This is a genomic window from Cytobacillus sp. FSL W7-1323 (assembly GCF_038595015.1).
GTDB classification, from domain to species: Bacteria; Bacillota; Bacilli; order Bacillales; family Cytobacillaceae; genus Cytobacillus; species Cytobacillus kochii.
Window position 1 is genome coordinate 4,321,898 of the sequence record NZ_CP151998.1, and the last position, 230,686, is coordinate 4,552,583.

Sequence of the window (230,686 nt, forward strand, 5' to 3'; positions counted from 1 at the left end):
TCCACCATGCCCCTCAGTTGGGTCACTTTTAATAATATTAAACTCCATTTTTTTCTTATTCTCTGCCATTTGAAACTCCTCCTTCATCTATGCTCTCACAAATAATGTATAAAAGAATGCGCTTAGGTTTTCCATAATCGCTGGAAGTAATGTATTCAGGATAGGGCTAATCGTATATTGACTGAGCGGTGTAATCACAAGGATGAGAAAAATAAGACCTCCATAATTCTCAATTGACGTCATCTTCGCTCGCCAATCATTTGGTACTAAATCTGCAATCACCCGATAGCCATCTAAAGGCGGCAAAGGGATTAAATTAAATATGAAAAGAAGCATATTTAGACCAATAAAAATATTGAGAAACGCGAGCAACGACTCCGGCACTGTATAACCATTTCCAATTAACCAATACCATAAACCTAAAGCAAATGTAGCCAAAACAAAATTACTCAATGGACCAGCTAAAGAAACGCATACACCAGCAAGCCTCGGATTTTTAAAAAAGAAGCGGTTAACAGGGACTGGTCTCGCCCACCCAAAACCCGCTATAAAAATTAAGAGTGTCCCAATCGGATCTAAATGACTAATGGGATTCAACGTCAATCTGCCTTGATTTTTTGCCGTGGGATCACCAAATTTATAGGCGACCCACGCATGGGCAAGCTCATGAAGAGTGAAGGCAATAATTAACGTGATAGCTACATAGGGAATATCCCTAAGTGGATAGGCTAAGAATTGTTCCACACTTTAATCCCCTTTTTTAACTCATGAATGAGTGTTTTATACCTTTTCATTAACCATATGTAAACCTTATCTTTGTCATACATATTAAAGTATAACGCATCATTCCTGCAATAAGGAAATCATGCGCTACTATAAATTTGCTTGTCTAAATGAAGAAAATATGGAAAACTTAAAATAATCGTTGTTCAGAAACAGCGCGAATTCATTTAGGAGGAAGAACTTATGCCATACGTAACTGTTAAAATGCTTGAAGGACGTACAGAAGATCAAAAGAAAGCACTAGTAGAAAAAGTCACAGTAGCCGTGAGCGAAACAACAGGTGCTCCAAATGAAAAAATCACTGTATTTATCGAAGAAATGAGCAAGAACCATTATGCTGTTGGTGGCAAGCGTCTGAGCGACCAATAAAATACAAGATTAAAATATATCGGCACTGACAATGTTAGTTATTCATTGGTGCCGGTTATTTTTTTTGGTGAATCCCTTAATGTAGGATTCTCTATTGTTCTTGTACACTATTATTGATTTTGCCTAGGGTCTTCATATCAAAATTCCCTCTCGCTTCCTCTTTTTGACTCATTTTCGGCCGAATCCAATCAAACTTTGGCTCTGCCACCTTTTTTTGTAACGTTCCTTTCCGGATCCCATTAGATTTAAGAGAACTACCCAATTCTGAGAGAAATACAACGTTTTCTTTTCAGACAAGAAAAGATACTTCCCAGGGTGAGGAGAAGCCGGAACAAATTAAATTTTATGCGTGTATAACTATAAATCGTAAGAGCGTAAAAATACAGCATGAGATATGTGTATATTTACGGTTTAGTTGTGCTCTCATCTCCATTTTCCTTTCTGAGTGACTCGCGAACTTCATTTGTGAAGCACTCATTCTCTTTGCTCAACCTGAGTGACTCACAAACTTCATTTACAAAGCGCTCATTCTCTTTGCTCAACTTGAGTGACTCGCAAGCTTCATTTGTGAAGCGCTCATTCTCTTTGCTCAACTTGAGTGACTCGCGAACTTTATTTGTGAAGCACTCATTCTCTTTGCTCAACTTGAGGGACTCACAAACTTCTTTTGCGAAGCGCTCAGTTCCTTTTCTTACCTTGAGTGACTCACAAACTTCTTTTGCGAAGCGCTCAGTTCCTTTTCTCTTACTGAGGGACTCGCGAACTTCATTTGTGAAGCACTCATTCTCTTTTCTCAACTTGAGGGACTCGCGAACTTCTTTTGCGAAGCGCTCAGTCTCTTTTCTCAACTTGAGGGACTCGCGAGCTTCATTTGTGAAGCACTCATTCTCTTTTCTCAACTTGAGTGACTCGCGAACTTCATTTGTGAAGCACTCATTCTCTTTGCTCAACTTGAGTGACTCACAAACTTCTTTTGCGAAGCGCTCATTCTCTTTGCTCAACTTGAGTGACTCACAAACTTCTTTTGCGAAGCACTCATTCTCTTTGCTCAACTTGAGTGAATCGCATACTTCTTTTGCGAAGCGCTCATTCTCTTTGCTCAACTCGAGTGACTCACAAACTTCTTTTGCGAAGCGCTCAGTTCCTTTTCTTACCTTGAGTGACTCACAAACTTCTTTTGCGAAGCGCTCATTCTCTTTTCTTAACTTGAGTGACTCACAAACTTCTTTTGCGAAGCGCTCATTCTCTTTGCTCAACTTGAGTGACTCGCAAACTTCATTTGCGAAGCGCTCATTCTCTTTGCTCAACTTGAGTGACTTGCAAACTTCTTTTGCGAAGCGCTCATTCTCTTTGCTCAACTTGAGTGACTCACAAACTTCATTTGCGAAGCGCTCATTCTCTTTGCTCACCTTGAGTGACTCGCAAACTTCATTTGCGAAGCGCTCATTCTCTTTGCTCAACTTGAGTGACTCACAAACTTCATTTACGAAGCGCTCATTCTCTTTGCTCAACTTGAGTGACTCACAAACTCTAATCCATCAAAACAGAAGCACTCAGTTCATATTACCGATTAAGGCACGCAATATCATTTTCACACGAGCATATATATGAACAACCTCAATATTAAAAAGACCGCTCCTATGATAGGATAGCGGCTTTTGTATTTAAGGCATCGATATAGTGATAAGCTTGGTTAATCTCTTCTTCTGTATATCGTTGTTTGCTTTTGAGCGTGAAGATCTTTTCCTTTACTTCTTCTTTAGGCAGTTCCTCGAAGTATAAGACAGTGGATACTAGCTCTAGAAATCTTGCTGATTGGCCATTCATATCAACGAGACAGTCTTTTAAATGAGGCATACTTACTTCATTTAATTCTAGAAATTCTGTTCCCGATTCGGTTAGTGTATAACGATATTGATAGTATCCACCTTTTTTTTCTTTAATTTCATTCAAGAATCCCATATTGCATAGCTCTTCAATACGAAGAGTGAGTTCTTCTGAATAAGGTCCATAAAAGTGAAAGGCAAATTTCTCATGAAAAGGGTAATTGATTTTTTTTGCAATGTAAATCATTTTTTGTAGCTTTTTACGGCCGACAATTTCATCCGAGGCAGCAATGGCATGAATGATTTTTGCATGGTCTTTCAGCACATTGATTCATCTCCTAATTATTTATTACGTTCCATTCGAACTTTTTTATTCTAAGTCTAGTAATTTTCGTATTTGTTTCTTAATCTCTTTATGTGGCCCTTCATCATGAAGGAGATTGGCAGGATAGTATAATTTATGATCGGTCCTTCTTTTACCTGAGATAGCATCAACAATCGATGATTCCCGAGATAATTCCCTTACCTCTCCATTTTTCGATAATAAATGAATCGGTAAACGCTCCTCTTCTTCACCCGGTCGATAAAAATCATAAGGTAAATCAGAGGAAGAATCGACAACTAAGTAATATTCAGGGTCAATTCCCGCTTTTAAAAATAAGATAGACAGCTCTGACAGTTTCTTATATTCCTTGGCTGGGTCAAATTCAACATACTTAAAGAGATGACGGTCTAAGAAACGTTGCGCTAAATCACTTAAAATCTCATCTTCTTCCCACTGCCACATTTGGAAATAGTATAGAACAATTGATTCATCCAGATGAATGTAATCATCCACCGTTATTTCGCCTTTAAATAAAGAATAAAAATGAGCAGGGGCTTGTTTGAACTGATAAGATTCTTCATATAGAGCCTTTGCCCTATGGAGTATTTTTGTTAAGATCACCTCTGCACTTCTCGTTACAGGGTGAAAATACACTTGCCAATACATTTGGTATCGACTCATTATGTAATCCTCAACAGCATGCATGCCACTTTGTTTAATCACAACCTGGTCTTCCCTTGGCCTCATCACTCGTAAAATACGTTCCATATCAAAATGACCATAACTCACGCCTGTAAAATAGGCATCTCTTTGTAAGTAATCCATCCGGTCGGCATCAATTTGACTAGAGATTAAACTGATAACTAATTTGTTTTTAGACGTTTTCGCAATTATTTCTTCTACTTTTTTTGGAAAATCATCACTTACTCTTCTTAACACATTGTTGACTTCTGTGTTACTGAGAATAATTTTCTTTGTAAAATTTTCATGATCTAAGCCAAATACCTTTTCAAAAGAATGCGAGAACGGCCCATGACCTAAATCATGTAACAATGCTGCACAAAGGGTTAATAAACGATCGTCATCATTCCACTCTGGACGTCCTTTGAAGACATCATCGACAATTCGCCTAACAATTTCATAGACACCAAGCGAATGATTAAATCGGCTATGTTCCGCTCCGTGAAAGGTAAGAAAGGTTGTTCCTAATTGTTTAATCCTTCTTAGACGTTGGAATTCTTTAGTACCAATCAAATCCCAGATAAGACGATCTTTCACGTGAATATAACGGTGAACAGGATCTTTAAATACCTTTTCTTCAGTTAATTTTTCTGTCGCATATGACATCATGACACCTCCCTTTTTATATAGACATAACCAATATATTAACTTCTTTTTTTACCTTTAAACATTTGATTGCTCTTCATCAGTTTTTTTTTACTTCCCCTATTATATCTTTCTCTTTCTCTTGTTTCACCCCCCGAATGTAATAGACCAACCTCTCCTGCACATACGAACCCCTGTCCTAGTTGTTTTTTGGCGAAATGAGAATTTTTTTCGACATTTTTAACATGATTTACCATACGTATCTATTAGAAACCATCTTCTACTATCCTTTCAAACATAGAATGTATAAAACCTTGTATTCTTGACAATCCTATTGCTAAAGCTTAACTATTATAAAAATTTAGGGAGTTGAGATCATGAAAGTACGTCAAGATGCATGGTCAGAGGAAAATGATTTATTATTAGCAGAAACGGTTTTAAGGCATGTCCGTGAAGGTAGTACGCAATTAAATGCATTTGAAGAAGTTGGAGATAAGTTGAATCGCACATCAGCAGCTTGCGGGTTTCGCTGGAATGCAGTTGTACGGCACCAATATGAAAAAGCCCTTCAACTAGCAAAAAAACAACGAAAGCAACGACAAAGAATGCTTGGCAAAGAGCAAGGTGGAAAGAAAAAACTATTATATTCACCACCAGTTCCTACATTAGATGACGTAGAAACAGCGATGGAGCCGATGAATGATTTGCTATTTGAAGAACCTGAAGTCACAACACCTAATGCGGCTCCTACTGAAGAAGTGAAGACACCTGTATTCAAAACGGAGGAAACTTCATCATCTAATATGACGATGGCAAGTGTCATTCAATACCTTGAATCATTAAGTCACTCAAGTATTAAACTGGATATCTTAAAAAATGAGAATGAAAGACTTAAGCGCGAGAATGCTTCTTTAAAGGCTAGAAACCAAGAATTAGCGGCAAGAGTAAGCAAGCTAGAGCAGAATAGTGTCACTATCCAAGAAGATTACGAGACATTAATGAATATTATGAACCGTGCTCGAAAATTAGCGATTTTAGATGATGAGGAAAGAACCGCCACTAAATTCAAAATGGATCGTAATGGCAATTTAGAAAAACTAGCAGAATAAATGATTAGACTGTGGTTTACCACAAACACATACAAAAATAACTGAGTAAAAGGCTGAACCAGCTTACTCAGTTATTTTCTATTTAGCGTGACTTACTAGATTAAGATTTATTCGTACATTTGATAGGCCCTCCACCAGTGGTAAAACGAGCAAAAGAGCACCTGTTTTCATTCTAAAATCTGCAAATTATTCGGGAGTTGCCTGGACCCATATTATTTCTTGTTCATGATTTTTTCGTTTCTATCGACTACACGGTCGAAATAGTTTTCAAACATTGGTGCTTCAGTGACGGTTAACTGACCTGAATGAAGCGTGCCACTATGTTTCTTTAATGTTTGTAGGAAGCGGAGCATCACATCTTCTATGGTGAATTCCGTTTGGAGTAGTTCAGCTAGCGAAGCCATCACTGTTGGATCAATGTCAGGATAAGTAAACTTAGTCTTCTCATCCTCTTTACTAATACGGTAAAATTCTTGAATGATCTGCGCTCGTTCACTGCCGCTGCCATTTACACAAAGGTAGATTTGCACAGCGACACCCTTTCTCAATCTGCGTTGTGAAATGCCTGCAAATTTCTGGTCGCCAATGCTTAGATCATAACTCCCCGGACAGTAGGACTTGGTGATCTCTTTCGCTTCAATTTCTACGGGAAAATCGGCGAACATTTCTTTCACTAAAAACCACATCGCATCATATCCACGGTTAATATCAATACCTTTTTCCGTTTCCTGCAGCACTAAAGTAATATTCAAGACACCTTCATCGAGAACAACCGCAAGCCCACCTGAATTCCGCACAATACAGTCATAACCTTGTTGCTGTAAAAATTGAACCCCTGCGTTAATAAAAGGCAGTTTTGTATCTTGAATACCAAGTACGACTGTGCGGTCATGCACCCAGCTTCTCGCAGTAGCAGGAGAGAGTCCCGCCCCAACCGAAGCGCATAAAGTATCATCCATACCGAAAGAGTGAAGTGCACTGACAAATCGCCCTGATTGCGACTGATCAATTATACGCCATTCTTTTTGTTCTAATAAATTTAAAGCCTCTTCCATTCCTTCTGCTCCTTTACCATTTAAGAACTATTCGACTAAAGCTTGGCTAGCCGTAATAATCGCAAGCTTATAGACATCTTCCTCATTACAACCGCGGGAAAGATCATTAACCGGTTGATTCAAACCTTGTAAAATCGGACCTACCGCTTCAAATCCACCTAATCTTTGCGCTAACTTATAGCCAATATTTCCTGCTTCGAGGCTTGGGAATACAAAGACATTTGCTTGTCCATTGATTGGTGAACCCGGCGCTTTTTTCTCTGCGACAGAAGGTACGAACGCTGCGTCAAACTGAAGCTCTCCATCAATGACAAGCTCTGAATTTTTTTCTTTTGCCATAGTTACTGCCTCAATGACCTTATCAGTTTCTGGAGAATTTGCAGATCCTTTTGTCGAAAAGCTCAACATAGCCACACGAGGATCAATATCCATCATTTTTGCTGTTTTTGCACTCTCTACAGCGATTTCTGCTAATCCTTCTGCATCAGGGGAAATATTGATCGCACAGTCAGCAAAAACATATTGTTCTTCCCCACGAACCATAATAAATACACCAGAGGTCCTTTTCACCCCTGCTTTTGTTTTAATAATTTGTAATGCCGGTCTGACAGTGTCTGCTGTTGAATGTGCCGCTCCACTTACCAAGCCGTCCGCTTTGTTTGCATAAACAAGCATCGTTCCAAAATAGTTTTCATCCAAAAGAATTTCCTTTGCTGCTTCCGCTGTTACTTTCCCTTTTCTCCGGTCGACAAATACAGGAAGCAATTCATCCATATACTCACTATTTTTTGGGTCAATGATTGTACAATTTTCTAAAGAAACCCCTAATTTAGTGGCCTGATTAGTAATTCCCTCTTCATCTCCAAGTAAAATAGGTACAAGAATGCCTTCCTCAGCTAAGCGACTGGCAGCAATAAGAATTCTATCGTCTGTACCTTCAGGAAAAACGATTTTCAAGCTCTTCCCGTTTATTTTTGCTTTCATTATTTCAAATAAGTTGCTCATATTAAGCCCCTCCAATTAATCATTTAAATGCAATTATTTCTTCTCTTCTTCCATTACAATAGACCGCTCGTTAAATAGCAATAGAAAAGGCAAATGTCGGTTAATTCCAAAAAATGAATTCTCTTAAATAAAACAGTGCACTGAAGCTCTTCATTCATATCATACTTATAACCTATCCATTAAGCAAAATAACTAATCAACACTAGCTAGTTTTAATCGTGTGGTTTGCTGGCTAAACTATGGTATAGTAAACATGAAGTAAATAGTACATATATGAGGAGCGATGACAATGAACGAAGCAGCAAAAACTCTTGACGGCTGGTATTGTCTCCATGACTTCCGTGCCATCGATTGGACTACATGGAAAATGATTTCTAGCGATGAGCGTGAAGCCGCTATTCACGAATTTCTATCACTGGTTGATAAATGGAACACCACGCAAGCTGCCGAGCAAGGTAGCCATGCACTATATACAATTGTCGGTCAAAAAGCAGACTTTATGATGATGCTTTTACGCCCAACAATGGAAGAATTAAATGAGCTAGAAAACGAATTCAATAAAACAAAATTAGCAGAATATACGATTCCGACTTTCTCTTATGTTTCTGTCGTAGAATTAAGTAACTATATGGCAGGAGATTCTAATGAAGACCCTTATCAGAATCCTCATGTGAGAAGTCGACTATATCCAACACTTCCACAAGCGAAATATGTTTGTTTCTATCCAATGGATAAGCGTAGACAAGGTGAGGATAACTGGTATATGCTCCCAATGGATCAACGTCGTGAATTAATGCGCAGCCATGGTCTCATCGGGCGCTCTTATGCTGGCAAAGTTAAACAAATCATCACTGGCTCAGTTGGATTTGACGATTATGAGTGGGGCGTCACTTTATTTGCCGACGATGTGCTACAATTCAAAAAGCTCGTATACGAAATGCGTTTTGATGAAGTAAGTGCTCGTTACGGAGAGTTCGGTGCCTTCTATGTAGGCAACCTATTACCAGAAAGTGGCTTAAGTAAGTTTTTACATGTTAATTAATCGATATTGTTCCCGTCAATTTATTGGCGGGAGTTTTTTTGTCATAAAAGAAAAGGCTTATACATAGTTATAAATAGTGAGTTTATGAATAAGCCTCTATCTAGCAACATGGCAAAACTTTTAAGAGGTGATTGTATGGGCGTGATAGCCTACACAGAAGCAGATGTAAAGCTACTAGCAAGACTTTTGCGTGCAGAAGCAGAAGGTGAAGGAAATCTTGGTATGTTAATGGTTGGCAATGTCGGCGTCAATCGCGTCCTTGGTAATTGCTTGGATTTTAAAGACATTACATCCATTAGGCAAATGGTTTTTCAAAATCCTGGTGGGTTTGAAGCAACGCAGAAAGGCTATTTTTATCAAGCGGCACGATCGAATGAATTGAACTTAGCAAGAAGAGTTTTAAAAGGCGAAAGGCAACACCCTGCTAGTAATGCTTTATGGTTTTTTAGACCAGGTGGCGATTGTCCAGCACAATGGTATAACCAATGGAATTCAGGTAGGTTCAAATCACACTGTTTCTATATCCCTACCGAATCAGATTGCCCATCTGTTTATTAATTTATTTGGAGGGAAGTGCAATGACTCAACAAGGTTATCCTTATTATGGTGGGTATCCCCAACAACAACAGCAATACAGCAACCAATATCAGCAGCAGCCTCAACAGAATTACAACACTCAACCACCTCAAGTAAACATACCAACACAAGGGATGCCAACAAACGTTCAAGGTCAAACAACAGGTCAACTGCCAATGGAACAATCCTTTATTGAAAATATTCTCAGATTAAATCGCGGCAAGCTTGCATCCATTTATACAACATTTGAAAATAATTCACAATGGAATGCCAAAGTGTTTAAAGGAATCATTGAAGCAGCTGGACGTGATCATGTCATTATTAGTGACCCCGAAACGGGTGAGCGCTACTTAATCCCAATGATTTATTTAGATTATGTTGTTTTTCCTGAGGAGATTGAATACTATTATCCAGCACAATTAACACAATACAACCCAAGGTAAGCAGAAAAGCGGAAGGCGCCCGCCTTTCGGCGACAAGCATAAGACGAGCCGGCGGAAAGGTTGTTCTTTAACCTTTTTGACGGATTAGCTTATGACCTCGAGCTCCATGACGCTGGAGCTAGACATGATGAAAAGCGGAAGCGGCTCGCTCTGGAGCGACAAGCATAAGACGAAGATGGCTGTGAGGTTGTCCTTTACCTCATAGACAGCTTTGACTTATGACCTCGAGCTCCATGACGCTGGAGCTAGACATGATAACTCATTGAACAATTTTATACTTTCTTTTGAAAAAGGGCTGAACATCATAAATGTTCAGCCCTTCATTATTATAGGTGTTTTACAGCAAATACAAGAATAAGTACCCAACCTACAAGGAATGCTACACCACCAATAGGTGTAATGGCGCCTAATATGGATATTTTCGTTAATGCTAAGATATATAAACTTCCAGAGAAAAATAAGATACCAAATGCCATTAACCAGCCCGACCAAGTTAATAAGGAGGAGTCTGGCATTTTCGATAATAATAAAGCAACAATAAAAATTCCAATAGCATGGAACATTTGATATTGTACAGCCGTTTGCCAATTATCCATATACTTGCCTACTACTTTACCTTCTAAAGCATGGGCACCAAATGCACCAAATGCAACTGCTAGAAAGGCAAAAATCGCCCCAATAATGATGAAAAGCTTCATTTATTTTCAGCCTCTTTCTTTTAAGTATATATTTAGTATAACAGGTAAAGCAAAGCCACTCCTTAAAAGTCAAAAATTGACTCACCGTTTGCCTCATCACCCATTTTCATTGGTTTTTCATTCAGGCTTACCTGTTGAGGACTGGGGATATTCGTCTGGGTAGTTACCATCGGTTGTTGCTGCGTTTGCGCCGCCCGGACTGCTCCCGTTGATTGTTGATCAAGAATCACTTCACACAACGTTTTAATAGCATGGACTCTTTCTCTTACTGCCGATTCATTTAACCCCTTCGCCTCACTAATCTCAGCTTCCATTTTACTTAGCATTTTCTCGATTGAAATACTCATGTATTCACCTACTTCATCTACCATCTTTTTCTTCTTATAGTGTATCAGTTCTTCTTTTCAAAACGCAAACACGATTGCCCTGACGCAGTATGAACCTCCATCGATGGCCATTTTTTTGTTTTAAAACCAAATGCCTTGCAGCCTCTGGGAAATCTTTGATCCCATGTAACATAGAAAAATTTACATTTGACACAGCTTACCTTTTTCTCCGGCATTTCGACAGCACCCCTCTCGTTTCACGTGAAACATGACGAAAAGTCTTATAAATTGTCTATTTTCCAATCTATCGGTTTCTCTCCCCATTCTAACAATTTTTGATTAATTTTTGAGAATGGCTTGCTACCAAAGAAGCCTCTATGAGCAGATAACGGACTCGGATGGGGCGCGAGGATAGTGGCATGTTTTTCTGTATTAATTAACTTTAACTTCGCTTGCGCGGGCTTCCCCCACAACACAAAAATAATAGGCTTCTCTCTATGATTTAAAGAAGTAATAATATGATTCGTAAACTCTTCCCACCCTTGTCCACGATGAGCATTGGCCTCTCCTTCTCTTACTGTTAATACCGTATTTAATAATAATACCCCCTGCTTCGCCCAAGAAATGAGGCAACCATGGTTAGGTATGGGACAACCAATATCTGCTTCTAATTCTTTATATATATTTCGTAGAGACGGAGGTATTTTCACACCAGGTTGTACCGAAAAGCTTAAGCCATGCGCCTGATTGGCACCATGATATGGGTCTTGACCAAGGATAACCACCTTTGTCTCTTCAAAGCTCGTATATTCCAATGCATTAAAGATATTTCCCTTTACAGGATAAATCGTATGATGCCGATATTCCTGTTCTAAAAAGCTCATCAACTTTTGGAAGTAAGGCTTTTCTTTCTCCGGAGAAAGTCTATTCTGCCAATCCGAATTCATCTCTTTCTCTCCTTCATTAGTTTTTATACTATTTTCATTGATTATTAGATATACTATAGAGAATACAATTAACTGCTCGGAAATGAAAGCACGAAAGCGGAAAGGATGAGGTGATAGATAAAATGAAGGTTGCCTTAATACACGCAACAACGACTGCTTTAAAGCCTATAGAAGAAGCGTTTAGAAAAGTGGCGCCTGAGGTTGAATTATTACATTTCATGGATACTCACTTACTGACGATGATTGAAGAAAGCGGCTCATTGACACCAGAAATTGCTCGGCGCTTTTCAAAATCTGTCTCTTTAGCAGCGGAAGCTCGCCCTGATTGTATTCAGCTAACTTGTTCGGCATTCAATCCTTTAACAGCTATCCTTCAACCACTTTGTCGAGTGAAAATGTTCCGTTCAGACGAAGCGATGCTAGATGAGGCTTTAGAATATAATCGTATCGGTTTAATCTCTACCGTCAGAGAAACACCCGAAGCGCTAATTAATTACCTACAAGCACGTCAACCGAACTGTGCCATTGAATCTGTTGTTGATCCTGGCATCATCCATCTACTTTTTGAAGGGAAAAAAGAAGAGCATGACGAAAGAGTCAGGAGAATGGTGGCGGAAATGGATGGAAAGGTAGATGTCATCGTCCTCTCGCAATACAGCATGGCACATGTAGCTAACCAAGTAACACCCAACACCCCTATTCTTGTTGCACCGGAAGCAACTGCGAAACGGTGTTTTCAATATATACTGCAAAAATGATTTAAGAAACAAGCATAACCACTGCTTGTTTCTTTTATTCACTAAATTGCTCTACTGTTCATTTTTATTAAGAAATGTTTGTATCGATACGGATTCAAATGAAGCCACCTATTCACAAGGAATGATAAATTCATATAGTAGTTGCTCACTATTTAGTAGCTTCACACATTAAACATTTCTAGCTTGTCCTGGTTCATTCAATGACTGCTGCTTTGTGTTTCGTAAAATAATCGCCAAAGCAACAAGGAATAAACAAGCAGACACTTGAAAGATAAAAGTTACTGATACCACACTTTTTAATATGCCTACTAATGTTATACTCATTACCATAGACCCACTAAACAGAGGCACTAAAATACCGTTGACCCTCCCTATAAGATGATCATTCGTATTTTTTAATACCATTGTATGAATGCCAATTTGAATAACCGGAAGAAATACCCCATATAAAAATTGTCCTAATAGTGTTAGCATAAGTACTGTTGAATAGCCAATTATACTTATAGATATCGCGGTCATTGCCACTCCTATTGCTAAAAACTTCATCGGTTGTATCTTACTAGATAAAGTAAATGATATTACTCCACCAATCACCATTCCTAAGCCATTTATCATGAGAAGCCACTGTAAATACTCTGTTCCTAATGACAATTTTTCCATGACAATAAAAATGTTCATTGGTTGAATGAGCCCTACTGCTAGTCCTGCAAATAAGAAACATGCTCCCAGCGCTTTTAATTGATTATTTTTAAGGACGTATTTTATTCCACCCCTCATATCATCCAAAATATTGGCTATATGTATGGACGACTCCCTTTCAATATTTTTACTCTCTGTAATGAAAAACAACGAAAAAGCAGATAATAGAAAGGCACTTCCAGTTATTAAAATGGAAGGGAGAAGGCCTAAGTTTTCATAAACAATGGTACCAATGACCGGCCCCATTATCATAAAAACAGCAGATAAGGTTTGATAAAGAGACATCGCAGGCTGTAATAGTTTGTCTGGGAGATTTTGCTTAAATAACTTCATACCCGCTGGTTGTGAAAGCTGGGAAAGTACTGCAGAAATTAAAGTAATAAAAAAGACAACTTTCCAAGTACTAAAAAGTAGCGCAGCAAAAATAGCAAAAATTGATATTGCCGTAAGAATATCACACCATACCATCGTCTTCTTTGGTCGCCAACGGTCTGCAAATGTTCCTCCTAGGAAAGAAAACAAGAAAATGGGGGCATACTCCGCAAGCATAATAAAAGAAATGGCTATAGCGTTCCCATTCGTTTGTTCAGTAACAAATAGTAATATCGAAAAGTTCCTAATCCAAATACCCATTTGAAGAAATAAGGCAGAGAAAAGGATACAATAAATAAAGCGGTTATTAAAAATTGAACTCACCTTTCATTCTCCTTTTTGAATACTTTCACACAAATTTAAAAGCATAAACAGATCTTATTCTCGTCCAAAATACCCACAGAATTGAGAAAAAGAAAGCCTAGTGAAAACACCACTAAGCCTCAATGTTTACTTCTTCTTTTTGAGCTCTTTTCTTTTTAAACTTCTTTTTCATCTTCATTAAAGCTTCATAAACAACTGGAACTACAATCAAAGTGAGTATTGTTGAAGTTGTAAGACCACCAATGACTGTTATCCCTAACCCCCTCGAAATTAAGCCACTTCCATCCGTCTCACCAGTAAACACAAGTGGAACCAATGCCCCTACAGTTGCAAAAGCGGTCATTAATATCGGTCTCAAACGTGTTGTACCCGCTTCTAATATTGCCTCCCTTAAATCAATACCTTCTTTTTCATTCTGAATAATTCTCGCCACTAAAACGATCGCATTTGTTACAACTATTCCGATTAACATTAAGGCACCAATCATTACTGAAATACTAATTGGTTCTCTAGTTAACAAGAGTCCAACCAAACTCCCAATAATTGCATATGGCAAGGAGAATAGGATAGCAAATGGTGCTAGACCACCTCCAAATGTGACAATTAAAACGAAAAATACAACGAAGATAGCAAGACCTGAAGCAATAATTAATTGATTAAAAGAGTCTTCAATTTGATCTGAAACACCGCCAAATTCGAGGTTGACTCCATTCCCAAATGAAATCCCTTTTAATTCACTTTCTAAACCTTTGATTGTCTTATTGATATCATTGCTTTGAACATTAATCGTTACTTCACCATATTGCTTGCCATTACGATTGTATATAGCTGAGGGAGCTTCTTGCTCAATAAGTTCTGTCACCTCTGATAGTTCTATCTCTTCACCAGACAAAGTGGAAATAGGCAACTTAAGATAATCCTCCTGTTTTTCAATCGCTTTTGCTGTATTCAAGTAAACAGGTAAGTCGTCTCCTTCCTCATTTATAGTGGTGAGTCTCATGTCAACCCCTCCACCTAGTGCTGAATAAACCTGTTCTGGGTGCACACCATTATCAATTAATTCATCCAGTTTCAGCTGAAAACCAAGCTTATCATGCAACTCAGAGACATTAGTTTTTATGCTCTTTACTTCTTCTCTATTTGATAGTTTATCTTCAATCTGACCTATTGACTGATTAATCTCTTCAAAATTATTACCGTAAACATAAATATTCATTTGACTATTGCCTGAACCAGAATCCTGAAAACTCCATTCTCCCTCGGTTTGCTTCCGAATTTCAGCAGAGATTACTTCCTGCTCTTTTCCAAAGTCTTCAACGCTTCCTTTATATTTAATGAAGAATAAAACTTGTCGCGTATCCGCTGGGTTAAGTGGATTTCCTCCACCTTGTGATGATTGAACGAGCTCAATATGTTCCCTGCCAAGCAAATAATCTTCTACAGTCTCCACTTGCTCATTAATTTCTTCTCTTGTATCACCTGTTTTTGGATCATAAGTGATAATAAGTAAATTATTTTCATCTTCTTGTATGAAGGTGACGCCAATAAATGGAATCAAAAACAAACTACCAATTAAAAGAATATTGATACATGTGAAAGATACGATTTTATGATTAAGACTCCATCTTAGTATCTTTCTATACGTTTCTCCTTTATGTTTCTTATCTCTAGAAGCACGCTTTTCAACTTTTCTACTCATCATAAAATGAGCCATCATTGGCACAATTGTTATAGAAACTAACAGTGAGGCTAAAAGGGCAAATACGATTGTTAATCCAAAAGGATAAAATAGTTCTCCTACTGGACCATCAACAAGCCCTAATGGAAGGAACACTGCAATTGTTACAATCGTAGAGGACATAATTGGTGAAAACATTTCCTTTGTAGCTGCTACAATTAATGCATTTCCACTCAATGGTTCTTTAGATAACTTTATTTTTCTATGAATGTTCTCAATAACAACAATTGAGTCATCAACTACTCTTCCAATGGCAACTGTCATCGCTCCAATTGTCATTAAGTTCAAGCTAATTCCAATTCGATGAAGTAACAATAATGCAATGAGTAATGATAGTGGAATTGAAATAACCGATATAAGGGTAGATTTTATATCTCTCAGAAACAGTAATATAATCAATACTGCAAAGGCGGCTCCTATTAGAGCCTTTTTGAACATCATACTGATGGAATCTTTTATTGGATCGCCACTATTCAATACTGTTTCAAATGTTAAACCGTCATACTGTTTTTCTAATTCATCCATTTTATTGGTTATTGCGTCAATAATTTCAACCGTATTCCCGTTTACTCCTTGTACTACTTGGATACCAATTGACTCTTCCCCATTAAATCTAGAGATGGACGAAGAGCTTTGCTCTAACTCAATTTCGGCAATATCATTAAGGGTAGGTGTTGCTTCTGCTGTTTGATCTACTCCTTCTATTACAGATTGCGGATTAATTGGCACACTAATATCCTTTAGTTTTTCTATATCCAATTCGCTTTGAATCGCAACGACCTTTTCTTGATTATCAACCTCTTTCACGCCTAATGAAAATTCATTTAACACGCTATTCAAATATTCTGCTACGTCTTGATCACGCAGTTGATATTCTTGTAGTCTTTCCGGTAAAAGATTGATTCTGACCTCTTTCGTCTCATTCCCAACGATATTTACTGTAGAGATTCCCTGAATTTCTTCAAAAGCCGGCTGTATTTCATTTTTTACGAGATTGCTTACTTCCGAAAGGTTACTATTCTGATTTAATACGGATACTACTAAAATTGGTAAATCATTAAAGCTAAGTCTCGCAACCTTTGGTGTCTGGGCATCCTCCGGAAGATTCAGGTTTTTTATCGTTTCTTCAATTTCCTGCTCTGCTTCCTTAAGATCCTTGTCAAATCCATATTCTACTTGGATCGATGACGCGTCTTGCATGGAAGTTGATACCACATTTTTTACCCCATCTAAATTCCGCACACCATTTTCTATCTGATTGGTAATTTTATCCGAAACTTCTTCAGACGATGCACCGGGATAAATAGTTGTAATATCAACGATTGGCTCATTAATATTTGGGAGTTGCTCCATTTTCATTTGAAAGGCAGAAAACATACCAAAGACTATAATAAAGATTGTGACGATCCAAATTGCGAGCTTGTTCTTAATTGAAAAATTAATGATTGACTTCATTCTTCGACTCCTTCTATATTTTACTTATTATCACCTACAAACACCTCTCTATTGTATTCAGTTTGAACAACAAAAAGATTAGAGTATCACGCAAATTTCGCCTGTTATTAAAAAATGCTAAAAACCTCCTAAAAAAGGAGGTTTTTTCATAGGTAAACAGTTGTAATTTCATCTATAGAAACAATTACAGAACCATTAACTGAAGCAATACCCTTCCCTTTCATTAATCCATTTCTTATCCTTGTAACCTCAAAGTACAAATCTAACTTATCCCCTGGATAGGCTGAACCATGTATTTGAGCGCCATTAATCCCAGCTAATATTTCATATTTTTCTGATTTTTCAATACGGACAAAAGCGCCTATTTGACCAATTGCTTCAATAATAAGTGTAGAGGGCATACTTTTTTGACTTTCACTGATAAACCATTCGTTATTGCTTATATTTTTATAACCCTTTACCCACTTCATCGGGTCTCTTTCAACTACTCGATCTACGTATAGGAAAGGGTATTTGTGCGGTAAATACGATAAGCTTTCCATAACCTTAAACAGATTCAGATTTTTTTTGTTTCTCAATAAAACTAATAATATTATTGATAGTCATAAAGGAATCAGTATCTAGTGTGCTATATTCTAAGCCAAATTCTTTTTTTAATTCATTAATGAAAACCAAAACATCCATAGAATCTAAACCATATACTGAATCTGGCCCAAATAAATAGCTATCATCCAATAATTCCTCCGGTTTAATGTCCATTTTGTAGACCTCAATAAATTTTTCTTTTATTTTTTCTTTCATTTTCCTAACCCCTTTTCTCATTTTTAGTATATTTTAAGCAGATAGAACCCCATAAGAAACCCGCACCAATAGCTGAAAGAACAATCGTATCATCCTCTTTCACTTTTCCATCTTTCAAGGCTTTATATAAAACTGAATATAATGTCGCTGAACCAGTATTGGCATATTCTTGTACAGTTATGGTCGTTTTTTCGAGTGGGACATTTAAATCATGCATAACTTCTTTTACTATATTAAGATTTGCCTGATGGACTAAGAAATGATCAATATCACCTATTGTTAATCCTGCAGATAATATGGCTTCCCTTATAGAGGTTGGAACTACTCTTGTTGCAGTATTCCAGACTTCACGACCATTCATCTTAACAAATTGGCTTGTTCTATAATCTTCATTTTCACCCAATGGTACTGTCCCGCCTCCAGGGATTTGAACTGCATAATTAAGCTCTGAATCTAAATGGAAGGAAAGAATGCCTTCACCCTCTCTTGTTTTTTGCAACACCATTGCTCCAGCTGCATCACCAAAAAACACACGTGTAGTGCGATCCTTTGGATCACTAATCCTCGAAAGGATTTCACAACCGATCACTAATACATTTTTCACATTGCTATTTTGGAGTAGATGAGTCCCGACATACATAGCATATATCCCACCTGCACAGCCACTTTGCGTAAGATCAATCGGAATCGCTTTTTCTGCACCTATTTTTTCTTTGATAATCATTGCAGTTGAAGGTAATGCTTGATCAGGTGATGTAGTGGTTACAATAATGGCATCAATCTCTTCTGCTTGAATATCGGCATCCAAGAGTGCCTCCGCCGCTGCACTTGCACAGAGGTCAGAAGTCACATACTCATCTTCTAAGTACCTCCTTTCCTTTATTCCGGTTTTGTCCTGTATCCATTGATCACTTGTATCTAGTTCTTTCACCAGATCTTCATTTTTTACAATTTTGCCTGGTACACGAAATCCTATCCCTTGAATATTAACTGGGATTTCTAAACCCGTTTGATTCAATATTTTTTCAGTGAGTAATGCTTCCATTTACCTTATTCACCTCTCCTTTATTGGAAAATCCCCATATATATCTTTTAAAGCAGATGCTACATCATTTACTTGTACAAAGCATTCTAGTATAACTGATTTACCTACTCTATACGCAGCCATAGCTTCTTTAATTGAATCTACGAGTTCATGACAGGATTTTACTTGTAGGTGATGCAGATTTGAATGTACACCTATAAGCGCCGATTCCTCTTCATGAATAAAAACGGAAGATGCCCCATTATTTTTATTTTGATAAGCTAACCATCCATATCCACCATTATTTAAAACAACATATATGATGGGAATTTTATTTTGTACTACAGTTGAAAGATCGCTTTGGAAAAGATTAAATGCACCGTCTCCTACTATAGCCACAACCATTTTGTCTTTTTGAGCTTGGGCAACCCCTACTGCTGCTGCTGCTCCAAATCCTAAAGGCGTTTGTTCGCTAGGAGTAATAGCATCCTGACCCGCTTTTAGAGCATGATAAGGATAAAAATAACTCCACATGTCTTGCAAACCATTTTCATGAACAAAAACAACCTCTTTAGGTAAATAACTATTTAACACGTTAAGAATGTCAGCAACCCTTAATTGATTATAATGATAAGTTACTGCATCCTTTTCTCTAAAGAGATGATTCTTTAAATTTTCCGCAAATTCTATCCACTGATATGAATCTTCTCTTGGAATACTAGTCTCCATTAATTTACTTAAAATTTCTTCTGCATCCCCCTGGAGATTAAAACTATCATACAAAAGATTGAAACCTTGCTCACTGATATTAATTTGAATCATTTTATTTGCTTTTAGTGAGGCTTCCCAACCGAAAGTAGCTGTTTCTTCGAGTCTACTACCCACTGATATAAATAAATCTGATTGTGTGATAAGTTCCATCATATGAGCTGGACAATATAATCCTGCTAAACCACAAAAAAGAGGATCCTCTTCAGAAATCGCACCACGTCCTGAAGCTGTTACAAAGATAGGTGCCCTAAGCCATTCCGCAAATGCCTTTAATATATGTCTATCTCTTCCCCGTTTCGTTCCGCCCCCGTAAATGATGATCGGTTTTGTTGATTCTTTAATCATCCTTCTTGCTTTGTTTATATTTTCTACATCTGCAGAAAGCTTTGAATGAATGGTAGGTATATATGAGGAAAATTCATTTTTCTGCACCTGTTGAAAACCAATGTCCTCTGGTATTTCTATATAAACAGGTCCAGGTGATCCTGATGTGGCAAGAAATATTGCTTTCTTCATTACCCAATGAATTGAATCAGCGCTCTCCACACGGTGGGCCCACTTTGCTAGAGGAGACACAACTTCGTATTGATTAGCTTCCTGGAAGGACCTATTAAAGCCATATTTTTCTGTTTTAGTGCTAGTTGCAATGATTAAAACCGGTGCACATTGTGCATCTGCCTCAAGGACACCCGTCATACAATTCATCATTGCTGGTCCTTTTCCAACAACACATACACCTAATTGATTCATGGCCAAACTATAACCAGTTGCCATGAACATCGCATTTCTTTGATCCTTTGTTATTAAAAAATTAATGTTATTCTTTTTTATTTCTATCATTAGTGCAAGATCATCACTAGGTAAACCAAAAACTTGAGTTACTCCATTGCATTTTAGGGCTTGTGTAATTGCATACCACACTGTATTACTAGTCATGCTTCGACTCCCAATAATCATGGAGGATTTTCGAAAGTAAAATAGGCTTAATGATTAATTGACCTTTATAAGAAACATAATTAGCCATCGGACCATAACCTCCGAACGGGGCATTTCCATTTTCTATATCTAATAAGGTTTCATTTATTGATACCGTATGCCTCTTATGTAATGCATCGATTAAATTTTTATTGCAATCTCCATACACCGTTGCCCCCATCGCTCTCTCAAGAAAATAACCTGTATTAAAAACCTCCAAGATTTCGTCAACATTCTTATACGTAACCACATTAAAGATAGGAGAAAAGAATTCAGCCATTGGCAAATCATCCTCTATTTTGCTTAACAAGATCGTTGGTTCTATTCTTCTTTCACGATAATGAATATTACCTCCTGAGTAGATATAGTTACTAAATTGATTTAAATGTACGGCCACAACGTCTATTGCAGATAGGTAGTGAATAGGGCCATAATCCATTACTTCGTCCTTATTGCTACCGAATTTGAGTATCTCTAATCTTTGTTTTAACATTGAAACGAATGGTTCTTTCAAATGTTCTGGCACATAAATAACATCTGGACCTAAGCAGTCTTGCCCGGAATTATATGTCCGTATAGAAACAAGGTCATTGATGGATTTTTCTACATCCGCTGATTCAGTTAAGATAAATGGATTGACTCCGTGACCAAAGAAAACAAAGAATTGATCTTCTGAAAGTTGGAATTTAATTTCCTCAGCATTTTTATAGGCACCAGTAAAAATGACTAGTTCCGCCTGTAGAGCTGATTCTTTAATGTACTTTCGATGAGACAATTCTAATAAGTGAATAGGCAACTGATGTATTTCTTTTAACAAATTGTGTAGCTTTCTAACTTGTTCAATAACAAGCCCTGATCCCCTAAATTCAATTTTTTCTACATAAAGCGAAGGGATTAACAAGTAGAGGACATATGAGTATAACAAAACGTTTGATGGCATAAATACTGACATACTATTCAATGTTGGTGGCCTATTTTCATTGACCTCTGCAATCGCGCGGGTGAGAGCTTGAATAGATATATTTATTTCATCTTTAGCTGTATGATAAGGTGAAACCTCTGTCAATATTTCCATCATACATTCTCTGTTTTTTTCGAGATATTCAATTGTACGCTCAATCGCTTCCTTTCTCTCCAGAACTAAAGATGGGAAAGAATCAACTATGATAGTGCTATGCAATTTGAATCCTCCTCTCTATTTTGATTCCATTGTGATGCAAGTTTTTGTAATCCAACCTGATCAACCTTTCCATTTAACAAGTATGGAAATTCCTTTAACACTAAGATTTTATTTGGCTGATAGAAAGGATCTATATGTGTATAAATATTTCGTTTAATTTCAGCTATTTTTGCAGGATCTTCCTCTATAAAGATAAGTACATATGAATCTTTCTTTTCGTCTCTAAAGGAAAAGACCTTCCCTCTATATCCCAAAGAATCAAATATTTCTTTTTCAATTGTTGCTGGGTATATGAGATAACCTTTCCTTAGGAACCCCTCCCCTTTTCGCCCAACTACGTAAAGATGCTGATCTTGTGTCATATATCCCAAATCACTTGTACGATACCATCCATCTAGAAAGGCTCTTTCTGTTTCTTTCTTTAAACCAAGGTATCCTTCCATTAATCCGGGGCTTTTTATTAACACTTCACCAATGTTTCCAGTTGGAGCTTCTTTTCCATATTCATCCATTATCATTATTGTTACACCCTCTAAAGGTTTACCGCAGCCTTTCTCGTTACCTGTATTTAAAGCTATATTTCCTGCTTCAGATAGACCATAGCCGTCAAGCAAGGGCCTGCCTACATAACCTTCAAAATCAGCAGCTAATTTAGCCGATAATGGAGAACCTCCAATACACCACAATCTAACACTTGATCTTTTTAAATCATTTCTAACCTCTTGCCTTTTTTCCATTAGCTGTATTAAAACATGATACGTAGAAGGAATAGCATCAACAACCGTTACTTTGTAATCAGAAATAGCCTTTAGAATTTTCCTTACTTTCTTGTAATCACATAAGACCAAATGACAATCCATCATCCACCAAATGAACACTAAAGATAATCCGTAAAAATGCGAAAAAGGAATAACCGGTAATAATATGTCGTTTCGAAGGTAGCACATGCTTTTCATCGTACTTTCTAAATTGATAAACATGGACTGTCCAGACTTTATTATTGCTTTTGATTGTCCCGTTGAGCCTGATGTATATAGTATTAGTGCATCCTTTCTTGATTTCCATTTTTCGATATTTAATTTAAATTCTATATACGATATTTCATCTGATGATGCCAATGACTTTATACTTATTGAATTCACGATAGGCAAATCACGATCTATTAAGCAAATCTTTGCATTGGTTTCTTCCATAACTCTCTTAATTTTTTGTTCACCTACCTGTCCATCTAGAAGTATAATGGAGCAGTCTAAATGGATTAGTGAAAATAGGGTAACAATAAACTCATAAGAATTTTCTGCGGAAATTACAACTCGATCTCCACTGGAGATACTGTGAAAAGATAAACTTTCGATAGATTGTCTTATATCGTGGAAGAGTATTTGTTTTGTATAGGATCCACTCTCTGTAAATATCATTTTATTCCGTCCTTTAATGGGTCACTGCCTGTTTAATTATCGAATCAGGATCAACCTTAATGGTCTTAATTTTATTTTTCAGAAGTTGGTAAAATAAATTTTTAGGACCTACAACATACACCTCTTTGATTCCGAGAGATTCCATCTGTTCAGTTACTAAGTCCCAACGTACAGGGAGGTCATATCCTTCCGACATCATCACTTTTAATTGCTCTGACTGATTAATTAATCTTCCATCTACATCCGAGATGATGGGTAGAGTAGGGGGCTTAAATTGAACATTAGCAAAAACTTCCCTTTCTACATCTAGTCGTAAAGGAGTTAATACCTCACTATGGATTGGATGTCCCATAGTATGAAGAGAAAAACACTTTGGCCTATTATTTAAGGTTCTTTTTAATAGATCAATTGTAGAAGCGCTACCGCAAAAACACATTACACTCTCCATATTTCCAACCAATTCTAAAAAATGCCCTTTCGACTTGAAATCCTCAATGATTTTATTGGACTCATTCAATGAAAGATTATAAACAAAGTGGGTTTTGAAATCCCCCAGCCGTTCATACCATTCACCTGATAATTTATTGGATTCTTTTGTTATCCATACAGCTTCTTTATAAGAAATGCTTTTCACGTAAATCGCTGCAACAATTCCACCAAAACTCGGACCAATTACCACTTGAGGAGAAAGGCTATATTCCTCATAGAAATGGTCTAACACAGCCATTGTATTGGCAAGGAAAGCACATTCCATCACTACGTAATCTTTATCTCCTACACTTTTGAAAGCCTCAATCAATGAAAAACCTAAAACTTCACTCGCCTCTTCAAATCTTCTTTTTGAAAATGGACTATTTTGCATAAAAGTTTTAATATCTTCATAGTATGATGGTGCTAAACCGGGAAACACTAGACCTATCATCTTTTAACCTCCAATAGACGAACTACTACTTCTTGTACATATTTTATTGATCTCCTCCGCCACAAGATATGATTCCACTTCAAAATCAATATCTGTAAATTGTAGTGATTTGGCTACAAAATTCCCAGGCCCTACCACAATCAACTTTTGCACATTATTTTCTGCTAAAAACTTTAGCGATTGATACCATTGAACAGGTTTGGTGTACTGATTAACTAGCTCATTCGCTATCTCTTTCCCGGTATATAAGGGTGTGGCAGTTACGTTACTAACCAAAGGTTTAATGGGATTCACCGGCTTGATCATGGGCATGAATTCATTCTCAAATCTCTCTTTAACAGATTGAAGAAGAGAACAATGACCTGGTGGTCCATAAGGAATTGTGATTCCAAGGCCCCCAAGAGGTGATATTTTGCTACTTAGCTCCTCAAGACTTTTTGTATCTCCATTAACAATCATTTGATTGGAAGTTCCGTACATACATGGTTCTAGCGTACAGCCTTTATTACGTAATTCAGTAATATGATCATCCAGTACCTCGGTATCAATGTTGTAGAAGAAATAAACTCCATTGCCCTTATTTCTCTTCTCCTCAGCCTCCATTAAGCACATAGCTTGAATCATTTTAACAGTATCTGTAAAATCAAGACTTCCACTACAATGGATAGCATTTACTTGGCCTAGACTTGGACCTAAATAAAAATCTGGCTGACTAATTTCATTTCTAATCAGCTTATATAAAGCTGAACTGATTGTTACAATGCTCGTTCGGGCAATATCTCCACGATTTGTCATGGCCTCATTTTCTAAAAAAAAACTTTTTGCTAAGTCTTTACCGATAATGTCACTTGCTTGTTCAAACTGTTCTCTTACTAAAGGGAAACGATCATATAAATTTTTGAAATCTCCCTTTTTAAGTTTCATTAAAGGTGGAAACAATATGGCTGTTCTCAATTTTTCTACCTCCATCCATTCACATTAGTCCTCCATCAACGACTAACGTTTGCCCCGTGATATAACTTGATTTATCTGAAGCAAGAAATGATACAGCTTCAGCAACTTCTTTTGCAGTCCCTAATCTGCCCATGGCGATTTTCTTTCGAAACTCAGTCATCTGCTTTTCTGGAATTCGATCTACCATTCCAGTGTCTTCAATATATCCTGGAGCAACTGCATTCACCCTGACATTATAAGGGGCATACTCCTTTCCAAGTGAGCGTGTTAAACCAATTACTCCCGCTTTACTTGCGCTATACGCACTTAGTCGTTCTATTCCTACCAACCCTGAAAGGGATGATATATTAATAATTGAACCGCTTTGTGCTAACAACATGTGAAAAGAAACAGCATGAATGCAATTAATTGTTCCCATAATGTTGGTGTCCACAATCTCTTTCCACTTCTCTACCGGATTACTTGGAATTAATGCACCACCAAAACTGATACCCGCATTATTAACAAGTACATCAATTCGCTTATGCGTGGATATTATATTTTGAAAAACATTTTTGACCATTTCAATATCATTGACATCCAGTTTTTCAAAAAACACGCGCTCATGACCCGTTTCTTTTTTTATCTCCTCAACTACTTGTTTGATTTCTGATAACGAAGATCGATAAAGCATGATTACAGTTGCACCTAATTCAGTAAAATGCTTTGACATACTTTTTCCTATTCCTTTTGAAGCTCCTGTTATGACTACTACCTTTTCACTCCACATTAACGCCAACACCTTTTACCAAACTTGGAAAGCACTCATCCTTCCATTGATGATTGAGATATTCATATAATTCTTTTCTAGTTTTCTCTTTTTCACTTTTGGGGATCATATCCTCTGGCAGATTCCCCTCATCCTGAGAGTAATATTCCTCCCTCAAAATAGAAGAAACCACAGCATCATGATACTCTCCATCTAAGAAGAAATAATCACGTAGAACCCCTTCTATTGTGACTTTATTCTTTATTAGAAAACGAATAGTCCTCAAATTGTATAAACCATTAATGAATTGAACTTTGTGAGCATTTTTAAAATGAAATAAATAATCTAAAATCAATAATGAGGCTTCTGCCCCGTAACCCATATCCCATAAATCGGGATTTCCTATTACACCACCAAGTAAATAACTTCCTTCATACTTCTGAGGCTGCCAGGAGATAAATCCTATCTTTTCATTGTCATGTGTAAGCACTGTGGCATAATTTGTATTCCCTGTTCTAATATCAGCCTTAATGTCCTCCAATGTGGCAAAGTCTTGGGCCCCTCTCGCCAATGCACTTACTTTTGATGGACAAACCCATTTTGAGAACAACTTAAAATCTTCTTCTTCAAGAGCCTGTAGTTTAACAAAATTACCTTTCATAATTTCCTCCTATTTGTATTTATTAAGCTCATCATAAAATAGGAGTGGGTCAAAAGAACCCGTAAATCACGCAAATGTAAGTCGTCTTCTTACATTCTCCTATCTTAGTTCTGTGTTACTAGTTGAGATGTGTATACTGTATAAATAAATTGGATGCCAATCTCACTTTTGAACTACTTCCCTCTATTTTTTCTTTTTCCATAAAAAAAAGTCTGACATTTGGTCAGACTCTAGGCATATACCGTTTGAACTTTTCTTATACTTATTGATTGATTCTGCAATAGTATGGCCTTCGTCATCTTAACCGCCAGACCTACTCTTGAGTTTACTTTTAATTTTTGCATACTAGATGTAATATAGTATTCAACTGTCCGCTTACTTAAATACAAGGTATCTGCGATTTGTTGATTGGTTTTATCATTTATTAACTCTTCTACGACTTTTAACTCCATTTCAGTTAAAATCGTAGGTATATACTTCAACTCTTCGTCAAGATCAAACGGAATTTTATTACCCATTAAAGGAAAGATATATTGCTTTAAAGCTGTCGAAAAGTAAAAGCCGCCCTTTTCTATCATTTCAATGGCAAAATGTATCTCTTCTGGTTTTTCCTTTGAAACGATTCCTTGGACATTACTTACAACAGAGATTAAATGCTGCTCCCTTTTTCCAATTAATACAATGCTAGGAACTTTATTTTCTAGAAGACTGTCTATATAAATGCTTTTAACTTTATTAATAATTGCCAAGGAGAATCCCTTTAAAAATAGTGGATCTTGTAAAAGATTTTCATTGTTTAAGTAATGAAGCTGATATTTTTCCTTATTCAATAATACGGAATGTATCGAGCCTTTTTTGAACGCCTTCTCTTTCCCCACAATCAAAACTTTTTTAGGCTTCATAACTTTTTCTCCTAGTGATGGCCTGGGATAGGTTTATCTTCGAATATACCTATACCGATGTTATCAGCACCATTACTTTGTACTACTTCAGATTTAATCACTCCATTAAATACGCCTATAGTAAGTAGTAAACCAATAATAAATTTATTTAGGACTTTCATCCTCTTTTTCCCCTCCTTTTGATTATCTAATACCATTATCACCCAAAAATTTGTTAAAATGTATATGTATTTACGCAATATTTAGACATATTTCATTAGGAGGATTGGTCTTTTGGAGAAAACAGGTGAAAAAATTGCCTATTATCGAAAGAAAAACGGGTTTTCTAGGCAATATTTAGCTGATAATATATGTGATGAATCCACTTTATATCGTATCGAAAAAGGACAGCAACTGCCTAGATTGGATATACTGAAAGAGATCTGCATGAAACTTAATATCCCTATTGAATACATTTTATCAGATAATGATGAAGCAGAACTTATATCCTACGTACAAAAATTTAAGAGGCTTTGCCGAGAGAGTCTCTATCAATTAGATTTTATCACTTTACAATACCACTATGAAGAGGCAAAAAATTTCTCTAATAACAACCCTTTATTAAACAACCGACAATTCCTCAGATTTCTAAGTTGGATTGAGGCAGTTCTTTATCATAAACGAGACCAAAACCCTGAAAAAGCTGAAATACTGCTGCGGAAACTCATCCAAAACGGAAAAATAATTAACGAAATAGATATTAATATTACGAATTCTCTTGGATTATTACTCTTAGAACAAAATAAACTAAAAGAGGCTCTTCGTCTTTTTATTTCATCATACAAAGCTTTAGAAAATAGTCCCTATATTGAGGATAAGTCCCTCTTCCCTAGAGTAGCCTATAATCTGGCCTGTCTTTACTATGAAAATCATAGAGATAGTGAATGCTTTGATATTTGTTATCGCCTAGAGTACTACTTACAATCTAATCACTTATTTTATTGTGCAGGAGAAGTAAGATATCTATTGGGCATTCTACATAAGCGAAAAAACGATTTAGATATCGCCCAACAATACTTCGATGAAGCAGTAAATATATTTTCTTTTGAAAGGAAATATGCTTTCTGTAGCCAATCACTACACTCCCTTGCTGAAATTCACTATTTAAAAGGGGATTCCAGAAATGGTGAGTTACATGTTAACAAAGCATTAAGCATAGCAGATTCAATTAATGATCAAGAAATATCTAACGCCATCAAAGAAGAAATAAAGCATACTATAAAACAGTATGCTAGTAGGCTTTAATAATATTAGAATGTAGTATCTCTTTTATGATCTTAATTGTTGAAGTGATATCGTCATCTGTAATATGTCTATGAATAACCGCTCGTATTCTACCATATCCCATCTCAGAAAATATTACATTATTTTTTTCTGCAGCCTCAAGAAATGACTTCCAAGTGAAATTTTCATTAATGATTTTGAACATGATTATATTTGAATGTACATCCTTTGTTTCAACCTCAATCCCATCAATCGCTTCTAATTCTTTCGCAAGTCTTTTCGCTTTCTGATGATCTTCTGTCAGTCTATCTATCATGGTTTGAAGGGCCACCAAGGCGGGAGCTGCTAAAATTCCCGTCTGGCGCATTCCTCCACCCAACATTTTTCTAATTCTTCGTACTTCGTTAATGTGTTGTTTTGTACCTGATACAATCGAGCCTACAGGTGCCGATAACCCTTTTGATAAACAAAATTGTAAAGAGTCCACATGCTGTGTAATCTCTTTTATATCGACACCTAATGAGAGAGCTGCATTAAAGACACGGGCCCCGTCCATATAGATAGGGATATGATTTTCATCCCCAAAACGCTTTATCTCACTTAAGTAATCTAAGCTTAACGCTTTCCCTCCACACCTGTTATGTGTATTCTCAAGACAGATTAACGCCGGCAGAGCAAATTGTGGATCGTTCTTATCGATTGGAATAGCGTTGGTTAAATCTTCTATAGAGAGACTTCCATCAGACTGTGTACGAATAGGTTCGTACATAATCCCCCCGCAAACTGAAGCTCCTCCAGCTTCAAAAATATAGATATCAGATTCATCACCAACGAGTGCTTTTGTTCCTCTTGGACAGTAAGCCATGATAGAAGCTAAATTCGCCATTGTACCACTCGGCATAAAGCAGGCCGCTTCTTTCCCTGTTAACTTTGCAGCAAATTCTTCAAGATGATTTACTGTTTCATCCTGCCCATAAACATCATCACCTAGCTTTGCTTCTTGTATTGATTGCATCATGGCATCTGTTGGCAACGTAATTGTATCACTTAAATAATTGATCATGTACACACTCCTCAATTAGCATTGATTGTTCAAAACCATCCAATAAACATTTCATTTCACTATAAGTTCGTGAGGCTACCACCATATAACCTATTCGGCCATACGCATTTTCCGCTTTCTTTACATAGTCACCAGGTACTTTAGAATAACGAACCTCTTTTATATCACTATGAGATTTAACATTATGCAATTCTTTTATTTCCCCTGACACACTAGGCACTAAAAATTTGATACCTGCAGTTAATGACTTTTTTTCCTCAATTAACGGTTCAATTCCTGATGCATTCTTTAATTGTTCTTTAAGCAGATCCACTCCAGTTGCATATTTTATAAGTTCAGGTATCATACCTCCTGCAAGTCTCCCATTAAACTCCACTAAAAATACTTTATTATCTTTTATCTTTATCTCTAGATGAGCAGGTCCTGATTTCCAAAGTAAACTTTCAAGAATAAGTAAAACCCCTTTTTCAATTATTCCTTTAAGATTTTCATCTATCCTAGCTGGAAATACATGACCACTTTCTATAAAAAAATCTCCCTTATTTAATTGTTTTTCGGTCACTCCTATCAGATGATGTTTACCTTTAACGGAAAAAACTTCTACGCTGTATTCTTGCCCTTCTATATACTCTTCGATCAAAGCTCCTTGTTTTTTCGTTTGACCTCTGACATTATGAGTAATTCTCATTATCTCTTTTGCATATGCAGATAATGATGGATAGTCCATACATTTACGTACGAAATTGGACCCACTATCATCAATTGGCTTTACAATGACTGGATAATTAAGTTCACCTTTTAATAATTCTAAGTCTTGCTCTGATTCTACTAATCTAAAATATGGCTGATAGAGTTCTGAGCATTCTCTTAATACCTGTCTAACAGCAGACTTATTTCTTACAATTTTGATTGTATCTGGCGAATTACCAGAAAAATGAAAAAGGCGATTCAAACATGCGACAGTATAAATATAAAATTCACTTGTTGTTGTAATACCTGCAATCTCTTCTAATGTAAAGTGATTCAAAATTGTATTTTTCAAGCCTTCTAAATCATTCGTTTCTGCTATAACAACCTCACAATCAATTAATGTCAATTGCTCATAACGGCTAGAATTATTTGTTATGAACACTGGCCTTAACCCTAGTTCCACCGTTTTTTCCAGTGCCAGCATTCCTGTACCAGTCGTATTAGATTCAATAAACAGCAACTTTTTCATTCACTTTCTCCCCTCGATTGATATGGGTATATGACCAATTACACACATCCTTAATATCCTTTTCCTCGACAGGATTCATGTTTAAACAATTGCTTATGATACCGTGTTTCCTTAAATACTTCTCATCATATATTGAATGAAAATATCGATCTCCTCTGTCTGGAAAAATGCCAACAATCACATTGTCTTTGTTGACTTGTGTACTTAGCCATCTGCTTACAGCATAAACACTCCCCGAACTGTTTCCAGCAAATATCTTCTCATGTCTAGCAAGTTCTAAAGTCCATGAAAAAGCTTCCTGATCATTCAGCCAATGCACACTATCTATTATGGAGTAATCAACATTTTGCGGCTTCAAGCTATTCCCCAATCCTCCTTGGAGTCTGTGAGGCTGATCTTTTTGTTGGAAAATCGCACTTCCTACTGCATCTACTGCAATTACCTTTAATGAGGGATTCTCCTTTTTTAAAGCTTTAGCCGTTCCACATAAGGACCCTCCACTTCCCACTGCCGCTACCAAATAATCAACTCTACCGATATCAATGATTAAGTCATTGGCCAAATCCTCATAAGCAAGGGGGTTATTAGGATTTTCATATTGTCTTGGCCAAAAGGCATTGGGGTGGCTTTCCATAAAACGATGAAGGTAATTAAGTCTCGCCCTTTGCCACCCTCCCTCCTCTTCCATTTCTTTTACAATATGAACATTGGCTCCCAAAGCCTTCATTTTCGCCAACGTTAACTGATCAATACGTGGATCCGTAATAATATGCACATCATAGCCAAGATACGTTCCTACTAATGTGACTCCCATAGCCAATGTACCTGAAGAACTTTCTACAATGACGCCTCCAGGTTTTAAAATTCCCGCATTGATTGCTTCATAAATTGCCTTTTTTGCTACGCGATCCTTCATACCGAAAGGATTATTCATCTCTAACTTTGCATAAACCGGTGCGACACTATTTGCTTCCAGCCGTAGCCTGACTGCTGGTGTCCTACCTATCAGATTGATCATACTATCATTCACCAAAGCCACCCCCCGCCTTCTCTTGTAGAGGGTAGGGAGTGAAAGACTTCAGCACTTAGTCCAAAGGATTTAAACTTTTCAATACCCTTTTTCAATTTATCTATATAATTGGGATCCGTATCCGATAGTAAAACTCCAATATAAGTACCACTATGAGCTGTAACTATACCAACCCCTCCTATTTCTTGATTAATTCTTTTCATTTTATCTATTAACAATTTCGGTCTAACCTTTTGATTCATCTCTGTACTTCTTGTCGCTACCTGCCCCAATAAGTTCACATCGCCTACTACAATAGCACCTTCTGCCTGTTGTAAAAGACGTTCATATTCTACCTTTTCTTTTTGATCAAATGGTTTAATTTGGTGGTTGAACTCAATTGTATCTACTACCCCACCTTCATCAATTGCAAGAACGGTTAATGGTGGACAACTACCAAAGTTGCCTCTAATCTTAACTTCGCGATGGTAATAAGACACAACGCCTTCATACATAATGCCATCGGAGGGCTCAATTCTTCTCATCATCTCTTCTAAAAGATAAATAGGAATCTTAATTGGGTAACAGTCTTCTATTGCCCTTATAGCTGCCACCATATCAGCAGTCGAACTCGCCAACCCTTTCCCCTCAACAAGCTCACTATCTATTTCCAGTCTTCCTCCTGTAGGTAAGTTAAAATAAGACAAAATATTAATAGCTAATTGTCTAGTTTTTTTCTTATGGGGAGGAAAAACTTCTAACTCTTGAGCAGATGGGGATGAGTTAAAATAGCAAGTCGAAAACCGATTAATTGGAAAAGTGACTAAAAATTCCTGATTATCTGGTAGGATCCCTTGTAGGAATTCTCCAAAGGTACCACATGCTCTACCAACACCGGTAATCACTTCGTTATCACATACCATTTTGGCTTCCTTAATCATTTACATTTTCCTTTCCGGGCACCCATTTATCTAATCTCTGCTTTGCCTCGGTCACCTTTTCTGTTATCCGATTAAAACGACGAATAAACTCTGCGTTTTGCCTTTTCTGACACTCTATGATTTCATTTACTTCTTCAGGGTGAACAGATCCGGCTGTAATTTTTACAAACAAGGCTTTTTCTGGGTCAAATATATCAACTAAAGTAGCTTGATTTATCTGAAGCTGTTTATAGCCATACCGCTCGCAGACTTGTGATAATAATAAAATGGGTAGTTTTTTTGGCGCAATTCCCTCATTGATTGCTAAGGTGATGAATTCACCTGAAATGACTTGGGCCTTACGATAAGGAATGCCTTCTTTAGCTGATAAATAATTGGCTAACGTAAATCCACCAAGGTAATCCTCTTCACACCTTTTTTTCATCTTATTTATATTGAAATCAATATTCTCAAAAATAAGTAGCAGAAGATCCGCAATGTCATTTGCTGTTTGGAAAAGCCGTGGTAGGTTGCTCGATGATTCCTTTGAAACCTCCACTAGATTACTAAAGGGTGTATTCCGTTGACCCAACATAAAATCCTGATAATAACTAATTAGATGACTTGTTTTTCCTCTAATTCTCTCTAGTATAGGAAGATTTCTTTTTTGTGGCATGGAGGAAGAGATACCTACTAGTTCATCAGGAAAATGAAGGAATTGATATTCACTACTCCCCCAGTTCATCATATCTGTCATGAAACGGCTCATATTAACACCAAAGAATGCCAGACTCTCTCCTATTTCTAAAATCCAATCCCGTGATGCCACACATACTAAAGCATGTCCACCAAATGAATCGAAACCTAGATCATTTGCCATCATTTCCAAATCCCATGGATACTCCTGACCTGACATTGCCCCAGAGCCTAATGGACAACTTTCATTTATAGACTCCAAACAAAGAACCATTTTCTCCAATGTCTTCTGTATATGACGGCTTATGGCAGTCAGATAGAATCCGACACTCATCACCTGCGCCGTTTGAAAGTGTGTATAGCCTGGCATAATCGTCCTTTTATACTTAGAAGCCAGTGCCCATAACTCTATCAAGAGCTTTTGAAATTTTTGAATTAGACTGATCCATGAATCCCTTGCATACATTAACTGTCCGCATGCCTGTAAATCATTTCTGCTTCTGTCTAAATGCCAATTTAATACTGGCTTACCCAAGTTCTCATCAATTGCCTTTTCAATAGAAAAGGCAATATCATTCATATTAGAATAGGCGCTTTTAATAATATTTTCTTTTTGTACAGATTTTACACTTTCTAAGAGTTTTACAGCATCTGTTGTATTAATTAAATTCATTTCCTCATAAGATTTTATGAGCACTTTTTCAATAGATAGATAATGTTCTAGATAGTTATCTGACTCAAACAATAGCTGCGGATATAATATAAGCTTATTCATGATTTCATGCGGGGGACTCTTGACTCTTCCTGTCATTCTCAATTTGCTTCATCTCCTTTAACGATAATAATTGATCCATCATTGTTCCTATTACTACAGAATGTGGAGATTCCAGTAAATTATTATGATTACCATCAACTGGTATGACCGTTACCTTGCCTAACGTCCTATTCCGCCAAATATTTTCATCAACAAGTGCATGAGGCTGAGTCTCATCAATTTTTTTACATTTAAAAAGAACTAAATCTGAAGTAATTTCTTGAACAAACTTATACGACTCACATGCAATGTTATTCTTCCCCATTACTTCAATGATTCTTTTTACATCCTCTTGTTCTGAGCCTTTAGGTAGTACACCTTTTCTAATCGCTCTCTCTAAGACTTCTGTATATTTATCCTTATTTGAAAGTTGACTAAATGCCTCTAAGTCCATCCCTAAACTATGTGCCCATACGATTAATGGATCCCTATTAGCTACTGACTGCAAGTTATGAAAAGGGTGAGCATCAAAAAGTATAACTGATGATACATGATAGTTTCGCTCTTCTAATATTCTTGCCATTTCTACCGCAATTGTCCCACCCATGGACCAACCAGCTATTCTGTATGGACCTTCCGTTTGAATTTGTAATACTTCCTCCACATATTTAACTGCCATCTCTTGTATAGTATTTAATGGCTGCTGATTATCTCCATATCCAATGGATTCTATTCCATATATAGTAAGATTTATAGACATATCTTTCACGAGTGGCATATAACAGAGTGCCCCCCCACCTCCCGGATGAATCAAAAATAATGGAGGGTGAGTTGTATCTGATTGCTTTAAAACAACTACATTATTATCAACTTTCACTTTGTTCCCATCTTCAATAAATTCACTCAATTGCTCAATCGTTCTATACTTAAATAAGTCAGAAATCGTCATACTGACATTAAACTCTTTTCGAACGGCGGCAACTACTTCAATGGCTTTAATACTGTAACCACCGAGATCAAAGAAATCCTCTTTAACCCCCAATTCTTTAATACCTAATACCTCTTGCCAAATGTGACAAAGTTTGACTTCCACATTGCTCTTTGGCATTAACTTCACTTTGCTCACAAGGTCATTTCGCTCAAAAGGCAATTCGTTGACGAGAAGTTTACCATTTGAGGAGAGGGGAATTTCATCCACCCAAACAAAGGATGCTGGTACCATATAATGCGGAAGCACTTGTTGCAGTCTCCGTTTTATGTTTGCAGCTATTATTTGACTATCTTTATTTTTAACAAGAAAAGCATAGATTTGATTTTCTCCATTATTTATATGTGTAACGACTGCAGCATCTGTTATCTCAGGGTAATCTAGAATGGTACTTTTTATCTCGTTTAATTCTATTCGAAAACCTCTAATCTTTACTTGGGAATCCTTCCTTGATATAAACAAAAACTCATTGCTTGCCAGTTGCTTCACAATGTCCCCTGTTTTGTAAAACATTTGATTTTGTCCAATTACATCTAAAGTAATAAATGTGTTTTTTGTTAACTCTTCATTGTTAATATACCCCTGTGATACACTTGGACCACCAATAAACAATTCTCCTTCAACGCCTTTAGGAACGAGTTGAAGATTCTCATCTAATACTATTAGTTGGTAACCTTCAAAGTTTTTCCCTATTGGCATCGTAACGTTAGGATATGTTTTACTACATATATGATAACTTGCCGCAACAGTCGCTTCTGTTGGTCCATATAAGTTGACTAGTGTTGCATCGATATTAATCGATTCATAGAATTTTTCCACTATTTTCCTATTAAGTGCTTCACCTCCTGTGAAAACCATTCGAAGCGAGTCATTATTATTAAATAGAGGTTGATCATTCAATTTATCTATTAAACTATGAAACAGCTGTGCTCTCGTGACTCTTTCTTGATACATTAAATTCGCTAAATAAGCGATATCAAATTGATTCTCTTGTTTCGTGAGAACCAGTGTACCTCCTCCTATCAGCGAACCAAATATTTCGGTTATTGACGCATCAAATGTAAAATTTATGTTTTGTAAGACCCTTTCACTTTCTTGATAAGGAAACACTTCTAAGTAATCATCAATATGATTGAGCAATGATGCATGTGTAACTTTAACTCCTTTTGGTTTGCCGGATGAACCCGATGTATATATTACATATGCTAGCATCTCATCTGGAGGCAATTCCTTTAAACACAGGAGTGGTTTATCCAGCTCTGATTGCATTGCCTCTTTTATGTTGATAATCTGATAAGGAACCCCATGTTGATTCACTACTTTATCAGTCAACAAAAGCGGAGCATTTGCATCACTAAGCATAAAATTCATCCTGTTTACAGGAAGCGACGGATCAATTGGTAAATACGCACACCCACTTTTGATAATTCCCAATATTGCCGCTATTTGCTCTAAAGTCCGACTCATGGAAAGACCTATTATGCTCCCTTGTTTACTACCGCTTCTTCTTATTATGGCTGCAATTTGATTACTCTTTCTCTCCAATTCTGCAAAAGTATAACTGCCTGAATCTGTTTTGACAGCGCAGGCATTTGGCTTATGAAGAGAGTGATAGGCAATCCTATCATGGATATAAGATGGCGGCCTTCCCTTCATATTAAAGCTTGTTAATTCGGCAATTTCATGCTTACTCATAAAGCTCAATTTAGATATTGGCTTATTAGGATCCGCCATAATATCTTGAACTAATTGAATATAATGGTTAATGAACCTTTCCATTGATTGCTTGCTTAAAATATCAGGGTTGTACTCAATTTCTGCATATGCTTGATTTCCTTCAGCATTTATATACAGCACCTTATCAAACTTTGATGTACCTGTATTAATTTTTTCATACTCGACTTTTAAACATTGTTCAACTTCTGTTCTTTGCTCATGGTAAGTAAATAGAACCTGAAATATCGGATGATAAGAGTTTTCCCTTTTGGGATTAACCTCTTGGACAATTCTCTCAAATGGAACCGTACTGTTTTCGTATACATTTAGAAAAGATTTGATTGTCTTTTTCAATACGGATGAAAATTTACTATAGGGTTTTAAAGACATACGGATAGGAAGTGTATTAACAATAAATCCAATCATATCTTCGGTAAATGCTGCTTTTCTATTAGATATTGGACTACCTATGACAATATCTTTTTGACCGGTATATCTATAAAGCAAAATAAAATAGGCTGCCATAAAAAAGGCGTTCATTGTGGATCCACTCTTTTGAGTATACTCCCTTACCTTTCCTACCAACTCGTTAGGAAAAGATAGCCTAATATTGTTGCCGCTGTAGGTCTGTTCTCTTGGTCTTGGGAAATCAGCTTGTAATTGTAAAAAGGGAGAAGCATCTTTCAAGTATTCCTTCCAGAAGCCAATACTCTGTTCTAGTTTCCCATCAAGAAGTGACTCACTTTCCCAATTAGCAAAATCCGCATAGTGATATTCAGGATCGCTAATTTGAAGCTCATCCCCTTTTTCTAAGTGTGTATATATATTTAAAAGTTCTTTTTTGAATATATCTAAGGACCACGCATCATAAATAATATGGTGTACATTAAAAAGAAAGTAATGAAAATGCTCATCGATTTTAATTAATTCAAAATTAATGAGAGGACCCTTTTCGATATCAAATGCTTTTTTGGCAAAGCTCTGTATATACTCTTCTAACTTTACTTCCTCTTCAATTTCTTGCTTATTTTTCATTATCAATTTAAAAGTTGGAGAAGAGACAGAAACTTTTTGTACTGGCTCTCCATCCACTTCAAGAAATGTCGTTCGAAATATTTCATGCCTTTCAATCATTTTCATAATTGAAAGTTCTAGTATGTTTTCATTTAATCTACCACTAAGCTTAAAGATAAAAGGAATATTATAAGTTGGACTCTTTTGAAATAACTTTTCAAAATACCATATTCTCTTTTGTCCAAAAGAAGCCGGTAGAAGATACACATTTTCTTCTAATGACTCGTCCATTTTTTCACTCCTTTCCACTATAAGTAACTGTTCTTTTTATTCGCTCAACTTTTCTCACAGCTACGGTCTTATTACCACTTTGACATGATTTTAGAGAAAGATAGGCCGTTAAGCTTCGTATCGTAGGGTATTTAAAAATATCAATTAAGGATAAATCCTTGCCAATTTCATCTTTTACAGCGGCAATCATACGTACAATTAGCAAAGAATAGCCACCCAATTCAAAGAAATTATCATCGGGACGTATCACTTTTCCTGGTAGAAGATGATCCCATATTCTTTTCATATCCTTTTCCATATTTGTTTGAAAAGAATAAGAGCCAGTGATGTGTTCCTGTTGACTAGACCAAGCCATTAACTTCGATACATCTACTTTTCCATTTTTCGTAACAGGAATTTCTGGTATGGATATAAATTTATTAGGTATCATCGACAATGTCAGTACTTCTCTCAACCGAATCCGTAGTTCATTCGGATTAAACATTTCCTTGTTTACTACAACAAAAGCAATTAAGTGAACATCGTCATCTGTATTTACATCTATTACTGCACAATCAGTGATTTGAGTTTCATTAACGATAGCAGCTGCTACTTCATTCTTATCTACTCTTACACCTCTTATTTTTATTTGATGATCTTTCCTACCCAAAATCTCAATTAATCCATCTGGACGATATCTCCCCAAATCACCTGTCCTATACAACACATCATCTGAAGAACCTGACCATTTATGTTGTTCAAATATCTTGTCTCGGGAATTAATATAGCCCTTAGACATATAAGGTGTTCTTATTGTAATTTCACCCATTTCACCAACTCCACATTGATCACCACTTTTATTCACAATAAGAAGTTGAGCATCAGAAATAGGGCTACCAATAGGCATTACTGTATTACTTTGTAATGCTGAATCGATGGGACAACTGCTCTTGGCTAAAGTTGTTTCCGTTTGACCGTAAAAATTATTGACCTGGGCACATGTTACCTCTCTCCACTTCTCTACCAAATAATCAGGTAACGGTTCACCGGCAAAAAATATGTGCCTTAATGAAGGCAATTTTATCTTCAAACCGCTTCTAAACCAGTGCATGGTAATAGACGGGACAGCGTGAAGGAGCGTGATTTTTTTCTCATTGAGCCAATGAAAAATATCTTCCTCCTCATCCTCTACAGGTACACAAACTGTAGATCCACTTGTTAACGGTAAAAATATATCACGTAAGTATACATCAAACGTTGTATGAGTCAGCTGGGCACTTCTATCTTCATTACTGACACTAAAATGGTTTCTTTGCCAATTGAGAAAATGTGAAAGGCTATTATGAGATCCTAATATTCCTTTCGGTTGACCTGTAGTACCTGAAGTAAAGAATATATAAGCATTGTCATGATTGATAGGTTTCATACTTCTTGAATTCTCCAACCTATTAACAAACTCATCTACATGGTATGTAGCGAGAGTACTAATTGAAAAAACGCTCTGATGAATGCCTAAATTGTCAATAAGAATAATAGCCTTAGCTTTTGACTGCTCAATCATTTGAGTAACCCGTTGTGCAGGTAGTTCATTATCAATATTTAAAAATGTTGCGCCTGCCTTTAATACACCTACGATTGTGCCTATCATCGAATAACTTCTTTTGCCTTGAATAGCAATAACATCCCCTGGTTTAATGCCACATCTTCGTAAACCAACGCTCACTTTATTAGAATAATTAGATAATTGCGTATACGAGTAAAATTTATTACCTTCTTCCACGGCGATTTTCTCGGGCGTGTTCTTTGCCCAATATTCAACCTGTTCGGTAACAGAAGGATAGCTTTTTTTGTACAGTGGTTTCTCTGGGTTAGGTAATATTTTTTTTGATTTTCCCGTCATTAAACTCGGTTGTAGGATCGATTGTTCTTTGTTAGCGATAAAAGTATTTAATAGACTCAAGTATTGTTCAAAAAAGTCTTCCATTCGCTCAACTGAAAATAAATGATTTTGATAAGCTATACTGAATTTAAATTGATCTGCTGTCTCTTCAATATATAAAGTCATCAGGAATTTAGACGTTATATCCGCTACTTCTAGGTCAGCTATTTCCTCACCATGAACGCTGAACGTTTTTTGCTCTTCAAACTTCCGATAATTTATTAATATGTCAAATAACGGATTCCGGTCTATATTTCTTTCAGGTTGAACAGCCTCAACAATTTGTTCAAAAGGAATATCTTGATTTTCGAATGCGCCCAAGACAATTGCTTTTGTCTTCATTAAAAACTCGGTAAAACTCAAATGCTCATTGATATCCGCTTTAAGTGGTAGCGTATTTAAATATAACCCTACTGCCTTTTCTAATTCGGTATTACTTCTATTAATAATCGGTGTACCTAGAGTAATTTCCTTTTGCCCACTTAAGCGGGATAAAAGAACATAAAATGCACTCAAGAAAAACATAAATGGGGTTACTTTATTGCTTCTAACAAAAGCCCTAATTTCATTGGCTTTATTCAAATCAATTTTTTTGTGAATCGTATGATTATATCTTGTGTTATTTTCTAAATGATCCATTGGAAGCTGAATAATTGGAATATCTTCATTAAATATCTTTTTCCAATATTCTAGTTGATGTTGGATTTTACTCTGCTTATTAGACAACCAATAAGTATAATCTAAATACTGAATTGGCTCTTCTGCAAAACAATCCTCATTCCCCATATAAACTTGAATAAGCTCATTTTTTAGTACATTTATAGACCAACCGTCACAAATAATATGGTGAAGTATTAGTACGAAGATATCTCGTTCCTCACATCGCAAAACACTTCCTCTAATTAACGGAGGGTCTTCTAGGTTAAATTTCATTTTCATCTCAAGATTAATGCACTCTTGTAAAGTAGCCTCACTTGCCTCTATAACCTTCACACACTGTTCATATCCAGGAATGACCTTCTGAAAAGGAAAACCATCGATTTCTAAAAATTGAGTCCTCAATGATTCATGCCGAATAATAAGTTTGTTTATTGCATCATTTAAACGATTTATATCAAACCTGCCAGTTGATTTTAAGATAAGCGGAAGGTTATAACTCGTATTATCTGTATTTAATTTTTCTAAAAACCAAATTCTTTGCTGTGCATCAGTCAAAGGATGCCAATCTTGTCTATCTGCTACCTTAACAATCGGTGACAATTCTGAAATAGAAGTAGAAGCTTGAATCAAATTGGATAATTGTTTAACTGTAGGATTTTCAAATAATGATCGTACGGTTAAAGAGATTTGAAAGGCTTTGTTTATTTGCGAGATAATCTGTACGCCTAATAAGGAATGGCCGCCTAATTCAAAAAAATGATCATTCAGTCCAACAGAATCAATGCCTAATCTTTCACTCCAAATATCTGCTACTTTTTTCTCTATCTCACTTTCAGGAATTGCGTAATCCTGATTAATCATAAGATGTTCCGCATTGGGTTGAGGAAGAACTTTTCTATCTACTTTTCCATTTGCATTCAGCGGAAAACTCTCTAACTTCATATAATAGGCAGGTATCATATAAGAAGGTAAGTGTTCTGTTAGATGTTCTCTTATATCAAAAGCCTGCTTATCTTCACCTACATTTAAAATGTAATAACAACTTAATTGCTGTCCATTTGCAGTGACAATGGCTTCTTTTATAAAATCTAAAGCTGCAATACTACTTTCTATCTCTCCAAGTTCTACTCTCATTCCTCGAATTTTAATTTGATTATCATCTCTTCCAAGGAACATAATCTCGCCATGTTCATTTAAATATCCTCTGTCCCCTGTTCTATACATCTTCTCCCCTTCAAAAAAAGGATCAGCAACAAAGGACTCATTTGTTTTTTTAGGGTCATACAAATAGTCTCTGGCAAGACCAATGCCAGCTATATAAAGATCTCCTGGGACCCCATATGGAAGTGGATTTAATTGATGATCAAGCACGTATACCCGATTATTATCAATAGGGCGTCCAACTGATACAATATCTGTTTCAAATTCGTCATCAGGCGTGCAATCATAGCACGTTGAATCAATAGATACCTCTGTTGCTCCCCAGGTATTAAATAATTTACCAGGCATTTTTTCGTAGAATTTTTTGACCAATGAAGCCTTTAATGCTTCGCCACTAGAAACAACAACCCTTAAATTAGATAATTTCTCTTTCTGCAAAGGTGTGATTTCTTCAATAACCATCTTGAGCATACTTGGCACAAATTGTAGCAGAGCCACCTTGTATCGTATTGCATATTCGATAATACTTGTCGGTTCACGATGTGCACCTGCAGGAATGAATGCGACTGCTCCTCCTATCATCAATGGCCAGAAAAACTCTACTGCTGAATCATCGAAAGTTAAAGTTGTCTTCTGCAAGGCTACTTCATTTTCTTGTAGTTTATGTTTATTTTGCATCCAACACATACGATTAACCCAACCCCTATGTGTACTACTCACTCCTTTAGGGGCCCCAGTTGATCCCGAAGTATAATATACAGATACCAAATGATCTGGAGATATTTTCACCGTTGGCTTTTCACTCTTGTAGGTACTGAAAGAATCTATTAATTCATATTCTATAAATGTAGTATTTGTAGCTGCTAATCCCTTTTCATCTGTGATACAAACAATTGATTTAGCACTTTTTAATAAACTATACACACGTTGTACAGGTGCTTCCTTATCGATTGGCAAATAGGCGCCTCCTGCCTTTAAAATACCAAGCATAGCAACCACAAGCCCCAACGACCTATCCATCCTTAACCCTACCGGTTGATCAGGTTGCACACCTCTTTCTATCAAAACATGTGCTAATTGATTGGCGCGCTTATCTAGTTCTTCATAAGTTAAAATCTCATTTTCGAAAATTGCTGCAGTAGCAGAAGGTGTTCTTTTGACCTGTTCTTCAAAAAGCTCATGTAGGCAACAGTTAGGAAAATCCACCTTCGTATTATTTAAATCTACTATTAACTCCCTTTTACTCTCTTCCTTAATGATAGAAATATCTTTAATTTTAATCTGCGTGTTTTCCATCACCGATTGAAGGATTTGAAGAAAAATATTATTATATTGCTTCATAATCTTTTCACTAAATAAATCACTTCTATATTCCCACTTGCCTAGATATTCTGCCCCTTCTTTTTTAATAAATAATGTTAAATCGAATTTCGATAAACCATTAAAAACAGATTTAATGGGACTGAGGTTTAAATCTTCAACTGTAACATCTGTATTTGGCATTTCTTCAAAAGCAAACATATATTGAAAGAAAGGACTTCCAAACAACTTCCTATTAGGCCTAACCTCTTCAACAACCTTTTCAAAAGGAACATCATCATTTGAAAACACATTCATCGCTTTATTTTTTATTTGCTTTAAGAATTGTTCAAAGCTGTGATCATTATCTATTTCATTTCGTATAACAACCGTATTAACAAATAAGCCGATAATGTCTTCAAAATTTGCTTGCTTTCTTCCGGCCACAGGGGACCCTACAGAAATATCATGTTCACCTGAAAGTCTATGTAGAAATATAATATAAATAGCCAAAAATACAGTGTACACCGTTACATCTTTATGCTTGCAATAGTTTTTTAGCTCCTTTATTATTCCTTCTGGTAATGAAAAGGTAATCTCTTCACCTTGCATTGAATTGGATTGCTTTTGCTTACCAGCTGATAAGTTTACTATCGGTTGCTCTTTTTCTAGTTCCTTTTTCCAAAAGGCAAGTTGCTCATCCATATATGGCTGATTCCAATGGGCAGATTGCATTGAAATATAATCTTGGTATGTTACCTTCGTTTTTTCTTTCAATTCTTTTTCTTGAATATATGATTGATAATGTCTAAAGAGCGCTTGAATAAAAACATGATCAGACCAACCATCTGAAATGATATGATGGAAATTAAAATAAAAAATATGCGTATTTTCTGCTAATTTATAAAGCTTGAATCGAAAAACCCTTTCTTTTTGTATATAGAAAGGAATTTTTGCATCGATTTTCATAAAATTAACTGCCTGTTCTCTTGCCAATTCTAATGGATAGTCTGACAGATCAACTTCCGATACAGTTATACCTTCAATAACTTCTTTATATTGGTAAGGTTCTCCATCCTTGTCACCAAACCGGTAGGAAAAAATATCATTTTCTATACATGTTTGATGGAGACTCGCCTTTAAACCAGCAGTATCCAAGAACCCATTGATTTCTATATAATGAGGTAAATTATATAGAGGACTGTCACCATCCAATTTATTTAAAAACCATAAACGTTTTTGTGCATCAGATAGGCAAGATGCTTCGCCTTTCTGTACTTCTTTGCATACCAACTCCTCATTTTTACCACCCTGATACTTTTCATTTATGAGAATAGATAATTGTCTTATGGTCTTTGCTTCGAAAACATCTTTTATAGTAAGGAAAAGGTTAAATGTTCCATTAATTCTTCCTACTAATCTTGCTACGAAAAGAGAGTTACCACCTAATTTGATAAAAGGCGTATCCATATCAACAGCCTCTAAGTATAGAAGTTGTTTCCAAATCCCAGCCACCTTTTGCTCCGTTACATTGGTAGGGACACTTTCTATATTGCTTCTATAAGGAGTTGGCAGCTTTTTCCTATCGACTTTTCCATTTAATGATAATGGAATAGATTCCACTTCTATAAATACGGAAGGAATCATATGTTCAGGCAACTTAGTATTAAGATAATCTCTCAATTCAGACTCCTCGAGCACAAAACCTTTACTAAATTGCACATATGCTACTATACTCATTTCACCAGATTGGTCCCACGGTGTTGCTATGCACTTTTTTATTTCTTTTCTTTTTTCTAGAGAAGCTTCAATTTCTCCAAGTTCAACTCGAAAACCACGAACCTTTACTTGAAAATCTTTTCTTCCTATATATTCTATTGCTCCGTCTGACCTTTCCTTACACCAGTCCCCTGTTTTATATAAACGACCCCTCTCTTTATTTGGATGATGTATAAAGGAATGTCTAGTTAATTCCTCTCTGTTGTAATAGCCTCTTGCAAGGCCAATCCCTCCGATATATAATTCGCCACTCTCACCAGGAACAACTGGTGCCAGATTTTCATTTAAAATATATAATTGAGTATTACTTATCGGATAACCAATAGGTACAACTCTTTCACTTTCATCACCCGTACATTTCCAAAATGAAACATCTATTGCAGCTTCTGTTGGACCATAGTAGTTATATAAATTGGTATTTTCATATTTAGAAAAAAAATCTAATTCAATTTTCTTTGTTAGGGCTTCACCACTGCAAATCACCCTTTTCAATGATGTTATCTGTTTAGCTGGAATTACTTCAAGAAAGACAGATAACATGGACGGGACAAAATGTATGGTTGTTACGTTCTGTTCTTTAATTAAATTCAACAAGTAAGTGGGATCTTTATGTCCTCCTGGCTTAGCCAGTACGATAGCTGCACCGGTCATTAATGGCAAAAAGATTTCCCATACTGAAACATCAAAACTGTACGGGGTTTTCTGGAGTACTCTATCGGCAGTTCCTAAGACATGTTCATTCTGCATCCACTGTAAGCGGTTGTTTAATGCTTGATGTGTATTTGCCACTCCTTTAGGTTCTCCTGTTGAGCCCGAAGTGTAAATAATATACATTAAACGATTATTATCTCCTTGTACCAAAGGGGATTCTCCAGAGTGAACTTTCCATTTCTCCTCATCTACTAGAATTTTTTTATTTATTAATTGATTCATTGCTATAAATAAGTTTTCTTTTTCTTTTGAGGTAATTAAAAATGGAGAATGAATATCCTCCACCATATATGAGAGCCTATCTGATGGGTAATCTGAATCTAACGGCACATAAGCGCCTCCTGCTTTTAAAATACCTAAAAGCGTAATCACCATATTAAAGGAACGATCTAAACATACAAGCACAGGTTCTTCAGGCTGAAGACCTTCACTGAGTAGATAATTTGCCAACTGATTTGCTTTTTGATTTAAATCAGCATATGACATAGCTTTGTTTTCAAAAATAATTGCAGGAAGGTTAGGTGTTTGAATCGCTTGCATTTCAATTAATTCATGAATACTTTTCTCACTGTTTGGAAAATTTATTTCAGCTGATGATGAACCCATCTTCGTTATATCCATAATCCACCCTCCCTTTACTCATTCCATTCTTTCGCTACTAAACTTGCGTTATGACCACCAAACCCAAATGAGTTACTCAAAGCCACTTTTACCTGTTTCGCTAATGCCTCATGTGGGACAAAGTTAAGATTTAATTCAGGATCAATATGATCACAATTGATTGTAGGATGTATAAGATTTTCCCTTATAGAGCAGATACTTGCTACTAGTTCAACCGCTCCTGCTCCCCCCAATAAATGGCCTGTCATTGATTTTGTTGCACTTATAGGAATATTTGTTGCTGCTTCTCCCCACAGTTTTTTAATGGCCATGGTTTCATAATAATCATTGTATTTTGTACTCGTACCATGAGCATTGATATAATCAATTTCAGAGAGTTCTACGCCAGCATCCTCAATAGCTTTCTTCATTGACATCATCATTCCCTCAGCATTTGGGTCAGGAGCAGTCTGATGATAGGCATCTGAAGTAGAGCCATATCCAGCGATTTCAGCAAGAATAGTAGCCCCTCTGTTTCTTGCAAAATCTTCAGACTCAAGAATAAGAACTCCCCCACCACTTCCTAGTACAAATCCATCCCTATCTTTATCAAATGGTCTACTTGCACCTTGTGGGTCGTCATTTCTAGTTGATAACGCTTTAATATTAGAAAATCCCGCAAGATCTAATGGGGTCAAATCTCCTTCTGCTCCGCCAACAATCATTACATCCGCTTCACCCCACTGGATTGCTCTTAAACCTTCACCTATACAATTTGTACCCGTGGCACAAGCAGTAACAAAGGCTCCACTCTTCCCTTTAGCCCCAGTTAATAAAGTGATTTCACTAGAGGCTGCATCTACTACCATAGATGAAACAAGATAGGGGCTGACCCTTTTAGCCCCTCGTTCAATCAGCCTTTTATCATTTTCTAATACTGTCTTGAGCCCACCAGAACCCGAACCAACGATTACACCTATCCGATAGGGGTCAATATTTTGTAAGGGCAAACGCGATTGTTTGAGTGCCTCTTTTGTCGCAATTAATGCATATTGAGTATATGCATCCATACGTTTAATTTCCTTACTATTAAAATAGTCTTCGGCTTGGTAATCTTTGATTTGTGCTGCAAACTTAGTAGTAAAATGCTCGGTATCAAAATTAGAAATGGGCTCTACCCCACTTTTACCACGAATTAAATTTGCCCAAAATTGCTCTACCCCAATTCCAATAGGAGTTACAACGCCCATTCCGGTTACAACTGCTTTTTGTTTCAATTTTTATCCTCCCTAATTACTGCAAAAATAGATTTTTAAACTTGTAAAAAAAATCAATAGTCTAGTAGGATAATGACGACTCTTTTTCCACTGCATTTGTCACTATCTCTTTTATTACTGGAACATAAAGATCAGCATCAAATTTTGATTCCAAATGTTCTTCCAAGTCATATTTAATTATTTCGTCACCTTGTTTCACTCTAATAACTGGATGAATATGCACACTTTGTGTAGCATCCCCTGGTACTCTTGGAATACTAAATGTTTCTTCAAATTTACTAATGTCCCCATATTCCAGCGAAATAAAGATGGTTAATTCATTAGTGTTCAATGTTGAATCTTTGAATTCATTAATTGTCCGATGACCATTTTCATACCAATGCTGCCCATCAAATTTTAATTGATAGCCAACATATCCAGGCTGAAGCCATAATTCTGGCGATTCATTCAACTCATCTAGTATTCTCTTTGATGGATCTTGTTCTAATGATTTTTCCATTTTGCTGATATTAAATTTTTCAGCTAGATGGTTCGCAAGTATTTGTGAGTTATAACGGAATCCGTGAATAAATCCACTTGTAGAATATCCTCTATAATCTAGACCATGTGTTTGTGCTCCTGCAAAATACAAATTGGATACCTCTGTCGATTCAAATACCCCATTAATCGATGGGAATTTTTTATGCAACAACTGGATGTTAAAATCCTTTATCAGTTGATCTATATTTGACTTAAAGCCTGTTGCTGCAATTACTTCATTGAAGAAAAGTGTTTCAACTTCACCGTCTGCATGAATATATTCAACGGTTACATTAAAACCTGTTGCTACTTTCTCTATACTCTTTATATGGCAATCAAGCAGTGCTGCTTGATGTTTAAGTTGATAGTTTTCTGCAAAAATCGAATTAACCGCTCGGATATTTCCAACATAGTGGGTTTTGTAAGCCATTTTTGCTGAGGAAGGGCTTGCTACCATAATCACATTCGCTTCATTTAATATCTCCTGTGTACATTCAAGTCCACTATTGCCTTTCCCTAAGATTAGAACACGCTTGTCCCTGTATAATTCTTTTGTTTTCATATTTTCATACATGGTTATATGCTCTATTCCCTCTATTTTTGGGATAACAGGTTTTAGACCTGTTGCTACAACAACTGCTTTGCTTGTAAAAGTTCCTTTAGTAGTAATGACCTCAAATAACCCTTGTTCTGTTTTATTCGTTTGAATCCACTGAGTATCATAACTAATCGGGATATTACATTCGTCAATAAGATCATTTAACATATCAACAATTGCTTTCCTATTTGGATAAAAATCCTGGCTATAATTTCTCATTAATATATTCTTCTCTTTTGTAATTAAGCTATTCCAATCGAACCTTTCTGCATATCGGCTTTTAAATGGTTTACCAGTATACAATTTATTATTACTAATAAGTTTTTCGTGAACGGGATACTTTGTGAAGCTATATCCAGCTCTGTTAAAAGCCTCTAGAACAACCATATTAGGTTCAGCCCCATTTTCTCTACATATCTCTGAATAAGTAAGTGCCGTTTGTATTCCACCAGGTCCTCCACCAATAATTAATACATCATAGATATGATTGTCCATTTTTACTTCCATATATAAATCTCTCCTTTTATTTTATTGTGATAGTATTTGAAGGTAGCGCCTTCTTGAATTTGAATTTTTCCGAAAAATGATAAGCAGGTAACGCCATCGCAGTCGTGATAATTGCCATCCAAACCATTAAACTAAATAAGTCTTGAGAAATAATGTTATATGTTAAGCCAACATTAAGTACGATTAATTCCATTAATCCTCTGGCATTCATTAATGAACCTACCCCTGATGACTCCCTCCATCCAAATCCAGCTGCCCTCATAGTAATCAAACAGCTAGCATATTTACTGATAGATGAAAAAATAAGAATGATTAAAAACATGATGAGCAGCGAGACGTTCAGTGTAGTAAATTGCGTGTTGATCCCAGAGTACGTAAAGAAAATGGGGACAAGGAAGACCACTACAATGTCTTCTAATTTTGAGCGAACCTGCTGTTCAAACACTTTATTCTTAGGCATAATGAGCCCCATCATAAAACCACCAAATACTGAATACACCCCTATATAATCAGTAAATGCTGCTGCACTTAAAACGAGGACAAGTATCAGCGCTAAAAGCCCCTGATGCATCTTTCCTGTTTCTACTACGCTTACAAATATTCTCTCTAGTAATGGTTTACATACTTTAAATAAAACAATGACAAAGATTATAGTTCCGAGAAATGTCACTCCTCCACCTTTGAGGGAATTTGTCTCTACTAAAGCAATAACTGCAGCTAGCGACAACCAACCTAAGACATCTATCACACTCGCAGATAAAAGTGTAATCCCACCTATTTTTGTCTTCATCATGTTTTTTTCTTGGAGAATACGTGCCAACATAGGAAAAGCTGTCATGGAAACTGCAATGGCAATAAACAATGCAAAATGGAGGAAATTATCTCCTTGAAAGAAAGCATCCTTCAAAATAAAAGCCAAAGCGATTCCTGCTACAAAGGGTACCAAAAAACCTGATAGCGATAATTTTGCTGAGTTTCGATAAAACTTTTTATCATACTTTTTAAAATTAACCTCTATTCCAACTAGAAACATATAAAGTGCCAGTCCTAAATGACTAAACATGTACAGGATATTTTTAATATCAGCATCAAACAAATTTGCATACAGGCCCGGAAATACTGCTCCAAATAATGTTGGTCCTAATATTACCCCTGCTAACATTTCCCCTAATACACGTGGTTGTCCGACATAAGTGCATAGCCTTCCAACACTTCTGGAGGCAATCAATATTAGGATAAAAACTACTAACATTTTTATAAATATATGCATCTCATTTCCCATATCACGGCTCCTTTTCTTGTACTATTTCTCCTAAAGTTTAATAGTCTAAAGGGTTTCAAAAATCCGTATTTTACGCAAAATTAAATTGATTCTATTGCGTTATAGCCATATTTTAGTAAGTTATTAGTATGAGAATGTAAAATAAAAAAACGAGAAGGTGGGAAAATGGTTGTTTTTAAAGAGAAGATGCATCACATCATCGACGGGGAATGTGCCATATGGTTAATTGACCTGAGTAAAACATACACGGAACAATACAGTATACTTTCAGCAGTCGAAATCACTAAAGCCAATCAATTTATACATAAGACGGAAAGACATCGCTATTTAACCTGTAGATATGCACTTAGAAATCTGCTCGGGTATTATTTGCATACTCCTCCTGCTTCAATCCATATCCAATACTCTAAATACGGCAAACCGTACATATCTAACAAGCATAAACATCCTTATACTTTTAATATAAGCCACTCAAATAATTGGGCCTGTATTGCAATTAGTTTAAGCCATTCAGTTGGAATTGATATCGAGGAACTCAAACCTTACCAACTAGATATGAATGATACTGCTAAGCTATTCATGACCAATACAGAATTGGACCAGTTGAAGAAAATAGAATCAGATGGCGAACGAGCTTTCATCCACTGCTGGACACAAAAGGAATCCATACTAAAACATTTAGGTGTTGGTTTTTATACTGACCCTAAATTAATTCATACCATCATTTCAAAGGATGTTTGTTTAAGAAACTATCCTACCGATTCATTATTTTTAAATACTTACACTCTTTCCAGTTATATATTGTCGCTTTGTACATCACAGCCTGTCTCCCCCTTCTTTTATAAGTATGATTCATTCTTTTAGTGAAATGTTTTAACAGGGAGATTGAACTATTTTTATTAAAAATTGGCATTTAGTGTATACTCAGTATATATTAGTGGTATATACTGAGTATACAATATATATACTGAGTATATACTGAATAGGAGGCTTTATATGATTCAAATAGAAGGTATAAAGAAAACTTATGAAATTGGAAAGGAATCATACGAAGTATTAAAGGGCATTGATTTAACAATAAATGAAGGGGAATTTATTGCAATTATGGGACCCTCAGGTTCTGGAAAAAGTACGCTATTGAACCTTCTTGGTGGCCTTGACCAAGCGGATATTGGAAACATCCAAGTTAATCATGCAAAACTTCAAGACATGTCAGAAAAGGAAAGAACACTTTTCCGCAGAAAGAATATTGGATTTGTATTTCAGAATTATCAGCTTCTTCCTAACATGACAGTTGAAGAAAATATTGCTTTTCCTATGCACGCCGATCGTTTGCCAAAAGCAAGTATTCAAACAACTGTTACTAATCTCATCCAATCCACAAAACTGGAAGGCAAAGAAAAAAATTATCCTTCGCAATTAAGTGGTGGTCAACAACAACGTGTTTCTATAGCAAGAGCATTATCAATGGAACCAAAATTAGTACTCGCAGACGAACCGACTGGCAATCTTGACAGAAAAATGGGAACAGAAATATTAAGACTACTCTCTTCTCTTCACCAAGACCAGAAACTCACGATTATCATGGTTACTCATGATATGTATGCAGCAAGCTTTGCGAATCGTATTATTTTGTTAAAAGACGGAATGATTGAATCGGATATTAAGCAAGCAGAAGGCGGGGATCAAAATGCTATGGCTAGCATCATTACGAAACTTAATTCGTAAAAAATCACGTTCCTTCTTTACTTTATTGGCCATTCTCATTGGGATTACCACGATGTTCGCAGTTATCAGCACTGTCGAAACGGCAAAATATCTTACAACGGAGCAACTAAAGGAGTTCACAGGGAACGCTGATTATACTATCCATTCAACATCCAATACTTTTTCAGAAGAAATATTGGATGAAGTTGAAACAAACTCAGATATTAGTAGCATAACAGGGCTAGTCCATAGACAAACAAAAATTAATTTAGATAGTGCACATCATTCCGCTGAAAGCAATCTGAGATTAACCGGGCTTTCTTCCTTTGATAACGAGTTATTATCATTAGATGTCATTGCTGGTAACCTTGATCAAAAGGGCATTATTATATCAGAGACTACCGCCGAATTGTGGAATCTACGCGCAGGAGAAATATTGAATATACAACTTCCTAAAGGTAATAAAGATGTAGCCATATCAGCAATTGTAGCTGATACAGCTTTGTTGGAAGGTCCAGCAAGCTGGAATGAGGCAAGTAATAAGAATTGGCGAGCTCTTACAACTTTAGATAATATTCAAGAATTGTATAATGCACCAAACCAAATTGGTGAAATAAGAATAAAGTTTAAAGAGAATGTGGAACAAATAAGCAGTATAACAGCAATAAAGGACAGCTTACAAAATGAAGAACTCATATTTCAAAAGGTCGTTTTAGATGAAAGACAAACCAATCAATTAGAAGAGTTGTATTTCATGCTTTATGCCATTGGTGGACTCGCCATGCTTATTGGGGCTTTCATTTTATACAACACCCTTTATGTTAGTGTATCGGAACGAAAGAATGAAATAGCCATCATGAAGACTGTCGGCTATACACCTAATCAAGTCAAAATCCTATTTCTTATGGAAGTCTTATATCTCGTAATTATTGGACTTATTCTTGGCATTCCAGCAGGGTTTATGCTAGCAAACTTGCTCCAAGATGGGTTATTCGGTTCTTTCCAAACAAACATTGAAGTCAAAATGCAATTCATGTATGCACTTCCCCTTTCCATTTTATTAGGTATTATCATACCTATGCTCGCATCTTTAATTCCAGTTACTTATGCTAGCAAAGTAGATGTAATTAGTAGTTTAAAGTCCATACCTACTGAAAAGGTCAGCGGTCAAAAAAAGCGAACGATCATTGGGTGTATTGTATTATTAGGTGTGTTTATTCCTCATGCCATATCCATCGTTTTTCTTTTAGTAGCTGTTATACTTCTATATCCTATAATGATGAAGGCTTTGACGATTCTCTTTTCTAAAACTTCATTTTTGGGATACGAGGGAAGTATTGCCGGAAAGAGCACATTACTTACATTAAATCGTTCTTCAAATATGTCATTAATTCTTGCAATTGCTATTTGTCTTGGCTTACTCGTTTCATCTATCTTTACTTCTTTAGAACAAAACATAAGCCGAGATGTCATCCGTTCCTTTGGTGGTAATATTCAGTTTAGCAGCGAGACTCCGATCTCTAATGAAAAACTAGAACAGATTAGTCAGATGGATGGTGTAAAAGATGTTATGGCTTATAGCGAAAGCCAAGCCACTTGGAGCATAGGCGATGAGAATCGCCAATTTACAATGATAGAAGTGAAGAATGATTGGTATAGTAATAATCCTTTATTTTACGCTCATGAATCTGAGCAAAAGCAAATATTGGATGCACTTGAAGAAAAAGATACCATTTTACTAGGAGAATATGCGTTTCGTGAGTGGGGCGGAAAAATAGGCGATACTATGACTATTTATCAAAATGGAAAAGAAAACAGCTTAAGAGTTGTTGGGAAAGTTAATACAACACAATATGGTGGCTATACTGCGTTTATTTCAGAAGAGAATATCAACCAACTGCATCCAAATGTTTCTCCTTCTAAGGGATTAATAGTCTTAGATGAACATACAGATGAAAGCTCTGTAAAAAATGAACTTCTTAACACTTTTCCTTTTGATTTAAGCTCTGTACAGACTTTAAATGAAGAAATATCTAAACAAGAGCGTGCCCTTCCAGGCGTAAAATCACTCTTCAGTGGATTATTAATGATTGCTATCATCATAACGGGAATTGGTATATTAAACACATTAACAATGAATGTAATGGACCGAGTTAGGGAAATTGGCGTGATGAGAGCTATTGCTTTTACAAGATGGCAAATCTATAAAACCATCATAAGTGAAGGGCTTATTATTGGGTTAAACGGTATTTTGATTGGCATATTTCTTGGAATTGCCACAATCTATTTAAACGCCAAAACCTCAGAGGATATACTGATAGAATTTATTGTACCATTAGAGACAATACTTATTTCTATCATTTGTGGCTTAATTGTCAGCATAGCAGCTTCAGTATTACCTTCATATACAGTCAATAAAATAACGATATCAAAATCACTTAAACAAGATTAGATGGGGAGAATTTTTACAACTACCCATTCATATTATTAAAAAGAGGAAAGAGGAATTTATATGTCAGTAAAGCATGCCATATTGACGCTTTTATCCCAGTCTCCTCGCCATCGTTATGATTTAAAAGTCTCTTTCGAATCTATGGTTTATAAACAGTGGGATTTAAACGCTGGACAAATATATACAACGATTGATCGATTAATTAGAGATGAATTTGTACAAGAAGCACAAGAAAAAGAGTCAGAACTGAAAATTTATCGCATTACACCAAAGGGGAAAGCTGAGCTTCAAAAATGGCTATTGCTACCGGTTGAAAGCTCCCTTCTTCAAGATGAGTTTTACTTTAAATTACTTTGTGCAAAACAACTATCATTTAAAAATCTTGGCGAGATGATTAAACAACATAAGGAACTCATCATTAAAAACATCTTTCAATTACAACAACTAAGAAATAGTCACGTATTTTCTGAAGAAAATGAGGCCATTCATTATTTAATTGATGGTAAGATACTGCATCTTGAAGCTGACATGAAATGGATAGAAATGCTAACAGAAAATTAGGAGGGTTTACTAAATGGATTTTATTTTAGACCATAAATGGGAGTTTTTTATTGCTGCTGAAGTTATTTTCTGGATTTCAATACTATCTTTTCTCATTTTAAGATATTGGTTCAAGTTAAATAAGCTCAGTTTTCTTTTCTTCGGCATTTTTATAGTGAACGACCTATGGATTGCCACAATGGGCTTTATGGATTATATGAGAACTGGTGAATTTACAAGCTACCAGGTTGTTATATTAATTGTGATTGTATACGCATTTACCTATGGGAAATCAGATTTCAGAAAGCTTGATCGATTTATACAGAAAAAAGTAGCAAACTGGAGAGGCGAAACAATTAATATAGAAGATCAAGTAAAAGAGTTGGATGGAAAGGAATTTGCTGCTGTAGAAAGAAAACACTTTTTTATGCATCTTCTCATATTTTTAGGTGTGCATATTCTTTTAGCCCTTTTTCTTGGATTATCAAACCAATTCTCCACGATTAGTTCTATAGGGGACTTCTTTCAACAATGGTTTGCATCAAGTAACGCTGCGTTCCCTTTTGATCATTCAGCAACAAATAACTTAAGTAGGATTTGGACAATTATTTTAGTTATTGATGGATTAATTTCTTTTTCCTACACAATTTTTCCAAAAGAATCGAAAAAACACGCATCGTCATAATTAGAAATGATTTTCCATCACTTTATAAAACAAAAGTCCGTTTACCAGTTTTTTGAGGGTAATCGGGCTTTTTACTTACTTTTTTGAACCTATGATTCAAGCCATGCAAATATCAAAGTAATAATACATATGTTGAAAAATGGGCTCCTTCTTCCTAACAAATATCATACTATGTGATTTCTTTAAAGGTTAATGCTTTACTTCTTCTCTGGGTAGGGGTTGCATTCTTTTTCATCATTAAGACCTGGGCTAAATCATCAAACGTTATATGTTGTTCTAGTTGCATAAGAGAAGATAAATTTTGTAATTCTTTTAAAAGACCTTCCTGATTTTTTATCGCAATTTTCAACCGCTCTATATGAAGGTTAATGACTTTCTTAGGTGTGTAATCTTCATCTTTCAAAGTAGATTTAATCTCTTCGAGTGATAACCCCAAATCTTTCAGAGTAAGAATTTGAAATAAAATTAAAATGTCTTCCTCATCATATAACCTATGTCCAGATTCGGAATATTCAGATGGAGATAATAAACTAATTTGATCATAATATCGTAAAGTTCGAAACGTAAGCCCCGTTAGTTTTGATAAGTCTCCAACTGTCCAATATTTAGTCTTTTTAATGGTCATCCTCTCATTTCGCAATATTTTTTCATTGTGTAACTTTACCATAACATATTCCTCAACATTCAATATAGTAGTTATTTATAAATTTTAAATATTTAGTTAAAAAGCAAATTCGTAATGGAAAGCTTCCATCGCTATTTATTAAACAATTTCTCAACTTCAATTTTCTCTCCTTCTATGGACAAATGAAAAATGCCCTCAAAAGAACGGTTTTAACGAGAGCCCTATTAGTTAAACTTATATGTTTTATTTTTAAACTAGCAAAACTAATTTCATAACCTTTAAAAACCCCCAAAAGATATATAAGGAAATGAAATCTCTTAGTAAAATTCACAAATATGTCACTTATGAAGAAAAATTTGAACCGATATAATTACATTTATTCTCTTAAAAGAAAGGTTGTTTTTCATTTGCCTAGTAATAAAAAAGAAGGCCTTATTTTTGGCCTATTCATGTGTTTTGGGATGGTTTTAATCATGTCCGTTTACAACTCAGCTTTACACGGCTTTTCATCGTATAGCTTAGGTAGTGCATTGATTCAATTTGCAATAACTTTTATTGTTGCTTTTATCGCAGAGTCTTTCGTTGAGCCAGTCGCACACAAACTTGCAAGGTCTCTACCTTATGACCAATCAAAAGAATTCAACTTTATTATTGTTTTTGCTTTTTGTATGGTTCCTATAATGGTTGCCATCATGTCAGCATACGGAATCATCTTGACCTTGATAACAACAGGGATTGAAGGTTCTATTTTTACCGCTTATCTAAAGACATTAGCCTTAAATATTATTGTTGCCCTTCCTTCACAGTTATTAATCGTTGGCCCTATCTCGAGGAAATTACTATGTAAATATATAAAACCGGCCATACAAAAACCCGAACTGAATGGATAAAAACAGGGTGGAGCAAAACTAAATGACCTAACTTCAAAACGAACAAAAACAAATTGTAATCTATAAAAAATCAATTGTAAAAAAGTCCGTTCCATTTCACTACAGACATTCGCTTTCCACGGGGAGGGAACGCTTGAGCCTTCTCTGCAATACCTGTGGGGTCTCAAATTCCCCTCTATTTCCCTCAGGGAGTCGAATGTCTTTTGCTCCATTCCTCTATTCTCTTCATATAAGGATATTAATCAAAATGTTTCACACTCCTAATCATCCGGATCAATCCTTAACTAGAATACTTATATCCTAGCTGTTACATATTAAAGCACCGTATACTATTATAGAGATAGAATAATATCTTCAGACCTATTTTATAAACACCCCTAGGATAATGATTAATGTGATAAGGCCTAGTAAGATTAAAAATGGGTACATCAATGCAAATACATCTTCAAAAATAAGTTGTATAGGTTCATATCCAAAGAGAAAAGCAAAAAATACTATGGCAAGTATAATACTAATAATCCTATTCAAATTCATCCTCCTACCTTTAGATCTATCATTGCCCATTCTCTAAGTTGATAGATTGTTACTTTAATAAACAGTACTTTTATTTATTCATATGACCACAGCGCATCACGAAGCTTTTCTCTAGTTGTTTTGGATCACCTTTTTCAATCACTCACCTATCAAATTCAAAGTATTAAAACGAGGAGTACTACTTGTTCTTCGTTTTAATAGGATAAAATATTTCTTTTTATTAATAATGAAAAGCACTGCTTTATGACCGACTGTAGTAATACCTGTTCTTTTAATTGCTGTTAAGGGGAACTTGAAACTTCCAGTCTGCACTTCTTCAATCACATTGTAAGGAATTTTGATTGTTTTCCTAAAAGAGGTAATCGTCGTAAGACCTGATAGGTCAATATTAAAGCTGTGTTACTATATTCTATTTAAATGCTCATCTTATTACCTCCATCCTTCCAGGTTCCTATCGATTATATTCCATTATCTTATTATACAATTATTTCCACTCTCCCACTTTACTCTAGACCTCCTGAGGAGATTTACTCATTTGGGCATTTATCTTCTAGCAAAAATTTAGCTTCTTCTTCAATCATTTCTATATAGTTGTGCTTTTTAAAAGGTTTCGTAAATTTATGGATTCTTCTAAGGCTTCCTTTTACGGAAGTTTTTTCGTTCAGAACATCTACAACAACGGTCAAGTAAACCTTCTCATCATACATGACTAACCCAGTCACTTGGCCATTTTCCGTATCAACTATATATTTAGGGAATATCTTTAATGGAGCAAATAATGCCAACCCTACTTTTCTAGACTTTCTCCCAAACAGCCGAAATAACATATATCTATAAATCTCTTTTAATCTTCTCATTTATATTCACCCTTACTATTGATTAGTCTAACTTTCAAGACACGCTTTGTTTATTCCTGCAATTGTTGTTATGAACGAGCAAAAGCACGCACATATCAATGTGCGCGCTAATCCTGACTAAAGAAATAATTAATGATGGCCCCCACCAAAAACTTTTCCGACACCGTGGATTTTCTCTAAGATGACGATGAGAATCACGGAGATGAATATGACAACACTGGATACAGAGGCAACAATTGGATTATAAGCATCTTGCATGGTAGAGAATATTTCAATTGGTAAAGTGCGTGTTTCAGGAGAGATCATAAAGAGTGAGACCGTTACATTATCAAAGGAGGTTAAGAAAGCGAAAAGGCCACCGGAGATAATTGCAGGTCGGATTAATGGGAGCGTGATTTTCCAGAAGACCGTCCATGGATTGGCGCCTAAAATTGCCCCCGCTTTTTCTAAATTATAATCAAAACCGCTTAAGCCAGTTAACACTAAACGAATCACGTATGGAATACAAATGATAATATGTGAAATTAGGAATCCTATTGACGTACCCGCAAGCATTAATGGTGTGAAGTAAATTAATAATGCTATCCCTAATACAAGCTGAGGTACACTAAGTGGCGCCGTTAAAAAGGATGTAATCGCTGACTTTCCGGGAATATCATACTTGGCAATAGCTAGCGCACCTAGTGTGCCGAATATAACGGCAAATAGTGCTGCAAGCACTGCAAATTGCAAACTATTCATGAAGGCATCAATAAATTCAGGCCTTTCCAAGATTTTCGTATACCATTGAAACGAAAACCCTTCTGGCGGAAAGCTTGGATAGCTTGCTTTTGTGAACGATGCAGGGATGACAGCGATTAGTGGTATCAAGATGTAGATAATCCCAATAACAGCCAATGCTCCGCGTAATTTCCCAATGGCATTCATTAACGGAACACCTCCTTGAATTTACTCTTCTCAAACCCTCGAGTAAATAAAAAGACTGATAGAAGCGTTGTCCCAAGCAAAACGTATGATAATGCCGATCCAAATGTCCATTGCAGGAGATTATTAATTTGGTCGTATACAACAACTGGCATCACAGGCACATTCGCTCCACCCATAAGTGCCGGTGTTACGTAGGCACTCATCGATAAGCTAAAGACTAAAACGCAACCAGAGACAATACCTGGTAAGCTCAGTGGTAATGTAATCGAAAGGAAGTTCCTTAATGGACTTGCACCTAAGATGGCCGATGCCTTCTCTAATGATGGGTCAATATTGTATAAGCTTGTGACTATAGCTAGTACCATAAATGGTAAATAGGCATTTGAAAGACCTATAATGACACCAACCTCTGAAAACAATAGATTCATAGGCTTGCTAATTAGACCCATATCCATTAATAGTGTATTAACGGTCCCATTAGGTAGAAGTAATAAATACCAGCCAAAGTTACGAACAACAATACTAACTAAAAGAGGTGAAGCAATCAGTAGTGTAATAAGTGCGCGCATTTTTGCAGAAGCCTTTGCCATCGTTAAAGCGATCGGATAACCCAATACGAGCGCAACCAGACTAGATAATAAGCTAATCTTAACCGTAATCCATAAAGAGTTTAAATAATAGCTATCCGTAAAGAGCGTGATATAATTTGATAAACTGTAACTAGCGCCTTCACCACTTAAGCTATCAGTTGAAATAAAGCTTAAGTACAAAATATATAACATCGGTACAACAAAAAATCCGAATAAGAACAAGAGAATCGGTGTTAATAACAACAAGCCAGGTGCCCATGGCTTCCGTTTTTTCACGCGCCTCTCTTGTTGCGGCGGTTGTCCCTTAGGTTCTACTCTTTTCTGATGATTTTGAGCTCTTGCGGCTTCCATCCTACAAACACCTCGCTTCCCTCTTTCCATGATGAACGGTACTCATTTGTTAATATTTGCAGAGATTTCCCCATAAATGCGACATCTATTTCCCAAGAAGTCCCTAAGTAATTCAGTTGTGTGATTTTCGCAGGATGTAGTTCATATCCATCAACAGCCTCTTGTGACTCAGAAATATGAATGTTTTCTGGGCGAATGTATAATTTTACTTCATCCCCTTTTTGGAACGTGCGATTCTCTCCAATCACATTATCCCAACTTACTGATGTGACTTCTTGACCCGCTTGAACCATAATCCGCTTTTGATCTGTTGATGTAACAATACCTTCAAATGAGTTAGATTTACCGATAAATTGAAAAACAAATTCTGTTTTTGGATGTTTGTAGATGGATGTCGGTGTACTAATTTGTTCAATCTTACCTGCATTCATTACTACGACACGATCGGAAAGCGATAGTGCTTCTTCCTGATCATGGGTAACAAAGATAGTCGTTACACCGATTTCTTTTTGTAACCTTTTGATTTCTAAGCGAAGCTCATGCCTTAACTTCGCATCAAGGTTCGATAATGGCTCATCTAATAATAATAATTCCGGTTCAACAACCAACGCTCTGGCGATGGCTACTCTCTGTCTTTGTCCGCCTGAAAGTTCCCGGGGATAGCGATGTTCTAACCCTGATAACTTTACAAGTTCAAGAACACGATCGATTTTCTTTTTTTGTTCTGACTTGGAAATTTTTCTTAATTTTAAACCAAAGCTTAAGTTGTCATAAACCGTCATATGTGGAAAAAGAGAATACGTTTGGAAAACCATACCCAAATCTCTTTTATATGGAGGCACCTTTGTCACCTTTTTTCCTTTAATAAACACATCTCCTTGGTCTGCCTCAAGAAAACCCGCAATTAAATTTAAAGTGGTCGATTTTCCGCATCCAGAAGGGCCAAGCAAGGTGAGAAGCTCACCCTGCCTTACTTCTAAATCGATGGAATTAAGAACAATATTTGATCCGAATTTTTTTATAGCTCCCTTAATTTCTACGTCGCTTATCGCTGTCGTCATCTCATTATGCCTCCTCTTCTATTATTCTAGTAGTTTGCCAATTTCAGGAACGACTTCTTTATTCCAACGATCTGACCATTCCGCTCTAATTTCCGCGAATTGAGGGACATCTGGCTTAAATGTTGGATCATCCTCTGCTATCCCAATAGATTCTTGATATTTTTCAGGTAGTTCTACTCCTTCAGCAATTGGATAGAACCCTTCCTCTGCAATTAACGATTGTGCTTCCTCACTCACAAGATAATCAATAAATTGGAGAGCTTGCTCTTCTTTTGGTGTGTTCTTCACTAAAGTTGCACTAAAGGCTTGTAGTGGAACACCTTCTTTTGGTATCGCCATTTTAATTGGTATACCTGATTCAGCTAAATCACTAATTACATAAGAACCTAAAACAGATAGGTCAGCAGCACCTTGTTGAATCGCTGGCATCACCTGTGTTGAGTTTTTATAGAAAGTGGTTGAGTAACCTGCCAATTCCTTCGCTTTTTCTATACCAGGATTAACGTTATCTGTACTCCCACCATTTGCTATTGCTAACGCGTTTAATGTATTAAATCCCCAGTCATTTGTGATATCAACAAATGCGGTTTTTCCTTCATAATCTCCGGATACAAGGTCATTCCAAGATTCAATTGGTCCCCAACCATTTTTTTCGAATGATTCCGTATTATATGCTGGGGCAATAGCTAAGCCAAAAACTGGTGCCCCCGCACCCTCAACAGATACGAAATCATCAATGACATTGGAGAAGTTCGGTACGTTCTCTTCACTTAATGTCTCAGTTAAATCTTTTTCATTCGCCCGATAAACATCAGTTGGTACAAAGAAAGCGATATCAATATGTGGCGCATTCTTTTGTAACTCTACTTTAGAAAGAATCTCTCCTGATAATCCTGGGATATAATTCACTTTAATACCGGTTTCTTCTTCAAATTTCGGTGCGATTACATCTCTTATCGTTTGTTCAATAACGCCACCATTACCCGCTACCGTAATTGACTTACTATCTGAGCCTCCGCCTTCTGAACTTGCTTGTTCACCGGATTTTTGTGGTGTTGGCGCCCCACAAGCAGCTAGACATAGCAACATAAAAATAGATAATGCCGTAATGATTTTTTTCATTTTACTTTCCCCCTACTTCGTTTATATATTGTTTGGCACCTGGATGAAGCGGAATCGCTATATTAGTTGCTGCTTCTTCAACCGTCATATTTGCTACGGCTGGATGATAGACGGCCCATTCATCTAAGTGCTCATAGATACCTTTTAAAATGTGATAAGCCAGCTCATTAGATAATTCTTCATTCGCATACAGCACGTTTTGTACTGTAACTGTCGGTGTCGGCTCCGTTATTCCCTCATATGTATAGCTCGGAATTTCTTGCCACTCATAACCCTCGTATTGCTGATTTAAGCGCTTACTTGTTTCCTCATCTACCTTAACTAACGTAAGATTCTCCTCCTCTAGCAATTGTTCGATAACTGGATTAGGTAATCCGGAAGAGAGGAAGGCAACGTCAATGGTACCATTGTTCATACCCGCAGCCGATTGGGTAAAGGATAAATACGAAATGTCCATTGTCTCTTGACTAAGCCCTGCTGCGTCTAATAGCCTTTCTGCCGTAAATCTTGTGCCACTTCCTTCTGCACCTAAACTGACTCGCTTACCTTTTAAGTCAGATAAGGATTCAATGGATGGATCTGATGTTACGATTTGCATATAGTTGCGATAGAGATTGGTTAATACATTTAAATGTTTTTGTGATAGTTCATCAGAATACAATACATCAGCCATCGATATCCCAAGCTCTACCTCATTACTACTTACGAGCTTCGCATTTTGAATCGAAGCATTTGTCACTCTTGTACCAAAAGCAGCCTTATTATATTCTTCTAAAATCGTCATTAACCCCGTACCTAGCGGATAATACACACCTGATACATCACCTGTTGCCAGCACGATTGACTTTTTCCCAACCGCTAGTTCTTCTGATGGAGCCTTATATGGATCATAAGAAGACCGGATCTCGGAATGAGTATTCGAACAACCGCTTAACAGAAAAATAATTGCCACCCACAAAAATGACTTCATCCCTACTAACATCCTCCTTAGTTTTATTAATGCAAATGTTGTGCCAAAATTCATAATATTGTTTTATGTATACGCTTACAATTTTATCAAAAGGAAAACCGGCAATTATTTCCGTATGAGGCAGAAAATATTGCCGGTTCTTTTATTTCTTATAATTCTTCAACTTATCCCGCAAACTCCTCTCCGAAATCTGCAAGGAATGAGCGGTTTTTTGCCTATGATCTTTATAGTGCTTAAGGGTAGCAGTAATAACTCGCTTCTCTACCTCCTTCATCGGGATACCAAGTGGTAATTGAATCATTTCATCCTCATTCATCGGATGTTCGGCATGACCTTGGACGAAATGGGGCAAATCTAACACGTCGATTAATCGGTCCATTGATAACGCCACAGCATACTCGATTATATTGCCAAGTTCTCTGACATTCCCTGCATATGGATAATGGAGAAGCACTTCCATCGCTTTCGGTGTCAGACCCTCTTTTTGTTTGTTCATTGATTGATTAAATTTTTGAATCAAATGATTGATGAGTAGCGGGATATCTTCCTTTCTTTGTCTAAGCGGTGGCATATGAATAGGAATCACATTTAAGCGAAAGTATAAATCTTCGCGGAACTCACCGTTTTTGACCATTTGCGCGATATTTTTGTTGGCTGCACTAATAATACGGATGTCGAGTTGCTTTTTCTTATTAGATCCAAGTGGTGTGACTTCACGCTCTTGGATGACTCGTAAAAGCTTTGCTTGTAGAGACAAAGGCAATTCACTCATTTCATCTAGAAATAATGTCCCGCCGTTAGCTGCAACACATTTGCCATCCTTCGATTGAGTGGCTCCTGTAAAGGCTCCTTTTTCGTAACCAAACAGCTCTGATTCTAGTAAATTATCAGGAATAGCCGCACAATTGACAATCTCTAATGGACCTTGATACCTTCTACCCGAAAAATGGATTTCCCTCGCAACTAATTCTTTGCCTGTTCCACTTTCTCCCGTAATAAGTACGCTTGAATCGATGTCCTTAATGCGATCAATCATTGAGAATACTTGTTGCATCGCCTTGCTTGTCCCTAAAAACGCACGTGCTTCCAGTTGTTTATCTTTTGACTCCAGGCGATTTGAGACTTGTTTATATTGCAGTGCGCGCATGATTAACACAGATAATTTATCCATATCAATCGGCTTTTCAATATAATAATAGGCACCTTGTTTAATTGCCTCAATCGATGTCTCAATGCTAGCAAAAGCTGTCATCATAATGGCCGTGAGCTCCGAACGTATTTCCCTCACTTTCTTTAAAATATCTAGACCGCTAACAGCCCCCATTCTTAAGTCTAATAAGACGATATCGATTCGTTTACTCTTCACCCACTCTATCCCTTCCTTTGGGTCTATGGTTGTATATACTTGATAATCATCTTCTAAGGCAAACTTTATTGACATACAAATCGCAGCTTCATCATCAATGACGAGTAGACCTGGCTTCATTGAGCGAATCCTCCTCTCGATAAATAGGTAAAGTAATGACGAACCGTGTCCCTTCTTCTTTCGTACTTGTTACGCTAATGTCCCCATTGTTTTCTTGTACTAAATGATAAGAAAGTGTAAGCCCTAGACCGACTCCTTTTGCTTTTGTCGTATAAAACGGATCAAAAATATGATGTTGTTGCTCCACACTCATCCCTTCACCATTATCTTTAATTGAAATTTCTCCGCATTCTCCATCTAGATGATACATTTCTAACTCTATACGCTTCCCAGTAACATTCTTTACTGCATCCACCCCATTCAGTAAAATGTTCAAAAGTACTTGTCTAATTTGCTGCGGATCAATATAAAAAACTAACCCATCTGGTACTTTTAATTGAAAGTCAATGTGCTCATCCTTCATCGTTACATGTAAGAATGTCAGCATAGTAGTTAACTCAGATGCAGAACATGGCTGAATACGTGGGGTACTTGGTCTCGCATAATCAATAAGATCGGTGACAATCTGATTTAGCCGGTCAACTTCTTTTGGTAAATGTTTGACTAACATCTCTTGAAAGTCTTTTTGTGCTATTTTTCTTGGAATTAAATTGATAAATGTTTTAATGGATGTTAATGGGTTTCTTATTTCGTGAGCAACACCGGCGACTAACTGTCCAAGCGCATGAAGCTTTTCCTGTGTGAGTAACTTCTGCTCTAATTGGACCTTTTCCGTTTCATCTCTGATAGTAAGCAAATACCCTGCTTGATTTTCCAAAGAATTATACATTTCGTTCAATGAATAATAGATAATTTTCCGTTGACCGTTTCGATGAAGCACGAATTGATTGGCACTATCATGATAGAATTGCGTTCGTACTTCTTTAAAAATGGGTGAATGCTCAATCCCCTCTTGTTGGGGCCACTCTAAAATATCAAGTGCCCTTGAATTGCAACTCGTCATCATAAAGTTCAAATCAAAAGTAATAATGCCAGCATCTATATTATTGATTATTTGATCTTTAAAAGCATTGCTATCAGCGGTACGTTGCCGTTGGTCATGCAAATCCTCATTCAAAAGAGTCAGTTCTTTCGTATGTTCATTGACAGCTAATTTCAACCGATAATTCCATATATATATGAGAATAAGAATAAAACCACCAATGGCCATAAATATTGATAAAATGGTAATGAAATCCTTTAACCTTGTGATTTCCTCTTCATTTTCACCTTTCGTCCAAAAATCAACCAGCTGGTTCATTTCCCCTGTTGCCTTTAAATCAATGATGGCTTTATCTAAGAACTGTCGAAATTCCTCGTCCCCTTCTTGTACAGCTACAGCATAATCTGCAGGATCCAAAATGATATCTAACACAACATATTGTTTCTCTAACTCATACCGATCTAAAAAAAAATATGAGGTCCATTTGTTGCCAATAAAAACATCCGCGCGGCCATTCCAAAGCATAAATAAACCGTTGTATTGGTTAGTCGTCACAGTAAAGTTATTATTTCGCAAGTTTATTAATGTATTTAATCCAGCCGTATCTTCTTTTAATACTATATGCGTATCCCGCAAATCTTCTATATTCTCTACTTCGTCTTTCAAGCGTCTAGGTATCACTAATGAATCCGACATCGTAAAATAAGGGGTGGAAAAGTCCATATACTTCTCCTTGTCTATACTATAGGTGACCCCGGCAACACCATCTATTTCTCCCCTTCTTAACGCTTCCTCAGCTTGCTTTCCATCCATAGGGATAAACTCAAACTTCACATCATTTTTGTCGGCTATCCTTTCTAAGATGGCAATGCTTAAGCCTTGTAGCTCCCCGTTTTGATTAAGATAAGAAAATGGTGGAAACGCTTTTTCTGTTCCTATTCGATACACTTGTTCTTCTGCTAAGACATGAGTGAATGGGAAGAGAGTGAAAAACATGAAAACGAGCAATACTTTGCGCAAAATGATCTCCTTATTATGTTAGAAAATTATAAATATTTTATATTTAAATAATAAATAAATCACTTTCATAACACAAGGCTCCAAAGAACATTTTTATCTATCAATTAATGATTCTATTTTTTACCAATAAACATTAAGGTTTAATCTATTGTAGAACGGATATATATACACTAAGAAGAGACACAAGATACTCTTCAAAAAAGAGGAGGATGTAAACTATGTATAAAATCGAAGTTGTAGAAAACGGAGTACAGGCGGTTAGCATCATTAACTCTCTTGAAAACGAAGGTTATACTAAGAAGGATATATACTTATTCGCACATGACAGAGACCGCTCAGAAAATTTAACAGATGCAACAGATACAAATGATATTGGTATGAAAGAACAAGGTGTTTTTGACTCCATCGGAAACGTCTTCAAAAGCCGAGGCGATGAATTACGTTCTAAAATGAGATCAGTTGGTATGACTGATGTTGAAGCTGAGAGGTATGAAGAAGTACTTGATCAAGGTAAACTTGTTGTTGTCGGCTCTACTAAAAACTAATCTTTATGTCTAATATAATTCCCCCCATTTCACTATATATGACCGGTAGCGAATCGCTACCGGTTTTTATAATTAAAGAGTAGGATGAAAGATTAATAGATTTTTCTCACATATTCCCTTCTATTGATGACTTCATTTCAGCATGAGCATCTTGCAAACAGGGCAATCGTCCTTCTCAGATTAAAGAACGAAGTTGCGAATCCATTTGCAGATATCCCTCTGTGATAACTTGTTGAACCAAAGCAGTTTTTCATTCGGTCTTACGTTCTCTCACCTAGACTAATAGATAATCAATCCCGAAATGGCCCCTACGGCTAAAGCGATACTAATAACAATGGCGGGGTGCATTTTCATTTTTTCTAATAAAAAATAACTACCAATGACCATCAAAAGAGAATAAACCATCCCTAATGAAGAGAAGGAATCCTTCAGAAATTGGAAGGTCATGACGGCTAGCAACACAGCGATCACTGGACGGACAATTTTAGAAATATTTTTGACTTGAGGGGTGTCTTTATATTTCATTAAAATCGCCATCAGTACGAGCATTAAGATAATCGAAGGAGCTATTGTAGCAAAGAGGGCAACGAAACTACCTAAAATTCCCCCTTCTGCGTAGCCGATATAACCGGCCATTTTCGTCGCAATCGGCCCTGGCAAGGAATTCCCAATCGCTAGGACTTCACTAAATTCTTGAGTGGACATCCAGCCATATTTACCGACGACTTCATTTTCAATTAAGGGAATGGTCGCAGGTCCACCACCGTAACCAAGAATACCTGGAATAAAGAAAGCTAAAAAGATTTCCCAATAAATCATGATGGATTCTCCTTCCTCTTAAAAGGAATAAAGACGGAAATAATTAATATCATGATGAGAATACCTGGATGCAAGTGCGTCACTTCTGTAAGTAAGAAAGACGCTAATATGAGAATAATAGCTTTCTTCCACCCAAGCGTCGTGCCCGATTTCTTTACAAATTCCCAAGTCATTTGCGCCAGCATCACAGCTACAACCGGGACAATCGATGCTGACATATGCTTTACCCATGGAATATCTTTATAAGCTTGTAAAACTTGCAGAAGACTTATAAGGATAATAACAGTAGGGAGAACGGAAGAAACAAGGGCATTAATCATTCCTACGATTCCTCCGACACGGTAGCCAATGTAACCGGCCATCTTTGTCGCAATGGGGCCTGGCATCGTGTTAGCCAATGCCAAAGTATCGGCAAACTCTTCTTCTGTCATCCATTTGTATTTCTTTACTGCTTCTTGCTGGAATAGTGGTATAGAGGATGGTCCACCGCCAAACCCTAACATTCCAGTACGGAAGTTCCCAATCATTAATTCTTTTTGTAAACGTAAGCCTTGGCGTGTTTGAGGCTTAGCTTCTTCTCGTTGTTTTTCTTTCGCTGATGCTACCAAGCGGCAATCGTACCATCCGTACGGGATTCAGTTCCACCCATTAATACACCAGTCTCAGGATTACGCCAAATGATTTGCCCACGCCCAAAGCTTCCTCCATCCGGTGTAATTGTAACTTGATGACCCCTTCTTTCTAACTCTTGCACTATATAATTAGGAAACTCTGGTTCTACGAAAATAGATTTTTCTTTCATCCATTGCCATCTTGGCATATCTAGTGCAGCTTGCGGATTTAAGGCATAGTCGACCGTATTGGTTACTACTTGGAAATGACCTTGTGGTTGCATATAGCCGCCCATTACACCAAAAGGACCAACTGCCTTACCATCTTTTGTTAAGAAGCCAGGGATGATTGTATGATAAGTCCGTTTGCCACCTTTTAAATAATTCGGATGATTGTCATCCAATGAGAAATCATGACCTCTATTTTGTAAACTAATGCCCGTACCTGGGATCACAATTCCTGAGCCAAAGCCCATGTAATTACTCTGAATATAAGAAATCATATTTCCTTCTTCATCTGCAGCAGCTAAATATACTGTACCGCCTTTCGGCAACTCATAAGGTTCCGGATTGGAAGCGATATCCGAAATTGTTTGACTGCGTTTATCCGCATACTCCTTAGAAAGTAACTCTTCTGTTTCAATAGGCATATCTGCTGCCTCTGTAATAAATGCTTTTCCATCGGTAAAGGCAAGTTTCATCGATTCAATTTGTTCATGAAGCGTTTGGGCTGATTGCCATTGTGGCTTTGACAATCTCTCAAAATTATTAAGTGCCATCAACGCAACCATTCCTTGACCATTCGGAGGAATCTCCCATACATCGTAACCTCTGTACTGAGTAGAGATAGGATTTACCCATTCAGGCTCATATTTACACAGATCTTCTTTTGTTAAAAAACCTTCATGTTTCTTCATAAAAGCATCCATTTGTTCCGCTAATTCACCCTCATAAAAGGAGCGACCTTCCGACTCTCCAATTGCTTGAAGGGTTTTAGCGTGCCCTTCTGAACGCCATAATTCACCGATTTCTGGTGCTCTTCCCCCCGGTGCGAACGTTTCGAACCATCCTTCGAAAGCCTCATCAGTAAATTCTTCTTTAAACTTCGTATATGCCCTTTTCCAATACTTCCCTAGAATCGGTGTCAGCGGATAGCCCTCATCTGCATATCTAATCGCTGGCTTTAATGATTCAAGTAAAGATAGTTTACCGAACCGTTTCGATAACGTTGCCCATGCGGCTGGTACCCCAGGTACAGTAACAGGGATGGTACCGTATGTTGGCATTTTTGTGAATCCACGCTTTTTAACCTCATCAGCAGAAATGGATTGAGGTGCAGGGCCAGAAGCATTTAATCCATGAAGTTGATCTTTTACCCAAACGAGAGCAAAGGCATCTCCACCGATTCCATTTGAAGTTGGCTCAACGACTGTTAATGCTGCAGCTGTTGCAATCGCTGCATCAATCGCATTCCCCCCTTTTTGCAATATCTCAATACCTGCTTGTGCTGCTAAAGGCTGTGAAGTCGCTACCATTCCTTTTTTAGCGAACACTGTATGTCTTTTTGCCGAGAATGGGTGATGTAAGTAATCCAAATTAACCTCTCCTTTTACATTTGTAAATATAAAATCAATTTTAACTTACGTAATGTATATTACACATTACAGATTATAGAATAAAATTAATGATAATAACAGGATTTAAATCTAATATATTTTAAATTCTCCAAAATCAACATGTTAATTATCTTGATTATTCTTACACAAATGTTAACCTACAATAAAAACACGAGATGCTAGCTAACAGCACCTCGCTCTTCAAAGGAATTTCACTTCGCTTCTTTAAAAATAGATTCCCCAGCAAAATGACAAGCTGCATAATGTTCCTCACCGTACTCTCTCCATTGAGGCTTCTCTTCCATACATTGTGTCCTCGCTATTGGGCAACGTGTATGAAAGGGACAACCAGAAGGAGGATCTGCCGGATTCGGTAAATCACCTTGTAATCTTATTCTATTTCGTTTCTTTTCAATAGAGGGTCTAGGAATAGCAGAAAGTAATGCTTGTGTATAGGGATGTAGAGGAGCATTATATAAATCCTCTACCTTTCCCTCCTCAACCGTATTCCCTAAATACATCACTAGTACTCTATCGCAAAAATAACGAACAACACCTAAGTCATGAGAAATAAACATATAAGATAGTTGATACTTTTGCTGTAAGGTTTTCAATAACTTTAACACCTGTGCTTGGACAGATACGTCGAGAGCAGATACTGCCTCGTCACAAATGATAAAGGATGGATTTAAACAGATGGCACGTGCAATCCCAATTCTCTGCCTTTGTCCACCACTGAATTCATGAGGAAAACGATCATAATGCTCTTCTTTTAAGCCTACTTCTTTTAATAAATCTAAAACCGCTAACTTTTTTTCTTTACTGGACATAGATGTATGTATGGAAAAAACCTCTGCTATAGCTGGACCTATTTTTTGTCTAGGATTTAAAGAAGCAAAGGGATCTTGGAAGATCATTTGCATTTCTTTCACAAATTTAAGCTTTTCTTTTTTTCTTAATGATTGTATTTCGGTCTCTTTGAATTTAACTGTCCCGGCCGTTAATTCTTCTAATCCTAGAATGGCTTTTCCTAACGTCGATTTTCCACACCCTGACTCTCCTACAACACCTAAACTTTCACCTTCATATAATTTAAAAGAAACATTTTCTACTGCTTTCACATGAGATTGTACCCTTTGCAACAAACCACCCTTGATTGGGTAGTACTTCTTTAACTGGTTAATTTCAAGAAGGGTCTTTTTTCTCCCATTATCATTTGCGACACTCATGGATTTGTTACCTCCTCTGCTTCAAGCCAGCAACTCACCGAATGAGAGTGAGACAAATCAAAGGCAGGTGGCTCTTGTTGTTTACATGTTTCCATGGCAAATTTACAACGGTCGTGGAATCGGCAACCTTGAATTTGTTGATTTAAACTAGGTAAAGAACCAGGAATAGCTTCAAGTTCAAAGTCAGGTTTGTCTACATCTGGTACAGAATTTAACAGTCCAACGGTATAAGGATGTTTTGGATGATTAAAAATCTCCTCTACTGTCCCTTCTTCTACCTTTTTCCCTGCATACATAACCATTACTCTGTCAGCTACTTCTGCAACAACACCCATATCATGAGTCACCATGATTACGCCCATATGATATTCTTGCTTTAAATCATTAATCAAATCTAGAATTTGCGCTTGAATCGTCACATCTAACGCAGTCGTCGGTTCATCTGCAATCAGTAATCCGGGGTTACATGACAACGCAATCGCGATCATTACCCTTTGACGCATGCCTCCACTTAATTCATGTGGATATTGACTCATTCTTTTCTCAGGATAAGGAATACCCACACTTTTCAGAAGATCAATTCCCTTTTTATGGGCTTCTTTTTTAGATAATTTCTCATGAATTATTAGAGGTTCTCTTAACTGATAGCCTATCGTTAAAACAGGATTCAGCGCTGTCATCGGTTCTTGAAATATCATCGAGATTTGGTTGCCACGAATCTGTCTCATTTGTTCAGCTGTATGACTTTGAATAGCCTCTCCCTCATACTTAATTTCTCCACTTGCAATTCTACCGTTACTAGGTAACAATCCAATAATTGAGAGAGAAGTTATACTTTTACCACAGCCCGATTCGCCAACAATACATAATGTCTCACCCTTATTTAGCGAGAATGAAACATCGCGGACAGCAGGTAAATACCCGTCTGCTGTCCGAAACTCTGTAATCATATTTTTCACTTCTAGTAAAGCCTCTCCCATTGTTGCACCTACTTTCTTGTTACTTCTGATAGATTCCATTTACCAGTTGCTTCTAAAAGTAGACCTTCATAAGATTGATCCATTGCAGCTGTTACGATGGAGTGATACATAATAACGACTGCATCGTCATCTAACATTAAGCGATTAGCTTGATCTAATAGTTCTAACCGTTTATCTTGGTCTGTTGTTGTTCTCGATTCATCTACTAATTGATCAAATGCTTCGTTACTATATTGTGCTCTATTTGATGCACCTACATTATCAGTGTGGAAATTAGGATAAAATAATTCTGAGCCATCAGCCGTTAAGTTAGACCAGCTTAAGAAGGTTAAATCAAAGTTCCCTTGTCTTGCCGTATCTAGGAATGAAGCCCATTCCATTGACTCAATTTCGATGTTAAACCCGGCCTCTGACAATTGCGCTTGAACGATTTCAGCCATCAGTAAGAAATTACTTCTATTTGGTGTTAATAACTTATACGTTTTCTCTCCAAATCCATTTTCCTCTACTAAACTTTTAGCCTTTTCTAAATCATAAGGTGTACCTGCTTCAGCAGCAGATTCTACGTACCCAAATACTTTTGGCCCTATGACACTATCACTGCGAATGCCTAACCCATTCATTTTTGAAACAACAGCATCCCGGTCAATCGCGCTAGCAAAAGCTTCACGTAATTTTGCATCTTGGTATTCTTCTTTTCCATGATTCACAGTGAAATAGTATTCTGGTGTCCCATCCACCTTTTCAACTGTTACATTCTTAAGACTTTCAATTCTTTCAATCTGTTCCATAGGAAGGTTATCAATAAATTGTACTTCTCCTGTTTGTAACATCGAGATTGCTGTTGATATTTCTGGAACAACTTTAAAAATTAATTGTTGAATCGCAGGTGCGCCATCACGATAGTCTTCATTTGCTTCTAATACGACTTGATCCCCTGGTACCCATTTCGCAAATTTGAATGGCCCTGTACCGACAGGCTCTTTATTTAAATCTCCCTCTTTATCAGCTGTTGGGCTTACAATGGCTGCATTAGAATGTGACAGTGCCGCTAGAAAAGGACCGTATGGATATTTAGTTTTGATTTCAACTGTGTAATCGTCAATCACATTAATAGATTCAACCGGCTCCATTAGTGAAGCTCGTGGGGCTGCTGTCTCTGGATCTCTTAATTTATCAAAAGTATATTTAACAGCTTCTGCATTAAAGTCTGTTCCATCATGGAACTTAACTCCTTCTTTTAATTTAATCAGCCAAGTGTTCTCATCTGGATTTTCATAAGATTCAGCTAATTTAGGTTCTATTTCCATTGTTTCTGTATTTCTATCAAACAACTTTTCATACACATGGTCAGTCACATTAGCTGATGCACTATCATTTGTCATAATAGGTGATAGCCCTACTGCATCTGATAGTGAAGCATATGTAAATGTATCGATTTTACCGTTCCCTTCACCCTCCCCACTTGCCGGTTCATTACCGCTTGAACAAGCAGATACAATCATTAATGTGAATATCGCTAGTATTGCTAATAACTTTTTCCTCATTCTTAATTCCCCCCAAATTTTATACATTCATATTAGGATCAATGGCATCTCTTAATCCATCCCCTAATACATTAAAAGCAAATACAGTTAACATGATGGCAATCCCAGGTACAATCGTTAGATGTGGAGATGACCACATAAAAGCCTGTCCTTGCGAAATCATTGATCCCCATTCAGGGGTAGGTGGTTGTGCACCTAAGCCTAAATAGCTTAATGCAGCTGTTGAAAGAATAGCCGTAGCCATTCGCATTGTGGCAAAAACTATAATAGGCGCAAAACAATTTGGTAATATATGTTTAATCATAATACGAAGATCTGAAGCACCTACCGATTTCATGGCCATAATATATTCTTTTTCCTTTATCGATAAAACGGACCCTCGCACAATTCGTGCACAGGAAGGTATCGACCAAATACTTATAGCGATAGCTACATTTACTAAACTTGTACCGAGTACAGCAATAATGAGCATAGCAAGTAAAATCCCTGGGAATGAAAATAATAAATCGACAAATCTCATAATAATGCCATCTAATTTTTTGTAATATCCACCAAGTAAACCTAGCGTAACGCCACCAAGAAGGCCGAGCACTACAGCTACGATCCCTACTAATAGAGAAATTTGTGAGCCATAAACAATTCGGCTCCAAACATCTCTTCCATAATTGTCTGTGCCTAACCAATGACCCTCACTAAATACAGGTAATTCACTAGCTGATAGGTCCTGCTTCACGGGATCGTGGGTTGCAATAATAGGTGCCAACAACGCCATGGCGATTTGAAGAATGATAATGATTAACCCTAGAACCGCTAACTTATTTCGTAGCAACCTTTTTATAATTAACAACCACTCATTATCCTTTTTCGGTGTTACTGCTACTGGACTATTCGTTGCCTGAACAACCTCTGGCATCAGTTTTTCCTCCCTTCGTCATTACTGATATTTAATCCTTGGATCAATATATGTATAAACCACATCAACGACTAAATTCACAACAACAAAGAGTGTAGCTACTAAAAGAACAGAGCCTTGTACCATCGGAAAATCTCTAGCTGCTATGGCGTCAATCATTAGCCTACCTACACCATTAATCGCAAATACTTTTTCAGTGATAATGGTCCCTCCTAATAGCGAACCAAAGTTCACACCAATCACTGTCAAAACAGGAATCATCGCATTTTTTAATGTATGAATCCATATAACTTCGCGTTCTTTTACACCTTTTGCTCTTGCTGTTCTTACATAATCTGCCCTTACTACTTCAAGCATAGATGATCTCGTCATTCTAGCAATCATCGCAGCTGCCCCTGTCCCTAAAGTGATTGCAGGTAAGATTAATTCCTTCACCCCTTCAATGGTATACCATGGTGAAGATAACCCACCGACCGGGAGTAGTTGTAAGTTAACGGAAAATATAAGGATAAGGACAGCACCCATCCAAAAGTTCGGTATAGAGATACCCGCAAGAGCAAAGGTTGTTGACCCTACATCTAGCCAAGAATTTTGTTTAAGAGCTGATATCAACCCTGTTAAAATACCAATAACAATGGCGACAATCATACTGGCAATTGCTAACTTTAGCGTATTTGGCAGTCTTACCCCAATCGCCTCAGCTACAGACTGTTGGTTTTGATATGAATATCCTAAATCACCTTGTACAAGATCTACTACATAGCGACCATATTGTGTAAGAAAAGGGTCATCTAAACCAAGATTATCTCTTATCGCCTCCACATCTTCTTTTGATGCTGTTGGCCCTCCAATCATTGATGCCGGGTCACCAGGCGCCAAATACATGGATGAGAATACAAGAAAGGAAATACCAAATAGTAGAATCACAAGTTGAAAAAATCTTCTGAATATAAATCCGACCAATTTCACCCCTCCTTCGAAATCATTTGTTAATCATTTTCCTTTTTTTAATTACTAAATGTTTAAAATAATTTAAAAATGATTATAAAACATAAATATACAAAATTCTATATATTTTTTCATTTTTTTAAATTATTTTTTATTTCAATTTCCTTTTGTTTTCATTATTTTACAAATATGTTCATTATGTAACTTAAGTATAATTATTTATTATCTTTTAGTTATCGATAGGTAAAGCGTTTTCAAAAACAAAAGGTAATTTACCAATTTCTTGTCCCACACAAAAAAAAGACCCGCCAGTGGCGAGTACCTGTTTTTCAAAAAATATTTAAGTTTAATAGGGTATCAAATCTCGTTGATCAGGAATCTAGCAAAGTTAGGAGGTTTTCTTTTCAAAAGACGGACAAATTGGTTGGTGCTGTTCAGCTATCTTTTCGGTTGTTCCGAAGTTGGACGTGCTACTTGGGATTACCTCCGCTATCTATCAGAATGTCTAATCAGAAGTTCCAATTGGCTTAATTGTTATTATCGCAGCTTGCATTCGATACAAAATAAGCAATGTTACTACAATTTTAACCCGCGACGACTTTTAAATCTTCTTAGCAATATGTTACTTTCCACACGCGTAATGCCATCTAGGGCATATAATTCTTCGTTAATAAACCTCTCAAGTGCATCAAAGTTATCTACTAACACATGTGTATGTAAAGTAGAGGGGCCGGTCATTTGGTAACAACTAGCAACACTTGCATTCTCCGCCAACGCCTCGGCTACTTTCACTAACGAACTCGGTTCACAATCAATCTCAAAAAAAGCGGAAACTTCTTTCCCTGCCTTGCCACTATTAATCACAACTGTAAACTGTTCAATCACACCATCTTCAACAAGTTTAGACACTCTTTCCCTTACGGCTACTCGGGAAAGACCTAATTGTTTACCAATATCAACATAAGACATTCTACCATTTTCAATTAATAAATCTAATATCTTCTTATCGACCTGATCCAAAAAAACACCACCTTCTCTTTTGACTATGTAAAAAATGAAATTAACCTGTATATTTAATTATCATATCAAACAGAAATTATCAAATACTATTTACGCTGTTGTCTCATTTAATGATTTTTTTACGAAAACAGCGTTACACAGTTAGCGATATGAGAGACAATGATTCAATCTTTTTTATACCACCTCCGACGGTATACACGGAATTGTAATAATATACGGTGTACAGATTCGTTTTGTTTCCTTTCTGTGTTTGCTTCTGACCGAACTTCAAATCGCTTTAACTCGACACTCAATTCAGTTTTCGATCTAAAATAACCTGCGTTGGTTGAGATTTCCCGTTTCCCCACTCTACTTATTGGACTTCTTATATGTTATGTTCATATCGGCAATAACACCCACCATGTTGTTTGTTTTTGGCTCCTTAAAAGCAAACAAGAAAAACCGCTCTTCAAACAGAAGATGCGGTTCTTATTAACCTAATAATTTTTGGTAGATGGAGCGTGCTTGTGCCAGGTCTTTTGTTCCGTGGATGAGTGCCCGACCATCTTGGAAGATTACAACTCTTTCTGGTTTCAGATCAATTGACAAAAGGTACGGGTTCCCTTTCGTGTCATAGCCCGACACCTTCATTTGTTGAGATAGCCTTTGCAAGTCTAATTGCTGGACAGTCGATGGCCTCACTTGCACCGTATCTCTTCCACAAAGTACAGTCGTCTTTGTTAAGTTTTCTTGTTGGAGAAACGGATAGGTCGGTGCCTCCCCACATGATAAGCAACCTGTATCCTTTATTTTAGCAACCTTTATATTCGAATATTGATTTCGCCACATGTCAAAGCTTGTAAAAGTCGTGCGAATGGCATCTAAGTCACCTACCAATATCTTGAGTGCTTCTGCGGTTTGATGAGCGATAACCATTTGCACAGCAGGAGCTATAATTCCACCTGTATCACAGGTCATACCTTGAATAGGAATCTTCTTCAACAAGCAATGCAGACAGGGTGTCACACCAGGAATAATGGTTAAACTCATTCCAAAGCTGCCGACACATGCACCATAAATCCATGGAATGTGATGTTTTTGTGATATATCATTTAAGAGCATTCGCGTTTCAAAATTATCTGTCGCATCAAGAATTAAATCAACTTCACTAACGAGATCTTCTAACAAAGACGGCACAGCATCAGCTACCATCGCCACCACTTCAACTTCTGAATTAATCGCCATTAGTCTCTTCTTAGCAGCAATAGCTTTAGGCAACTTCTCTTTTACATCCTCTTCCGTATAAAGCTGTTGTCTTTGGAGATTACTTGCTTCTACGTAGTCGCGGTCAATGATGGTTAACTTGCCTACACCCGAGCGAACTAACACTTCAGCATTGCCAGAACCAAGTGCCCCCGCCCCTATCATTAAGACATGCTTACGCCCAATGAGTGATTGCCCTTTTTCACCAATGGGAGAAAATAATAATTGCCTTGAGTATCTATCATTCATTACATTAGCCTCCACTAACTGGCGGAATAAAGGCAATCGTATCCCCTTCTTGAATCACATCATCATCTTCAGCAAACTCTTCGTTGATCGCTGTCATGACACTATCAATTGATGATAAACCATACGTTTCATGTACTTCTTGTTTTAACGCTAATACGCTCTTACCTTTCGCCTCTATTTGTAAACTTTCCACACCAACTTCATCCTTTAAATGAGCAAAAAACAATACATTATTCATCTAGATGTTTCGCCTCCGGTTTCCCTTCAGGATAAGATACTTTTTCCAATTGGTCGCCAATCCATTCTTGTCCATCTTCCCAATGTTCTTTTTTCCAAATGGGTACGATTTCTTTAATACGTTCAATGGCATATCGGTTTGCTTCATAAGCATCAGCACGATGAGGTGTCGAGACAGCAATCACAACAGCAACGTCCGTTATATCTAATTTACCTACTCTATGCACTATTGCTACTTCGGCTCCTTGCCATCGCTCCCTAATTTCCGTGCCAATTTGCTCAAGCTTTTTTATAGCCATACTTTCATATGCCTCATATATTAAAAACAAAGTCTTCTTACCTTTAGTTAATTCTCTTACTGTTCCAATAAACGTCGTAATAGCGCCTGCGTTTCTTTGTACGACATGATCAATTACTTCTTGTATATTGATTGGCTCTTTTGAAATTCCAAACTTCATTTTAACACCTCGCATCTAAGTTCTATTTTATCAATTCTTACTAGAAATTTGTATTGCTTTCCTCCAATCACTCGGGTCATTCATATTGAAGAAGCTTTGTTCAAAATTAACTAGACGATGCCGAGTTACATCTTCTTCTGTTACTTTTTTTACCTTTAACTGATTTAAGAATAACTGTAGCTTCAAATCATTTGCCTCTAAACATTTCTCTACTATTTCCCTTACTCTCTTATGGTAGACAGCAAGAAGTGGATGAATTTGACCATTCACTTCAGGAATAACTGCTGAATAGCCTTCGAGATGGTTTAAAAGCCATTTCATTGTTTCAGCCGTAACAAAGGGCATATCACAAGCAACAATAATATTTTCATCATTTGTAGAATGATATAGGCCAGACTCAATTCCAGCTAACGGACCTTTATTAGGGTAGCGATCACTTACCTTTTTAACAGGGAGGAAATGATAATCTTCTGGTGTATTTGTTACAATAAGAATATCATTCGTTACGGATTGCAACTCCCTTACTAGGCGTTCGATTACTGTTTCCCCATTCACCGCTAACAAAGCTTTATTTTCCCCCATCCTACTCGACTTACCACCCGCTAAAATAATTCCGGTACTCTGCATACTACCACCTTTTTCACCATTCACGTCTATATATACCATTAAAGCGATTTTCCGGCGGCTATGCAATGGATAAAACTGAAAGATAGACAAACAGGAAAATGTTTGTTAATTTAAACAATGTCCAAAACCTTTGACAGGAGAGGCAGGACTACGATTTGAAAAACCGGATAAAACCGCTAAGAATACAGCTGCGCTTAACACAAGAGGCATTAGCAAAGGAATGCAACGTTAGTAGGCAGACCATTAATTGTATTGAAAACGATAAATATGACCCAACTTTAGCGCTCGCCTTCAAAATTGCAAGGTCATTACAGACAAATGTAGAAGAGGTTTTTAACTATGAGGAAAATTTCTAAAGATACGATAATTACCATGAAAGATTTTGTCGATGAAAAGCATGAGATTCTTCATCAACCAATAGAGGATTTAAGGTTACCGGCAACTGAGGAAGATTTAGCGGAGCTACAAGCGATGCTCGTATACTTACGAAATAGTCAGGATGAGAAATTAGCTAAGAAATACAAATTACGCCCTGGCACTGGCTTATCAGCCAATCAAATCGGCATTGCTAAACGAATGTTCGCTGCTAAATATGAAGATGAAAAAGGGCAATCATATGAATACCAATTGATTAACCCGAAGATTATCAGTCATTCAACAAATATTATTTGTATTCCAGAAGGAGAAGGCTGCTTATCAGTTAATCGTGAAGTATTCGGCCAAGTGCCACGGTATGAAAAAATTAAAGTTAGAGCGTATAATGAAAAAGGTGAGGAAGTCACACTCTCTTTTAAAGGGTTTGCCTCTATTCTTATGCAACATGAGCTCGATCATCTAAACGGTATTATGTTTTACGAGCGAATTGATAAAAATCAACCAATTATAAATAAAATATAACCAGATTCACTATATTAAAATAGAGACCATATACATTTTTAAAATAATTGTTATAATGATGATAAAATGCATGTCTAATCTATCACTCCAGGGAGGAAACGTCAGATGACTATGAAAAAAGTCTTAACTATAGCTGGATCAGATTCTAGTGGTGGTGCGGGGATTCAAGCTGATTTGAAAACTTTTCAAGAGCTTGGTGTGTACGGAATGTCAGCACTTACTACTATTGTAACAATGGACCCTAAAAACGACTGGCATCATAATGTTTTTCCAATTGAAATTAGTACATTAGAGGCTCAAATTGAAACCATCCTTTCTGTTGGCATAGATGCAATGAAAACAGGTATGCTTGGTTCAGTGGAAATTATTGAAACAGCTGCCAAAACAATTAAAGAGAGTGGCGTTCCTGCAGTTATTGATCCAGTAATGGTATGTAAAGGCGAAGATGAAGTACTACATCCTGAAACAGCGGATGCCCTTCGTGAGGTACTCGTTCCTTTAGCAACCGTTGTGACACCAAATCTTTTTGAAGCATCACAACTTGCACAAGTGAAACCGATCAAAACAATTGAAGAAATGAAAAAAGCGGCGGAAAAGATTCATGCACTTGGTCCAAAATATGTCATCATTAAAGGTGGCAGTAAGTTGCAATCTGAAAAAGCCATTGACCTTTTATTTGATGGAGAAAATTTCACAATCTTACAGGCTGAACTGATTAATACGCCTTACATCCATGGGGCAGGGTGCACTTTCTCAAGTGCCATCACTGCTGAACTGGCAAAGGGCAAATCGGTAACAGAAGCAATCGATGTAGCCAAAGATTTTATCACTGCAGCCATTACACATGGATTCAAACTAAATGAATATGTTGGACCAACAATGCACGGTGCTTACCGTACTTTTGGTGCGGATCGTACGAAGGTTGAACAATAATAACATTTTAAGGAGAATGTCTCTCGAGTGAGCATTCTCCTTTTTGTTTCTTGATCAATTCTTCTAATCATGCTGCTCCCTGAGTCACACATTATGCAAAACCACTTTTTTTTTAGTAAAATAAAAGAATCAAATGGATAGCTTAATTCTCATTTTGACAAATTATATAGAAATGCTTTTCGAAAGGGGGAAATGAATTTGGATATCGTCATGAAAGAACAAGTACAGCTGGCTTTGGATGAACGTGCAAATAAGGACGTTTATATCCACCTTGAAACAACAAACGGTGCTTACGCTTCACACTTTGATGAGACTTTCTTTTCATCAGGTGCCTATATTCGTAATGCCAAACTAAAATATATTCATAGTAAAATCGCCGGAAACGGACCTTACAGAATCGGGTTAAAAACTGACATCGGTTGGGTGTATGCGGAAGGCATTACCCATTATGAAATAGATGAACATGATCGCTTATTAATGGCTGGTCATGATTTTAAAGGTAAACTAGCGGTTTCTCTAGAAATTAGCGAAACACCCTTTGAATAAATAGCGGAAGGAGGAAGAATGATGGAAAAAGAAAGACAAGTACTTGTTATTTTTCCTCATCCAGATGATGAGGCATTTGGCGTTTCTGGTACGATTGCCAAGCATATTCAAAATGGCACACCTGTAACTTACGCATGCTTAACACTGGGTGAAATGGGTAGAAATATGGGCGATCCCCCTTTTGCGACAAGAGAATCATTGCCACATATTCGAAAACAAGAGCTTCAAAATGCCGCTAAAGCGATGGGCATAACTGACTTGAGAATGCTTGGTTATCGCGATAAAACGGTTGAATTTGAACCAGAAGATAAACTAGCACAACATATGGGTGAAATCATAGAAGAATTAAACCCCTCTTTGGTCATAACATTCTACCCGGGTTATGCAGTGCATCCAGATCATGATGCAACAGGAGCGGCAGTTATTCATGCCGTTAAAAACCTTCCAAAAGAAAAACGTCCAAAGGTATATTGCGTCGCTTTTTCTAACAATTGTGAGGAAGAAATTGGTGCGGCAGATGTTGTTCATGATGTAACAGAAGTTGCTGACATTAAATTGAATACATTAAAAGCCCATGTCTCACAAACACAGCTAATGATTAAGGAAATGGAAGAAAACCTTAAGAAACAGGACCCTGCTGTGATGGCTAGAATTAACCAAGAACGCTTTTGGACCTATCAATTTGATGAATAAATACTTTTTAAAAAAACAGAACCTCCATATACCGTTGGAAGTTCTGTTTTCTATTAAAAGCTTATTTTGTTTGATTTTCTTCAGGTCTTTCTTCTATCTGTTCGCCTTCTTTGGAGACATCTTCATCAGATATTTCTTTCGTACCTTCAAGCATATTTTTTAAATTCGTTAATTGATAGCCATCTTCACGATGTACCATGTTCACTAAAAATTTACGCAAAAGCTTCATTTTAAATCCTGTTGTTTTAATATTAGCTTCTAAATCAACCTGTGTACCTTCATCCACTTCATCAAAACGATAATAGTATTCTGCGATTAAACCGTTGGAATTGGAACGCGTTGCAAATACTTTATTTGTTTCATATGCTAATACTTCGATTTCAGATGTGATATCGGAAGCACGAACTCTTCTTGTTTCTCTCAGTTTTGTACCAACAGCTAATGGCCCATCATTGATCTTTTCTCTCTTTACTACAAGTGGCATGATCTCATGAATATTATCTATATCGACCATATAGGAAAAAACTTCTTCAACTGGTTTATGAATAATTACGGTTGTGCGAAAGTCAGACATTATGTTTTCTACAACTCCATTCGTTAACTATCTACATTCATTCTTACCATAAAGTTGGGGTCGCTGTCATCTTAGACGAATAGAAGTTTAACTGCTGTTCACTTATCGTTTTGCTACTTATCTGATTTTTAATCGATATAACCGATCATCCTGTTCTGCCGGATTGCCGCGGCCGTCTGTATTATTACTGATAAAATACAGATGATCCCCATCGACATAAACATCTCTTACTCTACCTACGTCACTTACTAAAGTAGACATTTCATTTGTCTCTAAATTTAACTGCATGACTGCGGTACCTCTTAAACTTGCTATATAAAGATTATTATCTGCATAAGCAATACCTGATGGTGCCCAGGTTGTGTCATCTCCTGAGGTGACGAGTGGGGTAATCATCCCTTCTTTTTCCTCTGTACCCGTAATTTCAGGCCAACCATAATTCCCATGTGCGGTTATTTTATTAATTTCATCATTTGCTGTTGGACCATGTTCACTTGCGTACATTTCTCCTTCATCTGTCCATGCCAAACCTTGAGGATTACGATGACCATAGCTATAAAGATAAGATTCTTTTGAAGGATTATCTTCTGGAATACTGCCATCTTTATTCATCCTTAAAATCTTTCCTGCTAACGAATTTTGATCTTGTGCAAGTTCAGGTTCTGTCGCATCTCCTGTAGTGACATATAATTTATCATCTGGACCAATCGCTAGCCTACCCCCATGATGAAAAGCACCACTCGGAATTTCATCTAAAAGTAAATCCGTTTCCACCCACACCTGTTTTTGATCATCCAATGATAATGTGACAACACGATTTAACGGTTGACCATCGAGCTCGTATGTATAATATGCAATCCCTTTTGTACCATCATCAATTAAAACAAACCCAAGTAATCCTGCTTCTTGTGCCGTTGATAATGATTTCTCTAATTCTACGGGTTGACGAGTTAATTCTCCCCCTTCAATTTTAGCAATTGTACCTGTTCTTTCGGATAAATAGAATACATCATCGCGCTTATTAATTGACCAAGGGATATCAAGGTCTTCTGCCACCACTTCTACCTTTTGCTGATTCGATACATCTACCGATTCTGGTTCTTCATCCATTTCATTGTTAGAATTACAACCCATAAGAATAAGTAGGAAACTTGCAACAAATAAAATAGTCAGTTTCTTCACTAAATCTACATCCTTTCTTTTTTTAAAATCTTGTTATATTAAAGTAATAATTTTCAGAATCATATGATAAAATTCTATCAAAAGGGGGAATGATAGATGAAAATAATTGTTAGCTTTTTTAATCGTTTAATGCAAAGATACTTACCAGACCCATTTCTATTTGTTATCATTTTAACATTTTTAGTGTTTGCACTTGGACTCATATTTACTGATAGTGGTCCATATCAAATGGTCCAATTCTGGGGTGAAGGATTCTGGGGATTATTATCTTTTGCTATGCAAATGGTGCTAGTATTAATTACCGGTCATGTATTAGCAAGCAGCGCTATATTCAAAGCTGGACTGAGTGCATTAGCTTCAAAAGCAAAAACACCTGGGCAAGCTGTTATTATTGTAACAATCATATCATTACTTGCTAGTTGGATTAACTGGGGATTTGGATTAGTCATTGGTGCTTTATTTGCCAAAGAGTTAGCGCGCCATGTAAAAGGAGTCGACTACAGGCTATTAATTGCAAGCGCTTACTCAGGCTTTGTTATATGGCATGGTGGTATTTCAGGATCAACACCGCTAACAATTGCCACTCCAGGTCATTTTTCCGAAGATTTGATTGGGATTATTCCAACAAGCGAAACCATCTTTTCATCATTTAACTTGATTATCACTATCGCACTTTTTATTGTTTTACCTATTGTCAATCGTATCATGCTTCCAGCTAAAGATGATACTGTTACGGTTGATCCAGCGTTATTAAAAGAAGATTTACCTGCAGCGACATTAGAAAGAGATTCCATGACACCAGCAGAGAAATTAGAGAATAGCCAAATACTCTCGTTACTTATTGGCGTGATGGGATTAATCTTCTTATTTTATTATTTTGTTACTAATGGTTTTGCCCTAAATTTAGATATTGTAAACTTTCTTTTTTTATTTCTTGGTATTCTCTTTCATCGTACCCCTCGTCACTTTTTGCAGGCAGTTACGAATGCTGTTAAAGGTGGCAGTGGCATTATTATTCAATTTCCGTTCTATGCAGGAATTATTGGTATGATGACAGCTTCCGGCCTAGCGGCTGTTATATCCAATGGATTTGTTTCCATTGCTAATGAACATACTTTACCATTATTTACTTTCCTGAGTGCAGGTCTTGTCAATATTTTTGTACCATCTGGTGGAGGTCAATGGGCTGTGCAAGCTCCTGTTATGTTAGACGCAGCGATCGCATTGGATGTTTCCATTCCTAAAATCGCAATGGCGGTAGCATGGGGAGATGCTTGGACGAACTTAATACAGCCTTTTTGGGCTTTACCCGCTCTTGCCATCGCAGGTCTAAAAGCAAAAGATATTATGGGCTTTTGTGTACTTACATTAATTGCTAGTGGAATCATTATTTCGTTAGGTTTCTTACTATTATAAACGAACAAATTTACGAAAAGTACTAAGTAGGATTTATGCACCAGTCTGAAGTAATTCGTGATGTAAATCCCTTCAGACTGTGTGATAATTAGATTGGTTAATCCCCATAGTAAAATTATCATTTGTCTAAAGTCTATTTCACCTATTGGTGCATTCCCTTTTACGCTCAACATCGCCTCTTTTTGCTGCCACTTGCATCTACATAACTTCTGCACACTTATCCTCTGCTAGTCATCACCTATAGGATATTTATTAGACCAAAAGATGTGTTTAACAACTCATCTACCGTTTCTTACATTTAATTCTCCAATAAGTGAGGAGAAAGGACCCAATAAATTCGACCGTTTATTGTGTTGAGCAACATCGAATAAGTTTTTTATTTTACCATTGTATCTAACGTAACGTGAGGTTTTATAATACTACATAAGGAGGGCTCTTATGACAAATGATTATTACCGTATTGGAGAGTTTGCTAAGAAAACAAATACGACCATTCGTACATTGCATTATTATGATGAGATTGGCTTATTAAAGCCCGCACGCACTAGCAAAACAGGTGATAGATATTATTCTACAAATGAAATATTAACAGTTCAAAAGATTGTTACTTTAAAATATTTAGGTTATCCATTAAATAAAATACAGAAGCTTCTCAACAACAATGAGTGGGATCTGCAACAATCTCTTTCGTTTCAACGAGAAGAGCTCGTTATCAAAAGACAGCAAATAAATCACATGATTAAAACATTAGACCATGCTCTTTCTATTTTAGAAGAAAATCAAACAGTTGATCCTAATATTTTCATTATGCTCATTAACTCCATTCAAATGGAAGCGGAGCATAAAGAATGGATGAGGAATTTTATCCCTGAGCATATGATTCAAGATATCTACAATATTTCTGATGAAAAACAACAACAATTAAACAAACGAGTCGCTAAAGAATTTGCAAACATAAAAAAGTTGGTGGGCACCGATCATAATGATGAGCATGTCCAATCAGTGGTTGCAGCCATTTGGGATATCCTCTATGACCTTTATCCCAATATAGAGGAAATCATTCTCCGCATAACAGAAATAAATGACGATATTGATCGCCATCTCGCCGAAGCTCCTGTTCTTTTCCCCTCTCCATTTACAGTGGAAGAAGAAGAATGGCTTGCCCAAGCTATCTCCATTTATCTAGAAAAGAAAGGAATGGAAAAAATTGAAGACAAAAAAGAAAACGACTAGTCTGTGGTCATTATTAAAAGGCGCAAATGTACCAAAGTGGATCATAATTGTTGCTTTGCTACTCAGCCTACTTGAAACCGCAGCAGGATTGGTCGTTCCGTTATTCACAGCTAATATGGTCGACCAGTTAGCTACATCTCGCCTTGAACTTTCGCTCATTGCATTATTAGGAGGCGCGTTCATTATCCAAACAATTGCCTCAGGTTTTTCCTTTTATTTAATGACTTATATTGGAGAGAGAATGGTTGCCTCTTTACGAAGGAAACTATGGGAACATTCCATCCATCTCCCAATTCCTTTCTTTGATAAGCATCAATCAGGAGAAACAATGAGCCGAATCACACAAGATACAAATATAGTAAAAACTTTGATTACACAACATATTATTACGTTTATAACGGGAATGATTTCAATCATTGGGGCAATTATTATTCTACTAATGATTGACTGGCGAATGACACTCATCATGCTTATTGCTGTTCCATTAGCCGTTCTTATAATCATGCCGCTCGGGCAAAAAATATATAAAGTCTCTTTATCTACCCAAGATCAAATGGCTGACTTTTCAAGCAACCTTGGTCGGGTCTTATCAGATATTCGACTTGTGAAGGCTTATCAAGCTGAAAAAACGGAGATTGAAAAAGGGAATAAAAACATTCAGCGCTTATTCCAATTTGGTTTAAAGGAAGCAAAAATCCAAGCTGTCGTCTCACCATTTATGACCTTTATTATGATGTTTGTTCTTGTGGTCCTAATTGGATATGGCGGCGTACGAGTCGCTTCAGGGGAATTATCTGCTGGTTCATTAGTAGCTATTATTATTTATATGTTCCAGATTGTTGTTCCATTTACCCAAATGGCTTCCTTCTTTACTGCTTATCAAAAAGCAATGGGTGCAACAGAAAGAATTCAGGATATGTTGAATACACCTACCGAGAATATGAATGAAGGAACAAAAGGGATAATCCATCCAGAGGAGATTACTTTTAACCAACTCCAATTCTCATATAAAGATGACCAGATTATTAAAGATATCAATTTACACATTCCAGCTGGAAAAACAACGGCATTTGTCGGTCCAAGCGGTAGCGGTAAAACGACCCTATTCGCTCTGCTCGAACGCTTTTATGGACCTAATGGCGGCCTTATTCTATTAAATGGTAAACCAGCAGAGGAGTATGCTCTTGAAAATTGGCGGGAACAAATTGGTTATGTTTCTCAGGAGAGCCCGCTGATGTCTGGCACGATTCGAGAAAACTTAACATATGGCACGAAAAGAGAAATTAGTGAAGAGGAATTACTGCAAGCAACTACACAAGCTCATGCAGCAGAGTTTATAGAGAGATTGCCAAATGGTTTAAACACTGATGTAGGTGAGCGAGGAATTAAACTCTCTGGTGGACAACGCCAACGCATTGCCATTGCTAGAGCCATTATTCGTGATCCAAAAATCCTTTTATTAGATGAAGCCACATCGAATCTTGATAGTTCATCCGAACAACTCGTACAATCAGCTCTCCAAAATTTAATGAAAGGCCGAACAACACTCGTCATTGCACACAGACTGTCAACTATCATTGATGCCGACCAAATTATTGTTCTTGAAAATGGAAAAATCACAGGAAAAGGGACACACGATGAATTGATGCAATCTCACCCTTTATACGTACAACTCGCTACAAAGCAATTAAATATCAGTCAAACTTAAGCTGAGAGAGAGGCATATACCTCTACTCAGCTTCTTTTATGACCTACTTTTAACAGGAATAGGTTGCTCAACACCGTCAAAGCCTTCTTGATAAATACGACTAATAATTGATTCAATTTCAGGCTCTTCGACAGTTAAATCTTTTATATTATGTGTTTGTGTAATTTGTGTGATAACACCCGAAGCAGATATATCTTCTCGATTAAAGCGTATCCAATACTTACCTGCTTCTACTTTAAACACTTCTGCTTTTTCAAGCGTCAATGGCTTAGAATGTTCTTCTAGATCTACTACAAGAGTACGGATTTTCCCAAATCGATTTTTCACTACTGCCATTTCTCCATCATACACTTTCTGCCCGTGATCAATTAATACCATCCTCTTACAAAGTTGCTCTATATCTTCCATATCATGGGTGGTTAAAATAACTGTAATATCGCGTTCTTTATTGATTTCTTTTATAAATGTCCGCATGCGTTCTTTCGCCACTACGTCTAACCCAATCGTTGGTTCATCTAAGAATAAAATGGGAGGATCATGCAGTAAGGAAGCGGCAATGTCAGCACGCATTCTTTGACCTAAAGAGAGTTGCCTGACTGGCGTATTGATGAACTCATCTAACCCAAGAATTTCCGTAAATGTATCCATATTTTCTTTATAGCGGCTATGTGAAACTTGATAAATTTCCTTTAATAATTCGAATGATTCAATCGTTGGTAAATCCCACCATAATTGCGTTCTTTGCCCAAAGACAACACCAATATTTTTTGCATTTGCTTGGCGGTTTTCATAAGGAACAATGCCATTTACTTTAACCGTTCCCGCACTAGGTACAAGAATTCCAGTTAACATTTTAATCGTTGTTGATTTCCCTGCACCGTTAGGTCCGATATAGCCGACCATTTCCCCTTTATCCACAGTGAAACTTACATCCTTTACCGCATGCTTCGTATAAAATTCACGTTTTACCAGACTTTTCATGGCACCAAGAAAGCCGGTCTCACGTTTCGCAACTTTAAATTCTTTCATCAACTGATCTACTTCTATGATAGCCATTCTTTACCCTCCACTCTGTTTATGACTGCCAACCTTCACTACGCTTTATGAGCCCGTACTCTTATAACGGCTAAGTCCTAGCATCCAAATGTAATAGGCAATAATGAAGAAAACAATACCAACTAATGGTGAAAAATAACCAATATTCTCTGGAAAGTATGGCGTTTCTTTACCCAAGATAACGCTTGCAGGAAAATAATTCACAAAACCAAAAGGAACAACAAACGCCGTAAACCATTGCACCATTTTTGGATAAATGACTAATGGGTAATTCGTTAAGTTTCTTGCCGGATACATCACTACCCAATAAAATTGCTCCGATTTCGTTGTCCAAAAAGCAAAAGCTGAGATAATCACGAGCAAGCCACCTTGTATAAGGACTCCACCAATCACTGCAGCTAATAAAAATAGGACATTAGCAATGGTCCAATGAATGTGCAATTCTACACTTACCCAAATAAAAATAAAGATACTAAAAATAAACTGTCCAAAGGAAGCCACATCAAATTTCATCGCCATAAAGTGAAAAAAAGGATTAATCGGCCGCACTAAGAAACGATCAAATGTACCGTTCAAAATGTATGTATCAAGACTACGAAAATGGAAAAATAAAATAATGCAAAACCCCCAAGAAAGCACAGCTATCGCAAATAAAAATAACATCTCATAAAAATTCCATGTACCTAACTCCTGAAACTGATAGAGCATTACCCACATTGTTATCGCCGTTCCTGCATACGAGGTCAGCATCCCTACAATCCTCATAAAGAAGGCAAATCGGTATTGCAGCTGGGCCCTTATACCAGCAGCAACAAGTTTAAAATATAAATCAATATATCTCATGAATGTACTTATCCCCCTTGAACAACAACCTTCTGCGATGCTTTATTCCATACTAATCTTAAAAAGATATATGTAACGACCACCCAAAACAACTGAACCCCAATAGAAGTAAGGATCTGATATCCTGCAATCTCACCTATAAAGATTGCATTTGGAATGTAATAAATACCTTGAAAGGGCAAGTATGAGGCAAAGCTCGCGAGCCAACCTGGGAAAAACCACAATGGAATAACCGAACCAGATAGTAATGACATCGCAAAATAAAAGATATCCTCAACTCCGCCGGTTTCTACTAGAAAGAAAGTTAATAATCCAAAGGCCATTTCAATACAATAACGAATTAAAAACCCAATAAAAGCGGCAAATGAAAAAGCTAACCAGATAAGTGGATCGTTAGGTAATGAAAGGTCCATGAAGAAAAATAATATAATATACAAAGGTAATAGTGCAGTAATCATATAGAAAAACACACTGCCAAAGTCTGCGAATAAATAACGTAAAGGCACATCAAAAGGACGCATTAATTCCAATGAAATATCACCCGTACGCACTTTCTCTTGTATTTCCCAGAGAGGAGTCCCAGCCCCGTTTACACCTGAGAGAAATTGACTTACTACAATATATGTAAGCATTGCTTGAAAACTGACGCCACCAGCCTCTTCTCTACCCGCATATAACGCTGTCCAGATAGAACCCCACATTAAAAGAAAGATCACATTAGAACCGAGTCTAGACCAGACATCAAATCGGTACACAGCCGAACGTAGAAAAGACTTTTTGGCAAACGTCCAATACAATCGATAATTGAACATCTACTTCCCACCTGCTTCTTTAAAAATCACGTCATCTGCAAACATTTTAACATAATTTTACTAAGACTCACCCCTTTTAGTTTGACAATTATTAAAATTGACAATAGAATAACATCTCTACCATTTTTAAGTATAAGGTTGGCAATTAATATAGAATGAATTAAAATGTAGTCTGACTTATTTTTATTAGAAGGAGACATCAACTGATGCGTAAATATAAATTATCGGATATGTTGACCTTCCTCATTCCGTCAATTTTAGGTATCTTATTCTTTATGATTCCTATTAGTATTGATGGGGAGGTAACAATTCCTATCGCTATATTATCCGGCTGGATACAGGATTTATTAAATGGATCTATTCCACTTATTATGGTCGTTATTATTGTCCTTACTTTAGTAGGAACTTTGATTGCCAAGATTTCTCCTGCTATATTCAAAAACTCACCCTTTTTAAATAACCTATTCAATGTCACATATGGATGGGTAATTGTCCGCTTCATCGGGGCTGTATTTGCTGTTCTAACATATCTTCAATGGGGAGTTGAAGCAGTTTGGTCTACAGCTACTGGTGGACTTTTATTATTTGATCTATTGCCCGTTTTATTTAGTGTATTTTTATTTGCCGGCTTACTTTTGCCGTTATTAGTCAATTTCGGTCTACTAGAGTTATTTGGTTCTTTACTTACCAAGGTAATGAGACCACTTTTCAAACTACCAGGTCGTTCAGCAGTCGACTGTGTTGCCTCTTGGATTGGAGATGGTACAATCGGAGTGCTTTTAACAAGCAAGCAATACGAAGAAGGCTTTTATACAAAAAAAGAAGCGGCTATTATTGGAACTACTTTTTCTGTTGTGTCTATCACTTTCAGTCTTGTTGTTATTTCTCAAGTTGGCTTAGGGGATTACTTTATTCCTTTCTACTTAACCATACTAGCAACAGGGATCATTGCAGCATTCATTATGCCTCGTATCCCACCACTTTCAAGAAAAGCGGATACTTATTATAAAGAGAAAGCAAAAGAAGCAGATGAGGACATTCCTAAAGGCTATAATTCTTTTACTTGGGGTATTGATTCTGCGATTAATAGAGCAAAGAAAAATAAAGATGTTAAGGCTTTCTTCACCGATGGCTTTAAAAATATTTTAGATATGTGGATGGGTGTTGCACCAATTGTTATGGCCCTCGGCACACTCGCGTTAATTTTAGCTGAATATACGCCTATCTTCACTTGGATAGGAATGCCATTTATTCCTATTTTAGAGCTTTTAGGACTACCTGAAGCTGCTGCCGCATCTGAAACATTATTCGTTGGGTTTGCAGATATGTTTTTACCTTCTGTCATGGGGGCAGGAATAGAAAGTGAAATGACACGGTTTGTCATCGCTGCTCTATCCGTATCACAGCTCATTTATATGTCTGAAGTTGGTGGATTACTACTAGGTTCTAAAATTCCTGTATCTTTCTTTGACTTAGTATTAATTTTTATTCTTAGAACAGTTATTGCTTTACCAGTTATTACATTGGTTGCTCATTTTATTTTTTAACCCCGTTATTCTTTCTCGGGAAATAATTTTATTCGCCACCTGTCATTCCTAACAGGGGGCGTTTTTATATACATTGAATAGATTGAACTTTTGATAGATGTATAACTAAAAAGATCCATCGGTTATGATAAAACCTCCAACCATACAACGTTTGCCCCTTTACGAAGGTTGGACAAAACCAAAGTTGTTCTCCATTTTTAAGCGCCATACAGTGAATACGATATAATCCTTTCACACAAATTTGTTTCAAAATGAATTCAGGTTGTTCTTCAGGTAGATTGGGCATTTTTTTTGGCGGTTTATAAGAAGGGGGCGTTTGCTGGAATGTACCTATATCCATATTTTTTAACAGTTTCCCTTTAATACCTTTTGGTTCATGTACGTTAAAATGACTCATATTAATCACCTCATGCACATCTTATGTGAAAAGTGACTATTTGGACTCACACCTCTTTAGAAATTACTATAATCCCTATCCAGAAAACAAAAAAATGCCTGCAGTAACATCTTCTGAGGCATTTGGTATTTTATTGAGCGATCTCGTATAATTCTGCACTTGTCATTTTAATGAGGTCTTGCAACGTTAATTCTATCTGAGTACCTAATTTACCCCCACTAACAATCATACTTTTCAAATCCTTTGCTGATGCATCGATAATAGTAGGATATTGTTTTTTCATACCAATTGGTGAACAACCTCCACGAATATAGCCGGTAATCTTCTGAATATCTTTCACATGGATCATTTCAATTTTCTTCTCACCTGACGCCTTAGCAGCCTTTTTCATATCCAGTTCCTTATCGACTGGAATAACAAAGACATAGTTTTGTTTACTTGCACCGACTGTCACTAATGTTTTAAAAACCGTTTGACCTGATTTCCCCGTTTTTTCTGCCACCGAAAGACCATCTATTTTTCCATCCGCGACATCATAAGTCATGATCTCATAGCTTACTTTCGACTGATCTAATAACCGCATCGCATTTGTTTTTCCTTTTGCCATTCATCTACATCTCCTAGAAATAACGAAAAAATATATATTTATATTTGCTTATGTTCGATAAACTCTAGCTTCATATGGACGGAGTTCCATTTTCTTAGATAGCGATATATCGCCTTGTGCTTGATAGTTCCATAATAATAGCTTTGAACTATCCCTGACAAGTTGGTGATTTAAATTTAAAGTTACGTTACACTCAGACAGGTTTACTATAACCAGAAACCTCTGTTCTTCATCTTCTCTTGTATAAGCAAAAATCTGTTTATGATTTGGAAAAAGAAGATTATATTCACCCTCAATAAAAGTAGCGTGAGTTTTCCTTAAAGTAATCATCTCTTTGTAAAATTGCAATACAGAATGATTTGAATTTTTTTGGAGAGTAACATTGATTTTAGTATAATTTTCATTTGTCTCCATCCATGGTTTGCCCTCTGTAAAGCCTGCGTTTGAATCAGAACTCCACTGCATAGGTGTACGGCTATTATCACGAGAAGAAGCCCAGATGAGTTTCATAATCTCTTTGTGTGGCCAGCCTTTCTGTTGTTTGTCCTTATATAGATGATGAGTGAGGATATCATAATAGGAGGACATCCCTTCGAAGTGCACATTCGTCATGCCTATTTCTTGGCCTTGATAAATAAAAGGTGTACCTTTCATAAAGAAGTACATACATGCTAAGGCTGTGGCGCTTTCATACCAATAATCTTTATCATTTCCCCAAGTTGAAACAATTCTCGGCTTATCATGATTTTCGAGAAATAGAGCATTCCAACCGTCTGAAGCTAGCGCGACTTGCCATTTTGTTAATACTTTTTTCAGAGCAATGATATCCAGGATTGGGTTTTCTTCTGCATCCCATAAACCAAGATGCTCAAATTGAAAGACCATATCCATTTTTCCTTGATCTTTACCAACCCAAAGAAGAGACTCCTCTGCACTAACCCCATTTGCCTCCCCAACCGTAACGACTGGGTACTTCCCATACGTTTCTTTTTTTAATTCTAAAAGCCAATCATGTATTCCAGGTTGATTCATATGCTTCGAGAAAGAAGGAACATATGTCTCTTGATTAGTTGGAGGGATGTCTGGTAATCCTGGGCTTTTCTTGATATGACTAATCGCATCAATTCTAAAGCCGTCTACTCCTTTTTCTAGCCACCAATTGACTGTATCGTATAGTGCATGACGCACCGCTTGATTTTCCCAGTTTAAATCTGGTTGTTTTTTAGAGAATATATGCAAATAATATTCATCCGTTTCTTCATCAAATGTCCATGCAGAACCACCAAATATACTGGCCCAGTTATTCGGCTCTTGCCCATCTTTTCCTTTTCTCCAAATATACCAATCTCGCTTTTTCGATTCCTTGCTAACTTTCGACTCTATAAACCATGCATGCTCATCACTTGTATGGTTTAAAACAAGATCAATAATTAGTCGCATACCTCTTTGATGCACTTCTTCTAATAATTGATCAAAGTCATTCATTGTCCCGTATTCAGCTAGAATTGCTTGATAATTTGAAATGTCATAGCCGTTATCATCGTTAGGAGACTGATATATCGGACAAATCCAAATCAAATCAATCCCAAGTTCTTTTAAATATGATAGGCGTTGAATAATGCCTTGTATATCCCCAATGCCGTCCCCATTTGAATCTTGAAAGCTTCGCGGATAGATTTGATAGGCAATTGCGTTTTTCCACCAAGTCACATCCCATTCCTCACCTTCTACTAACGATTAATTAATGATTTATGAATCCATATGGCCGCCTGAGAGCCTTCACCCATAGCAATTGTCACTTGTTCTGAATGAGCCACAACATCACCAGCAGCCCAAACATGAGGGACATTCGTCATTTTCGAGCGCCCATCCGTTATAATATGCTGATTACCTAAACGTTCTACTCCTAATTTTGCTGCTAAGTCTGATTTTACATGATTCCCTCCATAAGCAATAAAACCCCTCTCACCTTCTACAATCTGCCCAGATTCCAATCGAACTCCCCGAAACGATGAGCCATCTGCCAATACTTCGGCTATTTTCTCTTCAATCACTTCGATTCCTAATTTCTCTAACTGTTGATAAGTTTGTGGATAAACTTCTTTTTTCTCATCATTAACGAATATTATTGAATTCGTCCAATAAGCAAGCGTCAATGCCATATTAGCACCCGTGTTTCCAGAACCCATCACAACCGTTGTTTTATCCTTCACCTCATACCCATCACAGTCTGGACACACGTACACAGTCAAACCTAGACATGGGCCGAGCGATTCATAAGGGGGAATATGGTCCATGATTCCTGTGGCAAGTAATAACCGCATGCCTCTATATTGCTTATTACTTCTTGTGTAAATAATGAACTCCTCTTCCTCGTATACAATGTCTACCACTCGTTCATCTTGATAATGAACACCATATTTCTCTCCATGCGCTCTTCCGATTTCCCTAAGATAAGGGCCGCTTACGCCATTAGGATAACCTAATATATTATGATAACTTTGACAAATTGACGATCGACCTTGATTATCATCTAGCACTAACACTCGGTGTTTATAACGACCTAATTGAATCGCTGCCTGTAACCCTGCGATTCCACCACCAATAATGATGCATTCGTATTTCATACTCCTCATCCCTCCTCATTTTCATCTTCGTATTGTTTCCAAACGGATGAAAAAAAATGAAAAAGGGCAACAAAAACTTATTATCCACAACAAATAAATTAACTTGTGGATAAATTATATATATTCACAGGGTTATACACATACGAACAAACGCTTGGTTTAATAGCTTTTTCCTGTGATATAAATAACTTCTTCCTTTGAGTCAATTTCACCTTTTTAAGTTATCCACTTTTTATTGTGGACAACTGTTGATAAGTGCTAATATTCTTTAAATTGTTTTCGAGCGATTTGATTTTTAACTTTTTAGTTACCCAGACTTGCGGTACACTCCTTTTTACTTTGTTTATTTCTGGAGGAGCTCTTCTTTTAGTCGCGATTCTTCCTTTTTCGCTACTCATTTCTTGGGGTACTCTCTTTTTAGTCGCGATTCTCCCCTTTTTCGCTACTCATTTCTTGAGGAGCTCTTCTTTTAGTCGCGATTCTCCCCTTTTCGCTACTCATTTCTTGAGGAGCTCTTCTTTTAGTCGCGATTCTCCCCTTTTCGCTACTTATTTCTTGGAAAGCTCTCTTTTTAGTCGCGATTCTCCCTTTTTCGCTACTCATTTCTTGAGGGGCTCTTCTTTTAGTCGCGATTCTCCCTTTTTCGCTACTCATTTCTTGGGGTACTCTCTTTTTAGTCGCGATTCTTCCTTTTTTGCTACTCATTTCTTAAGGAGCTCTCCTTTTAGTCGCGATTCTCTCTCTTGTTCCCAAATAAAAGACTTGTCCTCACAGCCCCACCCAACATAGGTTCAAAAATAACAAAAAGGTTGCCCACCCACGTCGGCAACCTTCCTGCTATTTATTCATATGTGACAAAAAACCACCTAATAAATCATCAATATCTTCTTCTTCGGCTTCTTCCTTATGTGTTTCTGGTTCGTTTTTCTTCGCTTGATTCCAATCGAAACTATCTAGTTCATCTTCAAACGTCGCATCGTCGGCAGGTTCTTCCGCCGCAGCAGTTTCCTGCCATTCATCAACAGGGGTAACACCTGATTCTTCTTGCAAATATAATGCTTCATCGATATTAGCTGAGCCACTATTTAAAGAGGCTAATAATGCTGTGGCTCTGAGTGGGTCGGAAATAAGCTGATACACAATACTTCCGAGTAGTGCCTCAGAATGCTCATGTTTTAGCCAATCCTTTTGAACCTTTGTTAAGTGTTTCGGAAGTGGAATCGTAATAGCTTCTCTCTCATTACTCTTATTTTGATTGACTCCCGCAAGGACAATTTCTGCAACCTTACTAGAAAAATTTCTTCTCTCTGTTGTTTTTAATCTTTGTAGCTCTTTTAGTAAATAATCTGGTGTATCGGATGGTATTCGGAATGAAATTGACTGACCCCTTTTCAATTCCGAAGAAGCTGGTTTTTTCATCAAAACTCACCTAGTTTGATTTAACAGGTTTCTTATCCTGCTTATCTTTGTTTGTTCTTCTTGCATAATCTGCAACCAATTTATAATAGGCATTCGCCATCATCCAAATGCTTTCTTTTTCATCTTCAAAAAAGTCGATGTTAAAGCCATCTAAATTATTATTCAATGTCTTGAGGTAATCTTTTAGGACGATGGAACCACCACCAACAAAATAGCATATCTCAGTTTGCGAATTTTTTTGCCATACGTTTCTTAATAAACGATATTGCTTCTTCGCTAAGTCTAAAAGAATGCGATCTGTAATGTCATGAACGCTTGTGCGGCTACCTTTAACCATAATATGGTTGCGATTGTTTTTTCTTGTAATAATCTCCACGACATCGCGGCGACTATCAAGCTCTATACCATGTTTTGATCTTATTTCTTCTCTAATCGCTTCTAAAGATTCAGACACACCTAAATTAAAGCCCTGAGCTTTATCATCATCCACATTTCGATCTTTAATGACAGCGATATCTGTTGATAAACCACCAATATCTTGAATAAGTATGCGTTTATCTATTAAGTCTTTATTAATAATATTTAATTGATTGTCCATCACCAAATTAATGAATGCAGCAAAGCCTTCAGGATATACTTTAACATCATCAAATTTAATATTAACCTTTATCCCTTGGTATTTAGGTGTAATTAAAAATTCAATTTGATGAACAGAACCCATTAATTTAGAACGATAACCCGAATCCTTACCTTCTTTTGCTTCTCTCAATGGAAGTCCTGTACCTAATAAATAATTCGCATCAACCACATTACCAGATCTCTTAAATGTAGCTCCTTTTTCTTCGTTAACTGCATCCAATGCCAATGCTGTAAATAACATGACCAATGTTTGATCTTCTTCAGATTTACTACTGCCTGGATCAAGCTCTGACGCGTTATCACTTTTGGTTGCTAAATGTCCCACACGATAGATTGCATTATTCTCTTTCAAAGCAGGGGAGTGGACACGAATATGTATGCCATCTAGCGGATCCTTACTATTTAGCTCTTCAATTCCAATGACTGGTCTATCCTCAATATCTCTTGCTACGACATTCGGTAAATTAAGCTCGTTCTCTACCTTACCAAAAATAGCTTTAAGCGAATCATTACCAACATCGACAGCCGCAATTCTTGCATTCGTCATCTCTTATCCAACCCTTTCATTCTCATAAATTTGAGTTAATAGTTTAAGAGTAATAGAGAATGAAGTATTAAGCAATGAAACAGGGAGAAAAGTTACCAAATCGTAAAAACGTAAACAAACAGCAAAATTACGCATACTTGTATACTTTAATGTTTACAAGAAGACAAAACTCGCACACACCTTGATATATCAACATGTATACATTTTTGCATACTTGTACACATAAGAACTATAATACGTAAACAATAACGTAAACTTGCATACTTATTTCGTTTACATGTATTCAATTACAGAATACATGTAAACATAAACCTCCCTACCTCTTAATTTGTTTATAAAAAATATTAAAGGGAACGATACTATCATGCCCTTAGGGAGGTCTATTGGAAGTGAATAAAAGATAGTATCAGAATCATTCAAGTAGAAAATACTATCAATGGTTTATAGTTCCCGCTAGTGGGTCTTCGGAATTCACATATAATTATCAAAATTTCCTGAAATGTAATCAACATGATTAGAATTTTTGATAAAGTTCACCTATTATAATTGTACCTAAAAACATATTATTTCATTATCAGAATAATCTTAATATAATTTTTTAAAAAAGGAGCATTCCCATTAAATCAATATTTATACGTTTATATGGCTAAAATATACTTATCTTTGATTTGACAAAAATCTGAAAAACATTATTATAGTATAAGTAAAAAAAGGAGGAAGTTATATGTCTGACGACAAACAACGTATTGTCGATAGTGTGCCTCAGAAGGGATTTTTTGGACATCCTAAAGGTTTATTCACACTATTTTTCACTGAATTTTGGGAGCGCTTTTCCTACTATGGAATGAGAGCCATCCTTGTTTTCTACATGTATTATGAAGTTTCACAAGGCGGTTTAGGTCTTAGTCAAACAACGGCTTTATCTATAATGTCTATATATGGTTCACTTGTTTACATGTCTGGAATCATTGGCGGTTGGTTCGCTGACAGAATATTTGGTACTTCTAAAGCTATTTTCTATGGCGGAATCCTTATTATGCTTGGACATATCGCATTGGCTATTCCTGGAAGCGTTGCCATGTTCTTTGTATCCATGGTATTAATTGTATTGGGAACTGGTTTATTAAAGCCTAATGTATCAAGTGTTGTAGGCGATATATATAGCGAAAATGATAGTCGCCGTGATGCAGGGTTCAGTATTTTCTATATGGGAATTAACCTTGGTGGTTTCCTTTCTCCTCTAATCGTTGGTTCACTAATGGATACAAGTTTCCATCTTGGATTTGGTGTGGCTGCGGTTGGTATGTTTGTTGGATTAGTCACTTTCCAAGTAACTAAGAAAAAATATTTAGGTCTAGCAGGTACTCAGGTACCTAACCCATTAGCACCAAATGAAAAGAAACGAGTATTTACACAAATAGGATTAGGTATTCTTATTGTTGCTATTCTAGTTGCTGTAGGTATTCCTACTGGATATTTAACATTTGAAAGTCTTGTCTTTATTGTCGGAATTTTAGGAGTAGGAATTCCAATTATATACTTTACTGTTATGTACAGAAGTAAGAAAACGACAGATGTGGAACGCTCAAGATTAATTGCCTATATACCTTTGTTCATTGCAGCAGTTATGTTTTGGGCAATTCAAGAGCAAGGTTCAACAATCTTAGCCAGCTATGCAGACAATCGTACGGATTTAGAATTTATGGGAATTACTATTTCCCCAGCATGGTTCCAATCTCTTAATCCTTTATTCATTATTGTATTGGCACCAATGTTTGCTTGGTTATGGGTAAAGCTTGGAGATCGTCAACCTACGATTCCACAAAAGTTCTCTCTCGGATTACTATTTGCAGGTCTTTCTTTTATCGTTATTCTTGTACCTGGATATTTCGCTTCAGAAGGTGCATTAGTAAGTCCACTTTGGTTAGTATTAAGTTATTTTATTGTTGTACTTGGTGAACTTTGTTTATCACCAGTTGGTTTATCAGCAACGACAAAACTAGCTCCAACTGCATTCTCTGCACAAACAATGAGCCTTTGGTTCTTAGCAAGTGCAGCAGCTCAAGCCATCAATGCACAAGTGGTTAGATTTTATTCAGCTGAAACAGAAGTACTTTACTTCGGTATTATTGGTGGTTTATCCATTGTCCTTTCAATCGTCCTTTTCTTGGTTGCACCAAAAATCCAGAAAAAAATGCGAGGAATTAAATAAATTCATAAAAAAGATGAACCTATACGACGGTTCATCTTTTTCTTTCGCTTAAACCTCTACTTCTGTACCAATTCCCTGTTTTTTTGCTTTATCATATACAGCTGCTGCAGCTGCTAAGTCAAAATAAGCAGCTCCAACAGATTTGAAGAAAGTAATTTCTTCCTCTGATTCTCTTCCCTTAATTGTATGTGCTGCTAATTCTGTAAGCTCTCCATGTAGCTCATTAAAATGCCAATCACCTTTATTATTAGGAATAATAAAGTCACCAGCTTCTTCTTTTACACCTTCTATCGTATCAGCAACCACTTTACTCGCTCGTTTTAATGTTTCAACGTCCACTTCTTGCATATTAGGTAAATAAGATCCAATGCCATTGATATGTGTGCCTTGCTGCAAACTAGCTCCTTTGAATATTGGTTCCACTGCTCGTGTACTACAATTGACAATATCAGACCGTTTCACAGCATCATCAGGATCTGCTACCACTTCCACTTTCCCTTTATAATTTGGCAGGATCTCTCTCATTCGGTTATAAAAGTTCTCCGCTCTTTCCCTTGTACGGTTATATAAATATATATGATCAATATTTCTGACTTCGCATACAGCTTGTAGTTGCTCCTCTGCCATTGCACCACAACCAAGCACGGCAACAGATTTTGCGTCTTTTTTTGCTAAGTATTTTGTTGCGACGCCACTAAGCGCTCCCGTTCTTAATCTAGTTAAATAAGATGCATTCAGACAAGCCACGTGTGTACCGTTTTCTGTATCTGATAACAAGATGACACCTTGGGTTGTTTTTAACCCTTCTTTAGGGTTCTCAGGAAAGATTGTGACTATTTTTACTGCAGCTTTCTTCATTGTCTCCATTGCACTAGGCATATATAATGCCGATGCTTTTTTTGAAGGAATATCTAAAACAGTTCTTTGTGGACTCGCGATTTTACCTTGATGATGAGCAACAAGTGCTGCTTCCATATCCTCAATCGCATCTTTCATTACATATAATGTTTTAATTTCTTTCTCTGATAAAACAAGCATAAAAACATCTCCCTTACAACTATTGACCACATCTCATAAAGCCCGATACGATGACGTACCGAGCTTTTAAATTAACAATCTACTACATGGCTACATCTTGATCTAATTCTTGTTTACTTTTTTCACGTACAGCAATCATGGCAATGAGAGAAATCGCAGCACATAATATAATATATAATGCCACCGGTACATAGGAACCATTAAAGTAGGCAAGTAATGCAGTAGCGATTAATGGCGCGGTTCCACCTGCTACCGCAGCACCAATTTGATAACCTAATGTAATACCCGTATAACGAACATTTGATTTAAAAATTTCTGAGAACATTGTTCCTAAGACGGCTGTAATCGGTGCCCAGACAATCCCTAATCCTAAGACAGTTGCAATGACAAGCCAAGTAACCGTTCCTTGCTGTAACATCCAAAAATAAGGGAAAGCAAAAACAGCCATTGCTATTGTACCACCAATATAGAGTTTCTTCCTACCGATCTTATCAGAAAGACTCCCCATGATAGGAATAAGAATAGTTGTAACAATGGTTCCTACTGTCACAGCATTTAGGGTCGCTGTTCTTGAAAAGCCTAATTCGCTCGTTGCATATGAAACGATAAACGTACCGAAAATATAAAAAGGCGCGGTTTCTACTACTTTTGCTCCTACTGAAATGAGTACTTCTCTCCAAGACGTTTTAAATGTTTCAACGATTGGTATTTTAGCAATCTCTCCACTTTCTTGTGCCTTTTTAAACGATGGTGTTTCATCGATTCCTTTACGGATCCAAAGACCAAAGAAGACGAGTAATGCACTCATGATAAACGGAACACGCCAACCCCATGATAGAAACTGCTCTTCAGGTAATAATGTCATAATAGACAGCGCAATAGTTCCAAGAAGCATACCGATAGTTACCCCCATTTGTGGGACACTACCGAATAATCCACGTTTTTCCTTTGGGGCATATTCTACAGCTAATAAAACAGCTCCACCCCACTCTCCTCCGAGTCCAATTCCTTGAATAAGACGAAGAATAATCAGCAGAATAGGTGCCATGACACCAATGGTTTCATACGTTGGTAAGAAGCCCATTAATACAGTAGATCCACCCATAATGGTTAATGTTAATACTAATGTTTTCTTTCTCCCTACCCTATCACCAATATGGCTGAAGATTACTCCACCTAGTGGTCGAATAAAGAATGCTAACGCAAATGAAGCATATGCCAACATTAAGCCGACTGTTGGATCATCACTATGGAAGAAATATTCATTAAATACAAGAGCAGCAACCGTACCATAGAGAAAATAATCAAACCATTCAATCGAGCTTCCAACAAGGCTAGCAATTAATACTTTTCTATTCTGAGCTTTACTCATTCTAGCACCTCCCTATAATTATAAGAAATATCAAAATATTGTATTTTCAATATAATAGTATATTTATACAAAAAAATCTATAGTTTTCTAAAAAAAGTTCTTTTAACTTATTTAATTGGTTCATAATAGACTGAATGCACAAGAAGCTATGCTAGTAAAAGATTTTCTCACCAAATCACTTTATAAGAATAATAATTAATAGATACTTCTTATTATCTGCACTAAATCCTGCATTACTGGACATAATAGAGGTATATAACTTTGATTTCCTACAGCACTTTCTTTTTCTCTGCCCTTATGATATTTATGTTATAGAGCTGTTATCAGTATTGGAGTGACTTTTGTGATCGAAAAGAAAAAAGCTTTACCTATTTTGTTTGCTGTTATGTTTCTCGTTATGTCCGGATTTGGTGTCATTATTCCGGTTATACCATTCTATGCAGAAGAAATTGGGGCAACCCCCTCGCAATTAGGTTTATTAATGGCCGTTTATTCACTTATGCAATTTATCTTCGCACCATTATGGGGACGTGTATCTGACCGTTATGGCAGGAAACCAGTCATGCTCATCGGCATATTAGGCCTCTCACTTTCGTTCTTCCTAATGGCTTTATCTAGTGAATTATGGATGTTATTTGTCGCACGCATCATCGGAGGAACGCTGTCTGCAGCAAATATGCCAACAGCGATGGCTTATGTTGCTGATATCACGACAGAGGAAGACCGTGCAAAGGGCATGGGGATGATTGGCGCTGCAACAGGTTTAGGCTTTATATTTGGCCCAGCAATAGGTGGGGTATTTTCCCAAGCAAGTTTAAGTACACCCTTTTATGTAGCAGGAACTCTCTCGCTCATTACGAGTCTTTTCGTCCTTTTTGTTTTAAAAGAATCGTTACCTGCAACAGGTACAGGCGAAGGTAGAGAGCGTCCTTCATTTTGGGAGGCGTTTAAAGGTACGACCTCCATTCTATTTATCTTGAATCTGTGCGTATCCCTGTCTCTTGCAGGATTAGAGGCTACCTTTGCTTATTTTGCTTTTCAAAAAGCAGGACTACAGCCAACAGAACTAGGTATCATTTTTATGATAATGGGCTTCGGTTCTGCTCTTGTTCAAGGCGGGTTAGTCGGTAGGCTATCTAAGAAATATGGAGAAGGAGCAGTCATTCAAGGGGGCATAATCGTCAGTGTGATTGGTATGGGGCTTATTTTAACATTAGATAACTTCTTAACCGCTGCAATCTTCCTTACGATTTTCGGAATGGGCAATGGCGCGATAAGACCTGCAGTGTCAAGTCTATTAACAAAATCAGCAAAAGGAGCGCATGGCAATATAACAGGGCTTTTATCCTCTTTTGATTCCTTAGGACGAATACTCGGTCCTCCTCTCGGCGGGTTATTATTTACTGTTTCGATTGGATTTCCTTATATTTCAGGAATGATTCTTTCCGTTTGTGCATTATTATTATTTCAAGTTTACCGTATGAAAGCACCAGGTAAAAAAAGCTTTGAAGCTTAAAAAAGGCTGTCTATGTAAGGCAGCCTTTTAATGTTGACTTGGAAAATAGCGTTTTTTGAGCTGTGTCGACGCAAGCTCTAATAGTATCGCAACAAGGAGAATACAATAGGTGATGAAACCAACTTCTCTTAAATCAAAGTAGAATCCCGATGCCATAAAGAGTTCAAAGCCAATGCCACCTGCCCCTGCGGCCGCCCCCATTGCAACAGCAACCGAAAAATTGATTTCAAAACGAAGAAATGTCCATGATAAAAGATAAGTCATTGTAGATGGTAAAACTGCATGAACGATAGTTTGCCACCAGCCAGCACCTGTCGACCGTAACGCTTCGAGCACCCCTTTATCAACTTCCTCAAATGATTCGGAGAAAGCTTTTACCAAATAGGCTACGGAATGGAACAGCATCCCTAAAACTGCAGCCGTACTCCCTAATCCAGCTGCAATCGCAAAAATCAAAACCCATAAAACCGTTGGAACCGCTCGTATGAACGCGACATACGTTTTAATAACTTTAGCTACACCTTGATTTGATAAGTTTTCCGCTGATAATAATGCAAGGAAAAAGGCAATTACGGCTCCAATTACTGTCGATAGAACGGCTAATGCTAATGTAACACCGACTTGATAAAACGCTTCACCCCAAGAAAAGTGATTCAAAGCTGGCGTAAGGAACATTGTCTGTAAATTGGTCATTGTCTCCTTTAATGCGGAAGTTAACTGAAAGCCGGTATAGTCAAAAAAAAGGAAGGCAACAACAGTTACAATGCCGAGGCTCCATAGAACGGCTTTTAATGTATAGTCAACCTTATTGCCTATTTTTATATTAATTCGACCCGTTTTACTGCGCTTTATATAGGCTATACCCATTATAAGATCACCTTTCTGATACGGTTCGATGTGAGTTCTATGGCGATGACTGTAAGGATAATTAATAATGTCACCAGCGCAACCGCTTCATAATTTAATGTCTTATAATACAGGTCAAACGTATAGCCGATGCCTGTACCTGTCAAAATACCAACCAAAGTTGCACTTCTTATATTCGTTTCGATCATAAACAACATCCAACTCAACATTTGTGGTAATGCCTGTGGAATAACAGCTTTGGAGATTACTTGAAAATATGTGGCCCCCGTCGCCGTTAAGGCTTCAAAAGACTTTAAGCCCACTTCATCAATCGTTTCCATAAACGCTCTCGTCAAAAAGCCAACTGTACCAACAAATAGGGCAAGAAATCCGGTTAGTGAGTTTTGTCCAAATGAGAGTAGAAGAATTAACGCCCATGCTACGACAGGGATATTTCTCGCGACAGAAGCTATTCCTCTAGATAAACCCGCCATTAAACCATTACGCCTCGTCGTTGTTGAACCCGATATTCCGAGGAAAAAAGAAATGAATGCCGCTATCGTTGTCGCAGCTACTGACATGAGAATGGTTTCAACCAATTTCAACATAATGTCAGGAAACTCACGCCAAGTATCCCCCGTAATCCATAAATTTTCAACCATCCATAGACCAGCTGTTGGAATAGCTAACAAGCTTTGATAAAAGTCAAATTGGACCATTTCAATCGATAACCATGTGAAGCAACAAACAATAATCAGTAAGAAGAGATGTTGCCATTTCCTACTTAATCGTTTTTGATCTGTTAACATATTCGCCTTCCTCATACCGTTATAAGCTCTCTTGTATCCATCCCATAGACTTCTCCAATGTGATGAGAGTCTAATTGTCTATTTGGCCCATTGAAAACTAAATGTCCTTTATTTAAACCGATAATTCTATTCGAATAGGATTGGGCTACTTCGACTTGATGGAGGTTAACGATACAAGTGATACCCATTTCTTCGGTAATAGACTTCAAATAATCCATAATGACCTTGGAAGAATGAGGATCTAATGACGCAATCGGTTCGTCACATAAGATGAGCTTCGGATCTTGGATAAGTGCGCGGCAAATTCCTACTCTTTGCTGTTGTCCTCCACTTAGTTGGTCACAGCGTTTATAAGCATGTTCAGCGATTCCCAGCTTCTCTAGGAGATAGAAAGCTCTTTCTTTTTCTTCTTCACTAAAAATACCGAACATTCCTTGTAAAGTCGACTTATATCCGAAGCGCCCATGAAGTACATTTTCGATAACTGTTAAACGTGGGACAAGATTATAATGTTGAAAGATCATCCCGATATTGGCTCTTTCTTTTCTCAATGACTTTCTGCCAAGTTTAAGAATGTTTTCCCCATTAAAAAGGATTTCGCCACTATCCGCTTCCACTAAGCGATTGATGCATCGCAGTAATGTTGATTTTCCAGCTCCTGATGGACCAATAACCGATAAAAATTCGCCTGTTTCAACAGTAAAATCGATATTTGTTAGTACACGGTGACCTTGATAGGATTTATTTAGTGCCCTAATTTCTAATAATGCCAAAGGATTTCGCCTCCTCATAGATTACTTAGATAGCTCTCTTATCGGGTTAAACCATTCATCATCTACTGGCGCCAATCTTTCTTCTCCAGACTTAAAGAATAAAGCCGATTGATCTGAGCCCTCAGGAACGAAGATTTTCTCATTATTTGCTACTTCGTCACTTGATAAGTAGTCTTGTAGCTTTTTGAAGCCTTCCTCCCCTAAAAGGTCGATATTGCCAACAAAAGGTGCATTTAAAACCGGCGTGACACTAATGAGCACAAATTCCTTACCCTTAACAAGACTAAATGGCTCAGCTGCATTATCTTTTACGCGATAAATCGAACCCGGACGATTCGCTTCGCCTTCCACAAGCTCAACATAATTTTCTACACATGTATCACAAAAAGCTGCTACATCAGCACTTCCCTTTAACAAATTAACCGCAGACCCTTGATGTGAATTGCCGAACAATACCTGAGAGAATAATGGGCCACCTTCCATTAAATCTTCTTCTGTTAAACTTTTATCGCTAAAATGGGCAATCAAATCAGAGGCAGGTACTTTAAATCCTGATGTGGAACTATTTGATACAAATGACATTTTTTTATCGGCAATTGTATCTAAAGAAAATTCCCCATTTTCTTTATAGTTATTTACATCATCAACATTGACAGCTAACCAGCTATGATAAACGGCATCGTCTAACGTGCCTGATTCTCCTGTTGAAACAACTAATGGTTGAATAGCGTCATTACGCTCTTTCGCCTCTATATAACCTTGTGCACCCATAAAAGCGAGCTCCGCATTGTTATTTACCATTGTCTCAATAGAGATCGCATAATCCGTTGTTAAATGGTGCTTCACTTCACGACCTGTTGCATCAGCAATTACCTCACCAATGTCATCTCTTGATGATTTCATATCTGATCCTGATTCACTTGGATACCAAACAATATCGACAACATCATCACTTGAAGAAGCCTCGCTATTTCCTTCTTCTGAGCAAGCACCAAGCAACAAAGTCAATAATACAAGCAGCAACCAACCATATGATTTTTTACCCATTTTCATTCACTCCCTTTATAAACGATTTAACTTATTTCACTTTTATTTAAGCATAATAATCTAAATAAAAGACTGAATTTACTGTCTTTTTACACGAAATATACCGGCTTTCACTAATCATTTACAAACCAAATAATCAGTTAACAATCGGTTTATAGGCGACTCATAGTCCCCCATACGGACTGATGAACCAAATGCACCGTGATAATCTGAACCACCTGTCATAAGAAGACCATACCTTGCCATAAGGATATCAATTCTTTGGTGATCCGCTTCACTATGATCAGGATGATTACGCTCAATACCATCCAATCCAATCTGACTATCTACAAGCTCTTCAATCAGATCATAGGAATCAAGTTGACCAGGATGAGCAATTACAGCAAATCCACCATCTGCTTTAATCGCTCGAATGGCATCATATACGTCCACATAAGCAATATCCCCAGCAGCTACTCCCCCTCCTTTAAACAGTGAACGATACAGCTTTTTATATGCTTCTGAGTCGTAAGGTTCTGACGTAATGGCCGCCATAATATGTTGCTTATAAATCGTCTCACTTGGTGAGGCGATTTGCGATATTGCTTTTATAGACAAATGGATGCCTTGCTGTTGAATTTGCCCAATTTGCCAAATGGAATGGGCTTGTCTACGCTTAAGCACTTCATTACATAATGCTAAAATATGCCCTTTGTTAGCATCATAATGGTAGCCTAGTACGTGTACTTTTCGGTTTCTTTTGAAATCAAATGCGGAAATTTCAATCCCAGGAATGAGCTGAATCTGATATGTTTCTGCCCATTTCAAGGCTTCCCCTTGCCCTTTTACCGTATCATGGTCAACGATGCTAATATGTGTGATACCGGTCGCTGCAGCTTTTTCCATAACCACTTGAATGGAATCTGCGCCATCTGAAAAACCGCTATGAACATGTAAATCCGCCTTCATCATAAGGCCGCTCCTGCCCTTTTGAACGATTGCTGGCTCATTTCAAAAATATGATCACATAATTCATCCATAAATTCGATATCATGGAAAACCCCTAGCAATGTTGTCCCACTTTCCTTTAACTTTTGAATCACTTCTTTCACCTTTTGCTTGGACTGTTGATCAAGACTTGCTGTTGGCTCATCTAAAAGGAGTAACCTTGGCTTTTTAACGGCTGCAATGGCAATGTTTAACCTTAACTTTTCCCCACCTGAAAATGTATTAGGGTACGTATCCCATAGTTTGCGATCAAGTTCAAAATGAGAAAGCACTTCCTCTGCTTCTTTTTGTGCTTCTAATAATGACCGCCCCGTCTCCAAAACAGATTGCTCTACTAATTCGCGGGCGGTTGTTCGTGGCATGACATTTAAAAATTGTGACACATACCCAATTTCATATTTTCGTAAATAGATAATCTCCCTTTCTGACGCTTTTTGCAGATCAATCCATCCATATTTCTCTGAGTCAAAATAAATCCGCCCCGCTTCAGGTAAATATGTGCGATAAATACTTTTTAAGATCGTTGATTTCCCACTGCCACTTTTGCCCGTGATCCCAATAAATTCACCTTGGTTCATTGAGAAGTTCAACTGTTGCACAGCATGAATCGTCTGACCTAAATGCACAATTTGAAAGTTCTTCTCCAGACCTTCAATTTTTAAGAATGTCATCGTATTACCTCCTCCATCGCCAGGTTTTTTCGGTAATTTGTTGTCGTTATCACAACACCATTAACCATTGTTAATGTTACTGTTGGAAAACCATCATCCAATTTCTCAATGATGAGTAAATCGGCTTTATAGCCCGGTTTGATAGAACCAATTTCATGATTAAGGTTTACTGCCTTCGCTGGCTTTGAAGTGACCATTTGGAACATATCTAGGAGGTTCTGATCATACTTTTCATGGAGCGTAAAGATAGAATGGAGTAAGGCCGATGGATAATAATCACTACATAAAATATCTGCACATTGATTTCGAATCGCTTCTGCTGCAGATAAATTGCCTGAGTGCGAGCCACCTAAAAGGATATTGGGCGCCCCAACGATTGTATATAGACCGCTCTGCTTCGCCTTTTTAGCAACCTCTAATGTAATTGGAAATTCACTGATTGTGGTCCCAATGGATTGGACGAGGTCAATCTTACCTTTATGGTCATCATCATGTGAAGCAATGCTAACCCCTTGCCTTATCGCTATTTCAGCAATCTCTTTCATCATATCAATCGTCATCACTTTTGAAGATAGGCGGTCTTGGATAATACGATTTAACTCCTGTTCAGTTAAATCACGATAACCACGCATCGTTTCACGAAAAACTTCTAAATTACGATACTGACCTTGACCTGGTGTATGATCCATAAAAGATAGCAGGTGAATTTTACCTGAACGGAGGTTCTCTATTAAACGGTCGACACCTTCCAGATTATCTATTTCAAAACGAGCATGTAGGCGATGGCGAATAAGATGTTGCTGCTCGGATGTCTCCGTAATCGCTTCAACTAATTTCTGTACATTTTCTGGTAAGCGCATCGGCTTATGGGTGAAAATATCCTCCCGGTAGAAAGAAAGTGAATGAAACATCGTTGTAATCCCGTGTCCAATGAGAATCCTTTCTGCTTCACGCAGGCCCATTTGGACATTCATCATACTTGTCGGGCGCGGCGAGATGATAGATTCAATATAATCAGAGTGAATATCTATAAATCCTGGAGAAATATAACCCCCATTTGCATCTATTCTTTCAACATTGGTAAATGAAGTGAGTTCATCTTCTCTTACAATTGCCTTGATCCGTTCTTCTTCTACTAATACTGCATGTTTTTCTAGCATTCTATCTTCAAGTACAATCACACCGTTATGAATAATATACATATGCACCCTCCTCTTTTATAGCAACGAATAAACAAGCTGTTGTGTGTAAGCGTCTTGAGGATCTTCAAGGATTTGATCTGTTAGCCCTTTTTCAATTACTTCTCCATTTAACATCACCATTGTGCGGTCAGCTAGCATACGAATAACGGCTAAGTCATGTGATACCACAATCATGCTGATACCCATCTCACGTTGAATCGTTTTAATTAAATCAAGGACACTGGCTTGCACAGATAAGTCTAACCCGGTCGTTACTTCATCTAAGAAAAGAATGGGGGGATAGTTAGAAAGGGCTTTTGCAATTTGCACACGCTGCTGCATTCCCCCTGAGAACCGCTTGGGTTCTTCTTTCATTCTAAAAAGGGGAAGATGGACCTTGTCGAGCAATTCCGTTCCGACACGCTCCATTTCACCGACATGGCGATTGCCTGCTGCAATGAGTTTCTCAGCGATATTACCAATAGAGGAAAAGTCCATCTTCAACCCTTTTGCTGGATTTTGATAAACCATTCCGAGGATATGGTTGCGCACATATCTTTTTTGCTGATTAGAAAGAGCAAAAATGTTTTTCTCCTTAAAATCTTCATGGTTGATAAACATTTCCCCACCTGTCGCAGTCTCATCAAAATATAAACATTGCATAAGCGTAGATTTCCCACTCCCACTTTCACCAACAATCCCTAATATTTCCCCGGGAAATAATTCAAACGAGATATTTCGACAGGCATACACTGTCCCACAATAAGGGCAAAAATTCTTTTCTAACTGTCTCGTATCTTGATGCTGACAATGACTACAGCTTCTTCCAAACACTTTTTCTAATCGCTGGACTTGTAAGATAGGTTTATCACGCATAGCTTATATCCCCTTTTCCTTGAATCGCCCCATTTACTTGTGCTAAACAATGGTGAGAATCATTACATTGGTAATACACTTTATCTTTATCTGCATCTATGATCTCATCCAAAAACGTATCTGTTGCCCCGCATAAATGACAAGCTTGTTCTACGAAAGATTCGACAGTAAATGGGTAATCCTCAAATGCTAATGAACGGACATCTGTATAAGGTGGAACCGCATAGATTTTCTTTTCTCGTCCCGCCCCTAATAAAATAAGTGCTTCCGAATGATTCATTTTATGATTATCAAATCGGGGGATAGGACTCGGTGCCATCACATAACGGTCAGCTACATAGACGGGGTGGTCCGCTCCTGTTTTGGTCTGACCATATTTCATAATTTGTTCAAATAACTGTAGCCAAGCACCGCTGTATTCTTCTTCCGCATGGAGAATTTTCGTTTGTCTTTCACTTTTTTCTACTGACCGCAATGGTTCTGGAGCAGGGACCTGCAAGACGAGCACTTGACCTTCTGTTAAAGGCTGCTCAGGGATGCGATGTCTTGACTGAATAATCGTTGCTTCTGCTGTTCCTTCCGTAATGGCAATGCCTGTCGTTTTTTCAACTAGTTTTTTAATATTGACTGCATTAACTGATTCATCTGATCCTTGATCAATCACCTTTAATACATCGTCTTTGCCAATGATGGATAGCGTCACCTGTAATCCACCTGTACCCCAACCTCTAGCGATAGGCATTTCCCTCGAAGAAAAGGGCACTTGATATCCTGGAATACTAATCGCTTTTAAGATTGTTCTTCTAATCTCTTTTTTTGAGCCTTCATCGAAGAAAGCAAAATGATGGAGTCTTGTCATAATTATTACTCTCCTTTCTGTCCTTTTCTTGCACGATCGAGCTTAGATTGGAAAGTCACATAATGAGGAAGTTTCAAATGCGAAATGAACCCTGTCGATTCAACGGAATCAATATGCAATAAAACAAACTCCTCGTCATGTGTAGGAAAATCAGATGATGGGTGCTGCAAGCATTGATCTAAAATACTCATTGCTATCGCCTTTGTCTCATTTTGTCCGTAGCACATCCCATAGCCGATTTCAAAGTCGAGGGCTTCTTCACTTTCCTCACTTGCGCCCTTTACCGGCACAAATGATTCCACTTCTGTCACTTCAATAGCACCTATATAATATTGCTCTTCCTCACATTCATGTGGAGATGAGATGTGAATAGGCATCATACCCACCCTCAACTCCCCTACATTGGGATGAACTTGACCGTATCCCCGCATAGAAGCATAACCAAGAGAAATAACTGCACCTGTCTGTCCCCTTGTTAATGTCTGCAACCTTGCACTTCGATTGGCAGGAAATTGGAGGCTCTTCTTTGTGACATCAAAAGGCTCGCGATTATCATCTACATAAGTTTGCACAAGACCGTTTTCCCTTAAATATTCCACAACTTTAGGGAAAATTTGTGATGATGGCTGCTCTCTCAGCTGATCGATTCTTTCTTTATAATGCTGCAACCATTGTTTCTCTTCTTGTTGATCCTCTATTAATAAATCAAAATCTAACAACCTATGTGTATAATCCGTTGTTGCTCCTAATATTTGTCCACCAGGAATATCTTTAAAACTAGAAGAAATCCGCCTAGAAATGCGCATATCTTCTGTCTGGATTGCTTCGCTATAATACAATCGTGGTAATGTCGAACGATGGGCACGCAAGGTAAAAACGGCCTCCTCCATATTCCCTTCCGATTGTTTAATAGCCAACGCAGCTAACATAGGCGCATATAGACTAGCTTCAGACATCACCTGATCTACTAAGCCCTTCATCGTGGCAAGAATTGTTTCAATCTCTATATGCCTTTCACCTTTCAGCCGGTTATAACGAAGGCGTTCAATGGAGGCTTCGATAGCCTCTGTCCCTCCTTTAACGGCAACATATCCCATTACTTACTCACCTCACTGATTACTGTTGTCCTTGGTAAACAAACAAGCTTACCTACTTGGTCCGTTATCACGATATCGATTCCTAACGGAAATTCTTGATTTTTCTCTTCACGCGCTTGGTTGATTGTCTGAGAATAAGCGAGCTTTATACGCTTAGCCTTCTTGATCCCTGGCCCTGATAATAGCCATTCTTGCCCTGATGACAACTTCGGGGTCTCAATAATGATAGTGGCAGAAAGTTGGGGATCGATTAAACTACCATTTTTCGCCGATTGGATAGCGCTTATTAGACCAGCTTGTGGTAAATCAGCTGTAATGATGATAAAATCGGCTTCACTTTCCTTCACATGCTTGGCTAATGTCAGTTGAGAGATTCTTTGGACGAGTGGCGTATGGTTCCCTTTAATATGGAAAGTTGCCTCGCTATCGAGTAAGGTTACCATCGTTAAAAAAGTAGAATGATAGCAATCGATTAGATGGTCAATTTGAATCATTTGCTTAGCTAAACTAACTGTTTTACCAGGCTGCGCCATGCAATCCATTACCTTGCGAAACACAGCTTGTGTGTCATGGACATAATCAAGTGGCATTATTTTCACTCCCTTAAATTGACATCGTTTCAAAGGACACTTTTGTTTCCATTAATTGTGCCTGCTCTTTATTTTCCTGATTGATGATTGCTTCTTCTTTCGCTTGGAGAAATTGATTCCATCTCGCTATAATTGGCAATTTTGCGCCATAAGCGGCATCAATGATGGCAAGGTCACGTGACCACTCTTCTTCTAGACCGATGACCATTCCCTTACCTATGCTGCCCTCTATTTCTACCATCGTCTCCGTCATTAATACTTCCCCTAGATAAAATAGGGATTGCTTAGCTGTTTCTCTTACCTTCAGCATTGTTAAACCGTTTCTCGGTGCAACTATTTCTTTTACGTCGTAATGTTCGGTCACCTCTCTCGCCATCTCCTTAGCCAACGAGGCTCCCGCCTTCACTAAAATCGTTGTTCTTCTTTTTCGATTCATCTCCCTACCTCCTCTCGCAAGTTCATCGTAACTTGGCGCCAAGCTGTTGTGTTTTAATTTATTTTTAATATTGTGTAAATAAGGATTTACATGGCGGACACCTTTATAGAATCAACCCTTGCCAAAAACCCCTCTCCTTGTTTTGTGGTGAGGGGTCTTTAAAAATGAATATAGCTATATTGGTTTCGGGCTTGAGCTGCTTTTTTTGAGGTTATTAATGTGGTTGTCAGTTAGTAGGGTGAGTAAATCGGTGGTCGGTGGTTGCTCTCGCTTATCAAGCGATTAGCTACCATATTCCGTTTTGGTTTCGAAATAATGTTCAATTATGACCTTAATTTCATGATACCCTTTGACATGGAGCCTCTACGGGTATAATTAATTACTCGCCGAAAAAAGCCAGAAGTATCAGAGGCTGGTACACCCTACGATACAACGTGATTATGCCCGCATCTCCATATAAATGTGGCGACAGTATCCTTCAAACTGTTGTCAGACTCATCCAATCAAAATGTATATTCTTAAATGAACGTTTCAGACTGAGACTGTGTGTAAATCATGGTTTTGCGCAAGAGCATGATGGACTTGGCTTTGTATTGCGCGCAAATCTTAGTTTCGCGCATTATTCTTTTGAATTTGACTATGTACTGCGCACAAACCTTAGTTTCGCGCACCATTCTTTTGAATTTAGCTATGATCTGCGCGCAAACCTTAGTTTCGCGCACCATTCTTTTGAATTTGGCTATGATCTGCGCGCAAACCTTAGTTTCGCGCACCATTCTTTTGGATTTGGCTGTGATCTGCGCGCAAACCTTAGTTTCGCGCACCATCCTTTTGAATTTGTCTATGTATTGCGCGCAAACCTTAGTTTCACGCACCATTCTTTTGGATTTGGCTGTGATCTGCGCGCAAACCTTAATTTCGCGCACCATTCTTTTGGATTTGGCTATAATCTGCGCGCAAACCTTAATTTCGCGCACCATTCTTTTGAATTTGGCTATGATCTGCGCGCAAACCTTAATTTCGCGCACCATTCTTTTGGATTTGGCTATGATCTGCGCGCAAACCTTAATTTCGCGCACCATCCTTTTGGATTTGGCTATGACTTGCGCGCAAACCTTAGTTTCGCGCACCATTCTTTTGAATTTGGCTATGATCTGCGCGCAAACCTTAATTTCGCGCACCATTCTTTTGGATTTGACTATGTACTGCGCGCAAATCTTAGCTACACGCACCATTCTTTTAGATTTGGCTTTGTATTACGCGCAATTCATGGAATCGCGCAATAAGGTGTATATTTTTCTATAACCTGCGCGCAAATCATGTTTTCTCCCTCTCTCACCGTTCTCTCTAGCAATATATATCTAAACACCAGGCAATCGGCCCCATTTTAACGGAGCCGATACTTAAATTTATCACTTCTATAAAGAATGCACGTTCGTTCTAGTATTTTTTCAGTGTCTTCGCATACGGTATGACTTTCAAGACAAATAAGTGGGAGGATATTATTGCACTTAAGCAACTCTTGCTCATAGGCGGAGGGGAATTGTACGCTTAATACTGCTCCATTATTGGTGAAGTGATGAAAACCATGAGCTCGGTAATAGGCGAACATGGATGTAATTCTCGGCGCATCTTTTTTAATCGTAGGGAAAACCTCTGTATTGACATACGATTGATGAATAGCAATTGGCTCCCCATTAATATAGCGAAGTCTCGACAACATATAGGTTTGGTTCTCTTTATTTATCTCATTATCTGGGGAAAATAGATTTATAGTTTGCAAATCATAACCGGAGGCTAGCATTTTATCTGTAAAACTTTCGCCCCCCGATAAGTGTAAATGAATCGCTTCTGATTCAGGCTTTAAATACCGCCCTTTTCCGCGTACTGAATAAAGGTGGCCTCGACCTTCTAAGTGTTGTAACGCTTTTCTCACAGTCATTCTTGGCAACTGAAACTCTTCTGCTAATTGATTTTCAGATGGGAACTTTTCATTCGATAGATACTCACCTGCAATGATTCTTTTCACTAATTCATCAATTAATAATGCTTCACTATACATCCCTCTCACCTCTCACCTTTATTTTACCAAATGAAGGGCTTTAATTTCAGAATTGATGAAAGTAAGTTTATAATAAAAGCATGATCACTAAAAGGAGGAATCATGATGTATATCGTAACGAATCGCATTAAAATGAAAAAAGGTTTTGCTGAAAGATTAGCACCTAACTTCACCAAGCCAGGTCCTCTACAAGAAATGAAAGGTTTCATTAAAGTGGAAACCGTTATTACACAAAACTTAGAAGAACATGATGAATTGAATGTGAATATGTATTGGGAAGACCTTGATAGCTTCCAAGCTTGGAAGGAAAGTGACATATTCAAACAAGCACATAAACGCCCCGAACCAAAACAAGGGGAAGAGCCTAAAGAATCTCCAATGCTTGGTAGCGAACTCGTTATCGGAAAAGTAGCAACGACAGTTGAAGCTATCGGAAAATAAAGGATAAGAAGATCGTCGCTGTACGGTCTTCTTTTTTTCCAGAAGGTTGTCCTCCCTTTCGTTTTTAATATAATATATGGAAAAACAAGTGTGGTGAAAAGATGTTTACTCTCTTACTTATAGAAGACGATGAAAGCTTATATCGAGAAATCAGAGAAAGATTAGAACAATGGTCATTTAGCGTGCATGGAATTGATGATTTCTCAAAAGTAATTGAACGATTTTCAGAGGTTAAGCCTGACCTCGTAATCATAGATATTCAATTGCCTAAATATGACGGCTTCCATTGGTGTCGTATGATTCGTAACCATTCTACCGTTCCGATTATCTTCTTATCTTCTCGTGATCATCCGACAGATATGGTCATGTCTATGCAACTTGGAGCAGATGATTTTGTGCAAAAGCCTTTTCATTTCGATGTACTTGTGGCAAAAATCCAAGCTTTACTAAGAAGAGCCTATAACTATACTGCTGATTCTCAGACACTACAAACATGGTATGGAGCTAAAATCGATTATGAAAAATATACGGTTTCTAACGAACACGGTGAGATTACCTTAACGAAGAACGAAATGTTTATTCTTAAACAATTGCTTCAACATAAAAATAAAACACTAAGCCGTGATGAACTTATTAAAGCTCTATGGGATGATGAGCGATTTATTAGTGACAATACTTTAACCGTTAATGTGAACAGGCTAAGAAAACGACTGGAGGAAATTGATTTAGGCAAACATATACATACAAAGGTAGGACAAGGTTATATGGCAATGGAAGAGGTCTATTAATATGGTGATTACTTTTTTAAAAGAACGAATAAGTTGGATACTCCTCTTCCTCTTCTCTCTCATGCTTATCATTGTATTTGCTTATATTGATCCTGGATTATCAATGTATTCGACCCTCTATATGGTTGCGATCCTGCTGGTTATTTTCATTATCTTTCTATTCTTGCGTTTTATAAAAGAGGTCTCCTACTACCGCCGATTAGAAAATTGGGCGCCTGGACTTGATCTCCACTATTTAGAAGAGGCCCGCTCACCTTTTGAAAAAATCATTGAATCTAGTCTTCAGAAACAAACGCAGCAATTAGAGATGGAAAATCAACAGATCAAATTGGAGATTGAACAAGAGAAAGATGAATTATTGCGGTGGATTCATGAGGTAAAGACCCCTTTAACAGCAATGAAACTCATCATTGATCGCCTAGAGCATCCAAGCTCGAAATCTGCTTTAGCTAACGAGTGGCTTCGCATTCATTTACTGCTTGATCAACAGCTTCACCATAAACGTATGCCAACTTTAGAAAATGATCTTTATATTGATAAGGTCTCACTTGAGGAAATATTATTTAGGGAAATACGAGACTTGCAATCTTGGTGCATGCAAAAAGGAATTGGTTTTGAACTCGATCTCGCAGTAAAAGAAGTGACAAGTGATGGTAAATGGCTTGGGTTTGTGATTAGGCAGATTTTATCTAATGCAGTAAAATATAGTCACTCATCCGAAATTACCATTGAGTCGGAGGCACTTGGTGACATTAACGTTCTCACCATTTCAGATAGAGGGAAAGGTATTTCACAAAAAGATTTACCGCGTATATATGACAAGGGTTTCACTTCAACCGCTGACCATGCAGGACATGCAGCTACAGGAATGGGTCTTTATTTAGCCAAAAAAGCAGCTGATACATTAAAAATAAACATTCAAGTTAGCTCAATCATAAATGAAGGGACGACAGTAACACTTGTATTCCCTAAAATGAATGATTTCGTTGATATAAGAATGACAACGAAGTGACAATAATGTCACACGCAATGATATTTTGTTCGCTGAATCGAAGGAGAAAGTCTCTCTATCCCTTTACAATGTAGGTAAGCTTAGAAAAAGGAGCATTCACATGAATATATTAGAAGCACATAAAATTCATAAAACCTACGGTAGTAGAGGGAATAAACAAGAAGTTTTAAAAGGCTTGGACCTGCATATAAAGCAAGGTGAATTTGTCAGTATTATGGGCGCATCGGGGTCTGGGAAGACAACCTTGCTCAATATCCTTTCGACGATCGATCACTTAAGCGCTGGTTCAATTAGTATTGAAGGCAAAGAAATGACGAAAATGAAAGAAAGACAACTTGCGGAATTCCGTAAACATTATCTCGGCTTCATTTTTCAAGATTATAATTTACTTGATACATTGACAGTAAAAGAAAACATCTTACTGCCATTATCAATCAAAAAAGTATCACGGACTGAAGCCAATAAGCGCTTTTCTGACATCGCCTCTGAATTAGGGATTGAAGATTTAGCTAACAAGTACCCAAGTGAAATTTCAGGTGGTCAAAAGCAAAGAACATCAGCAGCTCGTGCTTTTATACATGATCCTAGTATCATTTTTGCTGACGAACCGACTGGTGCTCTTGATTCGAAGTCCGCTTCGGATTTACTCAATAAATTAACGCGACTGAATGAAACAAGGAAGTCAACGATTGTTATGGTCACGCATGACCCCGTTGCGGCTAGTTACTGTAGTCGTGTGATTTTTATTAAAGATGGCCATATTTACACGCAATTGAACAAAGGTGATGAGAAGAGGCAAGATTTCTTTAAAGATATTATGAAGACACAAGCCATTCTGGGCGGTGTACAAAATGAACATTAATTTGCTCATTTGGCGTAATTTAAAGAAGAATTTGAAGAATTATTACCTTTATGTTTTTGCACTTGCTTTTAGCTCTAGTCTTTATTTTGCCTTTGTTACATTACAATATGACCCTGCATTAGATGAGGCGAGCGGTACTATAAAAGGTGCAGCAGCTATACGGGCAGCATCTGTCCTTCTCATCGTAATTGTTGCTGTATTTCTCTTATTTGCTAACAATCTTTTTATAAAAAGACGTGGGCAAGAAATCGGGCTCTTCCAACTTATCGGTATGACGAAAGGGCAAATCTTCCGTCTACTTACAGCTGAAAATTTCTTATTATATTTCAGTTCTTTAATGATTGGTATTTTTCTTGGTTTTCTCAGCTCGAGGTTTGTGCTAATGATTCTGTTTAAATTAATATCGATCGATGAATTAGCGGAATTACAGTTTTCATCCCAGGCGTTAGTACAGACGCTAATTGTTTTTGCTGTGATTTATTTACTCATTATGGCAAATAACCTTTTCTTTATTCACCGTCAGAGCATACTATCACTGTTCAAAGTAAAAGCAACTACAGAAGGAACTGTAAAACGGGTCACGGTTGTAGAAATTGTAATTGGAATATTAGGACTTTGCTTTATTACAACAGGTTATTATGTATCATCCAAACTTTTCAGTGGTAATTTTACATCAATAAATGAATTATTTCTCGCCATGATTTTCATCCTTGGGAGTGTCATTATCGGTACTTACCTTTTCTTCCGTGGGTCGATTACTTTCATTGGTAATGTCATTCGCAATGGTAAAGGCGGCTATCTTAACATAACAGATGTCCTCTCTTTGTCATCAATTATGTTTCGCATGAAATCCAATGCCTTATTATTAACGGTAATAACAACCGTATCGGCATTAGCTATCGGTTTACTCTCTTTATCCTATATTCAGTTCTATTCAGCAGAAAAAAGCGCATTTGAACGTGTACTAGCAGATTTTTCTACGAATAGTGAAAAAGAAGCAAACATGCTAACAGAGGCATTCACTGATCATAATATAGCTTTTACAGAAGAAACAACGGAAATCGTAGTTACTACCTTTAATATGGCAGACATGATTCAACTATCTGTGGATCCTGAATCAGCAGGTATGGATGTACAGAAGATGGAATCGACCGTAGTTAGTGATAAAGATGTAGACGGTTTAGACGTTAAGCCAAATGAAGTATTCTTTACTGGTTGGCCTGCCATGTTTGATTCTATCATGGATGTAAACGAAAACAGCTCTATTGTGATGCATACAACAGCAAATGAATATAAATTAGATCTTATTGGTTTAAATGATGAACCTGTCATTCCATTTTATTTCACATTTGGCGGCTCTCCTACTGCTGTCGTCGATGACACAGTATATAAGCAATTGCAAAAAGCATTGAATCCAGATTTACAAACCATTTTTAAAGACCAAGGCAACGTTTTTTATAAAATCAACCTGGAAAATCAGGACGATGTAGTAAAAGCAAATGATCTATACGAAACGCTGGACATCGAACGAAATACCTGGTCCCTGCAATTAGAATTTCAAGGTGTGAAAGAATTTATCGGTTTGACATTATTTATTACCGGCTTCTTAGGGCTTACATTCTTAATCACTTCAGGCTGTATCATTTATTTTAAGCAAATGGATGAGGGGGAAGAAGAAAAGAATGGCTATACGATTTTACGTAAGCTTGGCTATACTCAGAACGATCTCTTAAGAGGAATTTGCGTGAAACAGTTTTTCACTTTCGGTATCCCACTTGTTCTCAGTCTGTCTCATAGTTACTTCGCTGTTAAATCGGGCTGGTTCTTGTTCGGAACAGAAATGATGACACCAACTATTATTGTCATGGTTATCTATACTGTGCTTTATTCCATCTTTGGATTATTAGCAATTTTACATTATAAGAAAGTGATTAAAGATGCATTATAATTAATGAAGGGCACCGTTCATTTTAAGAACGGTGCCCTTTTTAATGCATTTTTTCACATCATAAAGTTTAAATGCTTTAATTGTTTGTTAAACTCCTGTACTCTCATAAATCTTCCTTCTCTTAAGTACTCTTTCCCTTCTTTAAAGAGGATGATTGTCGGTACAGAAAATACCAAAAACTCACCGGCAATTTCGCTTACAACCTGATAGTTAACTTTTCCTAGTTTTATCTTTTGGTAATCCTTTACACTCTCAAATAATTTGGGATACAATGCATGACATACACTACATTGATCACTCCAAATATAAAGGAGGGCAAAGTTATTTTCTTGAATAAATGCTCTCACTTCTTTAATAGATTTCAATTCTGAATGCTTATTCACTTTTTCAAACCCCTTTAAAAGCACAGCATCATTTTTTAGTAATTTTTATTTTAGTCAGTGCTCTCCCTTTTACTTCTAATATTTCAAAAGTAAGATTGTTTTGTACAATGACTTCACCTACCGCCGGAAAATGGTCTATTTGCTTTTGTATGTAACCTGCAAGTACATCATCTTCCTCTGGTATATCTGTCTTAAATACAGAATTGAGTTGATATAATGTAATTTTTCCATTACAGATGATTTCTGTGTCAGTCAGCTTATGAATATGCCTTTCAGTATCCAGATCCATTTCATCTTCAATTTCTAACCCGATCATGGCTTCAATAATGTCTTCATGAGTAACAATTCCTTCTGTTCCACCATATTCGTCCAAGACAACTGCTAGATGTTTTTTCTCCATCGTCATTTGGCGAAAAACACGCTCAAGAGAAGCAAATTCATAAATAACCAAAGGATCTGTATCACAATAATCCTCTAGTGTTTTATGTGGTTCCGCAGCCCAAGATAATAAGTACTTTGAATGAAAAACTGCGACAATACGATCAATATCCTCCCGATAGACAGGATACCTTGTATACGGATGTTGAATCACAGTATCCCTTACTTCTTCAAATGTAGTTGTAATAGGAAACGCAACAAGATCTATTCTTGGGGTTTTTAGCACGTCTTTTACATTTAAATTATGAAAATTAAGTACACCTTTAATACGATGAGACTCTTCTTTTTTAAAGATCCCTTCCGTGTCAGCGATTTCCACTATTGCCCGTAACTCTTCCTTAGAAATTGATGATTCTTGCTTCTGCCCCTTTGATAATATGCGGGTAATAAAACCCGTTAATCCATTTAAAATGACTGTCACTGGTTTTAGAATAAAAATAACAGAACGAATCACAGGATATACAAGATACGATATACGATCAGGGAAAGCTGCTGCAATGGATTTCGGAATTACTTCCGAAAATATAATAATAACCACTGTTAATATGGCCGAAGCGAGCGCAACATTAAAGCCATATTGAATAGCAAGGGTTGTTACAAGTGTCGGTAGCAAGATATTAGCAATGTTATTACCAATGAGAATAGAAGTAATAAACTCACTTGGCTTTGAGACGATATTAAGTAGCTTTTCAGCCTTTTTATCATGGTTTTTCGCTTTCGTTCGCAGCCTCATCTTATTTGTTGCAGTTAATGCCGTTTCACTCCCTGAAAAAAAGAATGAAACAAATAAGAGAAAAATAATAGCAATAATCAACTCTAGTCCCCCTCACAATGGAACAGCAATTAAACGTTATTTTATATACCAATAGTATACCTAACTACTCCTCCTACAAACATATTTGATTGACTTTAAAAAAGGTTTATATATTCTAGTAGCTAAAAAAAGGCTAGGAACCGCTTTTCGCACCTGTCCCTAGCCTTTATTATCACTTTATTTTACTCTTTAATAATTTGCAGCTTTTCTTTCATACTTGTTCGCGGCTTTGCTTCAGGAATATGATCGGCATAACCAATCATTAAAGTAGCTACTACTTTCTCCCCTGGTTTTACACCAATCGCTTCTCGGAAGACAGGATTATAGATCCAATCATTGGTTCGCCAAATCATGCCAATGCCTCTTTCCCATGCAGCTAATTGGAAATTTTGAATCATCGCACTCACTGCACCATAATCCTCATCCCATGTCTTTTGACGAGGGTCCTCAGGCATCACAACAACTAAGTGCAAAGGTATAGAGCGAAAATAAGCGGATTTATTTTGTGCTTTTTCAGGTATGGTCCCATCCTTTAATTTTTGCGTTTGGCAAAATGCATCAATAAACTTCTCTTTCCCTTTTTCAGCGAATAGTAATAAACGCCATGGTTCCGTCATTTTATGATTTGGTGCCCATTTTGCCACCTCTAGTAATTCTACAATTTCATCTATGCTTACAGGATCTTGTTTGAACTTTTTAATCGAACGGCGATCCTTGATGATTTCATCGATCTTTCTCTCCATTTCCAGTCACCTCTTCTAACATTCTGCTTACCAGAACTATTATACTATTTTCTGAACTTTCTTTCATGCTCAAGCAACCAGCCTTTTCTTTCCATCCCACCTGCATAACCAGTTAACTTTCCGTTTGTGCCAATAATACGGTGGCAAGGTACAATGATACTCATTTTATTTTTACCATTAGCGCTCCCGACTGCACGGACAGCTTTTTCATTTCCGACAATGACGGCAATGTCTTTATATGAGGCAGTCTCACCGAAAGGAATTGTTGTTAACGCTTGCCATACATTCGTTTGAAAGGTTGTCCCATTGAGCTCATAAGTAATTTCAAATGCTTCTCTCTTCCCTTGAAAATATTCCTCTAATTGCTGTACACATTCCTTTATTACATCTGGCGAGTCATTTCTCAATGGTTCTGCGATTTCCGTTCTATCAAGAAATTGAACAGCTGTGATGGCTTTTTCTGTTCCTTCGATTGCTAGCACACCTACAGGGGAATTTATTTGTACAATCGATTTTTGCATAACAAGCTCACTTCCTCATTTTTTACTTGTATTCTAACACTCTTTCTAAAATTTAGTTAGAGAAAGAAGGAAATCACCTTGTAAGCGCTTAACTATTTATAAGTAAAAAAATATTAGAGGGAGAGGATCAGCGAATGAGTTTATTGAACGCATCATTTCACTTAAATCTACAAACGGATTTAAAATTTGGTTATGAGGTCGTTCAACAAGAGCTTTCAGACAAAATTAAAGCGACAGGAAAGAAGAAGGTCTTCGTTTGTACAGATAAAGGACTGATTTCATCAGGTGTCGTAGAAAAAATTACCCAAGTATTAGAAGATGCATCCATTGAATATGCTGTTTATGCAGAAATCGAGCCCAACCCGTCTGCTCATTCGGTTATGGAAGGCATGAAGAGCTTTCAATTAGAAGGCGCAGACTTGATTATTGCCCTTGGAGGCGGTAGCTCTATGGACTTTGCCAAAGCGCTGGCTGTTGCAGTCACACACACCGGACATATACTGGAATATTCTCTTGGCGGTAAGCCAATAGAAGATAAACTACCATTACTTTTTGCGATTCCAACAACAGTTGGTACTGGGTCTGAAGTAACGATTGCAAGTGTCATTACAGATAGCGATGGTGGTAGAAAACTTGTTCTAGGATCTCCTTATCTTGTACCAAAAGTTGTGTTTGTGGACCCGGCACTCACACTTGGATTGCCACGAAAGCATGTTGCTGCTACAGGGGCTGATGCACTTGTCCATGCCATTGAATCTTATGTATCATTACCAGCTAATCCTTTTACAGATGCTCTTGCTCTTCAAGCGATTCGCATGCTCTGGACCTATTTACCACAAACCTATGCTCATGCAGACAATTTAGAAGCAAGGGGGCAAGTCCATCTTGCTAGTACATTGGCTGGCATGTCATTTAGCCTCGGTGGATTAGGGATTGTTCATTCCTTATCACATCCAATGTCTGCACGCTACGGTGTCCCCCATGGACTTGCGAATGCTGTGATACTACCAAAAGTGATTGCCTACAATCTTCCAGCATCAACAGAAAAATATGCAACAATTGCACGCATGATTGATCCATCCTTACATTCCGTTAGTATGCAACAAGCAGGCAAAACTCTTATTCCATTAGTAGAAGAATTAATGCATTCTATTGATATTCCACAAAATTTTGCGCATCTCGACCACCACTTTACAGATGAAGATATCGCCCAACTAGCAGAAGATGCAATGAACGATCATGGAACCGTACATTATAATCCAAGAAAAGCAGTGAAAGAAGATATTGAAGCCATTTATAAAAAGGTCTTACCTGTGAATATAGACGAGAAAATTTATCATTAACTAAGAAAAAAGAGCAGTCCTTCCGAGCTAGACATGAATAAGCTTAATTCTGGAGCGGAAATACGACAGCATAAGTTGATCTTACGAATGTAGTTCATTCATCTTTGTCGCGGCTCAACTTCTACCAAAGGACCGACAAACTTCTGATCCAATTCCAAAGCTTTTAACAACGTTCCGTACGAGAGGCTAAAACTAAAAGAAGCTTGCCCAATTTAATTATTAAATCGGGCAAGCTTCTTTTAGTTACGTGTACGTTGTAGGAAAGCTTTGGTTCTTTCCATTTTGGGGTTATTGAATAGTTGCTCTGGTGTCCCTTCTTCAGCAATGACGCCTTTATCCATGAAGACAACGCGATCCGACACTTCACGGGCGAATTCCATTTCATGGGTGACAATAAGCATGGTCAGGCCTGTGCCAGCCAGTTCCTTCATCACCTTTAACACTTCGCCAACCATTTCAGGATCGAGTGCTGAGGTTGGTTCATCAAACAACATCACATCTGGCTCCATTGAAAGTGCTCTTGCAATCGCCACACGCTGTTTTTGACCTCCGGAAAGCTGTCTTGGTTTAGCTTCTACATAAGCCTCCATCCCGACCACACGCAAATATTTCTTCGCGATTTTTTCTGCTTCCTCTTTTGAACGCTTTAATACTTTTATTTGCCCAACAACACAATTTCCCAATACATTATGGTTATTAAATAGATTAAAAGATTGAAAAACCATGCCGAGATTTTTACGATATTGATGGACATTATGTTTATCGTCGAGGATATTTTCACCGTTATAGATAATTTGTCCACCACTTGGTTTTTCTAATAGATTGACACATCTTAATAGGGTCGATTTCCCAGACCCTGATGAGCCGATGATTGTAACTACTTCTCCTTTATTCACTGAGAAGTTAATATCTTTTAATACTTCATGACTACCAAAAGACTTACTTAACCCTTGAATATCAACAACTGTATTCACTTTTCCAACTCTCCTTTCCGCCACCTATGCTCCTGTTGTTTTTCTTTTGATATCTTCTGCCGTATCCATTTCACCTGCAACGACGTAATTTTCCGGTCCATCCATTCTTCTTTCAATATAGCGTAGAATTAATGTAACGGTATAAGTCATAACGAAATAAATAATACAAACAACAAAGAATGACTCAAAGTAGCGGAAATTATTCCCTGCAATTGAATTCGTTTGGAAAAATAATTCAGATATAGAAATCACGCTTAACACGGCAGTATCTTTTATATTAATGATAAATTGATTACCTGTAGCTGGAAGAATGTTTCGAATGACCTGAGGTAAAACAACATTCATCATTGTTTGCAAATGGTTCATCCCAATGGCTTGGGCTGCCTCATATTGACCTGGGTCGACAGAAATAATCCCTCCACGAACAATCTCAGCCATATAAGCACCCGTGTTAATGGAAACAATAACGATACCAGCAATGAGCGGATCCATTTGATAGCCAAAGGCCATTGCTGCCCCGTAAAAAATAACCATTGCCTGTACAATCATTGGTGTGCCTCTAAAGAATTCAATATAAGCAGATAACAAGAAATTCACTATTTTTAATAACAACCGTTTAGGACCATTCTCAGGTATTGGTATTGTTCGAAGAATGCCTGACAACAAACCAATTAGGGCACCGAAAACGGTACCAATTAAGGCAATGACTAATGTCACACCGGCGCCTCGTAAAAACATTGGCCAATATTCGACAACGATGCGAATAATCCATTCTATACTCATAACAATGATCTCCTTTTCTCTCATCATGATTGGCCATTACCAATCAATCTGCTAAGGATTTGCGCTTCAAAGGTTTAATACGACGGAGAGGATGCGCTACCCTAGTTGTTTATTTCTCATGTCTCTCCTAACCTTCTTCTCGATATAAAACCGGCTACATCTCATGCAGCCGGCTCATTTAGTTATTCTGCCGCTGGCTGATTCTCAATAGCAGCATCCATTAATTCTTTTTGCTCTTCTTCAGAAATATCTGCAAGGATTTCATTGATTTTATCTGTTAATTCGCTACCTTTTTTCACCCCTACTGCAATGGCAGTATCTTCTTCACTTGTCTCAAATCCTTCAGTAAATTCAACCATCGCAAAGTTATCATTAGCAGCTGAAGCACTTACACCTTCCGGACGTTCAGAAACATAGCCGTCAATAATTCCAGACTCTAATGCAACACGCATAGCAGGGAAGCTCTCCATCGCTGTTTGCTGTTGTACGCCGTCAATTTGATCAATTACTGAATAATGAAATGTATTTAATTGGGCAGTAACCTTTGCCCCACTGAAGTCTTGAATGGATGTGGCATTTTCGTAATCGCCACCTTTTTTCACTACCATGACTAAATCAGATTCATAATAGTTATCGGAAAAATCAATCGTTTCTTTTCGTTCTGCTGTTGGTGACATACCAGCAATAATAGCGTCAATTTTATCTGAACTTAATGATGGTACTAATCCATCCCATTTTGTTTTCACAATTACTAACTCTTTTCCTAAACCTTCTGCTATCTTCTTCGCAATCTCAACATCGTAACCGCCTGCAAACTCTGAATTACCTTCAATTGCTACTGCGCCATTGCTATCATCCATTTGCGTCCAGTTAAATGGCGCATAACCCGCCTCTAGTCCTACGCGAAAAACGTCTTTATCTTCTCCACCTGAACCTGTGCTTCCTTCAGCCTCATCATTTGAACCACAAGCAGCTAGAAACATACTCAGTACTAAAGCCATAGCTAGTAAAGCAAATCTCTTTTTCATCTCTATTCCCCCTAATATATTTTTCTACTAATTAAACTATTCCGAATTAAGAAAAAGAATAACAAAAAAAGACCTGAGATGAACTCAGGTCCTTGTTATTCTTCCGCCTAAATCCTCTACTTTTCCCATTTTAGAGATAGTGCACCTTAATAAATCGGGTAAATTTATTAAGACAGTCCTGCAATTATTCACTGCAGACCCAACATGCTATACAAACGGGTATAGCACATTTCGGCGATATTTCCTTCTCTTTAGTCTCATCATGCCTTATCACTCTACTAAAGACTGTTAAATACCGCGCCTCTACCCCACCAGAAAAAGTGAGGTTTATTCAATTTGATATCTATTAGGCTACAATAGTTTAATAGCGTCTGTCAATATAAACTCTATGGAAAATTGGTCCTTTTTTCGCACAACCTTTTGATTAGAGCATAATTACCAATGTTAAGCTTGTTGGCTTGAAGCTAACTCTTTTAACTGTATGCTCAAACGATTAATATCCGCTACCGAATGATTTACGTTTGACACCATCTCATGTTCATCTTCTATGATAGCAACGATTTCCTCTGTAGCTGCGGCGTTCTCCTCTGATATATTTGCCATATTTTCAATCTGCTCTTGAATTTGTTCAAATTTTTCTGTGGCAGCGGAAACTTCATTGACACCTCTCACTAACTCTAAGTTGTTTTCTTGTAATGATGTTTGTATCTCGTTGAAAAAGGCAGATATCTCTGTTAGAAGTGCTTGTCCCTGCTTTACAGCACCTTCCCCTTCAAGAGAGCTTTTACGTGCTTCAAGAGACTGAGTGAAAAGAGTATTCGTCACTTCAGAGATCGCCACCGTGATTTCAGCACTTTGCTCAGCTAACTTCCTTACTTCATCTGCAACGACCGCAAACCCTCGCCCATGCTCTCCGGCTCTTGCTGATTCAATTGCTGCATTTAATGCGAGTAAATTAGTTTGATCGGCAATTTGTTTAATGCCTGCTAATAATTTATTCACTTGTTCCATACTTGAATGAACATCTGATACCGTCGATGCTGTCACACTAATCGTTGTATTTACAGTATTCATATGCGATGTAACATCGACTATCTTATTTAAACCATCTTGTACTTTCTCATTCATATTCTCCGACTTTTCTACGACACCTTCTGAAATGGCAACAGATTCTTTTGTATTTTGTAAAGACTGACTCATAGAATCATTGACAATATTTAAGCTGTTCGCTTCTTCTTGAATACTTGTAGCCATCTGTTGAGCAGCTTCTAATACTTGTTGACTTGACTCATGTATCGTTTCAATATTTTGCTTAAAAAGTCCAATATGATTTTCTAGAGTCACTGTACCTTTATCTATTGAACCAAAGGTGTCTTGCAACTGTATGAGGAGGTCCTTTGACTCCGTTTCTTTTTGCTCTGCTTGGTCAATTAATTCCCTACCCCAACTAGCTAATAAATAAAATAAGTACAAAATCCCGTTGGCGACAAGAATAATAGTAAAAATACTCCGGACACTATTACTTTCTCCTAATAACTGATGGCCAATTATAAAGTAGGTAGCAATAAAACTAACATTATAGAATACAGAAAAAGCAACAATCATTTCTTTCTTAAAATATAGCACCACCATTGCAATCGTTAAGAATAAAATATAATGCTTATTCAATGCATATCCGTCCACAAAAAAGAGCATCATCACAATGAGGTTTGGTATAGCAGCATATAAAAAGCCCTTTACGTAATCATTGATACGCAAAAAATACAGAACAATAGCCATGACAATGACAGAAATCCCAGCACACATAATGACAATTGTATCGCTCAAACCCCGGTCAATAACAATAGGTAAGACTAATAAAACAGCTAATGTCATCAATCCCCACATATTCACTTTATGAACTCTTAATAATTCATTCTTTTGCGTACCCAATTATTTTTCCTCCTAATTTAATCCAAAAACAAGGACTTTAAGCCTATCATTTGGGTTTTTTTTCTTTTATTTCTATTATTTATTTCGGTATGATTAACTTTTATGTTAGTGCTTTACAACTAAATATTTTAGGAGGATGCATAATGAGAATTGCTATCATGGGAACAGGATCTTTAGGGACGATTATTGGGGCACACTTATCAAAAGGGGCACATCATGTGGAATGCATCGATGTAAATACTGACCATATTAACGCCTTAAACAGTAACGGCGCAACAGTTGTGGGGACTGTAAACTTGCAGGCTTCTGTGAAAGCCATCACGCCACATGAAATGACTGGCATTTATGACCTTGTCTTACTTTTAACAAAGCAAGTATACAATAAATCAGTGCTCCTACAACTTCAAGCGCATATGAACGAAGCAAGTATATTACTCTCTTTACAAAATGGTGTTCCAGAAGAAAGTTTAGTAGAATCACTTGGTTCATCCATCATTATTGGTGGTTCTGTAGAGTTTGGTGCTACTTGGGTAAAACCAGGTGTATCACAATTAACATCAGACAAAGAGGCATTCTCTGCTCACGCTTTTCAAATTGGTGAGTTAGACGGACAGATTACTGACCGCGTGAACCTAGTAAAAACCGTTCTTGAAGATGTCGGTGGCACAATCGTTTCAAATAATCTAATCGGTACAAAATGGTCCAAACTTCTTGTTAATGTAGCGATGAGTGGTATGTCGGCAGCACTAGGTTGTACATATGGAGATATTTTGAATAACGAGGCAGCTGTCACAAGTGCAGTGATGTTAGCTGATGAAACGTTAAAAGTTGGTTACGCGAATAACATTCAATTTAGCGAACTAGCTGGTGTAAATGTTGGAATCTTCTCTATTAACGAAGACAAGAGCAATCTACCTATGGTCATCCAAGTTGCTAAACAAGCATTTGGTCCTCAAGCACTGCTCAAAGCTAGTATGCTACAAGATTTAGAAAAAGGATTACAAACAGAAGTCGACTATATTAATGGTTACATTTCAACAAAAGGGAACGCCCTACAAGTATCTACTCCAGTAAATGACCTTGTCACAAGCATGATCAAACAAGCAGAAGAAACAAAACAACTGCCGGACTTTAATGAAAATATTAAAGCATTTGAGTCCCTATTAAACAAAGAATTTGCTATTCATTAATCCATACTTGAAAGACAGGCTGAGTGAGACGTGCGAAATCAAACCCCTCACCAGCCTTTTTTCCTTCCTCATTCCCATGCAGAATTAGAGAATTAATTGGTTAATACATAAGTATAATCCAGTAAATAAAAGGATGAAGTAGGAAATAATTGAGAAAAACTTTTGGCTCATGACTTTAAATAGTAATTGTCCTAAAAATATACCAATTAGTGCCACAGGAGCTCCAACCAAACTAGCGAGCCAAACTGTTTGTGTAGTACCGGCGACAACCATTTGGATAGCCAGACTGATTACATAGATATATAAATAAAAGGCAATTGTCGTTCCTCTGAGAATTTCCATATTCGTTTTGGTGCCCGAGAAATACAATAATAACGGCGGACCAGGCATACCAATACTTGTCGTTAATGTTCCAGATAGCCCACCAGCGCCATAATCTCTATTTCTCGTTTGCTTCATCTTTAATTGAGCAATCATCAACACAGTCAAAACCAAGATTAGAATACCTATCCCTAGTTTTAGCCAGTTAAGCGGTAACCAAAGAAAAATGACCATCCCTATAGGTAAACCAAAAATACTGCCGATGATGAGTCGTTTTAACACTTTTTGATCAACATCGACCTTGACTTTCCCTATCATGACAATCGAAATAAACAAAGATAAGATTAAGTTGATTTGAATGGCCTCCATCGGCTCAAAAAACAGCAGTAAAAATGGCGTCGCTAGAATAGAAAAGCCATATCCCGTACTCGCCTGTAATATAGAAGCAACTAAAATAAGAAGTATATATAAAATGAGCAATTGAGCAAACCACCTTCACTATTACAGAAACTTTCTCCCCTGTCTCTATTTTACCATTTCAGCTAACAAAAACCCTCATAAGATGGACCGTTTGTTTCACGTGGAACGAGAAATTAGTGTGGGGACTTATCAAATTAAGATAAGAAAGTGACTCTTAGTTATAGGGGTGCAGGATTCGTTCAAAAAGCTTTGTTGGATACGAATATATCTATTTTCACATTGCAATCATTTTTATTTTATTACGACTCTTTATAAAGGATGTTAATTTACTGTTGCTTTAAATTAAAGCATTCATTTCTTTACTGCCCTAATGATATAAACTGGCTCACTTCCTAATTTCCGCGGAGAAACGGTCATTTTCATATCGCTAAAACCGGCATTTTCCATTGCCTTCATCATATCCCCAGATGATACTCTCGGTCCTCTGGCATCTGAGGTTTTTTCAATATCAATGCATAAGAATGTACCTCGAGCTTTTAAGGTACGCTTGATTTCTTCTAGTACAGCGGATAATGGTTTTACTTCATGTAGCGAGATTGAAGCGATCGCAATATCTACTTGTTCATCTGCTAATGGTATGTCTTTAAAATTAGCTATTACGGGCTGAATATTTGTGATCCCTCTCTTCTCTGCTGTTAGCTGCAAATAGTTTAAAATGTCCTCATCCAAATCAAGTGCATAAACCAAATCTACCCTTTCTGCTATAGGTAGTGCTACGTATCCTGCACCAGCTCCTATATCTAATACGACGTCACTATGATTGAGGGGGAGGTATTGAAATAATTCCTCAGCTGAAAAACGATCAATATTTTCAAGATTACTAATCTTTCTTTTTACTTTTTCATTCATAAGTAATAACCCCTTTTTAATTATGGATATAAACACTCTTTAATAACTATAATTTATTTAATCTTCTTTGTAAATGGGTAATATTGTAATGGATGAAAGAAAGGAGCAGAGTTTGTTCTGCTCCTTTCTTTATGAGGATGCCTTTGTTTGGAGAAGCTTAATACCTAAACCGACAAAGATCATGCCAGTTACCTTATTAATAATAAATTCTGCTTTAGGATTATTTCTAAGTTTTTTCGTTGTTGTAGAGGCAAAAAGCGCGACTATCGAACACCAAATGGTTCCTGTTACAACATAGGTCATACCAAGGATGATAAAAGGAAGTGGGCCATATCCATTGTCTACAGATATAAATTGGGGTAGAAATGAAATATAGAAAAGCGCCACTTTTGGATTGGTTAGATTGGTTAGTAAACCTTGAGCAAACACTTTCCTTGCAGTTAAAGGTTTCGTCTTTTTAACTTCAAATTGTGAGGATTTTTGAATGACCATACGTACGCCAAGATAAATTAAATACGCCGCACCAATCATCTTTACAATAGTAAATAAAATGACTGACGTTGTAAGAATAAGAGATAATCCGATAGCAGCTAAAAATGTATGCACCATTGCTCCTGTAGATATACCAAGAACAGAGTATAACCCTGCCTTCTTACCTTGTGAGACACTCCGTGAGACAATATACATCGTATCTGTACCAGGAGTAATATTCATAATAATCGCGGCGGCTAAAAACACCGTAAAACTTGTGATGCCAAACATCTAATTCGCCCCCTCAACCAATACAAGTATTAAAATTACTTCTATTGTACTCCTCTCGCAAGAAAAGAAATAGAATATTTTTAAAAATTATTTCTGAACAAGGATAGCCATTGTCTCGCTTCTATCAGTGTAAGGTTCTCCAGCCACATTACTATACTCATTAATCACTTTAAATCCAGCATCCCGGAGCTCTCTTATCAACCGCTCCTTAGTAAAGTATTGATACCAAATGTGATACACATCAGCGGATTCTTCAGTCAGTACCAAAGTTTGTTCAAGAGAAATTTCATCATCATATTTTTTGTTATGAGAGATTTCCAAATAAGGATGGGCAGACCAAAACCCCCCATGATTATTCATTGACCATTGTTTTCCCTCTACAAAAGAATGATACTTATTAACGGTAAATACATCTAAAAATAGGCGTCCAGATTCAGTTAAGCAGCGATAAATATTCCTTAACAGCTGCTTGCGATTATTTGGTGATAATGCACCATAATCACAATAGATAAGCGTCGCAAAATCAAACGTATTTACGTCATCCATGTTAAGATAATCCTCAAAGCGGTACTGTATCGGTAAATGCCTTTCACTAGCCTGGGATTTGGCGTAATCAATAGAGTTCTCGGAGAAATCAATCCCGGTAACCGCATAGCCTCTCATTGCCAGCTGTTCACAATAAAGACCTGGACCACAACCGAGATCAACTACTCTGTCTCCACTGTTCATAAGCTGTGAAATAAATCTTACCGAAGCATCTATAAATTTCGGTTCTCTACTCGCTCCTTCATGGTTTGGATTAAGATGTGCTTTTAAAAGCTGTTTTGCAATATACTCATCTTGCCAAAACATTTTTTCAGATGGTTGAAAAGCTTCTGGCTGTTCAATTTTGCTTAAAATCTCCTTATACATAAAAAGTCCTCCTGATCGAAAGTTATTGCATATTATAACAGAATTCAAGGAAGGTAACGATCATTCTCTTGCTGGATGAATACATGGTTAACGGCTATACTATAAGAGATTCTTACTGAAAATTAGAGGTGTACAACGTGAAGCACGTAAATATTTTGATTGCCGATGATGAGGCGGAAATTGCTGACCTTGTTGGGCTCCATTTGGAAAAAGAAGGCTTTCATATTTTCAAAGTAAATGATGGAGAAGAAGCATTAAAAATTGTACAATCACAGCCAATTGATTTGGCTGTCTTAGATATTATGATGCCCCGTTTAGACGGACATGAAGTCACTAGAATGATTCGCAAACAAAACTATCTTTTTCCGATTATCTTTTTGAGCGCTAAAACATCTGATTTTGACCGTATCACCGGGCTTGTCATTGGAGCTGATGATTATATGACCAAACCGTTTAATCCTATGGAATTAGTGGCACGCGTCAAATCACAATTACGACGGACAATGCTGTATAATCAATCAGCTTCAAAAGAGAATATTTTAGAGTTTCGAGGACTTACGATTGATCCTGATCAACATAAAGTAACAAAATATGATACGGTCCTCTCTCTCACCCCGAAGGAATTTGATATTCTCCTCTTACTCGCTAACCATCCGAATAAGGTTTTTAGTGCAGAGCATATTTTTCAAACTGTGTGGGGAGATGCTTATTATGACAACCAAAATACAGTGATGGTTCATATTCGCACATTAAGAAAGAAACTTGGGGAAGACAAGAACGAGTTTATTAAAACCGTCTGGGGAGTAGGTTATGCCTTTCATGGTTAATTATAAAATTAATTTTCAAACGAAACTATTACTACTCGTCTTCGTTAGCATGATATTAGCTGGCGTAATCACATATTCACTTTTTGCATATATGCAATATTATTATCATCAGTTTGTGTTAATCGATGATCCTTTAGCTCGAATCAGATGGGCATTAGGAAAAAAGGGTCTATTTATTATTTTTGCGATTCTATATATTCTATTTACACTCGTCATTTTCAAATTACTTACAAGACGAATTTCATCGTATTTCAGTCATATTTCACATGGTTTAAAGCAATTAGCTAACAGTGATTTTCAATATGAAACAAAAATTTCTACTAATGATGAATTTAGCCAGATAGCGATAGATTTAAATACAGCTAGTCTCAAGCTAAAAGAGGCGATTGAGCGTGGAGATTTTGCTGAGTCAAGCCGTGATCAGTTAATTGTCAATCTCGCCCATGACTTACGAACACCACTCACATCAGTCATCGGCTATTTAGATATTATCAAAAAAGACACTAGCTTAACCGAGGAACAAAAAAAGCATTATACAAACATTGTCTATAAAAAAGCTGGGCGGTTAGAAGAATTAATTGATCATCTTTTTGATATAACGAAATTAAATTATGGTAAGCTCTCTATTATCAAAAGTGAAATTAATTTAAGTGAGTTATTATTACAACTCTGTGAGGAAATGTATCCTGCCCTTAAGAAGAATCATTTAGAGGCAAGATTACATTTACAGCCCTCCTTAATGATTGAAGCAGATGGGAGACAATTAGCACGTGTATTTGAAAATCTCCTAAATAACGCAATACGCTATGGGGCAGATGGACAATTTATCGATATTCACACTTCATTAGACGATGAAGGAGCGATTGTGCAGATTATTAACTACGGTGATGATATCAGAGAAAAGGACCAACCTTATATTTTCGATTCCTTTTACACATCCGACCCTTCTCGTGCCCATCAAGAAGGTGGAACAGGGCTGGGGTTATTTATTGCCAAGAATATTGTTGAACAGCATGGCGGTCGTATTACTGTCAATAGTACAGTCATACAAACAAGCTTTGAGATTAGACTTCCCATTCATCCATCTACTTTGGATAATTAAAGGGATGATTTAAGAAAAACTTTATATTTACCCCTACTTTTTTTTAAGCTTTATTCTTTATCTTTAATTTTATGAATTGAAGGAGGAATAAACGTATGAAGAAGTGGGGATTTTTTTTAGCCATCATTTTATTTTTATTAATAGCCATCAATCAATATCTTACTTCGAATAAAGCCAATTTATTAAAGGATGATATTGAATACGCCAATGAGGAGAACGAAAACAATGATTTCAAGCCCATACCTTCTAATCGAAATTTATCTGTAGAAGAAGATATGATAAACGATGGTCAGCTATTACTTGTTAATGAAGAACATCCATTGAAGAAAAATACAATACTAGACGATGTAGTCAACGTATTTGACTATGATGAATTAGAGAAAGAGTTTGGTCTTATCGATGATGATATACAATTGTCGATAGATTTATTAAATCGATTTAATGATATGATCCATGAAGCTAACAAAGAAGGAGATTTTCAATTTTTACTAACAAGTGGCTATAGAAGCTGGGACGCACAACAAACGCTGTATCAGGAAAAAGGGGCGGATTACGCTCTACCTGCTGGTTATAGTGAACATAATTTTGGACTTGCCCTTGATGTCGGTTCTCAAGCAACAACTATGTATAGAGCAAAGGAAGCCCAATGGTTAGAAGAGAAAGCTTGGATGTATGGCTTTATTTTACGATACCCTGAAAACAAAAGTGATATTACTGGCATTTCATATGAACCATGGCATATTCGCTATGTTGGTTTACCACATAGTGCAGTAATGCATAAGAAAAATCTTGTATTAGAGGAATATTTAAAACTGCTAGAAACAGAAAAGACAATTGACTTTACATTAGGTGATGTAACTTATCATGTTCGATATTACCCGGTCCATGATAGCAAAACTATTACCTTACCGGATGACGATTACTATCAAATTTCTGGTGATAATAAAGAAGGTGTGATAGTCACTACTTACTCTCTTTAAAAAAATAACAGAGCTTTGACCATACTAATACATGAGAAACAAGAAAATTACCCGAGTGGTGTGCACAATTCAGCATGCACACCACTCGAGTATAATTAAGCAGGACTTCATAACCGTTGTTATAATACATCTTTCTCCATACCCAATCTTTGAACCACATCTGCTCGATCGACTTCATCAATCCAGTTACCATACTTTTCATATAGCTGCCTCAGTATCTGAACATTGCGGGCAATTACTTCACAACCACGATCATCGTATATGAAAAAGATGACATCTCTCGTTAAATTAATAAAGAAAACATCTGGATAATTGACATGATAACCACCAAAACGTGGTTTTAAAGGAAAGTCTTCATGAGCAGCTGCTTTTATAAGTGATTCTATTTGTATGTCTCGGCACTGACATAATAAAGAGAATTGTTGTAATTGGTATGCGTCTGCATCCTCCGCTTCAAAAGGGTAAGGCATGGTTTCCACCTGAAGTTGATACAACTTTTTACGTTGCTTCAAATGAGATTGGTAAACCTTTAATTTTCTCGTTCTCTTTTCTTTTTCAACCATTTTATACATATTAGTCACTAGCATCACTTCATCCTCGCTAGCAAATAACTCATTAAAAAGAGTTGTTGCCTGTTCATAAACAAGCTCAAATCTATCCATATTTAACTGACCTTGTTCGTTAAATTGGTAGATTTCTTCAGCGAACGTGAAAGGAATACCGATATTCCATTGCTGATAAATACTTGGCATTAGTTTTAATCCTGGAAAATGAGACTGCAAATAGTTTGGTAACTCCATAGAAGCCCTTTCTTACATGATTGCATATTGTTCATTTAACACATCTGTAATAAACATATGACCAGGTGCATGCGTAATCATAATCTCTGGTTTTGCCCGCATCGCCACTGCTTGTGGGGTTACGCCACATGCCCAAAATACAGGAACTTCTCCATCTTTAATGGTAACCGCATCTCCGAACTCAGGCTTGTTAATATCTTTAATCCCTATTTTTTCAGGATTTCCTAAATGTACCGGGGCACCGTGGACTGAAGGAAAGCGACTCGTTACTTGAATAGCCCTTATCGCATCCGCTTCTTTCATTGGTCTCATACTTACCACCATCGGGCCTTCAAACATACCAGATTTTACACATTCAATATTAGTTTCATACATAGGCACATTGCAGTTTTCTTCAATATGTCTGATTGGAATATGATTATTTAAAAGCGCTTCTTCAAAAGTAAAGCTACATCCAATTAGGAAGCCAACCATATCTGTACGCCAATAACCGGTTGCATCCTGCACCTCATCCACAAGTTCTCCATGCTTATATATACGGTACTTAGGAATATCTGTCATAATATTGCCGTTTGGTGCGGCTAACTTTGGTATAACTGATCCGACCTCTGTTACATCTATAATCGGACAAGGCTTTTGGTTTCTTTGACAAAATAATAAAAAGTCAAAGGCAAGTTCTTTTGGTAATACAGCTAAATTCGCTTGGATAAAGCCATTAGCAATGCCAGCAGTAGGCTGCTTCCAATGACCGTCCCTAATCTGCTTACGTGCTTCTTCAGGACTTACTGTTGTTAAATTCAAACTTATTCACACCTTTCAAGCTATTATTCAAACAATTGTGGAATCCCATTAATTAAAGAGTAACCGCCCATTAATGCCATAACAATGACAATTAGTAGTCCAAACAAGGTTAACCATAAAGGATGTTTATAATCGCCAACAATCTTCGCCTTATGTGCAGCAATTAACATCACACCTAGAGCGATAGGCAAAATTAGTCCATTTAATGAACCAACTAATACGAGAATTTTCACTGGTTGTCCAATAATAACAAATACAAGGGTAGATATTGCGATAAAACCTACTGTAAACCATTTCGCATTTTTATCAATGAAATGGGTGAATGTCCGAATAAATGAAACGGATGTATAGGCCGCACCAACGACAGATGTAACCGCTGCTGCCCACATAATCACACCAAATATTTTATAGCCAACATTACCGGCAGCATGCTGAAACACGGATGCTGCTGGATTATCAGGGTTTAAAGTTAACCCTTGAGAAACAATCCCTAAAGCAGCTAAGAAAAGGAAAATTCTCATTAATGAAGCAATTCCAATGGCACTCACTGCACTTCTTGTTACTTGTGGTAAAGCTTCTTTCCCTTTAATACCAGCATCTAATAAACGATGCCCACCGGCAAAGGTAATGTAACCACCGACTGTTCCTCCTACTAGTGTAACAATAGCTAAAATATCAATCGTTTCAGGTACAAATGTACGTGTCACAGCTTCACCAACTGGAGGAGAGGCAGTAAACATGACATAAACCATCAATCCAATCATGACAAACCCTAGCACTTGTGTGAAACGGTCCATTAGCTTTCCTGCTTCTCTGACAACAAAAATACCAATAGCAACTAATCCACTTAATAAAGCGCCTAATTCTGGAGAAACACCAAATAATACATTCGTTCCAAGTCCAGCTCCAGCAATATTACCGATATTAAAAGCCAGTCCCCCCATCACTATGAGTAAGGCCAAGAAATAACCTAATCCAGGTAAAACCTGATTAGCGATATCTTGGGCTTTCTTTTCTGAGACGGCTAAAATTCGCCAAATATTTAATTGTGCTCCGATATCTATGATAATTGATACTAAAATAACAAACCCAAAGCTTGCTGCTAGTTTTTCTGTAAAAACAGTTGTTTGTGTTAAAAAGCCCGGCCCTATTGCTGAAGTAGCCATTAGGAAGGCTGCACCTAAAATAATACTTCTAGTTGATTGTGTTTTCATTAAGCTTCTCCTATTCGTCTCACTTGTATATTTTCTTTTTGTAGAGTCGCATGAATGAGTTTAGCAAATGCCAATGCATGTTTGCCGTCACCATGAATACAAACAGTATCTGCTAAGATGTCAACATCCTTTCCACTTACAGACGCTACTTTCCCTTCCTTTACCATACGAACGACCTGTGCGACCGCTACCTCTTGCTCGGTAATTAATGCATTTGATTCTCTCCTTGAAGTCAAGGAACCGTCATCTTGATACGTACGGTCAGAGAATACTTCACTTGCCGTTTTTAAACCTATCTTCGCACCCGCTTTTACTAGCTCGCTACCAGCTAAGCCAAACAAAATTAATTCTGGATCGACTTTGTACACCGCTTCTGCAATAGCTTCAGACAACTGAGCGTCTTTTGCTGCCATATTGAAAAGGGCTCCGTGTGGTTTAACATGTTGCAACTTTCCTCCCTCAGAATGAACAAAAGCGGACAATGCGCCAATTTGGTAGACAACAATATCATACGCTTCTTGAGGGGAGATATTCATTTCTCTTCTACCAAAGCCAACTAAGTCTTGTGTTCCTGGATGAGCACCAATCCCCACTTTTTTCTCTAATGCCAGTTTCACTGTCTTACGCATCGTTGTTGCATCACCTGCATGAAAGCCACAAGCAATATTTGCACTGGTCACATAATTTAATATTTCTTCATCATTACCAATTGAATAGTTTCCAAAACTCTCACCTAAATCACAGTTTAAATCAATCTTTATCATCGTTATCCCCCTATTGATATTTTATTTGGATACTCCTTTTATACTCATAGAGCCTTTGCTCCTTTTGAATAAAGAGCTTTTGAGCTTCTGTAAAAGATATTTTTTCAAAATATACCTCTTCTCCAGGCTTTGTTTGGGCCAATACATGTAAATCGATGGATGCCACCTGCCCAATCTTCGGGTATCCCCCAGTCGTTTGCCTATCAGCCATTAAGATGATTGGTTGCCCATCGGGAGGTACTTGAATGGTCCCCATAGCAACAGCCTCTGAGATCATTTCTTTCTCTTCTGATAATGCGAGTGCACTACCATTCAGGCGATATCCCATTCGATCCGATTGTGAAGCTACCTTATAAGGGTTATTGAATAATGCTATTTTGCTTTCTTTATTAAAAAGAGAAAATTGCTTCCCTTCAATGACTCTAATTCTTTGATTAGAGGGTCTTCTCATCTGAATCGGTATATGCCATTTTGCTTCAACAAATGGCTTGTCAGATTGTTTTAATGAAGCGATCATTTTTTTCGATAAGCTACTCTTCTCTTTTACAGTTAATCGATCGCCTTTTTGAAGCGCGCGCCCATTATGTCCACCAATATGTGCACGTAAATAAGTAGCATAACTATCCATGACCAACTCGACATCAAAACCACCAGCAATGGCTAAATAAGTACGACAGCCCTCTTTATACGAGGCGAATGTTAGCTCACTTCCGGCATTTACCCAAATAGGTTTCCACAGACTTACTTGCTGTCCATTAATTTGCGGACCGATATCTCCACCACAAAGACTAATCAAACAATCTTCGTGAAAAACAATTCGTGGGCCGATTAATGTCATTTCTAATGTAGGTTGTTCTTCGGAGTTCCCGACAAGCATATTCGCAATCTTATGAGCATCTTGATCCATGACACCACTGGCGATTACACCATATTTCTGGTATCCTGTTCGGCCAAGATCTTGTAGGGTCGATAATAAACCTGGTTTCTTAATCTCTATCATGACTGTTCAGCCTCCAATTGCTTATACTCATCAAAGCTAATTGGCTTAAATTGAATGCGATCGCCAGCCCTTAACAAAGTTGGCATTTCTTCCTGTGGTGTAAATAATTCGATTGGCGTCCTTCCAATCAATTGCCAACCTCCAGGTGTTTCAATAGGATATACACCTGTTTGCATCCCTGCAATCCCAACAGTCCGAGCTGGAATTTGTAGCCTTGGTGATTTCCTCCTAGGTGCAGCAATCTTATCAGACATCCCTCCAATGAATGGAAACCCCGGGGCAAAACCAATCATATGGACCAAATAATCACCAGCTGAGTGAATTTCGATTACTTCATCTGGTGTTAGGTGATTTAACCGGGCAACCTCATGTAAATCGGGACCAAATTCTCCACCATAACAGACAGGAATGTCAATTTTCCTGGAAGATAGGCGATTTTGTGTATCCACAGATTTTAATAATTCATTCAGTTCTGCGCATACAAATTCATAAGGTAGTTGTTCTTTATCGCATAATTGACTAACCTTCCAAATGTCATAAAATACCGCAATATTCGTGTAAGCTGGAATGCATTCCTTCATCCACGGTAAGCGTTGATCCTCGAGAAAATTCGAGAACATTTGAATTTTTTGTTGGGTTTCAGATGAAATCTGATCCCCTAATTCTATAAGAAGAGCTTGGTCTCCCAACGGACAAAAATGCCATTTCAATTTACACCCCTCCTTATCTAAGCTGTTCAGTTTATTTGTAAAAAATTCAATTATACTAATAATCTATCTATACAGATTATTTTATTTAAATAATACAATAAAGTATTAAAAATAAAAAGCAACCCTAACGATATTTACTATCTTTCAATAATAAAGATTGTTAGAGTTGCTTTATTGATGAATGCTTATTAGTTTTTTGTATTTAATTGATAATGATTCATCAAGTTCGTGATTTGATTACAAAAATGAGTAGCATTTTTCTCGCAATCCTCTTTTACCCAGTTTAGTATAATTTTGGTGAACCCGCCAATTTGAAATTGAATTAAGTATTCTGCAATATCAACGTCAGTGAAAACTTCCGCTAGCCCCTCTTCGATCATTTCAATGAATTCTTCCATAACTAAGTATTCCAAATCATGTGCAAATAGCTTTCTCAATACTGGTTTTTGTAGTTCTGTGATCATAAACATCATATGGATCATTTGCGCTATAGTTAGATTATCTTGTTTCTTCCTCATATTGAATAAATCTCTATACAATTGACGTAAATAGATGCGTATAATATCTTCTTTTGTGCCAAAGTTTCTATAAAAAGTTATTCGTGCAATCCCTGCTTGTTTCGTAATTGCTGATATTTTTATTTCACGAAATTGAAATTGATTCATCAAATCCATTAAAGCACTACACACAATCTCACGTGTTTTGGTTACTTGCTTATTCGTTGCTTCATTCAATTGTCTACTCCTTTTTAAGGATATTATTTACTTTTAACTCTATAAACACAATTGCTCTAATCTAGTTCTAAATTCTCAATTAATTACAACGAAACACATTCTTTTTACCTATAACATATTTATTTTAACACAAAACGCTCTATAAAAACCTGCTCAAAAATATATAGATAGAATCGTCGAATTAACAGTATACTAATTTTGAATCCATAAAAACTAGGTGATAGTAAATGACCTTTGATCAACTAAAACATTTTTCAACTGTGGCAAAAACACAATCATTCACTGTGGCAGCTCATGAACTTTTCCTTTCTATATCGGCATTAAGTCAATCCATCAGTAGTTTAGAGACCGAGCTAGGATTGATGTTGTTTAAACGCTCCCGTTCTGGTGCCCATTTAACTGCTGAAGGCGCTCTATTAATTGAAAAGGCCGAAGAAATCATGAAGATGACGAAAGAGTTTCAAACATTCGCACAAGCGCAAACAGAAAAACTCCAAGGACATCTTCGTATTTCTACAATACCAGGTCCTTCAAACGCTTTACTTGCCGCTGTATTTTCATTTAAGAAAGAACATCCAAATGTCTCCATAGAGCTTCAAGAGTTAGGACCAAAGGAGATAACAGAAAAACTAATCAACGAAGAAATGGACGTGGGTATGCTTGTTGTTGGACCATCTTCTGAAGTAAATGAAGATAAATTCCACTTTGAACCACTGCTAGAAGGCTATATGGTTGCTGGCGTACAAGCTCATTCCACACTTGCTGAAAAGCCTTTTATTTCAAAAAAGGATTTATCAAGATATCCCATTATTTTATATCAAGATGCTTACCTTAATCAGACGATCAAACAGCTTCTTGATAACAATAGCCAAAGAAATCTAGTTGTAAAAACCAATCATACAAATGCAATTACCCAATGGGTATCTAGTGGTAATGCAATAACGATTGGACTTGATTATTCATTTCAGCATATTGACGGGATTACCGGGGTGAAAATACAAGAATTAAAAGAAGAAAGAGTTCACTACGGCTGGGTTCATTTAAAGAAAAAACATATAAACCGACTGACAGATATTTTTCTTGAAACATTAAATCAGGAAATTAATAAGCTTATTGCGCAATCAAACGAGATGTGACATTTATGAAAAGGAACGTCCTCTGCATAAGGAAATGAAAATTGACTAAGAACATCCGTTTAAAGGTGTAAAAATCCGAACGCACACGAACCCTAAAAAAGGCATTCGAGTGACTGTTCGGATTTTCTTCTTATACTAAAATAACCCACAAAATCATTGCTACGATGATAGAAACAAGTCCTTGTAATAATGTCGCCATCGTTTGAGCTTTGTAAGCATCAGTTACCTTCATACCAGTAAATTGTGTAACAACCCAGAAGTAACTATCGTTCACATGACTAACGGTCATTGCACCCGCTCCAATAGCCATTACAACTAATGCTAGCGGTACTGCTCCTTCAATACCGACAACCGGAAGCATTGGGGCAATTAATGAAGATGTTAGTACTAATGCTGTAGTTGATGAACCTTGTGCTGACTTTAATGCTGCGGCAATCAAGAAAGGGATAATCAAGAAAAGCGCACCCGTAAACATATCGGAAATGTCCCAACCTTGAATAATATCCGCAACACCAGAGTTTTTGATTACTGTTCCAAAAACCCCGCCTGCTCCGGTAATTAAAAGTACTGGCGCGGCATCTAATAATCCTTTACCAACCCAATTAGTTAATGTTTCCTCATTAAATTGAGGTAATAATGGTAGAGCAGCGAGAATACCTATGAACAATGCTATAACTGGTGTACCTAAGAAACCAATAAATTGTGCAAACCAACCTTCGTATCCCAGAACGGCAACAATTGAACCTAAACCGATTAATAGAATGGGTAAAATAATTGGGAAGAACGCTTGAAAAGTCGAAGGCATCTTACCAAATGAAGCGACAACCTTATCATAATCGAATTCTTCTGTGTTACGATCCTCTGGAACTTCAATTTTTGTTGCTACTTTAACTGACCAAAGATAACCAATGGCAGCAGCAGGAATGGCCACAATAAAACCAATTAAAATCACTGTTCCTAAATAGGCTTCTGCACCAATATTTCCCGCAGCGGCAATTGGGCCTGGTGTTGGTGGTACAAGTGTATGAGTGGCATATAATCCTGTAGCTAGTGCTACAGACATTGAAGCCATCGTTACTTTAGCTCTCTTAGCTAATGCCTGGCGTAAACTATTAAGAATAATAAAACCAGAATCACAGAACACTGGAATAGAAACGATGAAACCAATAATACTCATGGCAAGCTGTGGTCTCTTTGGACCCACGATACGTAACACAACCTCTGCCATTCGATAAGCCGCACCTGCTTTTTCTAAGATCACTCCAATAATTGTTCCAAACACAATGACAAGACCGATACTTGTCATAACACCGCCAAATCCACTATTAATGCTCTCAACTATTAAATCAAATGGCATTCCTGATGCAAATCCAACGAATAGAGCACCTATTAGTAAAGACATAAATGGATGAATCTTAAACTTTGTTGTCGCTAATACGATAATTAAAACCCCAATAGCAATGATGAAGAATAACATTCTTTTCCCTCCTAAAAATGGATTTATCTTTGAAACGCAATAAATGTTCTCATTACTCGTTCAGCAGCATCCGCTAGCAATTCTGCTGAACGCTCCATCGCCTCGTCTAACTCCATAGGACTTGTCACTAAACTGTGGACACTAGTAATGCCATATTCATATAACTCTTCAATACCTTTACCAATAGAACCCGCTAGAACAAAGACAGGAATATGATTTATTCTCGCTGCCTCTGCCACACCCATAGGTGTCTTACCAGAGGCTGTTTGAAAATCACACTGGCCTTCACCAGTAAATACACAATCGGCATTCACCATTTTTTCCTTTAGTCCAGTGTACTCAATAACAAGATCAATCCCTCTTTTCATATCTGCATTGAAAAAGGCTTGGAAAGCACCACCAATTCCTCCTGCTGCACCTGCACCCGGCCGATCATGTAAGCGAACTTTAGTCGCATGCTCAATCACATCTGCCCAGTTACCCATATAGTGATCTAACGTCTCAACCACTTCAGGACTTGCCCCTTTTTGAGGACCAAAAACATGGGAAGCACCATTAGGACCAATAAACGGATTCTGTACATCAGAAGCGATTAGAAATTGACAATCCTTAATCCGCGAATCAAGAGAGTCTAATTGAACAGACGTAACTTCACCTAGCGCTTCACCACCAAGACCAATTTCATCTCCGGCATCGTTCATTATTTTTAGCCCTAGAGCTTGTAACATACCAGCTCCGCCATCATTGGTAGCGCTTCCACCAACTGCTAAAATAAAATGGCGATAACCATCATCTAACGCTTTCTTAATTAATTCTCCTGTGCCAAAAGTTGTAGCAATCAGTGGATTGCGTTCACTTTTATCTATAAGCTCTAGACCAGAGGCACTCGCCATCTCAATAACACATGTCTTTTCATCGCCGAGTACACCATACTCCGCCGCGACCTTTTTGTGTAATGGACCCATCACACTAACTTTTACCTTTTTCCCCCCCGTTGCGGAAACAAGACTATCCATTGTTCCTTCTCCACCATCCGCTACAGGAACAGAAATAACTTCGCACGAAGGAAGCGCTTTCTTAACACCTTTAGCAATTGCTTCTGCAGCAGAAACACTCGATAAGCTACCCTTATATGAATCAGGTGCAATAACTACTTTCATAAACTCGCCACCTAACATCTATTGTGTTATCCTTATTATAATTATGTGTCATACTATTTGTCATCGTTATGATTGAACAAAAAAACAGATTATTTTGGTTAAATTTTTATCTATTATAAACAGATTGTGATATTATTTTACTGATATATAACAAACGAAATGAAGAGAATAAGGATGGGCCATATATGTTAACTCGTGAAATTGCCGCAGAAATTGTTAAGCAAACCATGGTTAGACTGGATAGAAATATAAACATTATGGATGATAGAGGCAAAATAATTGCATCTGGTAACCCCGATCGAATCAATATGATTCATGAGGGAGCAACAGAAGTTTTACGTACTGGTAGAGCTGTCACCATTAGTGATAAGGATATACAGTGGAAAAACTCATATCCCGGTGTTAACCTACCTATTCATTTTCAAAAAAAAATCATCGGTGTGATTGGCATTACTGGTGACCCAGATGAAATTTTTGAATTTGGTGAGTTAGTAAAAATGATTACAGAGATGATGATTCAACAATCCTTTAGTTTAGATCAGTTAGAGTGGCAACAAAAAGCGAAGGATCATTTATTCGATGATTTATTGCAGGACTCAATTGAAGATTCATCGATTGAACAACGATTTAAACTATTTGAGATTCATCTTTTGCCCCCCTTTCAAGTGTCAGTCATTAAAACAGATATGCCCAAATTGAAAAAAAATGACTTCATCCAATGGGTGGAAAGATTTTTTCCCAAAGAGAATACATTGATTGGTTTCCTAGGAATCAATCAACAATTTATACTTCATACCGGGTTAACAGAGGAGCAAATCATTCATCGGTATCAAAGTTTCATTTCATTTATAGAAGAAAATCAACTTACTGCAAGAATTGGGTTGGGTTCCAATGTGAAGACTGTCAATAACATTCAACATTCCTATCAGCAATCCATTTCGGCTTTAACATTAAGTGCAGAGTCTTCTATTTTTGCTACTTTTAAAGATATTGAAGCACAAGCATTACTGAATGAACTGAGTGAAGCATCTAAAACTTACTATTATACAAGAGTACTGAATGGACTTTCTGAGAAGCTAATTGAGACACTTGAAAGCTTGTTTGCAAATAATTTAAACCTTGGAGAATGTGCGAAAAGTTTATTTATCCATAGAAACTCACTCATTTATCGGCTAAAGAAAATCAAAGAAATAACCGGATATAACCCACAGCATACTCTCGATGCGATTACATTGCAACTTGCGATTTGGCTTAGACAAATGCATAAAGAGTAACTGGTTAAATACCTTCCTCACTTGTTGGTTCTCTGACTCTTGTAAAAATACCATTTGTGATTTCAAGTAAAAAAAGCTCGCCATCTGGTGAGCTTTTCTAATCTATCTACTAATTAATGAAATAAAATACTTTGAAAAACCCAAATCTGGTGGACCATACTAATTAGACAATCGCGCAAACGACTGTAAAGTTTCATCTATATCATCTTTTGTCCGTGAAACAATATCTTTTAGCTCATCAGTTATCTCATACACATTCACGACTTGCTCTGTAATATTCTCAATATTTATATTTACTTCTTTCATCGCATTATCAGCTGAGACAGATAGCTTTTTAACTTCTTTGGCAACAACTGCAAACCCTCTTCCTTTTTCACCAGCATGAGCTGCCTCAATAGCAGCATTAATTGCCAATAAATTCGTCTGAGATGCAATATTTCGAATAAGTTTAGATGTTTCTTCAATTAGCTTCATTTGTTGTTTCAACGTTTCTAAAGCTAATACCTTTTCATTAGAGTTAGATAATACCAGTTCAACCAGATGTGTGGGCGCCATTTTTAATTTTGAGATCATCTCATTTGTATGCTGCTCCCTTTCAGTAATGTCCGTGGCAATTTTTAAAACTCCCTTTACCTCTCCTTTCGTTCCTATAACAGGAATATATGTCGCTTCTAACCACAATAATTGGCCAAACTTACCCACTCTTTTGATTTTCTCTTGAAACTTTCTTCCCCTTCTCAAATTACGCCATAGCTCAAGATAGGTTGAACCATTCACCTCTTCAATAGTACAGAAATTCTGATGATCCATTCCTACCATTTCTCCTGACTGATACCCCAGTACTCTGGCAAAATTATCGTTAACCCATATCACTTCTCTATCCAAATTAAACTCAATCATGGCTAAATTTCTCTCCAGTGATGCTAACACTTCATTATTATCTAACACTTGATGATTTTCCTGAAAACCAATTGTTGTATTCATACATGCTCCCTTTCATACGCTAGTAGTTCTTTTTACCCACATCAAACATAAACGAAACCTACAACAGAATATAGTTTTATTTCATCTACTTAAACAAAAAGGTCTTTCCTTTGTTTTTTGCCAAAAAGGAAGAGATAATAAATAGATGGAAATTTGCCAAAGGTGGGGTTAGCACTGAATAAAATGAATATGGAACTCATATTAAAGACACTTGATTATACACGCGTTGGTATTTTAATTACCGATCCGAGTAAGCATGATAACCCTATTATCTATTCTTCTAAAGGTTTTACTGATATAACAGGTTACACCAAAGAAGAGGTAATCGGTAATAATTGTCGTTTTCTACAAGGCGAGCAAACAAGTAATGAAACCATTGCTCGTATTAGAGAAGCAGTAACAAGAAAAGAATCCATACAATGTGAAGTTCTAAATTATAAGAAGAACGGCGATATTTTCTGGAATCACTTAACAATTGATTCGGTTTATATGGAAGAGGAGGAAGCCCATTTTTTTATCGGTGTTCAACATGATATAACTGAACAGAAAGAGGCCGAGCAAAAGTATTTACAGTCCTTACAGAGAATCGAAGAACTTGAAACACCTATTATTCCACTCACAGATAAGGTATCTGTTCTCCCTTTAGTTGGAGAGATGAATGAAAGTCGTTACCATAAGATGACAACGCAATTATTGCAATCATTAGAGAATACATTTGCTGAAACCCTATTAATCGATGTAAATGGATTAACTACTTATAATGAAGAAATTATGCAAAGATTTATTGAACTAGCAAATGTATTATCATTAATGGGTACTTCTATGATATTGTGTGGAATCAAACCGGCAATGGCACAGAAATCAATTACATTTGCCGATCGACCTACAAGTAAGCTTAGAACCGCTAGTACAATTAGAGCTGCTCTTGATATTGCTTCTAAATAAAGGAAAAATGCAACTCTAATTGATAGCAGTTGCATTTTTTTCAAATGATTATTTTTGTGTCAGGCTAAACTTTCAATGAATAAACACAACAACTTATCCTGCCATTGATTGTTTCTTCTCTTCTTGTTTCTCTTTTTTTCTAATCTCAGTGAATTTCCGGGATTCAGCCACAATGACTGGAGATAGAAGCAAGAGAGCAATTAAGTTTGGTAAGGCCATTAGTGCATTAAAGATATCAGCAATTCCCCAAACCATTTCTAACTCTAAAGCCGAGCCAATGAGTACTGTTATGACAAACAGCACCTTGTATATCACTGCATTTTGATCACCAAATAAATAACCAAAACATTTCTCGCCATAATAAGACCAGCCAATAATAGTCGAATAAGCAAAGAACATAATACCAATAACTACAAGCATATTACCTACACCAGGTAAGAAGAATTCAAATGCTTCTCCCGTTAAACTAGAAGCATTTTCATGCCCGACATAAAGACCACTTAATACAATCGTTAAACCAGTAATCGAACAAACAATAATTGTATCAATAAATGTTCCTGTCATTGAAACTAACGCTTGTCTACCAGGATAATCTGTTTTAGCCGCTGCGGCTGCGATGGGTGCTGAACCAAGCCCCGCTTCATTAGAGAATACCCCACGAGCGATACCATAACGAATGGCCATCCCGACTGCACCACCAGTTGCTGCGGATGGGTTAAAGGCCTCAGAGATAATAAAACCTAATGCTTGAGGTACTTCAGTAATATTCATAAAGATAATAATAAGTCCACCAGCTAAATAAAATAATGCCATGAAAGGAACGAATATACCCGTAACTCGACCAATTCCTTTAATTCCACCTAACAGTACTAATCCTGTTAATACCATTAGAACAACACCCGTAATCCATGGGTTCACCCCGAAATTGGCTTCAAATGAGCCAGCAACAGTATTTGCTTGTGTCATATTACCAATTCCAAATGATGCCAAAAATCCAAAGAGAGCAAATAATACAGCTAACCATTTCCAGCCGAGACCTTTTTCAATATAATACATCGGTCCCCCGGAGATTTCACCTTTACTATTCGTCACGCGGTATTTAACTGCTAAAATGGCTTCACCGTATTTTGTCGCCATTCCAAAAAATGCAGCTAACCACATCCAGAATAAAGCACCGACCCCACCAAGCATCACTGCTGTCGCTACACCGGTAATATTTCCTATCCCAAGTGTGGCTGCCATTGCTGTCATCAAAGATTGAAAGTGGGATATATCCCCTTTATCTTTATTGTTTTTATCACTTTTACTAAAAGTAAGCTTTAAGGCATACGGAAGTTCCCTTATTTGGATAAACCCTAACCTAAAAGTAAGGAAGATCCCCGTTCCCACTATCAATACTAGGGTTACTGGCCCCCATACAAAATTACCTACTACGCTTATTAAGTTCTGTAGCCATTCCATCATTTTCCCTCCTCTTTAATTTTCTGTTATACAACAATAAACAATTAGATTGAATTATTATATTATAATAGATTCTTTACAAAAAATAAATACGAATTAAAGCATTACCACGTTATTTTGTTGAACATTTTCTAAATTTTTATCATAGTAAGAAAATTAACTTAACTTATAAAGTCTAAAAATTCTAAACTATTAGCCTATAATTCTCTTCTTATATAAGAATCACCTCTTTTTTCTTCAAAATAATGATGAATTCTGTCGAACAAATAACCAATACTTTTGTTTTAAGAATATATTACTGTAAAATTAAATCTTTTGAAGCGGGAACAATGCCTTAAGGGAGAGGAGATTTACCCCATAGGAGTCCTTTAAAGAACCTAGATGGGTTGTATTTATTCAAACACATCTTAAAAAATTTAAGTGGTAGACCATCCTATCATATCTAACGATAGTGTTTTAAATTTGAACATTACATGGGAGGAATCACTTGATTGAAGCGAATAAAAAAAGTAGGGGTCGCCTACTTTTTTGGTTTAAGCTTGCACTTCCCGATATTCTGCTTTCTTCTTAAATAGGGCAGCGACAAAGGGACAAGCTGGGACAATTTTTTTATTTTGACTTTTCACCTCTTGCACAACCGAATCCACTAGTTGTTCAGCAAGTCCAGTCCCTCTTGCTTCTTCCTCTACATATGTATGATCAATAACAATGGTGTGATCGTTTCTTTCCGAAAAAGTAACTTCTCCTTGTTCCTTCCCACTATCATCGATACCATAATGTCGATTGCTTGCTTTTTTAATTTCCACGCCTCACACCTCCTTCTTTTGAATGATGGTCTTCATGATGCTTTTCTCAAAAACACGAACCGTACACGTTATAAGAGCAGCGTACCTTTTTAATTATAGTATGTGCTAATGTTTACTGGGATATGTACTATTTTCGCTTTGGTTTATCCATCTGAATGACGGGCAACTCCTACTTGCTCGGCCTTCATCTTTGCTTTTTATGGAGGAATCCTATACGGTCCCACCTTGTTTACCCTGGTAGAACTATGGCTCTATTTTTTTGGAAACGATAAGTTACCATGATGATAATAGTAGGGTTCACTTTCAATTGCCATTACGGTATGTTGACGAAGTGCTTTTGACGTGAGTATTCTAGGCTCATTTAACTCTTGTACCTGCGATGCAAAAATGGTTTGAGGCAGAGGACAATCAAAAGCATTTAACCATTGACTATCTTTTTTAGCTTGTATAAGGTGCCAACATCCTTTGGGGATATTAACTACTTGGTTGGGGGAAATAGTGAACAACTTGATTTGATGTACATCTGGTAACACAAATGATACTTCTATTCTCCCCTGTACACAATATAAGAGTGAAGAAGCATTCAGGTGACATTGAATGGGTGTCACTTCACCCTTCTCTAAGGAGACAATCAATAAGGTAATATTCTCATCATTACAAAACACCCTTCCCACTCCTTCAACATCAAATTGCTTCATTATATGTAACCTAAATGGAATAGTGACGAATGATTTATCTTAAATAGTGAATAATAATTAAATCTTTATTTGAGCTAAGAATACCTTTCTAAGAGGATTCGTCCTCCACCCTTCCCCCCATTTCCTCCATACTGAAAAAAACAATTCTTATTAACTCCTTGAATAATCGAAAATTCGAGATATAATACTTGTATACAAGTATACTAAAATGAGAAGGTGTTATGATGAACGAACCAATAGAATTTCTCTACCCTTCCAAATGGCTTACGAAAGCTTCGACAGGTGAGCGCGTTGTAAGTGAATTAAGGATGCAAATTCTCTCAGGACGTATTGAAAGCGGTACCATTCTTTCTGAAAATAAATTAGCTGCTGACTTTTCAGTAAGTCGATCACCAATAAGAGAAGCATTAAAAATTCTTTCTGCTGAAAATATTATTCGCCAAGAACGAATGGGTGCAGTCGTCATTGGCTTATCCGAGAAAGAAATAGAAGAAATATATGATGTGCGTATTCTTATTGAAACGTTTATCTATCAACGACTTGTACGTTCAGATATTACAGACCTTGTAAAAGAACTCAATAAGATTTTAGAAATGATGAAAGTCTCTATTAAATATAATGATGCGGATGAATTCTCACTTCAGGATTTACAATTTCATGAGACAATTATTCGAGCCGCTGATCACTCATATATATTAATGATCTGGAATAATTTAAAACCAGTCATGGAAGGATTGATTCTATTATCCATGCGTAAGCGTTTTAAAGAAAACCAGCACGATTTCGAACGCATATTCACAAACCACGCACTCTATATTGAAGCGATTGAGAAAAAAGATAAAACATTAATGATTCAATCTCTCCATCAAAATTTTGATGATGTGCAAGGAAGAGTTGAAGATATGTGGAAATCCCAAGAAATTCTTGCAGAAGGGGGCGGAACAAAATGACAACCTATATGTTAGGTGTAGATATTGGAACAACCAGCACAAAGGCTGTTCTTTTTACAAAAGACGGGAAAGTCATTCAAAAAGAAAACATCGGCTACCCATTGCATACACCAGATATGTCTACAGCTGAGCAGGACCCTGAAGAAATCTATCAAGCGGTCAAGCAGGCGATAACGAACATTATGAAAAAAAATAGAGAAATGATGCCAGCATTTATTTCCTTTAGTAGTGCCATGCATAGCCTAATTGCTATCGATGAGAATGATCAACCATTGACTCCATGTATTACATGGGCCGATAACCGCAGTGAATCATGGGCACATAAAATTAAAGATGAATGGGGTGGCCATGAGATTTATAAACGTACAGGGACCCCTATTCATCCAATGTCCCCATTGAGTAAAATAACATGGATCACAAATGAACGCCCAGAAATAGCCCAAAGAGCGAAAAAATACATTGGCATAAAAGAGTATATTTTCAAGAAGTTCTTTAACCAATATGTTGTTGATTATTCTATCGCATCAGCAATGGGAATGATGAATCTTACTGAATTAACATGGGACAAAGAAGCATTAAAGATAGCGGGCATTCGCGAGGACCAGCTATCCACCCTTGTTCCCACAACTCAGATATTCACGCACTGTGACAGTGAGCTTGCCTTACAAATGGGACTTGACCCTCATACCCCTTTTGTTATCGGCGCAAGTGATGGTGTCCTCTCTAATCTTGGTGTCAATGCAATTGGCAAAGGGGAAATCGCCGTCACCATCGGAACTAGTGGAGCCATTCGTACGATTATTGACCGTCCGCAAACAGATGAAAAAGGCCGGATTTTCTGTTATGCACTAACGGAAGATCATTGGGTCATTGGTGGCCCTGTTAATAATGGTGGGATTGTCCTCCGTTGGATTCGTGACGAATTTGCCTCATCCGAGGTAGAGACTGCCAAACGTTTAGGACTCGATCCATATGAAGTGTTAACAAAAATTGCTGAACGTGTGAGACCGGGTGCAAATGGACTTATTTTCCATCCTTTCCTTGCGGGTGAAAGAGCACCTGTATGGAATCCAGATGTTCGAGGCTCATTCTTTGGTTTAACCCTTTCACATAAAAAAGAACATATGATTCGCGCCGCATTAGAAGGTGTCATTTTCAACTTATACACTGTTTTCCTCGCACTTATGGAGTGTATGGACGAACCTGTTACGCGTATTCAAGCGACAGGCGGATTTGCCCGCTCTGCTGTTTGGCGCCAAATGATGGCGGATATTTTTGATTCTGAAGTGGTCGTACCTGAAAGCTATGAAAGTTCCTGCTTAGGGGCATGTATCCTTGGGTTATACGCTACAGGAGAGATTGAAAATTTTGCAGTAGCTTCTGACATGATCGGTAGCACACATAAACATACACCAGATGAAGATGCAGCAAATGCGTATCGTCAACTAATGCCTAGCTTTATCAACCTGACAAGAGTATTAACAGAGGAATATACAAAAATCGCTAACTACCAAAGAGGCTTGATTGGAAAAGATAGCGAATAAAAAGGAGAGAAAACTATGCCATTATTTATTGTTGCTTTAGGTATCATTGCCCTATTGCTCCTTATTATGGGGCTCAAACTCAACACATTTGTCTCACTTATTATCGTTTCATTTGGTGTTGCCCTAGCTCTTGGCATGCCTGCATCAGAAATTGTTGGCACGATTGAAAGCGGTCTTGGTGGAACACTTGGACATATCGCCCTAATCTTTGGTCTAGGTGCTATGCTTGGTAAATTAATCGCTGATGCTGGCGGTGCACAAAGAATTGCAATGACCCTTGTCAATAAGTTTGGTGAGAAAAATATCCAATGGGCAGTTGTCGTATCATCCTTTATTATCGGGATTGCCCTATTCTTTGAAGTAGGTCTTGTATTACTTATTCCCATCGTATTTGCGATTTCAAGAGAATTAAAAGTATCGATTCTTTATCTCGGTATCCCAATGGCAGCAGCATTATCTGTTACACATGGTTTCTTACCGCCTCACCCTGGTCCAACCGTCATTGCTGGTGAGTACGGTGCAAATATCGGTGAAGTTCTATTATATGGGATGATTATTGCTATCCCAACAGTGATTATTGCTGGTCCAGTTTTCACTAAAATTGCGAAGAAAATCGTACCAAACTCATTCACAAAGAGCGGAAATATTGCTTCTTTAGGTGAGCAAAAACAATTTAAACTTGAAGACACACCAGGGTTTGGTATCAGTGTATTTACAGCGATGTTACCAGTTATCCTTATGTCGATTGCAACAATCGTTACTTTACTTCAAGAAACGATGGGCTTTAGCGATAGCATAATCGTTATCGTGATTAAGTTCATTGGTGATGCTTCAATCGCGATTTTGATCTCTCTACTTGTGGCCATTTACACAATGGGCATTGGCCGCAATATTCCAATTAAACAAGTAATGGACTCTTGCACAACAGCCATCACACAAATTGGAATGATGCTACTGATCATCGGTGGCGGTGGTGCTTTCAAGCAAGTATTGATTGACGGTGGGGTTGGTGATTATGTTGCCCAATTATTCGAAGGCACGACCCTTTCACCTATCTTATTAGCCTGGACCATCGCAGCCATCTTGAGAATTTCCTTAGGTTCTGCGACAGTTGCAGCATTAACAACAGCTGGACTTGTTATCCCTTTACTCGGTCAAACAGACGTTAACCTAGCTCTCGTTGTACTCGCAACAGGTGCAGGTAGCTTAATCGCATCCCACGTCAATGATGCAGGTTTCTGGATGTTTAAAGAGTATTTTGGTTTATCAATGAAAGAAACGTTTGCTACATGGACATTATTAGAAACAATCATTGCCATTTCAGGCCTAGTATTTACTTTATTATTAAGCTTGATTGTTTAAGTGACAAAAAGCAAAAGCCGAGAGAGTTACGATCCACTCACTCGGCTTTTTGCTTTGTTATTAGCTAATTCGGAGAGAACCGTTATCGTATCAAAAAGCCGATCTGAAATTATAAAAGCTTGAATGGGATGGAAAATATCGTTAGAGGTTTAAGAAAATTAAAGGCACGCACAATGAGTCATACATAAACATCGGTCTAAACGTTCTTGCTGTAAGCTACTGTGACTTTGCGTGTACAACTTTGGTTTTTTATTCGATTTTTTGCGCGTATTCCCTGTTTGTGCGCACTTCTTTCCTTTTCTCCACTCACTTTTGCGCGTATTTCCTGTTTACGCGCACTTTCTTCCTTTTCTCCACTCACTTTTGCGCGTATTTCCTGTTTACGCGCACTTTCTTCCTTTTCTTCACTCACTTTTGCGCGTATTCCCTATTTGCGCGCACTTCTTTCCCTTTCTTCACTCGCTTTTGCGCGTATTCCCTATTTGCGCGCACTTCTTTCCTTTTCTTCACTCACTTTTGCGCGTATTCCCTATTTGCGCGCACTTCTTTCCTTTTCTCCCTCGACTTTTGCGCGATCATCCCGCTTCATTTCCCACCAACCAATTCATTAAGAAGGTTCTGATTCAATACATCAGACTCACATAGACAGACACATTCATAAAATGCAACAAGAGGCTGGGACAAAAGGTTTTCCGCAAATGAAAAAACGAACTAATATTTGAAACTCTATTTTAGAGCTTCAGATTAGTTCGTTTTTTATTATTTTTCACGTATTTAGTTTAGTTAAGAATTAGAAGTGAATAATTTAGTTTTGTTCCAGCTTCTAGATCATAGACATTTCTATGTTATTCAAATGCCGGAATCGCCGTTTCATCATAATTTTCTTCTAAGAATTTTTTCACTTCAGGGCTTGTCATTGCTTCTGCAAGTTTTTGAATCGCTTCTGAATCTTTGTTATCTTCGCGAGCGACAAGTGTAATGGCAAAGTCATTATCAATACCTTCTGTTAGTAGTGCATCACTTTTTGGTGTTAAGCCCAGTGGTGCAGCATAAGCAGGAGTCATTACGACTGCATCAGCATCATCATACATTCTCGCTAGCATTAATAAATCTACCTCTTCGAACTGATAATTCTTTGGATTAGATGTGATGTCTGATTTCGTATAATATGGACCTGTTTTTTCTTTTAATTCAATCACATCATGTTGCGCTAGTAATGCTAATGAACGGTCAATATTGGATACATCATTGGCAATGGCAATCGTTGCTCCTTCAGGTAAATCAGCTATATCTTCAAAGTTCTTTGAATAAACACCATAATTAGCAAAATAAATCTCTTGTATTGCCACTAAATTCGCATCATTACTACGATTGTACTCCTCCATATAAGGAACATGTTGAAAAAAGTTTGCATCTACTTCTTTTGCCGCTAATGCTGTATTGGGTTGCACATTATCACTTAGCACAACCATCTCTAGATGAATGCCCTCTTCTTTCAGTTGTGGCGCTACTAACTCAAGAATCTCTGTCATCGGTGGAATAAGCGAAGCGACTTTTAGTGTTACCTCTTCTTTACTGTCACCACCATTTATTTGTTTATCGTCTGTTTGATCTTCTGTTTCTTGACCACAAGCAGCAAGCATCAAAATACTTAGTATCATTAAAGCAAATAGTCTTTTCATATTTTCCTCCTTCAGTATGTAATCATCTCTTATCAATCACTCTCGCAACTGTTGTCCCAATAAACTGGATGCACTGTACCAGAATGACCATAATAATGATCATATATATCATTAAATCCGTCATAAATTGTTGATATCCATAGCGAATGGCGAAATCACCAATTCCTCCACCACCTACTACCCCCATAATAGTGGAATAGGATATAAAACTAATAATTGAAGTCGTTAAGCCAAGGACTAGCCCTGAACGTGCTTCGACAAACAAAAATTTGAAGACAACTTCGACAACCGATGCCCCCATTGCCTTTGCTGCCTCTATTACGCCTCTAGGGACATCTAATAAAGACTGCTCTACAAGGCGAGAATAATGTGCGATAGCGATAATAGAAAGCGGTACAGTTGCTGCCGCTGTGCCTATCGCTGTCCCAATAATGAACCTTGTAAAAGGAATCAAGAAGACGACTAATAATAAAAATGGAAAAGAACGAATCGTATTAACCAATAAATTTAAAATCGAAAAAACAGCTCGGCTTTCGAGTAAATTCCCTTTTCGACAAAGAAAAAGTAGTGTTCCAACAGGGAGTCCCACGATGACAGCGGCAAAAATAGACATCCCCACCATCGCAAAAGTCTCGCCAATCGCTTGCCATATTTCCGCCTCATACCTTTGCAATACTTCAGGCATCCCCGCTCACCTCACCTGTTAATTTTTCAATAAAATATTCAGGGGTGTGGTCCACATCAGGGATGCCTTTTGGTTCTAGCTCGATTGTCTTATAGACAGAACCATCTGCCATGACCGATACGCGGTGACAAATGCTTTGTATAACCTCCATCTCATGGCTAACAATGACAATCGTGACCCCTAATGTACGATTAATCTCCTCTAGCACAGCGAGAATTTCTGCTGTTGTATGAGGATCAAGCGAAGAAGTTGGTTCATCGCATAATAACACCTTAGGCTCGTTCGCAAGGGCCCTAGCAATCGCCACTCTTTGTTTTTGACCGCCACTTAAACTTTGTGGGTACTGCTTTTCCAAATGAGCAAGACCGACGAACCTCAAGCATTCCATCACTCTTTCTCTTCGTCGATGCTTCGGATAGTTTGCTAGCTGAAGACAAACCTCGACATTATCATAAATGGTTAAATTCGCCACAAGATTAAAATGCTGAAAAATCATCCCCATTGATTTTCTCGCTTCTCTTAACTGTTTTGGTTTCATCGTCATCAAGTTTTTTCCATCAACAACGACTTCACCGCAATCGGGTACTTCAAGCAAGTTCATTAACCGTAGTAATGTCGATTTCCCCGCTCCACTTGCACCAATGATGCCGTAGATCTCGCCTTCATTTACTTCGATATCAACCGCTTTAATCGCTTCATAATCAGCGAAGCGTTTACTTATATCATGCATTTGAATCAAATGAAATAAACCCCCTTTCCATTTATGAAAGGTAATCAATAACGGATATATTATAGCTCAATCCCTCTATAATGTCATTTTGACGGGCATTTACAAACATTCTGTCTACTTATAATGATGGAATCTGAATTAGAGACAAAAAAATCCCCCGCCATTTATTTTGGTAGGAGATTTTTGAATTAATGTAATTTTATTGATCCACCATCAACAAGAATAGTTTGTCCAGTAATGTAGTTTGAATCTTCACTTGCTAAGAATACAGCTACTTTTCCGATATCATTTTCAGGATCACCTAAACGGCGTAATGGAATCTTATTTACCATCGCATCATATGCTTCTGGCGCATGTTGCTTCCATTGTTCAACACCTGGTGTTAAAGCAATTGGAGAAATCAAGTTAATATTAATATGATCAGGTCCCCATTCATTTGCTGTTACACGTGTGATGGCACGTATCGCTTCTTTCGCAGCAGCATAAGCTGTTTGTGTCACTTGTCCATCAATTCCCGCTCCTGAAGCAAAATTAATGACTTTTCCTTTATTTTTCTTTAACTCAGGATACGCCGCTTGCATAAAGCGAACCGTTGGATAAAAACCAGTGTTAAAAGAAAGGTCAAAATGTTCTTGAGTTGTTTCATTAAAGAGCACCTGCTTAGATACATGTGCATTATTTACGAGAATATCAAGTTTACCAAACTTCCTAACAACTTCTTCAACAATTTGCGTAATGTTTTCTTGTACTGTGATATCTTTGATAAACAGCATACCTTCTGTGTGAACACGAATCTCTGCTAATGTCTCTTTCCCTTTTTCTTCATTCACATCAACAATGGCAACATGCGCGCCTTCTTTTGCCATCGCAAGCGCCATTCCTCTTCCGATTCCAGAAGCACTCCCAGTAATAATCGCAACCTTACCATTCAATTTCATGAGAAAGACCCCTTTATTAAAATAATATATTTAGACGTCTAAATACTTTACGAATAAATCATATCAGATTATATTAGGATTTGACAATAGATAATACTTACACACTAAGGGAAATATAGGGTTTAGAACAGCAACATTACGGACGGATTTCATAAATGATTTATTAATAACCGGAGAGGGAAAAGGGTTTGTATAGAAAAACGCCAGGGGACTAAAGGGCTATTTTCACAAAAGTTACATTTATTCTGTCAGATTATGCGGGTAGTTCGCCTATGCACAATCATAAATACGCTACTCTGAACTCGTATCTAATCACAATCATTTTCCAAAATTCCTCTGATTTTCAACTATTTATCATTCGGCTGTTCGGACAGGCTTACAATATTCCCCACCAATCAATAACCATTCATAAACACAAAAAAACCTGAACATTCCACACTTCAGCTGTGATGTTCAGGTTTCTCTCTCATATATATTAATTATGAATCGCTTTATTTTGATCTAAACCGAGCGCTCGGTCAGTCGTTTGATTTACTTTTTGGAGTAACTCCGGATTTTCTGATAAAGAAAGACCGTAAGATGGTACCATCTCTTTAATTTTTGGCTCCCACTCTTTTATGTTTTCTGGGAAGCAGCGCTCAATGATATCCAGCATTACTGGAACAGCTGTTGATGCCCCTGGTGATGCGCCTAATAAAGCAGCTATTGAACCGTCGCCTGCCGTTACCACTTCAGTACCAAATTGGAGCGTCCCTTTTCCGCCTTCTTCTGTATCTTTAATCACTTGCACACGTTGTCCAGCAATGACTAATTCCCAGTCTTCACTTTTTGCATTTGGAACGAATTCACGTAATTGCTCCATACGCTTTTCTTTTGACTGTAGCACTTGCTCAATTAGATATTTTGTTAAGCCCATTTCCTTCACACCAGCTGATAACATGGTTAACACATTGCTTGGCTTAACAGAAGTGATTAAATCAAACATGGATCCATTTTTTAAAAACTTTGGTGAGAAGCCGGCGAATGGACCGAATAATAATGATTTTTTGTTATTAATGTATCTTGTATCCAAATGCGGCACAGACATTGGTGGTGCACCCACAGGCGCTTTACCATAAACTTTCGCATGATGCTGTTCCACGATCTCTTGGTTTGTACAAGACATAAATATTCCACTTACAGGGAACCCGCCAATGCCTTTCCCTTCAGGAATACCTGACTTTTGTAGTAAGTGTAAGCTACCGCCTCCACAACCGATAAAGACAAAGTCTGCTTTATGGTTTTCCAGGTTTCCACCTGCATGGTCACGTACTTTCACTTCCCAGCCGCCATCTCTTGTGCGTTTTAAATCATCTACACTATGCTGATAGTGCATTTCCACACCTTGAGACTCTAGTTGTTGGAATAATAAACGTGTAAGAGCACCGAAGTTTACATCTGTCCCTGAATCGATTTTTGTTGCGGCAATCGCATCAGTAGTTGCACGGTTTTCCATAATTAATGGAATCCATTTTTTTAATGTTTCATGATCTGTCGCATACTCCATACTAGCAAATAGTGGATTGCTAGACATTGCTTCATGACGTCTTTTCAAAAACTCTACATTTTTTTGTCCTTGCACTAAACTCATATGTGGCAAAGGCATAATGAACTCTTGTGGTCTTCTAATTAATTGACTATCAACTAGATAAGCCCAAAATTGTTTAGAAACTTGGAACTGCTCGTTAATATTGATGGCTTTCTTAATATCAACAGAACCATCTGGATTTTCTTTCGTATAGTTAAGCTCACATAATGCAGCATGACCTGTACCTGCATTGTTCCACTCATTTGAACTTTCTTCCCCTGTTTTATCCAATTTCTCAAACACTTTGATTTTCCAGTCTGGAACTAATTCTTTTAAGAGCGAACCTAAAGTCGCGCTCATAATCCCAGCACCAATTAAAATCACTTCTTTGGTTTCCCCGTTGCTCATTTTTTACCATCCTTATACCGTGAAATTTGCAGAGAAAATAAGACAATAGTCTAACCTACACCAAAAACGCTTCTCTACCCTTCCAGTTGTTGGTCGATGTAGGCAAACGTTTACATTGTGCAGGCACCTTCTCTTTAAAATGCGCTAAATTAAATATCATCAATCTTTGCAAAATATATATTTCTCAATACTAATTATACTATAAAATTGGCAATTATCCATCATAGAAGAAATTCTTCTCCCTCTATAATAGTATAAATCCTATTTATATTATATAAAATTTTTTGATATTTGACTGAAAAAAATAATGGAAAACAGATAAAAGTTGGAAAGTTCCGCGCATTTTTTCTTAGTGGGTATTCTTTTATTTGCTTTTAACGGATATTTTGCTGTTTTATTCAACTTTACCATTCTAATTATTTATTATTCCAAAATACTTAAAAGCCCCCGAATAAAAATTTCAGGGACCTATCTTTACGATTTTATTTTTTCTATTACTTCTGAAGGAATATCACTTTCTTTTACTTCATCGTAAGACGTGACTTCATTACTATCATCAAGGTAAAGCATTAAGTAGGCATCCTCACGCAAAGCTCTAGAAGCAGAGAATTCTACTGCGATTGCTTTGCCTTCTTTATTATAAGCTGGCAGCTCATACCAATACCTTTTCATCACTTCTCCTGATTCTAATGTTTCTTCTTCTACTCTCGGCTCTTCATTTAATTGAACATACGCATTCTCTTTGCCTAAACGATTAAAATCTATATTTATTAATAGAATAACTGCCACAATAAAAACGATGACAATTCCTCCAATAACCCCAGTTGTCTTCTTCATTTATCTCTCCCCTAACATTGAAAATATCGTCTTTTGAAAGCTTCTTATCGTTAAGAAATAATAGATGAAATAGATCATTGTATATGCTAGCATCCATATTACTACTGGTATAAGCAGATTCATCATTAGCAAATTAGAAAATGCAACTAAGGCGATCGCTCCATGCATTAATCCAAGTAGTAACGGCGCAGTAAAGATCATTCCCACCTGATGTCTAATCGTTCGTTTCATTTCTTTTTGTGACACACCAATTTTGTATAACACTTGATATTTCCCTTTATCTTCTTCTGCTTCAGTCATCATCTTAAAGAAAATGATGCTACCCGTAGCGACTAAGAATACGAGTCCAAGAAAGCTTCCAACAAATAGCATAGAGCCTGAAGCTTCAATGGAATCTTTATATTGTTGTGTTGCACTTGAAAATTGTTCTGTAGAAGCAGCTAAATCATCTGATAGTGCTTGCTGCTTTTTATAATCTTCCACTTGAACCGCTTGGTAGGTCACCTGCGGGCTGTCTATTTGTTCAAACAAAGCATCTGTTACAACTAATAATTTACCTCCCATTGTGAAGGTATTAACAACGGATCGATCCTCGTAAGCGATCACATTTAATGTCTGCTTATTAAGCTTAACCTCATCTACTTTCGTCGACCAACGCTCATCATAATACGTATCCAGGATGAATGCCTCTTCCTGATTAATGGTAGGGAGGTCCTCCCACCCTTGTCGTGTAGCCAATTGCTTGAAGGTTGAATAATCCATTACTTGGTAGTCAATTTCCATGCCACCTTCAGCTATACGGACAGTTTTACTTTTGATTTCCTCTTCATACACAACAATGTCTTGTGTAATTTTCTGTGGCTCGCCCTCCCACATAAATGTAATAGGCGTATAGGTCTCTATTTCTTTATCCGCATTATAATAAAGCCCAAATACCGCACCACCAGCAGTAATTGTTGTCGCACTTAAAGTTGCAATCACTGTTAGTGTTCGTGCATTTCCACGAATGCGGTGCAATAGCTGTGACGTTGTCCATAGATTTAAGCCTTTCCAAGCCCAGTTCTTTTGATTTTTTAATTTCGATAAAATATAAACAAGTACACTATTAAAAATAAGATACGTTCCTAACACCGTTAATCCAATAATAACTAATGGCATAGCTACACTAAGTAAGCGCCATACTTCTGAAGTCATCAAATCTTGCAACGCCAACCAATAAGCACCTGCTAATGATGCCACACCTAATAAAGCCGAAATAAGACGTGCTTTCGGCAATTCCTCGCCTTTCTTTTCTGCGTGAAATAAATCAATTAACTTAAAACGATAAATTACACGATACCCTTGTAATGACGTAAATAAAAACAGAATCATAAAGACGATGACTGTATTAACAACTGCACTTGGTGAAAATGCTAGACTGCTCATTACTTCAAGTCCCATTAATTTTAATAAAACCATTAAGAGAAGTTGTGATAGTAAGAAGCCCAAGCCAACACCAATAATTAAGGCAATTACGCCAATAACGATATTCTCGAAAAAAAGCATAAAACCGATGGAGCGTTTACGTACCCCAAGTAAGGAATAAAGCGCTACTTCCAGCTTCCTTTTTTTCATAAAAAAAGAGTTCGAATAAAGGATAAATACAGCAACAAAAATAATCAGGACAAATGCAGATGCACTCATAATACTACTGACTTGCTTTGAGACTGCTGCCAAGGCAGTGATGTCTTCACTATATTTCAACGTGACAAAAGTAAAATAAATGATAATAGAGAAAATCATCGAGCCGATGTACAGCCCATAACTCTTCACATTTCGACGAATATTTTTGATCGCTAAATCAAATAGCGTCATTATCGTCACCGCCTAGTTGTGCCAATTCCGCTAAGATCATTTGGAAAAACTCTTTTCTCGTATGTGAACCACGATAGATTTCCTTTGATAATTGGCCATCTTTAATAAAAAGAATTCTTCGGCAAAAACTAGCAGCATAAGCATCATGCGTAACCATCATAATCGTTGTTTCATGCTTTTCATTTAATTGGCTCATGCTTTCTAGTAAGTCTGTTGCTGACTTTGAATCCAAAGCACCAGTCGGTTCATCAGCAAAAATCAATTTAGGATTCGAAATCAATGCACGACAAGCTGCCGTTCTTTGTTTCTGACCTCCAGATATTTGATAAGGATATTTATCCAATAAAGAAGCAATCCCGAATGTATGCGCTAATGTCTCTACTTTTTCAGCCATTTCCTTTGCTGATTTTTTAGCAATCGCCAGTGGCAAGACAATATTTTCGCGAACAGTTAATGAATCGAGTAGATTGTAGTCTTGAAAAATAAAACCTAAATGATCGCGGCGAAAATCCGCTAACTTCTCTTCTTTCATTTTGGCAATATTGTCTTCTTCAATATAAATATCACCATTTGTCGGAGAGTCAATTGTTGCCAATACATTTAGTAAGGTAGACTTCCCAGCCCCTGATGGCCCCATAACGCCTACAAAATCCCCATGGCTAATGTCAAATGATATATTCTGAAGCGCATGAAATGTGTTTGCACCTTTTCCGTATATTTTTTCTACCTTTTTTACAACTAATAATGATTCCATATATTAAGCACCTCTTTCTTATGTCTCTACTTTACCTCCCCATCCTTACACTAAATTCACTTCTACCTTACAAAATCCTTAAATTGTATATAATAATCGTTAAACACTGTTAAGATAAGGCTAATAGAGAGATGAAAGGAAGGAATTAATGTGGAACAGCCTCGTATTCTAATCGTTGATGATGAACAAGATTTATGTCAGCTCATGCAAACTTCTCTAAAAAAAGAAGGATTTCAATCCATACAAACAGCAGGTACAGTTAAGAGTGGTTGGGAACAATTCCAGGCTTTCTCCCCACATTTAGCGATTCTCGATGTGATGCTTCCTGACGGTGAGGGCTACGATTTATGTAAAAAAATCCGTGAAGTCTCGAGAATTCCAATTTTATTCCTATCCGCCAAAACAGATGAAATCGATAAGATATTAGGATTGGCAATTGGCGGAGATGACTATATTACAAAACCATTCAGCCCAAAAGAAGTTGCTTATCGTGTGAAAGCGCAACTTCGACGTGCGGGCAGCTATTCACAACAGATATCTGAACAAGCAAAGATAGAAACAACGATGATGACTGCCGGTCCTTTTGCCTTAAATAAAGAACAAACAGAAGTGTACAAGCAAGATCAACGCATAGAACTAACTGCTAAGGAAGTTGGGTTAATGGCTTGTTTTATCCGAAATCCAAATCGAATACTTAGTAAGGAAACATTGTTTCAAACCGTGTGGGGTGAAGACTTCTACGGAGCAGATAATACATTAATGGTTCATATTCGCAGATTACGTGAGAAAGTAGAAGATAACCCATCCAAACCGACCTTCATTACGACGGTTAAAGGGCTCGGTTATCGACTGAATATAAAATAGGTGAGGACAAATGAAATGGAAATTAACTGGTAGGTATTTATTCTCAATTTTAAGCATCGTTTTCATCGTCATCATTGTTAATACAATGGTTTTAATTGGTTTGCTTATTTATCAGCAACAACAAGGCATTGATCAAGTAGAAAGTGGTTCAGCCGAACGATTCACCCGTTCTTTTTCTAACTATTTAACAATAGAAGATAAACAACCAACTCTTTCAGCTGAAGGAGTAGAGGCGCTAGAATCATTCGGTGCGTGGCTGCAAATTTTAAATCAAAATGGAGAGGTGATTTCCTCTAAATTTGCACCTGATGGAGTTGCAAATCATTATAGCCCTGTAGAACTTGTACATAAATATAAGTATATGGACGATCATTTTAATACGTATTTCCTCGGAGAATTCGAAGAATATAGTTACATCATTGGTGTCCCCCAAAGTAAAGAGGAGCGCGTTACTTTTATGATGGATACCACTTCAGTCATTACGTATGTCTTCAAAGCAATCATTGCCATAACGATTGTTGATTTGATTATCGCAGCTATTGTTGGGCTACTCTTTAGCACAATACTGACCAAGCCTGTTCATTATATGATTGAACGCATTTCTCAACTTAAAGCACGAAATTTCACTGTTCAAAAGACGAAACGAGCAGGTATTTATAAACCTGTGTTTGCCAATCTGAATGAGGTTTCCACTACCCTTCAAGCGCATGAGGAAGAACGTAAAAAACTCGAAAATATGCGTAACGAATGGATAAGTAATGTTTCCCATGATTTAAAAACACCGCTTGCCTCCATTCGCGGCTATGCCGAGTTATTAAATGAGGAGCAAGTTTCCCACGCGGAGAGACAGGAGTACGCAGAAGTCATTGAGCGGCAATCTCTTTATATGAAAGAACTACTAGATGACTTTAACCTAACACTGCGATTACGCAACCAAGAATTACCTTTGCACATACAAGAAATAAAGGCAGAACGATTTACGCGGGAAATGGTTATAGACATCCTGAATGATCCTCGTTATGACGGCTATCATATCAATTTTGAAAGTGATGATCCGGCACTCATTTGGTCCATCGACCAGCATTTAATGAAACGAGCTCTATTGAATTTTATTCACAATGCCCTTCTGCATAATGCATCAGACGTTGAGGTAGATATTCGTCTAGAAGCTGGAAAACTAATCATTGAGGATAATGGAAACGGCATCGCTCCCGACGACCTAGAGCAAATTTTTGACCGATACTACCGTGGCACTAATACAAAAGCACAAGGTACTGGGCTTGGAATGGCGATTGCGAGAGATATCATTACAGCCCACGGTGGCACCGTTTATCTGACTAGTGAACAGCATCAAGGTACAAAGATTGTTATTGCATTAAAAAAGCAAATGTAACGAGTTAATACACCCCTCCTAGAATTATAAAAAGGGGTGTATCTCTGTTATGAAGAATGATAAGAAGGAATGAAGTATGTTCTTTTTACAGAATATTCTAAATTAAAATTGACTACCTCATAGCATGTCTCTATAATTAACGTGAAATCAGTCTTACCATTAACTATGAAAGAGAAGGTGACAAGAAATGTCCTTTCAACCTAAGATGACATTTATTAATTTACCTGTGAAAGACCTAAAGAAGTCAATGGACTTTTTTAAACAAATTGGGTTTACTTTCAACGACGATTTCACGAACGATGACGCCGCATGTATGGTCATCAATGAACATACTTTTTCCATGCTGATGACAGAGGGACAGTTTAAAAACTTTACCGCCAAAAACATCATTGATTCCAATGACCAAATTGAGGTCATTACATCCTTTGCTGCTGAAAGTAGAAACCAAGTCAATGAAATCATTAAAAAAGCGCTAGATGCTGGTGGTAGATTGGCATCTGAAGCAAAAGACTTTGGATTTATGTATCAAATGGGCTTTCAAGATCTTGATGGACATACGTGGGAAGTCATATATATGGATAGTCAAGCGACAAGATAAAGGAGGCAATTATTTTGACCCTATCACTAGGACAAATCATGTTATACGTCAACGACCAACAAACAAGCTTGCAATTTTGGATAGAAAAAATCGGCTTCAAACTGATCGCGGAAAATGACGAAGGGGATTTTAAATGGTATGAGGTTGCTTCGTCCGAACAAACAGAAACAACCATTGTCCTTCAAGATAAACAAACCGTGGCAAAGATGAGCCCTGAATTAAACCTTGGGACACCATCTCTAATGTTTTATACAACTGACATTGAAAAGCTCTACCAAACATACAAGAATAAAGAAGTCACAGTAGGCGAGCTCGTTGAAATGCCTTTTGGTAAAGTATTCAACTTTGCCGATAACGAAGGGAATTATTTTGCGGTGATGGAGAAGAACTAGGTTAGCAAACACACGGGCTGTAGGTTCGTGTGTTTTTTTGTGGTAGGTGGTTGACTGCAATTGCCTATGGCTGTTACTTCTGTTTCACTGCTGATTCAAGCAATTTTTGCTACTGACGCGGGTTTTTGACTCGTTTTTTGCTTAATCCTATCTGTTTTTTCTACTGACTCCGATTTTTGACTCGTTTCTTGCTTAATCCTATCTGTTTTTTCTACTGACTCCGTTTTTTGACGCGTTTCTTGCTTAATCCTATCAGGTTTTCCTACTGTCTCCGTTTTTTGACGCGTTTCTTGCTTAATCCAATCAGGTTTTCCTACTGTCTCCGTTTTTTGACGCGTTTACTGCTTAATCCTATCAGGTTTTCCTACTGTCTCCGTTTTTTGACGCGTTTCCTGCTTAATCCTATCAGGTTTTCCTACTGCTTCCGTTTTTTGACGCGTTTCCTGCCTAATCCTATCAGGTTTTTCTACTGACTCCGTTTTTTGATGCGTTTCTTGCTTAATCCAATCAATTTTTTCTACTGACACCGTTTTTTGACGCGTTTCCTGCCTAATCCTATCAGGTTTTTCTTCTGCTACGGGTTTTTGACGCGTTTCCTGCTTAAGCCATTCAATTTTTCCTACTGACTTCGTTTTTTGACGCGTTTCCTGCTTAATCCAACCAGTTTTCCCTACTTCTACAGGTTTTTGACCCGTTCGGTTTCTCGCCGTATCCGATCAATTTTGCAATCGCCACAAAAATCCCCATAAACATGCGTAAAAAAAAAAGCAAGGGTCACGCCCCCGCTTCTTTTACGTCCCGCAATATGTTTGATAATTATCATCCTGTACCGGCACCTCTTTATACTTCTCCTGCTCTGCCGTATGCGCATATGGATGAGCGAGCACCGCTAATAGCTCCTCAAATAAATGATAATCCCCTTTGTTCACCGCTGCAGTTAATGCTTTTTCAACATAATAATTTCGTGGAATAACAGCTGGGTTATGATTTTTCATTAACTGTTCCACTTCCGCTTCTGAAGCTTCCTGTCTCTTTAACCGCTCTTGCCAACGAACTATCCACTCTTTGAACGCTGGCTGATCTAATGTTCGATCGGTCAGGGCGATGAATGTGTTCGTATAATCCGTGCCTTGCTCCTTCATGATTTCGAGTAAATCATGAATAAGAGCCTTATCTGATTCTTCTGCTGTAAACAGACCGAGTTTGGCCCTCATTTCTCCGGTCCACTTATGAATATAGATACGATTGTATTCGCCGATTTTCTCTTGCGCAATTTTCACCGCTTCCTCGGTTTCATCATGTAATAAGGGAATCAGTGACTCTGCGAAGCGCGCCAAGTTCCAACCAGCCATATATGGTTGGTTCCCATATGCATAACGACCTTGAACATCAATGGAGCTGAATACCGTTGCTGGGTCATACGTATCCATAAAGGCACATGGTCCATAATCAATCGTTTCCCCAGAGATCGTCATATTATCCGTGTTCATGACACCGTGAATAAAACCGACCGCTTGCCATTTAGCAATCAACCCTGCCTGAACTTCGATCACTTTGCGCAACAAGGCCACGTATGGATGGTCTTCTTTTAAAAGCTCAGGATAATGACGCTCAATGGTATAATCAGCTAACGCCTGCAATTCTTCCGGTTTCGTGAAGGTAGCTGCAAATTGAAAAGTGCCTACACGAATGTGACTCGCCGCCACTCGTGTCAAAATGGCCCCTGGTAATAAAGTTTCGCGTGCAATATCATCACCCGTTTCGACTACAGCTAAGCTCCTCGTTGTTGGAATGCCCAAACCATGCATCGCTTCACTGATGAGATACTCCCTCAACATCGGTCCAAGCGCCGCACGCCCATCCCCACCTCGAGAATACGGTGTTCTGCCGGCACCTTTCAACTGAATATCAACGCGATCACCGTTTACCGCCAACTGTTCCCCTAAAAGTATGGCGCGCCCATCACCTAGCCGATTAAAATGACCAAACTGATGTCCTGCATAGCTTTGTGCAATCGGCTCACTGCCCTCTGGCAATTGGTTTCCGGCTAACACCTTAATGCCCTCTTCACTCTGTAACCACTCTTTATTAATCCCTAAACTTTCAGCTACTTCTTTATTCCATTGCACCATCTCTGGACCACTTGCTCGCTGTGGTTTTGTTTCTGTAAAAAGACCGGGAGACAGCTTCTTATAACTATTTTGCAAATTCCAGCCTGACACATGTCTTTCTGGCATTCTTATCGCCTCTCCTTTTGTATCATATTTGTTTTATTATATCTCTTCTTTTATGAAAATAAAAAACAGCTAACCTCTTTTATTTCCTGTAACTTTAACTACTCAGAATATAAAGATCTTCGTTATCCCTTTTTGCAAATGAAAATTTCTTTAACAAATGGATAGACGAAGCGTTCTCAGGATGAACACTCGCATAAATAGTAGAAATATTTAATTTTTTATTTGCAAATGCTAGAAGTAAGGTGATTGCGTCTGTCGCATAACCTTTTCCCCAATATTGCCTGTCTAATCCATACATGAGGTAGTATCTTTTATTGACATCGTCAAAAGTAAAACCTGCATAGCCCATATAATCATTGTTTTCCTTAGAATAAATAGAAAACTCCCAATTTCCGTTTTCACCAAAGGTCTGACATTGCTCAGCATATAATAACTCTCTTTCCGCATAACTTATTTGAGGAATGCCTCCCGTATACTTTCGTGCATCCTTATCATTAAGCATATTCCAAACATAAGGAAATTCTTTCAATTGGGGACTTGCTAAATAAATATGACTACCTATGAGTTTCATCATTCACATCTCCTCTTCCTCAGTCAAATTTACCATACGAGGAACTTGAGTATATCGATAAATTTTTATTGTTTTTCAATAAATTACATTGTATCCTATATATGAAATAATTTTATTATGGAGGGTTATAATGTCTTTAATATTATTTGTTGGTTCACTCATCATGTTAGTTATTATATTCTTTAAAAACCCCATCCTCTCTCAACTTGGCAAGGGGAATCCATTCGTGCACCTTTTAAAAAAGACGCCATGGTTCCAATCATATTGGGGAGCTGGGATTCTCCTATTCTTCATGAATACAGTCCTATTTTCTGCTACCATTCTGGCTCTTTATATTGTGGGCTATTTTGTCATTCCCTATGTTCACTTAATTTTTATGGTTTTAGCTGTATGCACAAGCATCTATTTATGGGCATCAGTAAATAAAGCCTGGCATGGCTCAAAAGGGGATAGATTAAAGTTAGCTACTATTGGAAGTAGTTTTTACATGGGATTAACCGTTTTATTTACTTTTTTTTACATCACTCTTGAGCCATCCTATCAAGGAGAGGATATTTTCATGCAGGCTATGGGGTTATTTCTAGCTATAATCGTTACAACCACTGCATGGATTACATGTTTTTTCATTACGGGGTTCTACCAACAAAACGCGGAAAAGATACGTTAAGCAAAATGGATGAGGACCTTGAACAAGTAATACTTCCATCGAAATGGTTAAAAATCATACTGTGTCAGAAGCCTTGCGCTTACTGGCTTTTTCTTTTTGAGGGTTTCCGAAAAAAGACCTCAAAATAAAGTTGGACTTGCTTCTGGTTTAGCCTGTATAAACGCGGGTAAATAGAGACAAACACCCCTAAAGGAGGTAAGATTTATGGCAATTGGAGAGAGATTTAAAACAGGTCAACGTTCCACTGCTCATGCTTACTACGAATGGGATGGTTATACAGATGGGACGCGTACACCTAGTCCAACCGGCGAGGAAAAGAAAATCCAACTAGAAACCGAAGAAGTTTTCCCACCGATTAGCTCTTGTGACAAAGGGGCTTTTTGGCGAAAAACATCATACGCATAACGCAACGCCAATCTAGCTTATTGCTGGGTTGGCGTTTTTATTGGCTTTTCTTTCTCTTCTGAAATTTATAGAGCCTCTCTTCTAAAGCTGTATAAACCTCTCTCGGCACCTCCACCAATTCTACATCCTCACCAAGAAAGAGCAACCAACTGGCTATTTCCTCTAGTTGATCTCGTTTCTCCATGGTGACATATATTTTTGCTATAGCTGTTGTTTGATAGGGGTCTGTATAGGTAAGGGCCACATTGAAAGGATGATACTTTTTATATTGAGCAATGGCTTTTGGTCCAAGTTTCATGACGATATTGTCTTTCACATGATGTTCAGCCATCTTTTTTAGCATGCTGTTTCTGCTTAATCTTTTTTTCGTATGAAAGACGTTCACTTCGGTCAAATGATCGACTGCTATCAGCCTTTTCTTTTCTTCGCTTATATCAAAGCCTTCCACCCACCAGATGTTTTTCTCACGGTAAAGGTGCATAAGATAAATAGGATAGTCCACATCGTTAATAGAAAGGGTCATATAACGGTCTGTTAGTATCAATTGAATCAGTTTTTCTAACATCGGGTGAGGTAAATCGGATAGTTCTAAGAGTTCAGGATTATAAGGGTTCGTTCCTTCAAATAAGAGAATCTTATTTAAAAGCACGAGATCATCTTGTTGGGCTTCTGAAATCAGACCGAGTAATTTTTCAGCTAACGATTGGCGACTCTTTAAATAAGGTAATTGCAAGTTTCTCGTTGCCATAAAGGCTATAAATAGTGCTTTTAACTCGTTATCAGTGAAGCGAACAGAGGGAAGTACAGCGTTTTTCATGACAGCATAACCACCGTCTCTTCCCACTTCCGCAACAAGAGGGACACCCATACTTTCGATCTCGCGTATATCTCGTATCGCTGTTGACCGAGAGATTTGAAATTCCTGCATGATTTCTGAAATCGTAAAATGGGCACGATTATTAATGTATCGCATCATGACATTAATTCTTTCAACCTTTTTCATCTCAGTCTCCTAAACAGTATCATTTTTTGACATGATTTAAAGTTATTATAAACTCATCAAATGAAAACACCAATCATTTGGTCAAATTTCAAGAAAGAAGGACGATAAAAATGGCTAATTATTCATTACAAGAAAAAGAAGGTTTCGTCGTATTAGGCTTTGGAATTGAAATTGTAGCGGACTATAGAGACCAAGAAAGCATCAATCAACAGAAAAGCGATTTCTGGGAAACTGTGAAAAAGGATGGCACACTTGAGCAGCTTCAATCCGTGGCAGACAATAATTATATTTTCGCAGTCAACGAAGCGGTCAATAACAAAATGATGCATTATGCAGGCGTGATGACTGAAAAGACATTACCTGATGCAACGAGAATTATCCAATTTCCTAAAGGACCCTACCTCGTTGTCGAAGGGAAAGCTGACTCCGCTCAAGAATTAAGTAATCAACTAACAGCTGTGGCCTTTGGTCAAGCATTAGTAGAAATGACTGACTATGCCTATGTTGGCGGACCAAACACAACAGTGGAAATGAGTGAGGACAACGGTACAGTATACGGTGAAATGTGGATTCCTGTTGTTAAAAAATAATAGGAATGGTGATCCCACTTTTAAAGTGGGATCACTTTCGTTTATATGCAACTAGCTAAAAGCGCAATTCCCTCTTCAATTTCCTCAATGGATAGTCCACCAAACCCAAGCATGATATACCTTTGGCTGTCGCTAATTGGATATAGCCAAAAACGTGAAGGGGTGTAAACTTTTACACCTTTTTTTAACCCTTTTTCAATCACTTGTGGTGCTGCATGCCCTTGTAATTCTAGGAGGATATGTAAGCCCGATTTTTCCCCAATAATTTTTACTTTATTGCCTAAATGTTGCTCAATACTATTTAATAGTGTTTGATGTTTTCTCTGATATGTTTTTCTCATTCTCCGAATATGCCGTTCAAAATCACCTGCATGCATAAACTTAGCCATAGCTACTTGTATCATTGGTGAAACTGGCTGATTATAATCAGGAAACATCTGTCCGTACTGCTTCATTAATGAAGGTGGAAAAACGATAAAGCTCATGCGCATGGAAGGGAGAAATGATTTTGAAAAAGTTCCTAAGTAGATGACTTTTTCTTCTTCATCTAGCGATTTGAGCGAGGGGATAGGCTGACCTTGATAACGAAACTCCCCGTCATAATCATCCTCGATAATATAACCAGCTGATTGATAAGCCCAGTTAAGCATTTGCGTTCTTTTACCGACTGGAAGAATCATCCCAAACGGAAATTGGTGAGAAGGGGTCACATAAACGGCTTTTGCCTTACTTTTCTGTAGATGATAGATAGATAAACCATCTTTCTCGAGCGGCACAGGGACCATCTCACAGCCTTGATCAACAAAGACGGTACGCACCCCACTATAGCCCGGCTCTTCTATCGCCACCTCTTTTCCCTGCAGTTTCAAAAGTCGGCAAATAATCTCTACTGCTGATTGTGTGCCACTCGTAATCAAAATCTGCTCTGGTCTCGTATGAACTCCTCTTGATTGCAATAAATAGGTGGCAATCTCTTGCCGTAATAACCATTCTCCTTGCTTATCGCTATACTGAGATAACGTCTGTCCTTCCTCTTCGATGGCATGAGAGAGAGATTTTTTCCAACTTTTAAAAGGGAATTTTTCTACATCGATGTTTCCATATTCAAAGTCAATCATCGTCTTAGATGATGACTTCCTTTCAATTATTGCTGGTGATACCTCTTCTGAAGATTGCGAGAGTCGTTCCTCTATTTCTGCCACCCAAATCCCACTGCGAGGTATACTCTCAAGATATCCTTCTGCTTGTAACTGCTGATACGCTGCGTCCACAGTATTTCTACTAATCTGCAAGTGATGGGTCAGTTGCCTAATCGATGGCACCTTTGTTCCCGGCAATAGCCGTCCCTCTTCAATTTCTGTCTTCATCCAATGATAAAGCTGACTATAAAGTGGTATCGTTTTTCCCCTGTGAATAAATGGTGTGATTTCCATCCCACATAACCCCCAACTGTCCCCAAGAAACTTTCCCTTTCTGGCACTTTTCTTAAATACAGATTTTTCTTACGATTATTTTAACATTTACAAAGAAGGATGGGATGGAAATGTTATATGAAATTCGCAATCAAAAATTAGCGTGCACAGATCAGGCCCTAATTGAACAACTAATAAGTAATACACGTACAGGCTATCTGGGATTAACTGATGGTGATCATCCTTACGTCGTTCCGTTAAACTATACCTGGATGAACGGATCGCTCTATTTTCACGGTGCTGCTGCCGGCAGAAAAATTGAAATAATCCGCGAGAACCCTCATTGCTGTTTCACCATCGCAGAAGATTACGGTACAATGGTTAGCCCGATTCCGGCGAAAACGGACACTGCCTATATGAGCGTTATGCTTTTCGGGCAACTCCAAGCCGTAACCGACATAACAGAAGCCACCGCCGCTATGCAAGGCATGCTCGATAAATACGTCCCCGGATACTACGATAAAAAACTGGCTCAAACTCATGTGGAAAAATACCAATCTTCTTTAGGGAGTTATACGATGGTTTTTAAATTGACACCATCTGAGGTGACGGCGAAGGAGAATAAAATGGTGGAGGAGGCGCGGTTTTATCCTGGGAGAAGGGTATGAAAAGAGGAGAGGGCTTTCCCCCCTCCTAATCTATTAAAATTGAACTTGTAGATTTACATCATCAATATCATAGGCATTGTTAAGAAGGCGCTTCGTCAAACCACCGAGACTTACTCTACTCATTTTTCCGTCTCCGAAATAAAAGAGTTGCTGCTATATAGGAGAGCACTAACAATCCACTAAACCAAAGAATCGTTAACCAAAGATTATAATCAATTGGTGTACCAATTAACAGCCCTCTTAGTGCCTCAATTAATGGAGTCATTGGTTGATGTTTGGAAAAGGCATCTAGCCATGCAGGCATTGTATTTGTCGGGACAAAGGCACTACTTAAATAGGGTAGGAATAACATTGGGAAAGTGAATGCACCAGCTGTTTCAACATTTTTCGTTAGTAAACCTAAGACGACAAATAACCAGTTAATCGAAATCATGTAGAGCGTTAATATCCCTAAAACGCCAAGCCACTCTAACAACCCAGCCTCTGGACGAAAACCAATCAGAAGAGCTACGATAAAAACTGCTAATGTAGCAATCATATTACGAAGATATCCTCCAACAACATGGCCTACTAATAAAGAAGAAGGTTGAAGGGGCATACTGCGAAATCGCTCGAATAAGCCTCCACTCATATCCTTTGTCACGCTAACGGATATTAAAGAACTGCCAAACCCTGCACAAGTAATTATAACCCCTGGAACAACGTAATTTACATAATCAGTCCCTGTTTGGATTGCCCCACCAAAGACATAGACAAATAGCAACATGATGGAAACCGGTAAGGCAATTGCCATTAATAATGATTCCACGTCACGAAAAATATGCATAAGACTTCGCTTTGACATCGTTAAACCGTCTCTTAATGCCCATATCCACTTTGCATCACCCATTTACTAACACCTCCACTTTATTATGCTCCGTCATTTTAATAAAAACATCATCCAGTGTAGGCTGTCGTATAACAATCGCGTCTGGTTCAATTCCTTTTACATATAGATCATTCAGCAACTCTCTTAGTTGTCTCACTGAGCGTATAGGTATCGAAATCTTTCTCGCTTCCTCATCTACTTCACCTGACATATAATTCTGTGCTTCATGGTACCCACTTGTATCGGCAAAGGTTAACTCTAATGTCTCCTCTCCAATGACTTCCTTTAGTTCTTCGGCCGTTCCTTCTTTGATGATTTTCCCTTCAGCAATAATAGCAATCTTATCTGCCAGCTGATCAGCCTCTTCTAAATATTGTGTCGTTAGAAAAATTGTCACGCCTTGATTGGCAAGTAATTTAATCATATCCCACATCTTTCGTCGGCTACGTGGGTCCAAACCAGTTGTCGGTTCATCCAAAAATATCACTTCTGGTGCAGCAAGCAGACTGATAGCAATATCAAGTCTACGCCGCATCCCTCCAGAGTAAGTTTTTACTTTCTTACGAGCTGCTTTCGTGAGCTCAAAGGTCTCCAGCAGTTCTTCTGTCCTTTTCGCTATAAGTTCTTTATCTAGGTGATTGAGCCTGCCCATCATCGCTAAGTTCTCTTCACCTGTTAATAACTCGTCTACCGCTGCATACTGTCCAGTTAAACTTATCTTCCGTCTCACATGATTAGCTTCGGTTTTCGTATCATAACCAGCAATCATTGCTACCCCGTCATCTGCTTGAATTAATGTTGATAAAATGCGAACCGTCGTTGTTTTACCAGCCCCATTTTCACCTAATAACGCAAAAATAGAACCACGCCTTACATCAAAACTCAAACCATCTAGTACTTGCTGATTACGATAGGCTTTTTTTAGATTTCGAACATAAATAACTGTCTCGTTCATACAATACCTCCTAATGATTGACTTAATCAGTCAATATTTAATTAAAAAAATAATTTGGGCAATTTATTCAAGGAATAGTTTATATGTTAAATTTAATTATTGATTGATTCATTCAGTCAATAATACTAGATGCCTAATCATTTTGTCAATTTATTCCCTATTCCTTTGATAAATTCATTCCCCCTTTTATTTTTATAACCATTTCTCAAAATACATGTCAAAAAAAATAAAAATCCTGAATTTCAGGATTTTTTCTCTCTGTAATGCCTTACGCTTTTTTATTTGCTTATCTTGAGGTAATCATACGCAATAGAATAGATACTTTCTCATCAATGTTATCCTTCCACCAATCAGGGTCATCTGCCATAATACCTGAGATGACCGTTAAGAATAATCCAACTAATTCTTCAGGGTCCCCTGCCATGATTTCTCCTAATTGCTGTCCCTCGATAAAGATAGGGAGAAAGAATTCAATATACATTTGCCCAATATTTTTATATACAGCAAGGATATGCTGAGGTACATTTTCACTATGTTCTAAATGTTGAATCACACGAAAAACATGATTTGATCCTGAAGTCAGTGCAAAGGTAGTAAATTTATGTATCTTTTGAACGGGCGTTCGTTCTTCTTGTTTCAGTTTTTCTAAGAATGCTTGAGACTCTCCTAATGCAACTGACCATTCTAAACTCTCAAATAGTACCTCTTCTTTTGATTGGAAATAATGATAAACAAGACCATGGCTAATTCCTGCCTCTTTGGCAATCATGCTAATTTTCGTCAACTTAATTCCATTCTCCGCAAATACCTTCATAGCGGCTTTCATAATTTGCTCTTTACGTTCTTCCCGTATCGACTCTAACTGCGCATCATTAAAACGAGGCATGATCCAAACTCCTCCATCGTAAACCTTCTTACCTCTATCATAACAGATTGTGTGAGAGAGAAGAAATGGATAATAAAGACCCCACCCTAATACTGTTTCAGAAATAAATCACTTAATTATATACATATGGGGTGTATTCTAAAGAGAGGGGAAGAATCCGACTGATTCTTCCCCTCTCTATCTTCATTTCCTCGCCACATGGACTTTCAATTGCTTTCCTTTGACAGTTGTATGCTTCATTGTTTCCAACACAAGCGGACCTTTATCATTTAGAATTTCTACATAGGATGCCGTATCTTGGATAGTAATAATCCCTATGTCATCGGCGGTGACACCGTCTATTTTAGCGATGGTTCCAACGAAGTCGACTGCTCTAAGTTTCTTTTTCTTACCGCCATTGAAATAGAGTTTCATGATCTGTTTATTTAACTTTTCGCTTTTCGCCTCTTTTAATGGTGGTTCGCTGTTCAGCTTTTCTAAAAATGCCGGCCTCGCCGCTGACACTGCTGCTTTCGAAGGCGCTTCAGATGCTGGGATTTGGAAGCCAATATATGCTTCTATTTCTTTAAGAAATTTATCTTCACGCGGTGTCACAAAGGTAATCGCCTTACCGTGATGTCCTGCTCTCCCTGTTCTTCCTGTCCGGTGCACATAGCTTTCCTTCTCTAACGGAATATCATAATTAAAAACGTGCGTGATTTGATCAATATCAATTCCTCTTGCCGCGACATCCGTTGCAACTAAGTAACGAAATTCGCCTCTGCGGAAGTCTTCCATTACTTCTAAACGATCGTATTGTTCCATACCTCCATGAATCATATCACAATCGTACCCTTTATCGGTTAACTCGTCACAAAGTGTATCAACGCGCTCCTTCGTTCGACAGAAAATAATCGCACTATCTGGATTTTCAATAGTTGTCACATCCGTTAACAATGACAACTTCTCGTTTTCTGATACCGTATAAAGACTATGTTCAATTTGCTTTGTGGTCAGCCCGCTAGCTTTGACCTCAATATCTATAGGGGTTTTCATATAATCAAGTGATAACGTTCTTACGCGGTCAGGTAGCGTAGCTGAGAACAGATACGTATTCCGCTGTTTCGGCATCTCGTCAATAATCGCTTCAACTTGTTCGATAAAGCCCATATTAAGCATTTCGTCGGCTTCATCAATGACTAAATATTTCACTTCATCGAGCGCGAGCGTACCCTTTTCAATATGATCAAGCACACGCCCAGGCGTACCAACGACAACATGCACTTTCTGCTTTAACTCATTCTTTTGGATATGAAACGGTTGTTTACCAACGACTGCTGCTGCCTTAATCCGTTTAAAACGGCCAACATTGATGATATCTTCTTTCACCTGTACCGCCAGTTCCCTTGTTGGTGTCAAGACAATCGCCTGCGGCTTATTTTCCTGCCAATCGACTAACTCACAAATCGGAATAGCGTAAGAAGCCGTTTTCCCGCTCCCTGTTTGTGATTTCACCACAAGGTCAATCTTCTCAAGTATTAACGGTATCACCTTTGCTTGTACTTCTGTTGGTGTATGATAATCTAAACTATCCAACGCTTTTATCATCTCATTGCTTAATGGATAATCTGAAAAACTCTTTTTGGTCATGTGAAAAACCTCATTTTTTTCTTATTATTCTCGTTCATAAACTTCTATTATACAGTATCCAAATACGAAAAAGAAAAACGGTCTGTTCATACACATAATCCAACCCTCAAAACGCGATCACTTTATTGAATCATGCCATGTTGTTTAGCTGATGTCAGCCATGATGGGAACTCATCTAATAACCGATTATATAATTCATCATCTGTAATTTTATCTAAATCATCCAATGCGAAGAAACCGGCATTATCAATGACTCTTCCAGGTAATTGATCCAGCTTTTGTAGTACACCATAATTGGCATTGCCAATGCCGACGAATTGCCAAAATAAGTTTTCCTTGGAACAATCAATAAGGATTTTTGATATCTTATGATCCAAATAAATGCCGCCATCACTAAAAAAGATAATGTATGTAGGTAAATCACTGCGGGGGTCTTCCTTTACATATTTCTTAATGACATCTTTCATCACAACAGGCTCGTTATTTCCTACTCCTAGCCCACTAAATATTTTGGGACGAGGATAAGTTCTCTCAATATAACTCTCATAATCCTTTTCTGTTACGCTGTTTGCCCGCATAGACTTAGAACCGAAAAACCACACATCTAATTCACCATCATCGTCCATACATGCAGCAACTGCTAAAACACGTTCGAATGCGCGCTGTACCACGCCTTTTTCATATAAAAGTGACATCGACCCAGAAGCATCAAATACAACCGCTACCCGTGCCCTAACTTGCTGTATTTTCTTCTTTTCTAAAGAAATGGTTACTTTCTTCTTTAACAAATCAATTTTGGATAGATGAATGGGTGCATTTGATGGTGTGGGCTTTTGTTCCGGAACAGAAGGCGCCTCTTCTTCCGCTACCTTTACACCAAACGATTCAGCTAAAGGCTTTAACCCACCATTAAACCCTCTTCCTATTGCGCGGAATTTAAAGTAAGACTGATAGCGATAGACCTCCGCAAGTACTAGCGCCCGCTCTTCTGTCGCATCATCTACCTCATAATGAACCATTCCTTGAGGACTATTAACAGTAATGGCTAGTCCTTGAACCGTACGAAATGATTCCTGCCCATCAAGCGTAGCGGTAAACGAACAGCTTTGAATTACTGAAGATAGTTTGTCTAAATTTATGGTAAACACAACTAGCTTCTCTTTATTTTGTTGCAGAAAGACACTCTCTTCCGGATCTTTCTTTTGGTTATAAAAAACCATGTAATCATCCGAAGGTACATGACCGTCCCCTGTAACTAGGAAAGCGCTAATGTCTAATTCAACCTCTCCTTGCCATTTAACTTCAATTGTAACTAATCCCTCTTTTGGAAGTTGGATATTTGCTCCTTTTCTAAGGGAAACCGTGTTCGACATAACCATCATCTCCAACCTTTTTCTTTCCATTATAAGCTTAAAATGGTTGGGAAATGGAAAAAAATATTTTATAGGCTCTAACTTCATAAGAGTCTTTCAATGGATACATAAAAGGAAAATAAAAATACAACAATGAGAAATACGCCCATTCCCTTCTGTTCCTCCTTAAATGCTTCGATACCCAAAGCCAACATAGTAAGACTTAAGAATAAAATCATGATACCCACAAACGTAAAATCTTCGGTCACTACTCCATATGTAGCAAATAAGAGAGTAACTACAGATAAGACATAACGTAGTATTTTTAGCAAAACAACCCACCTTTCTTACATAAACAAATTGGGTCCTTTAGTTTCCTTGTTTTGTGACACTCTTAATCTATCATACTTCTCTTTTGCGTTTATGTTAGTATCAAATTCAGTAAACACCTTATGTAGAACGATAAGAAAAACGAAGCATTTAATAAAAAAAATAGCAGAAACGTTTGTGATTATTCCTTAAAATAAGTATAGTTAGTACTTAACGAATCATTTAAAAAGGATGTGGCAATATGCGCCTTAATAAATATATTAGTGAATCAGGAAAGGCTTCTAGAAGAGGAGCGGATAAATTAATTGCTGACGGGAGAGTCACCATTAATGGGAAACGTGCTGCGATTGGTACTCAAGTCGAACCCGGCGATGACGTTCGTGTAGACGGTAATCAAATCCGTGTAGCCAGAAATAATGTTTATATTGCGCTCAATAAACCTGTAGGGATTACGAGCACAACCGAAAAGGGTGTCAAAGGGAATATCGTCGACCTCGTGAATCACCCATTACGCATATTTAATATCGGCCGTTTAGATAAAGACTCAGAGGGCTTAATCTTAATGACCAATGACGGTGATATCGTGAATGAGATCTTACGTGCGGAAAACCAGCATGAAAAAGAATATATCGTTTCTGTCGACAAACCGATCACGCCTGAATTCGTGAAGCAGATGTCAGAAGGTGTGAAAATCTTAGGGACCACTACCCTACCTTGTAAAATCGTCCCCTTATCCAAATTTGATTTTCAAATCACTTTAACACAAGGTCTCAACCGCCAAATTCGCCGCATGTGTGCTGAATTCGGCTACGACGTATTACGTTTACAAAGGATTCGCATCATGAATATCAACTTAGGTTCCCTCCCGCCTGGACAATGGCGCGATTTGTCTAAGAAGGAGAAGAATCAATTGTTTAGAGAGTTGAATTATGAGCCTAAGGAATGGTAAAAAAGGGAATCTAGGCTAACCTAGATTCCCTTTTTATTTCCCAAACCGTTTACGATACCCACATTTCCTACATAATTCCTCGACAGCCTCTCTTCGCGAAAAGCCATCAACGAGATTCTTTGCTCGATCCATTTCAATAATCTCCGAAAAAGAATTTTCATTAATATTGCCGAGATTGATGATACCCTCCCCATCTAAACAGCATGGAATTACGGTACCATTGGCTAAGATGCCCGCTTGATTACGCATGCCGTAACAGAAGCCTTTGCCATCATCCTCTTCTTCATGAAGAGCGGGCCACTGAAATTCATAATCTTGATTAATATAAATACGATCAGCAATTTTCACACCGCTACCAGGTACGACCTTTTCTTCAATGCGATAATCCAAGTTAAATTCTTTTTCAATGATTTCCAGCACTTCTCTATTTCGCTTTTTCTCCAAATTCGTCGCATTATCCTGCGTCAAGTTCCATAGCCTTAGTGACACAATCAGCTCCGATTGACTCGTCGCTTCCTTAATAAACGAAAGAATACTCTTTACATATCCTTCTTTATCCTCCGAACCTATATGGCCATCAAAACTGTGAAGTGAGAAATTCATCTGCCTTAGAGCCGGCTTGTTCAATAACTTCTCCCTCTTCTTATTAATGAGCGTCCCATTGGTTGTAATATTGACCTTAAAGCCTTTTTCGTGACTGATATCAAGCAACTGCCCAATTTTCGGATGAAGCAGCGGCTCACCCTTCACATGCAAATAAATATAATCCGTATGCGGCTTAATCTGATCCAACCGCTTCGCAAAATCTTCCAAAGAAATAAACTGCTTCGCCCGTTCTGTCGGCGGACAAAAACTACAAGCCAAATTACAAACACTCGTAATCTCCAAATAAAACTTCTTGAACTTTTTCAACTTCTCTTCCTCGATTCTTTACCTACTTCAAACAATTTGCACTACTATACTAATTAAAGCAGATATATCGTAGGATGGGTATAGGGAGTTTTTGGCCTACTACTACAAATAGGTATTGATTAGCTCGTAACACCTTTCTTTAGTAAGATTGGCGAGGACGGATACATATTCTAGCTGTTCCTGTGTTCCACCTTCAAATTTTAATGACGCATTTTTTGCCGTATCATCTCTTTCATTGAGCCAATTTCGTTGTTCTTCTCTTAAATGAGCCATCTTTTCTGTTGAAAGTTCCTCCTCTAACACTTGATAAACTTCATTCAACAACGCATCCCAAGCATCATATCGATCACCCTCTACTTTTTTCATTGCATAAGTGGATGCATCCGCTGGTTTTACTTCTTCCAACTCTTTTTGCATACGATTGAATTCTTTTATATACGTCTCTTTTAAAGAATTCTCATTATGAGTGATTGGAGGCTGTTCTTTTTCGCTTTGGGTAGGGACTTGTTTTGTTTGTTCCGTATCCAACTGTTTATGTGTCTCATTACCAGTAGTTCCACAAGCCGAAATCATAAGCACTAATAAAAGCCATACAGTGGTAATAAAAATCCCCTTATTCTTCATACAATCTCCCCTCGTTCCCCTATTCCATATCTCCTATTTTTGCATAAAAAGGGTAATTTTTCACCTACGAATCTGTAAATATCTAACTTTCTTCGCTACAATAAAAGGAAGATCTTTTTGGAGGGAGTAAACAAAAATGGTTCCTATCTTTAAGATTTCTCTTTTTTGTCTGGGAATAATCATCATGTTGGGTGGATGTTCTAATCCAACTGACACGAGTGAGACAAATGCTTCTGATGACGCCTTAGTAAGTGTGGCGGAATACAACGGTGAAGGCTATGCCTTACCATACGGAAAAGAAACCGATCAGATTGCCGAAGATCATCGAGAACAAATTGAAAAGGCCGCAGTCGCACTTTTTCAAGAAAACTACCAAACCGAAGTCGTAGTGCACAATGTAGTCGGAGCATTAGATGCCGCCACGGTCTTTGTGGAATCGGTGGGTGAACCTCATTTTTATACATACGCTGTTGTACCAATTGATGAAAAAGAAAAGAAAGTAATGACCGAGCATATTTCAGCCGAAGCCTTTCAAGTAGAAAACGCTATGAAGGGCGGGTTATATCATATGATTTTTAGCAATGAGTTCAAGAAGCTTGATGATTACTTTGAGTCATTGGTTGCAGAAGGAGAAGTGGTTGGTAAAACAGAAGCAGCGCTTGAAAATGTTGGTGGACATGGCTTTATGACGCCTTATTATTTTATTTCTACTGACCCTGATGATGCCGCCATCAAACCCGTGTATGACCTTTATTTACAAAACCCTGATTCGAATATTGAAACGCTAAGAGATGCGTATGAGGAAAGCTTATTTGATAAAGAAAACTTCCAAATTAATATCCAATTGTTTATGAAAGAGCAACAAGCAGAACCTAGTGAAGAGATTTTTACACAAGTGATAAGTGACCTCGAGGAAATGAACAATATTCCTAAAGGAACTTACAGCCTTTATTTAAATGATCATTTCATACATGTGGAATCTAGTGAAGGTGCGAAGGAGAATTCTTTGAAGCGGGCGTTTCCGGATTATATTGTTAAAGAGTGAGGAGTGCGAGCTTTCATGACTACTGTACTTATTGAAGATATTGAATACGGTAAAGTAAATGGGGTACCGTTGATGTTAGATATTATTCGCCCTACCAAACTTCCAGATGAACCAATGCCGGTAATCATTTATATTCATGGTGGAGGTTGGTCCAGTGGAGATAAAGCTGGAGTAGGTGGTCGAGAATGGAATTCATATTTTGCTAAGAATGGTTATTTTGTCATCAACATCAATTATAGATTGAGTGGTGAAGCAATTTTCCCCGCGCAAATTCATGACTGTAAAGCAGCCGTCCGCTGGTTAAGAGCTAATCATGTAAACTACCATATTCATCCTGAAAAAATAGGGGTTTGGGGACACTCCGCAGGCGGACACCTCTCAGCTCTTTTAGCGACATCTATTGGAAATGATGAATTAGAAGGAGGATCAGGGCATCCTCATTACCCGACTCATATAAATTGTGTAGTTACAGTTTCAGCCCCTATTGATATACTCAAAATGGGCGGATGGCATGATCTAGAAAATTCTCATGAAGCCAAACTTATTGGAGAAATAACCGTTCAAAAAAATGCGGAACTTGCCAAAAAAACAAACCCTATCCCATACATCAACGACAAAAGCAAGAACATACCTTTTTTAATCATACATGGTGAAGACGATAAAATCGTTCCGGTCTCTCAAGCCCGATTAATATATGAAAACCTCCCTAATGCTGCGCTTCTAACTGTTAAAGGCGCTGACCATGGGATGGAGGGTGGAAATATAACAATCACAACGTTATTAGAGATGATTTTGGCTTTTTTTGATCAGTCGTTGGTGAATAGAAAACTATAATAAACGATTATAAGGATTGGGATTAAATGGGGGAATATACAATTATACTCCTTCCCCCACCTGACCACTTCTATAAATACAATTAAACAATTCTAACCCGTTCACTTATACGATCATACCTAAGAAACTCGTCATTATCAGGTGAAACCCCTGAAATTTTGAAGACACCTACAAATCGATAACTATTAAAGCCGAGATTATTTTTGTATTTTGCAAATACTGCTCTTTCTCGGCCAACATTCATTTCTTCCATATAATTTTTTGTTCTTTCTTTGGCGATGGCAACGTCCTGGTGAGATTCATCTATGTAAGTCCAATCTTCTGCCAATAGATTTAACCAACCGCTGGCAACTGATTTTGTATCCCCGTTTTCTACGATGGAGAGTTTCGGACACCATAACCAGGTTTTATCTATCACTCGAAAATAGCTCAATTGATACCTCTTAGCATTCTTACCGAATACAGTATTGGCGATATCTTTTATGTCCTTGAATTGCACATTATCGTGAATAGAGAGATATTCTTTTTGTTTTAATTCGCTTAATTCTTCTTCATATGTCATCCAATTCAATGTTGTTTTCACTACCGCCGCTTTATTTTTAATAATAGATACGACCTCGTGGATTCTAGCATTTATCTCATCTATAGATTTCGTCGCATCCATTCTATACACTTGAAAATCCTCAATGGATTCCTCATAAACCGCCGAAATAATATCATCCATACGTAAATTGTCTTCTGTATGATGATTTAGATGATAGGCTTCGTCTACTTCTATCCCTATCTTTAATTGGGGAAAATAAAGGTCCATCAAAGCATATCGGCCATTTTGCCGCTTCACATACTGTTGGCTTACCGGCTTAATATTCATATTGTCTAACTTATGCCAAATCGCCGTTAAAATATAGTTTTCATAGTCTTTTCTTTTTGTTCTTGAGAAAGTCTTTATTAGGTAGTCGCGTTTGTTCATGTCGGTACCCCTCTTTTCTGTCTTTAACTACTATTCCAAAAATATCTTTTAAGAACATCATCAACTAATCCTGAGTATAGAAATTGTTAGTTATAGGTGTTCCTCAAAAAATGATACTAATTCTATCCATCTATTTCATTGAATTTAAAACTTTAATACCCTGCACTTTCACCCCTAAGTAGAATGCGTAGTTTTATAACAAAAGGGCTATTCATTTTCCATATATCAATAACCAAACATCCACACTTCTGTTTTAGGGGGAAAGATTGAATCATAATATGATTATTCCAAAGAGGTGGGACATAACTACATGACACAACTATAAAACCGAAAGGTGATTTGATAAACAATTAAAACAAAGAAAATCAGAGCTAACTCGAAATCCGAATGAAGATTCTCGATTAAGAATTCGGTTTTTTCTCTGGTCAAAAAACTTTTGTTCTAGTTTCATTATAATCATCAATAATAGAAATTGTTTTATTTGCCACTTCACTACCAAGGGATGCATATAATTTTTTATCTCCAATAATATAAAATTCCTCTTTTGCTCGTGTAGCTGCAACATTCATCATATTTGGATCAGAAACAGCCCACCTTGCTGCCCCACTGCTATTTGAGTCAGCTCCAAGAACAAAATAGACAATTTTTGCTTCTTTACCTTGAAAAGTATGAACAGTCCCGATATTGGCTATTTTTCCATTTTCCCGTTTCGTGAAGTTAATCTCATCTAATACACGTGCAAGTTTATATGCCACATTTCTAAAAGGAGTTATAACATAGATATCGTCTGCTAATGCTGGACTTTCTTGCAAACCTTCTATAATTAAATTTTTCAATAAATCAGCTTGTTCTTTAACAAATTTATCATTTGCTTTCCCAGTTGAGTGATACCACTTTGATTTACCATTTGACTTTTCTTCAGGTTTCCCTTGTACCATTAACCCATCATAAGATATTTCATTTGAAATCGTAAACATTGGATAGTTTGAACGCCTGTGTACCCAAAGTGGTATGCCTATCCATTCATCATCATTTTTTTTGAATCCATACTGACTTGTGTCATCCACAATAGTTTGAGTAGAAACATCAGCAGCAACAAATTTCTCGTCAACTTTGTAATGTCTTCCAATCAAGGTCAATACATTTGAATCTAAACTCACTACTGGTTTTATCTGTGACGGATCCCCAACAACCATAATTTTTTTACTTCTTAATATTGCACCAACACTCGCTTGTGGTAAAGCTTGACCAGCTTCATCGATAAATAAATTACCAATTGAGTTTTCATTCATATTTTTAAACATTCTTCCAAAACTAGCAAATGTAGTACTAACAACAGGGATAGCGAAATTCAACCATTGCCATGATTCTGAAATTAACTGATACCCATTCTGTTTCCCTATGTATTCAGACTGCTTATTCCAAATAATCCTAGCAGCTTTTAAGTTTTTTCTGTTTTCATACAAGAATTGCTTTCTAACTTTCAAGGCAGAAATAAATAATTCTGATTGTAAAACTCGAAATTGCCTTGTAAACCACGGATTAGACTTTTGTAGTTCATCATACGGGAGTGAAAAATCCAGTTCACTTATTCCACTTTGAAACTTAAGTTCTTCCAATAGCTTAATTTCATTTTCGATTTTTTTAATATTATTTTGTTGAGTAGTCATCCATTTTTTGAAGTCATCTTGAATGATCCGAATTTTTCTTTCAATCTTCTCAGCTTTTATCTCATTATCCTTTTTCCTATTTTCTAGTAGTTTGCGATCGTTCAAAATTTTTGTTTTCTGTTGAGAAAGATCATTTAAAAGATCATTCGCATTATTGAGTTCTCTTGAATATTGTTCAACTTTTGACTTTTTAAATATCTTTTGAACCCATAAAAAACTTGGCTTTTGTGAAATAACAACATCATAATTCCGTTCTGCTTGAGTATACATATTAGCAATGTTATCAAGTTCAATGACAATATCCGATAAATCTTTTTGCAGATTTACACTTTCATGGTTATTTCTTTCTAGTTCAAGCCTAGCTTCTTTATCTTGTGATTCCAAAATCGATTCTCTTTTTTGTTTCTCCTGTTCAAAAGCGATGGATTGCTCTTTATGTTTATTTTTTAATTTTTTGAGAGAATATATTTTCTCACTATACTCTTGTATTTTCTCTCTTACAATTTTTATCTTTTCATATTTTTGTAAGAACTCTTGATATACACTTACACTTGTATTTGCTTGATAATTTTCTTCCAGATCTTTTTCAATTACTTCAATATTTAAAAGTAACTTATTAATATTTTTTGACGTACCACCTTCTAATGAAAATGCACCCCAATTTTCATCATTTAAAAGTTCACTTTCAATTTCGCGATTCTTCCCGAAACCTTTACCGTCCAATTTAGAATTAGAGACATCTTTGAAATAATTCGCTTCCTCTAGTTGTTTTTGAAATGCAATATCAATTTCCTCTTTCTTTGGTAACTCCATCACAATATTTTGGACTGCCCCATTGTTTGAACTTGCAACAATCATGTTTTTATCTGAAATCGATTGGGGTAATGTTCCAAGTCTTGCATTTTTCCAATAAACTAGATTTCCTTGAATAGTTTTATCAGGAAACTTGATAATTTCCGCTGCCTGTTGTACTACTAAATCAGCAAATATGTCTTTTAAGAGCGTAGTTTTCCCTGTCCCTGGTGGCCCATTAACACTTCGAATATCATTTTTATCATTTAAAGCAAGGTTTACAGCAACTTGTTGCATAAATGAAAGCGAAAAATCAGGATTACTGGGGAAACGCCCTAATGGATAAAATTTAGGTTGTAAGATTGTCTCAAAAATATTTGAGTTAAAGTGAATTGATTTTTTATTCCCGTCTAAATTTTTCCTATATCCAGAAAAACCATTAAAAAATCGATTCAAGTTTTCATTAGTTATTGTCTTTGCTTTGGTTAGATCTTCAATAAAGAATGAATGTAAATTGACATCTCCATTATCTAAGTTTTTCACAAATGCATAGCGGAAGTTCTCTTCGGATACATGATACTTTTGTAAAAGTTCGGAAATCGCGACATTAAAATCTTCGTGAAATTTCCTAACCAAGTTTTCTCTAAATGAGGTTTCAACTTTTAAAATATCTTCAGGCAAAACACCATGCTGATGAATATAGCCACTCATAGTAAAAAACAATTTGTCTGCTATGAAATTTAATTGATTATCAAAAAATAATGAGAAAGTAAATTTATCTGAGTTACTTACCTCTTCATATGTATTAGCAATCTTGTATTTTTCCCTTAAAATATCAACAACTTCTTGAAAATTAAAAATATCAAAATAAAATACTAATCCTGACTTTTTAAATTGCTTTTCTGAGACATTTTGCTGTTCTTTTTGTTTAATTAAAAAGGCTGAGAAAAAATAATGCCAGTCATCTTCCTTTTTATGTAACAGCTTTAGCGATTTGTCTTTTTTATTAATATCACCTTCAGAAAGCTGCTCTATTGTAATCCAGGCATTTATGATATCTTCCCTTTTATTCAACTTCTCACTCCCATTATCAAATATTTGTTAAAAACTTATTAAACCCTTTTAGCAGGATATAACGATCCAGTATTTGGAATAACCTATCTATCAAAATTATCGGCATTTCATCCATAATTTTCATGGTTTTTTAATGTGTCGTATATATAGTTAATCATCATTTAACCTAACATACCTTCACAAATACTGTACCCCCAATATATAACAATTGATTTGTAATATATGATACTATATAAAAAAAGACATACTGAGGATAAAAACATGAATGGATTAGTATTTGAAAAGATAAGTTTTACTCGTGATCATGTAAATGCTGTAAAGACACTGCACCTAAATAACTATCCTATTTTATATATACTATATAACGAGAAAAAGAGACCGTCCGCCTATATTGGACAGACGGTTCAAGCTTCACGACGTTTGAAAAAGCATCGAGAAGATAAAAAACGGAAAAATTTGAGCCATTCTATATTAATTGGACATGAAAAATTCAATCAGTCTGCGACCTACAATATTGAGTCGAACTTAATTAACTATTTCATTGCTGATAACCACTATCAATTGCAAAATGTTAGTCAAACACGTTCTAGGGTCATGCATAATTATTATCAGAAATCCTTCTATAATGAAGAACTCTTCCAAATGATTTGGGAGAAGCTTAGAGAAGAAAAAATCGTAAGTGATACTGTTGAAAACCTAAGGAATAAAGATATTTATAAACTTTCTCCATATAAAGAGCTTAACCCTCAACAACTCGATATTAAAAATGAAATTCTCAAATTTTGTAATGAAAATATTAAGAAGAACGGGAATCATGTTTTTGCTATTGAAGGTGACGCGGGGACTGGTAAAAGTGTTCTTTTAAGCTCTCTGTTTAATACCATTCAGGATCTAGCCAAAGATGATAGCTCTTTATTATATGGAACAGACAATTATTTGCTGGTGAATCACACTGAGATGTTGAAGACATATAAAAGCATTGCCAACAGTCTACCCAACTTGAAGAAAAAGAATCTGATGAAACCGACACCGTTTATTAACGAAAAGACAAGGGCGCAAGAAATAGCAGATATCGTTTTAATAGACGAAGCGCATTTGCTTCTTACAAAGGAAGATTCTTATAACAATTTTCGCTACCAAAACCAATTAGATGAAATCATAAAACGTAGTAAAATCACCATTGTTATCTTTGACCCAAACCAAGTTTTGAAGATTAAGAGTTATTGGAATGATCGATTACTAGCAGAAATCACTAGACAATATAACGCTAAGACGTTAGTACTTAAAGATCAAATGAGAATGAATGCTAATCCAGAAACAATTAAGTGGATTGACAATTTTGTTGCAAAAAAGATTCTACCGTTACCAATAGAAAATGACTCAACCTTCGAGCTTAAATTTTTCGAAGATCCAGGTACGTTCAAAACAGCTATTAAAAAGAAAAACAAAGAACTCGGTCTTTCTCGTATTGTCTCAACCTTTGATTATTTACATAAAAAAGACGGTAATACTTATATAGTTGATGAAAATGGAATCAATATGCCTTGGAATAGCACCCAAGATAGTACAACATGGGCAGAAAACCCAAATTCTATTAAGGAAGTTGGCTCCATTTATACTGTACAAGGATTTGACTTAAATTACGTTGGCGTTGTCCTTGGTCCATCGGTGAGCTACGATGTCGAACAAAGGAAATTAGTCATTGATCCTTTGAAATATAAAGATACCGGAGCATTTATTTCACGAACGGATTTACTGCCTGAAAAAAATCAAGAAATTAAAGAAGAAATTATCTTAAATTCTATTAATGTACTAATGAAGCGAGGCATCCATGGATTATATATTTACGCCACAGATCCTAAATTAAGACAGAGACTACTTGACTTAAAAAGGGGAAATTAATTTATGAGCGATATTAGGAACTTAATCAACACCATTAACGATTTTAGAGATGAAAGGAACTGGAGACAATATCACAACCCAAAGGACCTTGCCATCTCAATTTCTATCGAAGCAGCTGAACTACTAGAAGATTTCCAATGGATCAGCAGCGAAAAAGCACTCAAAGAAAATGGAGAAAATATTCGCGAGGAAATCGCAGATGTTCTAATTTACTCCTTAATGTTATGTTCTGACTTAAACTTAGATGTAAAAGAGATTATAGAGGATAAGATTGTGAAGAACGGGAAGAAGTATCCTGTGAATAAGTGATGACATCTACTGTTATCCCCTTCTCCCTCATATTCTTATTAAGATGAAGGGGGATCTTTAAATAAACTGATGAAGTATTATATTAAAAGACCCTCTTCTTATTTATAATGTTTGCAGTGATTCGTCATCACCAACTAGCCTTTCTCCTCAAATTCTTCGCTTATGCATAATAAAACAACTCAATTTTCTAAAAACAAAAGACAGATATCTTTAAAGGTAATTAGTTATTACATACCAATTATAATGCAATCTATCTACTAAATTTATCATCAGTATTTTTTAACTGTAACAGTTTATCTTGGTCTTCCATTTTGGTGCCTATTAATTGTTGAGAAAAAACAATTTTCTCAACATTTCGTCTGAAACGCTGCTTTCCCTTCCAAAATGTCCTGCAAAAACTTTTTTGATTTGGTTAATTGTTTCCTGATATCATCTATTTCTTTGATTTTTTGTTCAACGATTGTTTTCTTTTCATCGTATGATAAGTTCATTTGTTGATTGACCATCATACTTATCTCTTCTATTGAAAAATCTGCGCATAGAAGTGCTTTTACATCCTCAAGGTACTCCACAATTTCTTCAGCATATACGCGATAATTATTTACATCTCGCTCAATATAACAGTCAGGAATTAGATTTTTGCGTTCATAGAATCTTAATGTGGATATGGGCAAATCCGTTAATTTCGAAACTTCATTTATTTTCATCATATGACCTCTTTTTTTATTGCTATAAACCTAGGTTCATAGTTCATAATGTGCTTATGATAACCAATGGCATATAAAATGTCAAAATAATCTAAAGTTATCAAAAGGAGCGATTTTATGTTCAACCATATTCTGAATAACGATTTCGTCGATATAGTCAAAGGAAGGCGTTCTGTTCGTCATTATGATGAAGATTTTAAAATATCGCAAGAAGAGTTAAGCGAGATTATTGCGGAAGCTAGTTTGGCGCCATCCTCTGCAAATATGCAATCTTGGCGTGTAGTTGTTGTAGATACTCCCGAAGGAAAAGAAAAACTTAAACCTCTTGTACGTTTCAATACATTACAAAATGATACTTCTTCTGCCATGTTATTAATTTTTGGTGATACAAAAAGCTATTTGTATGCAGAAGAAATATTTAATACAGCTGTAGAACAAGGGAAAATGCCGCCTGAAGTGAGAAATAGCCAACTCGAGACCATTCTATCAATCTACCCAACACTATCAAAAGAAATGAAAGTTGAAATTGCAAAAATCGATAGTAGTCTCTTTGCAATGCAATTAATGTTAGTAGCTCGTGCGCACGGATATGATACAAATCCAATGGCGGGATTTGAAGCAGATCAGCTAGCAAAAACTTTTGAATTGGATGAAGAACGATATACTCCCGTCATGATCCTTTCAATTGGTAAAGCCAAAGTAGCTGGATACGAATCCATTCGATTAAGTACTGACAAAATTTCATTTTGGAGATAAACCTGACAATCCATTAGAAGTGCAAAAAAAGAGAAGAAGTTTCCTACTAATAGTGGTAATGCTTCTTCTCACTTCCCTTCCAATTCACGTTGAAACAGAGTTGATTGGTGTGTTTATGATTCCCTCCCTAACAAACCAACCAACTCCCTAAAAACAAAAGAAGGATTCCTTTGTAAAGTATCTAGACTAACTGTTTTCTGATCATCTTTCCCTATCAGAGACACTTCCCTTTTGTCTTTATTGATTTTGATTAAAACATTCTTAATCCTGTATTCCTCTACCTTAGTTGCTATATCGATTTCTACTGAGTCCAGTTCAATAGATATTTTATCGGAGACCCTTCTTAGCATTCTCCAGAGAGTTTTTTCTTCTTTTGATCTCATAAATAGTTCTGGGAGCTCTGTCGACTCTTTCAAATGATTTAATGTGGTCTGCATATAGGCAGCCACACCGTAGCCTACAGGTTTAATGATTGGGTTGCAGTTGATCCAATGTTAAGCAAAAGTAACCATCTTCCCATCCTCCAACCTTCGACTCTCCATGACACTGAGAAGATCACTGAAATAATATTCAACCCGTACAAAATCTCATCTAAAAGAACAAAATAAGGCAGATCAGGATGCTTATGTATTTTATTCGTTTTGATAGTTCAATAATAAGTTGCTCAATCATTTCTTCACTCCGTTTACAGATCAATCCAATTATTTGTATATATTATACTATAATAAAAAAGCCATTCAATTGGGAGGGAATGGCTTCTAAAGTAACAAATAAGTATAGTGTGCTATTGTTTTATAGTATAAGAATAGGGTGGTCTTGATACTTATCATACGATTTTCCGTTAATAACCTAAGTGTGGTCTTTATTTTCAACTGATATAGTAATAATCTATTTCTCCAACAACTCAATCATCTCTGTGTATCCTCTATCTTTAGCATAATCCAATGCCGTCATACCATTGTCATCACGAAGCTCTTTGTTAGCATTGTAAACTAACAATTCCTGTACAATTTGCTGATATACTTTTGAACCATCTGTTAATGCGACTGCTTCAATTAAGGCTGTATAACCAAAGTTATTTTGATGATTTATATCCACCTTCCCATCTGCTAAAAGTAACTTTACATTAGGTAAATGTCCTTTCTCAGCAGCTGGAATTAATGCATTGCCACCATAGCGATTGTATACTTGATGATCAGGTTTTGCGTTTTCAATTATATAAGCTAAAATCTCCGTTTTTCCTTGTGCGCCTGCATATAAATAAGCACTATCTTGGAGCACATCTTGTTTGTTAACATCTGCCCCTTCATTAATAAGAGCTTTTGCGATTTCAATATAATTTTTATGAGTAGCAATTAACAACGGGGTTTCGCCTTTTTCATTGGTTTCATTAATTAGATAAGAAGTATCTTTTAAAATATCCTGTACTTTTTCAAGATTATTAGCTTCAACAGCTTGAAGTAATTCACCAGATTGATGTGCCATTTCCCTTTCCTCCTCATTATTACAGCCTGTAACTAGGAATAAAAATCCAAGCAAAAGCCCTATAATAAATTTCAAATTAAAACCTCTCTTCCCAAGGAGTGATTGTATGATTAAAACGATAACCGCTGCCCCAAATGGTTTCAATCGGTAGATCTGATAGTTTCCCCTTTTTTAATTTGTCACGAATGCGCCCGATATGTACAACAACAGTGAATACATCACCATCCAAATCATCCATATACCATAATTGGCGAAAAAGCTGTTCCTTCGTCCATACACGATTCGGGTGTTCCATAAAAAATACGAGTAAATCAAACTCCTTGGTTGTAAAAGTAATCTCGTTGCCGAGTACAAAAACTTTACGTGCAGCTTTATCTACAACAATATTACCCATTTCGATAAACTCCATCCGTTGTCCCACGTTTGTTAATTGTTTGTAGCGTTTCATATGTGCTTGAACACGTGCAACCAACTCACTAGGACTAAATGGTTTTGTTATATAATCATCCGCACCTAAACCGAACCCTCGAATTTTATCGATATCTTCCTTTTTTGCTGATACAATCATAAGCGATATATTTTTCACTTCGCGAATACGACGACAAATTTCAAAGCCATTCATCGAAGGTAGCATTAAATCAATAATGACTAAGTCATACTCTTCTTTCAATGCACGGGTCATCCCTTCAAAACCATCTGTTACAATATCTGCTTCAATAGAATGAATTTCTAAATAATCTCGTTGCAATTCCGCAATACTTATATCATCTTCAATAATTAAAATTCGTGAAGCTACCATTTCTCAACACTTCCTTTAAGACTTTTCCAACACAATGGTTACAGTTGTACCTACATTTAACGTACTTTGAACTTTCACCTGACCTTTATGTTTTTCAACGATTTGCTTCACAATCGCTAGTCCTAATCCACTGCCGCCCGTTGTCGATGTTCGCGCTTCCTCCCCGCGATAAAAATGATCGAATACATATGGCAATTTCTCCTCTGAAATTCCTTGCCCGTTATCTTTGATATTTAATTGCACAAAACGATGCAAAACAATCACCTCCACAACAATAGCTAATGGCTCCTTATCCATTTGAAACTTTATACTATTTTCAATTAAATTCGTAATCGCCCGGTTCATATGCATTCGGTCAACCTGCACATACACTTCCTCAGAAACTTGCAAGTTAATGTGAACCTGTCGATTCGATAATTGAAACTCCTCTACTACATGTGCTAGAAAATCTGGCAATGAAGTGCGTTCAAAACGAAATGGCACTGACTCTGCATCAAGCTTTGAATAGAGAAAAAGCTCCTCTATTAAATGATTTAGGGCAAGTGATTTTGAATGGATTGTTTTTAAATACTTTTCTTGCCTTTCCGGTGTTTCAGCAACACCCTCTTGCAAACCCTCCACATAACCAATAATAGAGGTAATCGGAGTTTTCAAATCATGTGAAATACTCGCTACTAAATCCTTCCGGTTATTTTCCAGATTTTGCTTCTCCTCAATAGAAGCAAGTAATGCCTCTCGCATTCGTTCAAAATTTGCGGTCAGCTGTTGGACTTCTTTTGCAGTATTTCCCGGCAAAGTAGGTGCCTGCATCATCATGTCACTGTCCCGAATGCTGGACATTATTTGCCCTAAGCTTTCAATAGGCTTGATGATTGATTTGCGAATTTGATGATTTAAAAAAAGCATAACTGCAACCGAAACGAACATAATGATCAAAATAATAAGCAGTCCCCATCTAGTCAGAAACTCTAAAAAACTATTTTCTTTCTTCAACACGAGTATACTACCTTTAGTCTGATCACTGTAATAAAAATCAAATTTAATGTAACGGTACATTCTACCTGCGTTATCAACTGTACCCTTTGTTTCAATATTATTTGTATCAAAATCAGGAAAATGGACAATAAGGGACCTTTCGACTAGCTCCTCCGAATAATATAAAATATCCTCTTCCTTACGAATTACAAGGCCGAGAGACTGATGCTCTAATTGCTGTAATTTATTTCGCATATCCTCTTCTAATAGTTGGTCCGGCGTACTTTTGGCTATATCTCGTAATTCTACGTAAGCAAGCTCTTCTTCTGGACTCAGGGAACGTTGCTTCGTAAAGGATTCATATAATGTTTTCGGAGTTGGTACAAATCCTGTCGTTACGTAAAAAGCAATGCATAAAATCATGAGAATGGAGACACTCGCAATAAAAATACCACCAATATATGAAATGAGAAATCGATTTTTTATTGTCATAGTGACCACCTTCCCCGATTTCTAAAGAGAAATCAAGCATATTCAAATATTACCTGTTAAAAACTAAAATTTAAATTAAATTCTCCGTTATACGGCTCATGTTCAACAAAAATAGTTACGTCATTGCCTGTTGCATCTTTGCCCATACGCTTATACGTGAACTTGTTATCGTTTAATTCTGTCAGTTCTAGAGTAGCCCCATATTTATTTTCACCTAGTGATACATGTGCTCGCATTTTGTTACTATTAATCACATCAAAGTAACCAAAATCATCCCGACTCTCTCCTGATTCAACATTGAAAAATTCATATTGATTTGTTGCTGAGTTATATTTGGCAATGCTAATAAAGTTGACATTTTGCTCTGTCAAATCATTCCCCTGATCATCTATCACCCTTGTCCCTTGCCATAATGTTTCGCCTAAAACTTCATCACCATCAACGTCCGTCAATATCGCCCCTGTCGTGGTCGTTAAAGTTTGCGCTGGATTTGTAAAGGCTAACTCTGTTTCTTCGTATGGAATATGTTCAACAAAAATTTCTACATCATTGCCTGTTGCATCTTTCCCCATGCGCTTATATGTGAAAATATCTTCGCTAAGTTCCGTCATCTCCACAACAGCTTGATATTGCATCGTATTAGAAATTAAAATTCGCTTCTCTCCATCGTTAGTCACGAAGAATGTACCTTCATCTCCACGTGTCTCCTTTGTTGCTGAATCAAAAAACTCATAGTGCCCTGTTTCTGAATCATATTTAGCCAAGCCAATAAAGTTTGCATTTTCCTTTGTTAAATCATTGTTATCTTGATCATAAACTTTTGTCCCTTGCCAATTTGTACTACTTAATAGATTCATCATTTCCTGACCTTTTGTAAACTGGCTTTTCTCCTCAACTTGTGCTGTTGGCTCAACCTCTTCCGTCGAATTAGTTGTCTCCATCTCCGTTGCTGTCTCGTCGCTACATGCCGCCAAAATGGTTAATGAGCTAAAAATCGCCAATGTTGCAAATTTAAATTTTTAATTCATATTTATCCTCTCCCTTTCAATTTCTTATACTCCATTATGAAAGGCAGTTTTAAACTCCTTATATCGCAAATATAAACAAATTATAAATTCGAACCTGACCACATTACTCATTTCCACCCCTGTATTTTTCAACTCAGCGCTTTTTCAAAAATACGTACCAAATAGATGCTTTTCATCCAAACTGTAGAATTGAATAATTTTAAAAATTCATTAGTTATTAAAACAGAGCAACATTTGCTACATTCATTACGGGAAGCAATTAATTTATACAGGATGGGAGATGAATAAACTGACGAAGATCTTGTGCACTTATATATGTTGAAGCCATTCTATTAATACTTTGAATTTACAATAGATTAATATCGCTTTCAATCCAGTTGAGTACCAACTGAATATTCTTTATTGCAGTAATTTTAATTTTTCCTACTTTTAAATAAAAGTAATAAATCCACTTAGTCTATTCTTAGTTTCGACTTTTTTATACTTCTCAGTTTGTAAATTAAAATCTTTATAAACTGCACTTACTTGTGATAAGGTTCCCCCCGATTAATCCGAAACCCCCGATAAATCTGCTCCAACAACAACAACCTCATCAACTGATGCGGAAACGTCATTTTCGAAAAACTCAACGCGAGATCACTCCTACTCTCCACTTCCTTACTAGTCCCAAGCGACCCCCCAATAATAAAAGCAATCTTACTCTTACCATAGGTGGCGAGGTCGTCTAGTTTCTTTGCGAGTTGTTCGGAGGTGAGCATTTTGCCTTGGATTTCTAGGGTGATGACGAAGGTGTCTGGGGCGATGTGGGCGAGTATGCGGTCGCCTTCTTTGCGTTTGACTTCTTCCATTTCGGCAGCGCTCATGGATTCTGGGGCTTTTTCGTCTGGTACTTCGATTAGGGTTAGTTTGGCGTAGGCGCTTAAGCGTTTTTTATATTCGTCGATGCCTTGTTTTAAGTATTTTTCTTTTAGTTTGCCAACGGATACGATTGTGATGTTCATACTGGGCCTTCCTTCCGAGCTGTTTTTTCTTCCCCTAGTTTACCATAAAGTGTGCTGACTTATTGATGGTCCTCTTTGTTGTCTGAAAAATTTTTCCTTCTTTTTGCAACTTTTCCATGCCTTTTAGCATCTATGTATTATACTCGATTTTACCAGAGAGGAGGGGCGGTATTTTTGCATCTTGTAGAGCGTTTGAAACAGAAAGAAGATGAGGCGTATTTAGAAGTGATGGCTGCGTATGGGGAATATCTGCTACGGACCGCTTTCTTGCTTTTGAAGGATTATCAGTTGGCAGAAGAGGCGGTTCAGGATACGTTTGTGATCACTTTTCAAAAGATAGATCAGCTTGAGGATGAAGAGAAGTTGAAAAGTTGGTTAACGACCATTCTTCTTAATCGCTGCCGCTCCCAAATGAGGAAATCGCGTTGGAAAGTGCTGCTTGCCCCTCTTGATTTGATTGAGAGAACAAAAGCAGATAGTCAGACATTGAATCCTGAAAATGCTCTGCTATTTTCTGAGTGGCATGAGAGCATCAGCACTAGCATTCAACAATTAGACTATAAATATCGTGAAGTCATTACATTATTTTACTTTAACGAAATGAAGATTAAAGACATCGCCTTATTTACGAAAACCAATGAGAACACAGTCAAGTCCAAGTTAAAGCGGGCACGCCTGCTTTTAAAAGAAATTCTTCCTGAAGGGAGTATCGGCATATGAAAAAACAACTCGAAAAGGAGTTAGAACACCTTCGTTTCACCAAGCAAAGAAATGTACTGGACCGAATGGGCAAACCAACCTGGAAACAAAGATTGAACTCCCTTTGGCATAAGGAGATTGAGATTCCCCTCCTTCCGGTTGCAGCTTTTGGGATGATGATTGTATTGCTGTCCGGTTTAACTTTTGTCGGCAACGAGATCAGTTACACGACGAGGGAAAACAATGAGACGATTAAAATCGGGGGCAACGTGTATTGGAAAGAAGATTTTGAAAAGCTGGTTAAGAAATATGAAAATTAAACTACAAGTGAAGCAGCTCGTCTATCTGGTTGTTGCCTTTCTTTTGCTTATTGCTACGATGATTTTTTTGATTATCCCACAATGGAATATTTATAATGCGAAAAAACAAGCTGACCAAGGACATTCTGAGGCTAAGGTTGCCTTACTGCAAACACTTGAAGATGATACAGTTTTTGAGACGCAAAAATGGAACATCATTCAAGAATATATGCTCATACAACCAGTTGAGCGGTTTAATGTCTTTGCTGGGCCATCTTACTCAGAGGTGCAATTAGATCAACCGACCATCCACTTTACATGGAAAGAAAAATTACCCTATCTGAAGCAATATGTAAAAGAAGGACCTATTGATGATTACTTCGTTCTAGCCGTCAAACAGCTTACGTCCTATTATGAAGAGATGAATCAGTCCGACCTTGCTAAACAGACTTTGGATCAAGCGTCAGAACGTGCCGCTAGCTCCTATAGTCTCTATTATAATAATTTACAACTAGAACGGGTTGACTTTGCCATTAACCACAAAGAATATACAGAAGCAAACCAACTGTTAGAGACATTTGATGAAAATCTGGAGAAAGGCGATTATTATTGGCACGCTAAAATCGGGCAAAGACAAGTAGAAATCGCGATGAAACAAGGGAAGTTGCAAGAAGCTCGTGAACAACTGAATGTCATTTTAAATGAATATAAACAAGCTGAAGGGAATGATGACACAATAGAGTCAGAATATACGACTGACGTATACGAGTCATTGGTATCACTTAAGGATCGAATAGAAAGTAGCATCAATAACCCGACTACTAGTACCGTAAAAGGTAGAATTATGTATAGTGACGGCAAACCTGCGGCCAATGTTGGCGTTATTTTGAGAAATGAATCAGACATTCATTATGGCGCTATTGGGGACGAACGTTATTTTACGACGACAGATAAAGATGGCTTTTATGAATGGAACTTTGTTGAATCAGGACGTTATCAAGTGATTCTTGGGTTTTCTTTCGATCAGATTGATGGATGGACGTATCCTTCTACGATGGATGATTGGCTAACAGCTGGCGATCAGCTTGAAGTCACGAAGGATATCACGCTTCGTCCGTTAATTGAGATTAATTCACCTGTTAATCAGAAAAAAATCACAACGGACACGGTGCATTTTTCTTGGGAACCGGTAAAGGAGGCTGCCTATTATCAACTACATCTCGCTGTCGTTATAGATGATGGATCTGGTTCGATAAGTAGTCCCTTTCGCTCACATATTGCAACAAACGAAATAGATGTGCCAGTGGAAGACTTATATAACCATACCGTTGGACTCTCTATGTCAGGTGATGATCCAAATTCTGTTGATCCCATTACATTACTCGCTTTCACCAACCCAAACAACCGCTTTTCTTGGTCTGTTGACGCTTTCGATGAAAATGATGAATTACTGACGAGAAGCAACGGCTACCGCTTAGGTAATGATACGATCGGTCATCTTCCCTTTTTTTACTTAAAAACGAGAACACTAACTGAAGCCGACCAACTTTTGTTAGATAAGAAATTTACTGAGGCATTAAAAGCGTACAAGACAAATCCCGAGGATAAACATAGTCAACGAATGATCAAACGACTAGAGGAATTAGATGAGTAAAATGATGAAAGAGGTTGGGACATAAGTATTCTAGCTAATGATTTATCCGAATGATAATGATTAGGAGTTCTAGCATCTAATCATTCGGTTTTTTGTGTGATTTGAACCCTTATATGAAAAGAATAGTGAAATGGAGCGGAAGACACTCGACTCCTGCGGGAAATAGAGGGAAAGCTGAGACCCCACAGGCAATGTGTAGTGACCCCTAAAAGTTAGACACAGTTATTTCATGAGGCAACTTGTTCAAAATGAGTTCGGTATTGTACCGGACTCATTTTCAATTTTCCCTTTAACCGTTTCCTATTATAGTATTCTATATATTTTTCTAATTCTAGTTTAAAGTGGTTCACACTTTCAAATTCCTTAAAATAAAGCAATTCTGACTTCAGTATCCCAAAGAAGTTTTCCATTACAGAGTTATCGTAACAGTTACCTTTACGTGACATACTCTGTTTAACCCCTTTTGCTTGAAGCAAGTTGCGATATTGGTTCATTTGATAATGCCATCCTTGGTCGGAATGCATGAGTAATTGATGCCTTTCTGGTAAGGATTCTAATGCTTTTTCTAACATGTCCGAAACTAATGAATACGTTGGTCGAGAACCGATGGTATACGTAATAATTTCACCATTAAATAAATCTAATACAGGCGATAGATACAGCTTTTCACCAAATAGCTTGAATTCTGTAATATCTGTTACCCATTTTTCATTCGGTGCGTCCGCACTAAATTGACGGTCTAAATGATTTGGCGCTATTTTACCGACTGTGCCTTTATAAGATTTATACCTTTTCATCCGCACTAGGCATCTTAAACCCAGCTCTTTCATGATTCGTTGAACCTTCTTATGATTTACTTTTTTCCCACGATTCACTAGCTCATCCCGAATACGACGGTAACCGTAACGACCTTCATGTTCTTCATAAATGGCTTGGATTTCTCCTTTTATATCGGTGTCTGGATCAAGTCGATTCATTCGTTTTACTAAATTATAATAGGTGCTGCGTGGAATGCCAGCGAGTTTTACGAGTGACTTCACCGAATACTTATGCCTTAACTCATAGACTACTTGTGCTTTGTCTTGTTTGGTGATTTTTCCTTGTTTTGAACTAAGGCATTCAACTTTTTTAAATACTCATTTTCCATTTCCAGTTGTTTTATTCGATTTTCTAGTGCTTCAAAAGAACGGTCAGTAGAACTTTGTTTATTTGAATCTTTTTTCATGGATAGACGCCCCTGTTCCTGTGACTGAAGGGCATCTATCCCTTGTGTTTCAAACTTTCTTTTCCATACAGCTAGAGTGGAATGCGCTGGGATATTAAAAATAGCTGCCGTTTCACATAGAGAAGTACCATTTTCAGTCATATATTGTAGTACTTCTAGTTTAAACATTTGTGTATAACTTGTACAACGTTTCACCAATGCCTCTGCACCATTGTAGTTGTATTGTCTTACCCATTTAACAATCGATTTGTGATCTATTCCAATAGATTCTCCAATTTCTCTGTAACTTTCTTTTCCGCTTAAATAGCGAGTCACGGCTTGTAGCTTCATTTCCGCAGTAAATTTGGACAAAAAAACTGCACCTCCAATAGTTGTAGATAGTGTCTAACAATTGGGGTGCAGTTCAATGCCGAGGAGGCTCAGCCCCTCCCCGCGGAAAGCGAGTGACTGTAGCGCAATGGAACGGACTTTTTTTGCAAATGATGTTTTAAAATCAATTTGCTATTGTTCTTTTTTGAGGTTAGCTCATTTAGTTATGTCCCAGTCTCATTTCATCCCTCAAAAGATATACACAGGTCATCCTCACACCATAAACAGAATATCCACAGAAGTTATCCACATATCCACATTTTCTATCCACATCTTGTATGGGATTATTTGTTCGCCACCATATATATGGCTGGGTTGGGGCAGAATTCACAGGTTGTTGATAAGTTTTCTTCTGGTGCACATTTTGTTAACACTGGGAAGGTTTCGTGTTCGTCTACAATGGTATCGATGGCGATATCAATATGTTCTTCACAGCTATAAATCATCTTCGGTGCCTCCTCATTTATCTATTTATAATTTATCCACATCTCATCTTATCAAAACTAAAAAAAACAGGAAAGTGATGCCTTCACTTTCCTGTGGATGAATTTAGAATGTATTCTCGGTTTTTAAGGCCATTGTTGTTTCTGCTAATTTACCTTCGCGATAATACTTCACCTTCATCTCATCTCCTACGTCCTGACCATATAAATGGTGGCGTAAATCTAAGACATCGGTAATTTCTTCACCATCTAGCTCAACAATGACATCCATTTCTTTCAGTCCTGCTTCTGCAGCTGGACCATTTGGCTCGACTCCGCTCACAACTACACCATTTTCTACATCTTTCGGAAGTTTTAACGCTTCTTCTTGATAATAGGCAGGGATATCACTTACTGAAGCGATTTGTACGCCCATATATGGTCTTCTCACTTCACCATGCTGTTCTAAGTCACTGATGACCGTTTGCGCAAAATTAATCGGAATGGCAAGCCCAATGCCTTCCACAGAGGATTCGGCAATTTTCATCGAGTTAATGCCGATGACTTGTCCGCTAATATTGACGAGTGCCCCACCGCTATTTCCTGGGTTAATGGCTGCATCTGTTTGTAGGACTTCAGCATTCCAATCGACTGTACCGTTTTGATCAATATCGACTGGTACGGTCCGATTTAAGCCGGAAATAATCCCTTTTGTGACTGAGCCTTCAAATTGACCGAGTGGATTTCCGATAGCAATCGCAGGCTCACCAATTGATAGAGCGTCGGAATCACCAAATTCTGCGACATCCTCTACAATCGAGCCATCTATTTCAAGTACAGCTAGGTCTGTCCATACGTCGGATCCTACGAGCTCAGCAGCAATTTTCTCACCATTGAAGAGATTGACTTCAAGCCTCTCCGCACCGTCGACGACATGGTGATTCGTCACGATAAAGGCATGGTCCCCCTCTTTCTTATAAATGACACCAGAGCCAGAGCCTGCTTCTACTCCTTGTGTGCTTTCACCATTTTGTCCATTCGACCACATGCCTGCCGATTGGATGTTGGAGATGCTAACAACCGCTCCTCTTGCCTTTTCGACTGCTGATGTGATTTCTGTTTCCACATCTACCGATACTTTTTTCGTTTCTACTTGGCTGTTTTCATCTGTGTTTGATAAGCCTAATGTTTCTCCACCATTAGAGCCCCCGTTCATTTGGGGAACAACGAATAAAACGAGCAATGCACCGATAATGACACCGACAAGACTAGAGAATATGTAACCTGCTTTACTTCCCTTTTTGGTGCGTCCCTCTTGATTATAATGATCATCATAATAGCCCATTACACAACCAACCCTTTCATTCCATTTTCTTTTTTAAGATATATCCTTCTATTTTTATAAAAAATGAGGTCTCTTTTTTCCCTAGTGTTATCATAACTCTTCTTCATTAGAAACATACTAGGAATGAGAAAGATTACCTGATGAAACGTGTAGAGGCTTACTCCGCTACTATTATTATACGCATAGATGAAAAAAGACAAATACTAAAATGCATAAGACAAGAAAATCTTACGAATTTGTTCATACTTTCTTTCTGATTTGGTAAAAAGCGCAAAAAAGGAAGGGGTAGCATCTAAGCCTCCCCTTCCTTCTACCCATTATTTCTTGCCTTAAACAGCTGTTAAAGCTGTAGGTTTTTTCGGATCTGTATCAAAGAGCTGGAATCGCTCTCCGACGCGTATGCCTTTTGTTTCAAGTGTTTGTGCGACAGCCATGCGTGCCAAGTCCTTCATATTATTATCTTGACTTAGGTGGGCAAGATAAAAGCCTTTCGTGCGATCACCGGCCACTTCGCTCATCGCAATCGCCGCGTCTTCATTGGAGACATGGCCGACATCGCTTAAAATTCGACGTTTAATATTCCATGGGTAACGTCCCATTCTTAACATTTGCACGTCATGATTACTTTCAAATACATAGGCATCGGCGTTTGAAATAAGTCCCTTCATGCGATCACTTACATACCCCGTATCTGTGATGAGCACAAGTTTCTTCTCGCCTTGATGAAAAACGTAAAACATCGGTTCGGCTGCATCATGTGAGACGCCGAATGATTGAATATCGAGGTCGCCGAAGGTTTTTACGGTTTCCATATCAAAGGTGAATTTCTGCTCTGTTGGGACTTGTCCAATTAACGGAGACATCGCCTGCCATGTTTTTTCATTGGCATAGATCGGGAGCCCATATTTCCTTGCAACAATACCGACACCTTTTATATGGTCACTATGCTCGTGTGTCACAAGTATCCCGTCTAAACGACTCATATCACGATCAATTTCTTTAAATAATGCTTCCATTTGCTTGCCACTGAGGCCAGCATCCACTAAAAAGGAGTGGGTGTTGGTCTCTACAAAAATGGCATTCCCCGTACTGCCGCTCGCGAGAACGCTAAATTGAAAAGACATAGGTTTCTCTCACTCCATTGTTTTATTCTCATTTTTATTTAGTTCGAGTACATTTAGCTCGAATCCGTGTACATATAGACTGTATTCACCATCAATGACGAAGCGCCAAGCTGGTGTTAATACTTGAAGATTACTCATATCGACATACGTATGAAGCCCAAGCTCTGGTTCTGATACTTTACTTCCAGACGGGATCTTGCCACTATTGTATAGAGAAGATAATGCTTCAGATGGCGGCTTGATCAATTTTTGATCATCCTCAATTGGTTCAATTGTTTCCAAGTATGTTTGTGTATAAGAGACAATTTCATTATTTTCATTTAAGAAGAAGGTTAGTTCAGCATTTTTATTTTGGTAGATGATTTTCTCTTGGTATGTTTGATAATACGTAATGGTATTGCCTTTCTTCTCCCAAAAACGATACTCATTACCGTATAAGACTTGACTCTGAATAAAGGACTCTAATTCCTTTGGATCAAAGTCTTCACTTACTTTCATCAATGGCTTATTGACATCAAATATATACTCGACACCGCCATCAACCTTAATGTCTTCTCCATTCAGGCTCTTCAATTCATCTTTTTCAAACTCTTTAGGAGTTGCCCGTAACAACTGGCCACTGACTTCTTCTGTCGTAAAAATATTTGCGTCGTACGAAATGTCATCATCCTTTAATTTTTCTTCTAACGTGCTTGATAAAGGAAATTCCGTTTCTTGTTCTTTTGCTTGGACGACAGTAAAGTACTCATACAATAAATAGACATTGAGCACAAGAAAGGTCAGTATAAAAATGGTTTTTATTTTGCTCCAATCCATCTACTTTCCCCTCCTGCCTCAATTTGGTATAAACTCATCCTTGGTAAACTTCTTCCACTCATTATTATAACGATAATACCAAGCTGGCTGCAAATTGATGATTTCCGAATTAGTTGTAGCCACATTCTTTTCTACCTTCATCTCGTAAGCCACCGTTACATCTTGCAGCAAGTTACGCTCAAAATTAGGCAGCTGCTCAATCTCTTCGATGACTTCCTTACCGGATAGTAAACGGCTTTCCTCCCCACCACTCACAATCGTTCCGAGTGCGAAGTTGCTACGCGTATATTCATTAATGTCTGTATCGCCAAGCTCTACTTCTATCTTCGCTCGATGATAATCACTAAAGATGGGAATTCCTTGTTGGTTATGAAATAATCGGAAGACAACCTTATTACTCTCTGGTACCTCTTCAAAGTAACGATAATTGCCTGTCCAGCCCTTATGTGCATTCATAAAATCAATGCTTCGTCGCAGTAGATTCATCCCAACAAACTCATCACCAACAACAGAAGAGATATTTTTATAAGAAATCATATTGCGATCTTCATAGACACGCATAATACTCGTACTATCGGTATATTCAATCATGGATGGTTGAGTTGTACTCTCTTGTACAACAGATGGATCACTAAATAATGACTCCATCAATGTACGTGGTTTGATTTTATCCATTAAATAGATGCGTTGTGTCGATACAGGAATATGCTCATCCGGTACATAAATCACGCGATCATTCTGGCCCTTATAACCAAGAAGCGAATAGAAATCTTCATCTTCACTGGCCGTCTCGTAATACTTCGTACGGAAATCAGCCATCGATGGACCTTGTACTTCTCCACGGTAGACCGTACCTTGATCTCTCGATATAAAATAGGCTAAACCGACATCATCCTCTATAGAAGTCGTGTCAATCATCATTGTGTCAAATGAAAAATCGGTAGCGTTCTTATCTATATTGGGCATGACTTCGCGAAAAGCATTAAGTGAAACGTCATCTGGGTAGACCATTATAGAATGTCCTGACTCTTCTATCCATTCATGTAATGAACCGATATCGTTGGAGACATTAGCTAGATTTAATAGTTCCCATTTGTTCATATCATTAGTGATTTGGTCGATTTCCGCAGATAAGGTTGTTCCAATTTTCTTATCATCGTAGAAATGAATAAGCTGACTAGGTCTAATGACTTCACTATACTCTTTGTCATCTCCTATCGGTTCAATCGCTTGTCCTGGGTTCTCGACAGGCGTTAAATTAGGTCGATACGTCCATAAATTAAACGTCAATAAGATACTACAACCTACTAAGATAATTAATAGGATATTCTTTATCTTCTCATAGGTCATTCCCAATCATCCTCTTCGGAACGGATATACGGCAAGCTAAAGGAGATCGTTGTTCCTTTTCCTTCAATACTTTCCGCCCAAATTTCACCACCGTGCGCTTCTACCATTTCCTTGGCAATCGCTAGTCCTAATCCCGTTCCTCCTAATTTTCTTGTTCTTGCTTTATCTACACGATAAAAACGATTAAAGATTTTTGATACATTTTCTTTCGGTATACCCATGCCTTCATCAGCTACGCTTATGATTAAATACCCCTCTTGTTCTTCAATACTGAAGGTAATCTTTCCTCCTTCAGGTGAGTATTTCATCGCATTGGAAATGATATTATCAAGTACCTGAGTGAGTTTATCTGTATCAATCTCAACAAAATCAGCCGTTGTTGGCACCCTACGTTCGAAAGTGACATTTTGTTGTTTCGTGAACTCAAAGCGATCAATAATTCGGTTATAGAATTGTGTGAAATCAACCCACTCTTTATTTAATTGATAATCGCTACTGTCCATTTTCGATAGTTGCAATAAATCATTGACCAAACGAATCATACGCTCCGTCTCATTTTGAGTGACATCAAGGAAATTCGGAGCAATCTCTTTATCCTGCCACGCTCCATCTGTTAATGCTTCTAAATAACTGCGCATGGTCGTTAGTGGTGTTCTTAGCTCATGTGAAACGTTAGCCACAAATTCGCGGCGCTCTTCTTCAATTTTTTCTTGCTCGGTAATATCATGTAAAACGGTTATAAGTCCATTAATAAAGCCTGTTTCCTTTTGAATAACTGAAAAATTGGCCCTTAAAATAAGATTGCTCTTTTCATCACTATAATCTAAGATAACCGATTCTCTTTCTTCAAGTAGCTCTTCAAATGTGTAGTCTTCTTCCAACCCTAATAATGAAACAATTGAATTAGATAAGACTGTTTCACGTGAAACATGCAACATTTCTGCAGCAGGTTCGTTGATGAGAATGACACGCCCTTTGCGGTCAGTGGCAATAACGCCATCTGTCATAAAGGTGAGGACCGATGATAGTTTCCTTCTTTCCCCTTCAGTGGTAGCTTGTGCTTCCTGCAGCTTTCTAGTCAAACTATTAAAGGTCATAGCTAATTGACCAATTTCATCTTGGCCATAGATTTTTACTTTTCTAGAATAATTTCCTTTTGCCATTGCTAACGCTTGTTTTCTCATATCGGTGATAGGTCTTGTAATGGTTTGCGCAAGTAACACACTGAGCACAGCGGTTAAAATAAGAGCAATTGCTGTACCTGTTGAGAAGATTTTAATAATCTCCCTCATCTGTGTATAGACATTCTCAATTTTAGACGTGACATAAATCACACCTTTTACGTCATTATCAATAATAATTGGTTTAATGTAGATCCATACTCGTTTGCCATTAATGACACTATCCTGTTCATTCGGTTGACCGTTTTTAATTGACGTACGAATAAGCGCATTAGACATCTTCTGACCAACCTTTGATTGATCAGAAACATTCGATGTCCCTAGCACTCTCATAGACGTGCCTTCAATAACGGCAACTTCACTAATATCATCAGTGTTGTAGTCCTGCAGTAGCCTGCGCAGGTCCACCTCCAATGTGGCATCACCGTCTTCCGGCACTCGTTCTTTCACAAATTGTTCTTCTAAATAATAAGATAGCAGCTTCATCTGGTTTTCAATCGTTGTTTTAAAGTTAGCGTTTAACGTATCCTCTAATTGCCTGACGAAATAAGCACTGACAATTTGCATGGCAATGAGGATGAGCAACACATATATAATGACGAATTTCAGATGAATTGATCGAAAAAATCCTACCTTGTTCATGTTCTACTTACTCCTGTTCTGGATTTCGCAAGTAGTATCCGACACCTCTTCTTGTAACGATCCATGTCGGATGACTTGGATTGTCTTCGATTTTTTCACGCAAACGTCTAACGGTTACGTCAACTGTTCTAACATCTCCGTAATAATCGTAGCCCCAAACAGTTTGAAGTAAATGTTCACGCGTCATTACTTGTCCAATATGCTTAGCTAAATAATGAAGTAATTCGAATTCTCTATGCGTTAGTTCGATCGTTTCACCGCGTTTAGAAACGATGTATGCGTCCGGGTGAATCGTGAGTGAGCCAACTTCAATTTCATTACTTTCATCTTCTTCATCCACTTTTGATGCAATTTGTTGATGACGACGAAGATTGGCTTTTACTCTGGCAATTAATTCCCTTGTACTGAATGGTTTTGTTACATAGTCATCTGCTCCTAGCTCTAGCCCTAATACTTTATCAATTTCAGAGTCCTTTGCTGTGAGCATAATAATCGGCATATCATATTTCTTTCTTACTTCTCGGCAAACCTCAATGCCGTCTTTCTGTGGAAGCATAATATCTAATAGAATCATATCAGGCTTTACTTCTTCTACTTTTTCCAATGCGGAAACACCGTCATACACACAAGTTACATCGAAGCCTTCTTTATTTAAGTTAAACTGTAATATATCTGCAATTGGTTTTTCATCATCTACTACAAGAATTTTCTTATCCATCGTTGTTCTCCTTTATCCAATTATTATCTACTATCGTCACAATCATGTATCTTTTTCAAGATTATCATATCTAAGCTTATTGGGCTTGTAAAAGCATTTTGTAAAATTTCGTCAGCATGTATCCTACTCTACTTTATCACGTTACATACAAGTACGCATCATTTGTAATGTATCATATATGTACAAGTTATGGAAAAGCAAGATAGAAGGGGCTTTTTGTTTTGCGAGCGCCCTTAGATGGAACCTTACCATACACACAAAAAAGCACGATAACTTCTGTTTATGAAAGCAGAGTTATTCGTGCTTAATGTTAGCTAAAACACTCATGTCCCAGCGCTTTTTTGATCATTGACTAATATAGTCTAATGGGTTTTTCAACTGACCATCTTTGTATAATTCAAAATGAAGGTGAACACCTGTTGAGTTACCAGTAGAGCCCATCACACCTAACTTAGAACCTTTCGTTACTGTCTCTCCTGCACTCACTGAGAGAGAATCTAAATGAGCATACAAGGTACGGTAGCCATTTTGATGGTCTATTTCTACTTTATAGCCATAACTGCTACTAAAGCCAGCTGAAATGACCTTTCCATTATCGGCTGCTTTAATGGTTCGATTACTTGGTCTGGCAATATCAATCCCTTTGTGGAGCTTACCCCAACGATGGCCAAGCTCGCTTGACACATATCCACCAACTGCTGGCCAAGCAAAGTCACCATCGCCAACATCAGGATTTTTTGTTCCTTTAATAAGGATTTCTTCTACAGGCTCATCAATGATTTCCTCTTTTAGTTCACTTTTATCGACTTCTTCACCATTTGATTCTTTCAAATGGTATAACACGTTACGTTTTCCTTTTTTCCCTTCTTGCTTTACTTTCTCTTCCCCTTTCAACATATCATCATCTTCTATTACTTTTGTGTTAAAGGGAATGTCTTCTTCTATATATTCTGATCTATTCGTAATCACATCAACGTACGGTTCGATTGTTTCAACAACAAGTTCTTGACCAACCTTTAATACATCTTCTTGACCTATATCATTCAGGTCTTCAAGTTCTTCTGTAGATAAATGAAATTCGTCAGCAATCGTACTAATAGAGTCGCCTTCTTCAACTCTATATTTCTCTTGTTCTACTGTTCCTTTATTTAAGAAATTGATGACCTCATCAACAGACTGCACCTTGTTCGGATCTACTTTTTCTTTCTTCCATTCTATTTCCTCGGAAAATTTCGCATTCAACAGGCGGGTATCACCAATTGCTAATTCTGGTAGTGGCTCTTCTTCTTCTGAGCGCTCTTTTAACTCTTTATAGTCTTTTTCAGAAATGTACTGTAACTGTAGTTGCTGAAGCACTTCATTCGCTTCTTCTTGGTTCTTTACATAAGCAACTGTTTCACCATCAATTTCTAGCGCGACAGCATCTGCTTTAATAGAGATCCCTCTCAGCCCGTTTTCTGACGTTAACTCTTTGTCGCTTGCTTCATTAAAGGCTTTCCCTTCATCTTCAGGTAGATAGGAGATCTCATGGTCTAACGCCTTTTGTATGCCCTCATAGGACTTCCCTTGGTTTTCAAGTTCATCCTCTACTATATTTTCAATCACTTGGGGATTATCAACTGTCCCCACATATTGATCACCTATATATACATAATACAAATCCGACTCTTCTGCTTCTGCTAATACTGATGTGGATCCACTCCACGCTAAACAACCACCAATCATAACGATTGCGGCCGCTTTCTTCCATTTATGTGTAACACGCTTAGATGTATGTTCTGTATATGTAGTCAGTCTTTGCTTCCATTGCTTCATGGTTCTTCCCCCTATACTACTTTACACCTTCTGGTTCTTATTAGTGCTATCAGACTAATCACTATTGCACCTAACTAATGTACCATATCGTCATTTTTACGAGTTTGATGTCTCGGTAATGTAAATAAACTGTATTTATGGTGACATAGTTTGACGTAATATAGGAAAAAACTACATAGAAAAGGGGGAATTTTGTCATATGATTGTAATAGAGGAAGGAGAAAAACATAAAAAAAGAGAGCACGAATTAAATTCATACTCCCTTTTTGATGGCTCAGGACGGAATCGAACCGCCGACACAAGGATTTTCAGTCCTTTGCTCTACCGACTGAGCTACTGAGCCATAAAAACAGCTTATCCAATTTTCATGATCACTATACAAGTGAATCATGGCGGTCCGGACGGGACTCGAACCCGCGACCTCCTGCGTGACAGGCAGGCATTCTAACCAACTGAACTACCGGACCAAATCTATATAAAATTCGTAATCAATGAAAGAATGAGCGCTTGCATCCTATGATTACTACTATTAAAAAAGATGACCCCTACGGGATTCGAACCCGTGTTACCGCCGTGAAAGGGCGGTGTCTTAACCGCTTGACCAAGGGGCCATACGAATATAAAATGGTGAGCCATGAAGGACTCGAACCTTCGACCCTCTGATTAAAAGTCAGATGCTCTACCAACTGAGCTAATGGCTCGCTTTTTAATTTGAAGCGTTTTCTTTTCTTGACGACGCTTTTTATATTATCATAGGGTGATAGCTTTGTACACTCCTTTTTTTAAAATTTTTTCAGAAAAACTTTTTCTAGTTAAAATCCTCTCATAACTTGTCTTATAAAAAAGAAAAAAACTAAATAACATGGGTCATTTAGTCTTTTTTTCAGTAGATGGATGTGTGAGTTTAATTGCCCCTAAAATAAGTGGGATTTGTAGTGGTAAACGCATCCATAAAAATAACGGATGAATCTTTTTACCTTTATAGAAAGTATTATTTTTTACTGCCATGTTGATATTCGCTGGGAGAACAAGCACCATGAAGAATGAAAGCAGCTTACCTACTAGACTTTGACCTCTTTTCGCCCAAAGTAACATCGCAAATGCGACCTCCAGCACACCTGTAATGAGGACAACCCCTTTTTTAAACGGTAAAGATTCCGGCACTATCTTACGAAAATTTCGTTCCCGAACGAAATGAAGGACTCCTGCTACAAACAAAATCAATGAATACATGCCTTTTAATATTTTCAAATTCTTCCACCACCTTAGTGTGTTCAATGCCCTAATTTTTTGCTTTCTAAACCATTCTACTATTTTCAACATCACTCTATGTAAAAGTGACGACTCCACCTTTCATCTTCATAGTGCAGTCGTTTATTTAAATTTTTAAAGATGATCATTTCCATCCAATCTACTCATAAGAGAAGCTAATTGATTTTTTAAATCTTTTATTTCACGACTAATTATTGCATTTTCCAGCTGTAAAGCCTGCATCTTTACGTCACTCTCTTCTTTTTGCGTACGATATTCCTGCATCGTCACAACGCTTTGCTTTTGCAGCTCTTCTATCACTGCTATGTCTCTTTTTAACTTTCGGTTTTCATCATCATTCGGCTTGATCAAAACTAATACTTGGTTCTCTCCTGTCCGTTTAATGACGCGGAACCCATCCGTTGCCTTCGTAGCAATTCCATCATCATTAGACTGACAATACCCATCGACTTCACATGTGCCATCATCTCTTACAAGAATTTGGCCCACTAGTCCAACTGGTACCCATTCTGGACGTTTTTCTCTTGGAATGTACGACTTTTGTGTGTCCCATTCTGGATTTATAATTGGTTGTGTCTCTGTTGAAGCAGGAATTATGACGTTTCCTTCTTTATCTTTCTTTTCAAGGATCTCCACTTCATGATACGTTCTTCTTCCCCATTCATCCAATTGGTAGCGCCCATGCCAGCTAAGGCCTGCACTATTGCCAATGATGCTCGGAGTCGCGCTAGTAATCCCAAGTATATAGTTATCTAATGATGTAGCCTTTTTGATTTTGTCACCCTCTAAGGTAACAAAGTAGCCTACTTCTATTTCTTCTCCATTGATGGATTCGAACATTTCAGCGAAGTCGGCTCCACCTGTGTTGTAGGACGCACCGTCGATGTACATTTCTCCATTGCTGGCGAGCCATTTGGCGCCAATTGCTCTAGCATTAGTCCCTGTGCCATTACCAATAAACCATGAATTGGCTTCTTCTGCATTGCCAAACACACCCATAATATGTGAGGCAGCAAAACCTTCCGTGGAGGTATAGAATCCTTCGGCATGAGAATAAATTCCACTTGCTACAGTTTGCCGACCTTGAGCATGGGAATAGTTACCGCTAGCTAACGTTTCATAGCCTTCTGCATGAGCCGCTTCACCACTAGCAGTGTTAAAAATCCCTTCTGTATGAGATGCCTCGCCAGTTGCATTTGTTCTCGATCCTTCCGCATGTGCTGAAGCAGCACTTGCAGTTGTATAAATACCTTCTGCATGCGAACCACTCGCACTTGCAGTTGAAAAACCACCTTCTGCATGCGAATACCAACCACTTGCCTCTGTTTGATATCCTTCCGCATGAGAACGATCAGCCCTTGCGATTGTTTTATCTCCTTCTGCATGCGAATACCATCCATATGTCTCTGTTTGATACCCCTCAGCGTGGGAATACCATCCATATGTTTTTGATTGATATCCTTCTGCGTGTGAGTATGGGGTATTAGCTTCTGTTTGATACCCCTCAGCATGTGTGCATATACTATTAGCCATTGTCATCTGCCCCTCTGCGTGGGAATTTTCCCCTGAAGCTGTCGTTTGGTTACCTTCAGCATGCGCATTTAATCCACTTGCTTCTGTATTATATCCTTCTGCATGGGTTCCGGAGTTACTGGCTGTTGTCGATATACCTTCTGCGTGGGATCCATCTCCACTTGCTGTGACCTCGACACCTTCTGCATGGGCATTCGCACCACTTGCTGTTGTTTGGGAACCCTCGGCATGGGCATTCTCTCCACTTGCTGCTGTATATGAACCTTCCGCGTGAGATGACGCGCCACTTGCTTCTGAATGATCTCCTTCTGCATGAGCAGAGTTTCCAGCAGCAACCGTTCCATCCCCTTCTGCGTGAGAAGTCGCACCGATTGTTCTTGTTTGGTAACCTTCAGTATGAGAACCAATGCCAATGGCTTCTGTTTGTGAACCTTCCGCATGCGCAGCAACCCCTGAAGCAACACTTTGATACCCTTCTGCATGAGTAACATTTCCGATTGCCTGTGTTTCAAAACCTTCTGCATGCGCACCAAGTCCAATCGCTTGTGTTGCTTGCCCCTCTGTATGTGAAGCAATTCCTTGTGCGGTTGATTGGTATCCTTCTGCGTGAGAAACATCCCCAGTTGCTTGAGATCCATTCCCCTCCACATGGGCTGTTACTCCAGATGCAAGGGTGTTCACTCCCTCCGCATGGGCGCTATCTCCGACTGCCTGTGTTGCAAAGCCCTCCGCATGCGCAGCTATACCAATTGCTTGTGTTTGACTTCCTTCTGCATGCGAGGCACTAGCTGTTGTTTCCGTCATATAGCCTTCTGCATGTGAGGCATCCCCTGCCGCAAGTGTATGCGATCCTTCTGCATGTGAAGCCTCCCCGTTTGCAACAGTTTCAAAACCTTCCGCATGCGCAGCAGCGGCGTTCGCTATTGTATTTAACCCTTCAGCCGTTGAACAATCGCCTAATGCTTGTTGGTTACATGGATTATCCATCAATTTATCTCCTTCCAACATCGTTTTATATTAATGTATGAAAATAGATAAAGTCGGCTTGTACAAACACCTATACAATGTAGAAGGTATATCATATGGAACATAGAAAAAAAGACCGTACCCTCTACAGATACGATCTTAAAAAGCTTATTTTTTTAGTTTTGTCTCCAAGGGCTTAAGACCACATTTGTTTGCGTACGGTCAGGGCCAACAGAGAATACTGACAATGGAATGCCTGTTAATTGAGAGACACGCTCTAAGTAGTGACGTGCATTTGCTGGCAACTCATCTAAAGATTTGCAAGCTGTAATATCTTCTGTCCAGCCTGGCAGCTCTTCATATACTGGTTCGCAATCAGCAAGGACTTTTAAGCTCGCTGGGAATTCTTCAATGATTTCGCCTTTGTAGCTATAAGCCGTACAGATTTTCAAAGTATCAATGCCTGTAAGAACATCAATAGAATTAAGTGAAAGATCTGTAATTCCGCTCACACGACGCGCATGTCGAACAACGACACTATCAAACCAACCAACACGACGAGGACGACCTGTTGTTGTTCCATATTCACGACCAACTTCGCGGATTTGATCACCAATCTCATTATTTAATTCAGTTGGGAAAGGTCCATCTCCTACACGAGTTGTATAGGCTTTGGAAACCCCAACAACATGTTTAATTTTTGTTGGTCCAACACCAGAACCGATTGCGACACCGCCCGCTACTGGGTTAGAAGAGGTAACGAATGGATATGTTCCTTGATCAATATCAAGCATAACCCCTTGTGCACCTTCAAATAATACTCTACGGCCATCATCAAGTGAATCATTCAATACAACGGATGTATCACATACATATTTCTTCACTTGTTGACCGTATTCATAATATTCGTCCAGAATGTCTTCGATTTTGAAGCCTTCTGTTTCATAAATTCTTTCAAGTAAACGGTTTTTATCTGCTAAGTTACGAGCAAGCTTCTCTTCAAATACTTCTTTATCTAATAAATCTGCGATACGGATTCCAACACGAGCGGCTTTATCCATATAAGCAGGTCCGATTCCTTTTTTCGTTGTACCAATTTTGTTATCGCCTTTGCTGTTCTCTTCTACCTCATCTAATTTTAAGTGGTAAGGTAAAATGACATGGGCGCGGTTACTAATACGTAAATTATCTGTTGTCACGCCTTTTTCATGTAAGTAAGCTAATTCTTGTACCAATGCTTTAGGATCAACGACCATTCCGTTACCAATGACACAAATTTTATCACTATAAAAAATACCTGATGGAATTAAATGCAATTTATACGTTTCACCGTTAAATTTAATTGTATGTCCAGCGTTATTACCGCCTTGATATCTTGCGATCACTTCCGCATTTTCTGATAGAAAATCCGTGATTTTCCCTTTACCTTCGTCTCCCCATTGTGTTCCTACAACAACTACTGATGACATTACGAATGCACCTCCGAGGTTTCTTTTTCCCTTATCAAACAAACTAATTCTACAATTTTATTATGATAAAGTCAATAAAACACGAACATTTTATTCATATAACGAAAAATACGTTCGTGAAACAATTGAGTAATTCTTGCATCAAGGGTTTGGTGACACCTGTTTTTACTGCTTCTAAGTTATTTGAACTCCGTTAGTAAAAATACGAAAATAAAACGACGGTTAGGTGGTTTTTGTACTGTTGATCTTATATGACATTGATTTTTATTAAATATATGGGGGATTATTTTTGCTCGGCTATGTTTGTGTTTTTTCCTTTTGATGTACGAGCAATTCACTTCTGCCCCGTTATCTTTATAATTTTTCCCCCAAACCACTTCCACTTCACCATTTTCACCAATATCTATCTCAAAACATTTGCAATCTCACCGCTCCTTTTATATTTACCCATTTGCCGCGACTTCCATTAAAAAAGAGGGAACCAGCCAAATGCTGTTTCCCTCTTTATGCCCCAGGCGGAGCAAATGAATCGTCAAATCTTTTTTCTAGGTTGACGAATTTATTATATTCTTTGACGAAGGCGAGCTGGACGGTACCAACCGGGCCGTTACGTTGTTTAGCGATGATGATTTCGATGATGTTTTTGTCTTCGGACTCTTTGTCATAATAATCATCACGATATAAGAAGGCAACGATATCAGCATCCTGCTCAATACTTCCTGATTCACGTATATCAGACATCATTGGACGTTTATCTTGTCGTTGCTCAACGCCACGTGATAGCTGAGATAAGGCAATAACAGGTACTTGCAGCTCCCTCGCAAGTGCTTTTAGGGAACGAGAGATCTCAGAGACTTCCTGCTGACGGTTTTCACCAGAACGGCCGCTACCCAAAATAAGCTGCAAATAGTCAATGAGAATCATGCCTAAGCCATGTTCCTGCTTCAAGCGGCGACATTTTGAACGAATTTCAGTGATTCTAACACCAGGAGTATCATCAATAAAAATGCCAGCATTCGATAGGCTCCCCATCGCCATCGTCAGCTTGCCCCAATCATCATCGGTTAAAGAACCTGTTCTGAGACGTTGTGCATCGATATTTCCTTCCGCACAAAGCATACGCATAACGAGCTGTTCAGCACCCATCTCCAAACTAAATATCGCAACATTTTCTTGTGTTTTTACGGCAACATTTTGCGCGATATTTAAGGCAAAAGCTGTTTTACCAACGGAAGGTCTAGCGCCAACGATAATTAAATCATTGCGTTGAAAGCCTGCTGTCATATGATCAAGCTCAGCAAACCCAGTCGCTATTCCAGTGATATCACCTTTACGGTTATGCATGACCTCGATATTATCATACGTACGAACAAGCACATCTTTAATATTGTGGAAAGCCCCTGCATTTTTACGTTGCGATACTTCTAATATATTTTTTTCTGCTTCGCCAAGTAGTGATTCAACTTCATCTTCTCTCGTATATCCATCTTGGGCAATGTCTGTTGCCGTACGGATGAGTCTACGTAAGATCGATTTTTCTTCAACTATCTTAGCATAATATTCTATATTTGCTGCTGTTGGAACAGATGCAGCTAATTCACTTAAATAAGTTACTCCGCCTGTATCCTCTAACATTTTGGCTGCGTTTAATTCTTCTGTTACTGTTACTAAATCAACGGCTTCTCCCTTGTCATTTAGTTTCAGCATGACATTAAAGATTCTTTGATGAGCCGCTCTATAGAAATCTTCAGGAATTAATAGTTCTGAAGCCATTGTTAACGAGGAAGGCTCCAGAAAGATTGCGCCTAGAACAGCTTGTTCAGCCTCTATGTTTTGCGGAGGGAGACGATCAGCAAATAATTCACTCAAAACAAATAGAACCCCCTCATACTGACACATTTTAAACACGTTAGATGACAAAAATGTGATCAGCCTTCACCGATCACATTTTTTCACTCTATTATTTTACCATGAATTCTTTTGATGCGTTGTTAAATTCTTTAATTGGCTTCTTTTACATGTACATTTAACGTAGCTGATACTTCTGTGTGCAGTTTAACCGGTACTTTTGTGTATCCTAAAGTACGAATGGCGTCACTTAATTCGATTTTGCGCTTGTCGATTTTAATATCATGCGCCTTCTTTAATTCTTCAGCAATTTGCTTGCTTGTAATCGAACCGAATAGACGACCGCCCTCTCCAGCTTTTGTTGAAAATTCGAGTGTCAACTTCTCCAATGTTTCTTTTAATTGCTTCGCTTCTTCTAACTCAGCTGCTGCTTCTTTTTCTTCTTTCTTTTTTTGTGCATTCAATGAACTCACATTTGAGTTATTTGCTTCTACAGCGAGCCCTTGTTTAATTAAAAAGTTATGTGCATAGCCGTCTGCTACGTTCTTCACTTCACCTTTTTTCCCTTTTCCTTTAACATCTTTTAAGAAAATGACTTTCATTCTTCTTTTCTCCCTTCTAAATACTCATCAATTGCTTCTTTTAATTTACCTTCCACATCATTGATTGAGACATCATCTAATTGAGTAGCAGCATTTGTCAAATGGCCGCCCCCTTCTAACGCCTCCATAATGACCTGTACGTTAATATCACCTAATGAGCGAGCACTCACACCAATCATTTCATCAGCACGATAAGAAATGACGAATGAAGCTGTCACACCGTCCATTGCCAGTAATGTATCGGCTGCTTGTGCAATTAACACTTGGTCGTATATATCATCCTCAGCACCTTTAGCAATGGCAAGGCCATTTCGGTAAAATTCTACCGTTTCAATGATTTTCGCCCGTTTAATATACGTGTCGACATCTTCTTTCAAGAATCGTTGCACAAGGACTGTATCCGCTCCTTGTCCTCTTAAATAAGATGCTGCATCAAAGGTTCTGGCGCCTGTTCTTAACGTAAAGCTCTTCGTATCAACGATAATTCCAGCGAGTAGTGCAGTCGCCTCAAGCATATCAATTTTACGATTCTTCGGTTGATATTCTAGCAATTCTGTCACTAATTCTGCTGTCGAAGAGGCATAAGGCTCCATATAAACGAGCAGCGGATTTTTAATAAAATCTTCGCCACGACGATGATGATCAATCACAACTACATCTTCTATTTTAGCAAGCAATCGCTCTTCTATCACCATAGAAGGCTTATGGGTATCAACAACAACAAGTAAAGTATCATCAGTTGCCATCTCTAACGCTTGATCTGGCGTGATGAATTTCGCATAAAGCTCTTCTTTTTTCTCTATCTCACCCATTAAACGATTTACGCTTTGATCAAATTCGTCTTTATTAACGACAATATAGCCATCACGATGGTTCATCTCTGCTACCTTCTGAATACCAATGGCAGCACCAATTGCGTCCATATCCGGTCGTTTATGACCCATGACGATGACTTTATCACTTTCAGAGACTAATTCCTTTAAAGCGTGAGAAATAACGCGTGCCCGCACCCTCGTTCGTTTCTCGACGGGGTTCGTCTTCCCTCCGAAAAATTTCACTTTACCATTTGGCTGTTTAATTGCTACCTGGTCACCACCTCTACCGAGAGCAAGGTCTAAACTAGACTGAGCTAAGACACCTAGTTCTGGCAAATCGGAAACCCCTGCTCCGACACCTATACTTAATGTGAGTGGCACATTTTGTTTTGCCGTCGTTTCTCTGACAAAATCAAGAATGGTGAATTTACTTTTCTCGAATTGGTCCAAAATACTTTCGTTAAAGACGGCGATAAACCGCTCTGAAGATACACGCTTAAAGAAAACGCCATTTTCCATGGCCCATTTATTCAGAATAGAGGTGACAAGATTATTCAAACTACTTCTTGTCTGGTCATCCATTCCTTGTGTTAAATCATCATAATTATCTAAAAAGATAATAGCAATAACGGTACGTTCATCTTCGTATAATTTTTCAATCTGTGTTTGCTCTGTTACATCAAAGAAATAAAGCAGACGTTCATCAGGCTTATGTACCACACGAAATTTGCGATCTGTTAGCGTAATGGTTTCTGATTCAATCTCTTTCTTAATGATAGGGATTAAGGCATCTGCCACATCATAAAGTGATCTCCCTACCAATGTATCTTCCCCAAAGCATGATGCCATATAAGGATTCGTCCAATCGATATAATACTCATCATTAATCAGCATAATTCCAATTGGCATCTCCATTAATGCTTCTTCCCCTACCTTTTTCACACGGTAAGATAAGGTCGATATGTACTCCTCTGTTTCCTTCCTCTGCTCATAATCAAACTTAAATAATAGGTAGAAAGGAATGCCGAAAAGGAGGAGCGCAACGAGACTCAATATCCAATTGTACAACGCCATAATCGCTAGAAGAACGACGGTTACACCAATTAAAGCAAACAGGCAATAACGCATCGTTTTCTTTTCTAAATACGAGGGCATGTTTTCAACTCCTAAACAGTAGTGTTATGCATCCCTATTATCTAATCGTTTTCTTAAATCAAATCCTATATCAATTATACCTAATATCCTCACAATATAAAGGAAGATTGGCATTAAAAAGGTAAATATGAGGATGGCAATGGGCACAATCTTTGGCCAATTCTTTAATCTGCTATAGAAGAAGATAAAGGCGAGCCCTTGAATCACCATAATTAGCTGTAAAACGAAAAGGAGATTCATAATGGCCATCGTTGTAAAAGAACCTTCCTCTGGTCTCATGACAAATTGGGCAAGGATGGTTAATAAATAATACCATAAAATACTTTTCGGGAAACTGATATCGGCAAATGAGCGCCATTTTTTCACTTCAATACCAAATCTCCTGACAATGGGTACACCAATCAGCTGAATAATAAATATATACATTGCAGAAGAAAGCACAAGGAGACTTGGAAGTAATGTCTCTAATGCAGTAATTGTCGCTTCTAACTGCTCGATAATTTGTTCTGCTTCATTATTATCTATCGTAGATAACATGTTTTTTGTCATATCCATTGATTGCTCAAGAACTACTTTTAGTTCCTCAACAAAATTGATATTCAATAGCACGTTCATGCCAGCAAAAACGAGTAAAAACATCGCTAAAAACGCTAAAGAACCACCGAGCAACATCGCTGTCCGTTCTTTCTTCAGCTTAATTAACTCTCCAATCACTAACCCTGTTAAGCCAAAGATAAGGGTTAATGGAATGGCTGTAATGGTTCCAACAATGAATGAAATCAAAATAGCCGCAACAAAAAAGATAGCCGCATCACTTCGCTTATTTTTAGCGGCAAATAACATAAAAGGAACCGGTAAGCCGAAAGTGACAATTGTTCCGATAATCGGCAAATAAAGGGACATCAATAGTAACACAGCAAAAGCAGCTAATAAAACTGCCCCTTCAGTAAGTTTATGTACATTTTTCAAATAGATTCACCTCTCAAATTGGGCACAAGCCCGCATCTATTATTGTATACACTCATGGATAGGTATTCAACTGAATGAATGCTTCATTTCGTGTAAATATATTCTTTCATAACCAAATCATCCTTATCTATCAAGAAAACAGGCAATCATGCAAAAAACCTCCAAGAATGAAGGTTCAATCATTCTAGAAGGTTCTCATTACGATTTTCCCTTTTATGCTTCGGTTGAAACGACCTTGGTTTGGTCAGTTTGTTTTAATAGATTAAAAAACTGTTTATTTCTTGTATGATAAAGAATCATACAAATAATACTGCCTCCTGAAACGAGCATGATCACCCATATCGGCCACCATTCAAGAAATAAACCAAATAGGATATACCCTAAAGGTGTTGCTGCACTCGCACCTGTTTCGAGTATGGCCATCACTCTACCACGATATTCATCTTTTGTACTTTTTTGAATGAGTACCATCACTGGAATATTAATAATCATGATTGCTGCCGCTAGGAGTAGCACGATCCCTATTAAATAAACGAAGACCACTTGATTAGAAATCTCTATCAGTTGTGGCATCCCTATTAACATTAACAATATTCCTAAGCACACCATACCAATTCCAATACTGAATGATTTATTTTTCATCTCTGCTTTTAACGAGAGAATCGTACTCATGACTAACATGCCCACAGCAAAGCTACCCTCAATAAGACCAAATTGATAAGTTGGCATTTGGCGAATCGTAAGAACGAGATAAGGTAGTGCTACGGGAAAAACTGCAAACCAAAAATTCACCCATACAGACATAAAGATTAATTGGCGAAGCAAGGTTTGTTTTTTTACATAGGATAGACCTGCTCTCAACTCGGTCTGAATCGTTCCTACTTGTTGTTTTTCTGTTTTTTCGACAAATAAGTAATAGTTAATAAAAAGACTGGCTATACCGGAAAGGAAAAATCCACATATGTTGATCATCATGAAGCTTGAGAGAGGTAATAGTCCGAAAAGGATGCCTCCAAGTATTGGCCCTAATATAACTGAGAAGGAGGCCACAGCTTGGTTGAGAGACATTGCTTTTTGTAAGAAATCTGGACCGACCATATTGTATATGGAGGACATCACTGCTGAAGAATAGAAGGTATTGATGATACTGAGTACGCATGTCGCTAAATAAAGTAGCCAAATGTCTTGTGTGACAAAAATAAACAAACCACAAATAACGGCAATCCAAAGGGCACAAGCAAAATTGGTTGTAATAATGATTCTTTTACGGTTCCATCGGTCGCTCAATGTCCCAGCAAGTGGAGCGAGTATAATACGAGGTAGAATAGTAAGTAAGAGGGTAATTGAAAAGTTGACGGCCGAACCCGTAACCGCAAGAACATATAATCCTATCGCGAAACTATAGATAGATGACCCAAACACAATCACTACTTTCGCTAAGAGAAACAGCACCAAATTCTTTTTTATGGCTGCTGATGATGGCATTTAACTTTCCCCCTCTTTCGGTAGTTTCTTAAACGAGCAATTCACTTCATAAGTATCACGATTCTTTGTCTGTTCATCAGGCTTAACCGTCTTTTTAAAATACTTCAAAAACAGCTCATCTACCTCATCTTGGAATAATTGCAGCTCTTCTTTGGTTAAAGATAAAGTTGTTCCTCTTGTACTTTTTCCTTTATCCTCAACATTCGCACCTGTTTGATTAAGATGAAATTGATTAGCCTTCGCTCGGTAATACTTTTCGATAATTCCTTTGTACTCCTTCGTTGATTCAATCTCTAAAATGTTACCCTTATAAAGTTGCTGAATATGGTAATGGATACTACCTGCTGATTTCCCCAACTCATCTGCTACTTGCTTCGCTGTGAGCGCGCGTTCCGACAGTAAAAAGATAATTTTCATTCGCAACGGATTAGAGATTAGTTTTTGTTGATGTATATCA

The 230,686-nt window shown here is 37.5% G+C and carries 217 protein-coding genes, 4 tRNA genes and 1 riboswitch (2 of these 222 cut by a window edge); of the genes, 59 read left to right on the forward strand and 162 right to left on the reverse strand.

Annotation, left to right across the window (positions count from 1 at the left end):
* Together MKX67_RS21940 and MKX67_RS21945 are read right to left on the reverse strand one after the other, a co-directional pair.
* Window positions 1-69, reverse strand: the 5' end (the start) of a protein-coding gene (locus MKX67_RS21940) for a YwhD family protein (RefSeq protein ID WP_095371545.1). It extends 438 nt beyond the left edge of the window; 69 of the gene's 507 nt are visible here — the first part of the coding sequence; it begins with the start codon at window positions 67-69; its stop codon lies beyond the left edge, outside the window.
* An 18-nt stretch (window positions 70-87) separates the two neighbouring features.
* Window positions 88-744: a site-2 protease family protein gene (locus tag MKX67_RS21945; protein WP_307316558.1), complete on the reverse strand. Its 657-nt coding sequence runs from the start codon at window positions 742-744 to the stop codon at window positions 88-90.
* A 222-nt stretch (window positions 745-966) separates the two neighbouring features.
* On the opposite strand from MKX67_RS21945, the gene MKX67_RS21950 reads away from it, so the two are divergent.
* A complete protein-coding gene (locus tag MKX67_RS21950) occupies window positions 967-1,152 on the forward strand; it encodes a 2-hydroxymuconate tautomerase (RefSeq protein WP_095371543.1) in 186 nt (61 codons plus the stop codon).
* Window positions 1,153-1,556: 404 nt separating this feature from the next.
* Here the strand turns inward: MKX67_RS21950 and MKX67_RS21955 are convergent, their stop codons facing one another.
* The 3 genes from MKX67_RS21955 to MKX67_RS21965 form a co-directional block, all read right to left on the reverse strand.
* The gene (locus MKX67_RS21955) at window positions 1,557-2,663 is read right to left on the reverse strand and encodes a hypothetical protein (protein ID WP_342488768.1); all 1,107 of its coding nucleotides are present in this window, start codon (window positions 2,661-2,663) and stop codon (window positions 1,557-1,559) included.
* Window positions 2,664-2,790: 127 nt separating this feature from the next.
* Complete coding sequence (locus MKX67_RS21960; RefSeq protein ID WP_095371540.1) at window positions 2,791-3,303, reverse strand: hypothetical protein; 513 nt, start codon at window positions 3,301-3,303, stop codon at window positions 2,791-2,793.
* Between the two features lie 45 nt (window positions 3,304-3,348).
* Window positions 3,349-4,650, reverse strand: coding sequence for an HD domain-containing protein (locus tag MKX67_RS21965; protein ID WP_095371539.1), 1,302 nt, complete (start codon window positions 4,648-4,650; stop codon window positions 3,349-3,351).
* A gap of 356 nt (window positions 4,651-5,006) precedes the next feature.
* Here MKX67_RS21965 and MKX67_RS21970 point away from each other — a divergent pair, with 356 nt between their 5' ends.
* Window positions 5,007-5,738 carry an RsfA family transcriptional regulator gene (locus MKX67_RS21970; protein WP_095371537.1) on the forward strand — a complete coding sequence of 244 codons (732 nt, stop codon included), beginning with the start codon at window positions 5,007-5,009 and terminating at the stop codon, window positions 5,736-5,738.
* A 212-nt stretch (window positions 5,739-5,950) separates the two neighbouring features.
* Here the strand turns inward: MKX67_RS21970 and MKX67_RS21975 are convergent, their stop codons facing one another.
* Together MKX67_RS21975 and pta are read right to left on the reverse strand one after the other, a co-directional pair.
* Entirely contained in the window at window positions 5,951-6,793 is an 843-nt protein-coding gene (locus MKX67_RS21975; RefSeq protein ID WP_322909851.1) for a lipoate--protein ligase family protein, read from the reverse strand.
* A gap of 27 nt (window positions 6,794-6,820) precedes the next feature.
* Window positions 6,821-7,798, reverse strand: a complete 978-nt coding sequence (gene pta, locus MKX67_RS21980) for a phosphate acetyltransferase (protein WP_095371535.1) — start codon at window positions 7,796-7,798, stop codon at window positions 6,821-6,823.
* Between the two features lie 289 nt (window positions 7,799-8,087).
* Between pta and hemQ the strand changes: the two genes are divergently transcribed.
* The 3 genes from hemQ (at window position 8,088) to gerQ (ending at window position 9,859) form a co-directional block, all read left to right on the forward strand.
* Window positions 8,088-8,840 (forward strand): hydrogen peroxide-dependent heme synthase, encoded by a 753-nt coding sequence (hemQ, locus tag MKX67_RS21985; protein WP_095371534.1) that lies wholly within the window; start codon window positions 8,088-8,090, stop codon window positions 8,838-8,840.
* A gap of 135 nt (window positions 8,841-8,975) precedes the next feature.
* Window positions 8,976-9,398: a cell wall hydrolase gene (locus MKX67_RS21990; RefSeq protein WP_095371533.1), complete on the forward strand. Its 423-nt coding sequence runs from the start codon at window positions 8,976-8,978 to the stop codon at window positions 9,396-9,398.
* Window positions 9,399-9,418: 20 nt separating this feature from the next.
* Window positions 9,419-9,859 carry a spore coat protein GerQ gene (gene gerQ, locus MKX67_RS21995; RefSeq protein ID WP_322909852.1) on the forward strand — a complete coding sequence of 147 codons (441 nt, stop codon included), beginning with the start codon at window positions 9,419-9,421 and terminating at the stop codon, window positions 9,857-9,859.
* 326 nt (window positions 9,860-10,185) lie between these two features.
* On the opposite strand, the gene MKX67_RS22000 is transcribed toward gerQ, so the two are convergent.
* From MKX67_RS22000 to MKX67_RS22010, 3 genes are all read right to left on the reverse strand, one after another.
* The gene (locus MKX67_RS22000) at window positions 10,186-10,557 is read right to left on the reverse strand and encodes a DUF423 domain-containing protein (RefSeq protein ID WP_095371531.1); all 372 of its coding nucleotides are present in this window, start codon (window positions 10,555-10,557) and stop codon (window positions 10,186-10,188) included.
* A gap of 62 nt (window positions 10,558-10,619) precedes the next feature.
* Complete coding sequence (locus MKX67_RS22005) at window positions 10,620-10,904, reverse strand: YwdI family protein (protein ID WP_157733858.1); 285 nt, start codon at window positions 10,902-10,904, stop codon at window positions 10,620-10,622.
* Between the two features lie 260 nt (window positions 10,905-11,164).
* Entirely contained in the window at window positions 11,165-11,830 is a 666-nt protein-coding gene (locus tag MKX67_RS22010; RefSeq protein WP_322909853.1) for a uracil-DNA glycosylase, read from the reverse strand.
* 122 nt (window positions 11,831-11,952) lie between these two features.
* Here MKX67_RS22010 and MKX67_RS22015 point away from each other — a divergent pair, with 122 nt between their 5' ends.
* Window positions 11,953-12,588 carry an aspartate/glutamate racemase family protein gene (locus tag MKX67_RS22015; protein ID WP_095371527.1) on the forward strand — a complete coding sequence of 212 codons (636 nt, stop codon included), beginning with the start codon at window positions 11,953-11,955 and terminating at the stop codon, window positions 12,586-12,588.
* Between the two features lie 168 nt (window positions 12,589-12,756).
* Here MKX67_RS22015 and MKX67_RS22020 read toward each other — a convergent pair whose 3' ends face one another.
* From MKX67_RS22020 to MKX67_RS22085, 14 genes are all read right to left on the reverse strand, one after another.
* Entirely contained in the window at window positions 12,757-13,983 is a 1,227-nt protein-coding gene (locus MKX67_RS22020; protein WP_095371526.1) for an MFS transporter, read from the reverse strand.
* Window positions 13,984-14,095: 112 nt separating this feature from the next.
* Window positions 14,096-17,176, reverse strand: a complete 3,081-nt coding sequence (locus MKX67_RS22025) for an efflux RND transporter permease subunit (RefSeq protein WP_322909854.1) — start codon at window positions 17,174-17,176, stop codon at window positions 14,096-14,098.
* A gap of 146 nt (window positions 17,177-17,322) precedes the next feature.
* Window positions 17,323-17,718 (reverse strand): 3-hydroxyacyl-ACP dehydratase FabZ family protein, encoded by a 396-nt coding sequence (locus tag MKX67_RS22030; protein ID WP_095371524.1) that lies wholly within the window; start codon window positions 17,716-17,718, stop codon window positions 17,323-17,325.
* Between the two features lie 4 nt (window positions 17,719-17,722).
* Window positions 17,723-17,977, reverse strand: a complete 255-nt coding sequence (locus MKX67_RS22035; RefSeq protein WP_095371523.1) for an acyl carrier protein — start codon at window positions 17,975-17,977, stop codon at window positions 17,723-17,725.
* A gap of 4 nt (window positions 17,978-17,981) precedes the next feature.
* Window positions 17,982-19,022, reverse strand: a complete 1,041-nt coding sequence (locus MKX67_RS22040) for a ketoacyl-ACP synthase III (RefSeq protein ID WP_095371522.1) — start codon at window positions 19,020-19,022, stop codon at window positions 17,982-17,984.
* A gap of 9 nt (window positions 19,023-19,031) precedes the next feature.
* Complete coding sequence (locus MKX67_RS22045) at window positions 19,032-20,708, reverse strand: thiamine pyrophosphate-binding protein (protein WP_322909855.1); 1,677 nt, start codon at window positions 20,706-20,708, stop codon at window positions 19,032-19,034.
* A complete protein-coding gene (locus MKX67_RS22050; protein WP_095373583.1) occupies window positions 20,701-21,927 on the reverse strand; it encodes an aldehyde dehydrogenase family protein in 1,227 nt (408 codons plus the stop codon). The genes MKX67_RS22045 and MKX67_RS22050 overlap by 8 nt, the downstream gene beginning before the upstream one ends.
* The gene (locus tag MKX67_RS22055; protein ID WP_322909856.1) at window positions 21,909-23,345 is read right to left on the reverse strand and encodes a class I adenylate-forming enzyme family protein; all 1,437 of its coding nucleotides are present in this window, start codon (window positions 23,343-23,345) and stop codon (window positions 21,909-21,911) included. The genes MKX67_RS22050 and MKX67_RS22055 overlap by 19 nt, the downstream gene beginning before the upstream one ends.
* Window positions 23,346-23,358: 13 nt before the next feature.
* The gene (locus tag MKX67_RS22060) at window positions 23,359-24,267 is read right to left on the reverse strand and encodes a hypothetical protein (RefSeq protein ID WP_095371519.1); all 909 of its coding nucleotides are present in this window, start codon (window positions 24,265-24,267) and stop codon (window positions 23,359-23,361) included.
* A 3-nt stretch (window positions 24,268-24,270) separates the two neighbouring features.
* Window positions 24,271-25,221 (reverse strand): ACP S-malonyltransferase, encoded by a 951-nt coding sequence (locus MKX67_RS22065; protein ID WP_307316521.1) that lies wholly within the window; start codon window positions 25,219-25,221, stop codon window positions 24,271-24,273.
* A gap of 19 nt (window positions 25,222-25,240) precedes the next feature.
* Complete coding sequence (locus tag MKX67_RS22070; protein WP_322909857.1) at window positions 25,241-25,990, reverse strand: SDR family NAD(P)-dependent oxidoreductase; 750 nt, start codon at window positions 25,988-25,990, stop codon at window positions 25,241-25,243.
* A complete protein-coding gene (locus MKX67_RS22075) occupies window positions 25,980-26,630 on the reverse strand; it encodes a GNAT family protein (protein WP_095371516.1) in 651 nt (216 codons plus the stop codon). The genes MKX67_RS22070 and MKX67_RS22075 overlap by 11 nt, the downstream gene beginning before the upstream one ends.
* A 230-nt stretch (window positions 26,631-26,860) precedes the next feature.
* Window positions 26,861-27,532, reverse strand: coding sequence for a LuxR C-terminal-related transcriptional regulator (locus tag MKX67_RS22080; protein ID WP_095371515.1), 672 nt, complete (start codon window positions 27,530-27,532; stop codon window positions 26,861-26,863).
* 11 nt (window positions 27,533-27,543) lie between these two features.
* On the reverse strand, window positions 27,544-27,693 hold the full coding sequence (locus MKX67_RS22085; RefSeq protein ID WP_157733857.1) for a hypothetical protein: 150 nt from the start codon (window positions 27,691-27,693) through the stop codon (window positions 27,544-27,546).
* Between the two features lie 112 nt (window positions 27,694-27,805).
* Here MKX67_RS22085 and MKX67_RS22090 point away from each other — a divergent pair, with 112 nt between their 5' ends.
* On the forward strand, window positions 27,806-28,816 hold the full coding sequence (locus MKX67_RS22090) for a helix-turn-helix transcriptional regulator (protein ID WP_157733856.1): 1,011 nt from the start codon (window positions 27,806-27,808) through the stop codon (window positions 28,814-28,816).
* Here the strand turns inward: MKX67_RS22090 and MKX67_RS22095 are convergent.
* The 10 genes from MKX67_RS22095 to MKX67_RS22140 all read right to left on the reverse strand — a co-directional run bounded on the left by MKX67_RS22095 (window position 28,803) and on the right by MKX67_RS22140 (window position 50,776).
* Window positions 28,803-29,858 (reverse strand): GntG family PLP-dependent aldolase, encoded by a 1,056-nt coding sequence (locus MKX67_RS22095; protein WP_322909858.1) that lies wholly within the window; start codon window positions 29,856-29,858, stop codon window positions 28,803-28,805. The two genes, MKX67_RS22090 and MKX67_RS22095, sit on opposite strands and share 14 nt — an antisense overlap.
* A complete protein-coding gene (locus MKX67_RS22100; RefSeq protein WP_095371512.1) occupies window positions 29,839-31,077 on the reverse strand; it encodes an ATP-grasp domain-containing protein in 1,239 nt (412 codons plus the stop codon). Before MKX67_RS22100 ends, MKX67_RS22095 begins: the two co-directional genes overlap by 20 nt.
* Entirely contained in the window at window positions 31,055-32,110 is a 1,056-nt protein-coding gene (locus MKX67_RS22105; protein ID WP_340976903.1) for a cysteine synthase family protein, read from the reverse strand. Before MKX67_RS22105 ends, MKX67_RS22100 begins: the two co-directional genes overlap by 23 nt.
* Window positions 32,104-33,027: a kinase gene (locus MKX67_RS22110; RefSeq protein WP_095371510.1), complete on the reverse strand. Its 924-nt coding sequence runs from the start codon at window positions 33,025-33,027 to the stop codon at window positions 32,104-32,106. Before MKX67_RS22110 ends, MKX67_RS22105 begins: the two co-directional genes overlap by 7 nt.
* Complete coding sequence (locus MKX67_RS22115; protein ID WP_322909916.1) at window positions 33,020-34,513, reverse strand: lyase family protein; 1,494 nt, start codon at window positions 34,511-34,513, stop codon at window positions 33,020-33,022. The genes MKX67_RS22110 and MKX67_RS22115 overlap by 8 nt, the downstream gene beginning before the upstream one ends.
* Entirely contained in the window at window positions 34,482-38,465 is a 3,984-nt protein-coding gene (locus tag MKX67_RS22120; RefSeq protein ID WP_342488769.1) for an amino acid adenylation domain-containing protein, read from the reverse strand. Before MKX67_RS22120 ends, MKX67_RS22115 begins: the two co-directional genes overlap by 32 nt.
* A 4-nt stretch (window positions 38,466-38,469) precedes the next feature.
* The gene (locus MKX67_RS22125) at window positions 38,470-46,614 is read right to left on the reverse strand and encodes an amino acid adenylation domain-containing protein (protein ID WP_342488770.1); all 8,145 of its coding nucleotides are present in this window, start codon (window positions 46,612-46,614) and stop codon (window positions 38,470-38,472) included.
* Between the two features lie 14 nt (window positions 46,615-46,628).
* Complete coding sequence (fabF, locus tag MKX67_RS22130; protein WP_307316500.1) at window positions 46,629-47,870, reverse strand: beta-ketoacyl-ACP synthase II; 1,242 nt, start codon at window positions 47,868-47,870, stop codon at window positions 46,629-46,631.
* A 61-nt stretch (window positions 47,871-47,931) separates the two neighbouring features.
* On the reverse strand, window positions 47,932-49,494 hold the full coding sequence (locus MKX67_RS22135) for an NAD(P)-binding domain-containing protein (protein WP_342488771.1): 1,563 nt from the start codon (window positions 49,492-49,494) through the stop codon (window positions 47,932-47,934).
* 16 nt (window positions 49,495-49,510) lie between these two features.
* Window positions 49,511-50,776, reverse strand: coding sequence for a cation:proton antiporter (locus MKX67_RS22140; protein ID WP_095371506.1), 1,266 nt, complete (start codon window positions 50,774-50,776; stop codon window positions 49,511-49,513).
* A 165-nt stretch (window positions 50,777-50,941) separates the two neighbouring features.
* Here MKX67_RS22140 and MKX67_RS22145 point away from each other — a divergent pair, with 165 nt between their 5' ends.
* The 5 genes from MKX67_RS22145 to MKX67_RS22165 all read left to right on the forward strand — a co-directional run bounded on the left by MKX67_RS22145 (window position 50,942) and on the right by MKX67_RS22165 (window position 56,160).
* Window positions 50,942-51,640, forward strand: coding sequence for a 4'-phosphopantetheinyl transferase superfamily protein (locus tag MKX67_RS22145; RefSeq protein ID WP_307316496.1), 699 nt, complete (start codon window positions 50,942-50,944; stop codon window positions 51,638-51,640).
* Window positions 51,641-51,772: 132 nt separating this feature from the next.
* Window positions 51,773-52,504, forward strand: a complete 732-nt coding sequence (locus MKX67_RS22150) for an ABC transporter ATP-binding protein (protein ID WP_095371504.1) — start codon at window positions 51,773-51,775, stop codon at window positions 52,502-52,504.
* On the forward strand, window positions 52,467-54,935 hold the full coding sequence (locus MKX67_RS22155) for an FtsX-like permease family protein (protein ID WP_342488772.1): 2,469 nt from the start codon (window positions 52,467-52,469) through the stop codon (window positions 54,933-54,935). Before MKX67_RS22150 ends, MKX67_RS22155 begins: the two co-directional genes overlap by 38 nt.
* Before the next feature lie 60 nt (window positions 54,936-54,995).
* Window positions 54,996-55,496 carry a PadR family transcriptional regulator gene (locus MKX67_RS22160; protein WP_095371502.1) on the forward strand — a complete coding sequence of 167 codons (501 nt, stop codon included), beginning with the start codon at window positions 54,996-54,998 and terminating at the stop codon, window positions 55,494-55,496.
* A 13-nt stretch (window positions 55,497-55,509) separates the two neighbouring features.
* A complete protein-coding gene (locus tag MKX67_RS22165) occupies window positions 55,510-56,160 on the forward strand; it encodes a hypothetical protein (protein ID WP_095371501.1) in 651 nt (216 codons plus the stop codon).
* Between the two features lie 169 nt (window positions 56,161-56,329).
* On the opposite strand, the gene MKX67_RS22170 is transcribed toward MKX67_RS22165, so the two are convergent.
* Entirely contained in the window at window positions 56,330-56,827 is a 498-nt protein-coding gene (locus MKX67_RS22170) for a MerR family transcriptional regulator (protein ID WP_233435182.1), read from the reverse strand.
* Window positions 56,828-57,258: 431 nt separating this feature from the next.
* Between MKX67_RS22170 and MKX67_RS22175 the strand changes: the two genes are divergently transcribed.
* On the forward strand, window positions 57,259-57,675 hold the full coding sequence (locus MKX67_RS22175; protein WP_342488773.1) for a DUF2798 domain-containing protein: 417 nt from the start codon (window positions 57,259-57,261) through the stop codon (window positions 57,673-57,675).
* Between the two features lie 360 nt (window positions 57,676-58,035).
* Here the strand turns inward: MKX67_RS22175 and MKX67_RS22180 are convergent, their stop codons facing one another.
* From MKX67_RS22180 to MKX67_RS22220, 9 genes are all read right to left on the reverse strand, one after another.
* Window positions 58,036-58,203 carry a hypothetical protein gene (locus tag MKX67_RS22180; RefSeq protein ID WP_342488774.1) on the reverse strand — a complete coding sequence of 56 codons (168 nt, stop codon included), beginning with the start codon at window positions 58,201-58,203 and terminating at the stop codon, window positions 58,036-58,038.
* A 533-nt stretch (window positions 58,204-58,736) separates the two neighbouring features.
* Window positions 58,737-59,066: a hypothetical protein gene (locus MKX67_RS22185; protein ID WP_342488775.1), complete on the reverse strand. Its 330-nt coding sequence runs from the start codon at window positions 59,064-59,066 to the stop codon at window positions 58,737-58,739.
* Window positions 59,067-59,195: 129 nt separating this feature from the next.
* Entirely contained in the window at window positions 59,196-59,993 is a 798-nt protein-coding gene (locus MKX67_RS22190) for an ABC transporter permease (RefSeq protein WP_095371498.1), read from the reverse strand.
* Window positions 59,993-60,934: an ABC transporter permease gene (locus MKX67_RS22195; RefSeq protein ID WP_307316487.1), complete on the reverse strand. Its 942-nt coding sequence runs from the start codon at window positions 60,932-60,934 to the stop codon at window positions 59,993-59,995. Before MKX67_RS22195 ends, MKX67_RS22190 begins: the two co-directional genes overlap by 1 nt.
* Window positions 60,895-61,995, reverse strand: a complete 1,101-nt coding sequence (locus tag MKX67_RS22200) for an ABC transporter ATP-binding protein (protein ID WP_095371496.1) — start codon at window positions 61,993-61,995, stop codon at window positions 60,895-60,897. Before MKX67_RS22200 ends, MKX67_RS22195 begins: the two co-directional genes overlap by 40 nt.
* Window positions 61,996-62,016: 21 nt before the next feature.
* Window positions 62,017-63,117: an ABC transporter substrate-binding protein gene (locus tag MKX67_RS22205; RefSeq protein ID WP_095371495.1), complete on the reverse strand. Its 1,101-nt coding sequence runs from the start codon at window positions 63,115-63,117 to the stop codon at window positions 62,017-62,019.
* Window position 63,118: 1 nt separating this feature from the next.
* Complete coding sequence (locus tag MKX67_RS22210) at window positions 63,119-64,087, reverse strand: TAXI family TRAP transporter solute-binding subunit (protein ID WP_157733854.1); 969 nt, start codon at window positions 64,085-64,087, stop codon at window positions 63,119-63,121.
* Between the two features lie 142 nt (window positions 64,088-64,229).
* The gene (locus tag MKX67_RS22215; protein ID WP_095371493.1) at window positions 64,230-65,573 is read right to left on the reverse strand and encodes a sigma-54 dependent transcriptional regulator; all 1,344 of its coding nucleotides are present in this window, start codon (window positions 65,571-65,573) and stop codon (window positions 64,230-64,232) included.
* The gene (locus tag MKX67_RS22220) at window positions 65,548-67,515 is read right to left on the reverse strand and encodes a transporter substrate-binding domain-containing protein (protein ID WP_322909865.1); all 1,968 of its coding nucleotides are present in this window, start codon (window positions 67,513-67,515) and stop codon (window positions 65,548-65,550) included. Before MKX67_RS22220 ends, MKX67_RS22215 begins: the two co-directional genes overlap by 26 nt.
* 218 nt (window positions 67,516-67,733) lie before the next feature.
* On the opposite strand from MKX67_RS22220, the gene MKX67_RS22225 reads away from it, so the two are divergent.
* Entirely contained in the window at window positions 67,734-68,060 is a 327-nt protein-coding gene (locus MKX67_RS22225) for a general stress protein (protein WP_095371491.1), read from the forward strand.
* 279 nt (window positions 68,061-68,339) lie between these two features.
* On the opposite strand, the gene MKX67_RS22230 is transcribed toward MKX67_RS22225, so the two are convergent.
* The 13 genes from MKX67_RS22230 to MKX67_RS22290 all read right to left on the reverse strand — a co-directional run bounded on the left by MKX67_RS22230 (window position 68,340) and on the right by MKX67_RS22290 (window position 80,595).
* Entirely contained in the window at window positions 68,340-68,879 is a 540-nt protein-coding gene (locus MKX67_RS22230) for a chromate transporter (RefSeq protein ID WP_095371490.1), read from the reverse strand.
* The gene (locus MKX67_RS22235) at window positions 68,876-69,406 is read right to left on the reverse strand and encodes a chromate transporter (protein ID WP_095373579.1); all 531 of its coding nucleotides are present in this window, start codon (window positions 69,404-69,406) and stop codon (window positions 68,876-68,878) included. Before MKX67_RS22235 ends, MKX67_RS22230 begins: the two co-directional genes overlap by 4 nt.
* A 74-nt stretch (window positions 69,407-69,480) precedes the next feature.
* Window positions 69,481-71,085, reverse strand: coding sequence for a gamma-glutamyltransferase family protein (locus MKX67_RS22240; protein WP_095371489.1), 1,605 nt, complete (start codon window positions 71,083-71,085; stop codon window positions 69,481-69,483).
* A 233-nt stretch (window positions 71,086-71,318) separates the two neighbouring features.
* Window positions 71,319-72,335 (reverse strand): dipeptide ABC transporter ATP-binding protein, encoded by a 1,017-nt coding sequence (locus tag MKX67_RS22245; RefSeq protein ID WP_095371488.1) that lies wholly within the window; start codon window positions 72,333-72,335, stop codon window positions 71,319-71,321.
* Entirely contained in the window at window positions 72,332-73,315 is a 984-nt protein-coding gene (locus MKX67_RS22250) for an ABC transporter ATP-binding protein (RefSeq protein WP_095373578.1), read from the reverse strand. The genes MKX67_RS22245 and MKX67_RS22250 overlap by 4 nt, the downstream gene beginning before the upstream one ends.
* 8 nt (window positions 73,316-73,323) lie before the next feature.
* Window positions 73,324-74,862 carry an ABC transporter substrate-binding protein gene (locus tag MKX67_RS22255; RefSeq protein ID WP_095373577.1) on the reverse strand — a complete coding sequence of 513 codons (1,539 nt, stop codon included), beginning with the start codon at window positions 74,860-74,862 and terminating at the stop codon, window positions 73,324-73,326.
* 19 nt (window positions 74,863-74,881) lie between these two features.
* Window positions 74,882-75,775 carry an ABC transporter permease gene (locus MKX67_RS22260; RefSeq protein WP_095371487.1) on the reverse strand — a complete coding sequence of 298 codons (894 nt, stop codon included), beginning with the start codon at window positions 75,773-75,775 and terminating at the stop codon, window positions 74,882-74,884.
* Window positions 75,776-75,796: 21 nt separating this feature from the next.
* The gene (gene nikB, locus MKX67_RS22265; RefSeq protein ID WP_095371486.1) at window positions 75,797-76,738 is read right to left on the reverse strand and encodes a nickel ABC transporter permease; all 942 of its coding nucleotides are present in this window, start codon (window positions 76,736-76,738) and stop codon (window positions 75,797-75,799) included.
* A gap of 561 nt (window positions 76,739-77,299) precedes the next feature.
* Window positions 77,300-77,692 (reverse strand): Lrp/AsnC family transcriptional regulator, encoded by a 393-nt coding sequence (locus MKX67_RS22270; protein ID WP_233435367.1) that lies wholly within the window; start codon window positions 77,690-77,692, stop codon window positions 77,300-77,302.
* A gap of 522 nt (window positions 77,693-78,214) precedes the next feature.
* Complete coding sequence (locus MKX67_RS22275; RefSeq protein ID WP_095371485.1) at window positions 78,215-79,234, reverse strand: thiazole biosynthesis adenylyltransferase ThiF; 1,020 nt, start codon at window positions 79,232-79,234, stop codon at window positions 78,215-78,217.
* 4 nt (window positions 79,235-79,238) lie between these two features.
* A complete protein-coding gene (moaD, locus tag MKX67_RS22280) occupies window positions 79,239-79,472 on the reverse strand; it encodes a molybdopterin converting factor subunit 1 (protein ID WP_095371484.1) in 234 nt (77 codons plus the stop codon).
* Window positions 79,465-79,929, reverse strand: a complete 465-nt coding sequence (locus tag MKX67_RS22285) for a molybdenum cofactor biosynthesis protein MoaE (RefSeq protein ID WP_095371483.1) — start codon at window positions 79,927-79,929, stop codon at window positions 79,465-79,467. The genes moaD and MKX67_RS22285 overlap by 8 nt, the downstream gene beginning before the upstream one ends.
* 30 nt (window positions 79,930-79,959) lie before the next feature.
* Entirely contained in the window at window positions 79,960-80,595 is a 636-nt protein-coding gene (locus MKX67_RS22290) for a molybdenum cofactor guanylyltransferase (RefSeq protein ID WP_095371482.1), read from the reverse strand.
* A gap of 116 nt (window positions 80,596-80,711) precedes the next feature.
* On the opposite strand from MKX67_RS22290, the gene MKX67_RS22295 reads away from it, so the two are divergent.
* From MKX67_RS22295 to bshB2, 5 genes are all read left to right on the forward strand, one after another.
* Window positions 80,712-80,912 (forward strand): helix-turn-helix transcriptional regulator, encoded by a 201-nt coding sequence (locus MKX67_RS22295; RefSeq protein ID WP_095371481.1) that lies wholly within the window; start codon window positions 80,712-80,714, stop codon window positions 80,910-80,912.
* Window positions 80,896-81,453: a peptide deformylase gene (def, locus tag MKX67_RS22300; protein ID WP_095371480.1), complete on the forward strand. Its 558-nt coding sequence runs from the start codon at window positions 80,896-80,898 to the stop codon at window positions 81,451-81,453. Before MKX67_RS22295 ends, def begins: the two co-directional genes overlap by 17 nt.
* Window positions 81,454-81,558: 105 nt before the next feature.
* Window positions 81,559-82,386, forward strand: coding sequence for a pyridoxine/pyridoxal/pyridoxamine kinase (gene pdxK / locus MKX67_RS22305; protein ID WP_095371479.1), 828 nt, complete (start codon window positions 81,559-81,561; stop codon window positions 82,384-82,386).
* 198 nt (window positions 82,387-82,584) lie between these two features.
* Entirely contained in the window at window positions 82,585-82,932 is a 348-nt protein-coding gene (locus tag MKX67_RS22310) for a YojF family protein (RefSeq protein WP_095371478.1), read from the forward strand.
* A gap of 21 nt (window positions 82,933-82,953) precedes the next feature.
* A complete protein-coding gene (bshB2, locus tag MKX67_RS22315; RefSeq protein WP_095371477.1) occupies window positions 82,954-83,625 on the forward strand; it encodes a bacillithiol biosynthesis deacetylase BshB2 in 672 nt (223 codons plus the stop codon).
* A gap of 61 nt (window positions 83,626-83,686) precedes the next feature.
* On the opposite strand, the gene MKX67_RS22320 is transcribed toward bshB2, so the two are convergent.
* Together MKX67_RS22320 and MKX67_RS22325 are read right to left on the reverse strand one after the other, a co-directional pair.
* Window positions 83,687-84,199 carry an SRPBCC family protein gene (locus MKX67_RS22320; RefSeq protein ID WP_095371476.1) on the reverse strand — a complete coding sequence of 171 codons (513 nt, stop codon included), beginning with the start codon at window positions 84,197-84,199 and terminating at the stop codon, window positions 83,687-83,689.
* A 117-nt stretch (window positions 84,200-84,316) separates the two neighbouring features.
* Window positions 84,317-85,381 (reverse strand): PQQ-dependent sugar dehydrogenase, encoded by a 1,065-nt coding sequence (locus MKX67_RS22325; protein WP_233435339.1) that lies wholly within the window; start codon window positions 85,379-85,381, stop codon window positions 84,317-84,319.
* A gap of 96 nt (window positions 85,382-85,477) precedes the next feature.
* Between MKX67_RS22325 and MKX67_RS22330 the strand changes: the two genes are divergently transcribed.
* From MKX67_RS22330 to MKX67_RS22340, 3 genes are all read left to right on the forward strand, one after another.
* The gene (locus MKX67_RS22330; protein ID WP_095371475.1) at window positions 85,478-86,797 is read left to right on the forward strand and encodes a short-chain fatty acid transporter; all 1,320 of its coding nucleotides are present in this window, start codon (window positions 85,478-85,480) and stop codon (window positions 86,795-86,797) included.
* 438 nt (window positions 86,798-87,235) lie between these two features.
* Window positions 87,236-88,030, forward strand: coding sequence for a MerR family transcriptional regulator (locus tag MKX67_RS22335; protein ID WP_095371474.1), 795 nt, complete (start codon window positions 87,236-87,238; stop codon window positions 88,028-88,030).
* Window positions 88,005-89,738, forward strand: a complete 1,734-nt coding sequence (locus MKX67_RS22340; RefSeq protein WP_095371473.1) for an ABC transporter ATP-binding protein — start codon at window positions 88,005-88,007, stop codon at window positions 89,736-89,738. The genes MKX67_RS22335 and MKX67_RS22340 overlap by 26 nt, the downstream gene beginning before the upstream one ends.
* A 36-nt stretch (window positions 89,739-89,774) precedes the next feature.
* Here MKX67_RS22340 and MKX67_RS22345 read toward each other — a convergent pair whose 3' ends face one another.
* From MKX67_RS22345 to MKX67_RS22355, 3 genes are read right to left on the reverse strand one after another with little or no spacing between them, the layout of a single operon-like run.
* Complete coding sequence (locus MKX67_RS22345; RefSeq protein WP_095371472.1) at window positions 89,775-90,794, reverse strand: ABC transporter ATP-binding protein; 1,020 nt, start codon at window positions 90,792-90,794, stop codon at window positions 89,775-89,777.
* A 45-nt stretch (window positions 90,795-90,839) separates the two neighbouring features.
* On the reverse strand, window positions 90,840-91,637 hold the full coding sequence (locus MKX67_RS22350; RefSeq protein WP_095371471.1) for an ABC-2 family transporter protein: 798 nt from the start codon (window positions 91,635-91,637) through the stop codon (window positions 90,840-90,842).
* 8 nt (window positions 91,638-91,645) lie between these two features.
* Window positions 91,646-92,449, reverse strand: coding sequence for an ABC-2 family transporter protein (locus MKX67_RS22355; RefSeq protein ID WP_095371470.1), 804 nt, complete (start codon window positions 92,447-92,449; stop codon window positions 91,646-91,648).
* Between the two features lie 206 nt (window positions 92,450-92,655).
* Here MKX67_RS22355 and MKX67_RS22360 point away from each other — a divergent pair, with 206 nt between their 5' ends.
* Window positions 92,656-93,996 (forward strand): YjiH family protein, encoded by a 1,341-nt coding sequence (locus MKX67_RS22360; RefSeq protein WP_095371469.1) that lies wholly within the window; start codon window positions 92,656-92,658, stop codon window positions 93,994-93,996.
* A gap of 64 nt (window positions 93,997-94,060) precedes the next feature.
* On the opposite strand, the gene MKX67_RS22365 is transcribed toward MKX67_RS22360, so the two are convergent.
* The 7 genes from MKX67_RS22365 to MKX67_RS22395 form a co-directional block, all read right to left on the reverse strand.
* Window positions 94,061-94,393 carry a hypothetical protein gene (locus tag MKX67_RS22365; protein ID WP_095371468.1) on the reverse strand — a complete coding sequence of 111 codons (333 nt, stop codon included), beginning with the start codon at window positions 94,391-94,393 and terminating at the stop codon, window positions 94,061-94,063.
* 130 nt (window positions 94,394-94,523) lie between these two features.
* Window positions 94,524-95,000, reverse strand: coding sequence for a Cys-tRNA(Pro) deacylase (ybaK, locus tag MKX67_RS22370; protein ID WP_095371467.1), 477 nt, complete (start codon window positions 94,998-95,000; stop codon window positions 94,524-94,526).
* A 48-nt stretch (window positions 95,001-95,048) separates the two neighbouring features.
* A complete protein-coding gene (locus MKX67_RS22375; RefSeq protein ID WP_340976938.1) occupies window positions 95,049-96,710 on the reverse strand; it encodes an alpha-glucosidase in 1,662 nt (553 codons plus the stop codon).
* A 20-nt stretch (window positions 96,711-96,730) separates the two neighbouring features.
* The gene (locus MKX67_RS22380; RefSeq protein ID WP_307316435.1) at window positions 96,731-97,627 is read right to left on the reverse strand and encodes an NAD(P)/FAD-dependent oxidoreductase; all 897 of its coding nucleotides are present in this window, start codon (window positions 97,625-97,627) and stop codon (window positions 96,731-96,733) included.
* A 417-nt stretch (window positions 97,628-98,044) separates the two neighbouring features.
* On the reverse strand, window positions 98,045-98,332 hold the full coding sequence (locus tag MKX67_RS22385) for a hypothetical protein (RefSeq protein ID WP_341058243.1): 288 nt from the start codon (window positions 98,330-98,332) through the stop codon (window positions 98,045-98,047).
* Between the two features lie 132 nt (window positions 98,333-98,464).
* The gene (locus tag MKX67_RS22390) at window positions 98,465-99,046 is read right to left on the reverse strand and encodes a hypothetical protein (RefSeq protein ID WP_095371463.1); all 582 of its coding nucleotides are present in this window, start codon (window positions 99,044-99,046) and stop codon (window positions 98,465-98,467) included.
* A 10-nt stretch (window positions 99,047-99,056) separates the two neighbouring features.
* Window positions 99,057-100,232 carry a ParM/StbA family protein gene (locus MKX67_RS22395; RefSeq protein WP_342488776.1) on the reverse strand — a complete coding sequence of 392 codons (1,176 nt, stop codon included), beginning with the start codon at window positions 100,230-100,232 and terminating at the stop codon, window positions 99,057-99,059.
* A 724-nt stretch (window positions 100,233-100,956) separates the two neighbouring features.
* Between MKX67_RS22395 and MKX67_RS22400 the strand changes: the two genes are divergently transcribed.
* The gene (locus tag MKX67_RS22400) at window positions 100,957-102,444 is read left to right on the forward strand and encodes a peptide MFS transporter (protein WP_095371461.1); all 1,488 of its coding nucleotides are present in this window, start codon (window positions 100,957-100,959) and stop codon (window positions 102,442-102,444) included.
* Window positions 102,445-102,492: 48 nt separating this feature from the next.
* Here MKX67_RS22400 and MKX67_RS22405 read toward each other — a convergent pair whose 3' ends face one another.
* Both MKX67_RS22405 and MKX67_RS22410 read right to left on the reverse strand, forming a co-directional pair.
* On the reverse strand, window positions 102,493-103,482 hold the full coding sequence (locus MKX67_RS22405; protein WP_342488777.1) for an ornithine cyclodeaminase family protein: 990 nt from the start codon (window positions 103,480-103,482) through the stop codon (window positions 102,493-102,495).
* A gap of 82 nt (window positions 103,483-103,564) precedes the next feature.
* Window positions 103,565-104,854, reverse strand: coding sequence for an MFS transporter (locus MKX67_RS22410; protein ID WP_095371459.1), 1,290 nt, complete (start codon window positions 104,852-104,854; stop codon window positions 103,565-103,567).
* 346 nt (window positions 104,855-105,200) lie between these two features.
* Here MKX67_RS22410 and MKX67_RS22415 point away from each other — a divergent pair, with 346 nt between their 5' ends.
* A complete protein-coding gene (locus MKX67_RS22415; RefSeq protein ID WP_095373575.1) occupies window positions 105,201-106,370 on the forward strand; it encodes an MFS transporter in 1,170 nt (389 codons plus the stop codon).
* Between the two features lie 27 nt (window positions 106,371-106,397).
* Here the strand turns inward: MKX67_RS22415 and MKX67_RS22420 are convergent, their stop codons facing one another.
* The 12 genes from MKX67_RS22420 to phnG form a co-directional block, all read right to left on the reverse strand.
* On the reverse strand, window positions 106,398-107,237 hold the full coding sequence (locus tag MKX67_RS22420; RefSeq protein WP_322909872.1) for an ABC transporter permease subunit: 840 nt from the start codon (window positions 107,235-107,237) through the stop codon (window positions 106,398-106,400).
* Window positions 107,237-108,025 carry a phosphonate ABC transporter, permease protein PhnE gene (gene phnE / locus MKX67_RS22425; RefSeq protein ID WP_095371457.1) on the reverse strand — a complete coding sequence of 263 codons (789 nt, stop codon included), beginning with the start codon at window positions 108,023-108,025 and terminating at the stop codon, window positions 107,237-107,239. Before phnE ends, MKX67_RS22420 begins: the two co-directional genes overlap by 1 nt.
* Before the next feature lie 11 nt (window positions 108,026-108,036).
* Entirely contained in the window at window positions 108,037-108,798 is a 762-nt protein-coding gene (phnC, locus tag MKX67_RS22430; RefSeq protein ID WP_095371456.1) for a phosphonate ABC transporter ATP-binding protein, read from the reverse strand.
* 21 nt (window positions 108,799-108,819) lie between these two features.
* Window positions 108,820-109,845 (reverse strand): PhnD/SsuA/transferrin family substrate-binding protein, encoded by a 1,026-nt coding sequence (locus MKX67_RS22435; protein ID WP_095371455.1) that lies wholly within the window; start codon window positions 109,843-109,845, stop codon window positions 108,820-108,822.
* Window positions 109,846-109,962: 117 nt separating this feature from the next.
* Window positions 109,963-110,796, reverse strand: coding sequence for a PHP domain-containing protein (locus MKX67_RS22440; RefSeq protein WP_307316408.1), 834 nt, complete (start codon window positions 110,794-110,796; stop codon window positions 109,963-109,965).
* Window positions 110,793-111,503 carry an ATP-binding cassette domain-containing protein gene (locus tag MKX67_RS22445; RefSeq protein WP_095371454.1) on the reverse strand — a complete coding sequence of 237 codons (711 nt, stop codon included), beginning with the start codon at window positions 111,501-111,503 and terminating at the stop codon, window positions 110,793-110,795. The genes MKX67_RS22440 and MKX67_RS22445 overlap by 4 nt, the downstream gene beginning before the upstream one ends.
* Window positions 111,500-112,705: a phosphonate metabolism protein PhnM gene (gene phnM / locus MKX67_RS22450; RefSeq protein WP_095371453.1), complete on the reverse strand. Its 1,206-nt coding sequence runs from the start codon at window positions 112,703-112,705 to the stop codon at window positions 111,500-111,502. Before phnM ends, MKX67_RS22445 begins: the two co-directional genes overlap by 4 nt.
* A gap of 15 nt (window positions 112,706-112,720) precedes the next feature.
* Window positions 112,721-113,560: an ATP-binding cassette domain-containing protein gene (locus MKX67_RS22455; protein WP_307316403.1), complete on the reverse strand. Its 840-nt coding sequence runs from the start codon at window positions 113,558-113,560 to the stop codon at window positions 112,721-112,723.
* On the reverse strand, window positions 113,553-114,419 hold the full coding sequence (locus tag MKX67_RS22460) for an alpha-D-ribose 1-methylphosphonate 5-phosphate C-P-lyase PhnJ (protein ID WP_307316401.1): 867 nt from the start codon (window positions 114,417-114,419) through the stop codon (window positions 113,553-113,555). Before MKX67_RS22460 ends, MKX67_RS22455 begins: the two co-directional genes overlap by 8 nt.
* 5 nt (window positions 114,420-114,424) lie before the next feature.
* A complete protein-coding gene (locus MKX67_RS22465; protein WP_095371450.1) occupies window positions 114,425-115,516 on the reverse strand; it encodes a carbon-phosphorus lyase complex subunit PhnI in 1,092 nt (363 codons plus the stop codon).
* Window positions 115,516-116,106 (reverse strand): phosphonate C-P lyase system protein PhnH, encoded by a 591-nt coding sequence (gene phnH, locus MKX67_RS22470; protein ID WP_322909873.1) that lies wholly within the window; start codon window positions 116,104-116,106, stop codon window positions 115,516-115,518. The genes MKX67_RS22465 and phnH overlap by 1 nt, the downstream gene beginning before the upstream one ends.
* A gap of 13 nt (window positions 116,107-116,119) precedes the next feature.
* Window positions 116,120-116,542, reverse strand: a complete 423-nt coding sequence (gene phnG / locus MKX67_RS22475; protein ID WP_307316397.1) for a phosphonate C-P lyase system protein PhnG — start codon at window positions 116,540-116,542, stop codon at window positions 116,120-116,122.
* A gap of 555 nt (window positions 116,543-117,097) precedes the next feature.
* On the opposite strand from phnG, the gene MKX67_RS22480 reads away from it, so the two are divergent.
* The gene (locus MKX67_RS22480) at window positions 117,098-117,847 is read left to right on the forward strand and encodes a hypothetical protein (RefSeq protein ID WP_342488778.1); all 750 of its coding nucleotides are present in this window, start codon (window positions 117,098-117,100) and stop codon (window positions 117,845-117,847) included.
* Between the two features lie 82 nt (window positions 117,848-117,929).
* Here MKX67_RS22480 and MKX67_RS22485 read toward each other — a convergent pair whose 3' ends face one another.
* Window positions 117,930-118,604, reverse strand: coding sequence for a GntR family transcriptional regulator (locus MKX67_RS22485; RefSeq protein WP_095371446.1), 675 nt, complete (start codon window positions 118,602-118,604; stop codon window positions 117,930-117,932).
* Between the two features lie 105 nt (window positions 118,605-118,709).
* Here MKX67_RS22485 and MKX67_RS22490 point away from each other — a divergent pair, with 105 nt between their 5' ends.
* From MKX67_RS22490 to MKX67_RS22510, 5 genes are all read left to right on the forward strand, one after another.
* The gene (locus MKX67_RS22490; protein ID WP_095371445.1) at window positions 118,710-119,045 is read left to right on the forward strand and encodes a heme oxygenase; all 336 of its coding nucleotides are present in this window, start codon (window positions 118,710-118,712) and stop codon (window positions 119,043-119,045) included.
* Between the two features lie 101 nt (window positions 119,046-119,146).
* Window positions 119,147-119,833, forward strand: coding sequence for a response regulator transcription factor (locus MKX67_RS22495; RefSeq protein WP_095371444.1), 687 nt, complete (start codon window positions 119,147-119,149; stop codon window positions 119,831-119,833).
* 1 nt (window position 119,834) lies between these two features.
* A complete protein-coding gene (locus tag MKX67_RS22500; RefSeq protein WP_095371443.1) occupies window positions 119,835-120,845 on the forward strand; it encodes a sensor histidine kinase in 1,011 nt (336 codons plus the stop codon).
* Between the two features lie 100 nt (window positions 120,846-120,945).
* Complete coding sequence (locus MKX67_RS22505; protein WP_095371442.1) at window positions 120,946-121,707, forward strand: ABC transporter ATP-binding protein; 762 nt, start codon at window positions 120,946-120,948, stop codon at window positions 121,705-121,707.
* Window positions 121,697-123,655: an ABC transporter permease gene (locus MKX67_RS22510; protein WP_322909875.1), complete on the forward strand. Its 1,959-nt coding sequence runs from the start codon at window positions 121,697-121,699 to the stop codon at window positions 123,653-123,655. Before MKX67_RS22505 ends, MKX67_RS22510 begins: the two co-directional genes overlap by 11 nt.
* A gap of 53 nt (window positions 123,656-123,708) precedes the next feature.
* On the opposite strand, the gene MKX67_RS22515 is transcribed toward MKX67_RS22510, so the two are convergent.
* From MKX67_RS22515 to MKX67_RS22530, 4 genes are all read right to left on the reverse strand, one after another.
* Window positions 123,709-124,038, reverse strand: a complete 330-nt coding sequence (locus MKX67_RS22515; protein ID WP_322909876.1) for a thioredoxin family protein — start codon at window positions 124,036-124,038, stop codon at window positions 123,709-123,711.
* Between the two features lie 28 nt (window positions 124,039-124,066).
* Window positions 124,067-125,290, reverse strand: coding sequence for a CNNM domain-containing protein (locus tag MKX67_RS22520; RefSeq protein ID WP_342488779.1), 1,224 nt, complete (start codon window positions 125,288-125,290; stop codon window positions 124,067-124,069).
* A gap of 182 nt (window positions 125,291-125,472) precedes the next feature.
* A complete protein-coding gene (locus tag MKX67_RS22525; protein WP_281202835.1) occupies window positions 125,473-126,033 on the reverse strand; it encodes a nitroreductase in 561 nt (186 codons plus the stop codon).
* A gap of 44 nt (window positions 126,034-126,077) precedes the next feature.
* Window positions 126,078-126,554 (reverse strand): methylated-DNA--[protein]-cysteine S-methyltransferase, encoded by a 477-nt coding sequence (locus MKX67_RS22530; RefSeq protein WP_095371437.1) that lies wholly within the window; start codon window positions 126,552-126,554, stop codon window positions 126,078-126,080.
* Between the two features lie 134 nt (window positions 126,555-126,688).
* Between MKX67_RS22530 and MKX67_RS22535 the strand changes: the two genes are divergently transcribed.
* Entirely contained in the window at window positions 126,689-127,897 is a 1,209-nt protein-coding gene (locus MKX67_RS22535) for an iron-containing alcohol dehydrogenase family protein (protein ID WP_342488780.1), read from the forward strand.
* A 239-nt stretch (window positions 127,898-128,136) separates the two neighbouring features.
* On the opposite strand, the gene MKX67_RS22540 is transcribed toward MKX67_RS22535, so the two are convergent.
* The 4 genes from MKX67_RS22540 to MKX67_RS22555 all read right to left on the reverse strand — a co-directional run bounded on the left by MKX67_RS22540 (window position 128,137) and on the right by MKX67_RS22555 (window position 132,614).
* Window positions 128,137-128,871 (reverse strand): amino acid ABC transporter ATP-binding protein, encoded by a 735-nt coding sequence (locus MKX67_RS22540; RefSeq protein WP_095373573.1) that lies wholly within the window; start codon window positions 128,869-128,871, stop codon window positions 128,137-128,139.
* A gap of 24 nt (window positions 128,872-128,895) precedes the next feature.
* On the reverse strand, window positions 128,896-129,654 hold the full coding sequence (locus MKX67_RS22545) for an amino acid ABC transporter permease (protein WP_095371435.1): 759 nt from the start codon (window positions 129,652-129,654) through the stop codon (window positions 128,896-128,898).
* A gap of 182 nt (window positions 129,655-129,836) precedes the next feature.
* The gene (locus MKX67_RS22550) at window positions 129,837-130,682 is read right to left on the reverse strand and encodes a transporter substrate-binding domain-containing protein (RefSeq protein WP_307316368.1); all 846 of its coding nucleotides are present in this window, start codon (window positions 130,680-130,682) and stop codon (window positions 129,837-129,839) included.
* Window positions 130,683-130,811: 129 nt separating this feature from the next.
* Window positions 130,812-130,996, reverse strand: a riboswitch (Lysine riboswitch).
* Window positions 130,997-131,126: 130 nt separating this feature from the next.
* Window positions 131,127-132,614, reverse strand: coding sequence for a methyl-accepting chemotaxis protein (locus MKX67_RS22555; protein ID WP_233435338.1), 1,488 nt, complete (start codon window positions 132,612-132,614; stop codon window positions 131,127-131,129).
* A gap of 143 nt (window positions 132,615-132,757) precedes the next feature.
* Between MKX67_RS22555 and MKX67_RS22560 the strand changes: the two genes are divergently transcribed.
* Window positions 132,758-133,804: a ketopantoate reductase family protein gene (locus MKX67_RS22560; protein ID WP_307316365.1), complete on the forward strand. Its 1,047-nt coding sequence runs from the start codon at window positions 132,758-132,760 to the stop codon at window positions 133,802-133,804.
* An 84-nt stretch (window positions 133,805-133,888) separates the two neighbouring features.
* Here MKX67_RS22560 and MKX67_RS22565 read toward each other — a convergent pair whose 3' ends face one another.
* The 4 genes from MKX67_RS22565 to MKX67_RS22580 form a co-directional block, all read right to left on the reverse strand.
* Complete coding sequence (locus tag MKX67_RS22565; RefSeq protein WP_307316362.1) at window positions 133,889-134,605, reverse strand: sulfite exporter TauE/SafE family protein; 717 nt, start codon at window positions 134,603-134,605, stop codon at window positions 133,889-133,891.
* A 291-nt stretch (window positions 134,606-134,896) separates the two neighbouring features.
* Window positions 134,897-135,454 (reverse strand): class I SAM-dependent methyltransferase, encoded by a 558-nt coding sequence (locus tag MKX67_RS22570; protein ID WP_342488781.1) that lies wholly within the window; start codon window positions 135,452-135,454, stop codon window positions 134,897-134,899.
* A gap of 129 nt (window positions 135,455-135,583) precedes the next feature.
* The gene (locus MKX67_RS22575) at window positions 135,584-136,216 is read right to left on the reverse strand and encodes a LysE family translocator (protein WP_224936897.1); all 633 of its coding nucleotides are present in this window, start codon (window positions 136,214-136,216) and stop codon (window positions 135,584-135,586) included.
* 87 nt (window positions 136,217-136,303) lie between these two features.
* Entirely contained in the window at window positions 136,304-137,128 is an 825-nt protein-coding gene (locus MKX67_RS22580; RefSeq protein ID WP_342488782.1) for a methyltransferase domain-containing protein, read from the reverse strand.
* 137 nt (window positions 137,129-137,265) lie between these two features.
* Here MKX67_RS22580 and MKX67_RS22585 point away from each other — a divergent pair, with 137 nt between their 5' ends.
* The 3 genes from MKX67_RS22585 (at window position 137,266) to MKX67_RS22595 (ending at window position 140,037) form a co-directional block, all read left to right on the forward strand.
* The gene (locus MKX67_RS22585) at window positions 137,266-137,955 is read left to right on the forward strand and encodes a response regulator transcription factor (RefSeq protein WP_095371429.1); all 690 of its coding nucleotides are present in this window, start codon (window positions 137,266-137,268) and stop codon (window positions 137,953-137,955) included.
* Complete coding sequence (locus MKX67_RS22590; RefSeq protein WP_342488783.1) at window positions 137,948-139,057, forward strand: HAMP domain-containing sensor histidine kinase; 1,110 nt, start codon at window positions 137,948-137,950, stop codon at window positions 139,055-139,057. Before MKX67_RS22585 ends, MKX67_RS22590 begins: the two co-directional genes overlap by 8 nt.
* A gap of 95 nt (window positions 139,058-139,152) precedes the next feature.
* Window positions 139,153-140,037, forward strand: coding sequence for a M15 family metallopeptidase (locus tag MKX67_RS22595; protein WP_095371428.1), 885 nt, complete (start codon window positions 139,153-139,155; stop codon window positions 140,035-140,037).
* Window positions 140,038-140,156: 119 nt separating this feature from the next.
* Here the strand turns inward: MKX67_RS22595 and MKX67_RS22600 are convergent, their stop codons facing one another.
* From MKX67_RS22600 to MKX67_RS22630, 7 genes are all read right to left on the reverse strand, one after another.
* Entirely contained in the window at window positions 140,157-140,837 is a 681-nt protein-coding gene (locus tag MKX67_RS22600) for a DUF3885 domain-containing protein (protein WP_095371427.1), read from the reverse strand.
* A 12-nt stretch (window positions 140,838-140,849) separates the two neighbouring features.
* A complete protein-coding gene (locus tag MKX67_RS22605) occupies window positions 140,850-141,638 on the reverse strand; it encodes a putative hydro-lyase (RefSeq protein WP_095371426.1) in 789 nt (262 codons plus the stop codon).
* Window positions 141,639-141,661: 23 nt separating this feature from the next.
* Window positions 141,662-142,852, reverse strand: a complete 1,191-nt coding sequence (locus MKX67_RS22610; RefSeq protein ID WP_095371425.1) for an NRAMP family divalent metal transporter — start codon at window positions 142,850-142,852, stop codon at window positions 141,662-141,664.
* Window positions 142,852-143,616 (reverse strand): 5-oxoprolinase subunit PxpA, encoded by a 765-nt coding sequence (locus MKX67_RS22615; RefSeq protein ID WP_095371424.1) that lies wholly within the window; start codon window positions 143,614-143,616, stop codon window positions 142,852-142,854. Before MKX67_RS22615 ends, MKX67_RS22610 begins: the two co-directional genes overlap by 1 nt.
* Before the next feature lie 10 nt (window positions 143,617-143,626).
* A complete protein-coding gene (locus MKX67_RS22620) occupies window positions 143,627-144,616 on the reverse strand; it encodes a biotin-dependent carboxyltransferase family protein (protein ID WP_095371423.1) in 990 nt (329 codons plus the stop codon).
* Window positions 144,613-145,326 (reverse strand): 5-oxoprolinase subunit PxpB, encoded by a 714-nt coding sequence (gene pxpB, locus MKX67_RS22625; protein WP_095371422.1) that lies wholly within the window; start codon window positions 145,324-145,326, stop codon window positions 144,613-144,615. Before pxpB ends, MKX67_RS22620 begins: the two co-directional genes overlap by 4 nt.
* 188 nt (window positions 145,327-145,514) lie before the next feature.
* A complete protein-coding gene (locus tag MKX67_RS22630) occupies window positions 145,515-146,060 on the reverse strand; it encodes a TetR/AcrR family transcriptional regulator (protein WP_095371421.1) in 546 nt (181 codons plus the stop codon).
* A gap of 227 nt (window positions 146,061-146,287) precedes the next feature.
* Here MKX67_RS22630 and MKX67_RS22635 point away from each other — a divergent pair, with 227 nt between their 5' ends.
* Window positions 146,288-147,196, forward strand: a complete 909-nt coding sequence (locus MKX67_RS22635) for a LysR family transcriptional regulator (protein ID WP_095371420.1) — start codon at window positions 146,288-146,290, stop codon at window positions 147,194-147,196.
* A 130-nt stretch (window positions 147,197-147,326) separates the two neighbouring features.
* Here MKX67_RS22635 and MKX67_RS22640 read toward each other — a convergent pair whose 3' ends face one another.
* Both MKX67_RS22640 and MKX67_RS22645 read right to left on the reverse strand, forming a co-directional pair.
* Entirely contained in the window at window positions 147,327-148,673 is a 1,347-nt protein-coding gene (locus MKX67_RS22640; protein WP_095371419.1) for a GntP family permease, read from the reverse strand.
* A 23-nt stretch (window positions 148,674-148,696) separates the two neighbouring features.
* Window positions 148,697-149,833 carry a glycerate kinase gene (locus MKX67_RS22645; protein ID WP_095371418.1) on the reverse strand — a complete coding sequence of 379 codons (1,137 nt, stop codon included), beginning with the start codon at window positions 149,831-149,833 and terminating at the stop codon, window positions 148,697-148,699.
* Window positions 149,834-150,018: 185 nt separating this feature from the next.
* On the opposite strand from MKX67_RS22645, the gene MKX67_RS22650 reads away from it, so the two are divergent.
* Entirely contained in the window at window positions 150,019-151,107 is a 1,089-nt protein-coding gene (locus tag MKX67_RS22650) for a sugar diacid recognition domain-containing protein (protein WP_095371417.1), read from the forward strand.
* A gap of 159 nt (window positions 151,108-151,266) precedes the next feature.
* Here the strand turns inward: MKX67_RS22650 and MKX67_RS22655 are convergent, their stop codons facing one another.
* On the reverse strand, window positions 151,267-152,091 hold the full coding sequence (locus MKX67_RS22655) for a methyl-accepting chemotaxis protein (protein WP_095371416.1): 825 nt from the start codon (window positions 152,089-152,091) through the stop codon (window positions 151,267-151,269).
* A 162-nt stretch (window positions 152,092-152,253) separates the two neighbouring features.
* Between MKX67_RS22655 and MKX67_RS22660 the strand changes: the two genes are divergently transcribed.
* Window positions 152,254-153,036: an STAS domain-containing protein gene (locus MKX67_RS22660; RefSeq protein ID WP_095371415.1), complete on the forward strand. Its 783-nt coding sequence runs from the start codon at window positions 152,254-152,256 to the stop codon at window positions 153,034-153,036.
* Window positions 153,037-153,129: 93 nt separating this feature from the next.
* On the opposite strand, the gene MKX67_RS22665 is transcribed toward MKX67_RS22660, so the two are convergent.
* The 3 genes from MKX67_RS22665 to MKX67_RS22675 all read right to left on the reverse strand — a co-directional run bounded on the left by MKX67_RS22665 (window position 153,130) and on the right by MKX67_RS22675 (window position 156,001).
* Window positions 153,130-154,500: a sodium:alanine symporter family protein gene (locus tag MKX67_RS22665; protein ID WP_095371414.1), complete on the reverse strand. Its 1,371-nt coding sequence runs from the start codon at window positions 154,498-154,500 to the stop codon at window positions 153,130-153,132.
* A 530-nt stretch (window positions 154,501-155,030) separates the two neighbouring features.
* Entirely contained in the window at window positions 155,031-155,303 is a 273-nt protein-coding gene (locus MKX67_RS22670) for a GNAT family N-acetyltransferase (protein WP_095371413.1), read from the reverse strand.
* A gap of 251 nt (window positions 155,304-155,554) precedes the next feature.
* Window positions 155,555-156,001: a cupin domain-containing protein gene (locus tag MKX67_RS22675; protein WP_095371412.1), complete on the reverse strand. Its 447-nt coding sequence runs from the start codon at window positions 155,999-156,001 to the stop codon at window positions 155,555-155,557.
* A gap of 224 nt (window positions 156,002-156,225) precedes the next feature.
* Between MKX67_RS22675 and MKX67_RS22680 the strand changes: the two genes are divergently transcribed.
* From MKX67_RS22680 to MKX67_RS22690, 3 genes are read left to right on the forward strand one after another with little or no spacing between them, the layout of a single operon-like run.
* Complete coding sequence (locus MKX67_RS22680; RefSeq protein WP_095371411.1) at window positions 156,226-156,951, forward strand: GntR family transcriptional regulator; 726 nt, start codon at window positions 156,226-156,228, stop codon at window positions 156,949-156,951.
* Complete coding sequence (gene gntK, locus MKX67_RS22685) at window positions 156,948-158,495, forward strand: gluconokinase (RefSeq protein WP_095371410.1); 1,548 nt, start codon at window positions 156,948-156,950, stop codon at window positions 158,493-158,495. Before MKX67_RS22680 ends, gntK begins: the two co-directional genes overlap by 4 nt.
* Before the next feature lie 15 nt (window positions 158,496-158,510).
* Window positions 158,511-159,857: a GntP family permease gene (locus MKX67_RS22690; protein ID WP_095371409.1), complete on the forward strand. Its 1,347-nt coding sequence runs from the start codon at window positions 158,511-158,513 to the stop codon at window positions 159,855-159,857.
* 196 nt (window positions 159,858-160,053) lie between these two features.
* Here MKX67_RS22690 and MKX67_RS22695 read toward each other — a convergent pair whose 3' ends face one another.
* The 9 genes from MKX67_RS22695 to MKX67_RS22735 all read right to left on the reverse strand — a co-directional run bounded on the left by MKX67_RS22695 (window position 160,054) and on the right by MKX67_RS22735 (window position 169,312).
* Window positions 160,054-160,269 (reverse strand): hypothetical protein, encoded by a 216-nt coding sequence (locus tag MKX67_RS22695; protein ID WP_095371408.1) that lies wholly within the window; start codon window positions 160,267-160,269, stop codon window positions 160,054-160,056.
* A 433-nt stretch (window positions 160,270-160,702) separates the two neighbouring features.
* On the reverse strand, window positions 160,703-161,539 hold the full coding sequence (locus tag MKX67_RS22700; RefSeq protein WP_322909881.1) for a MetQ/NlpA family ABC transporter substrate-binding protein: 837 nt from the start codon (window positions 161,537-161,539) through the stop codon (window positions 160,703-160,705).
* A gap of 22 nt (window positions 161,540-161,561) precedes the next feature.
* Window positions 161,562-162,224 (reverse strand): methionine ABC transporter permease, encoded by a 663-nt coding sequence (locus tag MKX67_RS22705; protein ID WP_322909883.1) that lies wholly within the window; start codon window positions 162,222-162,224, stop codon window positions 161,562-161,564.
* The gene (locus MKX67_RS22710) at window positions 162,217-162,963 is read right to left on the reverse strand and encodes an ATP-binding cassette domain-containing protein (RefSeq protein ID WP_095371405.1); all 747 of its coding nucleotides are present in this window, start codon (window positions 162,961-162,963) and stop codon (window positions 162,217-162,219) included. Before MKX67_RS22710 ends, MKX67_RS22705 begins: the two co-directional genes overlap by 8 nt.
* A gap of 179 nt (window positions 162,964-163,142) precedes the next feature.
* On the reverse strand, window positions 163,143-163,892 hold the full coding sequence (locus MKX67_RS22715) for an SDR family oxidoreductase (RefSeq protein WP_251162420.1): 750 nt from the start codon (window positions 163,890-163,892) through the stop codon (window positions 163,143-163,145).
* A 475-nt stretch (window positions 163,893-164,367) separates the two neighbouring features.
* Entirely contained in the window at window positions 164,368-165,867 is a 1,500-nt protein-coding gene (locus tag MKX67_RS22720; RefSeq protein ID WP_095371403.1) for a malate:quinone oxidoreductase, read from the reverse strand.
* 474 nt (window positions 165,868-166,341) lie between these two features.
* On the reverse strand, window positions 166,342-166,704 hold the full coding sequence (locus MKX67_RS22725; RefSeq protein ID WP_095371402.1) for a YxeA family protein: 363 nt from the start codon (window positions 166,702-166,704) through the stop codon (window positions 166,342-166,344).
* A complete protein-coding gene (locus tag MKX67_RS22730; RefSeq protein ID WP_322909884.1) occupies window positions 166,705-168,558 on the reverse strand; it encodes an FtsX-like permease family protein in 1,854 nt (617 codons plus the stop codon).
* Window positions 168,545-169,312, reverse strand: coding sequence for an ABC transporter ATP-binding protein (locus tag MKX67_RS22735; RefSeq protein ID WP_342488784.1), 768 nt, complete (start codon window positions 169,310-169,312; stop codon window positions 168,545-168,547). The genes MKX67_RS22730 and MKX67_RS22735 overlap by 14 nt, the downstream gene beginning before the upstream one ends.
* Window positions 169,313-169,462: 150 nt before the next feature.
* Here MKX67_RS22735 and MKX67_RS22740 point away from each other — a divergent pair, with 150 nt between their 5' ends.
* From MKX67_RS22740 to MKX67_RS22755, 4 genes are all read left to right on the forward strand, one after another.
* Window positions 169,463-170,176, forward strand: coding sequence for a response regulator transcription factor (locus MKX67_RS22740; RefSeq protein ID WP_342488785.1), 714 nt, complete (start codon window positions 169,463-169,465; stop codon window positions 170,174-170,176).
* Window positions 170,177-170,186: 10 nt separating this feature from the next.
* Complete coding sequence (locus MKX67_RS22745; RefSeq protein WP_342488786.1) at window positions 170,187-171,569, forward strand: HAMP domain-containing sensor histidine kinase; 1,383 nt, start codon at window positions 170,187-170,189, stop codon at window positions 171,567-171,569.
* Between the two features lie 187 nt (window positions 171,570-171,756).
* Window positions 171,757-172,167, forward strand: coding sequence for a VOC family protein (locus MKX67_RS22750; RefSeq protein ID WP_307316299.1), 411 nt, complete (start codon window positions 171,757-171,759; stop codon window positions 172,165-172,167).
* Between the two features lie 14 nt (window positions 172,168-172,181).
* Complete coding sequence (locus MKX67_RS22755; protein WP_328198320.1) at window positions 172,182-172,559, forward strand: VOC family protein; 378 nt, start codon at window positions 172,182-172,184, stop codon at window positions 172,557-172,559.
* Between the two features lie 338 nt (window positions 172,560-172,897).
* Here MKX67_RS22755 and MKX67_RS22760 read toward each other — a convergent pair whose 3' ends face one another.
* The 3 genes from MKX67_RS22760 to MKX67_RS22770 all read right to left on the reverse strand — a co-directional run bounded on the left by MKX67_RS22760 (window position 172,898) and on the right by MKX67_RS22770 (window position 175,370).
* On the reverse strand, window positions 172,898-173,086 hold the full coding sequence (locus MKX67_RS22760; protein ID WP_340977022.1) for a hypothetical protein: 189 nt from the start codon (window positions 173,084-173,086) through the stop codon (window positions 172,898-172,900).
* Window positions 173,087-173,350: 264 nt separating this feature from the next.
* Window positions 173,351-174,796 (reverse strand): YdiU family protein, encoded by a 1,446-nt coding sequence (locus tag MKX67_RS22765; protein ID WP_342488787.1) that lies wholly within the window; start codon window positions 174,794-174,796, stop codon window positions 173,351-173,353.
* 94 nt (window positions 174,797-174,890) lie between these two features.
* Complete coding sequence (locus MKX67_RS22770) at window positions 174,891-175,370, reverse strand: GNAT family protein (RefSeq protein WP_307319541.1); 480 nt, start codon at window positions 175,368-175,370, stop codon at window positions 174,891-174,893.
* A gap of 127 nt (window positions 175,371-175,497) precedes the next feature.
* Here MKX67_RS22770 and MKX67_RS22775 point away from each other — a divergent pair, with 127 nt between their 5' ends.
* Both MKX67_RS22775 and MKX67_RS22780 read left to right on the forward strand, forming a co-directional pair.
* On the forward strand, window positions 175,498-176,034 hold the full coding sequence (locus tag MKX67_RS22775; protein WP_307319538.1) for a hypothetical protein: 537 nt from the start codon (window positions 175,498-175,500) through the stop codon (window positions 176,032-176,034).
* Between the two features lie 204 nt (window positions 176,035-176,238).
* A complete protein-coding gene (locus tag MKX67_RS22780; protein WP_095371392.1) occupies window positions 176,239-176,439 on the forward strand; it encodes a YjzC family protein in 201 nt (66 codons plus the stop codon).
* Window positions 176,440-176,476: 37 nt separating this feature from the next.
* Here the strand turns inward: MKX67_RS22780 and MKX67_RS22785 are convergent, their stop codons facing one another.
* The gene (locus MKX67_RS22785) at window positions 176,477-177,442 is read right to left on the reverse strand and encodes an HTH domain-containing protein (protein ID WP_307319535.1); all 966 of its coding nucleotides are present in this window, start codon (window positions 177,440-177,442) and stop codon (window positions 176,477-176,479) included.
* A 110-nt stretch (window positions 177,443-177,552) separates the two neighbouring features.
* On the opposite strand from MKX67_RS22785, the gene MKX67_RS22790 reads away from it, so the two are divergent.
* Window positions 177,553-178,032, forward strand: a complete 480-nt coding sequence (locus MKX67_RS22790) for a GyrI-like domain-containing protein (RefSeq protein ID WP_289435023.1) — start codon at window positions 177,553-177,555, stop codon at window positions 178,030-178,032.
* Between the two features lie 41 nt (window positions 178,033-178,073).
* On the opposite strand, the gene MKX67_RS22795 is transcribed toward MKX67_RS22790, so the two are convergent.
* Entirely contained in the window at window positions 178,074-179,465 is a 1,392-nt protein-coding gene (locus tag MKX67_RS22795; RefSeq protein WP_307319533.1) for a PLP-dependent aminotransferase family protein, read from the reverse strand.
* A gap of 110 nt (window positions 179,466-179,575) precedes the next feature.
* Here MKX67_RS22795 and MKX67_RS22800 point away from each other — a divergent pair, with 110 nt between their 5' ends.
* Window positions 179,576-180,112 (forward strand): pyridoxamine 5'-phosphate oxidase family protein, encoded by a 537-nt coding sequence (locus MKX67_RS22800; RefSeq protein WP_342488788.1) that lies wholly within the window; start codon window positions 179,576-179,578, stop codon window positions 180,110-180,112.
* A 115-nt stretch (window positions 180,113-180,227) separates the two neighbouring features.
* Here the strand turns inward: MKX67_RS22800 and MKX67_RS22805 are convergent, their stop codons facing one another.
* The 6 genes from MKX67_RS22805 to MKX67_RS22830 form a co-directional block, all read right to left on the reverse strand.
* Complete coding sequence (locus MKX67_RS22805) at window positions 180,228-181,001, reverse strand: ABC transporter permease (RefSeq protein WP_251162435.1); 774 nt, start codon at window positions 180,999-181,001, stop codon at window positions 180,228-180,230.
* Window positions 180,994-181,935 (reverse strand): ATP-binding cassette domain-containing protein, encoded by a 942-nt coding sequence (locus MKX67_RS22810; RefSeq protein ID WP_341052625.1) that lies wholly within the window; start codon window positions 181,933-181,935, stop codon window positions 180,994-180,996. Before MKX67_RS22810 ends, MKX67_RS22805 begins: the two co-directional genes overlap by 8 nt.
* A gap of 286 nt (window positions 181,936-182,221) precedes the next feature.
* A complete protein-coding gene (locus tag MKX67_RS22815) occupies window positions 182,222-182,821 on the reverse strand; it encodes a TetR/AcrR family transcriptional regulator (RefSeq protein ID WP_224936956.1) in 600 nt (199 codons plus the stop codon).
* Between the two features lie 183 nt (window positions 182,822-183,004).
* Window positions 183,005-184,450: a DEAD/DEAH box helicase gene (locus MKX67_RS22820; RefSeq protein WP_322909895.1), complete on the reverse strand. Its 1,446-nt coding sequence runs from the start codon at window positions 184,448-184,450 to the stop codon at window positions 183,005-183,007.
* Window positions 184,451-184,572: 122 nt separating this feature from the next.
* Window positions 184,573-185,823 (reverse strand): VWA domain-containing protein, encoded by a 1,251-nt coding sequence (locus tag MKX67_RS22825; protein WP_342488789.1) that lies wholly within the window; start codon window positions 185,821-185,823, stop codon window positions 184,573-184,575.
* Window positions 185,824-185,906: 83 nt separating this feature from the next.
* The gene (locus MKX67_RS22830) at window positions 185,907-186,134 is read right to left on the reverse strand and encodes a DUF3953 domain-containing protein (RefSeq protein WP_342488790.1); all 228 of its coding nucleotides are present in this window, start codon (window positions 186,132-186,134) and stop codon (window positions 185,907-185,909) included.
* Between the two features lie 239 nt (window positions 186,135-186,373).
* Between MKX67_RS22830 and rluF the strand changes: the two genes are divergently transcribed.
* A complete protein-coding gene (rluF, locus tag MKX67_RS22835; protein WP_095371384.1) occupies window positions 186,374-187,081 on the forward strand; it encodes a 23S rRNA pseudouridine(2604) synthase RluF in 708 nt (235 codons plus the stop codon).
* A gap of 33 nt (window positions 187,082-187,114) precedes the next feature.
* On the opposite strand, the gene MKX67_RS22840 is transcribed toward rluF, so the two are convergent.
* Both MKX67_RS22840 and MKX67_RS22845 read right to left on the reverse strand, forming a co-directional pair.
* The gene (locus MKX67_RS22840; RefSeq protein WP_095371383.1) at window positions 187,115-187,993 is read right to left on the reverse strand and encodes a radical SAM/SPASM domain-containing protein; all 879 of its coding nucleotides are present in this window, start codon (window positions 187,991-187,993) and stop codon (window positions 187,115-187,117) included.
* 102 nt (window positions 187,994-188,095) lie between these two features.
* A complete protein-coding gene (locus MKX67_RS22845; RefSeq protein WP_322909897.1) occupies window positions 188,096-188,617 on the reverse strand; it encodes a lysozyme inhibitor LprI family protein in 522 nt (173 codons plus the stop codon).
* A gap of 184 nt (window positions 188,618-188,801) precedes the next feature.
* On the opposite strand from MKX67_RS22845, the gene MKX67_RS22850 reads away from it, so the two are divergent.
* The gene (locus MKX67_RS22850; RefSeq protein ID WP_322909898.1) at window positions 188,802-189,662 is read left to right on the forward strand and encodes a DUF1672 family protein; all 861 of its coding nucleotides are present in this window, start codon (window positions 188,802-188,804) and stop codon (window positions 189,660-189,662) included.
* 15 nt (window positions 189,663-189,677) lie between these two features.
* Window positions 189,678-190,496 (forward strand): alpha/beta hydrolase, encoded by an 819-nt coding sequence (locus tag MKX67_RS22855; RefSeq protein WP_322909899.1) that lies wholly within the window; start codon window positions 189,678-189,680, stop codon window positions 190,494-190,496.
* Window positions 190,497-190,578: 82 nt separating this feature from the next.
* On the opposite strand, the gene MKX67_RS22860 is transcribed toward MKX67_RS22855, so the two are convergent.
* Together MKX67_RS22860 and MKX67_RS22865 are read right to left on the reverse strand one after the other, a co-directional pair.
* Complete coding sequence (locus MKX67_RS22860; RefSeq protein WP_322909900.1) at window positions 190,579-191,466, reverse strand: AbaSI family restriction endonuclease; 888 nt, start codon at window positions 191,464-191,466, stop codon at window positions 190,579-190,581.
* Between the two features lie 425 nt (window positions 191,467-191,891).
* A complete protein-coding gene (locus tag MKX67_RS22865; RefSeq protein WP_322909901.1) occupies window positions 191,892-195,002 on the reverse strand; it encodes an AAA domain-containing protein in 3,111 nt (1,036 codons plus the stop codon).
* A 261-nt stretch (window positions 195,003-195,263) separates the two neighbouring features.
* Here MKX67_RS22865 and MKX67_RS22870 point away from each other — a divergent pair, with 261 nt between their 5' ends.
* Window positions 195,264-196,904, forward strand: a complete 1,641-nt coding sequence (locus MKX67_RS22870) for a DUF2075 domain-containing protein (protein ID WP_322909902.1) — start codon at window positions 195,264-195,266, stop codon at window positions 196,902-196,904.
* Window positions 196,905-196,907: 3 nt separating this feature from the next.
* Window positions 196,908-197,213: a nucleotide pyrophosphohydrolase gene (locus MKX67_RS22875; protein ID WP_322909903.1), complete on the forward strand. Its 306-nt coding sequence runs from the start codon at window positions 196,908-196,910 to the stop codon at window positions 197,211-197,213.
* Between the two features lie 347 nt (window positions 197,214-197,560).
* Here MKX67_RS22875 and MKX67_RS22880 read toward each other — a convergent pair whose 3' ends face one another.
* Window positions 197,561-197,920: a MerR family transcriptional regulator gene (locus MKX67_RS22880; RefSeq protein WP_095371373.1), complete on the reverse strand. Its 360-nt coding sequence runs from the start codon at window positions 197,918-197,920 to the stop codon at window positions 197,561-197,563.
* Window positions 197,921-198,037: 117 nt separating this feature from the next.
* Here MKX67_RS22880 and MKX67_RS22885 point away from each other — a divergent pair, with 117 nt between their 5' ends.
* Window positions 198,038-198,676, forward strand: coding sequence for a nitroreductase family protein (locus tag MKX67_RS22885; protein ID WP_307318977.1), 639 nt, complete (start codon window positions 198,038-198,040; stop codon window positions 198,674-198,676).
* A 113-nt stretch (window positions 198,677-198,789) separates the two neighbouring features.
* On the opposite strand, the gene MKX67_RS22890 is transcribed toward MKX67_RS22885, so the two are convergent.
* From MKX67_RS22890 to rlmH, 6 genes are all read right to left on the reverse strand, one after another.
* The gene (locus MKX67_RS22890; protein WP_322909904.1) at window positions 198,790-199,113 is read right to left on the reverse strand and encodes a hypothetical protein; all 324 of its coding nucleotides are present in this window, start codon (window positions 199,111-199,113) and stop codon (window positions 198,790-198,792) included.
* Window positions 199,114-199,564: 451 nt separating this feature from the next.
* Window positions 199,565-200,161, reverse strand: a complete 597-nt coding sequence (locus MKX67_RS22895; protein WP_322909905.1) for an ankyrin repeat domain-containing protein — start codon at window positions 200,159-200,161, stop codon at window positions 199,565-199,567.
* A 76-nt stretch (window positions 200,162-200,237) separates the two neighbouring features.
* On the reverse strand, window positions 200,238-200,960 hold the full coding sequence (locus MKX67_RS22900) for a response regulator transcription factor (protein ID WP_322909906.1): 723 nt from the start codon (window positions 200,958-200,960) through the stop codon (window positions 200,238-200,240).
* 15 nt (window positions 200,961-200,975) lie between these two features.
* Window positions 200,976-202,427, reverse strand: a complete 1,452-nt coding sequence (locus MKX67_RS22905; RefSeq protein ID WP_322909907.1) for a HAMP domain-containing sensor histidine kinase — start codon at window positions 202,425-202,427, stop codon at window positions 200,976-200,978.
* Window positions 202,428-202,483: 56 nt separating this feature from the next.
* The gene (locus MKX67_RS22910; RefSeq protein WP_322909908.1) at window positions 202,484-203,428 is read right to left on the reverse strand and encodes a DUF4822 domain-containing protein; all 945 of its coding nucleotides are present in this window, start codon (window positions 203,426-203,428) and stop codon (window positions 202,484-202,486) included.
* A gap of 548 nt (window positions 203,429-203,976) precedes the next feature.
* Entirely contained in the window at window positions 203,977-204,456 is a 480-nt protein-coding gene (gene rlmH, locus MKX67_RS22915; protein WP_322909909.1) for a 23S rRNA (pseudouridine(1915)-N(3))-methyltransferase RlmH, read from the reverse strand.
* A gap of 174 nt (window positions 204,457-204,630) precedes the next feature.
* Here rlmH and MKX67_RS22920 point away from each other — a divergent pair, with 174 nt between their 5' ends.
* The 3 genes from MKX67_RS22920 to MKX67_RS22930 are packed head-to-tail and all read left to right on the forward strand — an operon-like array spanning window position 204,631 to window position 207,108.
* On the forward strand, window positions 204,631-205,176 hold the full coding sequence (locus MKX67_RS22920; RefSeq protein ID WP_322909910.1) for a sigma-70 family RNA polymerase sigma factor: 546 nt from the start codon (window positions 204,631-204,633) through the stop codon (window positions 205,174-205,176).
* Window positions 205,173-205,475, forward strand: a complete 303-nt coding sequence (locus tag MKX67_RS22925; RefSeq protein ID WP_307319009.1) for a hypothetical protein — start codon at window positions 205,173-205,175, stop codon at window positions 205,473-205,475. The genes MKX67_RS22920 and MKX67_RS22925 overlap by 4 nt, the downstream gene beginning before the upstream one ends.
* Complete coding sequence (locus MKX67_RS22930) at window positions 205,465-207,108, forward strand: carboxypeptidase-like regulatory domain-containing protein (protein ID WP_322909911.1); 1,644 nt, start codon at window positions 205,465-205,467, stop codon at window positions 207,106-207,108. The genes MKX67_RS22925 and MKX67_RS22930 overlap by 11 nt, the downstream gene beginning before the upstream one ends.
* A 227-nt stretch (window positions 207,109-207,335) precedes the next feature.
* On the opposite strand, the gene MKX67_RS22935 is transcribed toward MKX67_RS22930, so the two are convergent.
* The 22 genes from MKX67_RS22935 to MKX67_RS23040 form a co-directional block, all read right to left on the reverse strand.
* Window positions 207,336-208,684, reverse strand: a protein-coding gene (locus MKX67_RS22935) for an IS3 family transposase (RefSeq protein WP_224935613.1) whose coding sequence is annotated in 2 segments (ribosomal slippage) — window positions 207,336-208,240 and window positions 208,240-208,684 — 1,350 coding nt in all. Because the reading frame shifts where the segments join, the coding sequence is not laid out codon by codon here.
* Between the two features lie 302 nt (window positions 208,685-208,986).
* Complete coding sequence (locus tag MKX67_RS22940) at window positions 208,987-209,148, reverse strand: CxxH/CxxC protein (protein ID WP_224936993.1); 162 nt, start codon at window positions 209,146-209,148, stop codon at window positions 208,987-208,989.
* A 103-nt stretch (window positions 209,149-209,251) separates the two neighbouring features.
* Window positions 209,252-210,469 carry a trypsin-like peptidase domain-containing protein gene (locus tag MKX67_RS22945; protein ID WP_095371361.1) on the reverse strand — a complete coding sequence of 406 codons (1,218 nt, stop codon included), beginning with the start codon at window positions 210,467-210,469 and terminating at the stop codon, window positions 209,252-209,254.
* A 329-nt stretch (window positions 210,470-210,798) separates the two neighbouring features.
* On the reverse strand, window positions 210,799-211,593 hold the full coding sequence (locus MKX67_RS22950; protein ID WP_095371360.1) for an MBL fold metallo-hydrolase: 795 nt from the start codon (window positions 211,591-211,593) through the stop codon (window positions 210,799-210,801).
* A gap of 9 nt (window positions 211,594-211,602) precedes the next feature.
* On the reverse strand, window positions 211,603-212,409 hold the full coding sequence (gene yycI / locus MKX67_RS22955; protein ID WP_095371359.1) for a two-component system regulatory protein YycI: 807 nt from the start codon (window positions 212,407-212,409) through the stop codon (window positions 211,603-211,605).
* Between the two features lie 18 nt (window positions 212,410-212,427).
* The gene (gene yycH / locus MKX67_RS22960; RefSeq protein ID WP_095371358.1) at window positions 212,428-213,759 is read right to left on the reverse strand and encodes a two-component system activity regulator YycH; all 1,332 of its coding nucleotides are present in this window, start codon (window positions 213,757-213,759) and stop codon (window positions 212,428-212,430) included.
* Window positions 213,756-215,582 carry a cell wall metabolism sensor histidine kinase WalK gene (gene walK / locus MKX67_RS22965; protein WP_095371357.1) on the reverse strand — a complete coding sequence of 609 codons (1,827 nt, stop codon included), beginning with the start codon at window positions 215,580-215,582 and terminating at the stop codon, window positions 213,756-213,758. The genes yycH and walK overlap by 4 nt, the downstream gene beginning before the upstream one ends.
* A 7-nt stretch (window positions 215,583-215,589) precedes the next feature.
* Entirely contained in the window at window positions 215,590-216,300 is a 711-nt protein-coding gene (yycF, locus tag MKX67_RS22970; RefSeq protein ID WP_095371356.1) for a response regulator YycF, read from the reverse strand.
* Window positions 216,301-216,645: 345 nt separating this feature from the next.
* A complete protein-coding gene (locus tag MKX67_RS22975; protein WP_095371355.1) occupies window positions 216,646-218,115 on the reverse strand; it encodes a M23 family metallopeptidase in 1,470 nt (489 codons plus the stop codon).
* A gap of 270 nt (window positions 218,116-218,385) precedes the next feature.
* Window positions 218,386-218,458, reverse strand: a tRNA-Phe gene (locus MKX67_RS22980).
* Window positions 218,459-218,505: 47 nt separating this feature from the next.
* A tRNA-Asp gene (locus MKX67_RS22985) sits at window positions 218,506-218,582 on the reverse strand.
* A gap of 72 nt (window positions 218,583-218,654) precedes the next feature.
* A tRNA-Glu gene (locus MKX67_RS22990) sits at window positions 218,655-218,726 on the reverse strand.
* A 14-nt stretch (window positions 218,727-218,740) separates the two neighbouring features.
* Window positions 218,741-218,816: transfer RNA gene (locus tag MKX67_RS22995), tRNA-Lys, on the reverse strand.
* Window positions 218,817-218,982: 166 nt separating this feature from the next.
* Window positions 218,983-219,366 (reverse strand): hypothetical protein, encoded by a 384-nt coding sequence (locus MKX67_RS23000; protein WP_095371354.1) that lies wholly within the window; start codon window positions 219,364-219,366, stop codon window positions 218,983-218,985.
* Window positions 219,367-219,501: 135 nt separating this feature from the next.
* A complete protein-coding gene (locus tag MKX67_RS23005; protein WP_322910619.1) occupies window positions 219,502-221,907 on the reverse strand; it encodes a peptidase G2 autoproteolytic cleavage domain-containing protein in 2,406 nt (801 codons plus the stop codon).
* A gap of 155 nt (window positions 221,908-222,062) precedes the next feature.
* Window positions 222,063-223,355 carry an adenylosuccinate synthase gene (locus tag MKX67_RS23010; RefSeq protein ID WP_095371352.1) on the reverse strand — a complete coding sequence of 431 codons (1,293 nt, stop codon included), beginning with the start codon at window positions 223,353-223,355 and terminating at the stop codon, window positions 222,063-222,065.
* A 504-nt stretch (window positions 223,356-223,859) separates the two neighbouring features.
* Complete coding sequence (dnaB, locus tag MKX67_RS23015; protein WP_095371351.1) at window positions 223,860-225,224, reverse strand: replicative DNA helicase; 1,365 nt, start codon at window positions 225,222-225,224, stop codon at window positions 223,860-223,862.
* Window positions 225,225-225,355: 131 nt separating this feature from the next.
* On the reverse strand, window positions 225,356-225,805 hold the full coding sequence (rplI, locus tag MKX67_RS23020; RefSeq protein ID WP_095371350.1) for a 50S ribosomal protein L9: 450 nt from the start codon (window positions 225,803-225,805) through the stop codon (window positions 225,356-225,358).
* A complete protein-coding gene (locus MKX67_RS23025) occupies window positions 225,802-227,775 on the reverse strand; it encodes a DHH family phosphoesterase (protein ID WP_095371349.1) in 1,974 nt (657 codons plus the stop codon). Before MKX67_RS23025 ends, rplI begins: the two co-directional genes overlap by 4 nt.
* A gap of 24 nt (window positions 227,776-227,799) precedes the next feature.
* Window positions 227,800-228,744 carry a YybS family protein gene (locus MKX67_RS23030; RefSeq protein WP_322910620.1) on the reverse strand — a complete coding sequence of 315 codons (945 nt, stop codon included), beginning with the start codon at window positions 228,742-228,744 and terminating at the stop codon, window positions 227,800-227,802.
* Window positions 228,745-228,957: 213 nt separating this feature from the next.
* The gene (locus MKX67_RS23035) at window positions 228,958-230,229 is read right to left on the reverse strand and encodes an MFS transporter (protein ID WP_322910621.1); all 1,272 of its coding nucleotides are present in this window, start codon (window positions 230,227-230,229) and stop codon (window positions 228,958-228,960) included.
* Window positions 230,230-230,686: the 3' portion of a winged helix-turn-helix domain-containing protein gene (locus tag MKX67_RS23040; RefSeq protein WP_233435335.1), read on the reverse strand. The gene runs 32 nt beyond the window's last position; only the last 457 of its 489 coding nucleotides appear in the window; its start codon lies off the right edge, out of view; it ends in the stop codon at window positions 230,230-230,232.

Coding starts and splice junctions, on each gene's coding strand:
- MKX67_RS21950 (WP_095371543.1), top strand. CDS start 967: ATGCCATACGTAACTGTTAAAATGCTTGAAGGACGTACAGAAGATCAA.
- MKX67_RS21965 (WP_095371539.1), bottom strand. CDS start 4,650: ATGTCATATGCGACAGAAAAATTAACTGAAGAAAAGGTATTTAAAGAT.
- MKX67_RS21970 (WP_095371537.1), top strand. CDS start 5,007: ATGAAAGTACGTCAAGATGCATGGTCAGAGGAAAATGATTTATTATTA.
- MKX67_RS21975 (WP_322909851.1), bottom strand. CDS start 6,793: ATGGAAGAGGCTTTAAATTTATTAGAACAAAAAGAATGGCGTATAATT.
- pta (WP_095371535.1), bottom strand. CDS start 7,798: ATGAGCAACTTATTTGAAATAATGAAAGCAAAAATAAACGGGAAGAGC.
- hemQ (WP_095371534.1), top strand. CDS start 8,088: ATGAACGAAGCAGCAAAAACTCTTGACGGCTGGTATTGTCTCCATGAC.
- MKX67_RS21990 (WP_095371533.1), top strand. CDS start 8,976: ATGGGCGTGATAGCCTACACAGAAGCAGATGTAAAGCTACTAGCAAGA.
- gerQ (WP_322909852.1), top strand. CDS start 9,419: ATGACTCAACAAGGTTATCCTTATTATGGTGGGTATCCCCAACAACAA.
- MKX67_RS22000 (WP_095371531.1), bottom strand. CDS start 10,557: ATGAAGCTTTTCATCATTATTGGGGCGATTTTTGCCTTTCTAGCAGTT.
- MKX67_RS22005 (WP_157733858.1), bottom strand. CDS start 10,904: ATGAGTATTTCAATCGAGAAAATGCTAAGTAAAATGGAAGCTGAGATT.
- MKX67_RS22010 (WP_322909853.1), bottom strand. CDS start 11,830: ATGAATTCGGATTGGCAGAATAGACTTTCTCCGGAGAAAGAAAAGCCT.
- MKX67_RS22015 (WP_095371527.1), top strand. CDS start 11,953: ATGAAGGTTGCCTTAATACACGCAACAACGACTGCTTTAAAGCCTATA.
- MKX67_RS22025 (WP_322909854.1), bottom strand. CDS start 17,176: ATGAAGTCAATCATTAATTTTTCAATTAAGAACAAGCTCGCAATTTGG.
- MKX67_RS22030 (WP_095371524.1), bottom strand. CDS start 17,718: ATGGAAAGCTTATCGTATTTACCGCACAAATACCCTTTCCTATACGTA.
- MKX67_RS22035 (WP_095371523.1), bottom strand. CDS start 17,977: ATGAAAGAAAAAATAAAAGAAAAATTTATTGAGGTCTACAAAATGGAC.
- MKX67_RS22040 (WP_095371522.1), bottom strand. CDS start 19,022: ATGGAAGCATTACTCACTGAAAAAATATTGAATCAAACGGGTTTAGAA.
- MKX67_RS22045 (WP_322909855.1), bottom strand. CDS start 20,708: ATGACTAGTAATACAGTGTGGTATGCAATTACACAAGCCCTAAAATGC.
- MKX67_RS22055 (WP_322909856.1), bottom strand. CDS start 23,345: ATGATATTTACAGAGAGTGGATCCTATACAAAACAAATACTCTTCCAC.
- MKX67_RS22060 (WP_095371519.1), bottom strand. CDS start 24,267: ATGATAGGTCTAGTGTTTCCCGGTTTAGCACCATCATACTATGAAGAT.
- MKX67_RS22070 (WP_322909857.1), bottom strand. CDS start 25,990: ATGTGGAGTGAAAAGGTAGTAGTCATAACAGGAGCTTCAAAAGGAATA.
- MKX67_RS22075 (WP_095371516.1), bottom strand. CDS start 26,630: ATGAAAGGTAATTTTGTTAAACTACAGGCTCTTGAAGAAGAAGATTTT.
- MKX67_RS22080 (WP_095371515.1), bottom strand. CDS start 27,532: ATGAAGCCTAAAAAAGTTTTGATTGTGGGGAAAGAGAAGGCGTTCAAA.
- MKX67_RS22085 (WP_157733857.1), bottom strand. CDS start 27,693: ATGAAAGTCCTAAATAAATTTATTATTGGTTTACTACTTACTATAGGC.
- MKX67_RS22095 (WP_322909858.1), bottom strand. CDS start 29,858: ATGATCAATTATTTAAGTGATACAATTACGTTGCCAACAGATGCCATG.
- MKX67_RS22100 (WP_095371512.1), bottom strand. CDS start 31,077: ATGAAAAAGTTGCTGTTTATTGAATCTAATACGACTGGTACAGGAATG.
- MKX67_RS22110 (WP_095371510.1), bottom strand. CDS start 33,027: ATGATTAAGGAAGCCAAAATGGTATGTGATAACGAAGTGATTACCGGT.
- MKX67_RS22115 (WP_322909916.1), bottom strand. CDS start 34,513: ATGACAGGAAGAGTCAAGAGTCCCCCGCATGAAATCATGAATAAGCTT.
- MKX67_RS22120 (WP_342488769.1), bottom strand. CDS start 38,465: ATGGACGAGTCATTAGAAGAAAATGTGTATCTTCTACCGGCTTCTTTT.
- MKX67_RS22125 (WP_342488770.1), bottom strand. CDS start 46,614: ATGGATATAACGAAGATGGGTTCATCATCAGCTGAAATAAATTTTCCA.
- MKX67_RS22135 (WP_342488771.1), bottom strand. CDS start 49,494: ATGGAAGTAAAAATGGACAATCATATCTATGATGTATTAATTATTGGT.
- MKX67_RS22140 (WP_095371506.1), bottom strand. CDS start 50,776: ATGGGAAATGAGATGCATATATTTATAAAAATGTTAGTAGTTTTTATC.
- MKX67_RS22145 (WP_307316496.1), top strand. CDS start 50,942: ATGGTTGTTTTTAAAGAGAAGATGCATCACATCATCGACGGGGAATGT.
- MKX67_RS22150 (WP_095371504.1), top strand. CDS start 51,773: ATGATTCAAATAGAAGGTATAAAGAAAACTTATGAAATTGGAAAGGAA.
- MKX67_RS22155 (WP_342488772.1), top strand. CDS start 52,467: ATGCTATGGCTAGCATCATTACGAAACTTAATTCGTAAAAAATCACGT.
- MKX67_RS22160 (WP_095371502.1), top strand. CDS start 54,996: ATGTCAGTAAAGCATGCCATATTGACGCTTTTATCCCAGTCTCCTCGC.
- MKX67_RS22165 (WP_095371501.1), top strand. CDS start 55,510: ATGGATTTTATTTTAGACCATAAATGGGAGTTTTTTATTGCTGCTGAA.
- MKX67_RS22170 (WP_233435182.1), bottom strand. CDS start 56,827: ATGGTAAAGTTACACAATGAAAAAATATTGCGAAATGAGAGGATGACC.
- MKX67_RS22175 (WP_342488773.1), top strand. CDS start 57,259: ATGTCCGTTTACAACTCAGCTTTACACGGCTTTTCATCGTATAGCTTA.
- MKX67_RS22185 (WP_342488775.1), bottom strand. CDS start 59,066: ATGAGAAGATTAAAAGAGATTTATAGATATATGTTATTTCGGCTGTTT.
- MKX67_RS22190 (WP_095371498.1), bottom strand. CDS start 59,993: ATGAATGCCATTGGGAAATTACGCGGAGCATTGGCTGTTATTGGGATT.
- MKX67_RS22195 (WP_307316487.1), bottom strand. CDS start 60,934: ATGGAAGCCGCAAGAGCTCAAAATCATCAGAAAAGAGTAGAACCTAAG.
- MKX67_RS22200 (WP_095371496.1), bottom strand. CDS start 61,995: ATGACGACAGCGATAAGCGACGTAGAAATTAAGGGAGCTATAAAAAAA.
- MKX67_RS22205 (WP_095371495.1), bottom strand. CDS start 63,117: ATGAAAAAAATCATTACGGCATTATCTATTTTTATGTTGCTATGTCTA.
- MKX67_RS22210 (WP_157733854.1), bottom strand. CDS start 64,087: ATGAAGTCATTTTTGTGGGTGGCAATTATTTTTCTGTTAAGCGGTTGT.
- MKX67_RS22215 (WP_095371493.1), bottom strand. CDS start 65,573: ATGAAGCCAGGTCTACTCGTCATTGATGATGAAGCTGCGATTTGTATG.
- MKX67_RS22225 (WP_095371491.1), top strand. CDS start 67,734: ATGTATAAAATCGAAGTTGTAGAAAACGGAGTACAGGCGGTTAGCATC.
- MKX67_RS22230 (WP_095371490.1), bottom strand. CDS start 68,879: ATGATTTATTGGGAAATCTTTTTAGCTTTCTTTATTCCAGGTATTCTT.
- MKX67_RS22235 (WP_095373579.1), bottom strand. CDS start 69,406: ATGATTGGGAACTTCCGTACTGGAATGTTAGGGTTTGGCGGTGGACCA.
- MKX67_RS22245 (WP_095371488.1), bottom strand. CDS start 72,335: ATGAGTGTCGCAAATGATAATGGGAGAAAAAAGACCCTTCTTGAAATT.
- MKX67_RS22250 (WP_095373578.1), bottom strand. CDS start 73,315: ATGGGAGAGGCTTTACTAGAAGTGAAAAATATGATTACAGAGTTTCGG.
- MKX67_RS22255 (WP_095373577.1), bottom strand. CDS start 74,862: ATGAGGAAAAAGTTATTAGCAATACTAGCGATATTCACATTAATGATT.
- MKX67_RS22260 (WP_095371487.1), bottom strand. CDS start 75,775: ATGCCAGAGGTTGTTCAGGCAACGAATAGTCCAGTAGCAGTAACACCG.
- MKX67_RS22270 (WP_233435367.1), bottom strand. CDS start 77,692: ATGTCTTATGTTGATATTGGTAAACAATTAGGTCTTTCCCGAGTAGCC.
- MKX67_RS22275 (WP_095371485.1), bottom strand. CDS start 79,234: ATGAATGATAGATACTCAAGGCAATTATTATTTTCTCCCATTGGTGAA.
- moaD (WP_095371484.1), bottom strand. CDS start 79,472: ATGAATAATGTATTGTTTTTTGCTCATTTAAAGGATGAAGTTGGTGTG.
- MKX67_RS22285 (WP_095371483.1), bottom strand. CDS start 79,929: ATGAAGTTTGGAATTTCAAAAGAGCCAATCAATATACAAGAAGTAATT.
- MKX67_RS22290 (WP_095371482.1), bottom strand. CDS start 80,595: ATGGTATATATAGACGTGAATGGTGAAAAAGGTGGTAGTATGCAGAGT.
- def (WP_095371480.1), top strand. CDS start 80,896: ATGAGGAAAATTTCTAAAGATACGATAATTACCATGAAAGATTTTGTC.
- pdxK (WP_095371479.1), top strand. CDS start 81,559: ATGACTATGAAAAAAGTCTTAACTATAGCTGGATCAGATTCTAGTGGT.
- bshB2 (WP_095371477.1), top strand. CDS start 82,954: ATGGAAAAAGAAAGACAAGTACTTGTTATTTTTCCTCATCCAGATGAT.
- MKX67_RS22320 (WP_095371476.1), bottom strand. CDS start 84,199: ATGTCTGACTTTCGCACAACCGTAATTATTCATAAACCAGTTGAAGAA.
- MKX67_RS22330 (WP_095371475.1), top strand. CDS start 85,478: ATGAAAATAATTGTTAGCTTTTTTAATCGTTTAATGCAAAGATACTTA.
- MKX67_RS22335 (WP_095371474.1), top strand. CDS start 87,236: ATGACAAATGATTATTACCGTATTGGAGAGTTTGCTAAGAAAACAAAT.
- MKX67_RS22345 (WP_095371472.1), bottom strand. CDS start 90,794: ATGGCTATCATAGAAGTAGATCAGTTGATGAAAGAATTTAAAGTTGCG.
- MKX67_RS22350 (WP_095371471.1), bottom strand. CDS start 91,637: ATGAGATATATTGATTTATATTTTAAACTTGTTGCTGCTGGTATAAGG.
- MKX67_RS22355 (WP_095371470.1), bottom strand. CDS start 92,449: ATGTTCAATTATCGATTGTATTGGACGTTTGCCAAAAAGTCTTTTCTA.
- MKX67_RS22360 (WP_095371469.1), top strand. CDS start 92,656: ATGCGTAAATATAAATTATCGGATATGTTGACCTTCCTCATTCCGTCA.
- MKX67_RS22365 (WP_095371468.1), bottom strand. CDS start 94,393: ATGAGTCATTTTAACGTACATGAACCAAAAGGTATTAAAGGGAAACTG.
- ybaK (WP_095371467.1), bottom strand. CDS start 95,000: ATGGCAAAAGGAAAAACAAATGCGATGCGGTTATTAGATCAGTCGAAA.
- MKX67_RS22380 (WP_307316435.1), bottom strand. CDS start 97,627: ATGAAATACGAATGCATCATTATTGGTGGTGGAATCGCAGGGTTACAG.
- MKX67_RS22385 (WP_341058243.1), bottom strand. CDS start 98,332: ATGAGTAGCAAAAAAGGAAGAATCGCGACTAAAAAGAGAGTACCCCAA.
- MKX67_RS22390 (WP_095371463.1), bottom strand. CDS start 99,046: ATGAAAAAACCAGCTTCTTCGGAATTGAAAAGGGGTCAGTCAATTTCA.
- MKX67_RS22395 (WP_342488776.1), bottom strand. CDS start 100,232: ATGACGAATGCAAGAATTGCGGCTGTCGATGTTGGTAATGATTCGCTT.
- MKX67_RS22400 (WP_095371461.1), top strand. CDS start 100,957: ATGTCTGACGACAAACAACGTATTGTCGATAGTGTGCCTCAGAAGGGA.
- MKX67_RS22405 (WP_342488777.1), bottom strand. CDS start 103,482: ATGCTTGTTTTATCAGAGAAAGAAATTAAAACATTATATGTAATGAAA.
- MKX67_RS22410 (WP_095371459.1), bottom strand. CDS start 104,854: ATGAGTAAAGCTCAGAATAGAAAAGTATTAATTGCTAGCCTTGTTGGA.
- MKX67_RS22420 (WP_322909872.1), bottom strand. CDS start 107,237: ATGGGTATAGCCTATATAAAGCGCAGTAAAACGGGTCGAATTAATATA.
- phnE (WP_095371457.1), bottom strand. CDS start 108,025: ATGTTAACAGATCAAAAACGATTAAGTAGGAAATGGCAACATCTCTTC.
- MKX67_RS22435 (WP_095371455.1), bottom strand. CDS start 109,845: ATGGGTAAAAAATCATATGGTTGGTTGCTGCTTGTATTATTGACTTTG.
- MKX67_RS22440 (WP_307316408.1), bottom strand. CDS start 110,796: ATGATGAAGGCGGATTTACATGTTCATAGCGGTTTTTCAGATGGCGCA.
- MKX67_RS22445 (WP_095371454.1), bottom strand. CDS start 111,503: ATGACATTCTTAAAAATTGAAGGTCTGGAGAAGAACTTTCAAATTGTG.
- phnM (WP_095371453.1), bottom strand. CDS start 112,705: ATGTATATTATTCATAACGGTGTGATTGTACTTGAAGATAGAATGCTA.
- MKX67_RS22455 (WP_307316403.1), bottom strand. CDS start 113,560: ATGCGTGATAAACCTATCTTACAAGTCCAGCGATTAGAAAAAGTGTTT.
- MKX67_RS22460 (WP_307316401.1), bottom strand. CDS start 114,419: ATGACAAGACTCCATCATTTTGCTTTCTTCGATGAAGGCTCAAAAAAA.
- MKX67_RS22465 (WP_095371450.1), bottom strand. CDS start 115,516: ATGGGATATGTTGCCGTTAAAGGAGGGACAGAGGCTATCGAAGCCTCC.
- phnH (WP_322909873.1), bottom strand. CDS start 116,106: ATGCCACTTGATTATGTCCATGACACACAAGCTGTGTTTCGCAAGGTA.
- phnG (WP_307316397.1), bottom strand. CDS start 116,542: ATGAATCGAAAAAGAAGAACAACGATTTTAGTGAAGGCGGGAGCCTCG.
- MKX67_RS22480 (WP_342488778.1), top strand. CDS start 117,098: ATGGTTTTGCGCAAGAGCATGATGGACTTGGCTTTGTATTGCGCGCAA.
- MKX67_RS22485 (WP_095371446.1), bottom strand. CDS start 118,604: ATGTATAGTGAAGCATTATTAATTGATGAATTAGTGAAAAGAATCATT.
- MKX67_RS22490 (WP_095371445.1), top strand. CDS start 118,710: ATGTATATCGTAACGAATCGCATTAAAATGAAAAAAGGTTTTGCTGAA.
- MKX67_RS22495 (WP_095371444.1), top strand. CDS start 119,147: ATGTTTACTCTCTTACTTATAGAAGACGATGAAAGCTTATATCGAGAA.
- MKX67_RS22500 (WP_095371443.1), top strand. CDS start 119,835: ATGGTGATTACTTTTTTAAAAGAACGAATAAGTTGGATACTCCTCTTC.
- MKX67_RS22505 (WP_095371442.1), top strand. CDS start 120,946: ATGAATATATTAGAAGCACATAAAATTCATAAAACCTACGGTAGTAGA.
- MKX67_RS22510 (WP_322909875.1), top strand. CDS start 121,697: ATGAACATTAATTTGCTCATTTGGCGTAATTTAAAGAAGAATTTGAAG.
- MKX67_RS22525 (WP_281202835.1), bottom strand. CDS start 126,033: ATGGAGAGAAAGATCGATGAAATCATCAAGGATCGCCGTTCGATTAAA.
- MKX67_RS22530 (WP_095371437.1), bottom strand. CDS start 126,554: ATGCAAAAATCGATTGTACAAATAAATTCCCCTGTAGGTGTGCTAGCA.
- MKX67_RS22535 (WP_342488780.1), top strand. CDS start 126,689: ATGAGTTTATTGAACGCATCATTTCACTTAAATCTACAAACGGATTTA.
- MKX67_RS22545 (WP_095371435.1), bottom strand. CDS start 129,654: ATGAGTATAGAATGGATTATTCGCATCGTTGTCGAATATTGGCCAATG.
- MKX67_RS22550 (WP_307316368.1), bottom strand. CDS start 130,682: ATGAAAAAGAGATTTGCTTTACTAGCTATGGCTTTAGTACTGAGTATG.
- MKX67_RS22560 (WP_307316365.1), top strand. CDS start 132,758: ATGAGAATTGCTATCATGGGAACAGGATCTTTAGGGACGATTATTGGG.
- MKX67_RS22570 (WP_342488781.1), bottom strand. CDS start 135,454: ATGAATGAAAAAGTAAAAAGAAAGATTAGTAATCTTGAAAATATTGAT.
- MKX67_RS22575 (WP_224936897.1), bottom strand. CDS start 136,216: ATGTTTGGCATCACAAGTTTTACGGTGTTTTTAGCCGCCGCGATTATT.
- MKX67_RS22580 (WP_342488782.1), bottom strand. CDS start 137,128: ATGTATAAGGAGATTTTAAGCAAAATTGAACAGCCAGAAGCTTTTCAA.
- MKX67_RS22590 (WP_342488783.1), top strand. CDS start 137,948: ATGGTTAATTATAAAATTAATTTTCAAACGAAACTATTACTACTCGTC.
- MKX67_RS22595 (WP_095371428.1), top strand. CDS start 139,153: ATGAAGAAGTGGGGATTTTTTTTAGCCATCATTTTATTTTTATTAATA.
- MKX67_RS22600 (WP_095371427.1), bottom strand. CDS start 140,837: ATGGAGTTACCAAACTATTTGCAGTCTCATTTTCCAGGATTAAAACTA.
- MKX67_RS22610 (WP_095371425.1), bottom strand. CDS start 142,852: ATGAAAACACAATCAACTAGAAGTATTATTTTAGGTGCAGCCTTCCTA.
- MKX67_RS22615 (WP_095371424.1), bottom strand. CDS start 143,616: ATGATAAAGATTGATTTAAACTGTGATTTAGGTGAGAGTTTTGGAAAC.
- MKX67_RS22620 (WP_095371423.1), bottom strand. CDS start 144,616: ATGATAGAGATTAAGAAACCAGGTTTATTATCGACCCTACAAGATCTT.
- MKX67_RS22635 (WP_095371420.1), top strand. CDS start 146,288: ATGACCTTTGATCAACTAAAACATTTTTCAACTGTGGCAAAAACACAA.
- MKX67_RS22640 (WP_095371419.1), bottom strand. CDS start 148,673: ATGTTATTCTTCATCATTGCTATTGGGGTTTTAATTATCGTATTAGCG.
- MKX67_RS22645 (WP_095371418.1), bottom strand. CDS start 149,833: ATGAAAGTAGTTATTGCACCTGATTCATATAAGGGTAGCTTATCGAGT.
- MKX67_RS22650 (WP_095371417.1), top strand. CDS start 150,019: ATGTTAACTCGTGAAATTGCCGCAGAAATTGTTAAGCAAACCATGGTT.
- MKX67_RS22655 (WP_095371416.1), bottom strand. CDS start 152,091: ATGAATACAACAATTGGTTTTCAGGAAAATCATCAAGTGTTAGATAAT.
- MKX67_RS22665 (WP_095371414.1), bottom strand. CDS start 154,500: ATGATGGAATGGCTACAGAACTTAATAAGCGTAGTAGGTAATTTTGTA.
- MKX67_RS22675 (WP_095371412.1), bottom strand. CDS start 156,001: ATGAAGCAATTTGATGTTGAAGGAGTGGGAAGGGTGTTTTGTAATGAT.
- MKX67_RS22680 (WP_095371411.1), top strand. CDS start 156,226: ATGAACGAACCAATAGAATTTCTCTACCCTTCCAAATGGCTTACGAAA.
- gntK (WP_095371410.1), top strand. CDS start 156,948: ATGACAACCTATATGTTAGGTGTAGATATTGGAACAACCAGCACAAAG.
- MKX67_RS22690 (WP_095371409.1), top strand. CDS start 158,511: ATGCCATTATTTATTGTTGCTTTAGGTATCATTGCCCTATTGCTCCTT.
- MKX67_RS22700 (WP_322909881.1), bottom strand. CDS start 161,539: ATGAAAAGACTATTTGCTTTAATGATACTAAGTATTTTGATGCTTGCT.
- MKX67_RS22705 (WP_322909883.1), bottom strand. CDS start 162,224: ATGCCTGAAGTATTGCAAAGGTATGAGGCGGAAATATGGCAAGCGATT.
- MKX67_RS22715 (WP_251162420.1), bottom strand. CDS start 163,892: ATGAAATTGAATGGTAAGGTTGCGATTATTACTGGGAGTGCTTCTGGA.
- MKX67_RS22720 (WP_095371403.1), bottom strand. CDS start 165,867: ATGAGCAACGGGGAAACCAAAGAAGTGATTTTAATTGGTGCTGGGATT.
- MKX67_RS22725 (WP_095371402.1), bottom strand. CDS start 166,704: ATGAAGAAGACAACTGGGGTTATTGGAGGAATTGTCATCGTTTTTATT.
- MKX67_RS22730 (WP_322909884.1), bottom strand. CDS start 168,558: ATGACGCTATTTGATTTAGCGATCAAAAATATTCGTCGAAATGTGAAG.
- MKX67_RS22735 (WP_342488784.1), bottom strand. CDS start 169,312: ATGGAATCATTATTAGTTGTAAAAAAGGTAGAAAAAATATACGGAAAA.
- MKX67_RS22745 (WP_342488786.1), top strand. CDS start 170,187: ATGAAATGGAAATTAACTGGTAGGTATTTATTCTCAATTTTAAGCATC.
- MKX67_RS22750 (WP_307316299.1), top strand. CDS start 171,757: ATGTCCTTTCAACCTAAGATGACATTTATTAATTTACCTGTGAAAGAC.
- MKX67_RS22765 (WP_342488787.1), bottom strand. CDS start 174,796: ATGCCAGAAAGACATGTGTCAGGCTGGAATTTGCAAAATAGTTATAAG.
- MKX67_RS22770 (WP_307319541.1), bottom strand. CDS start 175,370: ATGATGAAACTCATAGGTAGTCATATTTATTTAGCAAGTCCCCAATTG.
- MKX67_RS22775 (WP_307319538.1), top strand. CDS start 175,498: ATGTCTTTAATATTATTTGTTGGTTCACTCATCATGTTAGTTATTATA.
- MKX67_RS22780 (WP_095371392.1), top strand. CDS start 176,239: ATGGCAATTGGAGAGAGATTTAAAACAGGTCAACGTTCCACTGCTCAT.
- MKX67_RS22785 (WP_307319535.1), bottom strand. CDS start 177,442: ATGAAAAAGGTTGAAAGAATTAATGTCATGATGCGATACATTAATAAT.
- MKX67_RS22790 (WP_289435023.1), top strand. CDS start 177,553: ATGGCTAATTATTCATTACAAGAAAAAGAAGGTTTCGTCGTATTAGGC.
- MKX67_RS22795 (WP_307319533.1), bottom strand. CDS start 179,465: ATGGAAATCACACCATTTATTCACAGGGGAAAAACGATACCACTTTAT.
- MKX67_RS22800 (WP_342488788.1), top strand. CDS start 179,576: ATGTTATATGAAATTCGCAATCAAAAATTAGCGTGCACAGATCAGGCC.
- MKX67_RS22805 (WP_251162435.1), bottom strand. CDS start 181,001: ATGGGTGATGCAAAGTGGATATGGGCATTAAGAGACGGTTTAACGATG.
- MKX67_RS22810 (WP_341052625.1), bottom strand. CDS start 181,935: ATGAACGAGACAGTTATTTATGTTCGAAATCTAAAAAAAGCCTATCGT.
- MKX67_RS22815 (WP_224936956.1), bottom strand. CDS start 182,821: ATGCCTCGTTTTAATGATGCGCAGTTAGAGTCGATACGGGAAGAACGT.
- MKX67_RS22820 (WP_322909895.1), bottom strand. CDS start 184,450: ATGACCAAAAAGAGTTTTTCAGATTATCCATTAAGCAATGAGATGATA.
- MKX67_RS22825 (WP_342488789.1), bottom strand. CDS start 185,823: ATGTCGAACACGGTTTCCCTTAGAAAAGGAGCAAATATCCAACTTCCA.
- rluF (WP_095371384.1), top strand. CDS start 186,374: ATGCGCCTTAATAAATATATTAGTGAATCAGGAAAGGCTTCTAGAAGA.
- MKX67_RS22845 (WP_322909897.1), bottom strand. CDS start 188,617: ATGAAGAATAAGGGGATTTTTATTACCACTGTATGGCTTTTATTAGTG.
- MKX67_RS22850 (WP_322909898.1), top strand. CDS start 188,802: ATGTTGGGTGGATGTTCTAATCCAACTGACACGAGTGAGACAAATGCT.
- MKX67_RS22855 (WP_322909899.1), top strand. CDS start 189,678: ATGACTACTGTACTTATTGAAGATATTGAATACGGTAAAGTAAATGGG.
- MKX67_RS22860 (WP_322909900.1), bottom strand. CDS start 191,466: ATGAACAAACGCGACTACCTAATAAAGACTTTCTCAAGAACAAAAAGA.
- MKX67_RS22870 (WP_322909902.1), top strand. CDS start 195,264: ATGAATGGATTAGTATTTGAAAAGATAAGTTTTACTCGTGATCATGTA.
- MKX67_RS22875 (WP_322909903.1), top strand. CDS start 196,908: ATGAGCGATATTAGGAACTTAATCAACACCATTAACGATTTTAGAGAT.
- MKX67_RS22880 (WP_095371373.1), bottom strand. CDS start 197,920: ATGAAAATAAATGAAGTTTCGAAATTAACGGATTTGCCCATATCCACA.
- MKX67_RS22885 (WP_307318977.1), top strand. CDS start 198,038: ATGTTCAACCATATTCTGAATAACGATTTCGTCGATATAGTCAAAGGA.
- MKX67_RS22890 (WP_322909904.1), bottom strand. CDS start 199,113: ATGCAGACCACATTAAATCATTTGAAAGAGTCGACAGAGCTCCCAGAA.
- MKX67_RS22895 (WP_322909905.1), bottom strand. CDS start 200,161: ATGGCACATCAATCTGGTGAATTACTTCAAGCTGTTGAAGCTAATAAT.
- MKX67_RS22900 (WP_322909906.1), bottom strand. CDS start 200,960: ATGGTAGCTTCACGAATTTTAATTATTGAAGATGATATAAGTATTGCG.
- MKX67_RS22905 (WP_322909907.1), bottom strand. CDS start 202,427: ATGACAATAAAAAATCGATTTCTCATTTCATATATTGGTGGTATTTTT.
- rlmH (WP_322909909.1), bottom strand. CDS start 204,456: ATGAACATCACAATCGTATCCGTTGGCAAACTAAAAGAAAAATACTTA.
- MKX67_RS22925 (WP_307319009.1), top strand. CDS start 205,173: ATGAAAAAACAACTCGAAAAGGAGTTAGAACACCTTCGTTTCACCAAG.
- MKX67_RS22930 (WP_322909911.1), top strand. CDS start 205,465: ATGAAAATTAAACTACAAGTGAAGCAGCTCGTCTATCTGGTTGTTGCC.
- MKX67_RS22940 (WP_224936993.1), bottom strand. CDS start 209,148: ATGATTTATAGCTGTGAAGAACATATTGATATCGCCATCGATACCATT.
- MKX67_RS22945 (WP_095371361.1), bottom strand. CDS start 210,469: ATGGGCTATTATGATGATCATTATAATCAAGAGGGACGCACCAAAAAG.
- MKX67_RS22950 (WP_095371360.1), bottom strand. CDS start 211,593: ATGTCTTTTCAATTTAGCGTTCTCGCGAGCGGCAGTACGGGGAATGCC.
- yycI (WP_095371359.1), bottom strand. CDS start 212,409: ATGGATTGGAGCAAAATAAAAACCATTTTTATACTGACCTTTCTTGTG.
- yycH (WP_095371358.1), bottom strand. CDS start 213,759: ATGACCTATGAGAAGATAAAGAATATCCTATTAATTATCTTAGTAGGT.
- walK (WP_095371357.1), bottom strand. CDS start 215,582: ATGAACAAGGTAGGATTTTTTCGATCAATTCATCTGAAATTCGTCATT.
- yycF (WP_095371356.1), bottom strand. CDS start 216,300: ATGGATAAGAAAATTCTTGTAGTAGATGATGAAAAACCAATTGCAGAT.
- MKX67_RS22975 (WP_095371355.1), bottom strand. CDS start 218,115: ATGAAGCAATGGAAGCAAAGACTGACTACATATACAGAACATACATCT.
- MKX67_RS23005 (WP_322910619.1), bottom strand. CDS start 221,907: ATGGATAATCCATGTAACCAACAAGCATTAGGCGATTGTTCAACGGCT.
- MKX67_RS23010 (WP_095371352.1), bottom strand. CDS start 223,355: ATGTCATCAGTAGTTGTTGTAGGAACACAATGGGGAGACGAAGGTAAA.
- rplI (WP_095371350.1), bottom strand. CDS start 225,805: ATGAAAGTCATTTTCTTAAAAGATGTTAAAGGAAAAGGGAAAAAAGGT.
- MKX67_RS23025 (WP_095371349.1), bottom strand. CDS start 227,775: ATGCCCTCGTATTTAGAAAAGAAAACGATGCGTTATTGCCTGTTTGCT.
- MKX67_RS23035 (WP_322910621.1), bottom strand. CDS start 230,229: ATGCCATCATCAGCAGCCATAAAAAAGAATTTGGTGCTGTTTCTCTTA.